The sequence below is a fragment of the Amycolatopsis sp. NPDC039088 genome (assembly GCF_055598845.1).
This window is the reverse complement of the sequence record NZ_JBVKAE010000009.1, coordinates 104,886-279,507: the sequence shown is the minus strand read 5'-3', so window position 1 is coordinate 279,507 and position 174,622 is coordinate 104,886. Positions and strand designations below refer to the sequence as shown.

Sequence of the window (174,622 nt, the reverse complement as noted above, 5' to 3'; positions counted from 1 at the left end):
TCAACGTCCCAATTCCTTCATAGACGTCGGCCTGCGCCATGACCAAGAGGTCACCGACCTGCACGATCCCGACTTTGCCGGGACCCTGACCTTGAAAGTAGGGAAGGAGGCCTTCACGGACACGCCCACAGTTGGCTTACCCCTCCACTTTCAGGACCACCGTGTCGTCCGGGCCGACGACGCGTCCGTCCGCGGCGTGGACCTCGAGCGCCCGCAGCGGACGTCGGCCATCGCGGTCCACCAGCTCCGACCGCGGTTCGCCCTCGGCGAAGAAATGCGCCTCGCCCCACTGTCGCAACGCGACGATCACCGGGAACAGGTCACGCCCCTTCGCCGTCAGGACGTATTCGCTGTAGGTGCTCCCGTCCGAAGCCGGGACCACGTCGAGCACGCCGTGCGCGACGAGTGCGCGAAGCCTGGCGGACAGGATGTTCTTCGCGACGCCCAAGCTGCGCTGGAACTCACCGAAGCGGCGGACGCCGTCGAAGGCGTCGCGCACGATCAGAAGTGACCACCAGTCGCCGATCGTGTCGACCGAACGCGCCACCGGGCACGAAGCTTCGTCGAACGTCGTCCGCTTCACCATGGTTGCATCTTACAACCGGAATGCCGTACCGTCCGAGTGGTAGCAACTTGAAACCACTATGGGAGGGTCTGTGCGCCGCGGAGTCGTCCTGCTGTTCGCCGTGGCCGCCGGGACGTCCGTCGCCACGATCTACTTCGCCCAGCCACTGCTGGTCACCATGGGCGCCGACCTCGGTATCGCCGCGTCGACGGTGGGCACCATCGTCACGCTCACCCAGCTCGGCTACGGCCTCGGCCTGTTCCTCCTGGTCCCGCTCGGGGATCTGCTCGACCGCCGTCGGCTCGTCGTCGGGCAGCTGACGCTGCTGGCCGTCGCCGAACTGGTCGCCGCGAACGGCGCGGTGCTGTTCGCCGGAATGGCGGCGATCGGCGTCCTCGCGGTGGTCACGCAGATCCTCGTCGCGTTCGCCGCGTCGCTGGCCGCTCCCGCCGGACGCGGACGCGTGGTCGGGCTCGTGACGACCGGTGTCGTCCTCGGGATCCTGCTCGCGCGCACGGTGTCGGGTGCGCTGGCCGACGTCGCGGGCTGGCGCGCCGTGTACCTCTCCTCCGCCGGTGTGACAGTGCTGATCGCGATCGTGCTGTACCGCGTGCTGCCCGCCTCGGCCCCGGGAAAGACCATGGGCTACGGGCGGTTGCTGCGTTCCACGTTGTCGCTTTTCGCCGAAGAACCCGTCTTCCGGCTGCGCGGGACACTCACGCTCTTGATCTTCGCCGCGTTCGGCACCCTGTGGAGTTCCGTCGTCTTACCGCTCAGCGAAGACGGCTACTCGCACACCGTCATCGGCGCTTTCGGGCTGGCAGGCGCGGCCGGCGCGCTGGCAGCGGCACCGGCCGGACGGCTCGCGGACCGCGGCCGGGCGCGGTGGACGACCGGGATGGCGTTGGGCCTGCTCCTGGTGTCGTGGGTGCCACTGGGTTTCACGCGCGTATCGCTCTGGGCACTGGCGGCGGGCGCCATCCTGCTCGATTTCGCCGTCCAGGCCGTGCACGTCACGAGCCAGACGTTGATCTACCCGCTCCGGCCGGACGCCGGCAGCAGGCTGATCGGCGGCTACATGATCTTCTACTCCGTCGGCAGCGGCCTGGGCGCCATCGGCTCCACGACCGTCTACGCCTTCGCGGGCTGGACCGGCGTTTGCCTGCTGGGCGCGGGTTTCAGCGCGTTGGCACTCAGCGTGTGGAGCCTCAAAGCCGCTCGATGATCGTGACGTTCGCCGTTCCGCCGCCTTCGCACATCGTCTGCAGTCCGTATCTCCCGCCCCGCCGTTCGAGTTCGTGCAGCAGGGTCGCGAACAGTTTCGTCCCGGTCGCCCCGATGGGATGACCGAGCGCGATACCGCCGCCGTTGACGTTGACGCGTTCGGGATCGGCGCCCATCTCCTCGATCCACGCCAGTACGACGCTCGCGAACGCCTCGTTGACCTCGAACAGGTCGATGTCGTCGATGCTCAGCCCGGTTTTCCGCAGCGCGTGCGCGGTCGCCGGGATCGGCCCGGTCAGCATCCACACCGGATCGGCCGCCCGCACCGAAAGATGGTGGATCCGCGCGCGGGGCGTGAGGCCGTGCTCCTCGACGAACTTCTCCGACGCGATGAGGGTCGCGCTGGCGCCGTCCGAGATCTGGCTGGCCACGGCCGCCGTGATCCGCGAACCCTCGCTCAGCGGTTTCAGCCCGGCCATCCGTTCCAGACTGGTGTCGCGCCTGGGCCCCTCGTCCAGGCCGGCACCGGCGAACGGCGCGATCTCGGCGGCGAACCGGCCTTCGTCGATGGCCGCGATCGCCCGCTGATGACTCCGGAAGGCGTACTCCTCCATCACCTCGCGGGTCAGATCCCAGTGCTCGGCGATCATGTCGGCACTGCGGAACTGCGAGACCTCGACGCTGCCGTACCGCTCCTGCCAGCCCTTCGAACCGGAGAACGGATCGTCGAAGCCGTACTCCCGTCCCGCCAGCATCGCCGCGCTGATCGGGATCGCGCTCATGTTCTGCACGCCGCCCGCGAGGACGAGGTCCATCGTGCCGGACAGCACCGCCTGCGCGGCGAAGTGCACGGCCTGCTGGCTCGAACCGCATTGCCGGTCGATCGTCACGCCCGGCACGTGATGGCCGAAACCCGCCGCGAGCCACGCCGTCCGCGCGATGTTCCCCGATTGCGGCCCGAGCGTGTCACAGCAGCCGAGGATGACGTCGTCGACCAAGTCGGCCTCGACACCCGCTCGTTCGACGACGGCCTGGATGACGTGGGCGCCGAGATCGGCGGGATGGACTCCGCTGAGCGCTCCCCCGCGTTTCCCGACCGGTGTCCGGACCGCGTCCAGCACATATGCCTCAGCCACGGCGTCTCCTTGTCTTCGTCGCGATGCCGTCCAGCAGGATCCCGAGGTACTGCTGCGCGACGTCGTCCGCGCTCAGCGTGCCGCCGGGGTTGTACCAGCGCACCGCCACCCAGACGGTGTCGCGGATGAACCGGTAGGTGAGTTCGACGTCGAGCTCCTCGCGGAAGACGCCGGCCGCGATGCCGTCGGTGAGGATCCCGTTCCACAGCTTGCGGAATTCGGTGTTGCGATCGGCGAGGTAGCCGAATCGCGGCAACTGCATGAGGTGCTTCGCTTCGGCCTGGTAGATCGCCACCTCGGCGGGCCGCCGGTGAATGGATTCGAACGACGCCACGACAACGGCTTCGAGGGTTTCCCTCGGTCCTTTGCCTTCCGCGACGATCTCGGCGTAGGCGCCGAAGAGTTCGTCGAGGAAGCCGGTGAGGATCTCGTCGGCCATCGACTCCTTCGAGTCGAAATGGTGATAAAGGCTGCCCGAAAGGATTCCGGCCGCGTCCGCGATGTCCCGCACGGTGGTGGAGACATAGCCGCGCTCCGCGAACAGCTTCGCCGCGAGGGCGAGCAGTTCGGCGCGGCGGGACCCTGGACTGGACTTCATCGAAACCTCACGCATGCTGGGAACTCACGGACACGACCTCGCCGGTGAGGTATGACGAGTACTCACTGGCGAGGAACACCATCACATTCGCCACTTCCCAGGGTTCCGCCGCCCTCCCCGAGACCTCGCGCGCGGTGAGTTCGGTGAGCAGTTCCTCGCTGGTCACCTTGGCCAGGAACGGATGCATCGCCAGGCTCGGCGCGACGGCGTTGACCCGGATGCCGTGTCCGGCGACGTCGACGGCCGCGCACCGGGTGAGCGCCATGACACCCGCCTTCGCCGCCGCGTAATGCGCCTGCCCGGCCTGCGCGCGCCAGCCGATCACCGAAGCGTTGTTGACGATCACCCCGCCACCACCTTGGGCGATGAACCGCTTCACGGCGGCCCTCGTGGCACGGAACGTGCCGTTGAGAGTCACGTCGATGACCCGCGCCCACTCGTCGTCGGCCATGTCCACTATGGACTTGGCGCCGCCGAGGCCGGCGTTGTTGATCAGCACGTCGATCCGGCCGTAGCGCTCGGCGGCGCCGTCGACGAGCGCCTGGATCTGCTCTTCCCGCGTGACATCACAAGCGATCGCGTGGACGTCGCCGAGTTCGGCGGCCTTTTCCGCGAGCCGCCGTTCGTGCCAGTCGCTGATCACGACGCGGGCACCTTCCTCCAGCGCGCGTTTCGCCACCGCGGACCCGATCCCGGTCCCGGCCGCCGCCGTCACCACGACGACCTTGTCCCGCAGGAGATTCGCTCCTTCGGGGTACTTCGGAAGCGGAATCAAGGTCTTACCTCCCGGGGAAGCCCGAGCACGCGCTCGGCGATGACGTTGCGCTGGATTTCGTTGGAGCCGCCGTAGATGGTGTCGGCGCGGGTGAAGAGGAAGAGCCGCTGCCAGGCGTCGAGGCCGTCTTCGGCGAGCATTCCCCGCGCGCCGCGGACGAGCATCGCCAGTTCGCCGAGATCTCGATGCCAGTTCGCCCAGACCAGTTTGGACACTTCGGCCACTCCGGGCGACGAATCGCCGAGAGTGCGGATCGCGTGCGCCCGCATGACCTCCAGGCCGACCCAGGCGCGGTCGATCCGTTCGGCGATGACCGGGTCGTCCGGCGCGATCCTGGTGAGTTCTTCGAGCTCCCGGCGGAAGCCGACCTGCTGTCCGAGTGTCGCGACCCCGCGTTCGAAGGCGAGCGTGCCCATCGCCACCCGCCAGCCGTCGCCCGGTTCGCCGACGACGAGATCCTTGGCGACGCGGGCGCCGTCGAAGAAGACCTCGTTGAACTCCGATGTTCCGGTGAGCTGTTTGATCGGGCGCACCTCGACTCCGGGCTGCCGCATCGGAACGAGCAAATAGGACAGTCCTTTGTGGCGTTTCGAACCCGGTTCGGTGCGGGCGAGGACGAAACACCAGTCGGCCACCTGCGCGAGCGACGTCCACACCTTCTGGCCGCGCAGCACCCATTCGTCACCTTCGAGGGTCGCGGTGGTCGACACCGCGGCGAGGTCGGAACCGGCGCCGGGCTCGGAATAGCCCTGACACCACAGTTCCTCCACGGCCACGATCGGCGGCAGGAACCGGCTTCGCTGCTCCGGCGTGCCGAACGCGATCAGCGTGGGGCCCAGCAGTTCCTGCGCCAGATGACTGACCCGCGCCGGCGCACCCGCTCGCGCGTACTCCTCGTGGAAGACGACCTGTTGTTCGAGCGTCGCGCCTTGCCCGCCGTGCTCGACCGGCCAGCCGACGCAGGTCCAGCCCGCCGCAGCGAGCCGTCGCTCCCACTCCACGCGTTCGTCGAAGGCCTCGTGTTCCCGCCCAGGGCCGCCCAAGCCGCGCAATTCCGGCGGCAGGTTCTCCGCCAGCCAGGTGCGCACACGGTCGCGAAAGCCGTCCTGGGTCACGCACGCCTCCTCTAGCCAAACCAGAGCCTGCTGCGTAGGCTACCCTACCAAGCACTTGCTAGGGAGGCTCGATGTCCCCAGGGACCATCCCGGCGGCGCTCGACAGGGCCGCGGAGCGCTTCGCCGGACGGGAAGCCCTCGTCGACGGCGAAGTCCGGCTCACCTACGCCGAACTCGCGCGCCGGGTGCGGCAGGCCGCCCGGTTCTTCGAGGGCCACGAGCGGGTCGCGCTCTGCTCCCCCAACACCTGGCACTGGGTCGTCGCCGGGCTCGGCGCGCTGTACGCCGGCGCGACCCTCGTCCCGGTCAACACCCGGTTCACCGCGCGCGAGACGCTCGACATCCTCGGCCGCGCACGGGTTTCCGCGCTCGCGATCACCGGGACCTTCCTCGGCGCGGACAGACTGGCGGACCTCGGCACGGCTCGCCCCGAGACTGTGCTGCGCATTCCTGTCGAAGGCGTCGAAGATCCGGTCGACGGCGTCACGGAATGGGACGCGCTGGCCGACTTTGACAGCGAGTTCGTCAGTCCGGCGCGAGCAGGCGACGTCAGCGACATCCTGTTCACCTCGGGGACCACCGGCCGCAGCAAGGGCGCGATGAGCAGCCACCGGCAGGCGCTGAGCGTCGCCGAGGCCTGGGCCGACTGCGGTGGCCTGACCGAGAACGACCGCTATCTCGTGATCAACCCGTTCTTCCACAGCTTCGGGTACAAGGCGGGCATCCTGGCCGCGGCACTGCGCGGAGCGGCCATCCTGCCGCAGCGCACCTTCGACGTCCGGGAAACCCTGCGGCTCATCGAAACCGAGCGCGTCAGCGTCCTTCCCGGCGCGCCGACGATCTACCAGGTGCTGCTGGACGCGCCCGAACGCGCGGACCACGACCTCTCCAGCCTGCGGCTCGCTGTCACCGGCGCTGCCCCGGTGCCGGTCCCGCTCGTGGAGCGGATGCGGGCGGAGCTGGGGTTCGAAGCCGTGCTCACCGCCTATGGGCTGACGGAAGCCGTCGTCGCGACCATGTCCCGCCCCGAGGACGACGCGGAACTGGTGTCGAACTTCTCCGGCCGGGCGACGGCCGGCTTCGAGGTGGAACTCGGCGAGAACGACGAAGTCCTGCTGCGCGGGCCGAACGTGATGCTCGGCTATCTCGACGATCCCGAGGCCACCGCGAAAGCCGTCGACGCCGAAGGGTGGCTGCACACCGGCGATGTCGGGGTGCTGAACGAACGCGGCTACCTGAAAATCGTGGACCGGATCAAGGACATGTACGTCTGCGGCGGGTTCAACGTCTACCCGGCCGAGGTCGAGCAGGTGCTCAACCGGCTGGACGGGGTCGCGGAAGCGGCCGTCGTCGGGGTGCCCGACGAGCGGCTCGGCGAGGTCGGCAAGGCGTTCGTCCGCCTGCGGCCCGGCGCCGATCTGTCCACAGAGGACGTCCTGGCGTACTGCGAGCGTGAACTGGCCAACTACAAGCTTCCTCGCTTTGTCGACTTCGTGGCGGAGCTTCCGCGCAATCTGTCGGGGAAGGTACTGAAACGCGTGTTGCGGGAGGAGAACGGATGACCGTCGAGTACGAGCGGCGCGGGCCGGTGGCCGTCGTCACGATGAACCGGCCGGAGTACCGGAACGCGCAGAACTCGGCGATGACCTACGCGCTCGACGCGGCGTTCACCCGCGCCGTGGACGATCCCGAGGTCAAAGTCATCGTGCTGGCCGGGGCGGGTAAGCATTTCTCCGCCGGGCACGACATCGGGACCCCGGAACGCGACGTGGACGTCTCCTTCGAGCGCAAGGCGGTACTGTGGTGGGACCACGTGGGTGCCGAGGGTGGCGATCAGCGGTTCGCCCGCGAGTCGGAGGTCTACCTCGGCATGTGCCGCCGGTGGCGCGAGATCCCGAAACCGACCATCGCGAGTGTGCAGGGCGCGTGCATCGCGGGCGCGCTCATGCTGGCGTGGGTGTGCGACATGATCGTCGCCTCCGACGATGCCTTCTTCGCCGATCCCGTGGTGCGCATGGGAATTCCCGGTGTGGAGTACTTCGCGCATCCCTGGGTCCTCGGTCCGCGTGCGGCCAAGGAGGTGTTGTTCACCGGGGAACGCTTCACGGCACAGCAGGCCAAGGAATGGGGCATGCTGAACCGTGTCGTCCCGCGGGCCGACCTCGAAACCGAGACGATGGCGCTGGCGGAGAAGATCGCCGTGATGCCGAGGATGGGCCTCGCTCTCGCCAAGAAGGCCGTCAACCAGGCCGAGGACCTGATGGGCCTCCGGTCCGGAATGGACTCCGTGTTCGGTCTGCATCACTTCGCGCACGCGCACAACGCCGAAGTGTCCGGCGGTGACTCCTTGGGCGGGCAGGACGCACGCTCGATGCGGGATGCGAACAGGACCTCGTGATGGACCTCGATCTCGATGAACACACACTCGCCTTCCGGGACGAAACCCGCGCCTGGCTCGCCTCGAACATTCCCGCCGAACCACTGAAGTCGTTCGACACCGCCGAAGGTTTCGCGCAGCACCGGGACTGGGAGGCGAAACTGGCCGACGCCCGGTGGTCGGTCGTCTCGTGGCCGCGCGAATTCGGCGGGCGGGACGCGAGCCTCCTTGAGTGGGTGCTGTTCGAAGAGGAGTACTACGCGGCCGGCGCGCCGTTGCGGGTCAACCAGAACGGCGTCTTCATGCTCGCTCCCACGCTGTTCTCCCATGGCACGGAAGAGCAGCAGCGCCGCATCCTGCCGAAAATGGCTCGCTCGGAACAGGTCTGGGCACAGGCCTGGTCGGAGCCCGAAGCGGGCAGCGACATCGCCGCCCTGCGGAGCACCGCGACCCGGTGCGACGGCGGCTGGCGGGTCAGCGGGCAGAAGACCTGGAGTTCACGGGCGACGTTCGCCGACCGGGCGTTCGGCCTCTTCCGCAGTGATCCGGATTCGGTGCGGCACAAGGGCCTCACCTACTTGATGGTGGATCTGCGAGCCGACGGGGTCACCGTCCGGCCGATCCCCCAGCTGGACGGTGAACCGGGGTTCGCTGAGATCTTCTTCGACGACGTCTTCGTCGCCGACGAGGACGTGATCGGCGCGCCGGGTGAGGGCTGGCGGGTCGCGATGACAACGGCGAACAACGAACGCGGCCTGTCCCTGCGCAGCCCCGGCCGGTTCCTCGCCGCGGCCGACCGTCTGGTCTCGCGGTGGCGCGACGCCGGGCGTCCCGCGCACACCGCCGACCGGGTCGCCGACGCGTGGATCGGCGCGCGGGCCTACCAGCTGTACACCCTCGGCACGGTCACCCGGCTTTCGGAAGGCGCCGAACTCGGTCCGGAATCGAGTGTCAACAAGCTGTTCTGGTCGCATCTCGACGTCGCCCTGCACGAAACCGCGCTCGACATCCTGGGCCCGGAAGCCGAACTCCGCGGCCGGTGGAGCGATGGATGGCTGTTCTCCCTGGCGGGCCCGATCTACGGCGGGACCGACCAGATCCAGCGATCCATCGTCGCCGAACGGCTGCTCGGCCTGCCGAAGGGGGCTCGATGAGGTTCACTCTCTCCGGAGAGCAAGAGCAGTTCTCCCACAGTCTGCACGATCTTCTGTCCGGTTTGGACACCGACACGGCCAACCGGTCGTGGGCGACGGGCGATCCGGGGCCGGGACTCAAGATCTGGCGACGGCTGGCGGAACTCGGCGTGACCGCACTGGCGGTCCCCGAAAAATACGACGGGCTCGGCGCCACCCCGGTCGATCTGGCGGTCGCCTTCGAACGGCTGGGCTACCACTGCGTTCCCGGCCCGTGGACCGACACCGTGGCCGTGCTGCCGTCCTTGTTGGACGACGAGCTGCTGACCTCGGTCGCGTCCGGCGAGACGCTGGCATCGGTGGCGTTCGCACCGCATGTTCCGTACGCCTTGGATTCCGACGTCGCCGACGCACGTCTCGCGGTCGAGAACGGCAGGCTGCGCACGTTCACTCCCGGCGACCTTCTGTCCTCTGTAGACGGTTCACGGCGGCTGTTCGCGCCGACGGCCGGTGACGACCTCGGCACGGCACTCGACGCGGACCGCGCGTTCGCCTTAGGCTGCCTTGCCACGGCCGCGCACCTCCTCGGCGCGGGGCGGTGGCTGCTCGACACGTCCGTGGCGTATGCCGCGCAACGCAAACAGTACGGACGGGAGATCGGCGGATACCAGGCGATCAAACATTTGCTCGCGGACGTCGCGACCGCGCTCACGCTGGCCGAACCGCTGCTGTTCGGCGCCGCCGTCACCCTGGACCCACGCGACGTCTCCGCCGCCAAGGTGGCCTGCGGCGACGCGGCGCACCTCGCCGCCCGGACCGGTCTGCAGGTGCACGGTGCGATCGGCTACACCGCCGAACACGCGCTCGGCCTGCGGCTGACCAGGGTCCGCGCGCTGGTCGGCGCCTGGGGCACGCCGCGGTTCCACCGGGAGCGGGTGCTGTCATGACGTTCACCGCCGAACAGGAGGCGCTGCGGGACAGCGTCCGGAAACTGCTGGACCGGGAAGCGGACCCCTGGCCGGACCTGTGCGAACAGATCGGCGTGGCGGCGCTGGCCGTTCCCGAACGGTTCGGTGGCCTCGGCGCCGGGACGGCGGAACTGCAAGTGGTCGCCGAAGAACTGGGCCGCGTTCTCTCCGACGTCCCGTTCCTCGGCTCGGCCGTCCTCGCCGTGCACGCGGTCCTGGCCACCGGCAACGCCGAGGCTTGTGAACGGCTGCTCCCCCGGCTCGCCGAAGGTGTCGTCGGCGCGGTGGCCTGGACCGACGCCGAGGGCCGGTGGTCGGTACCGGCCTGCCGCGTCACCGAGTCCACAGTGGATGGTGAGGCGCACTACGTTCTCCACGGCGACGAGGCCGAGATCCTGCTGGTCGTGGCCGACGGTTCGCTGTACGAGGTCTCGGATTTCCGCGCCGTGCGAACCCCGGCGATGGACGAGACCCGGCGGCTGGCTCGCGTGACCTTCGACCACTCCCCCGCCCGGCTGATCGGCCCGGTCGATCTCACCGCATTGCGAGATGTCGCGTGCGCGGTGCTCGCCGCCGAGCAAGCGGGGGCTGCGGCGCGGGCGTTCGAGCTGACGGTGGAGTACAGCAAGCAGCGGCACCAGTTCGGCAGGCCGATCGGCGGCTTCCAGGCGCTGAAACATCGGATGGCGGACCTGCACGTCTTGGTGGAGACGGCACGCTCGGCCGCCTACGCGGCTCCGGAGTCGAGCAGGCTGGCCGCGGTGGCGAAGGTCCACTGCTCGGAAGCGCTGGCGACCGTGGCGGGCGAGATGATCCAGCTGCACGGCGGGATCGCGATCACCTGGGAGCATCCGGCGCACCGCTATTTCAAGCGGGCGCACGGGGCGGCGCGGCTTTTCGGTTCGGCCGGTGAGCACCTCGGGCGGGTGCGGCCAAAGATGTCGTGAGTGATTTAGGTCGTTCTAAAGACCCAAATCACTAACGACACCTTGCTCCAAAAACCGGGTAATGCCCCGAATCCGTTCCCCGTCCAGAGTCAGAACCATCAGCCCCGCCTGCGCCTCGCCATGATGGCACTGGAACGCGGGCTGGTTGTTCGCGCGCGTCGGCGTCATGGTGAATCCCTCCACGGGAATAGCCATGGTCTCGCGCAGGAATCCGGCGATCGCGCCGCGGCCGTGGTACTCGTGCGGCGCCGGCGGCATGGCGAGCCACGCGTCGTCGGTGAGCAGGCTGAGGACACCGTCGAGGTCTCCCTCGGTGAAGGCGTCGGCGAACCGCCTGGTCAACGCGCGCTCCTGCGCCGACGGACGGTGCGCCGCGCGGGCACGGTGCTTGTCGAGTGAGGCGCGGGCGCGTTGGAGCATGCCCTTGATCGCGGTCTCGGTGGTGCCGAGCATGCTCGCGACCTCGCCGGCCGGGAAGCAGAGGACGTCCCGCAGCACGAGCGTGGCGGCCTGCCTCGGTGGGAGGAGCTGGAGGCCGGTGATGAAGGCGAGTTCGACCGCCTCCCGGGTGCTGTAGCGCGCTTCGGGGCCGGGCTCGCTGTCCTCGAGGAGCTCGTCCGGGTACGCCTGCAGCCAGGTCACCTCACCGCGGCGGCTCGGCTCCGGCGGGTCGAACGGCGGCACCGGCTCGGGCGGGCGACGGCGGCCCGCGTCGCGCAGGACGTTCAAGCAGCGGTTGGTGGCGATTCGGTAGAGCCAGGTACGGAGCGAGGATCGCCCTTCGAAGGTGTCGAGGCCGCGCCACGCGGCGAGCAGCGTCTCCTGGACGGCGTCCTCGGCGTCGGTGAGCGAACCGAGGATGCGGTAACAGTGCAGGTGCAGCTCGTGACGATAGGTGCTGGTGAGCTCGCGAAACGCGTGCTCGTCCGTTGCCGTGGTGCCCACGGGCCGATCTTGTCACGACCTTTTTCGCGGCGCACCGTTCCGTTTCGAGCGACAGTGGTGTCCAACCTGGTGAAAGTCGACGAAAGGAACCGTCATGACCAGCCCAGCTTTGGACGTCGCGCTCGCCTACCACCAGGCGTGGACCGGCAAGGACTTCGAGAAGGCGATGACCTACGTCGCCGACGACATCGTCTGCCACGCCCCGGCCGGACGCCTTGAAGGCGCGGAGGCGTTTCGCGGGTTCATGGGGCCGTTCACCCAGATTTTGACCGGATCGAACCTGCTCGCGGCGTTCGGGGACGAGACGACCGCGTTGCTGATGTACGACACGGCGACCATCCCGGTGGCCAGCGCGCCGGGGGCCGAGATGCTGACTGTGCGGGAGGGGAAGATCGTGGAGATGCGGATCATTTTCGATCGGGCTCCGTTCGATGCGGCTCGGGCGGCCGCTGCGCAGGCGTAGCGGCCCCGTGGGGCACGTGAAGGACTCCTTCCTCGGCTCGGCGACGGGAAGGGGACTTTTACGCGCTTAGGGTGTGTCCTGGGGATCTTCATCGGAGGTGGAGGATGATTTCGGAGCGGTGATAGTCGGCTCGTTTGGCGAAAGGTGTTGCCAGGCCTCGGAATTGCTTGAGGCGGTTGAAGTACCGCTCGACCACGTTGCAGAGCTTGTAAAGGTCGGGGGCGAAGGTCGCCTGTCGGGTGATCCACTTCCGCAACCGCTCATGCGCGGTCTTCCACGGCCCGAACCGCGTTGATCACCTGCCGGTGACTACGCCACCGACCACCCCGCCACCGCGGGCAGCGACGGCGCGATCACCGCCACGCCTTGTCCGTCAGCTCACCACGTCCCACCACACACCATCATCTGCACACGATCATGAGAAAGATCCGCGGGCCACGCCCTAGTTGTAGACCGGACGTGTCCGTGGGCGCGTCGGTACCACCGCCCGGGCCCCGCATCCGGGTGGCTTTGGGTACGTCAAGCCGGTCAGAAGGGCGGGGTGTCGTTCTCCTCTGGTGTGGGGCGTGGGTCGTGGAGTGGTTCGGGTGTCGTGGTGTAGGAGCGGCCGGTGGGGGTGGTGATGGTCATGCCGCCGTTGCCGGTGGGGGTGGCGGACCAGCCGGGTTCTTCTTTGAGCAGGTTGTGGACTTTGCAGGCGGCGTGGCAGTTGTGGTGGTCGGTGCCGCCGTCGCGGGCCCAGGTGGTGATGTGGTCGATTTCGGAGAATTCGGCGGGGCGGTGGCAGCCGGAGTGGGTGCATTCGCGGTCGCGGGCTTTGATCAGGCGTGCGAGTGAGGCCGGGGATCGGTAGGTACCGGGGCCGGCTTCCAGAATCTGGCCGGTCGCGGGATCGGTGATCAGCCGCGACCAGGTCGAGTTCGGGTCGGCGGCGATCTCCCTGGCCAGCCAGCCGGGGACAGGGCCGTAGCCGGCCAGGGTCGCGGGATCCTCACGCGCGCCGATGAGGGTCTGCAAGTCGACATAGACGTGTATGTGCGCGCGTGGTTTGCCGTGGCCGTCTTCGGCGAGGAGCCGTTCGGCGAAGAGGTCGGCACGGTGCTGATCCAGCGTCCGGGACTTGTCGGTCATGCGGCGGGCCTTGGCAGCGTGGCTCAGCGACACGTAGATCGAACTGGCCACCTCGGCAGGGAGCCAGCCCGACAGCTTCGACATCGTCTCGTCCTCGTGTTCCAGCGAGACATGGCGTAACGCGCGTTTCGCCGCGGCGCGTTCCCGGTAGCCGTCGGGATCGAACTTCTGCACGGCGTGATCCACCGATTTCCGGATCGCCGTCGGATCTCGCTCGGCGAGGCGCTTGGCCATCCAGGCGTCCACCCGGGCGGCGATCTCGTCGGAGACCTCGCGGGTCAGCTGGCTGACCTTCGAGGCCTTGTAGAGATCGATGTCGCCTTTTTCCAGCGCTGCCAGCGTGTTCGGCAACCGGGTCACCAGCGCACACGAGGTTTCGACCAGCAGGAACGCCTGGTTACGGGTGACCGAGAAGGCCAACGCGACCTCCTCGGTCACCGATCTTCGCGAACCACCCACCGCGGCGAAACCCGCTATCGAACGTACCTGCCGTCCCTGCGCCCGACGAAGCAAGACCTCCTCTTCATAGGCGGTATCCAGAAAACGAGCGGCCTTCGGATTAAAAGCAAGAGATGTGGTCATACCTTTGATCATACTCGAACATGTGTTCTATAACAATGAGATATGCGGGGTGGTTTCAACTAGTGAGTGCACCACCTCTAGTCTAGCAACACTTTACTGAACGCTTCGATCGGTTTAAGTCATCCCAGTGTTTGCCGCGGCCGGTCGTTGAGCTCGTCTGCGATGGCATCGAGTTCGTCCTGTGAATACCCGGACAAGTCGGTTCCTTTGGGGAGGTATTGGCGCAGCAATCCATTGGTATTCTCATTGCTGCCTCGTTGCCAGGGTGAATGAGGATCGCAAAAATACACCGGCATGCCCGTGGCCATGGTGAACTGCTTATGGCCGCCCATCTCGCCACCCTGATCCCAGGTGACACTGTTTTGAAAACGTCAGGCAAGGTATTCATCTTGGCGGCCAGCCGTGGGGCCACGTTCTCGGCCGTGCGATCGTGAGGGATGCGCACCAGCATGACAAATCGGGTGCTCCGCTCGACCAACGTAGCGATCTGTGACTGATTGTTCGCGCCGACAATCAGATCGCCTTCCCAGAAGCCCGGCACGGCGCGATCCTCAGCCTCGGCCGGCCGCTCGCTGATCAGGACCATGTCCTTGATCCTGCCCCGCAGCTCCTCCCCTCGCGACCGAGCCCGTCGCTTGATCCTGCCCTGCCGTAAGCTCTCGGCCACCTCCGCCCGCAGCGTCCCCTTCGCCTGCACGAACAACGCCTGGTAAATCGCTTCATGTGACACCCAGCGAGAATGATCCATCGGATGCTCAAGCCGCAACCTGCACGTGATCTGCATCGGCGACCACTTCTTCCGCAACCCCGCGTTCACCACGCGAGTCAGAAACGGTGACTTCAGCACCTTGCGTTCCTTCGGACGCTTCCGCATCCGATCCGCCCGGCGCTGCGCGACCAACGGCGAATAATTCTCCCTCCCGCCGTTCCGATCGACCTCGCGCGACACCACCGAATGATCCCGCCCAATCCAGGCCCCAACCTCCCGAAACGACTCCCCCTGCCTCAACCCGAACGCGATCAACTCACGCTCCACCGACCCCAACGGAACACCACGCGACACGAAACACCCCTTCGCTACCCAGAACGGTCATTATCCCAGCCGGTGCACTGACCATTTGAGCCCAAGGTGATCGGGTTTACGCGGAGAGTGAACGCAAGGGTTCAGCTGAAACAGGCCGCACAGAAAAGCCCGAAGTGACCAACGGGAAGACACCAAGGCCGTCGGCCGCGGCAGAACCCAGATGTCAGGCGGGTTGTGATCCCAGCAACCTGCCCCGGATGGCTTCAAGATCGTCCCTGCCGACACCGGCGGAAAGGAGATACTGCTCGACGTCAAGTCCGTCGAGGGTGTCCAAAAGGGCCGCCCGGGTCGTGGTGCCGCGCTCCGCGAGCACGGACTGAATGAACGGACTTTGGTCTTCCACGCCCATGGCGGCGAAAAGAGACTTCACCGCCTCGATGGACATGTCGTAGTCCGCCGCGATCGCTTCGGGTTCGACGTCGGCCAGTGCCAGCAGGAGGAGTGTGACGAGACCGGTCCGGTCTCGGCCGGCCCCGCAGTGAAACAGGACACCACCGGGGCCGGACCGGGCCAGCGCCGTGATGGCCGCGGCACAGCGATCAGGCTTCCGTTCGAGGAAGACGCGGTAGTAGAGAGGGCTGCCATTGAGCCGCTCACTGTTGATGTACCGCCAGAGGTCCACATCTCGGACGTCGTCGAGGGGCAGCTCGACTCGCTCGATGCCGGGCGGAGTGACCGCACCCGTGGCAGTGGGCGAGAATTGGGCTGAGCCGCCCAGAGCCGTCAGGGACTCCTCCTCCGCTCCGGGCTGTATCTCGTCCGAGTTCCGCAGGTCGACGACGGTTCGAACACCGGATCTCCGTGCTTGGGCCCAGCCCGCGGTAGTGACGAACCGAAGGTCCGCCGCCCGGAAGAACGCGCCATGACAGGTCTTGAGTCCCGACCTGGTCGGTAACCCACCGAGGTCTCTGCAGTTGTGGAAGCCTTCCCAGGTCACGACTCTGCTCGTCTTCATGAAGTGACCACCGTCCCATCCCTGCGTCTCCCTGCCCGTTCCCTCCGAGCGACCCCAGGGTAGGGCCAACCCCCGCCCCCGCCCACCTGCTCACCGCATTCACCCCACGCCCGATCCGAACCAGACTCACCAGGGTGACCGCAAACCTCCGCACGGGCAGCGACTTCGCCCGCCTCTCCCGTCGTATCAGCGCGGCGGGCCTTCTCGACCGACGGCCTGGCTACTACGTCTTCCGCATGAGCCTGGTCGCCACTCTCTTCGTCTCCGGCTGGGTCGCGTTCTTCGCGATCGGCGATTCCTGGTGGCAGCTGGCGATCGCCGTGTTCCTGGCGGTGATGTTCGGCCAGATCGCCTTGCTGTCGCACGATCTCGCGCATCGCCAGGTGTTCCGGACCCGCCGCCCGAGTGAGATCGCCGGCCGGATCGCGGGCAACCTCGGGATCGGCATGAGTTACGGCTGGTGGATGGACAAGCACACCCGTCACCACGCCAACCCGAACCATGAGGATCTCGATCCCGACGTCGATCCGGACATTCTCGTGTGGTCGAAGGATCAAGCGAGGGCCAGCAAGGGTATCCCACGGTTCATCGGACGCTATCAGGCGTTCCTGTTCTTCCCGCTGCTCACGCTCGAAGGTCTCAACCTGCACTTCTCGGGTCTGCGCGCGGTCGCGAAGCCGGGCCTTCGGGCACGCTGGCTCGAAGCGTCGTTGCTGCTGGCGCATTTCACGCTCTACTTCAGCGCGCTGCTCGTCGTGCTCTCGCCGGGCAAGGCACTGGCCTTCTTCATCGTCCACAAAGCACTGTGGGGTGTCTACATGGGATCTATTTTCGCGCCGAACCACAAGGGGATGCCGATCCTGTCCGGTGACACCGAACTCGACTTCCTCCGCAAGCAGGTCCTCACGTCACGCAACGTGTGCGGTGGCCGGGTCGTCGACGTCGCGCTCGGCGGGCTCAACTACCAGATCGAGCACCATCTTTTCCCGAGTATGCCGTCACCGGCGCTGCGCCGCGCCCGGCCCATCGTCCAGCGGTACTGCGAGGAGATCGGGGTTCCGTACCACGAGACCGGGCTCGCCGAGTCCTACAAACTCGCGTTGCGCAGCCTGCACGAAGCGGGCGAGCCGATCAGAGCCAATCGTCAGGACGCGGCCAGGGCATGAGCGCCGCGAGGTCGTCGGTCACCGGCTCGGTCACCGTGTACCGGCCGCGATGGAACAGCAGCGGCCGGGCATCGGAGGGTTCTCCGAGCGCGGTGACCCGGCCGACGACGACGTAGTGGTCGCCCGCCTCGTGCACGGCTTCGAGCGCGCAGTCGATCCAGGTCAGCGCCCCGGTCAGCAGCGGGGAGCCGGACGGGGCGGGGGTCCAGTCGATCGAGGCAAACTTGTCCGCGCCCCGCGCGCCGAACACCGCGCTGACGTCCTGCTGGTCCTCGGAAAGCACGTTGACCGCGAACCGGCCGGACTCGGCGAGCACCGCCCAGGTCCGGGAAGTCTTGGCGGGGCAGAACAGTACCAGCGGCGGATCGAGCGACAACGCCGCGAACGACTGGCACGCGAACCCCACCGGCGCCTTGCCGTCGTGTCCGGTCACCACGGCGACGCCGGTGCAGAAATGCCCCAGCACCATCCGGAACCGCGCGGCATCGATCTCCGCCTCGACGTCCGTCACCGGGGTCACGACTGCCCTGGCGGCCGGGCGCCGACTGAAAAGTCGTGTCCCCACAGGGAAACCGCCGTACTCTCTCGGGCGATCCAGCTCTCGTCGTCCACTTGCCTTCCCTCGCAGCCGTATTCGATGTCGAATCCGCCGGGGGTCTTCATGTAGAACGAGAGCATCAGATCGTTGACGTGCCGGCCGAGGGTGGCCGACATCGGCACCTTCCGCCGGATGGCCCGGTCGAGGCAGAGTCCGACGTCGTCGGTGTTCTCCACTTCGACCATCAGGTGCACGATACCGCTCGGGGTCGGCATCGGGAGGAACGCGAGACTGTGGTGGCGCGGGTTGCAGCCGAAGAACCGCAGCCACGCGGGCGCGCCGTCGGCGGGCCTGCCGACCATCTGCGGCGGCAGCTTCATCGAGTCCCGCAGGCGGAAGCCGAGGACATCACGATAGAAGCGCAAAGACGCCTCATCGTCGTTTGTGGACAGTACGACGTGCCCGAGCCCTTGCTCACCGGTCACGAATCTGTGCCCATAGGGGCTCACCACGCGCCGATGCTGAAGCGCGACACCGTGGAAGACTTCGAGCGTGTTGCCCGAGGGATCCTCAAAGGACACCAGACCGTCGACCCGCCGATCGGCCAGCTGATCCGGCGTCCCTTCCTTGTACGGCAACGAGTGCGCGTCGAGTGACGCGCGGATCTCGTCGAGTTCGCCGGCGTTGGCGACCTCCCAGCCCGCCTGCGCGAGCCTGTCGCGTTCGCCGGGGAAGATCACCAGCCGTGCCGGGAAATCGTCCATGCGCAGGTAGAGCGCGTCGGGATTCGTGCCGGAGCCCTCCACCATGCCGAGGACCTTCAGCCCGTATTCGCGCCACGCGGCCATGTCGGTGGCTTCGATGCGAAGGTAGGCGAGCGAACGGATACCCATCAGGAGGCTCCCAGGAAGTCGAGTGCCAGCCGGTTGAATTCTTCGAACTTCTCCAGCTGCGCCCAGTGCCCGCAGCCGCCGAACACGTGCAGCTGGGCGCGCGGGATCGTCTTCAGCGCGAGCAGGGCGCCGTCGAGCGGGTTGACCCGGTCCTCCCGGCCCCAGATGAGCAGCACGCGCTGACGGAGGCGATGCGCCTCACGCCACAGCATGCCCTCCTCGTAGGTGTCGGGCTGGGCGAACGACTTCCCCATCGCCTTCATCGCGGCCAGCGACTCGGGCGCGCTCGCGGCGGCGAACCGCTCGTCGATCAGTTCGTCGGTGATCAAGGACTGGTCGTGCACCATGATCCGCAGGAAGGCTTCGAGCTTCTCGCGGCTCGGGCCCGGCGGGGCGCTGAACCGGCCGAGGTTCTTGATGCCTTCGGTGGGATCGGGGGCGAACAGGTTCACACTCAGCCCGCCAGGGCCCATCAAGACGAGACGCCCGGCGCGTTTCGGGTGGTTGAGTGCGAGCCGTACGGAGGCCCCGCCACCGAGCGAGTTGCCGACGAAATGCGCGCGCTCGATGCCGAGTTCGTCCATGAGCCCGACGACGGCGTCCGCGCTGTGGCGAAAGTACTGCGGATGCTCGGTCGGCTTGCCCGACCGGCCGAACCCCGGCTGGTCGATGGCCAAGGTGCGGTAGTTCTTGGCGAACACCGGCAGGTTCCGCCCGAAGTTGCTCCACGCCGACGCGCCGGGGCCGCCACCGTGCAGGAGGATCACCGTCTCCGGATGTTCCCCGCCCGCCTCGTGGTAGTGCAGCTTCAGTCCACCTTGGACGGTGACGTACTTTCCTTCGGTCATCAGACCATCGCATTCTCGACGGGCAGCCCGAAGGCGCCGGTTCCGAACATGACGTAGGCGCGCTCGGCGTCGTTCGCCGCGTGCACGCGGCCGGCGTGGGCGTCGCGCCAGAACCGCTGGATCGGGGTCCCGGCCTGCAAGGCACGGCCGCCGGAGTTCTCGAAGAGCCGGTCGATCGCGAAGATCGCGCGCTCCGTACCGCGGACCTGGTCACGACGGACCCGTAGCCGCGTGGAGAACGGAAGCTTCTCCCCCTTGCACGCCAACTGGTACAGCTCGTCGATGTTGTGCGTCAGCTGAAGCCAGGCCGCGTCGATCTCGCTCGCCGCCTCGGCGATGCGCACCTTCGCGAACGGGTCCTCTTTGGACTGTTCACCCGCGTACGCCGCGCGGACCCGCTTGCCCTGGTACTCGACGTGAGCGTCGTAGGCGCCCTGCGCCATGCCGATGATCGGCGCGGTGATCGTGCTCGGATGCACCGAACCGTAGGGAAGTTTGTACAGCGGACCGGGGTTGACCTCCTGGCCCGGCGTCTTGCACTTCGACGTCGCGATGAAGCTGAGCGCGCGGTGTTTCGGGACGAAGACGTCGTTCACGATGATGTCGTTGGACCCGGTGCCGCGCAGACCCACGGTGTCCCAGACGTCCTCGATCGTGTAGTCGGAGATCGGCACCAGGTAGGTACAGAAGTCGACCGGCTTCCCGTCCTTGAACACCGGCCCGCCGAGCAGTACCCAGGTCGCGTGGTCGCAGCCGGAGGAGAAACTCCAGCGCCCGCTGAGCCGGTAGCCGCCGTCGACGACGTCCGCCTTGCCCATCGGCGCGTACGACGAGGAGATCCGGACATCCGGGTCGTCGCCCCAGACGTCCTGCTGCGCCTGCGCCTCGAACAGGCCGAGGTGCCACGGGTGGACGCCGAGGATGGAGGCGACCCAGCCGGTGGACCCGCACGCGCTCGCGACGAGTTTGACGGCGGTGTAGAAGCTCACCGGGTCGGCTTCGAGGCCACCGAACGTCTTCGGCTGCAAGAGTTTGAAGAACCCGGTCTCCTGCAGGGATTTGACGGACTCCTCGGGAATGCGCCGGGCGTCCTCCGCCTCCTGCGCCCGCTCCCGCAGGACCGGCAGGAGCTCCCGGATCCCCGCGATCACGTCCTGCGCGGCGTGCTCGCTCATATGCGTTCCCTCTCTCGCCATCGACCGTGAACCGGGTCCAAGACTAGAACACGTTCTCGTTTTTGTCGACTGATCCCCGGTCGAGCGCACTGTGCGCTCCGGCACGGCGGCCGGAAAACACGCAATCGGCCAGCGACAGACCACTCACATAGGACCTAGAACAGATTCCCACCGCGGTCCGCCCCGCCGCGTACAGCCCGCGAATGGGGACGCCGGAGGCCGCCCGGACGGCGCCGGTCTCCTCGTCGACGACCAGGCCGCCCAGCGTCAGCATCGGACACGGATAACCGATATTGGGCCGGATCGAGACGTCGATCAGCGAGTACGGCGGCCGGTCCAGCGGCCGCGCGAACTCCGCGGGTTTGCCCGTCGGATCGTCGCCGGACCGGGCGGCCTCGACACTGGCGGCGAGTCCACCCGGATCGATACCGGCCTTGCGCGCGACGCCTTCGAGCGAATCGGCGACCACGCGTTGCCGCAGCAGATAGCGCACCTGAAGCCCTTGGAACCACTGGCTTTGCCCGCGAGCGTCGCGCCGGACCTCCCGCACGATGGCGTCGTCGACCAGCAGCCAGCCGCGTCCCTCGTGCTCGGTGATCATGCGTTCCCCGACGGCCGCGCCGTACCGCGATTCGTCGATGATCCGGCCGCCGGTCTTGTCGACGAGCAGACCGCCGAGGAACGCCGACGGCGGGGTGATGAACCGCCAGGCGGAGATCCGCCCGAGTTCCGCGGTGGCCCCGCCCGCCTCGACCCCGAGCCGGATGCCGGATCCGTCGTCGGCCGACGTCCCGAGCGCCAGCCCGCCGCGATACGCGGGCGCGTGCTCCCGCACCATCTCGCGGTTCGCGATGAACCCGCCCGCCGCGAGCACCACCCCGCGTGCGGCCGAAATCCGCAGCTCACGGCCATACTGTCGTTCGATCCGTTCCACCCGCCGATGCAACGACTTCCGCATCGAGGGCACGTAGATCCCCGGTTTCGCGGCAAACGCGGCCAGTCGCCGGTGCGCGGCCCGCACCCGGGCGGGCGCGTCCCGCAGGGTGGACACCACGACACCCGTCACGGTCCCGTTCTCGTCGATGATCAGATTCCGGGCGGCGGTCTGTGGCAGTACCTCGATCCCGCGACTCCGGACGGCCTCCATGAGCCGTTTCATCAGCAGTTTTCCCGAAGTACCGGGACCTTTGACGCGATGTCCGCGCGGCGCCGGCTTGGCCGCGTCGCGGAAGCCGCCCGCCGCCTCACTGCCCGAGTAGTACAGATAGTGCGCGTCGCTCGGATACGACGTCTTGTACGGGCACAGGCTGCCTTCGAAGGGGACGCCGTTGCCCTCCAGCCACGTGATCATTTCCGTACTGCCCGCGCAGAACCGCCGCAGAGTCTCCTCGGAGACGACGTCGCCGACCTCGAGCCGCAGGTAGTCGTACATCGCGTCGACCGAATCGTCGACACCCGCGTCCCGCTGCTGAGCCGTCCCGCCGCCGGCGTAGACGACCCCGCCGCTCACCGCACTCGCGCCACCGCCGGAAAACCGGTCCAGGACGAGCACCCTGGCCCCGGCGTCGGCGGCTTCGATCGCCGCACAGGCGCCCGCCGCGCCGAACCCTACGATCACCACGTCCGCCACGAGGGAGTCCATGACCTCACCCTAGAACTAGAACACGTTCTCGTCTATGGTGACTGGAGCAGCGCGGATGCTGCCACATGCTTCCTACAACGTGTTTCAAGTGAGGGGCGTATGGACTACGACGTGATCGTGGCGGGCAGTGGTGCCGCCGGGATGACCGCCGCACTGTCCGCAGCCCACCGGGGACTCAAGGTCCTGGTCGTGGAGAAGGCCGCTCACTTCGGCGGCTCGACGGCACGCTCCGGTGGCGGCGTCTGGATCCCCGGCAACCACGCCCTGCGCGCGGCCGGGATCGACGAACCCCCGGAGCGGGCGCACGAGTACCTCCAGTCGATCGTCGGTGACGTCGTCCCGGCCGAACTGCGGTCGGCGTTCCTCGACCGCGGTCCCGAAGTCCTCTCGTTCGTCTGCGCCGAGACGCCGTTGCGCTTCCGCTGGGTCCGCGGCTACTCCGACTACCACCCGGAGGCCCCCGGCGGCCGCGCCGGTGGGCGCTCGGTCGAACCGGCCGCCCTCGACGGCAACCTGCTCGGCCCGGAGCTGGCGAATCTGGAGCCGCCGTACAGCGCTCCCCCACTGGGCGTCCCGATCACCCAGGCGGACTACCGGTGGCTGAGCCTGCTCGCCCGGCATCCGCGCGGGATCGTCCGCGTCCTCGGTCTCGGTGGCCGCTGGCTGGTCGGCCGGATCCGCCGTCAGCGGCTGCTTTCCATGGGGCAAGCGCTTGCGGCGGGGTTGCGAGAGGGACTGCGGCGGGCGGATGTCCCCGTCTGGCTGAACACACCGCTGGTGGACCTCAAGGTCGAAGGCGATCGCGTGATCGGCGTCGTGGTCCGCCGGCAGGGTGAAGAGACCCTGATCCGCTCCCGGCTCGGCGTCGTCCTCGGGGCGGGCGGATTCGAGCGCAACGAGGAGATGCGGGTCAAGTACCAGCGCGCGCCCATCGGCACCGAGTGGACCGTCGGCGCCGAAGCCAACACCGGCGACGCCATCGGCGCCGGGCTCAAACTCGGCGCGGCCACCGATCTGATGGACGACGCCTGGTGGGGTCCGTCCATCCCGCTGACCGGCGGCCCGTGGTTCGCGCTCGCCGAGCGGTCGCGGCCGGGCTGTCTGATGGTCAACGCGCGGGGCGAGCGGTTCGTCAACGAATCGGCGCCGTACGTCGAGGCCGTGCACGCGATGTACGGCGAAGGCGACGGACCCGGCGAGAACATCCCGACCTGGCTGGTGTTCGACCAGCGCAACCGCAACCGGTACATGTTCACCGGCCTCGGCCCGCGCCAGCCGCTGCCCGGCCGCTGGTTCAAAGCGGGCATCGCGGTCAAAGCGAGCACGATCGCCAAACTCGCCGAACGGATGGATGTCCCGGCCGACGCGCTGGAAAACACCATCCAGCGGTTCAACGGTTTCGCCCGCCAAGGCGAGGACGAGGACTTCCACCGCGGGCGGAGCGCGTACGACCACTACTACGGCGACCCGCGGAACAAACCCAACCCGAGCCTCGGCCCGTTGGACGTCGCGCCGTACTACGCGGTGAAGATCGTGCCCGGTGACCTGGGCACCAAGGGCGGCTTGAGGATCGACCGGCACGCGCGTGTCCTGCGCGAAGACGGCTCGGTGATCGACGGACTTTACGCGGCGGGCAACACGAGCGCGGCGGTGATGGGCCGCACCTACGCCGGCCCTGGCGCGACGATCGGCCCGGCGATGGTGTTCGGCTACCTTGCGGCCGAGCATCTCGCGCTGCAAGATCAGACCAACTCGGGAGGCAGCCGATGACGACGGAATCCGTACGGCAGATCGACGCGGGCGCGCCCCCTTCGCGGTTCGCGCGTGGCTGGCACTGTCTCGGGCTGGCCGAACCGTTCCGGGACGGGAAACCGCACGCCATCACGGCTTTCGGGACGAAACTGGTGGTCTTCGCCGATTCGTCCGGCAAGCTGAACGTGCTCGACGGGTACTGCCGCCACATGGGCGGTGACCTCACCCAGGGCGAGGTCAAAGGCGACGAGATCGCCTGCCCGTTCCACGACTGGCGCTGGAGCGGCAACGGCAAATGCGCCTCGATCCCCTACGCCAAAAGGGTTCCGCTGCGGGCGCGCACGAAGTCGTGGCTGGTGCTGGAGGAGAACAAGCAGCTGTTCGTCTGGAACGACCCGGAGGGCAACCCGCCGCCGGAGGACGTCGTCATCCCGCGAATCGAGGGCGTGTTCAACGGCGAGTGGAGCAACTGGACCTGGGACTCGGTCCTGATCGAGGGCTCCAACTGCCGCGAGATCATCGACAACATGGTCGACATGGCGCATTTCTTCTACATCCACTACGCCTTCCCGACCTACTTCAAGAACGTGTTCGAGGGGCATGTCGCCACGCAGTACCTCAACACGAAAGGACGTCCGGACAAGGGAATGGCGTCGAACTACGGCGGCGAGGAGAACCTGCTGCGGTCGGAGGCGTCGTATTTCGGACCGTCCTACATGATCAACACCCTGCTCAACACCTACCAGGGCTTCGAGATCGAGAACGTGCTGATCAACTGCCACTACCCGGTCACGGAGAACTCGTTCGTGCTGCAGTGGGGCGTGATAGTGAAGAAGCTGCCCGGTATCTCGGACGAGCACGCGGACAAGATCGCCGGGAAGTTCGCCAAGGGCATCGGCGTCGGCTTCCTGCAGGACGTGGAGATCTGGCGCAACAAGACGCGGATCGACAACCCGTTGCTGTGCGAGGAGGACGGGCCGGTGTACCAGCTGCGCCGCTGGTACGACCAGTTCTATGTGGACGCCGCCGACGTCACCGAGGACATGACGCGCCGGTTCGAGTTCGAAGTGGACACCAGCCGCGCCAACGAGGTCTGGGCGGCGGAGGTGGCCGAGAACCTGGCGCGGCAGCAGGCGGAAGAGGCCGGGGTGTGAAGCCCGAGACCGTCGAGTTCCTCACCGCCGGCCTGCGCCCGCTGGCCTGCCGGACGTGCGGGACCACCGTGCTGGTCAAGAAGAACAGTGTGCAGCACACCAGCATCCAGTGGACGACCGACGCGGCCAAGAGCTGTCCGGTGTTCGCCGAACAGGCGGCCTCCGGGGCGCGGACGGCCTTGCTCGACACCTGCGCCAACCTCAGTGACAGCATCGACGCCGCGGTGAAGGACGGCCTGCTGGAGGTGCCGGAATGAGCGGCCCCGTGACGGTGACCGTGGCCGAAGTCATCACCGAGACGGCCGACGCGCGCTCGATCGTCTTCGACATCCCGGCCGAGCACGCCCCGGCTTTCGCCTACACGCCAGGACAGTTCCTCACTGTACGCGTCCCGAGTGAACAGACCGGGTCGGTGGCCCGCTGCTACTCGCTCTCCAGCGCGCCGCACGAGAACCGCGTCCAGGTCACCGTGAAACGCACCGCCGACGGCTACGGGTCGAATTGGCTCTGCGACAACCTTCGCGCGGGCCAGGAGGTCCAGGTCCTGCCGCCCGCCGGGGTGTTCAGTCCCGCGTCACTCGACGAGGACTTCCTGTTGCTCGCGGGCGGCAGCGGGATCACGCCGGTGATGTCGATCCTGAAGTCGGCGCTGGCGCACGGGACCGGCAAGGTGGTGCTGCTCTACGCGAACCGCGACGAGCGATCGGTGATCTTCGCACGGGAACTGGCCGGCCTCGCGGCCAAGCACGAAGACCGGCTGATCGTGCTGCACTGGCTGGAAAGCCTGCAGGGCCTACCGGCCGAGGCCCACCTGCGCGCCTTGGTGAGGCCGTACACCGCGCACGAGGCGTTCCTCTGCGGTCCGGCCCCGTTCATGGACGCCGCGCGCACGGTACTCAAGGAACTCGGTGTGCCGCGCACACGTGTCCACCTGGAACGGTTCCTTTCCCTCGGCGGAAATCCGTTCGAGGTGACCGAACCCGCCGCCGTCGAGGAGACCGAGACCCCGGCGGGCCTCGAAGTATCGTTGGACGGCGAGACCAGGAAGCTGGCGTGGCCACGCCGGACGAAACTGCTGGATCTGCTGCTGGAGAAGGGTTTCGACGCGCCTTACTCCTGCCGCGAAGGCCAGTGCAGCGCCTGCGCTTGCCGGATCACTTCCGGTGAGGTGAAGATGCTGAACAACGAGGTCCTCGACGGCGACGACATCGCCGAGGGAATCGTGCTGGCCTGCCAGTCCCTGCCGCTGACCGACGAGGTCACCGTCACCTACGAGTAGGAGTCTCTGTGCCCATCGATCCTTCGGTCGCGATCGGTGCCGACCTCGGCGAGGTGGGTTTCACCTGGACCGCGTCGGACGTGCAGCTCTACCACCTGGCGCTGGGCGCGGGCTCGGATCCGCTGAGCCCGCGGGAACTGCGCTACACCTACGAGGACGGCCTTCAGGTCCTGCCGACGTTCGCCACCGTGGCGGCGAACCTGCGCGTGTTCGAACCGCCGGCGGTCTCGTTCCCCGGCGTCGAGGTCGACCTCGGGAAAGTACTGCACGGCAAGCAGGAAGTGCTCGCGCACCGGCCGATCCCCGCCTCGGGCAAGGCCGTGGCCCGGACAAGGATCGTCGACGTCTTCGACAAGGGCAAGGCGGCGGTGATCGTGAACGAGACGGTCGCCACCGATTCCGATGGGACTCCACTGTGGACACTGCGGTCGAGCATCTTCGCCCGTGGCGAAGGGGGTTTCGGCGGTGAACGCGGACCGTCCGATCGCGTCGAACTCCCCTCGCGCGAGCCGGACGCGGTGATCGACACCCCGACGTTGCCGCAGCAGGCCTTGCTCTACCGCCTCTGCGGGGACCGCAACCCCCTGCACGCCGATCCCGCGTTCGCCGCGGCGGCCGGATTCGACAAGCCGATCCTGCACGGCCTGTGCACCTACGGCGTCATCGCGAAGGCGGTCACCGACGAATTCCTCGACGGCGACGCCTCCCGCGTCGCGTCGTTCTCGGCCAAGTTCGCCGGCGTCGTCTTCCCCGGCGAACCGCTGCGGACCCGCGTCTGGCGCGAGCCCGCCGGGCTGATGATCATGACCACGGCCGCCGATCGGGACGACGCGCCCGTTCTTTCGGACACTTTGTTGACCACGACAGACTGAATCCTTGTCCCCGCTGGTCAGAACTCTGGCTAAACTCGGCCGGGTGCGCCCCTTGATCTCGGACCCGTATGCCGAACTCGGCCGGGACTACGCGCGATCGAGACGTCCTGATCCCCGGATCGCGGCGGCCGTGACCGCCGCTCTCGGCGACGCGCGCTCGGTGGTCAACGTCGGCGCCGGAGCCGGTTCCTACGAACCGGAAGACCGCGACGTGCTCGCCGTCGAGCCGTCGCGGCGGATGATCGAACAGCGTCCGGCCACCGCGGCGCCCGCCGTCCAGGCGTGCGCGGAGAACCTGCCCTTCCCGGACGACGCCTTCGACGCCGCTCTCGCGGTACTCACCGTGCACCACTGGACGGACGTGACCGCCGGGCTCGCCGAGCTGCGGCGCGTGTCCCGTCGCCAGGTGATCCTGACCTGGGACCAGGCGGTGTTCGCGCGCTTCTGGCTGGTGCGTGACTATCTGCCGGAGATCGCCGAGCACGAGAGCCGGCTGGCCTGCCTCGACCGGATCGCCGAGGAGCTGACGGCGGCGGGCGGGACCCCGTCGGTGACCCCGCTGCCGGTGCCCTCGGACTGCGTCGACGGCTTCCTCGGCGCGTATTGGCGCAGGCCGGAGGCCTACCTGTCGGAGCGCGTGCGCGCGGGGATGTCCGGCGTCGCGCTGCTGGACCAGAACGTCGTCGCCGAAGCGGTCGGCCGGTTGCGCGCCGACCTCGCGGACGGGCATTGGCACCGGCATCACGTCGGCCTGCTGGGGCGGACCGAGCTGGACCTCGGGTACCGGCTCGTCACCACGTGATCTTCAGTACACAGTGGACACCTCTCGCCGCGTGGACGGCGGTCGACCTCCGGTTCGGCACGTGGTATTCATGGCTTTCGTGACGGCGGGGACGGGAGCGGCATGACGGCGGAATACTTCGTGGTCCGTGGCCAGGTGGAGAAGGGCGACCAGCGGGGGCGGGAACTGGGTTTCCCCACCGCCAACATCGCGCTGCGCGACCAGGACGGCCAGGTCGGCGACGGGGTGTGGGCGGGCTGGGCCGAACGCGCCGACGGCACCCGGATCGCGGCCGCGGTCTCGGTCGGCAGGCGGCCGACGTACTACGGCGCCGACGGCTACCGGCTCGTCGAGGCGCACCTGCTGGACTTCACCGGGGATCTCTACGGCGAGGTACTGACCGTCTGGCTGGGGAGCCACCTGCGGGCGCAGGAGGCGTACCCGTCGTCGGAAGCACTGATCGTCGCGCTCGAGAAGGACATCGCGAACACCGCCGGATGGGCCGCGGGCAACCCTGCCGACGGCCTGCCGGACCCGGGCGACGCCGGGGACGGGGTCGTGCGCCGCGTCGGCACCTGAACGCAATTAGTCCTCTAAACGCGAACTAGAGGACCAAGCTGCAGCGTCCGCAAAGAACGAGTCAGGACGCCGACATGTCCGGTCTATCTCTATACGCTGTTCCACACACCGGTCACGTTCGGCAGCCTCTCGGCGGTGATCTGACCCCAGCGGTCCTGGACTGTGTGGATATTGCTTCATCTAACGCAACAAAACCAACACGGTCACGGATCGCCACGCTCCGACGACCCGCCCCCTGCCCGACACGCATTGCCACCTGAACGCAGTTAGTCCTCTAAACGCGGGTCAGACGGCGGCGCCGAGGAGCATGTAGCCCATCCCCAGCCCCATGATCACCCGGCACACCCACCGCGACACCTGCCCGGAATCCCCGCCCGAGCCCCGCGCCGCCAGCATCCCGGCCCGCACCGCGTCCACCGCGAAATACGCCGCCACGCCGCCGAAAACCAGGGACAACCAGAGCGCCGGCGTGGCGTCGGGGCCGGACATCAGCAGCCACGGGCCGTGGGAGACCTCGCTGTGGGGCATGAACGTCACCATGATCAGCATGGCCGCGGCGGAGACGGCGTGGTGCCCGCAGGTGACGTGCCCCGACCGCCGCCCCTTCCACCACGAGACCGTGAACCATCCGGCGGTCAGCGCCAGCACCGCCTGCCAGCCGGCCGCCGGGATCGGGCCGCCCACCGGGGACAGCATCGCGACCATGGCGACGACGAGCAGCAGTTCGGCCAGATCCCCGTTGCGGACCGCCGCGCCCAGCCGACCGTAGTCCAATCGGACGAGTCTCAGCACGCACGGCAGCACCAGCGCGGCGAACACCGCGGTCAGGGTCCAAGCGACGATTCCGGACATGGCACCTCCCGGCCGGTGTTCCCTTCACCGTGGCAGGTGCTGCTCTAGTACACCATCGGGCAATGAGGTGATCTCACCCCGCGATCAGCACCAGTCCGCTCGTCGGTACGCCGGTTCCGGCGGTCACGAGGACGCGCTCGGCGCCCTCGACCTGATTGACGGCACTGCCCCGCAGCTGCCGGACCCCTTCGGCGATCCCGTTCATCCCGTGGATGTAGGCCTCCCCGAGTTGCCCGCCATGCGGGTTGAGCGGCAGCTTCCCGTCGAGTTCCAGGGTGCCGCCGCCGATGAAGTCCTTGGCCTCCCCCTTGCCGCAGAAGCCGAGTTCCTCCAGCTGCATCAGGACATAAGGGGTGAAGTGGTCGTACAGCACGGCGAGATCCATGTCGCCGGGCCCCAGCCCGGACTGTGCCCACAGCTGCCGCCCGACGACCCCCATCTCGGGCAGCGCCGGCAGGTCGTCGCGGTAGTAGCTGGTCATCACGTACTGGTCCGGACCACTCCCCTGCGCGGCCGCCGCGATCACGGCGGGCCGGTGCGGCAGGTCGCGCGCCCGCTCGGTGCTGGTGACCACCAGGGCGACGCCGCCGTCGCTCTCCTGACAGCAGTCGAGCAGATGCAGCGGCTCCGCGACCCAGCGGGACGCCTGATGGTCTTCGAGGGTGATCGGTTTGCCGTAGAACCAGGCTTTCGGGTTCGTCGCGGCGCGGGCACGGTCGACGACGGCCACCCGGCCGAAATCCTCGCTGGTCGCGCCGTACTCGTGCATGTAGCGCCGGGCGAGCATGGCGACCGTCGCGGCGGGTGTCGCGATCCCCATCGGGTAGTGGAACGCGTTGTCGACGCCGGAGGAGTTCACCTGCCCCGCCGCGGCCGACGACACTTGACCGAACCGCATCCCGGACCGTTCGTTGAAGGCCCGGTACGCCACGACGACGTCCGCGACGCCGGTGGCCACGGCCATCGCGGCCTGTTGCACGGTCGCGGCCGCCGCTCCGCCGCCGTAATGGATCCGGCTGAAGAATTTCAGTCCGGGGATGCCGAGTTCCCGTGCCACGGCGATCTCGCTGTTGCCGTCCATGGTGAACGAGACCAGGCCGTCCACTTCGGACGGTGCGAGGCCGGCGTCGTCGAGCGCGGCCGAAACCGCTTCGGCCGCCAGGCGCAGTTCGCTGCGTCCGGATTCCTTGGAGAACTCCGTCGCACCGATGCCGGTGATCGCGGCCCGTCCGGACAGGGTCATCACTCGCCTCCCAGCGTGAGTTCCACGGTCCCGGCCACGTGCTCACCGAGACTGTCCACACCGGACACGGAGATCACCACGTCGTCGCCGTCCCGGTCGGTCACCCGGCCGGTGAAGGTCAAGGTGTCGTAGGCGTAGCAAGGCACGCCGAGCCGGATCTTGATCGACCGCACGAACGCCTCCGGCCCCGCCCAGTCGGTCACGAACCGCTGTACCAGACCGGTGTCGGTGAGGATGTTGAGGAAGATGTCCTTCGAACCGCGCTGGACGGCGGCGTCCCGGTCGTGGTGGACGTCCTGGAAATCCCGGGTCGCGAGCGCGGTGCTCACCACGAAGGTCGGGGTGGCCTCGATCGTCAGTGGCGGCAGCTCGGTGCCGACCGGACAGTCCTTCATCGCGCGACCCTCCAAGCGGGCAAGGTCAGTTCCTCGTCGACCTTGACGAAGGCCGATTCCACCGGCAGTCCGATGTGGACGGTTTCGGGGTCGGCGTCGAGCAGTTCACCCATCACCCGGACCCCCTCCTCGAGTTCGACGAGCGCGACCACGAACGGCAGATCCTTGCCGGGCACCGGCGGATGGTGGTGCACGACGTAGCTGTACACGGTCCCCCGGCCGCGCGCGACGACGTAGTCCGGTTTGGCGTCGAGGTCGCCGTCCGGCGGCATCGGGCCGGGTGGATGCCGCAGGGTCTCACCCCACCGCTGGATCCGCAGTTCCCCTTCACGCAGCCCTGCCCAGAAGAATTCGGTGTCCTTGCTGATCACCGGCCGCAGCACCGGCGCGGCCGCCTTGGGGGGCTCGGCGCCCGGCGGGCGGAACTTCAGTACCCGGAACATCATGTCCGCGACGGCCTCGTCGCCGACGTACCAGGTGGTCTTCGTCGTCACGAACCAGCCTTCGCCCAGGGCGGTGCGTTTCGGCCCGACGACGCTTTCCAGCTTCGAGGTCGCCGAAACGAGTTCGCCGTGCCGCAGGTAGCGGTGGTAAGTCTGCTCGGAGTTGGTAGCGACGACCGAGGTGAACCCGGCTTCGTCGAGCACCTCCATCATCGCGCCGAGCGGATCGTCCGACGCCCTCGCGCCGTGGAGCCCACCCATCGTCCACACCTGCGCCATCGCGGGCGGTGCGACCAGTCCCTTGTGGACACTCGTGGCCGCGAACTCCTCGTCGGTGTAGACGGGATTGCGGTCGCCGATGGCCTCGACCCAGTTGTTCACCATCGCCTGGTTGACCGCGTCGCGGGCGGCCCTCGGCGCGGATTCCCCTTGCGCGGCGATCCGTTCGGCCGCTTCCTGGACGCTCATCGCGGCACCCTCGGCAGTCCGAGCCCGGCGGTGGCGATCAGCTCGCGCTGGATCTCGTTGACCCCGCCGCCGAAGGTCAGCACCAGATTGCGTTTGGCCACCACGTCCAGCCACAGCGCCAGTTCCGCGGTTTCGGCGTCGGCCTGATCGCCGTGTCGGGCCACGATCTCCTCCAGTCTCCTCGCCAGCCGCTGGATGCGTTCGGAACCGACGATCTTGGTGGCCGAAGCGTCGGCGACCGCCACCGGTCCGCTCGCCGACGACGCCGCGACCTGCCAGTTCAGCAGCTCGTTGACCCGCGCGGTCGCCAGGGTTTCCGCGAGCACGCGGCGGACGTCGGGCAACCGCAGCAACGGCGTGCCGTCCGGCGCCTTCCTGGACGCCGCCCAGTCGCGGACTCGGTCATGCAGGCCGCCGATGCGCCCGGCCGGGCCGAGCATGACGCGTTCGTGGTTCAGCTGGGTGGTGATCAGCCGCCAGCCCCCGTTCTCCTTGCCCACCAGCATGTTCGCGGGCACCCGGACGTCCGAGTAGTAGGTGGCGTTCACGTGGTGCGCGCCGTCACAGGTGATGATCGGCGTCCACGAATACCCGGGATCGCGAGTGCTCGCGATGAGGATCGAGATTCCCTTGTGCTTCGGCGCGTCCGGCGCCGTCCGCACGGCGAGCCAGATGTAGTCGGCGTCGTGCCCGCCGGTGGTGAAGATCTTCTGGCCGTTCACGACGTACTCGTCGCCCTCTCGCACGGCCGTCGTCCTCAGTGACGCGAGGTCCGTTCCCGCGTCCGGTTCGGTGTACCCGATCGCGAAATGCACCTCGCCTGCCAGGATCTTGGGCAGGAACAAGGACTTCTGCTCCTCGGTGCCGAACGCCTGCAGCGTGGGGCCGACGGTCTGCAACGTCACCGACGGCAGCTGGACGTCGGCGCGCGCGGCCTCGTCGACGAAGATGTGCTGCTCGATCTCGCCGAAACCCCGGCCACCGTACTGTTCCGGCCAGCCGACGCCGAGCCGGCCGTCGCGTCCCATCCGCCGCACGATCTCGCGGTACACCGGGCCGTGCCGCTCGCGCAGCATCGCACGCCGTTCGTCGGCACTCACCAGACCGGCGAAGTACTTCCGCAGCTCGGCGCGCAACTGCTGTTGCGTCGTGGTCAATTCGATCAGCATCGTGTCACCCCGCCACCAGTTCGCCCAGCTCGGCCAGCCGATGCGAGGCGCCGCCGAGTGTCCGTCCGAGATCCTTGACCGCCGACGAGAACCGGTGCAGCGGATAGGTTTCGTCCACGCCGATCCCGCCGTGCAGGTGGTGGCAGGCGGCCAGCGCCTCGGGCGCCTCCTCCGCCAGCCAGTACGCCGCGATGTCGAGTTCCGCTTCGGCGTCGAGTCCCGCCGCGAGCCGCCAGACCGCCGATCGCGCGGCGAGCTGAACGGTTCTCGAAGCCACGTAGACGTCCGCGATCTGCTGCGCCACCGCCTGGAACGCCGCCAGCGGGCGGCCGAACTGCTCGCGTTCGCCGACGTGCTTGGTGGTCAGCGCGAGCGCCCCGGCGAGCAGCCCGTCGCCGAAGGCCACCGTGCCCGCGAGGGCGAAGCGGTGCAGCGTCGCGATCGACTCGCCGGGGCCGTGCCCGTTGAGGAGATCGGCGTCCGTGACGGTCACGGAATCCAGCCTCATCGTGTAATCCGGGGTGCCCGAAGAAGTTCTGGTCGGCGTCAGCGTCACGCCGTCCGCGTGCGGGTCGACCAGGAAGACGCCGGTGCCGCCGGGCAGCGAGGCGGGCGTCAGGATCCGGGTGGCCTCCGCCGCGAACGGCACGCCGACCTTGATCCCGCTCAGCCGCCAGTCCCCGGCCGACTCCGCCACGGTCGCCGGCCGGGTGGTGAACGGCGTGGAAGGTTCGTGCAGCGCGGCCGTGAGCACGGAATCGCCGGCGGCGACCGGCGGCAGCAGGGCCGCGCGCTGATCCGAGCCGCCCAGCGCCCCGACCGGCAGGACACCGAAAGCCAGCGACGCCAGCGCGGGCACCGTGGAGGCGACGCGGCCGAGTTCGGTCAGCACCAAGGCGACTTCGGCGACGCCGAGGCCGTCACCGCCGAGTTCGGGGGGCAGCGCCAGTGCGAGCAGACCGGCGTCGGCGAGCGCGCGCCAGGTCTCGGCGGGTGCGCGGTCCTTGCCGAGCACGCGCGCGGTCAGCGCGGTGACCTCGGTCTGCGTCTCGTCGAACTGGAAGTCCACACTGGCTCCTCACCGGGCCGAACGGGCACAATACTGAAACCTGTTCTAGTCTTATCCGGAAGGCGGCCGGACGGCAACCCCCTCGAGAAAGGGCGGCAGCGGATGGCCAAGACCCGGCTGAGCGGTGCGGGCTGGCACGCCACCCGCAGGCTGGTCACCGTGCCCCGGACCGCGGACGTGCCGCGGCCGGAACCGGTGTCGCTGCCCGACCGGGGGCAGACCGTGGTGGTCGACGCCGGGCCACGCGACGCGCCCGCGCTGATCCTGCTGCATTCGGTGGCCTGCACGGGTTTGCTGACCTGGTATCCGGTGCTCGCCCGGCTCGCCGAGCGCTATCGCGTCGTGGTGTTCGACCAGCGCTGGCACGGACAGGGCATCCGATCGCAGGAGTTCACTCTCGAAGACTGCCGAGACGACGTGATCGCCGTGGCCGACGCGCTCGGCGTCGCGCGGTTCACCCTCGCCGGGTATTCGATGGGCGGCATGGTCGCGCAGCTCGTGGCGCACAGCTATCCCGAGCGGGTCGCCGCACTGGTGCTCTGTTCGACGGCGAGCAACTTCCGGCGCGGGCTTCGTCAGCGGGTCGCGCTCGACGTGTTCGGGCACACGATGCGGCGATTACGCGAGGAAGCACGATTCGCGGACCGGCCGGCGAAGGCTTCCGGGCGGCGGCTCCGGGACCACCAGTGGGCGTTGGCCGAGTTCCGCGCGACCAGCCCGTGGGCGATCGCGGTCGCCGTGGACGCCATCGGGCGGTTCGATTCGACGGCCTGGCTGCACCGGCTCCGGCTGCCGGTTTCGGTGGTGGTGACCGCGCGGGACCGGTTCATCGCGCCGTCACACCAGCGGTCACTGGCCGCCCGGATCCCCGGTGCGGCGACCTACGAGATCCTGGCCGGGCACGCGGCCTGCGTCCTGCGGGCGGGCGAGTTCGTTCCCGCGCTGCTGGCGGCGGTCACGTCTGCGCACGCGCGGCTTTGACCAGTTCCCCGAGCGCGTCGTGGAAATGGCCGGCGAGCGGCCACAGGTCGCCGGTGAGCTCACGGGCGCCGAGCAGGCCGACGTCGACCCGGCCCGCGTTGGACAGCACGGTCACGTTGAGCCCGGCGCCGTGGAACACCGGACCGAGCGGGTAGAGCCCGGTGATCCGGCAACCCAGCAGGTACAGCGGCATCGGCGGACCGGGCACATTGGACACCACCAGGTTGTGCACCACCGGATGCCGTTCGGCGAGGCGCAGCGCCGAATACGCACGCACCGCGAGCCCGAACATGGACGCCGCCGAGAACTGCGCCCAGTCTCCGAGCATGTCGGCGTCGATGTCGTAGTGGTGATCCTTCGACAGCCGGTTCGATTCCGCGAGCATGAACACCCGCGCGGCGGGATCCTCCAGATGGGTGGGCAGCGACGCGAAGAACGCCGACACCTTGTTGCTGCCGTGGTCGCGTTCGGTCCGTCCGTGCACCGACACCGGCACGGTCGCCACCAGCGGGTCTTCCGGCAGTTCACCCCGTTCCCGCAGGAACTGCCGCAGGGCACCGGAAACGACGGCGAGGGCGACGTCGTTCACGGTCACCCCGAAGGCGTTCTTCACCTGCTTGACCTCGTCGAGGTCGAGTGAGGCGTAGGCGACGCTGCGGTGGGCGGTGATCGTCCCGTTCAGCGAGGTGCGCGGCGCCGTGAACGGCACCGGCATTCCCTTGCCCTGCAACGCCTTCCCGATCCACTTCGGCGCGAGCCCGAGCAGGTCCGGCAGCAGTTTCGCCAGCTCCACGGGCCCCTTCACGAACGACGTCAGCCCCGCGCCGAGCAACGCCCGCCTGCCCGGTACGCCCGCGTTGCGGCGTTCGTCCCGCGCGACCTCCGGCGGCGGGGCGTCCGGTTCGAGACCGGCCAGAGCGGTGATCAGGCTCGCGCCACCGACGCCGTCCACACTGGCGTGATGCATCTTGAGCAGGACGGCGATCTCGCCGCCTGCCAGGCCTTCGATGACGTGCAACTGCCACAGCGGCTGTGCGCGATCCAGCCGTTGTCCCGCGATGTGGGCGCAGAGTTCCGCCAGTTCCCGCCGGTCCCCCGGCGCGGGTACGCCGATCCGGTGAACGTGGGCTTCGAGATCGAAATCCTCGTCCTCCACCCAGACGGGATGGGTCAGGTTCCAGAGTGGATTGTGCAGCTTGCGCCGGAATGCCGGGATCAGCGCCACCCGTTCGGCCAGTTTCTCCTTGAAGCGCTCGAAATCGTAGCCGCCGGGCATGGTCGAACCGTCCAGGACGAGCAGTCCGCAGACATGCAGGAGCTGGGTCGGTGTCTCCAGGTAGAGGAAACTCGCGTCCAGACCACTCAATCTCTGCATAAGAATCACCCTAGGCGAACTCTGCAACCGGTTCTACCGCGTCACCCGGCGGTAGCATCGGTGCTCATGCAGTCGAGTTTCGTCCTCCGCCAGGCACTCCAGCTCGCGCTCACCGCGAACGCGCTCAAGCCGCCACGCGCCGCCAGGACAGCGGTCCCGGCGTTCTTCGCGGGCTGGCTCACCGGGGAGCTCGCCCCGCATCTGCTCGCGCTCACCGCGGCCGACGCGGCGGCCCACGTCGCCCGCCACCGGAGCGGCTCCAGCAAGACGGGCCTCGCGCTCGCGGCGGCGTCGGCGGCCGGGCTCGGCGCGCTGATCGCCCAGTCCCAGCGGGCCCGCGACGAGATCGAGACCGCGCTCACCGAAGGCATCGGCACGGCGTATCTCGACGAGCTGGAGCACCCGCCGGATCCGAAGGACCTCGCGACGCCATGGGGTCAGTTGGCCATGCCGTTCCGCATGCGCGACCCGCAGGTGCGCCGTCAACGGAACATCGCCTACGCCCCGGGCGGGAAACGGTTCCTGCTCGACGTCTACGCCCCGCGCGAACCGGTCACCGGCGCGCCGATCCTGCTGCAGGTCCACGGCGGCGCGTGGGTGATCGGCAACAAGGACCAGCAAGGCCTGCCGCTGATGCTGCACATGGCCAAACGCGGCTGGATCTGCGTCGCGATCAACTACCCGCTGTCGCCGGCCGCCCGCTGGCCCGCGCATATCGTCGCGGCCAAACGGGCGCTGGCCTGGATCCGGGACAACGCCGAGTCCTACGGCGGCGACCCGTCGTTCGTCGCCGTGACCGGGGGCTCGGCCGGCGGGCATCTCGCGGCGCTGATGGCGCTGACCGCGAACGACCCGGTACTGCAGCCCGGTTTCACCGAGGCCGACACGAGCATCCAAGCGTGCGCCCCGCACTACGGCGTGTACGACTTCGCCGCGACCAGCGGTCGGCGTTCCAGCCAGACGCGGTTGAAGACGCTGATCGCGCGGCACGTCTTCGAGGCGGACAGGGATCCGGTGAACTTCCTCGACGACTACATCGCGGCCTCGCCGCTGGACCGGATCACCGAAGACGCACCGCCGTTCTTCGTCATCCACGGCGTCCACGACTCACTCGTGCCGGTGGGCGAGGCCCGCGAATTCGTGCGGCGGCTACGCGAGAAGTCCCACCGCGAAGTCGCCTACGCGGAGATCTCCGGGGCACAGCACGCCTTCGACGTCTTCCCCTCGATCCGCAGCGCGCACGTGGTCCGCGGGGTGGAGCGGTTCCTGGAATGGAGTTACCGCACCTGGCGACGCCGGTCCAGCGCCTCGTGAGTGGTCAGGGCGGGTATTTGAAGGGTAAGGCAAACGTGTCGTGTTTCGGGCGAGACGGCAGGCTGGGTGCCGCGACACCGCACTCGCGTGCTCAGATTCCGCACCACCGGGTGCGGCGGCCAGGCACGCGAGTCACGCCTTACCGAATTACATGAAGGTCCCCTTCCTTGCGCCTAGCGCCAGGGTCCCGGCATAGTCGAGGTAGAGCTTGATCGAGCCGAGGTAGGGCGGGCCTGATTCTGGACGCCGCGGGGCTGCGGGTGCGGTTTCGGAGGAATGGCGTGAGTGGCGGTTCGGGTGAGGGCCACTGGTGTCTTAGGTGCCTGCCATCGGGCGACACGCGTGATCCGACGGAGGGCACGCGTGAGTGAACGGAGAACACCCGACGAAACCTGCCGCTTCCGCGTGTCATCCATCCAGTCACACGTGTCCTCCGTCTGATCACACGCGCCATCCATCCAGCCACGCGAAACCGTGCAAGATGCCCAAATCGGGAATTTCTGTCTCGAAAAATGTCCCTTATGGACAATCCGGACCCGGGTGAGGCCCCTTGCGTGGGCCCGCTACCGCCGTGTCCACCACGACACGTTCGCCCTGTTCCGCTCTAGCGGCGGAGCCGACCAGCAGTTATGCGACTTTGCCGGGACCCTGGCGCTAGGCGCAAGGAAGGGGACCTTCATGTACTTCACGACCGGCCGCACGCCACGACACGTTTGACTTACCCCTCAAATAGAACCGTCATTACCACTCACGAGGCGCGACGTCAGGGCGGGTAGATGAGGTCCATCGGCCGGGTGGACGACGGGCCGTCGACCCGCCAGCCCTCGCCGTCGCGGACGAAGCGGTACCAACGCTCGTCGCGGCCGTAGCGCAGTTGCAGGTCGCCTTGGGTGATCCGGTTCCGCCAGGTCTTCGGCTCCCCCGGCAGCCCCGATTCGGCGAGATCCGCCCTCGCCTGGGAGAGCGGCGCCTGCCCCGGCCGCCAGACCTCCCGGACCACCGCAATCCCGCCCCGGCCCGCCTCACGCCAGGCCTGTGTCCAGGCGGCCAGATCCCGCACCGGGACCCGCGCGGCCTCGGCGAGTTCGGCGATCACGTCCGGGCTCCTGGCTGCCCGGCGGGCCAAGTCCTCCTCGAACGACAGCTCCGCTCCGCTTTCGGGCCCCATGACCAGCAGTTCCCAGGCCCTCGCGGCGGCGTCGGCCGCGAGTTCCGCGAACGTGTCGCTGCTCCAGCCCGTGCGATGCGGCGGGTCGACGTCGAGGACCGCGGGCGGCCCGACCGTGCCGGGGACGGCCAGCCGCGGCGGTAGTGCGGCGATCCGCCGGGTGTAGGCGCGTTTCGGGTCGACACCGGGTGCGGCGGCGGCGCGCACCCGCTTGCCCGGCGCGCTCGCGGGCGCCCGGCGGGCACGCAGTTCCGCGAGCACGGCCTCACGCGGACGGCCGCGCAGCAGGAACAGCACGAACGGATCGGCGTCGACCTCGTCCGCGACCAGGTAGTACACCGCCGCGACGTGCTTGCACGGGTTCGCGCTGTCGGGACAGGAACACTTCGGACGCAGATCGCCCGGCCCCGGCAGGAGGTCCGCGCCGGTGGCCCGCGCGTCTTCGGCCAGCTCGCCGGGCAATTCGCCGTCGAGGAGGGCGGCGACGTGCCCGAGCCGGGCACCGACCATGCCGAGCAGGTTCTCCCACTGTTCCTCGGTGAACGCCCGCATGTGGATGGTCACCCGGTACGGCGAGGCGCGGCTGCCCTGTACCGACGCCGTCACCTCACCCGTGCCGACGACCAGTTTGCTGACCGTCCCTTTGCGCGCGTACGTGCGTCCGCGCGGCAGCCGGTTCGGGTCGAGTTTGGCGCGCTCCTCCAACGCCTCGACCCAGGCCTCGCCCCACCATGTGTTGCCGAAGGTGCGCCGCTTCCGGCCGGTCGTGCTGGGCATCAGGTCTCCCCGAGCCGGACGAGGTCGGCGAGTTCGTCGTCGGACAGTTCGGTGATCCAGTTCTCGCCCGCGCCGATGACCGCGTCGGCCAGCCCGCGTTTGGTCTCCAGGACCGTGGCGATGCGCTCTTCGAGGGTGCCTTCGGCGATCAGCCGGTGCACCTGGACCGGCCTGTCCTGCCCGATCCGGTACGCGCGGTCGGTCGCCTGGTCCTCGACCGCCGGGTTCCACCAGCGGTCGTAGTGGATCACGTGCGTGGCCTTGGTCAGGTTGAGCCCGACACCGCCCGCCTTGAGCGACAACAGGAACACCGGCACCTCACCCGCCTGGAACCGGGCGACCATCTCTTCGCGGACCTTGGGCGTGCTCGACCCGGACAGCAGCATCGTCGGTAGCCCGCGTTCGGCGAGACGTTTTTCCAGCAGGCGGCACAGCTGGACGTACTGGCTGAACACGAGCACGCTGTCGCCCTCGTCGAGGATGACGTCGAGCAGCTCCTCGAAGGCGGCGAGCTTCCCGGAGCGGCCGTGCAGCACCCCGGGTTCCTTGAGGTACTGCGCCGGATGGTTGCAGATCTGCTTGAGCTCGGTGAGCAGTTTGAGCACCTGACCGCGCCGGGCCACCCCGTCCAGCTCGCGGATCATCGCGAGGTTCTCCCGTACCACCGCCTCGTACAGCGTCGTCTGCTCGGCGGTGAGCGGGACGAACCGGTCGGTCTCGGTCTTGCGGGGCAGTTCGGGGGCGATGTCCGGGTCGGTCTTCTTGCGGCGCAACAGGAACGGCCGCACGGTCGCGGCGAGCCGTTCGGTCGCCGCGGTGTCGCGGTCACGTTCGATCGGCCGGGCCACCTTGCGGCGGAACCCGTCGAGCGAGCCGAGCAGACCAGGCGTCGTCCAGTCCACAATGGACCAGAGTTCGGTCAGCCGGTTCTCCATCGGTGTCCCGGTCAGCGCGACCTTCGCCGCGGCCGGGATCTTCCGGAGTTCCTTGGCCGTGACCGAAAGCGGGTTCTTGACGTGCTGCGCCTCGTCAGCGGCGATCATTCCCCAGTCCACTTCGGACAGTGTCTCGCGATCCCGGCGGAGGACGCCGTACGTGGCGAGCACGACCTCGTCCGGCGCGACCTCGTCAAGATGCCGTCCACCGCCGTGGAACCGGCGTACCGGGATGTCCGGGGCGAACCGGGCGAATTCGCGTTCCCAGTTGCCCAGCAGCGACGTCGGGCACAGGACGAGGGTGGGGCCCTCCCCGAGCGGGCGGCGATGCAGATGCAGGGAGATGAGCTGGATCGTCTTGCCCAGCCCCATGTCGTCGGCGAGACAGGCGCCCAGGCCGAGCCCGGTCATCGTCGCCAGCCACGACAGGCCTGCCTTCTGGTACGGCCGCAGGGTGGCCCGCAGTTCCGCGGGCTGCTCGATCGGTTCCGCGGCCGAGTCACGGATCCGCTGGAGCAGTCCCGTCAGCGCCGATGGCGCGGTGAACTCGACCTTCTCGCCGTCCAGTTCCAGTTCGCCGGTGAGCGCCGCGGCCAGCGCCTCGGCTCCGGACAGCTTCTTCGCGCGATGCGCCCGCACCTTCGCGAGCAAGCGCGCGTCGACCTTGACCCACTTGCCCCGCAACCGCACCAGCGGCCGTTTCGCCTCGGCGAGCGCGGTGACCTCGGCGTCGGTGAGTTCCTCGTCCCCCAGGCTCAGGCGCCAGCGGAACTGCAACAAGCTCTTGAGCGTGAACTCGGGCCCGGTGACACTGCCGGGCGCCTGCGTCGCACTGGCCTTGGCCTTGAGCTCGCCCGCGAACAGATCCTTCGGCCACTGCACCTCGATGCCGGCGCCGCCCAGCGCCACATCACCGTGGGTCAGCAGGTCGACGACCTCGTCGTATTCGAGCGCCAGTTCGGTCGGCGCGGCCGACCGCAGCATGCGGCCCAGCGGCGCCCACGCCCTGGCGCCGCGACGCAGTCCGAGCAGCAACTGCGTCTCGACCTGCTCGCCCATCCGCTCCAGTACCGCCTCGGGCGCGTCCCACAGCGTCGCCGCCTCGACGATCAGGCTCGGATCGGCGGCGCTCCGTACGGCGAGGACGGCGGCGAACGTGGGTTCCTCTTCGGGGCTCTCGGCTTCCTGCACCTCCATGCGCAGGACGAGATGCGCGCCCTGCGCCTGCCGGGCGCTCAGTTCCGCGAGCCAGGCGGCACCGTCCGGCCCCACCAGCGTCGGCTCGGGCGCCGCGAACGCCGGGCCGCCCGCCGCGACACTCGCCGCCGGCGTACGCACCAGCACGTCCGCCGTCGCGTCCCAGAACGCGCGGATCAACGACTCGGGCGAGTGCAGCCGGATCCGTTTCAGCCCGGACAACGGCAACGCGTGCGCCTCGGGCGGCAGCGCGGCGGCGAGCCCGCGCAGCATCTCCTCGTCGGCGACGTCGAGCGGGCCGACCCGCCACGAATCCACCCCGCCGGGCGAGGCCGCGGGCAGCAGCCTTCCCCGGGCGATGAGGTTCACCCCGGCTTCGGCGACGGCCGCCCACGCGGCGATGGCCGGGCTCAGTTCGCCGTCCGCGGTCAGCAGCCGGGGAATCGCCCGCGACAACGGGACGAGTGCCGCGTCGACCTTCGTGCGCCGGAACACCTTCCCCACCGGCAGCACGAGTTCGATCGCGGTGTCACCCGCTACGCCGTCTCCCCAGAGCGCCAGCACGCCGTCCCGCGGGGCATCCGAGGGGACGAAGGTGGCCTGGGTTCCTGTGCCGAACTCCACGACCCGCACGTTAGAGCACGGGACCGACAGGCGGCGGGCGGAGGTGTTATGAAAGGTCCTTTCCTGGCAAATTTTGCGAGGAAAGGACCTTTCATGGCAGGCCGCGGGGCTGTGACCGGGACTTTCAGGACCGCGGAAGCCCCAGCAGCCGCTCGGCCGTCAGCGACAGCAGCACCTGCGTAGTGCCGCCCGCGATGCTGAGGCACCGGGCCAGCAGGAATTCGTGCTGGGCGGGGTCCCCGGCGACGAGTGCGTCCTCGCCCAGGTTCTCCAGTGCGAAGTCCGCCACCGCCTGCCGATGCCGGACGCCCAGCAGTTTTCGCACACTCGACTCGGCACCCGGGTCCTGGCCGTCGAGCCGCCGTAGCGTTGCCCGGAGGTCGAGGACCGAACACGCGCTGCCTTCGGCGATCAGGCCGCCGAGCCGGTCGAGATCGGCGTCGCCGTCGAGGGTGGCGAGCAGGTTCTCGACCCCCTCCCCCACCGCGGATCCGCTCCCGAGGGCGACCCGTTCGTTCGCCAGCGTCGTCCGCGCGAGCCGCCAGCCACCGTCGACCTCGCCGACCACCTGGTCGTCCGGGACGAACACGTCTTCGAGGAACACCTCGTTGAAGACGGCGTCGCCGGTGATCTCGCGCAGCGGACGGGTAGCGATGCCGTCGGCGGTCATGTCGACGAGGAAGTACGTGATCCCCCGGTGTTTCGGCGCTTCCGGGTCGGTACGCGCCAGGCAGATCGCCCAATCGGCCTCGTGTGCGAGCGATGTCCACACCTTCTGGCCGTTCAGCCGCCAGCCGCCGTCGACGCGCCTGGCCGTCGTGCGGAGCGACGCGAGGTCGGAGCCTGCCTCGGGCTCGCTGAACAACTGGCACCAGGTGATCTCGCCACGCAAGGTGGGTGCCGCGAAGCGTTCCCGTTGTTCCGGCGAACCGTGTTCCAGCAACGTCGGCACGGCCCAGGCGCCGATGACCAGATCCGGACGGCGGACGCCCGCGTCGGCGAGGGCGGCGTCGATCCGCAGCTGCTCGGCGGCCGTGGCGCCCCGTCCGTAGGGCGATGGCCAATGCGGGGCCAAGAGTCCACTGTCGGCCAGCGCGACGCGGCGGCCGGGTTCCGGCAAGGCGGCGATTTCGCCGACCAGGTCACGGAGTGCGGCGTCTTCCCCGACGTCCACGCCCAGCGTCCGGCGGTCGCCGCCCAGCGCGAGTTCGGCGGCGCGGCGGCGCCAGCGAGCGGATCCGCCGAGCCACTGACGCAGGGCCACGGCGCGACGCAGGTAAAAGTGCGCGTCATGCTCCCAGGTGAATCCGATGCCGCCGAGGACCTGGATGCAGTCCTTCGCGTTGGCCACGGCAGCGTCGAGGGCGTAAGCCGCCGCCGTCGCGGCCGCGAGAGGATGCTGCGCCGGGTCTTCGACCGCGCTCGCCGCGTCCCACGCGAGCGCGTCGGCGGCTTCGGCGCGGCAGAGCATTTCCGCGCAAAGATGCTTGATCGCCTGGAACGACCCGATGGGACGGCCGAACTGTTCTCGCACCTTCGCGTACTCGACGGCGGTCCGGAGACACCATCGGGCGATCCCGGCGGCTTCGGCGGCGCCGAGGGTGGCGGCGTAGTCGTCCACGGGCAGCGATTCGAAAATCGCTTCGGGACGCACCCCCGCGCACCGGACACGGCCGGCCGGACGGGACAGGTCGAAAGGTTCGCACTGCTCGATGTCCACACCGGACGTCCCAGGTGGAATGAGCACGGAGAGGTCACCGGCGAGAACCAAGAGCCACGCCGACGGGTGAACGTCGAGCGCCGGTCCCGACTCACCGTCGACGACCGAGTCGGATACGAGAAAACCCGGACCGAGCACCACCGCCAGCTGTTCGGTGCCGTCCGCGAGTCCGGGCAGGATCTCCTTGGCGGCCTCGGGAACCGTCGCGAGCACCGCGCCGCCCAACGCCGTTCCGAGCACCGGACCGGGCACGAGCGCTTCGGCCGCTTCGGCGAGCCCGGCGGCCAGATCGGCGAGCGTGCCGCCCGCTCCGCCGACGTCTTCGGGGATCGCGACGCCGAAGAGGCCGAGTTCCGCCAGTCCCGGCGGCGGCTCGGCGATCCGTCCGCTTCGGACGGCGTCGACCGGCCGGGCGGAGGCCGCCCACGCCCTGATCGACGCGGCCAGCGCCGCCTGTTCCTCGGTGAGCGCGATCGACACGGGTGGGACCTCCTCGCGGTGACCTACCCGCGAGTGTAGAACGTGTTACAGTTTCTTGCCCAGTGGGTCGCGACTTGAACCGTTCGTCCGCTTAGGTACGCTACGCGGGGAAAGTGGAACAAGTTCCGTTCGATGAAGGGGGACGTGGCGATGCCAGGGAAGGCCAAGGCACCCACGAGCGCGAAGGCGCGAAGCGGCAACGGTCTCTCCGCGCTGGGTGGCGAAGAGCTCGGCTCCGCGGCACAACGCGACCGGCGTCGCCGCATCATCGACGCGACCCTGACCCTCGCCGCGAAAGGCGGGTACGACGCGGTCCAGATGCGGGCGGTCGCCGAGAAGGCGGACGTCGCGCTCGGCACGCTGTACCGCTACTTCCCCTCGAAGATCCACCTGCTCGTCTCCGGGCTGGCCCGGGAATTCGAACGCGCGCAGGAAAAACTCGAACGCGCCGCCATCCCCGGTGACACCCCGAGCGAGCGGCTGATGTTCGTCCTCGGCCGCAACACCCGGCTGATGCAGCGCGACCCGCACCTGACCGAGGCCATGGTCCGCGCGTTCATGTTCGCCGACACCACCGCGGCCGCCGAGGTCGAGCAGGTCGGGCGGCTGATGGAGAACATGTTCGCCAAGGCCATGGGCATCGAGGAGCCGACCGAGGCCGATCGCGACATCTTCCACGTCATCGCCGACGTCTGGATGGCGAACCTGGTCGCCTGGGTGACGCGGCGCGCTTCGGCGGCGGACGTGGCGAACCGGCTGGAACTTTCGGTGCACCTGCTGCTGGACAAGAACGACTGACGGACCTCGCTCTCGTGCCATGAAAGGTCCTTTCCTTGCGAAATTTGCAAGGAAAGGACCTTTCATGGCGCGTGTGAAGCGGATCAGGCGGTCAGCTTCGGAAGCACGTCCCGCCCGAACGTCTCGATGAACTCGTCCTGGTTCCGGCCCACGTTGTGGATGTAGATCCGGTTGAACCCGGCGTCGACGTACTTCTGCAGCGCCGCGCGGTGCACGTCCGGATCGGACGAGACGACCATGCGGCCCTCGAAGTCCTCGCGCCGCACCAGTTTCGCCATCTGCGCGAAGTCGAACGGCGAGCGGATGTCGGCCTTCGGGAACTTCATGCCGCCGTTGGGCCACTGGTCCATCGCGTTGGCCCAGGCCGTTTCGTCGTCCTCGGCCCACGACAGGTGCACCTGCAGCAGTTTCGGCATCGAATCCGGGTCCTTGCCCGCCTTGCGCGCGCCGGTGCCGAAGTTGTCGAGGATCCCGGCGAGCTTCTCGATCGACGCGCCCGGCGTGATCAATCCGTCGGCGAGTTCACCGGTTTTGCGCGAGGTATACGGGCCCGCCGACGCGATGTAGATCGGCGGCGGCTCGTCCGGCAGGGTCCACAACCGGGTGGTGTGGAGCTTGAAGAACTCGCCACTGTGCTTGACGTCCTTGCCGGTGAACAGCTTCCGGATGACCTCGAGCGCCTCGAACATCCGTCGTACCCGCTCGGGCGCCTCCGGCCAGTAGCCGCCGATGATGTGCTCGTTGAGCGCTTCACCGGAGCCGATGCCGAGCCAGGTCCGGCCGGGGTAGGTGGCCTCCAGCGTCGCCGCGGCCTGGGCGACCATCGACGGGTGCAGCCGGAACGACGGGCAGGTCACGCCGGGGCCGAGGTCGCCGGTGGTGTTCTCCGCCAGCGAGGCGAGCACACTCCACACGAACGAGGCCTCACCCTGCTGCGGGACCCAGGGCTGGAAGTGGTCGGCGGCCATCTGGCCGGAGAATCCGTGCTGTTCGGCCAGCGCCGCCAGCCGGATCGACTCGCGCGGGGAGAACTGCTCGAGTGCCGCGGCCAAGCCGATTTGAACCTCAGTCACGCCTGCTGCCCCTTTCGAAAGCTCTCGGCGACCTTCGCGTACTGGTCGAGTCGTTCCAGTGTCTCCGCTTCGGGCTCGGTCGGCAGGAAGAGCGTCGCCTCGTCGACGCCTCCGCTCGCCAGCGCGCGCAACGCGTCCTCCTCCGGCGAAGCACCGAAAGCGGAGAACTTGACGTCGCTCCGGCCCTGGTCGGCCAGCCACTGACGGGCCTTGCGAAGCTCCTCCGGCGGCGTGTGGGCGTGCGGCAGCCAGCCGTCACCGAATTTCGCGATCCGCTGCATCGCCTTCTCCCCCGCGCCACCGATGTAGATCGGCGGATGCGGCTTCTGCACCGGCTTGGGCCACGCGAAGATGGGGTCGAAGTCGACGAGCTTGCCGTGGAACTCGGCCTCGTCCTTGGTCCAGATCTCCTTCAGCGCGGCCAGCTGCTCGTCGACGAGCGCGCCGCGCGTCTTCGGATCCGTGCCGTGATTGCGCATTTCCTCCCGGTTCCACCCGACGCCGACGCCGAACAGGAACCGGCCGCGCGAAACCAGGTCCAGCGAAGCGACCTCTTTCGCGGTGTGGATGACGTCGCGCTGCTGCAGCAGCGCGACGCCCGTGCCCAGTTTCAGGTCCGACGTGGCCCCGGCCGCCGCCGTCAGCGCGACGAACGGGTCCAAGGTCCGGTAGTAGACCCTCGGCAGCTCGCCGCCACCCGGGTACGGCGTTTCCCGGCTCACCGGGATGTGCGAATGCTCCGCGATCTGCAGCGAGCTGAACCCGCGCTCCTCCGCCGCGGCGGCGAGGACGTCCGGCCTGATGCCTTCATCGGTGATGAAGGTGGCGATTCCGATCTCCATGTCCAGCAACTACCCGGACACGCGCCGCGATATTCCCGGGGCCCTAGACGTTGCGGCGGTACTGTCCGCCCACCTCGAAGAACGCCTCGGTGATCTGGCCGAGCGAGCAGACCCGTGCCGCGTCCATCAGCACACCGAACAGGTTTCCGCCCCGGGTCGCCGCCTCGCGCAGGGTCTTGAGCGCGACCTGCGCCTCGTCGTGGTGGCGTCGCTGGAAGTCCTCGAGCCGCTCCAGCTGCGACCGCTTCTCGTCCTCGGTCGCCCGCGCGAGTTCGACCTCGACGTCGTCCTCACCGGCGTTCGGGTTGCGGAAGGTGTTGACGCCGATGATCGGCAGCGTGCCGTCGTGCTTCTGGCGCTCGTAGAGGATCGACTCGTCCTGGATCTTGCCGCGCTGGTAGCCGGTCTCCATCGCGCCGAGCACGCCGCCGCGTTCGGAGATCCGGTCGAACTCCAGCAGGACGGCCTCTTCGACCAGATCGGTCAGCTCGTCGATGATGAACGAGCCCTGCAACGGGTTCTCGTTCTTCGACAGGCCCCATTCCTTGTTGATGATCATCTGGATGGCCATCGCGCGGCGGACCGAGCTCTCCGACGGCGTGGTGATCGCCTCGTCGAAGGCGTTGGTGTGCAAGGAGTTCGCGTTGTCGTACAGCGCGCACAGCGCCTGCAGCGTGGTGCGGATGTCGTTGAAGCTCATCTCCTGCGCGTGCAGCGACCGGCCGGAGGTCTGCACGTGGTACTTGAGCTTCTGCGAACGCTCGTTGGCGCCGTAGCGCTCGCGCATCGCGACCGCCCAGATCCGCCGCGCGACGCGGCCCAGCACCGAGTACTCGGCGTCCATGCCGTTGGAGAAGAAGAACGACAGGTTCGGCGCGAAGTCGTCGATGTCCATCCCGCGCGCGAGGTAGCTTTCGACGTAGGTGAAACCGTTCGACAGGGTGAACGCCAGCTGCGAGATCGGGTTCGCCCCGGCCTCGGCGATGTGATAGCCGGAGATCGACACCGAGTAGAAGTTGCGGACGCCGTGCTCGATGAACCATTCCTGGATGTCGGCCATCATGCGCAGGCTGAACTCGGTGGAGAAGATGCAGGTGTTCTGCCCCTGGTCCTCCTTGAGGATGTCCGCCTGCACGGTGCCGCGGACGTTGCGCAGCGCCCATTCACCCAGTTCGGCGATCTCGGCTTCGGACGGCGCGCGGCCGTGTTCAGCCTTGAACGCCTCGACGCGCTGGTCGATCGCGGTGTTGAGGAAGAAGGCGAGGATCGTCGGCGCCGGGCCGTTGATGGTCATCGACACCGAGGTGCTCGGCGAGGTCAGGTCGAAGCCGTCGTAGAGCACCTTCATGTCTTCGAGCGTCGCGATGGACACGCCGGAGGTGCCGACCTTGCCGTAGATGTCGGGACGGGTGTGCGGGTCGTGCCCGTACAGCGTCACCGAGTCGAACGCGGTCGAAAGGCGCTTCGCCTCGGAATCGGCCGACAGCAGCTTGAACCGTTTGTTGGTACGGAAGGGATCGCCCTCGCCGGCGAACATCCGCGCCGGGTCCTCGCCCTCGCGTTTGAACGGGAAGACGCCCGCGGTGTAGGGGAAGTATCCGGGCAGGTGTTCGCGGCGCAGGAACGACAGCAGCTCACCGGATTCGGTGTAGCGCGGGAGTGCCACGCGCGGGATCCGGTTGCCGGACAGCGTGTCGCGCCAGAGCTGGGTGTGCAGTTCCTTGTCGCGGATCTTCACGACCAGCTCGTCGGCGCGGTAGGACTCGGCGAGTTCACGGAAGCGCGACAGCAGATTCGTCGACTCGCCGTCCACATCGGACCCGGCCGCGGCGAGCAGCCCGTCGAGCGCGTCGGTGCCCGCGTCGACAGCGGCCAGCGCCTCCTTGGCGGCGGCGAGGTGCTCGTACTGGCGCAGCGCGGCGACCTGCTGCTCGGTCTTGGCGTGGTAACCGCGGAGCGTTTCGGCGATCTCCGCGAGATAGCGCGACCGGTTGGGCGGGATGATCGTGCTGGCGTCGGTGGAGACCTTGCCCTCGACCTTCGGCAGCACGCCGGGCGAGACGGTCAGGCCGCGTTCGGCGAGCGTGTCGCGCAAGTGCTGGTAGAGCGCGGTGACACCGTCGTCGTTGAACTTCGCGGCACTGGTGCCGTAGACCGGCATGTCCTCGGGCGAGGAGCTGAACGCCTCACGGTTGCGGACGAGCTGACGCGCGACGTCACGGCGGGCGTCCTCGGCGCCGCGGCGCTCGAACTTGTTGATCGCCACCGCGTCGGCGAAGTCGAGCATGTCGATCTTCTCCAGCTGCGAGGCCGCGCCGAACTCCGGCGTCATGACGTACAGCGACTGATCCACGTAGTCGACGATGCCGGCGTCACCCTGGCCGATACCCGGTGTCTCGACGATCACCAGGTCGAAGCCCGCGGCCTTGCAGGCGAGGATCGACTCCGAAAGCCCGGTCGGGATCTCACCGCTGGTGGTCCGGGTGGCCAGCGAGCGGAAGTAGACGGGGCTGCCGTCGAGGCAGTTCATCCGGATCCGGTCGCCGAGCAGCGCTCCCCCGCCCTTGCGGCGCGACGGGTCGACGGCCAGCACGGCGATGCGGAGCTTGTCCTCCTGATCCAGCCGGAACCGGCGGATCAGCTCGTCGGTGAGCGACGACTTGCCGGAACCACCCGTACCGGTGATACCCAGGACCGGCACCTGCCGTGCCTTGGCGGCTTCGGTGATCTTGCCGAGCCACTCCGGCGACAGTGACTCGCGCTGAAGCTGGGTGATGACCCGGGACAACGCCGGGATGTCACCCGAAAGCAGTTTGTCCAGCGAGCCCGGCGACTGCGCGGAGAGATCCGTGTCGCAGGCCTTGATCATCAGGTTGATCATGCCCGGGAGGCCCATCTCGTAGCCGTCCTCCGGCGAGAAGATCCGCGCGACGCCGCGCGAGTGCAGCAGGTCGATCTCCTCACGGACGATGACGCCACCCCCGCCACCGAACACCTTGATATGCCCGGCGCCGCGTTCGTTCAGCAGCTCGACCAGGTAACTGAAGTATTCGACGTGCCCGCCCTGATAGGCGCTGATGGCCACGCCCTGGACGTCCTCGGCGATGGCCGCGGTGGCGACCTCGTCGACCGACCGGTTGTGCCCGAGGTGAACGACCTCCGCGCCCTGCGACTGCAAGATGCGCCGCATGATGTTGATGGACGCGTCGTGCCCATCGAAGAGGCTCGACGCCGTCACGAAGCGAACGGGATTCACGGGCCGGTGCAGGTCGCTGGTCATAGCTCCAAAATACTTGGACTTCCTACTGTTTTAAACCCATCCACTCGCGTGATGGCGCTCTCACTCGCCCTTGACAGATCGACACGCACCAGTATATTCAACCAAAGGGTTAAACAACCGATTGATTGAGCAGCGATGACCACTGATCAGCTCAGCGCCACGTTCGCCGCACTGGCGGACCCCACGCGGCGCGCCATCCTCGCCCGGCTCGCCACCGGCGAGGCCAGCGTCAACGAGCTGGCCGAGCCCTTTCCGGTCAGCCTCCAGGCCGTTTCCAAGCACCTCAAGGTCCTCGAACGCGCGGGCTTGATCAGCCGGACCAAGACGGCGCAGTGGCGGCCCTGCCGGCTGGAGGCCGCCCCGCTCGGCGACGTCGCCGACTGGGTCGAGCGGTACCGGCGCTTCTGGGACGGAAGTTTCGACCGGATGGAAGAACATCTCGCGGAGCTACAGAAAGGCGAACGAAATGACTGAGACCGTCACACTGCCGGAGGTCGTCTCGGCCGACGAATGGCAGGTCGCGCGAGACGCGTTGCTGGCCAAGGAGAAAGAACTCAGCCGCGCCGCGGACGCGATCGCCGCCGAACGGCGAAGGCTGCCGATGGTCCGCTTCGACAGCAAGTACGAGTTCGACGGGCCGCAGGGCCGGGTCACCCTCCTGGACCTGTTCGAGGGACGACGCCAGCTGATCGTCTACCACTTCATGCTCAACCCAGGCCAGAAGGCGGGCTGCCCCGGTTGCTCGATGGTCCTGGACAACATCGGCCACCTCGCGCACCTGCACGCCCGCGACACCACCCTGTACGTGGTCGCGCCGGCGACGCTGCCCGAAATCGAGCGGTACAAGGAGCGGATGGGCTGGACCGTCCCGTGGGTCTCGACCTCCGGCGACTTCAACCCGGACTGCGGCATCGACGGCGGATTCGGCGTCAGCGTCTTCCTTCGCGAGGGCGACGAGGTGTTCCGGACGTACTTCACCTCCGGCCGCGGCGCCGACCAGCTGGTGGGGACGCTGCGCTACCTGGACCTGACGCCGTTCGGGCGGCAAGAGGCCTGGGAGGAGTCCGGCCGCGGGACCGACGGCCCCGGGCACTGGTGGAAACGGCACGACGAGTACTGAGCCTCTTCGCGTTTAGTCCTCTAAATGCGGCGCTGCCCTGTGAAGGGCTTCCTTGCTGACTTCAAAACAGGCGGGAGCCTTCACGGCCTGGCTCCGGCCGGGCTGGCGAATGTCGGCCGGGGGGGGGGGGGGGGGGGGGGGGGGGGGGGGGGGGGGGGGGGGGGGAAAAACCCAACCCCCCCCCCACGACCAACCCAGCCCACCCCTCACCCGCAGCCTCAAGCCAGGAAAGTCCGTCTTTGGCTTACCTCTCCCTAGGACCCGCCTGTCTCCGCATTTAGTCCTCTAAATGCGGAGAGGCCATGTCGAGAACCTCGCGCCCGCTCCGACCCCTTGGTGTCCGGCGCCCGAAAGGCGGGCGCCACACCGAAGGGATCAAGCCATGCGCAAGCTCGTCTACGCCGTCCACACCTCGCTCGACGGCCGCGTCGAAGGCCCGAACGGCGAGTTCGACTGGGCCGAGATGGGCCCGGAGCTGTCCGCCCACTCCCAGGAACTCAACGACCGCGCCGACACCCTCCTCTACGGACGGCGGGTCTGGGACATGATGTCGTCGTACTGGCCGCGGGCGGAGGAGATCTCGGATCACCCGCACGACCTCGCGTACGCACCGATCTGGCGGGAGACGCCCAAGATCGTCTTTTCGCGGACGCTCGAAACCGCGGACTGGGGCACCGAGGTCATCGGTGGCGACCTCGCCGGAAACGTCACCGAACTCAAAGGCAAACCCGGCAAGGATCTGCTGCTGATGGGCGGGGCCGAACTGGCCACGGCGCTCGCCGACCTCGGCCTGATCGACGAGTTCCACGTCATCGTGCACCCGGTGGTGCTCGGCGGCGGCAAGCAGGTGTTCGGCGGCGGCGTCCGGACGGACCTGCGGTTGACCGGCACCCGGACGATGGACGGGCGCGCGGTACTGCTGACCTACGAAACGCGGTGAACCCTCCGGCGGCAGCCCCTACGCTGCCGCCGTCAGGTTCACCTCGCGTTGCTCGCCCGCAAGGCGATCCACTGCCGCATGGCGTATTCGACCAGCGTGATCAACGTCTGCTTCGTCGACTCCCGTTCCCGGGCGTCACAGCGGACGATCGGGATGTTGGGGTCGATCGACAGCGCTTCACGCACGTCGTTGATGTCGTGTTCGAGGATGCCGTCGAAGGTGTTGACCCCGACGATGTAGGGCAGGCCCCGGTCTTCGAAGAAGTCGATCGGGGCGAACGAGTCGGCCAGCCGTCGCGTGTCGGCCAGCACCACGGCGCCGATCGCGCCGCGGACGAGGTCGTCCCACATGAACCAGAACCGCTGCTGCCCGGGGGTGCCGAACAGGTAGAGGATCAGGTCCGCGTCCAGCGACACCCGGCCGAAGTCCATCGCGACCGTGGTGGTCGACTTGTTGGGCGTCTGGTCGAGGTTGTCGATCCCCCGACTGGCGTCCGTCATCATCGCCTCGGTGGTGAGCGGGACGATCTCCGACACCGAACCGACGAAGGTCGTCTTACCCGCACCGAAGCCACCCGCCACGACGATCTTCGCGGATGTCATGGTCGGGGGCGCGGTTTCCCGCGGTGCCTTAAAGCCGACGGAGTCCACTCAAAACCCTTTCCATCAACACCAGATGTGCCTCGGCGCCGTCATTGCCCGAAATCGTCTTGTGCACGCTGACCAGTCCCGCGTCCGCCGCGTCGCTGATCAGCACGCGTGCCACACCCAGCGGTACGCGCAGGGTCGCCGCGATCTCGGCGACCGAACGCGGGGTCCGGCACTCCTCGATGATCGAAATACACTCGATCTGCTCCGTGGCCCCCGCGGGGAGGCTACCCGCGGCGACGTGGTCCTTGGTGGAGATGAGCGTCTCCAGCTCAAGAGCGTAGTTCGCCTTGGTCCGGCCGCCGGTGAGGGCATAGGGACGGACGATCGCCGTCTCTTCGAGCGGCGACGGCCCCTGCTCGAAGACGGCGGGCATGATGAACTCGCCACTGGGCGGGCCCGGGTCGAAAAGACCACCTGGTCTCGGCCCGACGGCGCCTGCGCCGCTGTCGGGTGGAGAAGCAAGTGAGGTCACGCGGTCTCCTTGATCGGTCGGCTGCGGGACTGCCGATTCCCCGGCGGCGTGTGCCCCGCCCACCGGGAAATCCTCGGATTGCTTGCTCTTCTTGCGCTTCCGACGACCACGGCCCGAATCCAGGGTGAAACCGTTCAGGACGTCGGCGAACGTGCCGTCGTCCGGTGAACCGGCAGCATTGGCAGCCCCCGCGCGCGGAGGCTGTTGTTCACCCGTCCCCGGCTGTTCACCGAAGGATCCGGACCCGGTGCTCATCGAGACATCATCCCACCGGTTCGCCGATCAGCGACCCACCGGCGCCCTGCAATTGCGCGCGGAGTTCCGGAGTGAGGATCTGGCCGACCCGGTCGACGAGCATCGTCATCTCGTAGGCGACCTGTCCGATGTCGCAGTTCGGGGCGGCGAGGATGGCCAGACAGGAGCCGTCGCTGATGGACATCAGCACCATGATGCCGAGTTCCATCTCGACGACGGTCTCGTTGACCGCGCCGGCCTCGAAACACCGTGCGGCGCCCTGGGTCAGGCTCACCAGCCCGGACGCCACCGCGGCCAGCTGGTCCGCCCGGTCGAGCGGGAGCCTGCTGGAGGCGGTGAGCAGGAGGCCGTCCGCCGACACGACCACGGCGTGCGCCACTCCGGGCACCCGCTCGGCGAAGTCATTCACCAGCCACCCGAACTGGTTCTGCTGGGGCTGGGCCGGGTTCGGCGAGGTCATTCACCCTCCAGGGTTTCGTGGTTGGCTTCGGTCGCCTGGGCCGTGCGGTGCCGTCCGCGCTGGATGCCCTGCTGGAAACTGCTCAGGCGACCGCGCACGTCGTGCGCGTCTCGCTGTGGTCGGGGGGTGACCGCCCCGGCGGGGGGTCCCGCGCTGCCCGGGAGCAGTTGCTCCCCGCGACGGCGCCTGGGTAATCCTGCCGAAGTCGTCTTCGAGGGCACTGACTGGGACACCGCTTGGGCGGCTTTCCAGCCCTCGTCGGAGCCGAAGTTCCACGCGTCGGTCCGTTCGACGGCGGTGGCGGGCTCCGCTTCCGGCGGCGCTGCCTGCGCGTTCTTCTCCGGACGCCGGGTGGGCAGCGTGGCGGGCGGCGTGGCCGGCCGAGCGGCCGTCTCCGGCGCCTTGGCGGTCTCGGGTGCCTCGGGAGCCTTGGCGGGTTCCGGGGTCGCGGCCGTCTCGGGGGCGGGAAGCCGCGTGGTGGCGGGCGCGGTCTTGCCCGCGGTCTCCTTGCGGCCTCGTTTGACGCCCTGCTGGAAGCTGCTCAGCCTGCCGCGCACGTTCGCGGGGTCGCGGACCGGCAGCTCCGACTTGGCGGTGGGTTCGGCGGCCGGGATCGACGACAGCGCGCTGCCCGGCAGCAGCTGCTCGCCCTTGCGGCGTCGCGGCAACCCGGCCTGGGTGAACGTCGACGGGGCGGTCTGGGAGACCTCCTGGACCGTGCGGAACGCCTTGTCGCTGGCGAAGTCCCAATTGCGGGTTTCCTGCTCGTCGGCGGAACCGGCTTCGGTGGCCTTCTTCTCGGCGGGCTCCTTCTGCCCCTGCTTCTCCTTCTTGTCCGCAGGTTTGGCCGCGGGCTTCTCCGGCGCGGGGGCGGGCGAACGGAACCACGCCGAGAGCATCTCGTCGAAGATCGGCGTCGTCTCCGAGGCGGTGGGCGGCGGGACCACCGGAGCGGCGGGCGGGGCCGCCTGGCTCCACCACTCGCTCAGCGTGGTGTTGTTCTTGGCCTCGAACAGTTCCTTGCCGCTGGGCAGTTCGCCTTCCGACGCGGCGGGCGCGGCCTTCTTCGGCTCGGCGGGCTTTTCCGCTTCCTTCGCGACCGGCTCGGGTTCGGCGGCGGGCTCGGGCTCCGGCAGGCGGGGCTGCGGCGCCGACGGCGGTTGAGCGGGCGGAGGTGTCGTCTGGTCCTTGGGGATCGGGCTGAACAACGCCGTTCCCGAGATCTCCACGTCCGACGGCGGCCGCGGTTCCTGGGTGTGGGTGTGCCCGTTCAGCCCGGATTTGGTGTGCCCGGCCAGATCGTGCGCCGACGGCCACCGGTCGCCACCCTGCGACGGCACGTTCGGCGTGCCCGGCCGCGAGCCGTTGGCGGGACGCTGGCGGCGGGGCAGGCCGCCCGGCTGCTGCGGCGGCAACGGCGCGAGGCGCTGGGTGATCGGGCCGGTGGCGGGACCGGGATCCCCCGCCGGGACCATCACCAGATCCGCCGGGACCGAGACGGTGGCGCGCACGCCGACGATGTCCTTGCCGCCGTGCAGCGAGACACCGATGCGGTGCCTGCTGGCCAGCCGTCCCACCACGAACAGGCCCATCCGGCGCGAAGTGGTGAGGTCGACGTTGGGGGCTTCGGTGAGCCGGGCGTTGGCCTCGGCGACCTCGGCCTCGTTCATCCCGATGCCCTTGTCGAGGATGTCGATGCCGAACGAGCCGTCTTCGAGGAGCCGGGTCGCGACGGTCACCTGGGTCTCCGGGGCGGAGAAGGCGGTGGCGTTGTCCAGCAGTTCGGCGATCAGGCGCATCAGATCGTTGGCCGCGTACCCGACCAGCCGGACCGGCGGCGGGTTCTGCACGGTGACCCGTTGGTACTGCTCGATCTCGGACACCGCCGCCCGCACCACGTCGCTGGCGGAAACCGGCTGACCGGACCGCCTGCCCGGCTCGGCGCCGGAGAGGACCATCAGGTTCTCGTTGTTGCGGCGCATCCGGGTGGCGAGGTGGTCCAGCTGGAACAGCGTGGCGAGCTGGTCGGCGTCCTCCTCGTCGCGCTCCAGGCGTTCGATCAGCTGCAGCTGCCGCTGCACGAGGCTCTGGCTGCGGCGGGAGAGGTTGACGAACACGTTGCTGTAGCCGGTCCGCATCGAGGCCTGCTCGGTGGCCAGGCGCAGCGCCTGGTGGTGCACCTTGTCGAAGGCCCTGGCGACCTCGCCGATCTCGTCGTCGCTGCCGACGGGGACGGGCTGGACGTCGGTGCCCTGCGAGCGGCCCTCCTGGATGTTGCGGACCGCGTCGGGCAGCTGTTTCTCGGCGACGTCGAGCGCGCTGGCGCGCAGCACCTTCAGCGAGCGCAGCAGCTGGCGGGTGATGAGGAAGACGACGGCGACGGCGAGCACCATCGCGCCGAACAGCAGGACCGCGAGCAGGCCCGCGCCGCTGCTGGCGTCGTCGACCAGTTCGGCCGACACCGAACTCGCCTGCGCGCCGAACTTGTTCGCGACCTCGCCGACCTTGGTGATCATCGTGGTCGAGGCGTCGGTCCAGCCCTGCGCGGACAGCGTGCGGAACGCTTGGTCGCTGGGGGTGCCCTGGTCACCGAGGGCGGTCTTCGCGAGCCTGTCGCGCGTCTCCATCGCGTCGTCGCTGACGGCGGCGGCGAACTCCTGGCGCTGCTGTTCCGAAGCGGCGGCGCGGAAGTCGGTGAACCGGTCGGCCAGCCGGAGTTCGGCGGTGCGTACCTGGTTGAGCTCGCTCGGCGCGAGGCCGGAGCGGGCGATGCCGAAGGAGACCAGCGCCTGGCTCAGCGACAGCTGTTCCTTCATCACGGCGAGGTCGTGCAACGCGGCGGGGGTGCCGCCGAGGGCGTCTTCACTGGCGCCCGCGGCCAGCGCGGTGTCGACGGCGAGCAGCGCGGTGGTGACGTCGGTGTACTCGCCGATGGCCTGGACCGGGTCGAGCTGTCCGGCGGAGGCCCGCTGCCGGATGTCGGCCAGCTTGTCCAGCTGGGCGGTCGCGGCGTCCTTCGCCTGTGCGAGCGACGGCTCGGCCTCCACGGCCCTGACCGCGGCGGCGCGATACAACGGAATGGCCGTGTCGACGTCGCCGCGGGCGGAGGCGAGTTCGAGGGTGCCGCCGACGGTGCCGGCGGTCAGTCCGGCGGCGGACTGGGTGCGTTCGCGCCCGAGCCCGTCGGCGAGCGTGCGGATCTGCCCGCTCAGCGCGACGAGGCGGTCGAGCCGCTGATAGCCGTCGGAACGGCCGACCTGGCTCGCGATGGTGGCGATGCCCAGCGCGAGTGCGATGAGGATCGGCACCAGTGTCACGGCCGACAGCTTCACCGGCAGGCTCCAGTCCCGCCAGCGCACGAGCGCGCGCCAGCCGGTGGCCCACCGCGATGGCCGGGGAGTGCGTCCCAGCAGCTCCCCGACAGGCACTTGGCCTTCTCCTGCAACGGTCACGTAGGTGACTCCCTGTCCGGCGTCCTGGCACGGTCTGAGGCGTCCGTTCCCGCGAGGAACCTACCTGCGGAGAACTCGGCCCCGGCCTGACCACGTGATCGACCGCGACACGAGAGACCCGGTCCGGCGATCCGGGTGCCCCCAGGGCCACCGGTCCGCTCCGGAAGGTCTTGCACCTGCACGTGCAGGTCGCAACCTGCGAAGTGCATGGTCGTCGAGATCAACTTTTCTTTGCCAATCGATCACTGCGGGTCAGCCGGGCCAAAGAATCGTACACCAATCCGGGTACCGTCAATTCCGTTCAGCACACGGGCGCTGACCTGCGAAAAGTGTATTCCCGAACGATGTACAAGGCCCGAAAACCGCCTCCGCGTCACAAACGAGGGAATTCCGGTTACAGCTTGCACCGACGCACGGTGTGCCGGGGTCACCCGAACAGCCTACGCTCGGTAGCCGTGTCGCCCGGTCGAACTACTTTCCGTGCCCCCAATGGGTGGGTCAAGCCCAAATCTGTGCCCGATGTTGTGGCCTTGCCGTTCCGGTCGGCTCGGTATCCCCGACGCAGGTGATTTCTTTCGGGATACCGGGTGAGCCAGGGGATCTTCCCCGTCTCGCGCTGGCGGGCAGAGTATCGAAGCCGGGCGCGACCAGGAAGCAAAACTACGATCTGTCACCAAAACGGGGGACGCAGCGTGGTCACCCTCAACCATTTGCCGCAGTGCTCCGTTCGGGCGACGACCGCGCGTGACAAACTTGCTCACTATTACGAGTGATAAAGCCCTGTCATTCCGGCCGAAACGAATTCCCGGAACCTAATTGCGACCGGAAAACGAATACCCGCACGTGCGTTCACGCAAGCGGGGTCGCCTTTTCAGAGCACTCGAAGGCGTAGTTAGTATGTGCGCTCCGTACCGCGCCCGGATGCCAGCAAGCCCCGGAGGAACCCATGACCGACGTCGCGCGTCCCTTCGCGGCGAGCAACGCCCTCGAGGACACCGGGCAGATGCCCGCGCTGTTCGTCCGCAGCCGAACGCCCGTGCCCCCGCCGCCCCGCGACACCGGTCCGGACTTCGACCGGATCCAGCACGGCAAGGAGTTCGTCGCGCTGCGCAAGTCCTTCCGGCGGTTCGTGTTCCCGATGAGCCTGCTGTTCTTCACGTGGTACATGACGTACGTGCTGCTGGCCGCCTACGCGCACGAGTTCATGAGCCGGAAGGTGTTCGGCGAGGTCAACGTCGGTATCCTGCTCGGGCTCGGCCAGTTCGCCAGCACGGTGCTGATCACGATCGCCTACCTGCGGTTCGCCAACAAGCGGCTCGACCCCAAGGTCGAGCGGCTGCGGGCCTCGGTCGAGGCGGGTGAGCGATGAGCATCCCCGACAACGACCCGATCCTGAACGTCGTGGTCTTCGCACTGTTCGTCGCGATCACCCTGTTCGTGGTGTACCGCGCCAGCACGCGCAACTCCTCCACTTCGGACTACTACGCGGCGGGCAGCGCCTTCACCGGGCGGCAGAACGGCATCGCGCTTTCGGGCGACTTCCTCTCGGCGGCGTCGTTCCTCGGCATCGCCGGGGCGATCGCGATCCACGGCTACGACGGCTTCCTGTACTCGATCGGGTTCCTCGTCGCCTGGCTGGTCGATCTCCTCCTGATCGCGGAACTGCTCCGCAACACCGGCCGCTTCACCATGGGCGACGTGCTGAGCTTCCGGATGAAGCAGCGCCCGGTCCGCGCCGCGGCCGCGACGTCGACACTGGTGATCTCCTTCTTCTACATGCTCGCGCAGATGGCGGGGGCCGGCGGGCTGGTGGCGCTGCTGCTCGACATCCACGGCGGCATCGGACAGGCGCTGGTGATCGCCGTCGTCGGCATCATCATGGTGCTGTACGTGCTGGTCGGCGGGATGAAGGGCACCACGTGGGTGCAGATCATCAAGGCGACCATCCTGTTGCTGACCGGCGCGCTGATCACCGTGTTCCTGTTCGGCAAGTTCGGCTTCAGCTTCTCGAACCTGCTGTCGGCCGCCGCCGACCGGAGCCCGCTCGGTGACGAGCTGCTGCAACCAGGCGGCTCCTACGGCAAGAGCGAGATCACGAAACTCGACTTCGTCTCGCTGGCACTGGCGCTGGTCCTCGGCGCCGCCGCGCTACCGCACGTGCTGATGCGCTTCTACACGGTGCCGAATTCGCGCGAGGCTCGGCGCTCGGTGGTGTGGGCGACCGCGTGCATGACGATCTTCTATCTCTGCACACTGGTCATCGGTTTCGGCGCGGCCGCGCTGGTCGGCCCGGAGGCGATCAAGAACGCGCCGGGCGGGGAGAACTCGGCGGCGCCGCTGCTGGCGCTGAACATCGGCGGCACCGTATTGCTCGGCGTCGTCTCGGCGGTGGCCTTCGCGACCATCCTCGCCGTCGTCGCCGGGCTGACGATCACCGCGTCGGCCTCCTTCGCCCACGACGTCTACGCCAACATCTTCAAACGCGGCAAGGCGGAACCGGTCGCGGAGGTCCGGGTCGCCCGGCTGACCGCGGTCGCCGTCGGGGCGTTCGCGATCGTGGGCGGCATCCTGGCGAACGGGCAGAACATCGCGTTCCTGGTGGCGCTGGCGTTCGCGGTCGCGGCGTCGGCGAACCTCTCGACGCTGCTGTACTCGCTGTTCTGGAAGCGGTTCAACACCACCGGCACCCTGTGGGGCATCTATGGCGGGTTGATCGCGAGCCTGGTGCTCGTGTTCTTCTCGCCGGTGGTGTCCGGAGCCGCGGACTCGATCATCAAGGGGATCGACTTCCACTGGTTCCCGCTGAAGAACCCGGGCCTGGTGTCGATCCCGTTCTCGTTCCTGTGCGGCTTCGTCGGCACCTTCGTCGGGCGCTCGAAGGCCGATCCGGTCAAGCACGCCGAGATGGAGGTGCGGTCCCTCACCGGGATCGGCTCCTGACCCGGCGTCGCGCGCGCCATGAAAGGTCCTTTCCTTGCAAATTTTGCAAGGAAAGGACCTTTCATGGCGTCCGGAGGCCGTCCAGCACGATCACGAGCAGCCGTTTCGCGTCCTCCGGCGACGCCTTGCTCGCGGCCGAACCCACCCCGTGGCCCAGCCGCAGGATGTCGACCCCGGTGACGTCCTCCCGGAGGACACCCTCGTCCTGAGCCGCCTTCACGATCGCGTCGGACGCCGACCGCAGCCGCGACTGGCACCAGGCGAAGACCTCGGACCCGGCATCGACGGACGCCTTCAAAGTCATCGCGAGACCGTGCTTCTCGACCACGTAGGCGACGTGCGTGGCCAGCCACTCCTCGAGCGCTTCGCCGGGCGGTAGCCGGTCGAGCAGGTCGAACGCCTGCTGGGCCATCCCGTCGATCTCGTCGCGGTAGACCGCCTCGATCAGTTTGTCGCGGGTCGGGAAGTGCCGGTACAACGTGCCCGCGCCGACCCCGGCGCGTTTGGCGATGTCGTCGGCGGGCACGTCCACGCCGTCGTCGGTGAACGCCTTCTTCGCCACGGCCACGATGCGCTCGTAGTTGCGCCGCGCGTCCGCGCGCATGGGCCGGGCCGGATCGGCCGTGACCATCTGCACCTCCTCGGGCGACAAAAACGGAGACATTCTCCGAATCCACTTGCGTAAGCGGAGACAGTCTCCATATCATCGCTCACGACCTCAAGTGGAGAGTCTCTCCGCTTCATCTCGTTACGTCTTTGGAGTATTCCTTGACCGAGCGAACCCTGCGTACCGAGCCTAGGCCGGAGACGGCACAGGCCCCACCGCCTCCGCACCGGCTGGTCCTCCCGATCGTGCTGACCTGCCAGCTCATGCTCATCCTCGACGCGACGGTGATGAACGTCGCGCTCCCCCGCATCCAGTCCGACCTCGGCTTCACCGACACCGGCCTGTCCTGGGTGATGACCGCGTACAGCCTCGTCTTCGGCGGCTTGCTGCTGCTCGGCGGCCGGGCGGGCGATCTGTTCGGCCGCCGGCGGATGTTCGTCGTCGGCGCGGGCGTCTTCACCGCCGCCTCCCTGCTCGGCGGCCTCGCCGGCTCGGCGGAAATGCTGATCGCCGCCCGGATCGCACAGGGTGTCGGCGCGGCACTCGCCGGTCCGAGCACACTGGCGCTGATCACCAGCACGTTCACCGAAGCCAAGGCACGGGTGCGCGCGCTGGCGTTGTTCTCGGCGATGTCCAGCAGCGGTTTTGCGATCGGCCTGCTGCTCGGCGGGCTGTTGACCGAGTGGATCTCGTGGCGCGCGGCGCTGTACATCAACGTCCCGTTCGGGCTCGCGATCGTCCTGCTCACCTCGCGGTATGTCGCCGATCCTCCGCGACGACGCGCCCGGCTGGACCTGCCCGGCGCGCTCACCGGCACCCTCGGTGTCGGCTCGCTCGTGTTCGCCTTCACCCACGCCGCGTCACACGGGTGGGGCGACACGATCACCCTCGGCGCGCTCGCCGCCGGGCTGGGTCTGCTGGCCGCGTTCGTCACCATCGAGACCAGGGTGGGAGAACCGCTGATCCCGTTGCGCCTGTTCGCCGAACGCGACCGCGCCGCGGCCTACGTCAACTTCTTCCTCGGGCCGATGGCGATGATGTCGATGTTCTTCTTCCTGACCCAGTTCCTGCAGGACATCGCGGGCTTCGCCGCACTGGAGACGGGCTTCGCGTTCCTGCCGATGGCGGTCTGCATGTTCCTGCTCAGCAGGCTGATCCCGAGGCTGCTCCCCCGGTTCGGGCCGAAACCGCTCGCGCTGACCGGGACCGCGTTGATGACCTCCGGGGTCGTCTGGCTGACCACGCTCACCACGGACAGCGGCTACTTCTCGCATCTGTTCGGGCCGATGCTGCTGATGGGCGTCGGCGCGGGACTGGCGTTCTCCCCGCTCAGCGTGATCATCATGGCGACGGTGCCGACCGAGGACGCGGGTGCCGCCGGTGGCGCTTTGCAGACGTTGCAGCAGGTCGGGGCCACGCTGGGGCTCGCGATCCTGATCACCGTGTTCGGCGCGGTGACACGGACGCCGTCCGGTAGCCCGGCGGAGACCACGGTCGGCGGGATGACCGCCGCTTTCACCGCCGCGGCCGTGGTGACGGCGGTGTCGTTCCTGGTGGCGCTGACCTTCCGGCGCCGGGCTTAGAGCTTCTGACCCGCGTCGACCTTGTGCGTGACCTTGCGCTCCATCACGAACGAGAAGAACGGGATGCAGCCGGCGATCAGCACGAGAAGGGTGCCCTTCATCGACCAGCGGGCCTTGATCGCGAGGTCGACCGCGAGCAGCAGGTAGATCAGGTAGAGCCCGCCGTGGACCATGGGGATCATCTTGACGAACTGGGGAAGTTCCACGCGGAAGACGTACTGCAGCAGCATCTCGACGACCAGCCCGAGCAGGGCGACACCGGTGGCGTACGCGGCGACGCGGAATCGGATCAGCGGCCCGCCCAGCGAGACCGAGCGGGCCGGGGCGGCGTCGTCAGTTCGGGTGGTCATAGGGTCTCGAACCTCTCTGGGGAACTACTCGTCGCGGGCATTGAGTTCGCGCAAGTACCGGTTGTAAGCGGCGAGCTCGTCATCTTCGGGAGCGGCCGGGCGGGGCGCCGGGGCGCGCCTCTGCCGGGGAGCTGGCACTTCGGGGACGGCGGTCTCGGCCGTCCGCTCCGGGGTGTCGGCCTCCGCGGCCTGGCGGCGGAGCTTACGGATCCGCCAGAACATGAAGGCGGGGAACAGCCCGAACAGCGGCCACTGCAGGACGTAGCCCAGGTTCTGGAAGGTCCCGCTCGCCGAGGAGAACCGCTCCCACTGCCACCAGGCGAGCCCGCAGCACAGCGCCAGGCTCACCAGGCAGACGCCGGCGATGCCGAGACGGCGCAGGGTGACAGACGGTGCGGGCACGCATCGACGCTAGCACTGGCGGTGGTCCGAAACTTCGCCGACCGGGGCACTCGGGACCTTGGTCCCGGCTCCAGCTCTCTCGCCGCTGGGAGTCCGTGAAGGCCTCCTTCCCTACGCTCAAAGTCAGGGTCCCGGCAGAGTCACAGAGCTGCTCGTCAGTGCCGCTCTTGGTAGTCCGGATGTGACATCGCTGGCGCTTGCGGGGTTCGAGTGTGGAGGATTTGGGACGGTGAACGTCCCAAACCCTCCACACTCGGGGTGCGCCGGGTTCCTGGCAGGTCCCTGCTCCTCTGTTGATCAAACTTCGCAACCGGCGTGACGTCGGCCTGCGCCCCGACGTAGAGGTGCCCGACCTGCAAATGCCGACTTTGCCGCGACCCTGACTCTCAAAGTAGCGAAGGAGGCCTTCCCGGACTGGGAAGATGTGAATGTCGAGTTCCCTCGGCTGAGCCGAGGGAAGGGGTCCTTCACGCGCGGCCGGTGTGACTGGTGATGCCACTGAGACTCATGGTGGCGTGTCCAGGCTGTGAAGGCCTCCTTGAGGGACTCTGAGTCCCTCAAGGAGGCCTTCACGGACTTACTTCTGACCTGCACGAGGGTGGTGGTCGTCGCCCCGGTCTCACACCTTGATCAACGGAAGATCCGAGACACTCAACGTCCCCGATCTTCCGTTGATCAAGCTTGCGTCCATCACGATCTGCGGACCGGCGACCGTCCTCCAAGGAGGCCTTCACGGCCCGACCGCTGACGCTCACGAGCGGGACTGCACGGCCTTCGCGTAGTCGTCCGCCAGCCCGAAGACCTTCTGCGCGTACTCCGTCGAGTTGTTGTAGGACAGGATGCCCTGCCACCACCCCGAAGCGGCCGACATGTCGCGGTTGTTCACGCACAGATAGCGCGCCGCCGCCAGCGACGCGTCGTCGATCTGCTGCGGGTCGCCGACGCCGTCGCGATTGCCGTCGGCGGCGTAGCGGCGCCAGGTGCTGGGGATGAACTGCATCGGGCCGACGGCGCGGTCGACGGCCGCGTCGCCGTCGAACTGACCGCCGTCGGTGTCCCCGATCGCCTTGACGCCGGGTGAGCCGTCGAGCGGGACGCCGATGATCGGTTTCGACGGGCGGCCGTCCTGGCCGAGGACTGCCCCGCCGTACTGACCGTGGTTCGACTCGATCCGGCCGATGCCGGCGAGGGTGGCCCACGAGATCTTGCAGTTCGGTTGCAGCTGGCGCATCGCCAGCTCGGCCGTGCCGTAGGCGAGCAGTGCCCTGGCCGGGATGCCGGTGGCCTGCGACGCCCGTTCGGTCCAGGCGGCCAGCGGGTCCTTGCCCGGTTTCGGCTGCGCCTGCTGCGGCGAGGTCTGCTGGGCCGCGCCACCGGCGGGGGTGGCGTTGACCGGGACGACCGTTCCCGGTTTCACGTCCGCCGCCTTGACCTGCAAGGCGGGGATCTCCATCGTCGTCGGGCTCGCGACCGGGGCGGACGCCTTGGTCACCAGCCAGATCCCGCCCCCGGCGAGACCGAGGACGGCCAGCACGACCACCAGCCTGACGAGAACGGCGCCGCCCGCCCCGCGACGTGGCGGAACGGGCTTGGCCGGGTCGGCGACGAACTCGTCGTTTTCCGGGGTGGTGCGCACGAAGCGGGTCCTCCAGCGTGGGCGGCGATCACGACCGATGCTCGAACAACGAGCCCGCGCAGGTTAGCGTTACGCGGTCGCCGGGATCGCCTCTGCCACGCCGGTTCACCCGCGTGTGCGAGAAGTTCTCATCAGGCGGACTTCTGCTGCCTCGCCAGCCGTGCCACACACCAGGCCGGGGCGCTGCCGCGGCGAAGATGCTGCAAAACGGTCATCGGACCGAGACGACGGCTCAGGTCGGACGGGGCGAGCCCGGCCGCGCGGTAGTCGAGCGCGCGCTGGTCGAGCGGGCTGATGCCGGCGTCCCACCAGGCCTCGGCCTCGGCGACGCCGCCGACCATCTGCCACCATCCCGCGGCGGCGACGAGCAGCTCCTGCGGGACATCGGGAAGACGGCTGCGCATGGCGTCGAGGTAGCCGGGGTCGGCGGCCTCGACCGGCGCCCAGCGTGCCTGACCGGACTGCTGACGCTGGCCGGGGATCCCGGGCGCCTGACGGGGCGCGTCGGCGAGCCACGCGGACGCGATGCGGTCGACCTCCTGCTCCTCGGGGGTCTGCTCGCGCTCGGCGGCCCACTGCCGGATCAACGCGTCGACTCCGGGATCTCCGGTCATCCCTGCCTCCTCATGATTCCCCGACTGACAAGTCCTGACTTACTTGCCCGGCTGAATGTCCGCTTTCGCCCTGGGGCTTGCACCTGCGGAAACCCTCGCCCAGGAGGCCGGCTCCGGCGCCTGGAAGACCCAACCGATCACGCAATGTGAGCACCGTAGGGGCGCGGAGGTCTCTTCCGCCAGAGCTTCCCGGGCACGAATTCGTCGACCTGCGGGTTTTCGGGGCCAATCCACCCGGATGGTCGAGTCGCCCGACCGAAATCCGAGGTCGGTGACAGGGAGTGATATCCGCAGGTGGCTGCGCACGGTGATCACCGGCGTCACCAGGGACACCGGTGATCGGCGCGACGGGTCAGGAGAAGAGGCTCCGCACGAACGTCACGATGGCTTCGGCACCGGACCGGAGCCAGCCGAGCGCGGTGTGGACGGCGTCGGCGGATTGGGTCGGCCTGCTGATCAGAAAGAAGAGCACGAGCGCGACGACAGCGATCACAACGAATTTCTTCAAGCCGGGCGACATGGCTCCATCCCATCACACCGTAGTGTCCAGACGATGACTCCGCGCGCACTGCGGACTTTGTCACCACTTTAAGGAGATCCGGGCCTCCATGCCCACCCGAACCGCCCGAGGGAGCGATCCATGAGCGAAAACGTTCTCGTCCACCGGGAGGGGCCGGTGACGACGATCACCCTGAACCGGCCCGAGGCCCGCAACGCGGTGGACGGCCCGACCGCCGCCGCGCTGGCGGACGCGTTCCGCGCCTTCGACGGCGACGAGGAGGCCGCGGTCGCCGTCCTCACCGGTTCGGGTGACGCCTTCTGCGCCGGAGCCGATCTGAAGGCCGTCGGCACCGACCGCACCAACTCGCTCAGCCCGTCGGGTGACGGGCCGATGGGGCCGACGCGGCTGGCCCTGTCGAAGCCGGTGATCGCCGCGGTCCGCGGGCACGCCGTCGCGGGCGGCCTCGAACTGGCGCTGTGGTGCGATCTGCGGGTCGCGGACAGCACTGCCGTCTTCGGGGTGTTCTGCCGCCGCTGGGGAGTGCCGCTGATCGACGGCGGCACGGTGCGCCTCCCCCGGCTGATCGGGCACTCGCGGGCGATGGACCTGATCCTCACCGGCCGCCCTGTCGACGCCGACGAGGCACTCGCGATCGGGCTGGCGAACCGCGTCGTACCCGACGGCGAGGCGGTGAGCGCCGCGCAGGCCCTCGCCCGCGAACTGGCGGCGTTCCCGCAGGCGTGCCTGCGCGCGGACCGCAAGTCCGCGTACGGCCAGTACGGGCTCACCGAAGAAGAGGCGCTGCGAGCCGAATTCTCGAACGCGCTGATCAGCGGCGAGCTCGCCGAAGAAGCCGTCGAGGGCGCGAACCGATTCAGCGGGGGCGCGGGGCGTCACGGCAGCTTCGACGGCCCGAGGTCCTAGTGTCTGTCAGATGACAGAAACCGGAGTCGCGCTCAGACCGGTGTCCGAAGAAGACCTGCCGATGCTCGAAGCGCTCACGAACGATCCACGGGCCGCGGGCGAGTTCGAATGGCACGGCTGGCACGACCCGCATTTCCTGCGTCGCCGCTGGAACGAGACCGGCATGCTCGCCGCGGACAACGGCATGCTGATGATCGACCTCGACGGCCAGCGGCTCGGTTTCGTCTCTTGGCACAAGACCAGGTCCGGCTCGACGTCGTACTGCTGGAACGCCGGTCTCGTGCTGATCCCCGAAGCACGCGGCCACGGCTACGGGACCGAGGCGCAGCGGTCGCTGGTCCGCTACCTCTTCGCGCATACGCAGATGAACCGCGTCGAGGCGTCGACGGAAGCGGGCAACGTCGCCGAGCAGCGCTCCCTGACGAAGGCGGGCTTCACCCGCGAAGGTGTGCTGCGCGGCTACGCGTTCCGGGACGGGGCCTGGCGCGACCACGTCCTCTATTCGATGCTGCGGTCCGACCTGGACCCCGGCCCGGAACGGCGCTAGACGATCGTGCCCGCGGCCTTGAGCCGCTCGACACCCTCGGCGTCCACCCCGAGTTCGGCGAGGACGTCGGCGGTGTCCGCGCCCTTGGGCCGCGGCGCTTCCGGTGTCTCCGCGGGAGTGCGGTCGAACCTCGGCGCGGGCGCGGGCTGCACCACTCCGCCGATGTCGACGAACGTCCCGCGCGCGACGTTGTGCGGATGCGACGGCGCCTCCCCCGGCGCGAGCACCGGTGTCAGGCACGCGTCGGTGCCCTCGGCCTTCGCGACCAGTTCGTCGCGGGTGTGCTTCGCGACGGCTTCGGCGACGATCTTGCGCAGCTTCGGCCACTCGTTCTTGTCGACGTGGACCGGGGTCTCCTCGGGATCGAGCCCGAGGACCTTCACCAGGTCGCCCCAGAACCGCATCTCGATCGCGCCGATGGCGACGTACTTGCCGTCGGCGGTCTCGTAGGTGTCATAGAACGGCGCGCCGCCGTCGAGCATGTTCTCGCCGCGTCCGCCCGGCCAGAGCCCGGAGTTCAGCAGTCCGTGCAGGCTGGTGGTCAGCAGGGCGGCGCCGTCCACCATGGACGCGTCGACCACCTGTCCCTTGCCGGACGACTGGCGTTCGAACAGCGCCGCCAGCACGCCCATCGCCAGCAGGAGGCCACCGCCGCCGAAGTCGCCGATGAGGTTGAGCGGCACCACCGGTCGCTGTCCCGCGTGCCCGATCGGTTCGAGCGCGCCCGCGATGCCGATGTAGTTGATGTCGTGCCCGGCCACGGTGGCCAGCGGGCCGTCCTGGCCCCAGCCGGTCATCCGCCCGTAGACCAGCCGCGGGTTGCGGGCGTGGACCTGCGCCGGCCCGATGCCCATCCGCTCGGCCACCCCGGGGCGGAAACCCTCGATGAGCACGTCGGCCTCGTCGGCGAGTTTCAGCACCAGCTCGACCCCCTCGGGGGTCTTGGTGTTGATCCCGACCGACCGCCTGCCCCTGGCGAGCGGATCGTTCGGGAAGCTGATCACGTCGTTGCCCGGGGTCGCCCGGTCGACCCGGATGACGTCCGCGCCGAGATCGGCGAGGATCGTGCAGGCGAACGGAGCCGGGGCGAGCCCGGCCAATTCGACGACCTTGAGCCCGCTCAGCGGGCCGGCCTTCTTCGCCACGTCTTTCCTTTCTACGCCAGCGGATTGCTCAGAGAGTGCGGGAGATGATTTCCTTCATGATCTCGCTGGTGCCGCCGAAGATCCGGGAGATCCGGATGTCGGCCCAGGCACGCGCGATCGGGTACTCGGTCATGTAGCCGTAGCCGCCGAAGAGCTGCAGGCAGTCGTCGACGACCTTGTTGACCCGCTCGGTGGTCCACAGCTTCGCCATCGCCGCGCCCTGCACGTCGAGTTCCTTGCGCAGATGCCGTTCGATGCACTGGTCGAGGAACGCGCGGGACACCGCGGCCTCGGTCGCGGCCTCGGCGAGTTTGAACTTGGTGTTCTGGAAGTTGTAGATCGGACGGCCGAAGGCCTGCCGGTCCTTGGTGTAGGCGATGGTCTGGTCGATCGCGGCCTCCATCCCGGCGACCGCGGTGACGGCGATGATCAGCCGTTCCTGCGGAAGCTGCTGCATCAGCTGGATGAAGCCGAGGCCTTCCTTCTCACCGAGGAGGTTGGCGGCGGGAACGCGGACGTCGTCGAAGTTCAGCTCCGCGGTGTCCTGGCCCTTGAGGCCGATCTTGTCGAGGACGCGGCCGCGGCTGAAGCCCGGGGTGTCGGTCTCGACGGCGATCAGCGAGACACCCTGCGCGCCCGCGTCCGGATCGGTCTTCACCGCGACGACGACGAGGTCGGCGTGGAAACCGTTGGTGATGAACGTCTTCGCGCCGTTGATCACGTAGTGGTCGCCGTGGCGCACCGCGCGGGTCTTGATGCTCTGCAGATCCGATCCCGTGCCGGGTTCGGTCATCGCGACCGCGCCGACCATCTCACCGGAGGCGAACTTCGGCAGCCACGCCTTCTTCTGCTCTTCGCCCGCGTACTCGAGGATGTAGTGCGCGACGATTCCATTGTGGACTGTGACACCCCAGGCGCTGTCGCCGGAGCGGGCCTGCTCTTCGTAGAGCACGGCTTCGTGGGCGAACGTGCCGCCACCACCGCCGTACTCCTCCGGGATGGACAGTGCCAGCAGGCCGACTTCGCCCGCCTTGGTCCAGAGCTCTCGATCGACCTTCTTCTCGGCCGCCCAGCGCTCCTGGTTCGGCACGAGTTCCTTCTGGCAGAAGGTCCGGGCGAGGTCCCGGAGGTCTTCGAGCTCCGTCGTGCTCCACGAACTCTTCTGGATCTGCAAGGGCACGGCCAACGCCTCCTGATCAGGACCTGGAAAACATGACGCTTAGGATGTAAGTTCCAAGCGGAATGTACATCCGTACCGAGCTGCACGTAAAGAGGGGGCGGAGTCCGATGGCCGTACTGGGCAGAACCCACCGGACGCAGGCCGAGCGGCGCGAGCAGACCCGGACCGCCCTGCTCGACGCGACCATCGACTGCCTGGTCGACCTCGGGTACGCGCGCACCTCGGTCCAGGAGATCTGTGCCCGCGCCGGCGTTTCGAAAGGCGCCGTGCAGCACCACTTCGCCGCGAAGGCCGAGCTGATGGCGGCCGCCGTCGAGCATCTGACCGGGAAGCTGCGCGGACGCCTCGCCGAGTCGATCTCCGCGCTTCCCGGCGGCGCTTCAGGCGTGGCGGCGGCGATCGACCTGCTGTGGGAGGGCTACTCGGGCACGCTGTCCACGGCCGCCACCGAACTGTGGGTCGCGGCGCGGACCGATCCCGAACTCCGCGAGGCGATCCGTCCGGTCGACCGGGCGCTGGGCCGCTCGACACTGGAGCACGTCACCTCGATCGCCGGGGAGCTGCCGAAGGAACGCGCGGAGATCCTGTTCTGGCTGACCGTGAACCTCACCCGGGGGCTGGCGCTGGACGCCGAACTCGGCGGTGACCCGAAACGGCGCCGGCAATTGCTCGACGAATGGAAGCGCGTCGCGGTGATGTTGTACGAGGACGCGTCCCCGTAGGCTGCCGCCATGGGGAGATCGACGGCGTTCGCCGCACTGACCGCGGCCGTTCTCATGGTCACCGGCTGCGCGAGCGCCACTCCACCCGCGCCGGCGACTCCACCGCCCACCGGACCTTTGACGCTGCGGGAAGCGCTGGGCGACCCGACGACCGTGGACTTCTGTGGCCTGCTGGACCTCTCCGAGATCGAGAAGGCGGCTCCGACGCTCAGCATGGGCGCGTGCTCGTTCCGGACCACGATCGCGGGATCCGAGGCCCTGATCAGCTTCGGCTTCCCGGAAGACCGGGCGAAGGAACGCCTCGCGGCCGCCACGCCGGTCACCGAGCCGTCACTGCCTCGCGGCCTGCGCATGGTCCGCACGGACCTTCAAGGCCAGCCTCTTCTCCATCTGATCTTCACCGACGACTCCTCCCTGCGTATCGGCACGTTCTTCCAAAGCTGCGAAGCCGGACCGAAACTGCTCGCCATGGCGACGAAGACCATGGAAGGTGTCGCCATTTCACTGGCGGCGGGCAAGCAGGCGACGCATCTCGAATACCGCGACCGCTCCTTGGCGCGGCTGGACGCCTGCTCCGCCCTGGTGTCCGACGACGAGGTCTCCGCACGCCTGGGCGTCAGGCTCGCGGGGCGGGGCGATCTCTCCCGGCACCAATGCCTTTGGGGTGAACAAGGAGCGGAGCGGATCGTCCGCCTCGAATTCGGCCTCGGCCCGCATCCGAAAACCACGGCGGCGGTCACCGAGGAGATGGTGGGCGGGCGTGGTTCCTTCGTGCAGGAGGTGTCCGGCGGCTGCACCGTGCTCACGAGCCACATCGGCGGACCCGACCCGGAGCGGGACCAGGTCGAGCACGCCATCCTCGCCGTGCAGGCGCCGGACGCGTGCGGCGTCGCCAGGGAGCTGGCGGCCATCGCCTGGCCGAAACTCCCGGCCAGGGCCTAGCACCTGCGGATGCTCTTGACCAGAGCACAGGTGACACTTATCTCGTCGGCCGATTCGTGGTGGAATTCCTTGCTGGACAACAGAACCGGCGGAGGAGCCACCATGAGCGCGCCGCAGCAGCAGCCGTACCAACCGACTGGTCCGTTCGGTGCAATGCAGCCCGTCCAAACTCCCGTGGCCGCACCGCGTCCGCCGTCCGACGCGCGGCTCCCGCGGTTGTTCGCCGCGATGATGGGCGTCTTCGCCGGGCTGCTGGTCCTGGTCGCCACCTTTCTTCCGCAGTCGACCTATGAGCAGATCTCCGAAGGCAAGACGGTGTCGAAATTCGCCGAGACCGGGTGGGCGCGGTCCTTCGACATCGAACCCTCGGCGGAGGAGAAGGAGTTCTACGACAAGACCCATGTCGCCCGGTACGGCATCCCGCTGTCCGCCGCGGCGCTGACGCTGTTCGCCGGGGCCGCGGTGGGCTTCGCCTCGTACCGGCGGAGTTCGGGTTCGCCCGCGGCGACGACGTCGAGGACACTGCTGATCGCCGGCGGGGCGGGGACCGCGATCGGCGTCTGGATGCTCGGCATGGACATCTCGGCGAGCCTGAGCTTCGGACAGGACACCGGCCGGTTCGTCTCGCGCTACGGCACCGGGGGCGGATTCTGGATCCTGCTCGCGGGCGGACTCGTGGCGTTGCTCACCATCGTCCTGGCGATCGTGGCCAATCGCCGGGAGCCGGCGCCGCCCTCTCAGGCCCCTTACCCGGCCGCTTATGCCCCCTACCCGCCCAGCGTCCCTCAGCAGCAGTATCCGCAGCAACCGCCGCCTCAGGCCTATGAACCGCCGTCGCCCCCGACACCACCCGCGGGGTCGGCGTTGCAGCAGCAGGACATCCTGCGCCCGTCCCCCGACAATCCGCCTCAATCCGGCAATATGTGAAACTTATTCATATCAGCGCTGGACAGTCTCCATACCGGCAGTATGCTGTACTCGTCGGTAACACCTGGGCTCTGCGTGGCGCCTCCCGGCTCCACGCCGCATGGAACGGAGACGGCATGACGAGCACGACACCGGCGAGCGCGAGCCACCACACCGAAGGCCCGGCGACCATCGGAGGCGTCCACGGCGCCCCGGCCGCGGCGAGGGCGGAACGGCTCGTGCGGCGGGTCGTGGGCGGTAAGGACTCCGCGCCGGTTCAGATGCGCGCCCCGTTCACCAGACAACCGATCGCGACGCTCCCCCAGGCCACCGACGCCGACGTCCGCGCCGTCTTCGACCAGGCGCGCGAGGCGCAGCGCTCGTGGGCCGAGCGCTCGGTCGAGGACCGTCAGCGCATCCTGATCCGCCTGCACGACCTCGTTTTGAAGCGTCAGGAAGAGGCGCTCGACCTCGTGCAGATCGAGGCGGGCAAAGCGCGGATGGACGCCTTCGACGAAGTCAGCGCCACCGCGCTCGTGGCCGCCTACTACGGCAAGCACAGCGCGAAGATCCTTTCGCCGCGTCGCGCCGCCGGGCTGATCCCGGTGCTGACGAAGGTCGGCGAGCTCCGGCACCCGAAGGGCGTCGTGGGGATCATCTCGCCATGGAACTACCCGCTCGCGCTCACCGCGATGGACGTCCTGCCCGCGCTCGCGGCGGGCAACGCCGTCGTGCAGAAGCCGGACAACCAGACCGCGCTGTCGGCACTGTGGCTGCAGGAGATCGCCGAGGAGGCGGGGCTGCCCACCGGTGTCTGGCAGATCGTGCTGGGCCGCGGTTCGCGGATCGGTGACGCGCTGGTCGAGGAATCGGACTATCTGTGCTTCACCGGATCCACGCCGACGGGTAAGGGTCTCGCCGCGAAGGTGGCGGAGCGGCTGACGAGCTACTCGCTGGAGCTCGGCGGCAAGAACCCGATGATCGTGCTGCCCGACGCGGACATCACCAAGACCGCCGCGGGCGCGGTGACCGCGTGCTTCTCTTCCGCGGGCCAGCTGTGCGTTTCCGTCGAACGGATCTACGTCCACGAGTCCATCCGCGAGGAGTTCACGCGCGCCTTCGTCGCCAAGACCGCCGCGCTGCGGCTCGGCGGCGCCCTCGACTACCAGGCTCAGATGGGTTCGCTGACCTCGGAGGACCAGCTGGCGACCGTGTCGGCGCACGTCGAAGACGCCCGGACCAAGGGCGCGAAGGTGCTCACCGGCGGTAAGGCCAGGCCCGATCTCGGCCCGCTGTTCTACGAGCCGACCGTGCTCACCGACGTCACCGAGGACGTCAAGCTGTTCGCCGAGGAGACCTTCGGGCCGGTCGTGTCGATCTACGGCTACACCGACGTCACCGAAGCGATCGAGCGCGCCAACGACACGCAGTTCGGGCTGAACGCGAGCGTGTGGTCGCGCAACGGCCGCGCGGGCTGGGAGGTCGCGGCGCGGCTGAAGGCCGGGACCGTCAACGTCAACGAGGGCTTCGCGGCGACCTTCGGGACCGTGGGGCTGCCGATGGGCGGGATGAAGGAATCCGGCGTCGGACGGCGTAACGGTGCCGAAGGGCTGCTGAAGTACACCGAGGCCCAGGCGATCGCGCTGCAGCGTGGGATGCCGCTGCGCCCCGGTCGCGGCATTCCGCCGAAGCTGTGGGCGCGAGCCCTGAGCGCGAGCCTGAAGGTCCTCCGCCGCCTTCCGCGTCGCTGACCCTTCCCCTCCCTTATGCGTTTAGTCCTCTGAATGCGGTAGTTGCGCCACGCAAAGACCGCATTCAGAGGACTAAACGCGTTCAGGAAGAAGTCGGCGCGGCCAGCAGCCCCCGGTCGTACGCGATCGCGACGGCCTCCGCCCGGCGGCTCGCGCCGAGCTTCGCCATCACGCGGGAAAGGTGGACGCTCACCGTCTTCTCGCTGATGTACAGCTCCTCGCCGACCTGCCGGTTGGTCCGGCCGAGCGCGACGCGCTCCAGCACGTCCCGTTCGCGGTCGGTGAGCGGGTCGACGACGTCGCGGCGCGGAGCCGCGGGCTCCCCGGGCAGCTCGACGCGCGCCCGGTGGCTCAGCTCCCGGACCGCTTCACGCAGCGGGCAGGCATTCAGCTTGTCGGCCACCGCATACACGGCCAACAGCTCCGACGCGGCCAACGAGGTGTCGCCGTCGGAAGCCAGCAGCGCCTTCGCGTGCTGAAGGCGGCACATGGCCTGCTCGTACACCGCGCCGTACCCGTACGCGTCGACCGCCTTCGCCCACAACGCCGGATCACCGGCGCCGTGCAGACAGCTGCCGAGCGCTTCCAGCCGGGCGAGCCATGCCAGCGCCTCCGGGCCGAGCGACACCGAACGCGGGACGCCGTGTTCGGCGCAGTGGCGGCCGTGGGCGAGCATCTCCTCGCCCGATTTCACGGCGGTTTCGACCATCACCAGATCCCCGCGGACCCGGGCCTCGGCGGCTTGCGCGACGGCGGCCGCGAGGCCGTGCACGCTGATCCGGATCCCGCCGAGCAACGCGGGCTCTATCCCTTCGATCCAGTCGATCAACTCGTGCGCCTGCCGCACCGCGCCCTCGTTGTCCCTTCGCCACGTCGCGAGCTGGATGCCCGCGTCGCCCGCGGCCAGCGCGATCGAGACGTCCGTGCTCCAGTGCTGCCGCAACCCGGCGAGGATCTTGTCCGCGTCTTCGAACCGGCCCCTGGCGACGACGAACTGCGCCCAGATGCTCAGGAACCGCGCCGCGACCGCGCTCGAAACCCCGCGGCCCGCCCGGCCGGCGTCGTCGTCATTCGGCCAGTCCCCGCTGACGTACCGCAGCGTGAGGTGTTTGGTCCGCAGCTCGATCCCGAACGAGCTCCAGGTCAGCCCGGTCTCCTCGGCCCGTTTGATCCCCTTGGCGTAGTACTTCAGCGCGGGCTGGATCTCGGCCCGGTCGTCGTAGCTCAGCCCGATGAAGTGGAGTGCCCGGAGTTCACCGTTGAGCGCGCCCGAATCCCTGGCCTTCCGCTCGGCCTGGCGCAGCCGCTCCCGCGCCTCCTCGACGTCGCCCGCGGAGTCGGCCAGCGTGCCGAGCGAGACCAGCGCGGCCGCCTCCGCCCCGTCCGCGCCGACGGCCCTCGCGTCGGCGACCGCGGCCAACGCGCACTTCAGCGCCTCTTCGTGCCTGTCCATCAGGCGCAGGATGCCCGCCCTGGTGGCGAGCACCCACGCCCGCGCGGAACTCGCCTCGGTGTGTTCGACCAGCTCCCAGGCCTTGTCGATCGCCTCCACGACCTCGTCCAGCGTGCCGTCGACCGAAAGCAGTGCCTCCGCGTGCCGTCGCCAGACCTTGGCGGACCGCTCGTTGCCGGTGTCCGGGCCGAGGGCCTCGGTCGCGGACCGCGAATAGGCGACCGCGCGCTCCGGCTCCCCCGACGTGCTCGCGAAATACGAGGCCTCGTGCAGGAGGCGGAGTTCGTCGACGTCCGACGGCCGGTCCACCGCGGGTACGGCGTCCCAAATGGACAACGCCTGCTCGACGTGCCGCAGCGCGGAGCCGGGCGCGCCCAGCTTCTCCGCCTCGTCCATCGCGCGCAGCAACGCGGCCAGCGCGGTGACGAAATCCTTGCTCTCCAGGCTGTGGTGCGCGAGCCGGGCGTCCTGGCCCCGGCCCTGTGTCCGGCTGCGGATACGCGACGCGTAGGCCGCGTGCATGCGCACCCGCTCCCCCGGCAGCAGGTCGCCGTAGACCGCTTCCTGCAGCAGCGCGTGACGGAAGGTGTAAAAGCCGTTCTCGATCACCAGTACGTGGTGCTGCACCGCCTCGCGCAATGCCTCGTCGAGTTCGAGCTCGTCCAGGCCGGAGATCTCGGCGAGCGCCGCGTGCGCCACCGCGTCCTTGGCGACCGAGACCACCCGCAGCACCCGGCGCGTGACCGGGGAAAGCTGCTCCACCCTGGCGAGGAGCACCTCGGCCAGCCCGGCGGGCAGCTCACGGCAGTCCTTCGCGGATGCGAGCAGCTCCTCGACGAAGAAGGGATTGCCCTCGGACCGAGAGACGATGTCGGCGATCATGTCCTGGCCGATCGGCTCGTCGGCCAGCGCCTCGACGAAGGCGCGCGCGTCCTCGGCGCCGAACGGCTTGACCTCGACGCGTTCGACCGCGCCCAGCCGGACCACCTCGGACAGCACTGCCCGCAGCGGATGCCGCCGGTGGACGTCCTCCTCGCGATAGCTGGCCACCAGCAGCAACCGCTGGGTGCGCAGCCTCGTCAGCAGGAAGGACAGCAGGTTCCGGGTGGAGCCGTCGGCCCAGTGCAGGTCCTCCAGGAGGATCACCACGGGCCGGCGCTGAGCGATGACGGTCAGCACCCCCAGTACCGCGTCGAACAGCTGGAGCTGGCCAAGGTCCTGTTCGGGCCGGAGCCGTTGCGTCGACACCCGTTCGCTCGCGGTGAGCTGACCGTCTTCGATGGCGGGGTAGTCCTCCGCCTGCTGCATCTGCGGGAGCAGCCTGCCCAGCGCCGGCCGGGCCCTGACCGCGGCGGTGACCGCGGGATCGGAAGTCGTCGCCAACGGCGCCAGCGCCTCGGCGAACGGAAGATAAGGAAGACCGCCCTCATGGACGTCGATACAGCGCCCGGTGAGCACCAGGGCGCCCGCGCCCGCGGCGTACTCGCCGAGCGCGGTCAGCAGGCGGGTCTTGCCGACGCCGGCGTCACCGGAGAGCAGCACCGCGCCGGCCTCGGCCCGTTCTGCACGGGCGAAGGCGGCGCGGAGCTGCCGCATCTCCTGAGTGCGGGCGACGATCGGGATTCCGGAGCCAAGACGGGGCACGAGGTGCATTCTTGCCTACCGGACCGACAACTTCGCCTGGGTTTTCGCCGAGAGCTTCATCGCACTCGGCCTCTACCGGGTGATCTCACCGCTGCGAGCGGGCAGCTGCCCGGCTTCGCGGCGCTGCTGGGCGGGCACCCGGACTTCGGCGCGGTACGCCCGGACCCGCTTGGACGCCCGGCGAGCCCGGTCGACCCAGACACTGCGGCCCGCCTTCTGCAGCTCTTCCCGCCGGTAGGCCACCTCGGCCAGTACTCCGACGAGCATCGCGTCATTGCTGTGCATCACGTTTCCCCTTAGGAACTCACTACCTGGTTTGGTAGTGACCAGATTCGTCCTGAGGGGTGCCTCGCGGCATCGGGTGATCACCTACACCCGAACGTGATTCGACCCCTTACTCCCGCCCATCCCCTGCTCGGGGGGCGTAAGGGGTCGAAGTTCAGCGTCTCTAGTCGTGAGCTGGGCCACTCTGGCGCACCGCGCCGAGCAGCCCACGCCAAGCGTGCGGCGACAGGCGGAAGGCACCTCCTGCGGGATCCTTCGAGTCCCTCAGCGCGGCACCGGAACCGGTGAAGGCGACCTCGACGCAGTCGTTGCCGCCACCGCTGTAGCTGCTCTTCCGCCAGTGGGCCTGGGAAAGATCATCGTTGGGCGTCATGCTCCCCGCTCCTTACTTGTTTCCAGGGACCTCGAGCACACCGAGGTCTCGATACTGCGCTGCATTCGGAAGGGCCGCCTGTTCGGCGAACCTTCCGGCGGCCTCGGCGATCACCTCGACCGAGTCGTCCGGTTTCAACGCGGCGGCACGGAGATGGTCGAACATCAACGCGTATCGCCGGACGTCCGGGGGTTCCTCCAGATAGAGCCCGCTGGAGGTGCTGTCGACGTAGACCACGTCGGTATCGGCCAGTTCGGGGAAGCCCATGATGAGGAACGGACCCTCCATCCCGGGATGGGCACCCGCGCCGAACGGCACGATCTGGATGGTCACGTTCGCCTTCCCCGCCATCGCGACCATCCGGTACAGCTGTTCCGCCATCACCTCGGCACCGTCGACCGTGCGATGCAGGACCGCTTCGTCCATCACGGCCCAGTACTCCGGCGGCGAAGGGTCTGTCAGCAGTTCCTGCCGCGCCATCCGCGCCGCCACCCTGCGCCTGACCTCGGCTTCCTCGGCGTCGGGCCGCATCGCCCTGATCACGGCCCTGGCGTAGCGCTCGGTCTGCAGCAGTCCCGGCACGAGCAGCGCCTGGAACGCGCGGAGGGAACTCGCGTCCGCCTCCAGGCCGACGAAAGTGCCGGTGAACACCTCGTTATACGCGTGCCACCAGCCGCGTTTGCGCGCTTCCCTGGCCAGCTGGACGAGCGCCTCCTGCTCGTCGCCGGCGATGCCGTACAGCTCGAGCATGTCGCGCGCGTCGCGCGGGGTGACACCGACGTGTCCCGTCTCGATGCGGCTGACCTTCGACGCCGAGCATTCGAGCTTCTCGCTCACCTCGTCGATGGTGAGGTCGGCCGCCTCGCGCAGCCGCCTGAGTTCGCTCGCCAGTCTCCGGCGGCGCACGGTGGGCCCTTGACCCCTCGTCATCACGGCACCTCCACAGGGCTGTCCGAGCTACATCGATCGCGACACGGCGAGTAGAACGGTGTTCGCCGAACCTCGCACGATGCACATCTAACCAGCCCGAGACACATTCGGTGAGATGGTCACAGTGGCATTTCCGCCACCTGAGGATTTTCATCCTGCAATTTGCAGATTGCCGTTGTAGGTTGAGCACCGTGCACCGCTCGCGGCACGGGCGCGGGGTCGCGAGCTGCACCGATAGGACTCCGAAAGGATACCTGTCGAAGCCGGATTCACCCCCGGTGCAGGGCCGGAGCCGTCCCCCGATCGGTTCCGGCCCTCCCTTTATGCCCGCGGCCCTTACTTAATGCTCTGGCTCCAGATGTTAATGCGATTCGCCATTCCCTCTAAAGGGTGGACGAAAACGCCCTCCGATGCGGAACGTCACCGTTCACACCACCCGGAGAAGACCCTCCTGCACCACGGTGGCGATATGTGTTCCGTCCGCGGCGAAGAACCGGCCCGTCGCCAGGCCACGGGCACCCGAAGCGGTCGGCGACGCCGAGTCGTAGAGGAACCACTCGTCGGCCCGGAACGGGCGGTGGAACCACAGCGCGTGGTCGAGGCTCGCGCCGATCACCTTGTCGAGGTCCCAGTAGACGCCGTGCCGCGCGAGGACCGAGTCCAGCAACGTCATGTCGGAGGCGTAAGTCAGGACGCAGACGTGCAGCAGCTGCTGGTCCGGGAGCTTGCCGTCGGCCCGCATCCAGACCTGGTTCCTGGCGGGGCGCTCACCGGACTTCCGGGTCACCCACGGCGGATCGTTGACGTAGCGCAGGTCGATCGGGCGCGGCCGGTCGAGGTGGCCCATGAGGTAGCCCTCGGCGCGCTCCTGCAGCGTCGGGAGCGTCTCGGGATCGGGCACGTCCGGCATGGTCTCGGAGTGCTCGATGCCGCCCTCGTCCTTCTGGAACGACGCCGACAGCGAGAAGATCGCCTTGCCGTGCTGGATGCCCACGACCCGGCGCGTGGTGAACGAACGGCCGTCACGGATGCGGTCGACCTCGTAGACGATCGGCACACTCGGGTCGCCGCCGCGGATGAAGTACGCGTGCAGCGAGTGGACCTTCCGCTCCTCGGGCACCGTCCGGCCGGCGGCGACCAGCGCCTGCCCCGCGACCTGCCCGCCGAACACGCGCACCGGCGAATGGGCCGGTGAGACGCCGCGGAAGATGTTCTCTTCGATCTTCTCCAAGTCCAGCAGCGCGACCAGCCGGTCGAGCACGGGCTGACCGCCCACTCCGCCGGTGGTGTCGAATCCGGCCGCGGCCTCCCTGGCCATCTCAGTCATATGCGGAACCCTATGTGGTCAAGCCGTCCAGGGCCTCCGCGAGGCGGGACGTTTGTCGCGAAGACCACCTTCGGGACGTCTCGGTCGCAAGCCTCTCCGCCGCCTACCACGGCACTGTGTTGCCAAGTCCGTGGAGATGTCCGACACGCCCCCCACCACCCCGAGCCATGACGTAGTGAAGGCCTCCTTCCCTACCGTCACGGTAGGGTCCCGGCAAAGTCGCATAAGTGCTGGTCGGCTGCATCGCTAGCGCGGGTCAAGACGAACGCGTCGTGGTGGACACGGCGGGAGCGGGCCCACGCAAGGGGCCTCCCCCGGGTCCGGACTGTCCATAAGGGCCACTTTTCGAGACAAAATGCCCGATTTGGGCATCTTGCACGGTTTCGCGAGGGGGTCGTGAGTGGGTGGTTTCGCGTGGCTGGATGGATGGCGCGTGTGATCAGACGGAGGACACGTGTGACTGGATGGATGACACGCGGGAGCGGCAGGTTTCGTCGCGGGTGTTCTCCGTTCACTCACGCGTACCCTCCGTCGGATCACGCGTGTCGCCCGATGGCAGGTACCTAAGACACCAGTGGCCCTCACCCCGAATCGCCACTCACGCCATTCCTCCGAAACCCCCACCTGTAGCCCCGCGGCATCCAGAATCAGGCCTGCCCTACCTCGGCTCGCCCTTGATCAACGGAAGATCAGGGACGTTGAGTGTCCCTGATCTGCCGTTGATCAAGCTCTACCTCGACTTTGCCGGGACCCTGACCGTCACGGTAGGGAAGGAGGCCTTCACGGCACAGCGACGCGGTCGCGCGAGGTGACCGACGTCAGGCGTGGTCGTCCTCGCCGAGCCGGTGCACCCGGATGAGGTTGGTCGAGCCGACCGTTCCCGGCGGGGAGCCGGCGACGATGACCACGAGGTCACCCTTGGCGTACTTGCCCATTTCGAGCATCGCGTGGTCGACCTGCTGGATCATCTGGTCGGTGGAGTCGACCTTCGGCACGATCCGGGTGGTGGTGCCCCAGGTCATCGCGAGCTGGCTGCGGACGCTCTCCTCCGGCGTGAACGCCAGCAGCGGCAGCCGCGTGTGCAGCCGCGCCAGCCGCCGGACCGTGTCACCGGATTGGGTGAAGGCGACCAGCGCCTTGGCGTTCAGCCGCTCGCCGATGTCGCGGGCGGCGTAGGAGATGACGCCGCGCTTGGTGCGCGGGACGTGCGACAGCGGCGGCACGACCGGGGAGTCGGTCTCGACGGCCTCGATGATCCGGCCCATGGTCTGGACGACCTCGATGGCGTAGCGGCCGACGCTGGTCTCGCCCGAGAGCATGAGGGCGTCCGCGCCGTCGAGCACCGCGTTGGCGACGTCCGAGGCCTCCGCGCGGGTCGGGCGGGAGCTGTTGATCATCGATTCGAGCATCTGCGTCGCGACGATGACCGGCTTCGCGTTCTCGCGGGCGATCTGGATGGTGCGCTTCTGCACCAGCGGGACCTGCTCCAGCGGGAGTTCGACACCGAGGTCGCCTCGGGCGATCATCACCGCGTCGAAAGCCAGCACAATGGCTTCGAGGTTGTAGACCGCTTCGGGCTTCTCGATCTTCGCGACCACGGGGAGACGGCCCTTGCCCACGCGGTCCATCACCTGGTGGACCAGGTCGATGTCGGCGGGCGAGCGGACGAACGACAGCGCGATGAAGTCCACGCCGAGTTCGAGCGCGAACTCGAGGTCTTCGATGTCCTTTTCGGACATCGCCGGCACGGAGACGTCCATACCGGGCAGGGAGACACCCTTGTTGTTGCTGACGGGGCCGCCTTCGGTGACCTCGCAGACGACGTCCGGGCCGTCGACCTCCTTGACCACGAGGCCGACCTTGCCGTCGTCCACCAGGAGACGGTCACCGGGCTTCGCGTCGTCGGCGAGTCCCTTGTAGGTGGTCGAGACGCGGTCGTGGGTGCCCGCGACGTCCTCGACGGTGATCCGCACGATGTCGCCGTTGTGCCACTCGACCGGGCCGCCGGCGAAGGTGCCGAGACGGATCTTCGGCCCCTGGAGGTCGGCGAGGATGCCCACCGCACGGCCGGATTCGGCGGCGGCGGACCGGATGAGGTCATAGACCTGCTTGTGGTCGCTGTGCGTCCCGTGGCTGAAGTTCATCCTCGCGACGTCCATCCCGGCGTCGACGAGTTGCCGCATCTTCTCCGGCGTAGCGGTCGCGGGGCCCAGGGTACAAACGATCTTCGCGCGTCGGCTCACGTTCGTACAGCGTAGTCCCTCATCGGTGATCCGTCTTTACCGATACCGAAAGTTCAAGAAAAGTGTCAGTTCACCTGGAGGATTGACAACCACCGAACAGGGTTCGCCAGTTATCGGCGCGGCTTCTCGCTCGGCCCGACCCGGTCCCGCGCCCACTCGTTGAACGCCCGCACCTGCCGCCACGCCTTCCGCACGCGGTCGAGCGCGCCCCGCTCGTGCAGGACGTCGTCCGGCTCCCAGACCCGGACGGCGTACACCGAGCGGTACTTCAGCAGGTCGATACGCGGGTGATCCTCGGCGAAGCCCCGCGGCTTGGACTTGAGGCGATCGCCCTTGATCTCCCAGCCCGCCTTCTCCAGCTTGGTGAGCAGCTTGGCCAGTTCGGTGCCGTGGACTTCGGTGTCGACGGCCCTGCGGAAGCGTGCGAGCTGATCGGACTCGAAGTGGAAGCAACCGCCGCCGACGCGCAGCCCGGCCGGGCCGACCTCGACGTAGTAGGCGCCACCGCCGCGTCCCTGCTCGATCACCGCGCCGCAGTGGGTCTTGTACGGCGTCTTGTCCTTGGCGAACCGGACGTCGCGGTACGGGCGGAAGACCTTCCCCTCGCCGAAACCGTCCCCGAACTCCGGGACCAGTTCCGCGAGCAGCGCCTCCATCGGCGCGCGGACGTCGGCCTTGTAGGTGGCCAGGTTCTCGTCCCAGTAGGACTTGGAGTTGTCGGCCTCGAGACCGTCGTAGAAGTCGATGGCGTACTCACCGAAACCCTCGAAACCCATGGGGTGACGGTAATCCCCGGCCCCGACAAGTACGTGAAGGCCCCCTTCACGTACCTAGACGCAGGGTCCCGGCAAAGTCGGGATCGTGCAGGTCGGGGGCCTCTTGGTCATGGCGCAGGCCGACGTCTATGAAGGAATTGGGACATTGAGCCAATTCCTTCATGGACACGGGGTCGCACCCGGTTGCGAAGCTTGATCAACAGAACTTCAGGGGCATGCCCCTGAACCCGGTGCACCTCGAGTGCCGACCAGCAACTCTGCGACTTTGCCGCGACCCTGTACCTAGACAGAAGGAAGGGACCTTCATGTACTTCGAGTTTTACTTGGCGAGAGCGGTGATCAGTTCGCCGTCTGCGGTGTCACCGGACAGCTCCCAGAAGAAGGCGCCGCCGAGACCCTGGTTCTTGGCGTAGGTGACCTTGCCGCCGATGGTCGCCGGGGTGTCGTAGCTCCACCAGTTGTTGCCGCACTTCGCGTACGCCGTGCCCGCGACGGTGCCGGTGGCCGGGCAAGTGCTCTTCAAGACCTTGTAGTCCTCGATGCCCGCTTCGTAGGTCCCCTGAGCCGCCCCGGTCGCGGTGCCGCCGGGCGCGTCCTGGGTGACGCCGGTCCAGCCGCGGCCGTAGAACCCGATGCCCAGCAGCAGCTTGTCCGCCGGGACGCCCTTGCTCTTCAGCTTCTGGATCGCGGCGTCGGAGTGGAAGCCGGCGGTCGGGATGCCCGCGTAGTCGTTCAGCGGCGAGTGCGGGGCGGTCGGCCCCTGCGCGGCCCAGGCGCCGAAGTAGTCGTAGGTCATGACGTTGTACCAGTCGAAGTACTGCGCCGCGCCGCCGTAGTCGGCGGCGTCGATCTTGCCGCCGGACGTGCCGTCCGCGGTGATCGCGGCGGTGACCAGCTTCGAGCCGAACTTCGCCCGCAGCGCCTGCGCGAGGTTCTTGATCGCGGCCGCGCCGCTGGTGTCGCACGAGAGACCGCAGGCGTTCGGGTACTCCCAGTCGATGTCGATGCCGTCGAAGACCCCGGCCCAGCGCGGGTCGTTGAGCAGGTTGTAGCAGGAGTCCGCGAACGCGGCGGGGTTCTTCGCGGCCTCGGCGAACCCGCCGGACCAGGTCCAGCCGCCGAAGGACCACAGCACCTTGAGGTTCGGGTACTTGGCTTTGAGCTTCTTCAGCTGGTTGAAGTTCCCGCGCAGGGCGCCCGTGTCCCAGGAGTCCGCGACACCGTCCACACTGGAGGCCGCGTCGTAGAACTTGCTCGTCGCCGCTTCGGCGTCACCGAGGGCGCAGCCGCCGTTGGTGACGTTGCCGAACGAGTAGTTGATATGGGTCAGCTTGCTCGCCGAACCCGACGTGTCGATGTTCTTCACATGGTAGTTGCGCTGGTAGACGCCCCATTCAGCGAAGTACCCGAGCACCTTGCCGACCGAAGCGTCCGAAGTGGCCGGTGCGGCGGCGGTGGCCTGCGGTGCCGGCGCGGCGACGGTCAGCGCGCCCAGCGCGACGGCCGCGGCGCCCATGATCGCGGTGAACCTGCTCAGACGGGACATGCGTTCTCCCTTCGAGATCACCGCGAGTGACGACAAGATCGCGGCGGGACACGCACAAGTTAAGTGGACTAGACCACTCCGTCAATGGTTCAGACCAAGACTTTCGGATGGACATTTTCGAACATTCCTTGACGGAAATATGCCACACAGGGCACATTTCCCGGATGATGCAGACCTTCGAGATCCTCGCCGAACCACGTCGGCGGACCATCCTCGACCTCCTGCGCGACGGCGAACGGTCGGTCAACGAGCTGGTCGAGGTCCTCGAACTGAGCCAACCGGCCGTATCGAAGCACCTGCGCGTCCTACGCGAGGCGGGTCTGGTCACCGTCCGCGTCGCCGCGCAGCGAAGGTGCTACCGGCTTCGCCCGGAGCCGCTCGCGGAGGTCGACGCCTGGCTCGCGCCGTACCGCCGCTTCTGGGAGGGCCGGATCGACGCGCTCGAGCGACACCTCGACGAAGACAGTCAGTGAATAGGTAACGGCTCGAGTTCGACCGCGCAGTGGTACCGCTTCATCGCCACTCCCGTTGGTACGCAGCGAAAAGTAAGCGGTTGTCCGGAGCGGCCTGCGATGGTTGCCTTGCCGGACCGGAAGATCACCGCTGGGAGGACAGTACGTGACCGAGACGCCGACGTTGTACGAATGGGCGGGCGGGCTGGACGCCCTGCGACGGCTGACCGCCGTCTTCTACGGCCACGTCCTCAAGGACCCGTTGCTGGAGCCGGTCTTCCGTGACATGGACCCCGGCCACCCCGAGCACGTCGCGGTCTGGCTCGCCGAGGTGTTCGGCGGGCCGGAGACCTACAGCCACGACCACGGCGGCCACCGGCACATGGTCGGGCGGCACCTCGGCAGGGCCATCACCGAAGAGCAGCGCCGCCGCTGGGTGAACCTGCTCTTCGACGCCGCCGACGAGGCCGGGCTCCCCGCCGACCCGGAGTTCCGCTCCGCGTTCGCCGCCTACGTCGAATGGGGCAGCAGGCTCGCGGTGATGTTCTCCCAGCCCGGCCGCGAGGTCACCGTTCCCGAGCCCATGCCGAAATGGGACTGGGGCAACCGCCCGCCGTGGCAGCCGCCGTCGGACTGAGGCGTCATAGTGGGGCGGTCGTGAAAGGAGGCCGCCGTGATCCGGGTGGACGGCCGGACCCTGCGCTGCGCGGACGTCGTGACCGCCGCGAACACCGAGGGACCGCTGGGCATTGACGTTTCGATCGCCGCGCTGCGCGGCGCCGAGAGCGCGTGGAAACTCGCCGAGGAACTGAGCACGCGCCGGATCGTCTACGGCCGCACCACCGGCGTCGGCGCCAACAAGGAGGACCCGGTCGGCGAGGGAGAGTCGCCGGATCACGGGCTGCGGCTGCTGCGCAGTCACGCCGGCGGCAGCGGCGACGTCATGTCCCCCGGCCAGACCAGGGCGATGATGCTGATCCGGCTCAACCAGCTCTTGGCCGGGCGTTCCGGGCTCAGCCCCGAGCTGATCGGGGCGCTGGCCACCGCGGTGCGGACCGGGGCGCTGCCGCTGGTGCACCGGCTCGGCGCGATCGGCACCGGCGACCTCGCGCCCCTCGCGGAGACCGCGCTCGCCCTCACCGGCGAACGGCCGTGGCTGGCCGGGCACGTGCCTCCCGTTCCGGCGCGGGCGGGCGACGCGCTGGCGTTCATGAGCAGCAACGCCGCGACGCTGGCCGAAGCCACCCTCGCGGCCATGCGGCTCGACACGCTGACCAGGGCAAGCCATACCGTCGCCGCGCTGACCTACATCGCGCTCGACGGCAACCCGGAGGCGTACGCGACCCCCGTGCACGAGGCCCGGCCGCACGCCGGGCAGGTCGCGTGCGCGGCGGAGATGCGGCGGCTGCTCGGGATGGAGGGCGCGCCCAAACCCGGCCGCCGGATCCAGGATCCGTTCGGGCTCCGAGCGTTCCCGCAGGTGCAGGGCCCCGCGCTGGACGCGATCCACTACCTGCGCGACGTGCTCGCGGTGGAGATCAACGCCAGCACCGAGAACCCGATGATCTCGACGGTGCACCAGGACGCCTATCACCACGCGCATTTCCACACCGCGTATGTCTCGACCGCGCTCGACCAGGTCCGCGCGACGATCCACCAGGTCGCCGAGCTGTCGGTGGCCCGGCTTGGTGACCTGGTGGAGCCGGAGTTCACCGGGCTGCGGCCGTTCCTGGCGGCCGGGCCGTCGGGCAGTTCGGGCGTGATGATCCTGGAGTACGTCGCGCACGACGCGCTCACCGAACTGCGGCAGGCCGCGCTCCCGGCGACGCTGGGCACCGCCGTCGTCTCCCGCGGGATCGAGGACCACGCGAGCTTCTCCACCCAGGCCGCGCGGGCGGCGACCGCGGCCGGGACGGCGTACCAGCAGGTGCTGGCGTGCGAACTGGTCGCGGCCGTCCGTGCGTTGCGGATGCGGAAGGCCGAGCTCGTCGCCCTGCCCGCGCGGGACGCCTACGAGACCGCCGCGGCCGTCCTCGACCCGAGTCTCGAAGACCGGCCGCTCACCGAGGACATCGCGCGGGCGGTGTCCCTTTTGGACACCCTCGCGCTCGTCTGACCCCCGCGTTTCGTCCTCTAAATGCGGTAGTTGCACACGCAAGGAGCGCATTTAGAGGACTAAACGCGGGGTCAGCAGCAGCAGCCCCGGCGGGCCAGTGACTGGATCCGCGCGCTCGCGGCGGTGGCGGGCGGCTGGTTCGCGGCGGTCTCGACGGCGTCGAGCATCCGCTCTCGCGTCGCCTTGTCGAGGACGCGGCCACGGGTGATCACCAGGTCGATCTTCGCGACGTTGCGGATGTCGGCGGCCGGATTCGCCTCCAGCAGCACGAGATCCGCCTCCTTCCCCGCCGTGACCGTGCCCGACGTCCGTTCCCTGCCGAGGAACTTCGCCGCGTCGCCGGTGACGGTCTTCAACGCCTGCACCGGCGAAAGCCCCGCCTCGACCAGGAAGGCGAGTTCCTCGTGCAGCCCGCTGCCGGGGAAGGTGTAGGGGTTGAGGCAGTCGGTGCCGCCGATGATCCCGGCACCGGCCTCATGCGCGACACCGACCAGCCGCAACGTCTCCTGGTAGTACCGCTCCTGCAGGGCGATCTCCGACGGCGTCTTCGGCGCGAACCGTTCGATGCCCATCGCCCAGCTCTCGCGGATGTCGGCGGGTACGTACTTCAGCCGCGGGTCCCGCTGATGGGTTTCGGCGGGCTGCGTGACGATCCGGTTGATCGTCAGCGTCGGCGAATGCCAGGTGCCGTTGCGCCGCAGCCTGCTGAAATAGGACCACGCCGCGTCGGGGCTGTACGTGGAGACCGACTCGAACTCCAGACGGCGCGCCAGATTGAAGAAATCGCGCGGCGCCGCCGGATCGAAGGGCGTCGCCTTCAACCTGGCGAGGATCTCGTCGCGCCGGGACGAGCAGTGGATGGACACCCCGAAGAAGTGCTCGAAACTGTGCTGGCCGAGATCGCTCGCGTCGAAGTGGGACACCTTGTACGGCCAGTGTCCCGAGAATCGCAGCCCCTGGTGGCGGACCTCGTCCGCGACCGCGCGCAGAGCGTCGGCACCGAGGTAGGAGTAGGTCTTGACGAACTCGGCGCCCGCCGCCTTCTCCGCGCGGACGGCCGCGCGCGCCTCCGCTTCGGTCGACACCTTGATCACCGGCGGGCCCAGTAGCGTGACCGGCCCGTCGACTATCCCGCTCCCGATCACGAGGCGCGGGCCGAGCAGCTCACCGCGTTCGATCCTGTCCCTGGTCGCCCGGTTCTCCGCGTATCCCCACATTTCGCGGCCACCGGTGACGCCGTGGACCAGGTGCAGCGGCGGGATGATCTCTTCGAGGTCCGCGCCGTGGGTGTGCATGTCCCACAGACCGGGGATGAGGTACTTGCCGCGGCCGTCGATCACCCGCGCGATACCGGTGTCCGGGACCTGGCCCGAGCTGCCGACCCACGCGATCCGGTCGCCGACGAGCACGACGGAGACATCGCGGCGCGGAGCCGAACCCGTGCCGTCGATCAGCGTGACCCGCGTGATGACGACGATCTCGTCCGTGCCCGAGCCGCTCGTGGCCGCCGTGGCCGTGCCGGGCAGCAGTCCGGCGAGCGCCGCCCCGGTCCCGCTCGCGGCCAGCCATCTCAGGAATTCCCGTCTGTTGGATCCCGCTCCGGCCATGAGAACCCGCCCTTCCACCCAGATACCCCAGCCGGCCGATTCAACTCGCCGCGAGGTCGAAGCCGCAAGGTCGACGAAGGCCCCTTACCCGAGCTCAGCACGGAGTAAGGGGCCTTCGCCAGAAATCCCGCTCAGCCGAAGAAGACTTCGGCCTCTTCGTACCGCTCGACCGGGACGGTCTTCAGCTCGGCGGTCGCCTCGGCGAGCTTGACGCGGACGATGTCCGTGCCACGCAACGCGACCATCACGCCGAAGTCGCCGTCGGCCACGGCGTCGACCGCGTTGAGCCCGAACCGGGTGGCGAGCACGCGGTCGTAGGCCGTCGGGGTGCCGCCGCGCTGGACGTGCCCGAGCACGACCGCCCGGGACTCCTTACCGGTGCGCGCGGCGATCTCGTCGGCGAGCCAAGTGCCGATGCCACCGAGCCGGACGTGCCCGAAGGCGTCCTTCTCCCCGGTCAGCAGCTTCTCCTCGCCGCCCTCGGGCAGCGCGCCCTCGGCGACGACGATGATCGGCGCGTACTCCTTCTCGAACCGGCGCTCGACCCACGAGACGACCTGGTCGACGTTGAAGTGCCGCTCCGGCACCAGGATCACGCTCGCGCCGCCGGCGAGGCCGGAGTGCAGCGCGATCCAGCCCGCGTGCCGCCCCATGACCTCGACGACCAGCGCGCGGTGGTGCGATTCGGCCGTGGTGTGCAGCCGGTCGATAGCCTCGGTGGCGATCGAGACGGCCGTGTCGAAGCCGAAGGTGTAGTCGGTGGCGCCGAGGTCGTTGTCGATCGTCTTGGGCACCCCGACGACGCCGATGCCGTCGTCCGTGAGCCGCTTCGCGACACCGAGGGTGTCCTCGCCGCCGATCGCGATCAGCGCGTCGACCTGCTGCTCGGCGAGCACGGCCTTGATCTTGTCGACGCCGCCGTCGACCTTGTACGGGTTGGTCCGCGAGGAGCGCAGGATCGTGCCGCCGCGGGTGAGGATGTCTTCGACGTCGTTCAGGCCGAGCGGACGGCTGTCCCCGGTGAGGGGACCGTTCCAGCCGTTCCGGAACCCGACGATGTCCCAGCCGTGCACCTCGATGCCCTTGCGCACCACAGCGCGGATCACCGCGTTGAGCCCCGGGCAGTCGCCACCGCCGGTCAGCACACCGACACGCATCAGAAGCCTCCGTCTTGTGTTCCGTAGAGATGACAGTCACATGTCCCGACGCCAGCGTAGCGGCAGTTCTCTGGATCGGTGCAGGGCGGACCACCTCGGGAATCGGTCCGCGGGCGACGATGTGCTAGCTTGGCGTCGTGCAGCGCTATTTCTGGTTTACGAAGCCGGCCCCGGGTGGGCACGGCGGCGTGAACCTGCGCTGACGAACCACCCCGAGCCGGAATCACACCGGCTCGGCGAGTTCCCGCGGGTCGGTATCCCTTTCGAAAGGAACCAGACCCGCGATGTCTCCCTCCGCCGACACCCTCATCGCCCTCGACGGCCACCGCACGGCGGCCATCAATCCGCTGCTGTCCCCCGCGATGCTGCGGCACGAGCATCCGATGACGGAAGAAATCGCCGAGACCGTCCTGGCCGGGCGGGCCTCGGCCGTCGACATCCTCGACGGCCGGGACGACCGGCTCCTCGTCGTCGTCGGGCCCTGCTCGGTGCACGACGCGGACGCCGCGCTCGACTACGCCCGCCGCCTGGCCGCGAAGGCCGAAGAACACCGTCGTGACCTGCACATCGTCATGCGCGTCTACTTCGAAAAGCCACGGACGACCCTTGGCTGGAAGGGGCTGATCAACGACCCCGGCCTCGACGGCACCTACGAGGTCAACCACGGCCTGCGGATGGCGCGCAAACTGCTGCTCGACGTCTCCGCGCTCGGCCTGCCGGTCGGCTGCGAATTCCTCGACCCGATCACCCCGCAGTTCATCGCCGACACCGTGACCTGGGGTTCGATCGGCGCGCGGACCGCCGCGAGCCAGGTGCACCGGCAGCTGTGCAGCGCGCTGTCGATGCCGGTGGGGATCAAGAACTCCACCGAGGGCGACGTCCAGGTCGCCGTCGACGCCACCCGCGCCGCGGGCGCGAGCCACGTGTTCGCCGGCATCAACCCCGACGGGCTCGCCGCGCTGATCACCACCGCCGGGAACGAGGACTGCCACGTGATCCTGCGTGGCAGCGCCGCCGGGCCGAACTACGACCCCGAGACGGTGGCCGACACCCTGGCCCGGCTGGCGAAGTCGGGGCTGCCGGAACGCGTGATCATCGACGCGAGCCACGGCAACAGCGCGAAGGACCACGTGCGGCAGGCTTCGGTCGTCCGCGAACTCGCCGAGCGGATCGGTGCCGGTGAGCGGGGTATCGCGGGGCTGATGCTGGAAAGCTTCCTGGTGGAAGGTCGCCAGGACCTGACGCTGGGCGAGGCCGCTTCGCTGACCTACGGGCAGTCGATCACCGACGCGTGCCTCGGGTGGGAGACGACGGCCGCGCTGCTGGACACGCTGGCGGAGGCTGTCGACTCGCGCCGCTGAGCGTTGGGGGCGGCAGGTTCGCGCGTGGCCTGCGGCGTTGCTCGCGTGAAGTACATGGTGGCCCCCTTCCTTGCGCCTAGCGCAGTGAGCCTTTTCCATCCTGAGGTTCAGAGGGTGTGGGGGCGGGCGAGGACCTTGGCCCGGTCGCATCGTCGCGAGGCGCCCCGGTCCCGGACGTTGATCAACGGAGGATCAGGGACGTTGAGTGTCCCCGATCCTCCGTTGATCAACGTCGCGCCACCCGGGTCCTGCGGCTGACACAGCCGAGCAAGTACCGGTCCGCTCGAACCGTCACCACCACTCACGACCCTCACACCCTCGCAACCTCAGGATGGAAAAGGCTCAGTGAAGAGGGCCTTCACGCGCCACCGTTGTGACTGGTGGTGCTGCTGAGGCTTGTGATGGCGTTCTCACGTCCGTGAAGGACTCCTTGAGGGACTCTGGGTCCCTCAAGGAGTCCTTCACGGACCAGGCTCCAACCCTGCCCGCGTTCAGAGGACTAAACGCGGTGGTTGTACCTAAAACATCCTTGGCTGGAACCGTCATCACCACTCACGAGCGGCGACCGGCTACCGGTGCCAGTAGGACTCGATGATCTGCCACCGCTGGTAGTTGTGGCGCGCGTCCGCGAGCGCGTCGTGCTGGTCGTCCGGGGCCGCCGGGAGCTTCGGCTTGCCCGCGTCCTCCCAGCGTTGCCGCAGGTCACGGGTGAAGCGCGGGAGCTGACGCGGCAGGGCGGGCATCGGACCCCACAGCTGTGCCAGCGCGACGTGGTCGTAGGCGGCGAACCAGGCCCACAGTTCGATGCCGCCGGGTGGCTTGCCGAAGAACTCGAGCAGATCCGTGCGGATCTTCTCGCGGCTGCGCCACGCCGGGTCGGCGGGGGACGGGAGTTTCGGGAGCACGTTGTCGCGGACCCAGGGGCCTGCCTTGCCGGGGTCGAAATCGGTCGAGACCGCGTAGAACTCGCGGCCTCTTTCGTCCACGACACCGATCGACACCAGATCGATGGTCACGCCGTCCTCAATGAATTCGGTGTCGTAGAAAAAGCGCACCGGAGAACCCTAGTGGGCTCTCAGCCGACCTTGGTGTCCGGGATACGGGCGACGTCGTGGGCGGACGGCTGCGAGGGCACCTTCGGGCGGATCCCGGCCTCTTCGGCGGCGAGCAGTTCCTTCGCCTTGGCGGCGTAGATGTCGACGTACTCCTGGCCGGAGAGCTCCATGAGCGCGTACATGATCTCGTCGGTGATGGACCGCTCGATGAAGCGGTCACCGGCGAGGCCCTCGTAGCGGGAGAAGTCGAGCGGCTTGCCGAAGCGGATCTCGAGGCGGCGCGGCCACCACATCTTCGAGCCGATCGGATTGACCTTGTCGGTGCCGATCATGACCACCGGGACGACGACGCCGCCGGAGTCGAGCGCGATCCGCGCGACACCGGTCTTGCCCTTGTACAGGCGGCCGTCCGGGGAGCGGGTGCCTTCGGGGTAGATGCCGAGGAGGTGGCCTTCGCGGACCAGCCGGGTCGCCGTGTCGAGCGCGGCCTGTGCGGCGTTGCCGCCGGAGCGGTCGATCGGGAACTGGCCGACGCCGGTGAAGAACCACTTCTTCAGCAGGCCCTTGAAGCCCTTCTCGGTGAAATATTCCGATTTGGCCGGGAAGGTCACCTTGCGCTTGACGCGCAGGGGCATGAAGAAGGAGTCGGCCACCGCGAGATGGTTGCCCGCGAGGATCGCGCCACCGTGCTCGGGGATGTTCTCCGCACCGACCACCTTGGTGGGCCACAGCGCCTTCAGCAGTGGCCCGATAAACACGTGTTTCATGAGCCAGTACAGCACTGCGAAAACTCCTCCTAGCAGCTCAACCCCCGCGCCCGATGGTCAAGACTACGAATCGCGCACCCCAGGCACAACGAAGTCCACCCGGTTACCCGTACCCAGCGACGGATCTCACACCCGGTCCGGCGCGATTCCGGCAGCGGCCGGGGGCCCACAAGCCGGTCCGCTCGTGCGAACATAGGAGACCTACCCAGCTCTCACGGAAGGCGATCGCATGGCCGTCCTCGCCGGCGCGGAACCGTTCGCTCACACCGGTTCGACCGAAGCAGGGTTCCTGCTGTGCCACGGCTTCACCGGCACTCCCGCGAGTATGCGGCCTTGGGGCGATCATCTGGCGGAGGCCGGTTACACCGTGCGCTGCCCGCTCCTTCCCGGGCACGGGACCCGGTGGCAGGACATGAACCGGACAGGCTGGCAGGACTGGTACGGCACGGTCCGTGAAGAACTTCTGGCTCTCTTCGCGACCTGCGACTCGGTGTTCGTCGCCGGGTTGTCGATGGGTGGGACGCTGACCCTGCGGCTGGCCGAGGAGTTCGGCGACCGGATCGCCGGGATCGTGCTCGTGAACCCCTCGATCATGACGCTGCGGTGGGACGCCAAACTGCTGCCCGTGCTGTCGAAGGTGCTGCCCTCGGTGCCCGGCGTGGCCAACGACATCGCGAAGCCGGGCGAAACCGAACTCGCCTACTCCCGGACGCCCGTGCGCGCCGCGGCGAGCCTCGCCCAGTTGTGGCGGGTGACGCGGGCGGACCTCGCCAAGATCACCCAGCCCGTGCTCCTGCTCCGCTCGGCCGTCGATCACATCGTGGAGCCGGTCAACTCCCAGGTGATCCTCGACGGGATCCGCAGTGAGGACGTCACCGAGGTGGTGTTGGAGAACAGCTTCCACGTCGCCACCCAAGACCACGACGCGGGCCTGATCTTCACGCGTACGGTGGACTTCGCCCGGTCCGTGCGCCGGGCGGGACAGGTGGACGCCGGATGAGCAGAGGCAAGGACGGGCCGGAGGACGTCGACGCGACGTTCGCCGAGATCGTGGCCGACCTCCGTGCGGAGGGCGTCGGCCTCTTCCCCGAAGACGACCTGGAGAAACCCGCCGGGAAGACAGCGGAGAAGCCGGCGGAGAAGACACCGCGGCCCGAGTCCTCGGAGGCCGAGCCCGATCCGGGCTGGCGAGGTGGCGGCACCAGCTGGGAAAAGACCCTCTTCGAGGACGATCCGGCCGGATCGAGCGACGACGAGGGCCATTTCGTGCCGCCCGAGCCGCCTCCCCTGCCGCGTCCGCGCAAGGGCGCGTTCATCGTCCTGCTGTTCTTCGTGCTCGGCCTGCTGCTCCTGATCGCGCCCACCCTGATCGGCATGGGCACGCGGCTCGGCACCCCGCTCGGCATCCTCGCCCTCGCGACCGCGATCGCGCTGCTCCTGCTGCGGGTTCGCCAGGGGCCGCCGCCCGGCGCCGATCCGCACAACGGCGCGCAGGTCTGAGCTGTCGGACAATTCCGATCATGAAGATCGACTTCAGTCCCTCGCGCCGGTCGACGGTCGGCGCGGAATGGGAACTCGCCCTCGTCGACCGGCGGACCGGTGAGCTCTCGTCGGTCGCGGAACAGGTGCTCGACGCCGTCCGTCCCGACGGCGCGGAAGAGCATCCCAAGATCAAGCAGGAACTGCTGCTCAACACCATCGAGGTGATCAGCGGGATCTGCGACACGATCGCCGAGGTCAAGGCCGATCTGAACGCCTCGCTCGACGTCGTGCATTCGGTGCTCGACCCGCTGGGCGTGGAGCTGTTCTCGGCCGGGTCGCATCCGTTCTCGACGTGGTACCGGCAGAAGGTCACCGACAAGGAGCGGTACGCCAAGCTCATCGACCGGACCCAGTGGTGGGGACGGCAGATGCTGATCTACGGCGTCCACGTGCACGTCGGCGTCGAGCACCGCGACAAGGTCCTGCCGATCCTGGACGCGCTGCTCAACTACGCGCCGCACCTGCAAGCGCTGTCGGCCTCGTCGCCGTACTGGGGCGCGGAGGACACCGGGTACGCGTCGAACCGCGCGCTGATGTTCCAGCAGCTGCCGACGGCCGGGCTGCCGTTCCAGTTCCGGAAGTGGACCGAGCTGGAGAGCTACGTCGACGACATGTTCACCACGGGCGTGATCGACCACTTCTCCGAGATCCGCTGGGACATCCGGCCCGCCCCGCATTTCGGCACGATCGAGATGCGCGTGTGCGACGGGCTCCCGACGCTGGAGGAGGTCGGCGCGATCGCGGCGCTCACGCAGTGTCTCGTGGAGGATTTCAACACCCGCCTCGACGACGGCGAGATCCTGCCGACGCTGCCGCCGTGGCACGTCCAGGAGAACAAGTGGCGCGCGGCGCGCTACGGCGTCGACGCGATCGTCATCCTCGATGCCGCGGGTAACGAGCGGCTCGTCACCGACGACACCCTCGACCTGCTGGACCGGCTCGAACCGGTGGCCCGGCGCCTGGACTGCGTCGACGAACTCCGATCGGTCGAGACGATCTTGCGTTATGGGCCCAGCTACGTGCGCCAGCGCGCGGTGGCGAAGCGGTCCAACGGCAGTCTTCGCGCCGTCGTGGCGTCGCTCATCGCCGAAATGCGGGACGGCAAGATCCCGCGCCCCTGACACTCGCGTTTAGTCCTCTGAATGCGGTAGTTGCACGCGCAAGGACCGCATTTAGAGGACTAAACGCGGTCGAGATGGGCCAGGAGGGCGCCGGGGCCGAGGGTGGAAGCGCCCAGGGCCTCGACGCGGGAGCGGAGTTCGCGATCGGCGGTCACGACGACCACGTGGTCGCCGGGGTGGTCGGCGCGGGCCGAGCGGGTGACCGCCACGATCCGGGCGTCACCGTCCGCCTCGGCGTCGACGACCTCGACGCCGGGCGTCGCCGCGACTCCGCGGGCCTTGCCCTCGACGACCAGGACGACCTTCGGCCACCACGACCACTCCCTGCCGCCAGGCAGCGCCGCATCGGTGAAACCGGTCTCGGCCAGCGTCGCGAGCTTGTCCCGCAACCGTTCCGCCGCGCCGCGCCGGTCGCGCCACCAGCCGTCCGGCCGTGACCCGACGACGTTCGCGCCGTCGACCACCAGTATCAGCCTGCGATCCAAGTGCTCCCTCAATCCCGGCCAGGCCACCGCGAAGTCGCGATGCAGACGGAAATCCGCGACCTCCGCCGGGCGGACCCAGCGCAGTTCCGCGCTCTCCGCGTTCTTCACCCTGGCCGAGAGCCTGCCGATCGGCGCGGCCAGGATCGTGGTGTAGCGCCAGTTCCCGTGGTCGACATGCGACGCCGCCAGCGGGCGGACCCTCGCGGGCGGGATGTCGGCCTCTTCGTGCGCCTCACGGGTGGCGGCTTCGCGCGCGCTCTCCCCCGCCTCGACGGCGCCCCCTGGCAACGCCCACGTGCGACCGTGATGCACCCACCAGGCCCGCCGTTGCAGAAGGACACCGCGCTCGGGATCGGACAACAGCAACCCGGCGGCACCGTTCAGCCCCCAGTGAAGGTGCCCGAAATCGCACTTCACGAAGCCGTTGCCATCGTGGCGGGTCACGGTTTCAGCCTGTCACACCGACCCCGGCGCCGACCGCCTTCGCCGCGTCGACGGCCAGTGCCGCCGCACCGACGATGGCGGTGTCGTCCCCGTGGTGCGCGGTACGGATGCGGGCCAGCGGCCGGTGCCCGGCGCCGGTGATCTTGCCCGCGTAATGTTCCCGCGCCTCGTCGAGGAACAACGGGGCCGATTCGGACACCCCACCGCCGATCACGATGATTTCGGGATCGAAGACGTCGGCGACCAGCGCCAGCCCCTCGGCCAGCCACTTCGCCAGCTCGGTCATCGCGCGCTGGGCGATCGGGTCGCCGTCGCGGGCGGCTCCGGCGACCCGGCGCCCGGTCACCGAGCCGGGGTCTCCCCTGGTCTCGCGTGCCAGCACGGTCGAGCGGCCGGGATGCCGCGCGAGCAGTTCCACCGCCGTCGCGGCCAGCGCCGTCCCGCTGCAGTACCGCTCCCAGCAGCCGTACTTCCCGCACGGGCAGGCCCGCCCGCCGGGGACGACCGTCAGATGCCCGAGTTCCGGGGCGACGCCGTGCGCGCCCCGGTAGATCTTGCCGTCGAGCAGCAGGCCCGCGCCGATCCCGGTGCCGAGCGCGACCAGCGCGGCCACGTGGGCACCGCGAGCGGCGCCGAAGCGGTACTCACCGATCGCGGCGGCGTTCGCGTCATGCTCCAGGGTGACCGGGAGGCCGACCCGCTTCTCGATCCGCTCGGCGACCGGCGCGGCACGCCACGACAGATGCGGCGCGAACATCACCGTCCGCCTGTCCTTGGCGACGAATCCGGCGACCGCGAGCCCGACGCCGGAGACGTCGTGCCGGTTGCGGAGGTCTTCCACGACCCCCGCGATCGCGTCTTCGAGCGCGTTCTCCTCGCCGGGCGTGCCGACCCTGGCGGTGTCCATCAGCGAGCCGTGCTCGTCCACCACGCCGGCGCGCACACTCGTGCCCCCGACGTCCACCCCTACCGTCAGCACTCAGTTCTCCTGGTCCGGCTGCCAAGCCTCGCGCCTGGTCACGGCGATGTGCTGGACCCGCGAAGCTCCCACCGGCACATCTTCGGCCGCTGGCTCCTTCCGCGCAGGCTGGAATCCCGGCATGTGCACCCCGCCCTCGGGCTCCCAGCGGTCGGCGAGCACCGCTCGCAGCAACGCGACGAGCTGTGCGGCCTGCTCCATCAACCTCGCCACGAACTCGGGCCGTCCGCCGCGGAAGACCTCGACGACCGCGCAGAGCGGGCACCAGTCGCCCTCGGAATCGTGATCGGCACAACCGTGCCCGGCGGAGATGACGTCCTCCAGCCACGGCGCCGCGTGCTCGACGACCAGTTCGACCAGCAGCCGGATCTCCTCGATCAGGCTCAGCTGCGCCGTTCCGGTGTTCTCGCTGTTCTCGCTCACCCGGGTCCCCGGTTCCCGGCCAGGCTCACGACCAGGCCGTGCGCGTCGGATTCCGCACCGGTGATCCGGCACGGGCGCAACATCTCCGGCAGCGCGATCAGCCGCCGGAAACCGTCCACGGTGACGGCGAGATCATCGTCCACTCTGGCCAGGTCCACTTCGGAATCCCGGTGCAACGGCACCGCGATCCGCAGCTGGTATCCACTGTCCGATTCGGACACCTGCAGCAACGGGGTGACACCCTTTCCGTTTCCTGACAACGGATCAAGGCCTTGGTAGAGCTCGTACGCGATTTCCTGCAACGCCGCAAGCCCGACCGGTTCGACAGCGCGATGCTCGACCGGCTTCACCTCGTCCGGCCCGAATCCGGCGTCGGCGAGTTCGGCGAGGACGGTGTTCTGCTGCGTGCGGCGGGTCCGCATCCACGAGGCCGCGGCGCCGCGCCAGAAACCGGGGGCGGGCATCAGCCGGTTGACGATCAGGCCGTCGACCAGAATCCCGCGCAGGGCCAGGGAACTGAGCGTGCGGCGCGCTTCGGCGACGACCACTCGTTCGGGGGTAAGCACCAGCCGGACGGTGGTGGTGGCCGGATCGGTGAGCAGGGTCCGCAGCGATTCCAGATGCGCGCCGAGCCGTCGCACCGCGGCCGCCGTCCGCCGGGCGCCAGGTTTGAACACCCTCGTCAGATACCCGGAAACCGCTTCCGGCAAAGCCAGCAACCGCAAGGTTTCCGCGGTCGGGCCGCAGTCGACCACGACGGTCTCCCATGGACCGTGCTCGGCGAGGCGCTGGACCTCGGTGAGGGCGAGGAGTTCGTCGACGCCGGGCACCACGGTCAGCTCTTCGGCGTCGAGGGAATCGAGCCCGGCACCCGCGAGCGCGATCTGCAGTTCCTGCCTGAGTTCGCGCCAGGTGCTGTCGACCAGGCCACGGGAATCGATCTGGGCGGCGTGCAGGAGGTCGTCCACTTCGGACGGTTCGGCGCCGAGCGGGCGGCCGAAGGCGTCGCCGAGGGAATGCGCGGGATCGGTCGAGACCACGAGCGTCTTCCTACCCCGCCCGGCCAGCGCGGCGGCCGTCACCGCGGCCAGCGTGGTCTTGCCGACACCCCCCTTGCCGGTGAACAGGAGGATCCGCATGCCTACCCTTCGACTCAGGATGCTTCAGCGCGCTTCTTGAGCTCCTTGAGCGCGGTGTCCATGACCATCTTCTCGGCCTTGCGGCGCAGCAGCCCGATCATCGGCAGCGCCAGCTCGACGGACAGCGTATACGTCACCTTGGTGCGGCCGGCGCCCAGCGCTTCGAGGGCGTAGCGGCCGTTCTGGGCCTTCTGCATCTGGCCCTTGACCAGGTGCCAGCTGACCCCGTTGCCGTCGACGTCCCAGTCGTACTCGAGGGTGTAGACGTCCTTGATCGGCCCGGCGTCGAGGGTGAGTTTCACCTGTTTGGCGCGGCCCTCGCCGTCCTCGCCGAGCACCTCGGTCTCCCGGACGGCCTTGGCCCATTCCGGGTACGCGGGAAAGTCGGCGATGACGGCCATGACCCGCTCGGGCTCGGCGTCGACCTCGATGGATTGCGTGGACTGCTCGGCCATGTCACAAACTCTAGCCGGGACCGCCGGTCACCAGCGCAGCACGTACGGCTGTGCCGTCTCTTTGAAGTGACCGACGTTACGGCATTCGGTCCTGCCGAGCCTCGTCCGCGCCGTCAGCGGCTGGTGGACGTGCCCGAACAACGACCACCGCGGCCGCTGGTCGCGGATGAGGTCCACCAGCGCCGCCGACCCGATCTCGGGCCGCCGCGCGATCACGTCGTAGGTCAGTTCCGGAACGGCGGGCGGGATGTGCGTGCACAGGACGTCGACGTCCTCCAGCGCGCCGACCGCGACGTCGTACTCCTCACGCGTGCGCAGGTACGGCCGCCAGAAGCCGTTGCGGCGCGGGACCACGTTCGGCGGGAGCAGCGCGCCACCGACGAACCCGAAGCGCAGGCCGCCGACCTCGGCGACCTCGCCGTCGAGCACCTGGATGCCGTCCCCGGCGAACTCGGGCCACAGCGACGGGTCGTCGACGTTGCCGGGAGTGGCGTAGGTCGGCGCGGTGAGGGCGCCGAACAGGACGGCGTACTGGTCGACGATGGCCTCGCCGACGGCGGCGGCGGGATCGGCCAATGTGGCCCACAACGATCGCGAAAAGGCAACGGTCTCGTCACGGGTGCCCTCGCGCCGCAGCCGCGCGAACTCGCCGACCTTCTCGGCGCCGAACAGCGCGCCCATGATGCCCTTGTCGTGCTCGCGATAGTCGACGAAGTCCAGCAGGTCACCCAGCACGATCAGCGCGTCGGCGCCGTCGCCGGCGCGTTTGAGCGCGTCGGCGTTGCCGTGCACGTCCGACACCACGTGAACCCGCATGCTCTCCCCTGTGCTGCTGCTCAGTCGGCCCGGGGACCGACCCCGGGTTCGCGCCCGTCTTCCAGGACCTCCTTGAGCCCGAGCGCGATCGCCTTGGCGGCACGGGCCCGGCGATCGAACTCCCGCCGCAGGTCCAGGGGTTCCAGCGTGGCCGGCTCGCCGTTCGGACCGGCGGGGGTGGCGCGCAGGAAGTAGTGCAGCAAGGTGCCGTCGAGCACCGGCTCGAGCCACACCTCCATCGTACCGATCAAGGCACCGCGCACGGTCCAGCGCAGTCCCTCGTCGCCGCGGTCGGTGTAGACCTCGAGAACGAGGTCCGGCCAATAACGTGACCAAGATCGCGGATCGGCGAAGGCGGCGGCCACGGTGGAGGGCGGGACCACGAGGAAAGTCTCGTCGACGATGTCGAGAGCTGGCGGCGCCTGGTTCACGAAGGGCAGAATGTCATGCCCTCGGTATGGCCGATTCGTCAGCATGGTCTTAAGGTGCACGGCACGCTAAGTTGACTGGCGGGTAACACCGGTCACACCACTTGCACGCGAACACGGAGGTTCCTCGTGCGCGAATACAGCGCCCCCGCCGCCCATCCGGTGACCGACGACGAGAACCTCGCGGACGTCGTCTGGGCGAACGCCGAGAGGTTCTCCGATGTCGTGAGTTTCCGCCGCCAGGTCGACGGTACCTGGCTGGACATCACCGCGAAGGACTTCGCCGCCCAGGTTCTCGCCGTGGCCAAGGGAATGGCACAGGCAGGCATCGCGCCGGGCGACCGGGTCGGGCTCATGTCCAAGACCCGGTACGAATGGACGCTGATCGACTTCGCGATCTGGGCCGCCGGCGCGGTCACCGTCCCGATCTACGACACCTCCTCGGCCGAGCAGGTCCACTGGATCCTTTCGGACTCGCAGGCGAAGGGCGTGTTCGTCGAGACCGACGAGCACCTCGCGACGCTGGAGTCGGTCAAGGGCCGCCTCGACTCGCTCGAACACACCTGGCAGATCGAGTCCGCCGACGCGCCCGCCGTCGACCACCTCACCGCGCAGGGCGCCGAGCTGAGCGACGACGACCTGCACGAGCGCCGCCGTTCGGTGAAGGCGGGCGACCTCGCCACAATCGTGTACACGTCGGGTACGACCGGCCGTCCCAAGGGCGTCGAGCTGACCCACCGGAACCTGCTGGCCGAGATCCGCGCCGACATCGCCGCGTTCCCGCAGCTGATGGAGCAGGGCAACTCGCTGCTGGTGTTCCTGCCGCTGGCGCACGTCCTCGCCCGCGCCATCGCGGTGACCGCGCTCAGCGCGCGGGTGACCCTCGGGCACACCTCGGACGTCAAGAACCTCGTCGCCGACCTCGGCACCTTCCGGCCGACGTTCGTCGTCGCCGTGCCGCGCGTGTTCGAGAAGGTCTACAACAGCGCGAAGCAGAAGGCGCACGGCGACGGCAAGGGCAAGATCTTCGACGCCGCCGAAGCCACCGCCGTCGCCTACAGCCAGGCACAGGACACCGGCGGGGCAGGGCTGGGTCTGAAGGTCAAGCACGCGCTGTTCGACAAGCTCGTCTTCAGCAAGCTGCGCGCGGCCCTCGGCGGCCGGTGCGTCGCGGCGGTGTCCGGCGGTGCCCCGCTCGGCGTGCGGCTGGCGCATTTCTTCCGCGGCATCGGCGTCCCGGTGTTCGAGGGCTACGGCCTGACCGAGACCTCCGCGGCGGCCTGCGTCGGCACCCAGACCGGCTTCCGGGTCGGCACCGTGGGACGGCCGGTCGCCGGCACCTCGGTGCGGATCGCCGACGACGGCGAGATCCTGCTGAAGGGCGACGTCGTGTTCGGCGGCTACTTCAACAACCCCGAGGCGACCGCCGAAGCGCTGGAGGACGGCTGGTTCCACACCGGCGACCTCGGCGAGCTCGACCGCGACGGGTTCTTGAAGATCACCGGGCGCAAGAAGGAGATCATCGTGACCGCGGGCGGCAAGAACGTCGCCCCGTCCGGACTCGAGGACACCATCAAGGCCAGCCCGCTGGTCAGCCAGGCGATGGTGGTCGGCGACCAGCGGCCGTTCATCGGCGCGCTGATCACCATCGACGAGGAGTACTTCCCGTCGTGGAAATCGCAGCACGGCAAGCCTTCCGACGCCTCCGTGTCCGATCTGGCCGATGACGCCGAACTGCGCGCCGAGATCCAGCAGGCCGTCGATCAGGCCAACAGCGCGGTGTCGCAGGCCGAGGCGATCAAGAAGTTCACGATCCTGTCGAAGGACTTCACCGAGGCCGGCGGCGAGATCACGCCGAGCCTGAAGCTGAAGCGCAACATCGTGAACAAGAACTACGCGAACGACATCGAAGCCCTCTACAAGAAGTAGCTTGTCGCGCGTGAAGGCCCCCTTTCCTCGGCTGAGGTTTTGAGTGATCAGCCGAGGAAAGGGGGCCTTCACGCGCTAGGGATCCGGTCGTGCGGGGCGGTGGGAGTGGGTGGTCGGTACAGGGGGTCGTGAGTGGCGGTTCGGGTTAGTCCTTGTGGCCCCTCCGGTGACGTCTTGCAGACGTGAAAAGGGCGCGCTCATCCTGCCCCTTCTGCGTCTGGTACATGATCATCGAGAGGGGCTCGATCATGGGACGCGGGTCAGTACCTGCGATTTTACGTCGCACAGGCCACATAGCGCAGGTAGCTGTCCGGGTATTTTCCGGTCAGAGCGAACCCTCTCCTAGGTACCTACGCGTGGCCTGCGGCGTTGCTCGGGTGAAGTACATGATGGCCCCCTTCCTTGCGCCTAGCGCAAGGAAGGGGGCCATCATGTACTGGGGAAGGTGTGAAGGTCGAGTTTCTTCGGTTGAGCCGAGGGAAGGGGTCCTTCACGCGTCGCCGTTGTGACTGGTGGTGCGCCTGGGGCGACCGTGGCGTTTACCGAGTCCGTGAAGGACTCCTTGAGGGACTCTGGGTCCCTCAAGGAGTCCTTCACGGACCGCTGCTACCCGGTTTACCCGCCGTAGGTACCTAAAACACCCTTGGCCAGAACCGAAATCGCCACTCACGACCACCCCGACCCACGCCTCACCCGCCACCTTTGCCTGTCGCTCACGACCGGATCGTCTCGTTCCACTCGATGTGGTGCTGGTACAGCCAATTCCGTCCCTCGTCGGAATTCGTCCCCGACGACAGCGCGGCGCTGCTCGCCACCAGCTTCTCCACCCGCGCCCGCCGCAGTCGCTCGTAAGCCGCGAAAGCCGTTGGCGCGTCGGGAAGATCCCGCAGGCACTGCGCCAGCACGACACTGTCCTCCAGTGCCATCGACGCGCCCTGCCCCGCGGCCGGTGAAGCCGCGTGCGCCGCGTCGCCGACGAGCACCATCGACGCGGTGGACCACACCGGTGTCGACGGGACGTCGTAGGAGTGGCCACCGAACACGTCGTCCCCCGTCGACCGGATGATTTCCGCGGCAGGCAACGGTTCCCCGTCGAAGGCCGCGAAAGCCGTCGAGCGCCATTCGGCCGCCGACAGTCCGGTTCGGACTCCTTCGGCCGCGGGAAGCCGCGCGAACCAGTACGTCGAGCCGTCGGGAGCGCTGGTGTAGCCGAAGAAGGCGTGCAGGCTCTGGATCATCCGATAGACGGACGGCGCCTGGGGGACGCTCGTGTCCGTCGTGTAGCCGTAGACGACGTCCAGCCCGGTCGAACGCGGCGGCGGGCACGCCGGGTCGATGACGTTCCGGACCACCGACCGCAGGCCGTCGGCGCCGATCAGGATGTCGCCCTCGGCCACGCTCCCGTCCTCGAAGCGCGCGGTCACCCCCGGTGAGGCGGAAACCAGCCGTTTGCCCGGCACGAAGGCGATCCCGCGTGAGATCGCCTCCTCCTGCAACGCCCGGTACAGCGCCGCGCGGGTCAGGGTCCGCGGCCCGGCGAGGCCGTCGACGTCGAACGACCGGCGATCGACGGTGCGCCCGTCCGGCGTGACCAGTTCCAGCCCGACGGCGGCGAAGGAGTTCTCGATCACCGGCCCCTCGGCGCCGATCGCGCGCAAGGCGTCCATGCCGTTGTGCATGATCGTCAGGAACGCGCCCGCGTCCTCACCGCCGGACGGGTACGCCTCGTGCACGCTCGCGTCGATTCCGGCCCGCTGCAACGCCATCGCGGTCACTGTGCCCGAGACACCGCCGCCGATGATCACAGCCTTCACCGCGAAACCCCCTCATCGTGTCGCCGTCACCCGACGGTACCGGGAAACGGCGACACGACAACGGGATCACGCGCCGCCGCTGGCGACGATGTCGCCGTTGACCCCCTTGGGGAAGAAGCCGCCCTCTTTCACCGGTCCCGGGTTCAGGTACACGACGTTCAGCACCCGGTCGGCACTGCGCCCGAAGCAGATGCCGTTGTTGTCGGTCGGCACCATGTTGGCCTGGTTGCCGAGCACGATGCCCTGGTCGGCGTCACCGGGGCCGTCGAGGGCGTCACGCGCGTTGGAGATCTTGGCCGCCGCGTCACCGAGGTCCCGGTCGAACAGCGACGTCCTGATGGTGGCGGCGTGGTAGGCCTCGGCGGCGAGGATCCCGGCGGCCGCGTCCAGGAAGGTCTTGTTGGTGATGAGCGGCGCGGCGCCCTTGTAGGCCGTCACGCCGACGTCCTCGAACAGGAACGCCGCGAGCAGGAAGTTCTTCTCGCCGGCGAACGGGTCGAACTGCTGGTATTCGCTGATCAGCCCGGCCGCCCGCGCCGCGGCGGTGAAACTGTCCTTGAGGTCGATCTCCGGCCGGGAGACCGCGGCCTCGCCCAGCGCGCCGCGCAGGAACTTGACGTGGGCGATCTCGTCGCCCGCGATCTCCTTCGCGAACTGGTGCAGGGCCTTGTCGTGGAACATCACCTTCTTGCCGCCGACCACGCCACCTTGGGTGCCGACGCCGCCGGTGATGTCGTCCGGCAGCCCGTGCCCGTAGACGGCGAAGGAGTAGAACTCGGCTTCGAGGTACTCCAGGTTGAGCGCGAAGTTGAGCACGGCCGCGTCACTGGGCGCACCCTCCGCGGCGGCCTCGGCGGCCGCTTCACCCGTCGCCGAAGCGGTCGAGGTGGCCTGTACGCCGAGGTAGGTCGCGCCGACGACACCGAGCCCCGCCGCGCCGGCGGCCTTCAAGAACCGGCGTCGATCCGTGCGGTTCTCGGCACTGCGCGAAATCAGGGTACGAACGAACGGCTTTCCGAACACGAGTGGTTCCTCTCGTCTTTGCGGTGCACACCCACCCACTCGGACGTTCGGAACCACCCGTGACCCGGATTGGAAAAGATCTCGAATTTATTTCTTCGTCGCCGCGGCAAGGCGAACGCAGACGGCGAGGCCGCGGATCGCCTCTTCGACTTCGGCCAGCTCAGGGTACGTCGGCGCGATGCGGATGACGGCGTCCTCGGGGTCGTCGCCGTACGGGTGCGTCGCACCGGCCGGGGTCAGCGCGATACCCGCCTCCTTGGCCAGCCGCACGACCTCCTTGGCGGTCCCGGCGGGCACGGTCAGCGAGATGAAGTACCCGCCGGTCGGCTTCGTCCAGGACGCGAGGCCGCTCTCGCCCAGCTCCTTGGTGAGGATCTCGTCGACGGCCGCGAACTTCGGCCCGATCAGCTCGGCGTGCTTGCGCATGTGCTCGCGGACGCCGTCCTCGTCACGCAGGAACAGCGCGTGCCGGAGCTGGTTGACCTTGTCGGGGCCGATGGTCCGCTTGCCGATGAGGGCGATCCACCAGGCGAGGTTGGCCTCGGAAGCACCGAGGAAGCCGACGCCGCCACCGGCGTAGGTCACCTTCGAGGTGGAACCGAAGACGAACGCGCGGTCGGCGTTGCCCGCCTCGGCGCACAGCGCGAACAGGTCGGCCAGCGGCGCCTCGACCTCGGTGAGGTGGTGCACGGCGTAGGCGTTGTCCCAGAAGATCCGGAAGTCCGGCGCGGCCGTGGTCATCGTGGCCAGCCGGCGCACAGTGTCGTCACTGTAAGTGACACCGGTCGGGTTGCTGTACTTCGGCACGCACCAGATGCCCTTGACTGCGGCGTCCTCGGCGACGAGCCGCTCGACGGCGTCCATGTCCGGGCCGGTCTCGGTGAGCGGCACCTGGATCAGCTCGATGCCGAAGCGCTCGGCCAGCGCGAAGTGGCGGTCGTAACCGGGGACCGGGCACAGGAACTTGACGCTCGCCTCGTCGGCCCAGCGGCGCTCGGCGCCCGGGAGCTTGCTCAGGAAGGCCTGCACGATGACGTCGTGCATGAGCTCCAGGCTGGAGTTGCCCGCGGCCAGCAGCTGCTCGGCCGGGACCTGCAGCGGCCCGGCGAAGATGCGGCGGAGCTCGGGCAGGCCCTTCAGGCCACCGTAGTTGCGGACGTCCGTGCCGTCCTCGGCCTTGCGCACGTCGCCGGGCAGCGCGAGCAGCCCGTCGGCGAGGTCCAGCTGGCGGGGGGACGGCTTGCCGCGGGTGATGTCCAGGGAGAGGCCACGGTCGACGAGGGCCGCGTAGTCGCGGCGGGCGCTCTCGACATCGACAGGTGCAGTGGTCATGCCTAACGCTAAACCCGGCGGGGATCCGGCGTGAGACGAGGGTGGCCTACGCCTTCCGCGCACAAGATCCCATAACGGTTCCGGTGCGTTTCCCGGTATTCGTAACGAGGCCTAATCCTCTAGTGGCCCGGGCGCTTTTCTCGCATTCTCGGTAATACGAACGAAAAGGCGAGAAACGAGGGGTATGACGATGAGAGCGAAGAACTGGGCGACGACGCTGATGGCGGCGGGCGCGTTGTCCGCTTGCGCGGTCCCGAATCAGGGTACGGCGACGCCGGTCGTCGCGGTGGGTGCTCCCCCGAACACGATCGTGTTGCAGGCGCCGGTGGTCGCGGCCCCGCCGCAAACGGTTTACGCCGCACCTCCGACCACGCAGACGATCTATCCCGCACCCGCACCCGCACCCGCGCCGGTGCCCTCGGTTTCGGCGGCGCAGACGGTGATCGCCTACTACGAGGCGATCAACCGGGGTGATTTCTCCACCGCGTGGAACCTCGGTGGACAAAGGCTGGCCAAAGGCGGCACTCTCGCCTCCTACGCCAAGGGATACGCGACGACTTCCTGGGTCGCTCTCACCGTGACGAGCGTGCGGGGGAACACGGTGTACGTCGATCTTTCGGCCCGGCAGACCGATGGCTCGCTGCGTACTTTCTCCGGTTCCTACACCGTTTCCGGCGGTGCCATCAGCTCGGCGAACATGAAACGGATCTCGTGATCACAAGGCGGTGAGTTGCGAGATCTTCCAGCGGCCGTCGATTCGCCGAGCGGTGACCGAAAGCTGCGATACCGACGACTGCGGGGCGCCACCACCCGCGATGAGCGTCTGCTGGTCGAGGAACAACAGCACTTCCGCGCGGTCGCCGTGCAACGACCGGACACCGAGCGAACGGACCGTCGTCGTGCGCACCAGCTTCTGCTCCTCGGCCCGTTTGCGCGCCGACGCGAACTGGTCTCGGTACTGGCCGGTCGCCTCGCCGGTCAGCACGTCGGCCGCGGCCCGTTCGGTCCGTGCGAGATTGCTGTAGTCGTAGGAGAACACGGCCTTCACACCGGCACCGACCTGATCGGCGACCTCGGCGGTGGCGGCCTGGTCCACGAGCGCCGCGTTGCCGTCCGAGCCCAGCGACGACGCCTGGAGCCCGAACCACACCGCGCAGCCGGTGGCCAGCACGATGAGCGCGATCAGGAGCCGGGGTGTCCGCCCGGTCACGAGCCCGCCGCCTGCACCGCGCCGACCTTCCAGCCGTCCTCGACCCGCTGGTAGTCCACGGTCAGCCTGCTCACCTTCGGTACGGCGGAGCCACCGCCGATGCTGACCTTCACGTCCAGCACGGCCATCAGCCGCGCCGTCCCGGCGGCGGCGTCGAGTTCGGTCACCGCGGCCTGTTTCAGCTTGGCCGTCGCCACCGTCTTGCCGGTGTTCGCCCGGTCGATCTGGAGCTGCCGGTCGCCGGCGAGGTCCTTGCCGAGCCGTCCGGTGGTGACACCGAGCCAGCGGTCGACGTCCTGGGCGCCGGTGCGGTAGTCGATCGTGTTGAGGACCTCGAGCTGGCCGGAGGCGGCGGTGAGGACGGCCTCGCGCTCCCTGCCGCGCGCGAGACCGTCGTCCCGCGCGGCGCTCCACCACGACCAGCCGAACCACGCGGCCGCGAGGACCGCCAGCGCGGCGATGACGGTGAGGGCGCGGGTGAGCACTACTTACCGCCCAGCAACGCGCCCAGCCCGCCGGGCCCGGAGCCGGTGAGCAGGCTCAGCACCCCGGGCAGCTGCGCGGATTCCGCCGCCTGCGGGGTCTGCTTCGGGCGTTCGGGTACCGCGGGCGGTTTCCCGGCGTACGGGGCGTTCTGCGAGCCTCGGACGCCCGTGGGACTTCCCGGCGGCTCCGCGCAGTAGGCCTGGGTGTTCACCGGCGCCTCGGTGAGATCGTTGGCGGGACGCTGTTTCGTGCCCTCGTAGCCCTTGGTGCACGAGACCGGGTCGAAGAAGTTGAACACCACCCCGAGATGACCGGTACCGTCCGGCGACGTCGAACGCGAGAAGGCCGAAATGATCGGGTACGCCACGAGGAGTTCCTCGATCGCGTCTGTCCGGGCGGAGGTGATCTGGGCGGTGGTGAGCGTGTTCGCGAACAGCACCCCGAGGTCGGTCCCCGACACCGCGAGCACATCGCTGATCTGACGGCTCAGCTTCGGCGCTTCGTCGATCACCCGCCGCAGATCGGGGTCGGACGTCTTCAGCTGCGCGGCGATCGTCTTGAGCCCGCTGGAGAACTTGGTGATGTTGTCCGCCTGCCGCTGCTGGGTGTCCAGCACCGTCCGCGAACTGGCGAGCAGGCCCTGGGTGTCGGGCAGGTACTGCGCCGCCGTCGCGGTGAGCGAACCGGTGCTGTCGAGCAGTTGCCGCAGATCCGGTCCGGCGTCGGCGAACGCCTCGTAGGTCTCGTCGACGACGGTCTTCAGTGATTCCGGCTTCACACTCGACACCAGTTTGTCCAGATTGGACAGTACGGTGTCCGGGGCGAGCGGGATCGAGGTCTTGTCCCGCTTGATGACCGAACCCTCGGCGAGATACGGCCCGTTTTCGTGCATGGGCAGCAGATCGACGTACTGCTCCCCCACCGCCGACCGGTTCGCGACCGCGGCCTTCGTGTCCGCCGGGATCTTCGGCGCGCCCGAATCGATGTCGAGACCGAGGTCGATGCCGTGCTCGGTGAGCGTCATCGACGCGACCTTGCCGACCGCGACACCACGATAGGAGACCTCGGCGTTGACGAAGATCCCGCCGGAGTCCACGAGTTGCGCGGTGACGAGGTACCCGCGAGTGCCGAAGAGCCTGTCCAGCCCGGCGTACTTGCCGCCCGCGTAGACGACCGAAACCACCGCGATGACGAAGAACGCCGCCAGCTGGATCTTGGTCTTGCGCAGAATCACCGCCCACCTCCCAACAGCGGCCCGAGTAGCCCGCCGAGCACGCCACCCAAGACATCCCCTTGAGGCATCTGGGGCGCCTGCGGGAGATCGCCGGCGGGCAACGGCAGCACCGGTGGCGCGGTGCCGTTGTTGAACGGGATCGCGCCGGGTGCGCCGGTGCCCTTGTTCCCCGGCAGCTGGATGATCGGCTGCGACGAGTTGTTCATGTTCTCCAGGAAGGTGTCCAGGTTCAGGTCGATCTTCGCGTCCACGTTGGCGTAGTCGCCCTTGATCACGTTGCCCGCGTAGTCGGGGAACGGGTAGGTGAGCAGGATCCGCAGCGCGGTCGGCAGGTCCTGGCCCGCCTCGGTCAGCTTGTGGAGCGTCGGCCGCAGCGCGCGGAGGTTCGCCACCAGCTGGTCACGGCTGGCCTTGATCGTGTCGGTCGCGACCCCGGACAGCGTGTTCAGCGACTGCAGCATGCCGACGAGCTGATCCCGTTGCTCGGTCACGATCTTGAGCCCCGGCGAGAGGTTGTCGAGCGCGTTGGTCAGGTTCTGTGTCTGCCCGACCAGGGTTTTGGACAGTTTGTCGAGGCCGTCGATGGCCCGCAGGATCTCGCCCTTGTGCCCGTCGAGTTCGGTGGCCAGTTTGTCCACTTGGGACAGCAGCGAGCGGACCTCGGCTTCGTTGCCGGTGAGGGCGTCGTTGAGTTCGTGGCTGATCTTCTGGATCTGCTCGACGCCACCGCCGTTGAGCAGCAGGGAAAGCGCGCCGAGGACCTCCTCGACCTCGGGGTTGCGGTTGGTGCGGTCCAGCGGGATCTTCGCGCCCTCGGCGAGGGATCCTTCGGGTTTCTCGGGGGCGTGCAGGTCGACGAACTTCTCCCCCAGCAGGCTCGACTGGCGCAGTTCGGCGCGCGCGTTCGCGGGCAGCGCGATGTCGCCGTTGACGACCATGTTCACCCACGCCGACCGCGTATCCGGGGCGAGCTCGATGTTCTCGACCCGGCCGACCGGGACGTCGTTGACCTTCACACTCGCCTGGGGAACGAGGTCGAGGACGTCGGAGAACTGCGCGGACAGCCGGTACGGGTGATCGCCGAGATCCGCGCCTCCCGGCAGCGGGGTGTTGTACAGCCCCGAAAAGCCGCCGTCACTGCAGCCGGCCAGCACCAGGACACCCGCCATCACCCCCGCGATCTTCTGCCGTTGGCGCCTCATTTCGGGACCCCCTTGGTGAGAACGTCGACCAGCGGCAGCGGCAGCGGCGGCAGTTCGCCGCTCTGCAGCGACGCCAGCACCTGCGGGACCGACGGGAGCTTCAACGTGCCGTCGAGGACCGGCGCGAGCTGCTTGCAGATGTTCCCCAGCGTGTCCGGGATCGGTTTGGGCGTACCCGCGCTGATCAGGCGGCAGACGGTGAGGATCGGCGGATGCGTCAGCTCGTTCAGGTTGTCCCGCACGGCGATCGTGCCGGACGCCGCGTCGTAGGAGTTGATGAAGTTGGTCGCCCCGGTCGGCGCGATGTCGATCACCTCGGCGAGGGAGGCCCGCTGGTCCACGAGCACCTTGGTCAGCCCGGCCAGTTTGTCCACATTGGACGAGAGGAGGTCCTTGTTCTCCGCGACGAACTTCTCGACGTCGCCCATCGCCGTCGCCAGTGAGTTCAGCGCGGCACCCACGTCTGCGGAATCCGCGGCCAGGAAACCGCTGACGTCGGCGGCGCGGCGGTAGAACTCGTTGAGCTGCTGGTCGCTTTCGGCCAGCGCGCTGGTGAACGAGTTCAGGTTCTGCACCGTGCCGAACAGGTCGCCCTTGGCACCGTCGAGGGTCTTGGCCAGTTCGGACAGCCGGGTCACCGTGGTGTTGAGGTTCTTCCCGTTGCCGCCGAGGTTCGCCGCGGCGGTGTCGAGCACCTCGGACAGCGCGCCGTTCTTGTTGGCGCCGTTGGGTCCCAGGCTCGTCGAGAGTTTGTCGAGACTCGTGTAGAGGTCGTCGAGTTCGGCCGGGGTCGCCGTCTTCTCCTTGGTGATCACCGTGCCCGCGGCCATTTCGGGGCCGCTCTCGTACGCCGGGGTCAGCTGGACGTACCGGTCGCTCACCAGGCTCGGCGCGACGACGACAGCACCCGCGTCCGCCGGGATCGGGGTGCCGCCGTCGATCCGCATGTCGACCCGGACCGCCTCGCCCTGCGGCGTGACCCCGGTGATCTCGCCGACCTTCACCCCGAGGACCCGTACCGAAGAGCCCGCGTAAAGCCCCACGGTCTTCCCGAAGTACGCGCTGATCTTCGTCCCGCCCGTGTCCCTGAACACCAGCCAGAGGCCGGCGGTCAGGATCAGCACGAGGACGCAGGCGAAGGCGACCCACGTGTACAGCGTGCGCCCGGTGCGCGTGTGGATGGTCATCGGCCACCCACCCCCTGGTTCGGTGCCGCGATCGGCGGGGTGCAGCCCTCCGGATTGACCTGGAACGCGCCCGCGATGATCGTCGGCGGCAGCAGCCCGCACAGGTAGCCCTCGAACCAGCGCCCGTTGCCGGTCGCGTTGGCGCCGACACGGGCGAACGGGGCCATCAGCGCGAGACTGCGGCTGAGATTGTCCTGGTTGCGTTGCAGGATGTCGGTGACCTTGCCGAGTTTCTCCAACGTCGGCTTCAGCTGCTGCCGGTTGTCGGCGACGAGCCCGGACAGCTGCGCCGAAACCTGTTGCGTGCCCTTGAGCAACGTGCTGATCGCGTCCTTCCGGTTCTGCAGTTCGGCGAGCAGGAGATTGCCGTCGTCGAGGATCCGCTTCAGCTGCGCGTTGCGGTCGGACAGCGTCTTGGACACCTTGCTCGTATTGGCCAGCAACGTCTTCAAGTCACCATCGCGCGAGGAAACCGTCTTGGACAACGAAGACAGGCCGCCCAGCGCGTCCTTGAGGTACTGCGGGCTGTCCTTGAGCGCGTCGGAGAGCACGGTGAAACTGGTCGCCAGCTGCGCGGTGTCGATCTCGCCGACCGTGCCGGACAGCTGCTGGAACGCGTCCTGCAGTTCGAACGGTGTCCGCGTGCGATCGAGCCCGATGGTCGCGTTCGGATCCTGGTCGCCGGCGCCTTTCGGCGTCAGCGCCAGGAACTTCTCCCCCAGCAGCGTCTTGATCTCGATCGACGCGGCGGTGGCGTCGCCGACGCGGACGTCCTTCACCCGGAACTTCACCAGCACCTTCTTGCCGGCCAGCTCGACCGAGGTGACCTGGCCGACCTTGACCCCGGCGACCTGGACCTCGTTGTCCGGCGCCAATCCGGCCGATTCGCCGAAGTACGCCGAGTACGTCGTCCCGCTGCCGAACAACGGGATCCGGTCGGAGAAGTACGTCGTCATCGTGATCAAGACGATCAGGACCAAGGCGGCTCCGCCGACCATGGCCTGGTTGCGTTCCTTGAGCGGCTTCACGGCCCGCACCTCTCCGGTCGCTGCGTGCCGGGCAGCGGCGTGATCGGCAGTTCGATGTTGAGCGATTTGATGCCGATGCTGCCGGAGATCCCGCACAGGTAGTAGTTGAACCAGCTGCCGTAGCTCAGCGTCCTGGTGAACTTCTGCAGGTTGCCCGGCAGCACCTGCAGGAGATGATCGATCAGCTGTTCCGAATCGCCGAGGTTCTGCGACAGCGCGCCGAGCTGCGCGACGTCGTCCTTGAGCGCGGGCCGCGCGTCGGCGAGCAGACCAGTGGTGGCGACGGTGAGATCGCCCAGCGCCTTGACCGCCTCCCCGATCGGCTGCCGCTGCTCGGCGAGCCCGGTGACCAGCCGCTGGGTCTGGTCGATCAGTTCGGCCAGTTGCGGCGAGCGCCTTTCGACCGTGCCGAGCACGGTGTTGAGGTTCGCGATGACGTCACCGATGACCTTGTCCTTGCCCGCGATCGCCGACGTGACCGACGCGGTGTGCGCGAGCAGGCTGGTGATCGTGCCGCCCTCGCCCTGGAACACCTGGATGATCTCGTAGGAGAGCTTGTTGACGTCCTCGGGGTTCAACGCGCGGAAGAGCGGTTTGAACCCGTTGAAGAGCACGGTCAGGTTCAGCGCCGGTTTGGTGCGCTCGGGCGGGATGATCCCGCCGCGCGGCAACGACTCCTTGCCCCCGATGTCCGTGCCGAGCGAGAGATACCGCTGTCCGACCAGGTTGCGGTACTTGATGGTCGCGGTCACCGACGACGGCAGCCGGTGCGCGGCCTGGACGTCGAAGTGGACCTGGGCGAGATTCCGTTCACCCGCTTCGATTTCGATCCTGCCGACCTGCCCGACCTTCACGCCGACGATGCGGACGTCGTCGCCTTCCTTGAGCCCGGAGGCGTCGGTGAACTTGGCGACGTAGCCTGATGTCTCGCCGAAGTTGGTGTTCGCGATGGTGGCGCCGAGGATCGCGGTGAGCAGCACGGTCACCACCGCGAAGATCAGGATCTTGACCAGATCCGGGACGAAGGACCTCATCGCAGCTCCACCTCCGCGCCCCGGTACAGCGGCCCGACCAGCAGGCTGCCCCAGTTCGGCACCTGGTCCGGCGTCGTGCCCATCGCCGGTGACACGAGCAGGTCGATCAGCCGTTGCTCGTCCGGCGTGTTCACCACCGAACCACCCGCGCTCCCGCCTGAGGGCAGCCTGCCGTCCGGGTCGCGCGGTGGCGCCGGTTTGGACGAACCGTCGTCGATCGCGCCGTCCGGTGGGTACTGCGGCCAGCGTCCTGGCGGCGGCACCTGCGGATAGCACCGCGGGCCGCGTTTGTCGTCGTACTTCGGTTCGTCGACCCCGGGCAGGTACTTGCCGCGGCTCGGCGTGAACTCGATGGTCACCCGGCTGACCTCGGGATGCGCGGTGCCCTTGCCGAACGCGAGTTCCGCGCGCGGTACCGATTCGGCCAGTTGCTTGAGCAGGCAGGGGTACTCCGGCGCGTACTTCGCGAGGACGTCCAGCGTGGGCTGCAGGTTGGTGGTGAGGCGGATCAGGTTGTCCTGATTGACCTTCAGGAAGCTCGTCAGGTCGAGCGAAGCCGCGGTCACCGTCGAATAGACGTCGGCGAGCGCGCGCTGGCTCTCGACCAGGGTCTTGCTGGTGGTGGTCAGATCCGACAGCGCGGCCAGCAGATCCGGCGCGGCCCTGTCGTAGATCGCGGCGGCGTTGGCCAGTCCGCTGATGTCGGCCTTGAGGTCGGGCAGCGACGGGTTCACTTTCCCGAGATAGTCCGAAAGTCCCGCCAGTGTCGTGCCGAGCTGTTTGCCCTGACCGTCCAAAGCGGACGCGACGGCGTTGAGCGTGCTCGCCATCTTCTCCGGCTGAACGGCCTGCAGCAGCGGCATCACGTCGCCGAGCACGGTCTCCAGCTCGATCGCGCTGCTGCTGCGGTCCTGCGGGATGACGTCGCCCTCAGCGATGTGCCGGTCCGGCCTCTCGGGGATCTGCAGGGCGACATACCGTTCACCGAACAGCGTCTTCGGCAGCAGCCTCGCGGACACGTTGGCCGGGATGACCGACGTCTTGTCCGGTTGCAGCGCCAGTTCCATCGTGGCGCGATCGCCGTGTGCCTGGATCGTGCGGACCTCGCCGACGACCATCCCGCGCACCTTGACGTCCGCGCCTTCGCGCATCTGGTTGCCGATGCGGTCGGTCTCCAGTTTCACCAGGGTCACCGTGGTGAAGGCCTTCTGGTAGAAGGCGATGGTCGTGACGAAGAACAGCACGACCACCACGAGGAAGATCAGGCCCAGCACCTGGTGCCGGAGCCGTCGCAGCAGTATCCCCCTGTTCACCCGGAAATCCTCACCGTCGTCGTGGCGCCCCAGATCGCGAGGCTCAGGAAGAAGTCGAGCACCGAGATCAGCACGATCGACGTCCGCACCGCGCGGCCGACCGCGATACCGACCCCGGCGGGCCCACCACTGGCGGTATAGCCGTAGTAGCAATGGGAAAGGATGATGAGCACGCTGAAGACGATCACCTTGAGGAACGACCACAGCACGTCTTCGGGCGGCAGGAACAGTGTGAAGTAGTGGTCGTAGGTGCCCGCGGACTGGCCGTAGAGCCAGATGGTGATCTGCCGCGAGGCCAGATAGGACGAGAGCAGGCCGACGGCGTAGAGCGGGATGACCGCGGTGACTCCGGCGATCACCCGCGTCGTCACCAGGTACGGCAGGCTCGGTACGCCCATCACTTCGAGCGCGTCGATCTCCTCGGAGATCTTCATCGCGCCCAACTGCGCGGTGAACCCGCAGCCGACGGTGGCGGAGAGTGCGAGCCCCGCGGAAAGCGGCGCGACCTCGCGGGTGTTGAAGTAGGCCGAGATGAACCCGGTCAGCGCGGCGGTCCCGAGCTGGTTCAGCGCCGAGTAACCTTGCATGCCGACGATGAGACCGGTGAACAGCGTCATCCCGATCATCACGCCGAGCGTCCCGCCGATCACCGCGAGCGCGCCGGTACCGAAGCTGACTTCGGTCAGCAGGCGGAAGACCTCACGGCGGTAGCGCCGGAGCGTGCGCGGGGTCCAGGCCAGCGCACGGAAGTAGAACGACAGCTGGCCGCCGAAGCCTTCCAGCATCGCACCCGGGCGCGCGATGATCTCGAGCGTCCGGTCCGAGACAGCGGGTTCGCCTGCCATGTCACATCGCCTTCGGCGGCACGATCCGCAGGTAGATCGCCGTCAGCACGACGTTGATGAGGAACAGCAGCAGGAAGGTGATCACCACGGCCTGGTTCACCGCGTCGCCGACGCCCTTCGGCCCGCCCGCCGGGTTCAGCCCGCGGAAGGCCGCGACCACACCGGCGACGAAACCGTAGAGCAGGGCCTTGATCTCGCTGACCCACAGATCCGGCACCTGGGCCAGCGCGTTGAAGCTGGCGAGATACGCGCCGGGGGTCCCGCCCTGCATGACGACGTTGAAGAAGTAGCCGCCGAGTACGCCGACGACACTGACCAAACCGTTCAGCAGCACCGAAACCACGATCGCGGCGAGGACACGGGGCACGATCAGGCGCTGGATCGGGTTGACCCCGAGGACCTCCATCGCGTCGATCTCTTCGCGGATCTTGCGGGCGCCGATGTCGGCGCAGACCGCGCTCCCGCCGGCACCCGCCACCAGCAGCGCGGTGATCAGCGGGCTCGCCTGCTGGACGATGGCGAGCGCGCTGGCGGCGCCGGTGAACGACTGCGCGCCGATCTGCTGGGTCAGCGAGCCCAGTTGCAGCGCGATGACCGCGCCGAACGGGATCGCCACCAGCGCCGTCGGCAGGATGGTGACACTGGCGAAGAACCAGCACTGCTGGATCCACTCGCGGAACTGGAACGGGCGCTTGAAGATCGCGCGGAAGACCTCCCACGACAGGGTCGCGAGCCTGCCGACCTGTGTGAGCGCACCCGTACCCGGGACGGACACCGACGCGTTCACAGAACCTCCCAGTAGCCTGCCCCGAGTCTTACTCCACCTGTCAACGCCCCAGTGCGTTAGCGGTGTTCACTTTGCTCTCGGCACCTCCGCGTCAGAACTTGAGAGCATGCGTGGCCGTCGCGCCGCCATCGGCGACGAACTCGGCGCCCGTGCTGTACGAACTTTCGTCGCTGGCCAGGAACAACACCAGTTTCGCGATGTCCTCCGGCTGCCCGACCCGGCCCAAAGCGACCTTCTTGCCCACCCACGACATGTCGACTTTCTGCCCGCCCGCCGCCGCGGCGACCATCGGCGTGTCGATCGCGCCGGGGTGCACGGAGTTGACGCGGATGTTCTTCGCGCCGAGTTCGAGCGCCGCGACCTTGGTCATCCCGCGGATCGCGAACTTGCTGGCGGTGTAGGCGACAAGGAACGGCATCCCGGCGAGGCCTTCCACGGAGGACACGTTGACGATGGAGCCGCCACCGGCCCCGGTCATCGGTTCAACGACCGAACGCATCCCGAGAAACGCCCCGATCTGATTGACCCGGATGACGCGTTCGTAATCGGCGAGCGTGGTCTTGCCCAGTTCCGAGAAGTGCAGGATGCCCGCGTTGTTGACCAGCACGGTCGGCGGCCCGAACTCCGAGACGGTGCGCTCGATCGCGGCATCCCATTCGGCCTCGTCACCGACGTCGAGATGCTGGTAGACGGCGGATTCACCGAGATCCGCGGCGAGTTTCTTGCCGTCGAGGTCGTTGATGTCGGCGATCACCACTCGCGCGCCCTCGGCGACGAACAGCCGCGCGGCCGCTTCGCCCTGTCCCCTTGCCCCGCCGGTGATCAGCGCTACCTTGCCATCGAGCCTGCCCACTACATCATCTCCTACGGTCTACGGCAGCGACATGATCTCGGAAGCGGCGAACATGCGTTCCGGGTCGCGGTCGGCGAAGTAGCCGCCCACGGTGGTCACGAGTTCTTCAGTGGTCCAGGTGCCGTTGGCGGTGTCGAACCGCTGTTCCACCGACGGCGGCCGCATCAGCGCGACCATCCCGCCGTAGACGAGGAACACCTGACCGTTGACACGGTCGGATTCGGGCGAGCCGAGGAACGTCACGAACGGCGCGACGTGGTCGACCGAGAGCGGGTCGACGCCTTCGGGTGCTTCGGCCCCGAAGACGGCTTCGGTCATCGCGGTGCGGGCTCGCGGGCAGATCGCGTTGGCGCGGACGCCGTAGCGGGAGAGGCCGCGCGCGGTGGAGACGGTGAGCGCGGCGATCCCCGCCTTGGCCGCGCCGTAGTTCGGCTGGCCGGGGGCACCGAGCAGGAACGATTCCGACGCGGTGTTGACCACCCGGCCGTACACCGGCGCGCCGTCCACTTTGGACTTGTCGCGCCAGTACGCCCCGGCGTTGCGGGAAAGCAGGAAATGCCCGCGCAGATGGACGCCGAGCACGGTGTCCCAATCGTCGTCGGACATCGAGAACAGCATCCGGTCACGCAGCACGCCGGCGTTGTTGACCAGGAGGTGGAGGCCGCCGAAGTGGTCGACGGCGGCGGTGAGCAGCGCGTCGGCCGTCGAGGACTCCGACACGTCACCGGTGACCGCGATCGCCTTGCCGCCCTCGGCCTCGATCTCGTCGGCCACCTCCCGCGCCGCGGCCGACACGTCGTTGACCACCACCGACGCTCCCGCCGCGGCCAGCGCCAGCGCCTCGGCCCGGCCGAGTCCCGCGCCCGCCCCGGTGACGATGGCCGTCTTGCCGTCCAAGCTCACTCCAGGCCTCCTGCCTTTCCACACCCAGCCTCACCGCACACAGTAGAATCTGTTCTCGCCGCATGCAAGGTCTAAATAAACGCCGCTAACCACGGATGAGCAGCGCGTTTTTCGGACAGCCCGCGACAGCTTGAGTAACACGTTCTACCTGGTTTTGTGGAACTTGCGCCGACGAGAGGACGAGCTCCTCGTCGTCGTCGAGATCGAAGACCTCGGGTGCGAAGCCGACACAGATCGCGTTCGCCTCGCAGAGCGTGCGATCGACCTCGATCTCCATATTCCCTCCTCGCCGCCATACCTGGTACAACTAGAACAGGTTCTACCTTAGCGCCGTGAGCGGCCATGGCACCAGTAACGAGCACCGACGGCAGAGGTGACGGATGCGGATCGACTACACGCCGGAGCAGCGCGCACTGGCCGGGGAACTCCGGGAGTACTTCGCCGGGCTGATGACCCCCGAGCGCCGCGAAGCGCTGGCCGGAGACGGCGGCGAGTACGGCGACGGCCTGGTGTACAAGGAAATCGTGCGCGACCTCGGCCGATCGGGCTGGCTCGCGATCGGCTGGCCGCGCGAATACGGCGGACAGGAACGCCCGATGCTCGACCAGCTCGTCTTCACCGACGAGGCGGCCGCGGCCGGGGTACCCGTCCCCTTCCTCACGGTGAACACCGTCGGGCCGACCATCATGCGCTACGGCACCGAAGAACAGAAGGCGTTCTACCTGCCGAAGATCGCCGCCGGCGAGCTGCACTTCGCGATCGGCTACTCCGAACCGGGCGCGGGCACCGATCTGGCGTCGCTGCGCACCCGCGCGGTCCGCGACGGCGACGACTACGTGATCAACGGCCAGAAGATGTGGACGAGCCTGATCGAGTACGCCGACTACGTCTGGCTGGCCGCCCGCACCGACCCCGAAGCCCGCAAGCACAAGGGCCTCAGCATGCTGATCGTGCCGACGTCGGCACCGGGGTTCTCCTGGACGAAGGTACGCACGGTCGCCGGGCCCGGCACCAGCGCCACCTACTACGACGACGTCCGCGTACCCGTGACCTCCCGGGTCGCCGGGGAGAACGAGGGCTGGCCGCTCATCACGAACCAGCTCAACCACGAACGCGTCGCGCTGACCTCGGCCGCGCCGATCCAGACGTCGGTGCGCGACGTGCGGACCTGGGCGCAGACGACCAAACTGCCCGACGGCTCCCGCGTCATCGACGCGCCCTGGGTACGGCTGCATCTGGCGCGGATCCACGCGCACGCGGAGTACCTGAAACTGCGGAACTGGCGCATCGCCTGGGCGGCGGCGAGCAGCGAACTGGGTCCCGCGGAGGCGTCGGCGACCAAGGTGTTCGGCACGGAGTTCGCGACCGAGGCCTACCGGCTGATGATGGAGATCCTCGGCGCGGGCGCCGTGGTCCGCGAGGGCTCCCCCGGTGCGCTGCTGCGCGGCCGGATCGAACGGCTGCACCGCTCGTCGCTGATCCTCACCTTCGGCGGCGGCACCAACGAGATCCAGCGGGACATGATCGCCGCGACCGCGCTCGGCCTGCCCGTCACGCGCTAGGAGGCATTGATGGACTTCACGCTCACCGAAGCGCAGCAGGACCTCGCGTCCCTCACGCGCCGGATCCTGACGGACAAGGTGACCCCGGACATGCTGGGAGAACACGGTTCCGGCGGGTTCTCCGCTCCACTGTGGACAGCCCTGGCGCAGGCGGGGGTGGTCGACGCCGCGCTGCCGCAGTCGGTCGGCGGTGGCGGGTTCGGGCTGCTGGAGCAGTGTTCCGTCCTCGCCGAGATCGGACGCGCGGTCGCGCCGGTCCCCTACTTGACGTCGGTCGTGCTGGCCGCGGCCGCGGTAGCCGAGTTCGGGGACGGGCGACCGGCCGAACGCTGGGTCGTCCCGGTGCTGCGTGGCGACCACGTCCTCGCCGTCGCGCTGCCGGACTACGGTGTGCCGTGCGGCTTCACCGCCGAGGCCGACGGCGACGGCTGGCGGCTGACCGGCGCGCAGACCGCGGTCCCGTTCGGCGCGTTCGCGCACGGCTTTCTCGTCGAGGCGGCCGTCGACGGCGGGCATCAGGTATTCCTGCTCGACGGGGACTCGGTGACCGTGTCACCCCAACGGACCGTCGACCACGCCGACGCGGCGCTCGTCGAGCTGTCCCGCGCGAAGGCCACGGCCTCACTGGGCGACATCGGCGAATGGCTGCGGCTGCGCGCCACGATCGGCGTCTGCGCGCAGCAGCTCGGCGTCGTCGAACGGGCGCTGGAACTGACCGCGGCGTACGCGCGGGAACGGCAGCAGTTCGACCACCCCATCGGCAGTTTCCAGGCGGTGCGGCAGCGGCTCGCCGACGCCTACGTCGATGTCGAAGCCGTCCGGCTGACGCTGTGGCAGGCGGCCTGGCGGCTGAGCGAAGGCCTTCCGGCGGCCGAGGAGGTCGCGACGGCGAAGTTCTGGGCGGCCGAGGCCGGGCACCGCGTCGCGCACACCGCCGTGCACGTCCACGGCGGGGTCGGCATCGACGTCGACCACACCCTGCACCGCTACTTCGTCGCGGCGAAGCGGCTCGAGTTCACGCTGGGCGGGGCGACCGCGCAACTGCGAGGGCTCGGCGATCTCCTGGCCGCGGACCCGGCATGACCCCCACGGTCACGGAACTCCTGCTCGCGCGGGCGGAGGACCGCTCGGCCGGGCTGCTGTTCGAGGACCGGCGCTGGTCCTGGGCCGAGCACGTCCAAGCCTGCGCCGGGCACGCCGCCGCGCTCACCCGGATCCTGCGGCCGGGCGGGCATTTCGGGTTGCTGGCCGACAACGTCCCCGAGTTCTCGTTCCTGCTCGGCGGGGCCGCGCTCTCGGGGCACGTCCTGGTCGGCCTGAACCCGACGCGCCGGGGCGCGGCGCTGGCGCGCGACGTCGCGCTGGCCGACTGCGAGCTGGTGTTCGCCGAGGAGAAGTACCTTCCGCTCCTGTCCGAGACCGATGTCCCGGTGCTGCCGCTGAGCGCTCTCGAGCCCGTACGGGAGGCCGTCGTCCCCGTGGCCGCGAAACCCGAAGACCTCCTCATGCTGATCTTCACCTCCGGCACCAGCGGCGATCCGAAGGCCGTCCGGTGCACGCACGGCAAGATCGCCTATCCCGGTGAGATGCTGGCCTCCCGCTTCGGTTTGTCCACACAGGACACCGTGTACGTGTCGATGCCGATGTTCCACTCCAACGCCATCATGGCAGGCTGGTCGGTCGGGCTCGCCGCGGGCGCGGGGATCGCGCTGCGGCGGCGGTTCTCCGCCTCCGGTTTCCTCCCGGACGTCCGGAAGTTCGGCGCGACGTACGCCAACTACGTCGGCAAGCCGCTCTCCTATGTGCTCACCACTCCCGAGCGGGACGACGACGCCGAAAACCCACTGAAACTGGTCTACGGCAACGAAGGCGCGGAGACCGATCTCGCCGCGTTCGGCTCACGCTTCGGCTGCCACGTGATCGACGCGTTCGGTTCGACCGAGGGCGGGGTCAACTTCGGCCGGGACGCCACCACGCCGCCGGGTTCGCTCGGGCGGCTGCTCGATGGTGTCGCGGTCCTCGATCCGGAGACCGGAAAGCCTTGTCCCCCGGCGGAATTCGACGTGAACGGGAAGCTGCTCAACGCCGCCGAGGCCGTCGGCGAGCTGGTCAACACCGGCGGAGCGGGCTTCTTCGCCGGGTACTACGGCGATCCGGCCGCCGAGGCCGAGCGGATGCGCGACGGGATGTACCACACCGGCGACCTGGCCTACCTCGACGCGGACGGCTACTGCTATTTCGCCGGGCGGCTCGGTGACTGGCTCCGCGTCGACGGCGAGAACCTCGGCACCGCCCCGATCGAACGCGCGCTCGTCCGGCATCCCGCCGTCCGCGAGGCCGCGGTGTACGGGGTGCCGGACCCGCGGGTTGGCGACCAGGTGATGGCCGCACTGGTCTGCCAGGCGCCGATCGACGCGGACGAGTTCGCCGCTTTCGTGGCGGCGCAAGGTGATCTCGGCCCGAAGCAGCGGCCCCGGTTCGTGCGGGTGGTCGGCGAACTGCCGCGGACGGCGACGCACAAGGTGCTCAAGCGGGAATTGGCGGCCGACGGGACCTCGGGAGTCTGGGAGGTGCCGTACCGGGACTAGACGCGCTTGGTCAGACGGCCGAGCCGGAAACCCAAGGCCATCCGCGAAGTGGTGCCGAACCGGCCGTGCAGCTCGGACACGATCGTGCGCACGGTCCTGCTGCTCATGCCCAAGCGGTTCGCGACCTGATGGTCCGTGGCTCCTTCCACCAGCAGGTCCGCGACCCGCAGCTGCCGTCCCTGGAGGCAGGCGCGCTGTCCGAGCCCGCCGCCGAGCGGTCGCGACTCCGACCAGAGGACCTCGAAGAACTGGCCACAGGGACCGACGAGCGGTGGACGCAGTACCAGCGCGCCCGCGTGCAGGCTCGCCTCGTCGAGCGGCACGACCGCGTACCGGGCGTCGAAGACCAGCATGTGCCGCAGGGCTCCGCCGTACACCTTGATTTCGGTCTGCCTGTCCTTTTCGTGGTGCCGCACCAGCTCACCGCCCGCCAGCCGCGAGTCGACCACCAGCCGCCTGCGTCCCGGTCCGAAGAGCATCGACTCCAGCAGCGCCGGGTCGCAGGCGTCCACCCGGCCGCCGCCGGAAAGAATTCCGGACACGAGTTTGGTGGTTTCACAAAACCGGTCGATACGCCTGAGCGTATCGCACCGTCCCGACAGCACCTCCACGAATTCCTTTTGCCGAGTCAATTGGCCGACGGCCAGTCGGTTGTAGATCATCTGAGCATCATCACCGGCCCATCCGAATAACCTATCCGACATCCCAGCGACCCATTCTCAAGAGCACTCGGTTGTCGCGACAGGGCCATCCGGGGGGATGAGCTGACCACAATCGGGGGATTATCCGGTGGACGCCGCTTCGGCAGGTACGCTTCCGGCAGACCCGTCATCGGACAACTGATTCTCGACGAGCCGCCGGTACAACGGACAGGACGCGGTGAGCTCGCCGTGTGTGCCGTCACCGGCGACCCTGCCCCCGTCGAGCACCAGTATCCGGTCGGCCCGGCGGACGGTGGCCAGCCGGTGCGCGATGATCAGCAGCGCGCATTCACGTCCGGCCCGCTCCAGCGCCATGGTCAGCGCTGATTCGTTGATCTGGTCGAGGTGCGCGCTCGGCTCGTCGAGAAGCAGCAGGTCAGGCCGGGTGAGCAGGGCACGGGCGATCGCGACCCGCTGCCGCTCGCCGCCGGAGAGCATGTTCCCGCGTTCACCTACCTGGGTGTCGAGCCCGTCGGGCAGACCGGCGACGAGCTCGGCCAGGTTGACCTTTTCCACCACCCGCGTGACTTCCTCCGCGCCGGCGTCCGGTGCCGCGTACACGAGATTTTCCCGCAGCGTGCCGTGCAGGATGGGCACGTTCTGGTCGACCAGCGCCAACCGGGAACGGCAGTCGGAAAGTGACATCCCGGTCAGGTCGACACCATTCAGCAGCACCGCACCGGAAAAGGGCTGATAAAAATTCTCGGCCAGTGAGAAAACTGTCGACTTTCCCGCCCCGGACTTTCCGACCATCGCCACGATCGTACGCGGTTCGACCCGGAACGAAACGCCGTCCAGCACCGTCCTTTTCCCGTAGGAGAATCGGACATCGCGGAATTCCAGCACCGGCGCGGACCGCGCGGGAAGCATCGGCGAGGGGGTCACCGTATCGTTTTCGACGGGCAGGAGAGAGGCCTCGTGCACCCGCTGCAGCGCGCCCATGCCGCGCTGGACGAGGCCGATTCCCTGGAGCAGGGAGATGAGCGGCACCACCAGATAGGTCGCGTACAACAGGAACGCCACCAGCGCGCCCAGCGAGGTCGCGTTCGCCGCCACCCGTGCCCCGCCGACGAGCAGCACCAGCAGCAGTGAGCCGCGAATGGCCAGCTCGACGGCCGGGGTCATCACCGAGGTCAGCTTGGCCGCCTCCACCCCCGCGGCGAAGGCCGACTCCGCCCGCTCACCGATCCGCCGCTCCTCTCGCGGCTCCGCCCGGTTGGCGCGCACCATCCGGATCGCACCCAGCGCGCGTTCGAGGTCCGCGCTCATCTCACCGACGCCGCGTTGCGTCCGCTCGCCCGCCGCGCGGAGCCTGCCGAGCAACGCGACCACCACGACGGCGGCGACCGACACGGTCGCCGCCACCAGGCCGAACAGCACCGGGTCGAGCAGCAGCATCAGCACCGCCGTGCCGAGTCCGGTCAACCCGCCCGCGACGAGCTGGACCGACGCGGTCGACACCACGTCGCGCAGCACGGTGGTGTCGACACTGAGCCGGGAGATCAGGTCGCCGAGCCGATGGTCCTCGTAGGCGGGCATCCGCAGCCGCAGCAGGCGCGCGATCAGCCGTCTGCGCACGCTGAGCACCACGCGTTCGCCCGACCGCTCCAACATGAACAAGCCGAGTCCGTCCACGGCGGCTTGGACGAGGAAAAGCCCGGCTATGCCCGCGATGAACCACCAGGAGAGCGGTCGCGTACCCACCGAGTCGATCCCGTGCCGGACCAGCAAGGGCTGGAGCATCCCCAGTCCGGACGCCGACACGGTGAGCACGATGGCCAGCGTCAGCACCCGGCGGTGGCCCGCGGTCAGCCGCAGCAGCTCCCGGAAGCCCGCCCGATCGCTCATCGGTCCTGATCCGGCGGCCCGACCGCGACGAGCCGCGCGAAATATTCGGCGGAGACCCCTTCCCCGACGGGCTGCCCGTCCACTTCGACCCAGGCGTGCGCACCGAACGGCGGCCGAACCCGGACGCCGGCGCACCACGTCGGCCAAGCACCGCGCAGCCTGCACAGCAGCGTGACCGCCAGCGACCTTGGCAGGCAGCCTTTCGGGCCGAGGCAGGCAAGACTGACCGCGAGCACCGCCTCCCTCGCGGCCTCCGCCTGCTCGTGGGTGGCGGGCCGGGCGCCGCGGCGGAGTACGCCGAAGACCGTCCGGATCCGGTGTGGCGGCAGCGTCGCGACCAACCTGGCCGCGGCGACCGCGAGCCGCGCGGCGAGCCGCCGCGCGAACGGCAGTGACCGCGGCCTGCTGAGCGCGCTCGGGGTGGTCACGGCGTCACCAGGCCCGCCGCGCGCAGCCCCTCCACCAGCGCGGTCACGTCCTGCTCGGCACGCTCACGCGAGACGTCGTACTCCTCGATGAGCGCGCCGGCCGCCTCTTCGCTGTCACCGCCTTCGAGCAGCGTCCGCACGACGATCCGGCCACTCGGGTTGAGCTGGAAATACCGGCCCTTGCGCTCGTCGAGCAACACGGACCCATAGTCCGTGTCCACAATGGACACGTTGGCGCGGAAGGCGAGACTCATTTCTCCTCCAGAGAGAGCAAGGGCTTCGAGAGCGTGCGCAGCCAGACCTCGCAGCCGATGGTCGGATACAGGATGCCGTCGCGAAGCTCCGGTGTTTCGGGCCGCGACGCCAAGGCGCTCAACCGATTCCGGTCGACGAGGCCGAGCTCGGCCAGCCGCGAGTCCGCCCACAGCTCGCGCAGGTCGCCCCGGCTGGCCCGCAGACCCGCCGCGGCGTCCATCGACGCCTGCGCCTTGCTGGTGCGGGCCAGGCATTCGCCGGGTACCACGCCGCGCATGGCTTCGGTGAGCACCGGTTTGTACGCCCACGGCGTCACGCGGTCGTCCGGCCTGATCGACAGACAGGCCTCGATCACCCGATCGTCGAGGAACGGCGACTGGATCGGCAGCCCGGCCCGCGCGCTCATCTGCTCCCACTGCCGGATGATCCGCGTGCAGGACAGGATCTGCTCCAGGTCCGCGTGCTCGCCCCTGGTCTCACCGAGCGGCTCCGCGGCGAGCGCCGCGTCGCGGATCGCCGCGCTCGCCAGCTCTTTCGCCTCCGGCGTCGCCCAATCGAACAACCGGGGCGGAACGCTCCAGCCCAGCGCGGCGGTCACCGGTGCGGTCTTCGCCGCGCGGACGTCGGCCGCGGCGTCCGAGAGCCACCGGCGGTACGAACGGGAATCGGCCAGCGCACGGACCATGCCACCGAGCGGCCAGGTGAACAACGCGCGGAACCCCCGGAGCGCGCCCAGTGCGAACAACGGGCGGCGCCGCAGAATCGAGTGATAGTGCGCTTCGGAGCACCAAGCGACGTGATCGCCGCCGATGCCGGTCAGCCGGACCCTGCTGCCCTTGGCCGCCAGCGGCGCCAGATCACTGAGCAGCCTCGCCCTGTCCATCATCCCGATGGTCGGTTCGTCCAGCGGATCGTCGATTTCGAGCAGGCCCGCGTAGACCAGCGGAGACGCGGCGACGTCCCACACCGCATGCTCGACCTCGGGCAGATGCGCCGCCGCGCGCGTCGCCCAGGCGAGGTCGTCGTCGGCCGGGTCGAGACCCGGCCAGGTGCTCGCCACGATCTTCGCGTCGCCACGGGCGGCGAGGAAGGTCACCGAGGTCGAATCCAGGCCACCGGAAAGGTCGCAGGCGACCACACCACCGGCGGCCGTGCGCGCGTCCACCGCGGCGGTGAGCGCTTCCCGCACCAGCGGCGCGCCTTCCGCGAGCGAGCGTTCCGGGCGCGGCGGATCCCACCACCGCACCGTGCGGGCGGCGAGGCCGTCCGGGGCGAGCACCAGCGCACTGCCCGGCTCCACGCCGTGCACCCCACGCCACATCGGCTTGTGCAGCAACGGATGCGGGACCGGGAACAGCAGCCGGACCGCGAGCATCCGCTCGTCGATGTCCGCCCCCGCCGCGTGGGCGAGGATGTCCGCGCGGTCGGCCGCGACCACCGCGCCACCGATCCTCGTGTGGTGGACCAGCCGCAGCCCGGACGCGGTGCCCTGCACCCGGCAGTGCCCGTCCACCGAGGCCACCAGGTGGAAGCTGCCCGGCAGTTTCGCCGCCAGCGCGTCGAGCCCGCCGGGATCGCGCAGCCGCGCGGCCGCGATGGTCAGCTCCTTCTCGGTGACCGGGCAGCAACCGATCACCGCCAGCCTGGTCCGCCCCGCCGTGGCCACGACGATCCCGTCGTCCGGCCACCGGCCGGTCAGCCACGGCCGCCCCGACGCGTGGGCGAGCGTCCGGGACCCAGGTGCGTGCAACCGCGGGGCCACGGCGAGGGCGGCTTCGTGGTCGGGAAAGACCGCGAAGTACTCCTCGCCGTGACCCAGCGTGTCAGCGATTCGACGCATCGACGCAGACGGTCAGCGCGTTCAGTTCTTGCTGAAGATCAGCCGGTCGTTGCCGTGCCTGGAGAGCAGGCCGGTGACCTCTTCGAACTCGCCGGCCTCGATCAGCATGGGGGTCTCGTATTCCTTCATGGCATTTACCTCTCGTCGGTTTACTTCGGTCTGGGCGTGCACGCGCCATCACCGAACGTAACAAGGGGTTCGCCGGTTCTACAGCGAACGAAGCTTCCGGAACAGGCAACTGCCACAAGCGGCATTCGAACTGCGAAGTCAATGGAGCAACGAGGTGACCCTGGCCTGCCGAGACCGATCCCAGGGGTGGGACCGGTGATCTTCCCGATGCCCCGGCACCGGCCCGCTCCCTACGTTCGGTGCCATGAACCGAACCACGCGCCGGATCGGCGTCCTGGCAACCACTCTCGCCCTGCCCGCCGTCCTCCTCGCGCCGCCCGCGTCAGCGGCGGCCGTCCGCTTGAGCCTGCCCGCGCCGACAGGTCCGTACGCCGTCGGCAGCACCGACCTCCATCTGATCGATCACTCACGCCAGGACCCATGGGTTCCCAGCCTCACGCGGGAATTGATGGTCACCGTGCGATACCCGGCACTGTCGAGCGGAAAGCCGAAAGCGCCGTACATGGCGCCGGGTGTCGCGAAGGTGGTGGCCGAGGGAGACGCCGTCAAACTGGGCATCGGCCCGGAGCAGCTCGACTACCACTTCCCCACCAACGCCCGGATCGGCGCGCCCGCGATCGGCGGCAAGCGACCTGTCGTGCTGTATTCACCCGGGGGCACCTTGTCGCGTTCGCACGGCACCACGCAGCTGGAACAGCTCGCGAGCGAGGGCTACGTCGTCGTGGCCATCGACCACACCCACGAGGCGGAAGCCGTCGAGTTCCCCGACGGGCGCGTCGCGAAGAAAGCCTTGCCGCCGTCGAGTATCGAGGTGTCGAAACGCGTGATCGAGACCCGCGTACAGGACACGCGCTTCGTCCTCGACTCGCTCGGCCTCGACCGCGTCGGCATGTTCGGTCACTCCGCCGGCGGGTTCACCGCGGGCGAAACGATGGTGACCGACCGGCGGATCGTCGCCGGGGCGAATCTGGACGGCAGCATGGCCCACTCGCAGTCACAGCGGATCTTCGGCCGCGTCGCCGACGAGGGCCTGGACCGTCCGTTCCTGCTGATGAGCGCGGGCGACCACAGTGCCGCGTCGGACGCGTCCTGGCAGGAGTTCCTCCGCAACCAGCGCGGTTGGACCCGCGAAGTGCGGCTGCCGGACGGTGAACACTTCAGCTTCACCGACTACCAGACGCTGTTGCCGCAGCTGGGCAACGCTCCGGCCGCGTTCGTCGGCACCATCGACCCGGTGCGGAGCGTCGCCACGCAGCGCGCTCAGCTCTCGGCTTTCTTCGGTAAGACGCTGCGTCATCGAAGCAGCGAAGCGACCAGCGTGTCCTTGAGCCAGGCTTCGTAGTCGTCGTGACTCCACCCGGCTTCGGTGACGAGGCTGGTGTGGACGTCGGCGCTCATCAGGGCGACGGCGATGTCCGCTGCCCTGGGCACCACGGCGCGACTGCCGTTCCGGACCCGTTCGATGACCATCTCGACACCGAGCCGGTTGCGCCGCGCGCCCTCGGCCTGGGTCGCGGCGATATCCGGGTCGACGGCGGCCCCCGAGCCCAGCATCGTGACGATGTCGCCGCAGCGTTCCCGGACCTGACGCGCGACCGTGGCCAGCAGGCCGAGCAACGCGACCGGATCCTCGGTCCGCTGCGCCTCGGCGACGAGGTCGGGAATCCCGGCCTCGTCATCGAGGAGGTCGACGAGCCCGCCGAGGACACCGGCCTTCGAGCCGAAGTGGGCGTAGATGGTCTGCGGGGAAACCCCCGCTTCCTGCGCGATGAGGCGGATCGGCGTCCGCGCGTACCCGCGATCGGCGAAGAGGCCGCGGGCCGCCGTCAGGATCGTGCGCAGCGTCAGCGCCTCGCGGCGGTCGCGCAACCGGACGATGCCGGGAAGATCCGCTGCCATGTATGCTCCTCGAAAGTTAGAACATTGTTCCAAGTACTGGACCGCCGTTACAGGAGAGGATAGCGATGACCACCGAGGAGATCATCACCGAGCTGGAACGCGCCTGGAACGCGGGCGACGGCACGGCGTGGGCCGCGTGCTTCGCCGAGGACGCGGACTTCGTCGACGTCGTCGGCCGGATCCAGCGCGGCCGCGCGACGATCGCGCGGGAAAGCCAGAACATCTTCGACACCATCTATCGGGGCAGCACGCTGGAGATCCGCCAGGTGTCGAGCCGTCCGCTCGGCGGCGGGATCGACCTCGTGCACACCGCGACCAGGCTGTCCATCCCCGCCGGTCCGCTGGCCGGGGAAGCACGGGCGGTGCAGACGAAGCTCGTCCGCGACGGCGAGATCGTCGCGTTCCACAACACGATCCGGGGCGATATCGCGACATTCACCGACCACGACGCGGAACTCGCCGCCCGGTCGCCCCAGGAGTGGGATTCCTGACCGGCGCCGTTCCGACCGGCGTGCTCCCGGGGTCAGGCAGGGGCGTTGATCGGCCGCAGCCGCCGCGGCCCGGTGTCGGGGCGGGTCGGCGGCGGACCGAGCACGATCCGGGCGTTGGCGACGAACGCACCCTCTGGGGAGGCCAGGATCGGGTCGAGGGTCATCGAACGAACCTCGGGGTTGTCCTCGGCGAGGGCGGCGACGCGCAGCACGATGTCCTGCAACGCGGCCAGATCCGCCGGTTCGTCACCGCGGTAGCCGGTGAGCAGCGGCGAGGTCCGCGGTTCGCGCAGCAGGGTGGCGGCGTCGACGTCGGTGAGCGGGACGGCGCGGTAGGCCCGGTCCCCCAGCAGCGTGCTGACCAGCCCGGAGAGACCGAACGACACGAGCGTGCCGAACGACGGGTCGTCCTGCAGGCCGATCACGCAGGACAGGCCCTTGGGCGCCATCCGCTGGACGTAGACGTCTTCGTCGCCGGAGGTCTCCCGCAGATCGAGGTACGCCCGGCGTACTCCGTCCACAGAGGACAGGTCGAGCCGCACCCCGGCGAGGTCGGGCCTGCCGCGGAACCGTTCGTCGACGGCCTTGAGGGTGACCGGGAAACCCAGCTCTTCGGCCGCTTTCACCGCTTCGTCCGCCGACGTCACGACACGGAAGGGGACGACGTCGATGCCGTAACAGCCCAGAAGCCGGACCACGTCTTCGTCGGAGAGCAGTGTCGTCTTGCCGTCCTCGCTCGTCAGCAGTTCGTTGACGATCACCTGCGCCTGCTCGGCGTGCAGCCCCGCCGGCCGCACCAGGTTGCCCTGCGGCCGCTGTCGCCAGGCGGCGTAGCGCACGACGCGAGCGAGCGCGTTCACCGCGCGTTCGGGGCTGGGATAGGACGGGACCGAACCCCGTGTCGGCACGCCGTCCTCGGACAACACGGCCAGTTCGTCCGGCACGCCCTCGACGGCGAGGAAGGTCGACACGATCGGCTTGTTCTCGTCCATCTCGACGACGACCTCCCGCAAGGCGCGGGCGTAGGCCGTGCCGGGGATGGCCAGAGGTGGCACGAAGACCACGACGAGCGCGTCGGTCTCCGGGGAGTTGAGTGCTTCGCGCACGGCAGAGGCGAACTCCTCCGGGCTCGCCTGCGGCCCGACGTCGACCGGATCCGAGGCCAGTCGCAGGCCCTGCGCCCGCGCGGTGTCGGCGGCCAGCAGCCCGATCGCGCTGGAATTGCCCACGATGCCGATCCGCGGCCCGGCCGGCAGCGGCTGGTGGGCGAAGACCAGCGCGGTGTCGAAGAGTTGCGCGAGGGTGTCGACACGGACGACGCCTGCCTGCTCGAACAGGGCCTGCACGCTGGACTCGTCGACCTCGGCCGAGGTCGCGGCGAGTTGCGGGCGGACCGCGTGCCTGCCGGATTTCACCGCCACCACCGGCTTCGTCCGCGCCAGGCGCCGCGCGAGACGCGCGAACTTGCGCGGATTGCCGAACGATTCCAGGTACAGCAGGACGAGGTCGGTCGCCGGATCGGTCTCCCAGTACTGCAGCAGGTCGTTGCCGGAGACGTCGGCCCGGTTGCCCGCCGAGACGAACGTCGAGAGGCCGAGCCCGCGTGCTTCGGCGTCGGCGAGGATCGCGGTGCCGAGCGCGCCGGACTGGCAGAAGAACCCGGTGCGGCCGCGGGCGGGCAGACGCGGCGCGAGGGTGGCGTTGAGCCGGACCGAGACGTCGGTGTTGAGCACACCCAGCGCGTTCGGGCCGACCACGCGCATGCCGTGCGCCCTGGCCTCCCCGACCAGCCGCAGTTCGGCGTGCAGCCCGTGCGGGCCCGCCTCGGCGAATCCGCCGGAGACGATCAGGAGGGTCTTGACCCCCTTGGCCAGCGCACCGTCCAAAACGGACTCGACGGCTTCGGCGGGCACGGCGACCAGCGCCAGGTCGACGTCCTCGGGAATGTCCACAACGGACGGATAGGCGCGCACGCCGCGGACGGACTTGTGTTCCGGATTGACCGGGTAGACGGTGCCGGCGAAGTCGGCGCTCAGCAGGTTGGTGAGGGCGACGTACCCGATCTTCGTCGGATCGGTGGACGCGCCGATCACCGCGACCGACTTCGGGTGCAGCAGGTTGTGCACGCTGCGCGCCTCGGCGGCCTGCTCCCTGGCGCGGGCCACCGCGAGCGACTCCTCGGTCGGGTCGATGTCGAACTCGAGGTGCAGTACGCCTTCCTCGATCTCGCGGCTGACCTGGTACCCGGCGTCGCGGAACACCCGGACCATCCCCGCGTTCTCGGCGAGCACTTCGGCGACGAAGCGGCGCAAACCGCATTCCGAAGCGGCGGCGGCCAGATGCTCCAGCAGGATCGACCCGAGGCCGCGGCCCTGGTGGGCGTCGTCGACGACGAACGCGACCTCGGCCGACGGCCCTCGGTCGAGCCGTTCGTAGCGGCCGACCGCCACGATGTCGTCGCCCAGCAACGCGACGAAGGCGACCCTGTCATGGTGGTCGACGACGGAGAACCGTTCGAGGTCCCGCTGCGGGATCCGCGGATAGGCGCCGAAGTACCGGAAGTAGCGGGTGCGTTCGGACAACCGGCCGTGGAAGGCGACGAGCCCGTCGGCGTCACTGGGGAGCACCGGTCGCAGATGGACCGTGCCCCCGTCGGAGAGCAGGACGTCGGCCTCCCACTCACGCGGGTAGTCGAAGGCGGCGAGCCTGGCGTCCTCAGTGGTCATGGTCAATCCCTCGGATCGTCCGGATCGAGGCCGTGCAGCGGGAAGATCGCGCGGCGGGTGTCACGGATGGCGATGTCGACCGGCTCGTCCGCCCCGTCTCCCCACGGGACGAACCCGGTTTCCCGGTCGTCGGACATCCGGGGCGGGATCTCGGCGTGCGGCGCCGCCCTCGAGATCGACGCGACCCAGTTCGGCGGCAACGCCGTCGCCGGGTCGACGTCGCGGTCGAGCACGGTGGCGAGCAGATGGGTCCAGGACCGCGGCACCACCCGGATCAATTGGTAGCCACCGCCGCCCACGGCGAGCCAGCGGCCACCGGCGTGCGCCTCGGACAGCTCGCGAAGCCGCCGGTAGATGGCGCGATGACCGTCCACCGAAAGCGAGAGATCCGCAAGCGGGTCTTCTTCGTGGGAATCGACGCCGCATTGGGTGACGAGGATCTGCGGGCGGAACTGCTCCAGCAGCGACGGCACCACCGCGTCGAACGCCCGCAGCCAGCCACCGTCGCGGGTACCGGGCGGCAGCGGCAGGTTGACCGCGGTGCCCTCGGCGCCGTCCTTGCCGGTCTCCGCCGAGTAACCCGTGCCCGGCCACAGCGTGAACGGGTGCTGGTGCAGGGAAACTGTCAGCACCCTGGGGTCGTCGTAGAACGCCGCCTGCACACCGTCGCCGTGGTGGACGTCGGTGTCGACGTAGGCGATGCGGTCGAACCCGTGGTCCAGCAGCCACGAGATGGCCACCGAACAGTCGTTGTAGACACAGAAGCCCGACGCCTTGTCCGGCATCGCGTGGTGCAGCCCGCCCGCGATGTTCACCGCCCGGGTCGCCTCGCCGTCGGCGATCTTGCGCGCGGCCAGCAGCGTCGAGCCGACGACCAGCGCCGACGCCTCGTGCATGCCGGTGAACACCGGGTTGTCCTCGGTGCCGAGCCCGTGCGCGAAATCCGCACCGGTCATCGGAGCCTGCCGGACCGCCTCGATGTACTCACCGACGTGGACGCGGCGGAGTTCGTCGTCGCCGGCGGGACCGGGGACGAGCAGTTCGACACCGTCGAGCACGCCGAGTTCGGTGGCGAGCCGGATGGTCAGCTCGAGCCGCACCGGATTGAACGGATGCTCGCCGCCGAGGTCGTAACCCAGCAGCGAGGAGTCCCATACGACGGCCGGTGCTCGCATGGTCCGAACTCTAGTGCCCGAAAGCGGCTCGTGCCCCGTGCCGGACCCGCCCGCGCGTCAGCCCGGCAGCTCTCCGGTGGCGACCGGCCGCTCCGGATCACGGGACCAGTGCGACCACGAACCCGCGTACAGCGCCGCGGGCTTCGGGTGGCCCGCGACCTCGAGCGCGAGGACGACGGACGAGGCGGTGACGCCCGATCCACAGTAGACACCGACCGGGGTCTCCGGCGTCACGCCGAATCCTTCGAACCGCTCGGCCAGTTCCGAGGCGTCGCGCCAGCGGCCGTCCTCCGCGACATGCCCGGAGAAGGGCGCGTTGACCGCGCCCGGGACGTGCCCGGCGCGCGGGTCGACCGGCTCGGTCTCCCCCGTGTACCTCTGCTTGGCCCTGGCGTCGAAGAGCAGCCCCTCCCTGGCGAGCGCGGCGGCCTCGGCGGCGTCCAGTACCGGCATGCCGCCCGGCTTCACGACGATGTCACCCTCCTCCGGCACCGGGACCTCGTCCGTGACCGGCCGTTCTTCCTCGGTCCAGGCGGCGAACCCGCCGTCGAGCACGGCGACCTCGGTGTGCCCGGCCCAGCGCAGCAGCCACCACGCCCGGGCGGCGACCGAACCGTCGGCGTCGTCGTAGACCACGACCGGGTGCCCGGCGCGGACCCCGGCCGCCCGCAGATGCCGCTGCAGGGTCTCCGGCTCCGGCAGCGGATGACGGCCGCCGTCACCCGGCTCTCCGGCGAGGGCGGTGTCGAGATCCATATACACCGCGCCCGGGAGATGTGCCTCACGGTAGGAATCGGCGCCGGGCGGGCCGGCGAGCCGCCAGCGGACGTCGAGGACTACGGAGCGTGCCGATTCCGGCCCGGAAAGCTGCGCGGCGAGTTCGACGGTGGTGATCATGGGGCGCATACGCCCATCTTCCCGCGTCTGCCGACGCCAAGACCAGCTTGGGGGACTTTTCCCGCCTCGGGGCTTGTTCTCCCCACGCCTGCGTCGCTGTCGGTGCCAGCGACTACGATGAGCAACGCGGACGAAGGGGACAGCGTGAACGATCTCATCGACACCACAGAGATGTACTTGCGTACGATCTACGAGCTCGAAGAAGAGGGTGTCGTCCCGCTGCGGGCCCGGATCGCGGAGCGGCTGCAGCAGAGCGGCCCCACCGTGAGCCAGACCGTCGCCAGGATGGAACGTGACGGGCTGGTCGTCGTCGCGGACGACAGGCATCTGCAGCTGACCGAACACGGTCGTGAGCTCGCCATCGCGGTCATGCGCAAGCACCGGCTGGCCGAGCGCCTCCTGGTCGATGTGATCGGCCTCGAGTGGGAGCACGTCCACAACGAGGCCTGCCGCTGGGAACACGTGATGAGCGAGGCCGTCGAGCGCAAGCTGGTCAAGCTGCTCGACCACCCCACCACGTCCCCCTACGGCAACCCGATCCCGGGACTGGACAAGCTCGGTGACGGCGATCCCGCCCCACCCGCCGAGGCGGATCTGGTGCGGCTCGACGAGTTCGCCCGCACGGGCGGCGGCGAGGTCGAGATCCGGCGCATCGCCGAACACGTGCAGCTCGACGAGCTGCTGATGACCGAGCTCAAATCGGTCGGCATCGTGCCCGGCGGCCGGGTCAAGGTCGGCAAGGCCGCGCCCGGCGGAACCATCGAGGTCACCGGCGGGGACAACACCGCCCAGGTACCCGTTTCGGCGTTGCACGCCGTGCTGGCGCAGGCAAGGTGAGCGCCGCGTCCGAGGCCGCGGCGACCTTCCGGACCCTCCACGACCGGGCTCCGGCCGGGGTCTGGTCCGCGCCCGGCCGGGTGAACCTGATCGGTGAGCACACCGATTACAACGACGGTTTCGTGCTGCCGTTCGCCCTCCCGCACCGGCTCGCCGCCGCGGCGAGCCCGCGCGAAGACGGCGTGCTGACCGTGGCGACCCTCGGTTCGGACGGCCGCGTCCAGGAATCAGGGCCGCTCACCATCGCCGATCTGCGGCCCGGCACGATCGAGGGGTGGGCCGCGTACCCGGCCGGAGTCACCTGGGTCCTGCGGGACCAGGGTCTCGGCAGTGGCGCGGACCTGGTGATCGCGGGGGACGTGCCCTCCGGCGCCGGTCTGTCCTCGTCCCACGCGCTCGAATGCGCCGTCGCGCTCGCCCTCCTCGGGCTGGCGGGCATCACTCCGGCCACCGGCGCCGGTTCGCCGACCCTGCACGAGGTGGCCCGCTGGGTGCAGCGTTCGGAGAACGACTTCGTCGGGGCGCCGACCGGTCTGCTCGACCAGACGGCTTCCTTGTGCTGCACGGAATCGAACGTGCTGTTCCTCGACGTGCGCTCCGGTGAGCTGGAGCAGGTGCCGTTCCCGCTGGAGGAATCCGGCGTCCGGATCCTGATCATGGACACCCGCACGAAGCACTCGCACGCCGAGGGCGGCTACGGCGAACGCCGCCGGGGCTGCGAGCGCGCGGCGGAACTGCTCGAGGTGAAGGCGCTGCGGGACATCGACGTCGATGGGCTGGACGCCGCGCTCGCCAAGCTGCCGGACGACCTGGTGCCACTGGTGCGGCACGTGGTGACCGAGAACCAGCGGGTCCTCGACACCGTGGACCTGCTGCGCGACGGCCGGATCGCCGAGATCGGCCCTCAGCTGGACGCCTCGCATGTCAGCATGCGCGACGACTACCGGATCTCCACCGACGAACTCGACCTCGCCGTCGCTTCGGCCCGTGAAGCCGGGGCTCTCGGCGCGCGGATGACCGGTGGCGGCTTCGGCGGTTCGGCGATCGCCTTGGTCCGGGAGTCCGATGTGGACACTGTGGGCCGAGCGGTGAAGGCCGCGTACGAGGCGGCGGATCTGCGCCACCCCAGGCTGTTCACCGCGGTGCCGTCGCGCGGTGCCGGTCGCGACGAGCTTTAGCCGCGACACCCCCGGGCGCGTGGGGTGCCCGGGGGCGAGGACACTGTGGAGCGACCGCATCCGCAGCAGAAAGGCGCGAACGTGACCGACGAACCGACCAAGACCCTGAAACTGATGGTGACGGGCGGAGCCGGTTATGTGGGCAGCGTCTGCGCGGCCCGCCTCATCGAGGCCGGGCACGACGTCACCGTGGTCGACGACCTCTCCACCGGGCACGCCGACGCGGTGCACCCGGACGCCACCTTCGTCGAGGGCGACGCCGCCGAGGTCGCGCGGCGCGTCCTCGGTGACGGCTTCGACGGTGTCCTCCATTTCGCCGCCAAGTCGCTGGTCGGCGAGTCGATGACGGATCCGGCGAAGTACTGGGAGGGCAACGTCCTGACCTCGCTTCGCCTGCTCGAGGCCATGCGTGACCACGGCACGAAGCGGCTGGTGTTCTCCTCGACCGCGGCCACCTACGGCGAGCCCGAGTCCTCCCCCATTCCCGAGTCGGCGCCGACCCAGCCGACGAACACCTACGGCGCGACGAAGCTGGCCATCGACCACGCGATCACGTCGTTCTCGCGCGCCCACGGCATCGCCGCGGCGAGTTTGCGCTACTTCAACGTCGCCGGCGCTTACGGCTCCTTCGGCGAACGGCACGCCACCGAGACTCATCTGATCCCCCTCGTTCTCCAGGTCGCCACCGGGGACCGCGAGCGGATCCAGATCTTCGGTGACGACTACCCCACCGCGGACGGCACCGCCATCCGCGACTACATCCACGTGGTCGACCTCGCCGACGCGCACCTGCTGGCCCTGCGTCACGTGGTCGAGGGCGAACACCGCATCTACAACCTCGGCAGCGGTACCGGTTTCTCCGTGCTCGAGGTGATCGAGGCGTGCCGCCGCGTCACCGGTCACGAGATCCCCGCCGCGGTCGCGCCGCGCCGGGCGGGCGATCCGTCGGTGCTGGTGGCCTCCAGCGCGCGGGCGGGCGACGAACTCGGCTGGAAGCCCGAGCGCACCGACCTCGACGGCATCGTGGCCGACGCTTGGGAGTTCACGCGGACCCGCCGGACGGCTCGAGGCTGAGCACGTACCGCGGCCCTTCCTCTCGCTGCCGCAGAACGATCCCGGCCACTTCGGACGGCGCCAGCATCGAGTCCAAAGCGACTGTCAGCAGCCTGGCCAGCCCGTGTTCCGGATCGACTGCGCAGGCCCTGGCCAGCGCCATCCCGGCGACGGTCAGGTCACCGCGGGCGTAGGCGGCGTGCGCCTTCAGGCACAGCGCCTCGGCGGATTCCGGTTCGGGTAACTCCTTGGCAAGGCGGAGCCAGAGATCTTCCGCGGCCCTCGCCAGCGGCGAATCCGCGGGGGCGGCGGTGAGCAGGCAGGCACTCCTGACCTCGACGAGGGAAAGCGCCCAAGCCAGCCGGACGGCCTGATCGTCGGTGATCGCCCCGTCGCCACGCGCGACGCGGGCGAGCGCGGCGTTCACTTCGGCGAGCCCCGCTTCGACGACGGGCTCGTCCGCCCAGGGCGGATCGGCCAGCCTGTTCAGGAGGTCGGCACGCCGGGCGAGTGTTTCCGGCGGTCCGGCGTCGAAAAGGTGCTCCAGCTCCTCCCTGCTCTCGCGGGTGATGTGGCCGTCGCTGGTGACGATCGCGGCGATCACCGACTCGCGAGGGTCGGGCAGGACGCCGCCGCAGGTCGTATCGCGGTAGCACCCCCATGGCACGCCCGCGGCGATCCGCGGCACCCACAGCGGGTGCAGCAAGGGGATGCCGAACTCGGCGAGCGAGGATTCCAGGCGCCGGACGAAGCGGCGGCGCGGTGGCCGCCCTGCCGGGTTCAGGGTGCCACCGCCGATGACGGCGACGGTGGCACCGGTATGCGCGGTCGCGGAGAGGCGGGCCGCGAGGTCGAACGCCTGGTCTTTCTCCAGGGCGGGCGGCGGGAGGTCCACGCGCAGGGTGAGGCCCTGCCGCTTGCGGTCCGGCCCTCGCTGCCCGAAGACGACGACGGAGTCCTCGGGATGGAATCCGAGGATGTACGGGATCGCGGCGAGCAGGTCCGCCGGATCCTTCAGATCGACCTTGGTCCTGCCGGTCGGGGTGGTTGTGGTCATGCCCCCACCCTGCGGCGGGAATGGGGCCGCCGGGTGGGGGCATGGCAGATCTGTGGACAACCGGGACCGTTGTGGACAACCGCCCCCGGGACCGGGCGCGGGAACGCCGATCCTGTCGGTGGGGTGGTCTACAGTGCCCGGCCCCGCGGGGTCAGCCGCAGTGCTCGAACGGGCTCTCGTAGGCGTTCGACCCGACCGAGCCACCCCACTTCACGCAGGTCGAGTCGGCCGTCTTCTTCACCGGTCCGGCGTAGTAGGTGAAGCTGCCGGAGTCGGTCACGCGAGCCGAACCCTGGACTTCGAGGAACGCCGACACCGGCGAAGCGGTGCCGAGCGAAACCGCCTTCAGCGTGGTCACGCAGTTGGCCTTGGTCGAGGCGTTGTAGAGCAGGTACGCCGTGCCCGAATTGTTCGCGAGCCCCTGCGAGTCGACCACCGAGAAACCGCTGCCGCACACCTCCGTGGCCTCGTACGGGTTGCCACCGCACGAGTTCTTGCTGGTGAAGTCGGTGTGGCCGTAGTACGGCACCGCGACGCCGTTCAGCGTCGCCCTCTGCGCCACACCGTTCAGCCGCTCTTCGAAGTGCAGGTGCGGACCGGTCACCCCACCGGTCGACCCCGCGGTACCGAGCTGCTTGCCGAGGCTGACGGCCTGCCCGACCGAGACCGACTGAGTCGACAGGTGGGCATAGCGGGTGGTCCAGCCACCACCGTGATCGACCTCGACCCAGCGCCCGTAGCTTGTGCTGCCTTCGTTGGCGACCCGGGAGACGGTGCCGCCCGCCGAGGCCAGCACCGGCATGCCGGTGATCCCCGACTTCTGGAAGTCGACCGAGTTCGCCGGGCTGTGCCCGCTGAACGTCGCGGCCGTGACCGTCACGCCGCATTTGAACGGGACCTGGAAGTTCGGGGCGGCCGACGCCTGCGACGTCCCGGCCAGGGTCAGGCCGAGGGCGGGAAGAACGGTGGCCGCGGCGAGCACTGCGAGGCGGCGCAACCTGGACATGGAGACCTCCATCAGCTGGGAAAGCCGGACACGTCGAAGCAAAGCCGCAGGAAATACATTTTCCATACAAGCCCGCTACCGGGTGGGTGTTTTCCGCCCTCTGCCCCGAAGGTGTGACTGGTGGTGCTGCTGAGGCTCGTGACGCTCGTCCGCGACGGGTGAGGGGAACTTTGAGGGACTCAGAGTCCCTCAAGGAGTCCTTCACGGCCAGGCCGCTACCTGGCACACCCGCCGCAGGCACCTGGCACACCCTTGGCCAGAACCCGAATCGCCGCGCCACTCTGTACGCGAGTCCGCGAAGGCCTCCTTCCCTACCTTGAAAGTCAGGGTCGCGGCAAAGTCGCAGAGTTGCTGGTCGGCACTGTTCTTGGTGGTCCGGATGTGGCATCGCTGATGCCCGCGGGGTCCGAGTGTGGAGGATTTGGGACGGTGAACGTCCCAAATCCTCCACACTCGAGGTACACCGGGTTCAGCCGAAGGCGGCGCGCAGCGCGGGCTTCCCGCCCGCCACCGGCAGCACCACGGTGGTCCGGTTCAGTTCGAGCGCGATCCCCGCCCCGGGCTTCGGCCGGAGCGTGTAGTCGTGGTCGCTGGAGGCCAGCAGGAACTCGATCTTGTGCCCGGCCGCGAGCAGATAGTCCTTCGCGACCAGTTCGACCTCGACGCGGTAGCTCTCGCCGGGGGTGATCGGATCGGTACGGGCGGGGTCGCGGCGGTTCTGCGGATCGGTCCAGCCGCGGCTGATCACCTTGGCCGTACCGTCCGGCGCACGGTCGACGAGCACCGCCGTCACGTTCGCGGCGGGCTTGTCGAAGGACACCGACAAACCGGCCTTCGCGGTACCGGCGAGGCGTACAGGCTGCTTCGCCGCGGAGGTCGAGTACAGCAGCCGGTTGCCCGACGACGTCGCGTCGGCGAGCTGTTCGATGGTCTTGCTCGCGTCGTCGGCCAGCTTTTCGACGGCGGGCTTGCCAGGAACGGGGTTACGCGTGTCGAGCGTGCCCTTCGAGGAACCACCGGGCCACGGGTAGAGCTTCACGTCCTGGGTGCCGGGCAGCGGCCACTCTGGCTCGTCCACCCACGACTTGTCCTCGCGCTGGATGGTGGCCTTCGGCTCGCGCTCGATGCCGTTGTCCACGTCGTAGAGGTAGTGCGACATCCACTTGTTCAGCGTGGTGAGCCAGACGTCGCGGCGGAGGCTGTACGGGTCGGCGTGCCCGGACTGGTGCAGCCAGATCTTGTGCTCGACGCCGCGCGCCTTGAGCATTTCGTACCACCGCGTGCCCTGGTCGGTCTTGACGTTCCAGTCGCCGAGGCCGTGCACCACGAGCACCGAAGCGCGCACCTTGTTCACGTCGTTGCGGTAGTTCCGCACGTCCCAGAAGCGGCTGTAGTCGCCGGTCACCCGGTCCTGGTCGACAGCGATGCTGTCGATCAGCGGACGGCAGACGGCGCGGTCCTGTCGCGTGTAGACGTAATCGGCGAGCACGTCCGCGTCCTCGCCCTGGAAACCGCCCGCCGCGACGACGGCGCCGTCGTTGCGGTAGTAGTCGTACCAGCTGGAGATCGCCGCGATCGGGACGATCGTCTCCAGCCCTTCGACGCCGGTGCTGGCCACGGCGTTGGGCAGCGTCCCGTTGTAGGAGACGCCCATCATGCCGGTCTTGCCGGTGCTCCAGTCCGCGACCGCGGCCTTGCCCGCCGCGTCCCGCGCCGTCGTGCGGCCATTCAGCCAGTCCACAATGGACTTCGCGCCGATGGTCTCGTTGACGTCGCCGGTGCTCGGGCAGCCGGTGGACTGGCCGCTGCCGAGCGATTCGCCGTACACCACCGCGAACCCACGGGCGGTGAAGTAGTCCTGGTAGCGCCAGCTGATCGGCACCGCGTTCGGGCCGACGGTCTTGGTCGCGATCCGCGGGCCCGCGGGGGCACGCTTGGCGCCGGGCACGTACAGCTCGACGTCGACGTTGTGGTTCGCGACGTCGTTGCCGCCCGCGTAGTACGGACTGGCCTGGTAGACGACCGGGACCTTCATCCCCTGCTGCGTCGCGCGGGGCCGCACCACCTCCGCGTGCACGAGGTCGTCCTCGCCGTCGCCGTCGCTGTCGACCGGCGCGGTGACCCAGACGTTCTCGCGGATGACGTCGGCCGGGTCGAACACCGGTTGCGCCTGACCATCCTTGAAGACCGGGGCCGGTGGCGTATCGGCCTGAGCCGGCAAGGCCGTCGCCGGCAGAACCAGGACGGCGGTGAACAAGGCGGCGAGCCGGGCGACTCTCACGTGACCCCCAAAAACGGGCATGGCGGGCAGGACTCCGCTGAGGTTTCCGGCCACCCGAACAGGTGTCAAGAGACTAACGTCGGGGGCATGCCGAGCACCGTGGAAGCCCCGATCGTCGCCGTCACCGTCTACCCGCACCACGCCCGGATCACGAGACGAGCGTCGGCACGCCTCGACGGGGAAACCCGTTTCGCGTTCGAGGGCCTGCCGTGGAACCTCGACGCCGATTCGGTCCGGGTCACCGGTGCCGGTCCGGCGGTCATCGCCGGGGTCGACGTCGCCGTCGAGCGTCATCCCGTTCCCGCGGACGCCGCGCTGCGGGCGCTGACCGAACGGCGGCGCGCCGATCAGGCCATGGTCGACGAGGTCGCGGACGCCGTCGCCGCGGAGACCGCGAAGGTCGATCTGCTGACCGGGGTGGCGGCACGGAGCGGCAAGAGTTTCGCGAAGGCGCTCGCGGCGGGCACGGCGGAACCGCCCCGGGTGGCCGAAGTCACCGACGCGCTCGGCATGCAACTGGCCGACGCGCTGGGAAAACGCCGCGAGCTCGGCGTCCGGCTCGCCCGGCTCCGCGACGATCTCGACGCGCTGGACCGGGAGATCCAGTCTAAGCAGGGCCTGTCCGAAGTGGACAGCGCGACGGTCACGGTCGAGCTGGAGAGCGGGGAGCACGGGGCGGAGATCGGGCTGGAACTGTCCTATGTGGTCGCGAACGCGAGCTGGGAACCGGGCTACGACGTCCGTGTCCGCGGGGAGGACGTCACGGTGACCTGGTACGGGCGGATCACCCAGCACACCGGTGAGGATTGGCCCGAATGCGAGCTGGCCCTTTCGACCGCGCGCCCGGCGAGCACGGTGGAGGTGCCGGAGCTCGAACCGTGGTTCCTCGATCGCGTGCGCCCGGTCCAGCCACCGATGGCGCGTGCCGCGTACGGCAGCGCGTCGCCCGCGGGCGGCGGGTTCCCGGAGTCGGTGGCCATGGCCGAGCCCGCCGGGCCTCCGATGGCGATGCGGACCGCCACCGCCGAAGAAGGCACCACCGCGGTCACGTACCGGCCAGGTCGCCCGGTGGCGGTGCCCTCGGGCGCGCAGGGCCATCGCACGACGCTGGCGCAGCTGGACCTGACCGCGAAACTGGGCTATGTCACCGCTCCGGCGCTGTCGTCGGAGGCCTACCTGCGGGCGACCGTGGTGAACACGTCACAGCACACACTCCGGCCGGGGAAGGCGTCGGTGTTCCACGAGACGGAGTTCGTCGGCACCACGCGGCTCGACGTCTGGGCACCGGGTGAAGAACTCGAACTCGCCCTCGGCGTGGACGACCGGATCCGGGTCGAACGCGAACTCGCCCATCGTTCGGCGAGCAAGGCGACGCTGTCCGGCGTGCGTAAGCGCGAGGCTTCCTACACCACGACGATCACCAACCACAGCCCTCGCGAAGCCGTCGTGACCGTGCTGGATCAGGCGCCGGTCTCCCGCGACGAGGCGATCACGGTCCGGGAAGTCCGCGCGGTGCCGGAGCCGGTGGAGCGGACCGAGCTGGGCGAGTTCACCTGGCGGCTGACGCTCGCCCCGGGCTCGAAGACGGTCGTGACGCTCGGGTACCGGGTGGACGTCGCGAAGGGGGTCGAGCTGTCGGGGTGGCGGGAGTAGGTCCCCGGAACACCATGAAGGGTCCTTTCCTTGCGAAATTTGCAAGGAAAGGACCCTTCATGGCACTCGTCGGAGCGGAATCAGCCCTGAGAGATGTAGGCCTCCAGCTGTTCCTGGCTCTTCTCCAGTTGTTCCATCCGCGTCTTCACGACGTCGCCGATGCTCACGATCCCCGCGAGCCTGCCGTCGACCAGGACCGGGACGTGCCGGATGCGGCGTTCGGTCATCAGCACCGACAGCTGGTCCACCGAGTCTTCGGGGGTGCAGCTGGCGACCATCTTGGTCATGATCGCGGCCACCGATCCGTCGAGCAGCTGGGGCCCGCGTTCGTTGAGCCGTCGCACCACGTCCCGTTCGGAGACGATCCCGACGATCCCGCCCTCGTCGTCGACGACCACCAGGGCCCCGACGTTGTGCTCCGCGAGTCTCTCGAGCAGTTCGGTGACGTTCGTCTCCGGCGAGACGGTCGCGACGGCCGCCCCCTTGTTCCGCAACAGATCGGAAATCCGCATACGCGCTCCTCCCGGCTGGGTGACCTGAGTCACTCCAGGTTATGGCCTGACCGCCATGGGCGAAAGTCCGGAGAGTCCGATTCGATACCCAGCCTGGTCGCGAGCGCGTCGTACGCCTGGATGATCCCGGTGCCGTAGGGGTCGTCGCCCAACGCGCCGAGGGTGCCCCGGCCCAGCTCCCACTGGGCCTTCGCGGCCTCGTGATCACCGAGTTTGCGGTAGTCCTCGGCGAGGTTCAGGTGCAGCGACGGATAGAACCCGCGTACAGCCAGCGTCGCGTGATACTCCTGTGCGCGTTCGTCGGTCAGCGAATCCGCGGCCGCGAGCGCGCGGAGATCCCAGGCGAGTTCGTCGGCCGGGTCGTCGCAGACGTCGGCCATGTAGTGCGCGAGCGCGCATCGGTGCAGCGGGTCGCCATCCTCGCCGATCCGCTCCCACAAGGCGGCGAACCTCTCACGCGCACCGGCCCGGTCCCCGGAGATGTGCAGCTGGAGGCCGGTGTGGATCTCGGCCATCACGTCATCGGTCATTTGACGTCGGCCGCCGGCGCCGCCCAGGTGTTGCACGCCGAGGTCGCCTTCGCGGAGAACCCGGCCTTCGCCCACTTCAGCTGATTGCGACGGCTGCCGTGGGTGTCGCTGTCGTCGGTGCGGCCGTAGTCGGCGAGCGCCGCGTTGGCCAGTGAGGTGCCGATCGACCCGCGCCCGGCGGCGGCCGCGAGGGCGAGCGCGCCGAAGCAGTTCGCCTGCAGCTCGATGCGGCGGACGAGTTCCTTGTCCGCCGGGGTGTCCTCGTCCGGGGAGGACATCTTCTCCGCGGCCGCCGTCAGGATCCCGCTGGACCGCTGGACGTGGTGCCCGTACTCGTGGGCCATCGTCGCGAGGTGACGCGACCGTTCGAGACCGGCGTCGCCGAGCATCCATTCGGTCGGCGCGTAGATCGTGGTGTCGCCGCCGCAGTAGTAGGCGACGGCCTCGGTCTCGCTCGGCGCCTTCCCGCAGGCGCTGGTTTCGGGCAGCGTCACCTGGACGGTCGCCGTCAGCGCCGGCTCGTTCGCCTGGTCCAAAGCCGGTTTCCAGGCTTCGGCGAGGCAGGAGGCGAAAGTCTTGTAGTACATCTCCAGCTTGGCGGGGTCACGACTGATCGCCGGGAGGCGGCAGGTGACCGCGCCGAGCGCGACGCCTTCGGCCAGCAGCGGGTTCGTCTCCAGTTCCCGCACCTCCTTGGGCGCGGGTTTCGCCTTCCCGGCGGGCGCCTTGGCCACTTCCGAGGTGAGCGCGTCGGCGGCCGGGAGGGCCTGGCCGTCGATCTTCCGCGGTCCGCTCGCCATCGCCATCCCTGCCGCGGTCAGGACGGCGACGATGAGCAGCCCGACCACGGCGGAACCCGTTTTGCGGGGGCTTTCGGGGCGAGGCGGGGACGGCGCGAACGGTCTGGGTACCTCGTCGGTGCCGGTCATGGTCTCCCCCAAGCGTGCGAGCCATCAGCATACGGAATGCCACACCTGGTGGCGCCGGAACGGAGAGCCCGGCGAGACTGTGGGCATGAGTGACGAGGACCCGTACCTGTGGCTGGAAGACGTGACCGGCGAAGAAGCGCTGGACTGGGTGCGAGCCCGCAACGCCGAAGCTCTGGCGGAACTGGCGGAACTGGCGGGCGGCGGGCGGTTCGCCGGGATCCGTGACGAGGTCCGCGAGGTCCTCGACGCCGACGACCGGATCCCGTACGTCCGGCGCCGCGGCGAGTATCTCTACAACTTCTGGCAGGACTCGGCCAATCCCCGCGGCCTGTGGCGCCGCACCACCCTCGAGCAGTACCGGCTCGACGCGCCGGAGTGGGAGCTCCTGCTCGACGTCGACGCGCTGGCCGAGGCCGACGGCGAGAACTGGGTGTGGCAGGGGGCGGCCGTCCTCCGGCCGGGTTATCAGCGCGCGCTGGTCGAACTGTCACGCGGCGGCGCCGACGCGACCGTGGTCCGCGAGTTCGACCTCGACGAACGCCGGTTCGTCGAAGACGGGTTCTTCGTGCCCGAAGCCAAGACCCGGATCGGCTGGATCGACCGCGACCGGGTCTACATCGGCACCGATTTCGGCGCGGGGACGCTGACCAGCTCGGGCTATCCCAGGCTGGCGAAGGAATGGCGGCGCGGCACCCCGCTCGAAGAGGCGACCGTGGTCTTCGAGGGCAAGCCGGACGACGTCTCGGTCTCCGCCCACCACGACCCGACCGAGGGGTACGAACGCGACTTCGTCTACCGGTCGATCGACTTCTACCGCACCGAACGGTATCTCCGGACGCCCGGCGGCCTCGAACGGATCGAGGTCCCCGAAGACGCTCAGACGTCCTCACACCGCGAATGGCTGCTGATCCGGCTTCGCTCGGACTGGACCGTCGACGGCACCACTTACCAGTCCGGAACCTTGCTCGCATCCGGCTTCGACGCCTTCATGGCGGGCGAGCGCGGCTTCACGACACTCTTCACGCCCGACGCGCACACGTCGCTGGAGTACTGGGTGTGGACACACAACCACCTGTTGCTCTCGACGCTGTCCGACGTCCGGACGGAGCTGCGCGTACTCACGCCCTCGGAGAACTGGAGCTCCCAGCCGCTCGCCGGCGCCCCGGAGCTGGGCACGGCCCAGATCATCGGCACCGACCCCGACGTCAGCGACGAGTACCTGCTCGACTCCAGCGGCTACACCCAGCCGTCGACACTGAGCTACGGGCACGTCGGTGGTGACGTCGAAGTCCTCAAACGCGCTCCCGCGTTCTTCGACAGCGAAGGCATGACGGTCTCGCAGTACTTCGCGACGTCGGAGGACGGCACGAAGATCCCGTACTTCGTCGTACGTCCCTCCGGTGCCGAAGGCGGGCCGACGTTGCTGACCGGCTACGGCGGCTTCGAGGTCTCACTGACCCCCGGCTACAGCGGCGTGATCGGCCGCGGCTGGCTCTCGCGCGGCGGGACCTACGTCGTCGCGAATATCCGCGGTGGCGGCGAATACGGGCCCACCTGGCACACCTCGGTCACCAAGGCCAAGCGCTACAAGGTCTACGAGGACTTCTCGGCCGTCGCCGCCGACCTCGTCGAGCGCGGCATCAGCGAACCGGGCCGCCTCGGCATCCAGGGCGGCAGCAACGGCGGGTTGCTGATGGGTGTCATGCTGACGCGGTACCCGCACCTGTTCGGCGCGATCGTGAGCCAGGTACCGCTGCTGGACATGAAGCGGTACCACAAGCTTCTCGCGGGCGCGTCCTGGATGGCCGAGTACGGCGACCCCGACGACCCCGACGAATGGGACTACATCGGGAAGTACTCGCCGTACCAGAACGTCCACAGTGGACGCGCGTACCCGCCGGTCCTGTTCGTCACCTCCACCAGGGACGACCGGGTGCATCCCGCGCACGCGCGCAAGATGGTCGCGCGAATGCTGGAGCAGGGGCACGACGTGCGCTACCACGAGAACATCGAAGGCGGGCACGGCGCGGCGGCCGACAACGAGCAGCTGGCGTTCAAATGGGCGCTGGTGCTCGAATTCCTGTGGGAGAAACTCGCCTCCTGATCCCTCGCCCCGGAGGTCATGAGGGGTCCCCATAGGACGAAAACTGTCCTACGGGGACCCCTCATGACAGGCCCGCGGTCAGGCGGTGACCCTCGCCAGCACGACCCCGCCCACGATCAGCCCCATCGCGGCGAACCGCCCGAAGCTGAGCGGGTCCTTGTGGACCACGACGCCGAACACGATCGCGCCCACCGCGCCGATCCCGGTGAACACGGCGTACGCGGTCCCCACCGGGACCGAATCCATCGCTTTCGACAGCAGGTAGACCGCGGCGACACCGAGCACGAAACACAGCACGGTCGGCCACAACCGGGTGAAGTTCTCCGTCGGCTTGATGCTCTGCGACCAGGCGACCTCGACGACTCCGGCCAGCAGCAGGATTCCCCAGCCCATCAGGCTTCCCTCCCGGCCGAGGCCAGCTTTTCGGCCGTCTGCAGCGCCAGGTCCCGCGACGCGCCCCTGTCGGGATCGCGCGGGCTCAGCCTCGGGTCGACGAGCGCGTTGGTGAGTTCGGCGTGCAGGAACGTCACGTCGTGGACGTCGTAATGTCCGGCGAAGAAGTCACGCAGATAACGCTCGTGATGGTCGACCGGCTCGCGCGGCGTGCCGGGCAGGTAGGTGCCGCCCCGTGCCCCGGCGACCACGAAAGCCTTGCCCGCCAAGGACATCTTCGGGAACGTGACCTGGTCGATCCACAGCTTGAGGGTCGCGGGGATCGAGAAGTTGTACATCGGCGCCCCGATCAGCACGACGTCGGCGGCGAGCAGTTCGGCCAGCAGCGGCTCGATGATCGCCCAGGCCTCACGCTGCCCGGCCGTCTTCACCACCGACGCGTAGCCGGCCGGATCGGTGATCTCGCCGGTGAGGAGGGCGTCGCAGATCTCGGTCCATGCCTGCCCGATCGGTGGCACCGGTTCGGCCGCCAGGTCGCGGTAGGTGTAGTCCGCGCCGGGGTGCGCGGCACGCCAGACGTCGGCGAAGCGAGCACTCAGCTCGCGGGAGAACGACGCGCGGCGGGCACTGGAGTCGAGGTGGAGAAGGTGGCTCATCGGGCCTCCCGGACCAGGAAGTGGACACGGCGTCCACTTGCTTCGCCGGGTACAAGTGGACGAGGCGTCCGGATATTCCCTAGGCTGCGGACATGCCGACAGAAGATCTGCTCGCGAACGGTCCGGGACGGGAACGAGCCGATGCCGCCCGCAACCGCGCGAAGATCCTGAAGGCCGCCGAGGAGCTCTTCGCCGCCCGTCCAGCCGCGGACGTCACCATGGAGGACATCGCCAAGGCGGCCGGTGTCGGCCGCGCCACGCTGTACCGCCGCTACCCCGATCGCTCGGCGATCGCCGTCGCCCTGCTGGACGAACACGAGCGGGAACTGCAGGAGCGACTGCTCACCGGCCCTCCCCCGCTGGGACCCGGCGCGCCACCCGCCGAACGGCTGGCCGCGTTCTACGCGGCGATGACCGGTTTGCTCGACCGGCACGCGCATCTCGTACTCGGCACCGAGGTCGGGCATTCGCGGTTCACCACCGGTCCGTACCGGCTGTGGCGCACCCACGTCCGCTTCCTCGCCGAGCAGGCGGGCGCGAAGGATCCGGACGCGCTCGCCGACATCCTGCTGGCGCCGCTCGCACCCGAGGTGTTCCTCCATCAGACCGGCGAACTCGGCCTGAGCCCCGAACGGATCACCGAGGCGCTGAAGGAGCAGGCGCGGCGGGCGTTGTCCTGATCGACCCGGCGCGGGCCGAAACCTCGTGATCGCTAGGATTTCCGACGATGCAGGGTGCGGCGAAGCTGGAACAGCGCGTCGTGGAGACGGCGGAGAAGCTGTTGTCCACGCGGAAATCGGTGACCGCGCTCGACGTCCTGGCCGGGATCGGCTGGCTGTCGGAAAACGTCATCAAGGCCTGGCAGCAGAGCAGGATCCCCGACCTCTCGACGTCGCTGCCGGTGAACACGGAAAAGCTGACCTTCGCCCTCGGAGCGCTTCAGCGTTGGGCCGAGGCGAACGGCCTCGAAGGCTCGGAGATCGAGCACGTCGCGGCGACGCGTGACCGGGCCGCGCTGACGGCGACTTCGGCCGACCACGCCGACCTCGAACCGCTGTTCCGGACGCACTGGATCATGCCGGGACTGTCCGACGCCAAACGTGCGCAAGTCGTGGCCCGGCAACAGAAAGCCCCCGATCTCTTCGTCTGGGTCGCGATCAAGGAGTGGACCTGTGCCGAATGCGGCGGCACCGGCGATCTGCTGTACCTGGAGAAAGAGGTGCCGCACTGCCTCGACTGCGCCGATTTCGGCCACCTCGTCTTCCTGCCTTCCGGTGACGCGACCCTGACCCGTCGGGCCAAGAAGGCGAGCCGCCTCTCCGCCGTGGTCACGCGCTTCAACCGGTCACGGAAACGCCAGGAGCGGCAAGGGATCCTGGTCGAGGAAGAAGCACTCCGCAGCGCCGAAGAGCAGTGTTTCGCCGACGAGGACGTCCGGGAACGCCGTCGCGTCCGCGACCGCGAGCGGCGCGCCCAGGAGGATGTCGAGTTCACCGCCCGGTTCTTCGCCGCGATCAGCGAGATGTTCCCCGGCTGCCCGCCGGAGCGGGCGCGCGCCATCGCCGAACACGCCGGTCAGCGCGGCAGTGGCCGGGTCGGCCGGTCCGCCGCTGGGCGGGAGCTGGCCGAGCGGGCGGTGTTCCTCGCCGTCGTCGCCTCGATCCGGCACCTGGACACCGACTACGACGACCTCCTCATGGCGGGTGTGGAGCGGCAGGCCGCCCGTGACCGCATCCGCACCACCATCGACACCGTGCTCGAGCGCTGGCGTGCCTGACCACTGTCACGATCCGGGCCCGAGCCTCGTCCGATGAGCATGTTCACCGCCTACCTCATCGTGGCCATCGTGACGATCGTGGTCAACGCCGGAATCGCCGCCGCCGACTTCGCGCGTGTCCCCTTCGTCCTCAAGAACTCCGCCGAGGTGAACGTCCCTCGATCCTGGATCCCGCCCCTGGCCTCACTGAAGGCGGCGGGAGCCGCGGGGCTGCTGCTGGGCCTCCTCGGCGTGCCCTTCGTCGGGACCGCCGCCGCGGCCGGGCTCGTGCTGTTCTACCTCGGCGCCGTCCTCACCCACGTGCGTGCCCGGGTGCTCTACAACATCGCCTTCCCCGCCGGTTTCCTCGCGCTGGCGGTGGCGACCTTCGTCCTCGATCTCGCTCAGACCAGGTAGGGACCGAAGTGGTCGGCGACGACGTCGGCGATCGCCTCGGCGTCCTTCGAGCCGTCGATCCAGAGCACCCGGATGCCGAGTCCCTGCGCGGTACAGACGGCGTCTTCGGCGACCAGACGGTCTCGCGCGATCCGGTTGCGTTGAGCGCGTTCGGGATCGCAGACCCCGCGTGTCACCGCGCCGGCCCTGGGCAGAACCCGAAGCTGATGCTCGCGGAAGTCGTCGGTGGGCACCATCACGATCATCCGCCGTGGTGAATCCAGCAGGGGCGCGACCAGTTCCGGGCGCAGCCCCCAGCCCTCGGCGAGGATCGGGCGCCCGGAGACGTGACGGGCGAACCGGTGCGGACGCGGTGGGCGATGCGGCGATCCTGGTGGGCGCGGGCATCGTGGAAGTCGTAGTGGTAGACGGTGATGCCGTGCCGGTGGGCGAGCAGCCGGGAGACGGTGGACTTTCCCGCCCACTGGCCGCCGCAGATCCACAGGGTTCGGCCGAGGGTGCCGAAGGGATCGACGATTCCCTTGTCAGTGGCCACCGGGCCTCCTGGCGTCGACAGCGAGCAAAGCCCCCTTCGCGAGCAGAAGGAACTTCGACGGCCCTTGCTCGCGAAGGGAGCGGATCCGCTGGGCTATCCGGACACGCTCGCTCACCAGTCCGGCCAAGTCGATCCGGAACAACGATCCGCCTTCGTCGGCGATCGCGAATTCTCCCTCCACGGACGCGACCGAGGCGACGAACCGCCGGTCGTGCTGGATCCTCCACCGTTCGGCGCCGTCCGACGGGTCGACCACCGTGTAGCCACCACGCCGCTCGGCCAACCAGAGCAAGCCATCGCACAGGTCCACCGCTCTGGGCGCGAGATCACGCTCGGCACGGCACACGGTCTCGGCTTTCGTCTCGGCCGGGACGAGGCGTACGACCAGCCGGTCGCCGCATCGCATGAGGAAGCCGCCGCCCTCCACGCGAAAGGCGGGACCGGTCTCGGGGCCGACCAGGGGCTCGGGCAAGGACCACGTGGCCAGCTCCCGGCCGTCACCTCGATCGATCAACGATACGGAGTCGCCGCCCGGCTCACCGAGCAGAAAACCGGCCTCGGTCGCGGCGGGCAAGACTGTGCTGCCGCGCCTTCCAGCACGCCAACGCGGCACACCGGTGCGGAGGTCCACTGCGGTCACTGGCGTATAGCCGCGCCAACCGCCTACCAGCACGAGTTCTTCGTCCACCACGACATGACCGGCGAACGAGCCTGGCTCCGCTTGCCAGACCTTTTCGCCGGTTTCGACGTCCAGGCAGAGCAGCCTGCTGGTGTTCTGCGGAATCACCAGACAATACGGTTCGGCGATCACGACCGCGCGCGGCCATGTCCCGACCGGAACATCCCAGAGCACCGAACCATCGGCAGGCCCCAGGCCGACCAACCGTGTGCTCCGCTCGTGCACGACCAGGTGCTGCCCGGTGACCGCCATCGCGGACGGCGAACCGGCTTGATGCAACGGCCGTTCCCAGCGGACATCGAACACGAGACCAGTTCAGCAGCGGAAGGGCTACCGCACAACCGAGTTCGCCGACGCCTGCTTCGGCGAACGACGTGGGTCGTCCGCTGAAGCAGGCATCAAGGTCAGCTGCAGCCGGAGGTCGCTCCGCAGCCTTCACAGGCGTAGCACGAGCCAGCGGGCCGCATCTTGGTGCCGCAGGTCATGCAGAGCGGCGCGTCGGAAGCGGTGCCGAGGTTCAGCTCCACCAGTTCCGCCGTCGAATGCGCCTCCTGTTTGGCGGAGGCCGCGGCGGACGAGTCCACAGTGGACCGAAGCGCGTCGATGTCGACGCTCTCCGGTTCCGCGGCGGGGGCCGAGCCGCCGCCGTAGTTCGCCTCGACCTGGGCCGAACGTTCGTCGGCGGTGAAGATGCCGAGCTGCGAACGCTTCTCGTACGGCAGGTAGTCCAGTGCCAGCCGTCGGAACAGGTAGTCCATGACGCTGGTGGCGATCCGGATATCCGGGTCGTCGGTCATGCCGGCGGGCTCGAAGCGCAGGTTGGAGAACTTCGAAACGTAGAACTCCAGCGGAATCCCGTGCTGCAGGCCGACCGAGATCGACATCGAGAACGCGTCCATCACACCCGAGAGGGTTGATCCCTGCTTGCCGAGTTTCACGAAGATCTCGCCGAGCCCGTCGTCCGGGTAGGAACCTGCGTGCAGGTAACCCTCGGCGCCGCCCACGGTGAACGACACCGTCTGGCTCGGGCGCTTCTTCGGCAGGCGCTTGCGGACCGGCCGGTACTCGACGACCTTTTCGGCCTCGGGTTCGGCCTTCTCCTTCTTGGCGGTGGACAGTGGTTGCCCGACCTTGCAGTTGTCGCGATAGATCGCGAGCGCCTTGAGGCCGTACTTCCAGCCCTGGAAGTAGATCTCCTCGACCTCTTCGACGGTCGCCGACTCCGGCATGTTGACCGTCTTGGAGATCGCGCCGGACAGGAACGGCTGCACCGCGGCCATCATCCGGACATGGCCCATCGGCGCGATGGACCGCTCCCCCACCGCGCAGTCGAACACCTCGTAGTGCTCGGGACGCAGTCCGGGGGCGTCGACGACGTGACCGTGCTGGGCGATGTACTCGACGATCGCTTCGACCTGTTCGCCCTGGTAGCCGAGTGCGGCCAGCGCGCGCGGTACGGTCTGGTTGACGATCTGCATCGAGCCGCCGCCGACCAGCTTCTTGAACTTGACCAGCGAGAAGTCCGGCTCGATGCCGGTCGTGTCGCAGTCCATCATGAAGCCGATGGTGTTGTGGCTGACGAAACCATTGGCGACGTAGGTGACGTTGTCCGGCACCGACAGGTCATAGGTGGGCTGAACGCCACCGTCCTCATTGGACTCAACGGGCTCGAAAAGGTACTTGAGCGCCCGGCCGAGCCGGGGATCGAGAGTTTCGGAATAGATCCGGCGGGCCAGCATCCGTGCCACTCCACCGGTCTTCCGCAGCGACTGGACGACCGCGTCACGGTACTCGTGTCCAAGAGGTACCAGTACGTCCCACACAGGTCGGGGAAGGTGCACTCGATCACCCCTGGCCGACCCGTCCGGTTCCAGGCACACCATCGACCGTGCCTTGCGCTCACCGATGAAACCGACGACCTCGTCGAAGATCATGGCGTGGTCGGCGTTCCGAAGCCGGATCTGCCGTACCGGCCCGCCGAATCCGCTGGTCGTCCGGCGGGTCGTGGTCGCCATGCCCAGGGTCAGCAGCAGGCTTCGAAGGTCTTCGGCGAAAAGCTCCGAGGAGGTGGAGACGCTCGGAACTCCTTCGAGCACGGTCCCGTCCGCCTCGAAGACTCCACGCAGGAACGCGGCGTAGACCTCGGGGTCGTTGGTCTCCCGGATACTTGCGGGGACCCGGGGAGTCCAGCCTTTTCCGGCATGGTCGAGACCGGGGAGGTCCTTCGCGAATCCGGCCGCCTGCCACCACCGAGCCAGCCGGACGGACTGGAGGGTCACCTCCTGGTAGCCCTGACACTGCCGGACCACGGGCTCGAGGTCGAAGAGGCCCTTGCTCAGGATGCGCAAGCGTTCGACGACATCGAGATCGGTGTCGGCCACACAGAGCCGAATGCCCTTGGCGTGCAGGCTGCCGTCGCCTTCGAAGTACCCCACCAGTTCCGCGAGATCAGCGGTGACCTCGTCCGGTACCCGGACATCGCGGTCGCCGGAGTAGTACGCCTGGTCGAGCACGGGCAGCGGCACCCGGCGAGGATCGCCGACCAGACCGCCCAGCTGCATGGGCACCAGGTCGCCGGGCCGGATGTCGGCGAGTCGTTTCCAAACCCACGCCCCGGTCTCCGGTTCCAGCACCTTGACCCGGTGGGCGAGAGTGCCCTGGATCCGGTATCCGCCCTTGGTCTCGATCCGGCGGGTGGGCTCCTCACCATTGACGAAGAACTTCGTGGCCTGACGCGGGCCTTCGTCGGTCGCGACCGTGAACTCGACATCCTGCCAGCGATCTCCGTACAGATCGCCGAGTTCGGAGAGCCGGGCCAGTCCACGGTCGGTGGTGACCAGGGTGTCCGCGGTCAGGCATCCGGTGGGCGCGAGAACCGAGGCCTGCGCGTTACGCCAGCCGCTGGTCTCGCCCAGTTCGATTCCGCGCTTCCACTCCTGGGTCGCGAGGGCGCGGACTGCGGCGTCTCCTGTGTGGTAGGTCCGCACCAGTTCGTTGGCCGCGGCGTGTTTGCGCATGACCCGCTGGTGCGCCTCGGCGTTGCGCGCGTAGCCCTCGTACGGACCGACGGCCGCGGCGAGTTCGGCCGAACGCCGGTACGAGACACCGGTCATCAGCGAAGTGATCGCGGCGGCGAGAGCGCGGCCGCCGTCGGAGTCGTAGGCGTGCCCTAGCGCCATCAACAGCGCGCCCAGGTTCGCGTATCCGATACCCAGCTGGCGGAACTTCCGTGTGGTCTCGCCGATCGCCTCGGTCGGGAAGTCGGCGAAGCAGATCGAGATGTCCATCGCGGTAATGACCAGCTCGACGGCCTTCGCGAACAACGGCGCGTCGAAGCCGCCATCGTCGGTGGCGAATTTGAGCAGGTTGAGCGAGGCGAGGTTGCAGCTGGAGTTGTCCAGGTGCATGTACTCCGAGCACGGGTTGGACGCGGTGATCCGGCCCGATTCGGGGCAGGTATGCCAGTCGTTGATCGTGTCGTCGTACTGCAGACCCGGATCCGCGCACTCCCAGGCGGCCTGGGCGATGGTGCGGAACAGCTTCTTGGCGTCGACCCGGTCGATGACCTCGCCGGTCATCCTGGCCCGCAGGCCGAACTCGCCCTGGGTCTCGACGGCCTGCATGAACTCGTCGGAGACGCGGACCGAGTTGTTCGCGTTCTGGTACTGGACGGAGGTGATGTCGGAGCCGGAGAGGTCCATGTCGAACCCGGCGTCGCGGAGGACCTTGATCTTTTCCTCTTCGCGGGCCTTGGTCTGGACGAACTCTTCGATGTCCGGGTGGTCGACGTCGAGCACGACCATCTTCGCCGCGCGCCGGGTGGCGCCGCCGGACTTGATGGTGCCCGCGGAGGCGTCGGCGCCGCGCATGAAAGAGACCGGGCCGGACGCGGTGCCGCCGGAGGACAGCAGCTCACGCGAGGAACGGATGCGGGAGAGGTTCAGGCCGGCACCGGAGCCGCCCTTGAAGATCAGGCCCTCCTCGCGGTACCAGTTGAGGATCGACTCCATGGTGTCGTCGACCGCGAGGATGAAGCAGTTGTGGACCCGGAGGTTGCCGGACAGGTACTCGCCGGACTCGGTCTGGATGTCGTAAACCGGCATCTCGCCACGGCTTTCGATGTCGGCGATCTGCAGCCGCTTGGTCTCCAGCGCGGGACGCCCGGGCTTCTCGAAGGATGCTTCGAGCTTGGCGGCCTTGACCGGGTCGAGGAAACCGATGGCGTCGGCGAAAAGCCGACGGTCACCCGCGTTCTGGATGCGGATCCCCCACAGGTCGTGACAGGCGTCCCGCTTCTCGGCCTTGCGTGCGACCCGGGCGAAGATGCCGAACCTCGAGAGAAGGTGCTGGATTCCGCGGATCAGTTCCTCACTGATCATGTCGAGCCCGACCAGCGTCGACCGCTCGCGTTCGGACACATAGCCCTCGGCTTGGAAGATGCTCCGGAGGTAAGCGGCGACCACGGGAAGCGGGGCGGTGTTCAGGTCTTCGGGGACCGTCATGGCACGGCCGCGGGCGCGCAGGCCCCAAGCGCTCACGAAGGATTCGAGCTTGGTCCCGTAAAGACGGGTGCGACGGCAGTCCAGCGACCGGTCCTGTGTCTCGACTTTCCGCTCATGACGGTGCACATCGGGAAAGACGCGATCGAGGGCGCGCTGAACCCAGGCGAGTTCGGCGTCGGTGACGGTCATCGCCTCGATCGTCAGGGAACGGTTGGTCCCTTCGCACTGGCCGACGAAGCCATCTGACTGCAACCAGCCGGCGAGTGCGGCCTCGGCCACGTCCAGCTCGTTGATCTCGGTCTCACCGAAGGCATCGCGCCGGTGCCATTCGAGAGTGTCTCCGGCACGGAGTTCCCCGGCGGGCACGAAGGCGCCACCGTTCCCGGTCGAGCGCCAGACAAGGTGATCGGCGGTCACATCGAGGCGGTGACCGGACGTCGTCGTGAGGCGCAGGACCTCTTTGATCCCGTTGGCCTTGGTGGCGACGACCTTGGTCAGGCCGTGCGCGTCGTAAACCTTGGCACCCACCGCGTCCAGCTCGACGATGCGCCCGATGGGAACCGCGCCACCGGGAGTGTTGACCAGCGCGTCGTAGGGCTGGCACGCGGAGACCTGCTGCTTCGAGGTGGTTCCGACGTTGAACCACACCGGCGAGTTGAAGCTGAACACCTGGTGCAGCAGCATCCACGTCAGCTCGTGTTCGAAGACCTCTGCGTCGGCGGGGCTCGCGAAGTAGCCGTGTTCGCGGCCCGCGTTGACGTAGGAGTGGACGACGCGGTCGATCAGCTGCTTGAGGCTCTGCTCGCGCTGGGCCGAGCCGACGGCGCCGCGGAAGTACTTGCTGGTGACGATGTTCGTCGCGTTGACCGACCAGAAGTCGGGGAACTCGACGCCGCGCTGCTCGAAGTTGACCGTACCGTCGCGCCAGTTCGTCATCACGACGTCCCGTTTCTCCCAGGTGACCTGGTCGTACGGGTGGACGCCCTCGGTGGTGAAGACACGCCGCACGGTGAGCCCGCCGGCCTGCTTTTTCTTCCCGCTGGTCCGCGCTGTGGCCGGGTTACCTGTTCCCACGGTCTCGGTCATGGGTCTTCCCTCACTCCCACGCGGGAGGCGGCATCAGCCGTCTTTCGCGTCTTGATCGCTCTCGTCCGGTGCGGCAGCCATGGCCTCGCGAAGGTCCGAGATCTCCTTTTCGAAGTCCTCGACCGAGGAAAAGGAGCGGTAGACGCTGGCGAACCGGAGATACGCGACGCCGTCGAGTTCACGCAGGGGACCCAGGATCGCCAGGCCGACCTCGTGACTCGGGATCTCCGCCAGCCCTGCCGACCGGATCGACTCCTCGACCCGCTGCGCGAGCTGCTGCAGCGCGTCGTCGTCGACCGGCCTGCCCTGGCAGGCGCGTCGCACCCCCCGGACCACCTTGTCCCGGCTGAACTGCTCGGTGACCCCGGACCGCTTGACGACGGCGAGCACCATCGTCTCCGAAGTGGTGAAGCGCCGGCCGCAAGCGGCGCACGAGCGCCTCCGCCGGATCGCTTGACCCTCATCCACCTCTCGGGAGTCGACGACCCGAGAGTCCGCATGCCGGCAGAACGGGCACCTCATCCGCCGATCACCTTCCCCTCCGCGCCGGCCGGTCCCCGAGTGGACGTCCGTCCCGTCGCCACGCAACGACGGAAAGATCGACATGTGGATCGATCTGTGGACATCCGGTGGGCGAACACCGGTCAGCTGTGGACAACTGGTACCGAGTCTACCCCAAGCTATGGACCAACTACAGCCATGTAACTACTACATATAGCGGTGGAGACTAGATCGCAGGTGGGACGCACGCAAGCGCAACCACAGGGCCGATCAGACACGAAAGGGGACATCACCCGCGGTGGGTGAGAACGGTCTTCAGGCTCACCTCCCACCCTCGGCGACCTCGGCCGCGACCGGGACGGTGAGCGGCAGTCCGGGGACCAGAACGGCGTCTTCCAGGGAGTTGAGCTCCTTGATCTTGGCGACGACCGCGCCGGGATCGCTCCCTGGCGCGAAGCGGGTGGCGAGATCCGACAGCGACTCCCCCGGCGAAACGGACACCGTGGTGGTCCGCTCGGGCACCGCGGCCCCGGGAACTCCGGCCAGGAACAGACCCAATCCGGTGACGACGCCGGCGACGAGCAAGGCCATCGTGACGAGCGAGGGCCAGCGGAGCGGGAGCCGCCGGGGCGCCGGGCAGCCCGGGGAGACGGTCGCGACGCCGGGGCGATGACCCGCCACGACCCGCGCCCGCGACGGGGGCCGCAGCGGCTCGGCGCGCCTGCCCCGAACCACCCGCACCGGCCGGGTCAGCCCTGCCGGAACGGGCCCGGGGGTGCTGGGTCGCACCAGTCCTCGATCGGCCAGAATCGACATCGGAACCTCCTCGCATCCTGCTTCACTCAGGTCCAGCGCCGGGCGGACCCGGCGATCAAGGTCGAACACGCGTTCTATCGAACGCCCGTGCGAATGTGTACCACCTCCCACCGACAAAAATCGAGCGACACGGCGTGTCCATCGAACAGATGTTTGAAATCGTCGTCCCGGCGGGCTAACGTCGTTGACCAGGGCGTCTGCTGTGCGGACGCCGCCGGTGCCGTGGGCGGGAAGATCGTCCGCCATCGGCGAAGACAGCGGAGGACACGCGAAGTCGGTCCGGGAGACCGGACGTACTGGGAGGCGACGCAGGAGATGAAGGAGCGAGACGGTGGCTAAGGAGAGCAAGGCAGGGAACGCGCCTAGGCGCTCGGGCAAGGTGCGCGCCTTGCCCGAGGTCTACGAGGTGGACGAGACCCTGACCGTGCGGCAGCAGCAGGTGCTCGACGTGATCAAGCTGTGGGTGAGCCGGTTCGGCTACCCGCCGAGCGTGCGGGAGATCGGCGAGGCGGTCGGGCTGACCTCCACCTCGTCGGTGTCGCACCAGTTGCAGGCCCTGCAGCGCAAGGGATATCTGCGACGCGACCCGAACCGCCCGCGTGCGGTGGGCGTCCTCGCCGTGACGGACGACAACCCGATGGGCATCGATGTCGAGCAGCCGCAGTCGGCCGCGAAGGCCGCGTACGTGCCGCTCGTCGGCCGGATCGCCGCCGGTGGGCCGGTTCTGGCCGAGCAGGCCATCGAAGATGTCTTCCCGCTGCCGAGGGAAATCGTCGGCGAGGGTGAGCTCTTCCTGCTCAGCGTCACCGGTGACTCGATGATCGACGCCGCCATCACCGACGGCGACTGGGTGGTCGTGCGCCAGCAGCCCACGGCCGATCCCGGCGAGATCGTGGCGGCGATGATCGACGGCGAGGCCACGGTCAAGACGTTCAAGCGCAAGGACGGCCACATCTGGCTGATGCCGCACAACGAGGCCTACGAGCCCATCCCGGGTGACGACGCCACGATCCTCGGCAAGGTCGTGGCCGTTCTCCGCAGGCTCTAGTCAGGATTCGGTCCGGAACCGGAGCGCGCCGGGATCCCAGGTCACGAGACCACGGGTCAGACCCGGCAAGCTTCGGTGGTCCCGGCCACCTCCTCCTCAAGCGCGCCGTTTGCGCAGCCTGCCGACCAGGAGGAGACCGCCGATCACGACGATCGCGGCGATGCCGACCTGCACGTACGGGAAGTCGGTTCCTTGGCCCTCGCCACCGGCCGCGGAAGTCCCGCCCGACGTGCTGCCCTCGGCCTTGGCCGCGGCGAGGGCGGCCGCGCCCTTCACCGCACGGATCTGCTCTCCGACGCCCTCCCCGCCGGACAGCAGCGTCCCGTCCGGATCGAAGGCGAGCGCCTCCCCCTGCTTTTCGTTCGGCAGGGGTACGCGTACGGGTTCGCGCCGCAGGGCGCCCGCCAGATCTCCGTCGGTGACGGCGTAGAGATAAGCGTCGGTGTAGGTGCGCAACGCGACCACCGAACCGTCGGCCATCGACGCCGCCCCGGTGACCGTCATCGAACCGATCGAGCCCCCCGGCCCGCCCGGGGTCGAGGTCTCCTTGATCCGCAGCGATCCCACGCTCTCCAGCGGGGTCGGGCCAGGGCTGGCGAGCGGCCCGGTGGGCCGGTACACCTTCGAGTCGCCGAAGAAGTCCTTGGTGATCAAGTACGGCGTACCCGAGCGGTCCATGATCAGCGCTTCGACGTCGTGCTGGCCGTCGGGGTAGGTGAGCCGGTGCAGTGTCGCCTTGCCCTGAGGGGTCAGCGAGATCAAGGCGACCGTGTCTCGCTTCTTGCGGTTGTCACCGGTGTCGGAAAGCCAGAAGGTGCCGTCCGGGGTGCGGGCGAGGTCTTCGGGGTCGTACGGATCCGTCGCGGCCGAGATGACCTTCTGGACTTTGCAGTCCCGGCCGAGCACGAAGACCTGCACCTTGGTGCCGCCGTCGTTGAGGGCGTACAGGTGCTCGCCGTCCGAAACCAGGCCCGATAGCTCGCTGAGCCGGGAGTCGCGGTTCGCGCACACCGGCTGTGGCGCCGGGACCTCCTGCGCCATGGCGGGAGTGGTCCCGCCGACGAACGTCCCCAGCACGACCGCCGCCGCGACAATCCCCCGCACATCCACCTCCGGATCGTGGCACCCCTGAAGCCCCACACTACGGAGACGTCCGGGACGGCGCGCAGTTCGGTGCGAGGGCCGAGACAGTCCGGAATGTCGCGAAGGCCACGTCGAGCCGATCATGCATTTATTGAGAGGTGACCCAAAGGTGGCGTGGTGGGTGGTAAGTCCGTGAAGGCCTCCTTGAGGGACTCTGGGTCCCTCAAGGAGGCCTTCACGGACTTCAAGACGGGACGTTGATGTCACAGCCGTCCCACTGTCACCAGGGATCACGCCTGACGGTAGTGAAGGGCTCCTTCACTAACCGTCAGCGTAGGCAAGGAAGCCTTCACCACCAGGGAAACGCGTAGGCAGCAGCGACCACAGCCCGCGACACGACACGTTTGACTTACCCCTCAATAGTCCTCTAAATGCGGGAGTCTCCGGGTACAACGAAGGCCCCCTTCCACGCGTGGAAGGGGGCCTTCGTGTACTTGTCTTACAAGGCCGAGCCGTTCGTCTGGAAGTCGCTCAGCGCCGCGGCCAGTTCAGGCCTGCCCCGGACGACCAGCCGTGTGCCGGTCTCGACGTGCTCCTCTTCCAGCACCTCGCCGTCGGCGTGGGCGCGGGAGACGAGTTCGCCCCGCGCATACGGGATCAGCACCTCGACCACGAGCTCCGGCCTCGGCAGCCGCTCCGCGATCGCCTCGGCCAGCTCCGTGATCCCGGTACCGGTCCGCGCCGACACCTGCACCGAACCGGCCATCTGGTGCCGCAACCGGGCCAGCGACACCTCGTCGGCGGCGTCGGCCTTGTTGATCACCAGCAGCTCCGGCGGGAGTGGCTCGGAACGGCGCTTCGTGATCTCGGTGAGCACTTCGCGCACCGCGTTGACCTGCTCTTCCGGCGTCGGGTCGGCACCGTCGACGACGTGCACGAGCAGGTCGGCGCTCGCCGCCTCCTCCAGCGTCGACCGGAACGCGTCCACCAGCTGGTGCGGCAGGTGCCGCACGAAACCGACGGTGTCGGTCAGCGTGTAGGTGCGGCCGTCGGGCGTCTGTGCCCGCCGGGTCGTCGGATCCAGCGTGGCGAACAGCGCGTCCTCGACCAGTACCCCGGCGCCGGTCAGCGCGTTGAGCAGGCTCGACTTGCCGGCGTTGGTGTAGCCGACGATCGCGACGCTCGGCACCTCGTTGGCCACCCGGCGACCGCGTTTGGTCTCGCGGATGGTGTCCATCGCGGCGATCTCCCGGCGCAGCTTCGACACGCGCTTGCTGATCCGCCGCCGGTCGGTTTCGAGCTTCGTCTCACCGGGGCCACGCAGACCCACACCACCGTTGGCGCCACCGGCGCGGCCACCGGCCTGCCGGGACAGCGCCGCACCCCACCCGCGAAGCCGCGGGATCAGGTACTGCAGCTGGGCCAGCTCGACCTGTGCCTTGCCCTCCTTGGAGCTGGCGTGCTGCGCGAAGATGTCGAGGATCAGGGCGGTGCGGTCGATGACCTTCACCTTGACCTTCTCCTCCAGCTGACGCAGCTGGCCCGGCGAGAGTTCACCGTCGCAGATCACCGTGTCGGCACCGGTGGCCGCCACGATTTCGCGCAGTTCCTTGACCTTGCCCGAGCCGATGTAGGTGGCGGGGTCCGGCCGGAGCCGGCGCTGCACCAGGCCTTCCAGCACCTCGGAGCCCGCCGTTTCGGCCAGCCGGGCGAGTTCGGCGAGCGAGGCCTCGGACTGGAGGGCGGTCCCCTCGGTCCACACCCCGACCAGAACGACGCGCTCCAGGCGCAGCTGCCGGTATTCGACCTCGGTGACATCCGCGAGTTCGGTGGACAGGCCCGCTACCCGGCGGAGCGAGGCGCGGTCCTCGAGCTCCAGTTCACCGGTCGATGGGTCCATGTCGTTCAGATCGTTGTGTGTCAGTTCCGTCATCGTGCCTCCATGGTCCCACGTTTCTGCGTCGGGACCGAATTCATTAGCCGCTGGGATACCTCGACAGGTATATCGCCGTTCGCTTCGCGTTCGTGTCCGTCGGCCGGGCGAGGAACTCGTCGAGCAGCTCGTTGATCCGGCCTTCGAGCTCGGCGATCTGCTCCTCCGGCAGCTGCAGGACCAGCCTCGTCTGGCGTAAGTCGTCGAACCCCGTCTCGGCGATCTCGGCCAGATACGCCTCGAAGATCGCCTGATCGATCCCCCTGTCGCTGGAATCAAGATGCCAGGACAACCCGGTCGAGCGATACGGAATTTCTTTCGCACCGCGGTTGCCGCGCCGTGCCGGGAGAGCTTCGAGGAAACCCGTGTCGACGAGTCTGCGCACGTGGTGCAGTGTCGTCGCCGGGTCGCGGCCGAGCCGCTCGGCGAGTTCCTTGTTGGTCAGCGCCTCCGAGTAGGTCAACCGGATGATGCGCAGCCTTATTCCGGAAGCCATGGCCGCCGCTTCGGCCTCGGTGGCGGCACGTCGTGAGGTAGGCACGGCGACAGCCTAGGACGAAAAGTGATTGACACTTTCCAATCACTCGCGCCAGGGTGGCCCGGTGCGCAGAGACTCCCTCTTCTTCCATGCCGACTTCCGGCGGCTGTGGGCGGGTGACACGGCCAGCCAGGTCGGCGCGTTCGCCGGGCATACCGTGATCCCGCTGCTGGCGGCCACGGTGCTGGCCGCGACGCCGTTCCAAATGGGGCTGCTCACCGCGGCGGAGACGGTGGCGTTCCTGATCATCGGCCTGCCCGCCGGGGTATGGGTGGACCGGATGCGGCGCCGCATCTTGATGCTGCGTGCCGACTTCGTCCGCGCCACGTTGCTGCTCAGCATCCCGGTCGCCTGGTGGGCCGGGATGCTCACGCTGACCCAGCTCATCGTGGTCGCCACGCTCGTCGGCACGGCGACGGTGTTCTTCGACATCGCTTACCAGTCGTATCTGCCGGCGCTGGTCGGCCGCGAACATCTCCTCGAGGGCAACGCGAAGCTCCAGGCCAGCCAATCCGTGGCGTTCCTGGCCGGTCCGGGTATCGGCGGCGGACTGGTGCAACTGGCCGGCGCGGCCAACGCCGTGCTCACGACCGGGCTCGGTTTCCTCACCTCGGCGCTGTGCCTGCTGCGGATCCGCACCGTCGAACCGGAGCCCGAGCGGCACGAAGACGCGAAGCTGCTCCCCCAGATCGTCGAGGGCCTGCGGTTCGTGTTCACCGACACCGCGCTGCGCTCGATCGTCGCCTGCACCGCGACGGCCAACCTGTTCAACGGCGTCTTCGTCGCGGTGGAGATCCTGTTCCTGAACCGTGATCTCGGCCTGTCCCCGGCGGCCGTCGGCCTCGTGCTCGCGACCGGCGGGGTCGGCGGGATCACGGGCGCGATCTTCGCCAACGCCATCACCCGGCGGATCGGCCAGGCCCGGTCGATCTGGCTCGTTCCGCTGCTGACCTGGCCGTTCTACCTGCTGCTACCGCTGGCCGCGCCGGGCTGGCGGATCAGCCTGTTCCCGGTGGCCACGATGATCGCCGGGTTCGGGATCATCGTCTACAACGTCGCGCAGGTCTCCTACCGGCAGGCCGTCTGCCCGGACCGGCTGCTCGGCCGGATGAACGCGAGCGTGCGGTTCGTGGTCTGGGGGATGCTGCCGCTGGGCGGGCTGCTCGGCGGTGTCCTCGGCGAGACGATCGGGATCAGGGGCGCACTGTGGGTCGCCGTGGGCGGCGAGACCGCGGCACTCCTGTGGGTGGTCTTCTCCCCGCTTCGGAAACTTCGCGACCTGCCGAGCGAACCGATCGCCCAGCCGGTGGGCTAACCGCCGAGACCGGCCCACCAGGCTTCGTCGAGTTCGCCGCGCGCGACGATCTCGGCGGGGCCGGTGAGGGTGGACGCGCCGCGGCGGACCTCGACCACCACCCGGCCACCGGGGATGTCGACGGTCGCTTCGCCGGTGTCGGTGCCCGCGAGGTGCAGAGCGGCCGCGACAGCGGCGACCGTGCCGGTACCGCAGGAGCGTGTCTCACCGACGCCGCGCTCGTGGACGCGCATCTTCAGCGCGTTGTCGCCCAGCAGGTTGATGAACTCGAGGTTCACCCCGTCCGGGAACACGTCGGAGTCGAAATCGGGCTGGTCACGCAGATCCAGCTCGTCGACGTCGTCCTCGACGACCGAAACCAGGTGCGGGTTGCCGACGTTGACCGCGACGCCGGAGAACGGCTTCCCGGCGACCACGGTGACCGAGGTGCCGGTGATCGTCGCCGGTCCCATCTCCACGGTGACCGAACCATCGGCGTGCATCCGCACCGGCCGGTCCCCGGCGCGGGTGCCGATGACGAAGTCGCGCTCGGCCACGAGCCCGGAATCGACCAGGTGGCGCACGAAGACCCGGACGCCGTTGCCGCACATCTCGGCGACGGAACCGTCGGCGTTGCGGTAGTCCATGAACCATTCGCCGCCGGACTCGATCCCCAGCGCGGACGACCGCACGATCCGCAGCACGCCGTCGGCGCCGAGACCACGCTGGCGGTCGCACAGTGCCGCCACCCGTGCCTCGGTCAGCTCAAGGCGGCCGTCGGGGTCGGGAAGCAGCACGAAATCGTTCTGTGTGCCGTGTCCCTTAAGGAATTCGATGCCGCCCATGATGTTCAGGCTACTGGGCCGTCGCCTCGAGGACGCGCTCGGCCAGCCGCTCCGAACCGCCGTCGAACCACTCGATGCGCTTGTCCCGCCGGAACCAGGAACGTTGCCTCCGCACGAACCTCCGGGTGGCCTGCGCGGTGGCCTCGGCGGCGGCCGCGAAGTCACCGTCACCGTCGAGTGCGGCGATCACCTGTTGGTAGCCCAGCGCCCTCGACGCGGTGAGCCCGTCACGAAGCCCTTGCCCCAGCAGAGTCCGGACTTCGTCGACGAGACCGGCTTCGAACATGATCTCCACCCGCCGGTCGACGCGGGCGTCGAGTTCGCCGGGTTCGCGATCCACGCCGATCATGACCGTGCCGTAGCGCGCGGGCCCCGGTTTCGGCAGATTCGCCGAGAACGGTTCCCCGGTGATCTCGATGACCTCCAGCGCGCGCACGATGCGGCGGGTGTTGGTCGGCAGGATCGCCGTGGCGGCGATCGGGTCCAGTCCGGTGAGCCGGGCGTGCATCGCGGCAGCGCCGATCTCGTCGGCCTCGGCGGTCAACCGCGCGCGTACGGCGGGATCGGTGCCCGGGAACTTGAGCTCGTCGAGCACGGCCTGGATGTAGAGCCCGGACCCGCCGGTGAGGATCGGCACGCGGCCCGCGTCGAGGAGTTCTTCGACGCACCGGCGCGCGTCGCGCTGGTACGCGGCCACGGAGGCCGTCTCGGTGACGTCGAGGACGTCCAGCAGGTGATGCGGCACGCCTCGCCGCTCTTCGGCGGTCGCCTTGGCCGTCCCGATGTCCATCCCGCGGTACAGCTGCAGCGCGTCGGCGTTGATCACCTCGCCGCCGAGCGTGAGCGCGAGTTCGACCGCCAGCGCGGTCTTCCCGGTCGCCGTGGGCCCGACGACCGCGACCGGCCGGATCACGCGTGCTCCCAGACGGCGACGTGGTAGCCGACGCCGAACGGCGCGGCCGAGTAGAGCACGTCGGCGGCCCAGTCTCCGTCGGCCGCCAGCCCGGCGAGGACCTGCCAGGGGGCGCGGCCGCCCGCTCCGAGTTCGGCGGCGAGGGCGGGGTCGAGCGCGGCGAGCGCGCCGGTGTCGGCTTTGGCCAGCGCGTCGCGGATCCCGGCGTCGAACCCCTCCGCGCGTTCGTCCTCACCGCCGGGGGAACGAGGGCCGTGCCTGCTCGAACCGTCGCCGAGGACGAGTACCGCGGCCGGCTCCCCCAGCTCACGGCCGACCAGCGCACAGTGCTCGGCCGGGGCGGCGGGATCGACGAGGTGGACGCGGACGGATGACGCGTTCGCCTGCTCACGCAGCCAGCCCGCCACGAGTGCGGGCAACGGCAGCTCGGTTTCCGCGGCTGTCACCCGGCTGAGTGAGACGCCGACGTCGACGCCGAAACCGCGGAAGGAGCCGCTCGCGTGTTCCGGCACTTCAGGTGCGCCCGCGGCCGCGCCGACGACGACCCAGTCCAGCGAAGCGCCAGCCAGGCGCTCCACGGCTTGAAGGCATGCTTCGCGCAGCTCGGCGCCCTCATCCGCCGCTCCGGCGGCTAGTTCGGGAATGAGAAGTGGGGGTTGCGGGAGCACGGCGACACGGCGGATCACGGCCGCCGACGTTACCTTCCCCGCCAGAAGCCGCCCGCAACCGACCGCCACGGAACGTCCTCCGGAAGTAGGATCACTGCCCTCTGGTGGTTCATCCGGTTCCACGGTGGACGCTGAGCTGCTTGAATGCCGCAAGGGGTTGATACCCCCGAAGCAAGACGGCAACGCATTACCCGGCCCCGCCGCTAGGCGGGGCGCCCGCGCCAGCGGGCGTACAGGCGATAAGGAGCCTGCGATGGCCCAGGAGAACACGTCCACCGGTACCCCGGCTCCGCACCCGGTACCGCACGCGCTCGGTGGCGGACACCCCGCACCCCCCGTGCCGCCGGCCGAGCCCACCCCGTCCGCTTGGGGCAGGGTCGACGACGAAGGCACGGTGTACGTCAACACGCCCGACGGCGAACGCGCGGTCGGGGTCTGGCAGGCCGGGAGCCCGGACGAGGGTCTGCTCCACTACGCGCGCCGGTTCGACGACCTGCGTACCGAGGTCGAGCTGCTGGAGACGCGGCTGGAATCCGGCGCGGGCGATCCGAAGCACGCGCTGTCGACCGCCACGCAGCTGCGCGACGGCCTCGCCGAAGCCGCCGTCGTCGGCGACATCGCCGCGCTGAGCAGCCGTATCGAGCAGGTCATCGCCCACGCCGAAAAGGCACTGGCCTCGGCCAAGCAGGAGCGTGAAGAGGCCCGCGCCGCCGCGGTCGTCCGCAAGCAGGCCCTCGCCGACGAAGCCGAGAAACTCGCCGCCGAGTCGACCCAGTGGAAGTCCGCCGGCGACCGGCTGCGCGCGATCCTGGACGAGTGGAAGACCGTCAAGGGCGTCGACCGCAAGACCGACGACGAGCTGTGGAAGCGGTTCTCCAAGGCGCGCGAGGCGTTCAACCGGCGCCGTGGGTCGCATTTCGCCGAACTGGACAAGCAGCGGGCCGGGGCCAAGCAGCGCAAGGAAGAGCTGATCGCCGAAGCCGAGACGCTGTCGGAATCGTCGGACTGGGGCGAGACCGCGGGCCGCTACAAGGATCTGATGACCGAGTGGAAGGCCGCCGGTCGCGCCCCCAAGGACAGCGACGAGGCGCTCTGGCAGCGTTTCCGCGCCGCGCAGGACAAGTTCTTCGCTCGGCGGTCCGCGGTGTTCTCCGAGCGCGACGCCGAGTTCGCGACCAACGCGCAGCAGAAGGAAGAGCTGCTCGTCGAGGCCGAGAAGATCGACCCCGCGGCGAACCTCGAAGCGGCGAAGCAGCACATGCGGCGCATCCAGGATCAGTGGGACGAGATCGGCAAGGTCCCGCGCGAGCGCATCCGCGAGCTCGACGGACGACTCAAGGCCGTGCAGGACGCGATCAAGTCGGCCGAGGACAGCAAGTGGCGGCGGACCGACCCGGAGGCGCAGGCCAGGGCGGCGCAGTTCCGCGAGCGGGTCGAGCAGTTCGAGTCGCAGGCGGCGAAGGCCCGTGCGGCGGGCGACGAGCGGCGCGCGAAGAAGGCCGACGAGCAGGCCGCGCAGTGGCGTGAGTGGCTCGAGGCGGCGGAAGCGGCCATCGCGGACCGCTGAGCGACCGAGGCTTCACTCAGCACCCGCCTTACGCGTGCAGGCCTGATTCTGGACGTCGGCGAAGCTGCAGTGTCCACAAGTGACACCATCGGGCGATCGAGTGTCCGATTGATGTCTTTATGCACATTTCTGCGCGGGGTCGTGAGTGGTAATGAGGGTTAGAACGACCCAAATCACTCACGACCCGCTCGCAAAACCGGGCAAGCCACCCAAACCGGGCACTTATTGAGGGGTAAGGCAAACATGGCGTGATCGCCTCGCTGACGTGAAGGTCCCCTTCCCTACCCTGAAGGTAGCGAAGGAGGCCTTCGCGGACTGGTCGCAATCAAGGACGCCCCACTGAGACAGTGGGGCGTCCTTGACTGTCCACAGGGGACACCACTGGACGACTTCATGTCCGATTGATGCCTATATTTACGGTTTCGAAGGGGGTCGTGAGTGCTAATTAGGGTTATTGAGGGGTAAGTCAAACGTGTCGTGTCGCGGGCTGTGGTCGCTGCTGCCTACGCGTTTCCCTGGTGGTGAAGGCTTCCTTGCCTACGCTGACAGTAGTGAAGGAGCCCTTCACTACCGTCAGGCGTGATCCCTGGTGACAGTGGGACGGCTGTGACATCAACGTCCCGTCTTGAAGTCCGTGAAAGCCCCCTTGAGGGACCCAGAGTCCCTCAAGGAGGCCTTCACGGACCTACCACCCACCACGCCACCTTTGCCTTACCCCTCAATAGAACCCTACTTCGCACTCACGACCCGCTCGCGAAACCACGCATACCGCCCAAGTTGGACACTTACCCTTGCAAATAGAGTCCTTTGTGGACAGACCAGTCGCCGTCCCCGCTCCCGTCGGCCGGTCCGGACCCACGCCGGGGCACGCCACGTTTGGGTTACCTCTCAATATGTCTCGAAAAGTGTCCCTTATGGACAATCAAGAGCCGGATGAGGCTGAGCCGAGGCAAGGAGGTATTCACGCGCCACCGTCGCGGCTCTGGACCCCGCGAGGTCTTTCACTGCCCGGCGGTAGCTCCACTGTGGAGGGACGTGTCGCTCATTAGTGCGTATTCGGGCGCTCTCCGCGCTCAACCGTGCTCAACTTCGATCATGAACCAGACACTGATTCCCCCAGTACGCCGGGCGCTCGCCGCCCTGGCGATCAGTTGTGCTCTGGTGGCCGGGCTCGCTCCGGCCGCATCCGCGATCGGTTCTCCGGCACCGGTCCCGGCCTCTCCCGAAAGCAGCAAGAAGAAGGTCAAACTCGACGCCTCGCTCAGCAAGAATCAGGCCAAGGTCAACGAAAAGGTCACCCTCAAGGGGAACCTGCAGGTCGACGGCGGAACCCGGTCCGACGGGACGGACAGCCTCGAGGCGATCATCGTGCAGCAGCTTCAGGGCAGTGTGTGGGTGAACATCGCCGACACCACCTGCCGGCCCAACTCGACGTTCTCCCTGAGGCTCAGCTTCTCCTTCAGCGCGGTGATCACGCTGCGGGCTTACCACCCCGAAACGTCGTTGTACGCGAGTGCCTACACGTCCAGCAACCTCACCTTGCGCGTCGGCTAGCTGCGCGAGAAAGCCGCCCGCATCCAGTAGACGGCCAGCGCGACGGTGGCGATCCAGGCGACGATCAGCCCGACGCCCGGACCGCCACCGGCCGCGCCGGTCGCGTATGAGGACTGTTGCGACCAGATCGCGAGCAGACCGTCGACCGAGGCGAACCAGCCGCCCGCGGCGCAGACCCAGGCCAGCCACCAGCGGCGCGTCACCAGCGCGACGGCGGAGGCGAACACCCCGATCCCGGTGGAGGTCGCGGCGAACAGCTGCGGGATCCCGCCGCCGCGGCCGAGCAGCACTTCCCAGCCGGCGTGGTCGCCGACCCAGGGCAGCAGCTGGGCCACCAGCAGCACGAACACCAGCACGGCGATGGAGAATCCGCGCCTGCCCAGCTCGATCGTCTTGGCCGCGCGTTCACCCACCTCGTCGATCTCGGCGGCGAGTTCGTCGATCTTCGGTTCGGTCACAGCGCACATCCGCTCACCGGTTCCGGCGCGACGGCCGGGGCGCCGAAGCCCGGCAGGCCCAGCGTCACGCCGTTGGTCTTCGGCCGGAGCCCGGCCTCGGAGTTGTCGCCCGCCTTCGTCCGGCGGTGCGACAGCAGATCGCCGTCCGCGACGAGGTGGTGCGGGGCGCCGTAGGTCACGACGGTCTCGACGACGTCGCCCGGTCGCACGGCGCGGTCCACCAGCGGGCCCGTCGGCGCGAAGTGGACGAGCCTGCCGTCACGGGCGCGGCCGCTCATCCGGTGCGTCTCGGTGTCCTTGCGGCCCTCGCCGGAGGCGACCAGCAGCTCGACGCGACGGCCGACGACCTTCTTGTTCTCTTCCCAGGAGATGTCGTTCTGCAGCTTCACGAGCCGTTCGTAGCGCTCCTGCACGACCTCCTTCGGCAGCTGCCCGTCCATCTCGGCGGCCGGCGTTCCGGGCCGGATCGAGTACTGGAAGGTGAACGCGCTGGAGAACCGGGCCTGCGCGACGACGTCGAGCGTGGCCTGGAAGTCTTCCTCGGTCTCGCCGGGGAAGCCGACGATGATGTCGGTGGTGATCGCGGCGTCGGGCATCGATTCGCGCACGCGGTCGAGGATCTTGAGGTAGCGCGCCGAGCGGTAGGACCGCTTCATCTCGCGCAGCACCCGGTCCGAGCCGGACTGCAGCGGCATGTGCAGCTGGTGGCATACGTTCGGTGTCTCGGCCATCGCGTCGATGACGTCCTCGGTGAACGCCGCCGGATGCGGTGAGGTGAACCGGACGCGCTCCAGGCCTTCCACCGAGCCGCAGGCGCGCAGCAGCTTCCCGAACGCGAGCCGGTCGCCGAATTCGACGCCGTAGGAGTTCACGTTCTGGCCGAGCAGGGTCACTTCGAGCACGCCTTCGGCGACGAGCGCCTCGACCTCGGCCAGGATCTCGCCGGGGCGGCGGTCTCGCTCCTTGCCACGCAACGCGGGCACGATGCAGAAGGTGCAGGTGTTGTTGCAGCCCACCGAAATCGACACCCAGCCCGCGTACGCGGACTCACGGCGGGCAGGCAGCGTCGAGGGGAAGGTTTCGAGTGCTTCGAGGATCTCGACCTCGGCCTCGGCGTTGTGCCGCGCGCGTTCCAGCAGCGTCGGCAGCGCGCCGATGTTGTGCGTGCCGAACACGACGTCGACCCAGGGCGCGCGTTTGACGATCTCGCCGCGGTCCTTCTGCGCGAGGCAGCCGCCGACGGCGATCTGCATGCCCGGCTTCGCGGTCTTCTGCGGCCGGATATGCCCCAGGGTGCCGTACAGCTTGTTGTCCGCGTTCTCCCGCACGGCGCAGGTGTTGAACACGATCAGGTCGGGTGTGGTCTCGCCGTCACCCGGTACGTAGCCGGCGTCCTCGAGCTGCCCGGCAAGACGTTCGGAGTCATGCACGTTCATCTGGCAGCCGAAGGTGCGGATCTGGTATGTGCGCGCGCTCATCTCGCCTTCGAGGGTACGCGGGCGGGGTTCCATGGCACGATCGACCCTCATGAGGAGACCAGGGGTGCTGGCGGTGGTGATCGCCGTGGCCTGCGCCCTGGTCGCCGGGTGCGGGCCGGATCTGTCCGGGACGCGGGTG

The 174,622-nt window shown here is 68.8% G+C and carries 163 protein-coding genes and 1 pseudogene (1 of these 164 running past the window's edge); 57 read left to right on the top strand and 107 right to left on the bottom strand.

Annotated features, from left to right (window positions below; all coding sequences use genetic code 11):
- Positions 1 to 136: 136 nt before the first annotated feature.
- Complete coding sequence (locus tag ACZ7KI_RS14815; protein ID WP_470273657.1) at positions 137 to 586, bottom strand: winged helix-turn-helix transcriptional regulator; 450 nt, start codon at positions 584 to 586, stop codon at positions 137 to 139.
- 70 nt (positions 587 to 656) lie between these two features.
- Between ACZ7KI_RS14815 and ACZ7KI_RS14810 the strand changes: the two genes are divergently transcribed.
- On the top strand, positions 657 to 1,790 hold the full coding sequence (locus ACZ7KI_RS14810) for an MFS transporter (RefSeq protein ID WP_470273656.1): 1,134 nt from the start codon (positions 657 to 659) through the stop codon (positions 1,788 to 1,790).
- Here the strand turns inward: ACZ7KI_RS14810 and ACZ7KI_RS14805 are convergent.
- The 4 genes from ACZ7KI_RS14805 to ACZ7KI_RS14790 are packed head-to-tail and all read right to left on the bottom strand — an operon-like array spanning position 1,774 to position 5,413.
- On the bottom strand, positions 1,774 to 2,925 hold the full coding sequence (locus tag ACZ7KI_RS14805) for an acetyl-CoA C-acetyltransferase (protein WP_470273655.1): 1,152 nt from the start codon (positions 2,923 to 2,925) through the stop codon (positions 1,774 to 1,776). The genes ACZ7KI_RS14810 and ACZ7KI_RS14805 overlap by 17 nt on opposite strands.
- Positions 2,918 to 3,523, bottom strand: coding sequence for a TetR/AcrR family transcriptional regulator (locus ACZ7KI_RS14800; RefSeq protein ID WP_470273672.1), 606 nt, complete (start codon positions 3,521 to 3,523; stop codon positions 2,918 to 2,920). The genes ACZ7KI_RS14805 and ACZ7KI_RS14800 overlap by 8 nt, the downstream gene beginning before the upstream one ends.
- Positions 3,524 to 3,530: 7 nt before the next feature.
- Positions 3,531 to 4,298, bottom strand: coding sequence for an SDR family oxidoreductase (locus ACZ7KI_RS14795; RefSeq protein WP_470273654.1), 768 nt, complete (start codon positions 4,296 to 4,298; stop codon positions 3,531 to 3,533).
- Positions 4,295 to 5,413 carry an acyl-CoA dehydrogenase family protein gene (locus tag ACZ7KI_RS14790; protein WP_470273653.1) on the bottom strand — a complete coding sequence of 373 codons (1,119 nt, stop codon included), beginning with the start codon at positions 5,411 to 5,413 and terminating at the stop codon, positions 4,295 to 4,297. The genes ACZ7KI_RS14795 and ACZ7KI_RS14790 overlap by 4 nt, the downstream gene beginning before the upstream one ends.
- Before the next feature lie 71 nt (positions 5,414 to 5,484).
- On the opposite strand from ACZ7KI_RS14790, the gene ACZ7KI_RS14785 reads away from it, so the two are divergent.
- Genes ACZ7KI_RS14785 through ACZ7KI_RS14765 form a run of 5 tightly spaced genes read left to right on the top strand, consistent with a single transcriptional unit; the run spans position 5,485 to position 10,838 of the window.
- Complete coding sequence (locus ACZ7KI_RS14785) at positions 5,485 to 6,975, top strand: FadD3 family acyl-CoA ligase (RefSeq protein WP_470273652.1); 1,491 nt, start codon at positions 5,485 to 5,487, stop codon at positions 6,973 to 6,975.
- The gene (locus tag ACZ7KI_RS14780) at positions 6,972 to 7,811 is read left to right on the top strand and encodes an enoyl-CoA hydratase (protein ID WP_470273651.1); all 840 of its coding nucleotides are present in this window, start codon (positions 6,972 to 6,974) and stop codon (positions 7,809 to 7,811) included. The genes ACZ7KI_RS14785 and ACZ7KI_RS14780 overlap by 4 nt, the downstream gene beginning before the upstream one ends.
- Positions 7,811 to 8,944 (top strand): acyl-CoA dehydrogenase family protein, encoded by a 1,134-nt coding sequence (locus ACZ7KI_RS14775; RefSeq protein WP_470273650.1) that lies wholly within the window; start codon positions 7,811 to 7,813, stop codon positions 8,942 to 8,944. Before ACZ7KI_RS14780 ends, ACZ7KI_RS14775 begins: the two co-directional genes overlap by 1 nt.
- Complete coding sequence (locus tag ACZ7KI_RS14770) at positions 8,941 to 9,870, top strand: acyl-CoA dehydrogenase family protein (RefSeq protein WP_470273649.1); 930 nt, start codon at positions 8,941 to 8,943, stop codon at positions 9,868 to 9,870. The genes ACZ7KI_RS14775 and ACZ7KI_RS14770 overlap by 4 nt, the downstream gene beginning before the upstream one ends.
- Entirely contained in the window at positions 9,867 to 10,838 is a 972-nt protein-coding gene (locus ACZ7KI_RS14765; RefSeq protein ID WP_470273648.1) for an acyl-CoA dehydrogenase family protein, read from the top strand. The genes ACZ7KI_RS14770 and ACZ7KI_RS14765 overlap by 4 nt, the downstream gene beginning before the upstream one ends.
- A gap of 15 nt (positions 10,839 to 10,853) precedes the next feature.
- On the opposite strand, the gene ACZ7KI_RS14760 is transcribed toward ACZ7KI_RS14765, so the two are convergent.
- Positions 10,854 to 11,783, bottom strand: a complete 930-nt coding sequence (locus ACZ7KI_RS14760; RefSeq protein WP_470273647.1) for an RNA polymerase subunit sigma-70 — start codon at positions 11,781 to 11,783, stop codon at positions 10,854 to 10,856.
- Positions 11,784 to 11,877: 94 nt separating this feature from the next.
- On the opposite strand from ACZ7KI_RS14760, the gene ACZ7KI_RS14755 reads away from it, so the two are divergent.
- Complete coding sequence (locus ACZ7KI_RS14755; RefSeq protein ID WP_470273646.1) at positions 11,878 to 12,246, top strand: nuclear transport factor 2 family protein; 369 nt, start codon at positions 11,878 to 11,880, stop codon at positions 12,244 to 12,246.
- 528 nt (positions 12,247 to 12,774) lie between these two features.
- Here ACZ7KI_RS14755 and ACZ7KI_RS14750 read toward each other — a convergent pair.
- The 4 genes and pseudogenes from ACZ7KI_RS14750 to ACZ7KI_RS14735 all read right to left on the bottom strand — a co-directional run bounded on the left by ACZ7KI_RS14750 (position 12,775) and on the right by ACZ7KI_RS14735 (position 15,998).
- Positions 12,775 to 13,959, bottom strand: coding sequence for an HNH endonuclease signature motif containing protein (locus ACZ7KI_RS14750; RefSeq protein WP_470273645.1), 1,185 nt, complete (start codon positions 13,957 to 13,959; stop codon positions 12,775 to 12,777).
- An 82-nt stretch (positions 13,960 to 14,041) separates the two neighbouring features.
- Positions 14,042 to 14,860, bottom strand: a complete 819-nt coding sequence (locus ACZ7KI_RS14745; protein ID WP_470273671.1) for an IS30 family transposase — start codon at positions 14,858 to 14,860, stop codon at positions 14,042 to 14,044.
- A 75-nt stretch (positions 14,861 to 14,935) separates the two neighbouring features.
- A pseudogene (locus ACZ7KI_RS14740) lies at positions 14,936 to 14,995 on the bottom strand (hypothetical protein); the annotation flags it as partial.
- Between the two features lie 211 nt (positions 14,996 to 15,206).
- The gene (locus ACZ7KI_RS14735) at positions 15,207 to 15,998 is read right to left on the bottom strand and encodes a tyrosine-protein phosphatase (RefSeq protein ID WP_470273644.1); all 792 of its coding nucleotides are present in this window, start codon (positions 15,996 to 15,998) and stop codon (positions 15,207 to 15,209) included.
- A gap of 134 nt (positions 15,999 to 16,132) precedes the next feature.
- Between ACZ7KI_RS14735 and ACZ7KI_RS14730 the strand changes: the two genes are divergently transcribed.
- Positions 16,133 to 17,164 (top strand): fatty acid desaturase family protein, encoded by a 1,032-nt coding sequence (locus ACZ7KI_RS14730; RefSeq protein WP_470273643.1) that lies wholly within the window; start codon positions 16,133 to 16,135, stop codon positions 17,162 to 17,164.
- On the opposite strand, the gene hsaB is transcribed toward ACZ7KI_RS14730, so the two are convergent.
- Genes hsaB through ACZ7KI_RS14705 form a run of 5 tightly spaced genes read right to left on the bottom strand, consistent with a single transcriptional unit; the run spans position 17,130 to position 22,260 of the window.
- Positions 17,130 to 17,684 (bottom strand): 3-hydroxy-9,10-secoandrosta-1,3,5(10)-triene-9,17-dione monooxygenase reductase subunit, encoded by a 555-nt coding sequence (gene hsaB / locus ACZ7KI_RS14725; protein ID WP_470273642.1) that lies wholly within the window; start codon positions 17,682 to 17,684, stop codon positions 17,130 to 17,132. The genes ACZ7KI_RS14730 and hsaB overlap by 35 nt on opposite strands.
- Positions 17,681 to 18,595: an iron-dependent extradiol dioxygenase HsaC gene (gene hsaC, locus ACZ7KI_RS14720; RefSeq protein WP_470273641.1), complete on the bottom strand. Its 915-nt coding sequence runs from the start codon at positions 18,593 to 18,595 to the stop codon at positions 17,681 to 17,683. Before hsaC ends, hsaB begins: the two co-directional genes overlap by 4 nt.
- Complete coding sequence (gene hsaD / locus ACZ7KI_RS14715; RefSeq protein ID WP_470273640.1) at positions 18,595 to 19,443, bottom strand: 4,5:9,10-diseco-3-hydroxy-5,9,17-trioxoandrosta-1(10),2-diene-4-oate hydrolase; 849 nt, start codon at positions 19,441 to 19,443, stop codon at positions 18,595 to 18,597. The genes hsaC and hsaD overlap by 1 nt, the downstream gene beginning before the upstream one ends.
- Positions 19,443 to 20,618 (bottom strand): 3-hydroxy-9,10-secoandrosta-1,3,5(10)-triene-9,17-dione monooxygenase oxygenase subunit, encoded by a 1,176-nt coding sequence (hsaA, locus tag ACZ7KI_RS14710; RefSeq protein WP_470273639.1) that lies wholly within the window; start codon positions 20,616 to 20,618, stop codon positions 19,443 to 19,445. The genes hsaD and hsaA overlap by 1 nt, the downstream gene beginning before the upstream one ends.
- Before the next feature lie 43 nt (positions 20,619 to 20,661).
- Positions 20,662 to 22,260 carry an FAD-binding protein gene (locus ACZ7KI_RS14705; RefSeq protein ID WP_470273638.1) on the bottom strand — a complete coding sequence of 533 codons (1,599 nt, stop codon included), beginning with the start codon at positions 22,258 to 22,260 and terminating at the stop codon, positions 20,662 to 20,664.
- Between the two features lie 99 nt (positions 22,261 to 22,359).
- Here ACZ7KI_RS14705 and kstD point away from each other — a divergent pair, with 99 nt between their 5' ends.
- The 7 genes from kstD (at position 22,360) to ACZ7KI_RS14670 (ending at position 28,677) form a co-directional block, all read left to right on the top strand.
- Entirely contained in the window at positions 22,360 to 24,030 is a 1,671-nt protein-coding gene (gene kstD, locus ACZ7KI_RS14700; RefSeq protein WP_470273637.1) for a 3-oxosteroid 1-dehydrogenase, read from the top strand.
- Positions 24,027 to 25,166, top strand: a complete 1,140-nt coding sequence (locus ACZ7KI_RS14695; protein WP_470273636.1) for a Rieske 2Fe-2S domain-containing protein — start codon at positions 24,027 to 24,029, stop codon at positions 25,164 to 25,166. Before kstD ends, ACZ7KI_RS14695 begins: the two co-directional genes overlap by 4 nt.
- Positions 25,163 to 25,423, top strand: a complete 261-nt coding sequence (locus ACZ7KI_RS14690; protein ID WP_470273635.1) for a hypothetical protein — start codon at positions 25,163 to 25,165, stop codon at positions 25,421 to 25,423. The genes ACZ7KI_RS14695 and ACZ7KI_RS14690 overlap by 4 nt, the downstream gene beginning before the upstream one ends.
- Positions 25,420 to 26,445 carry a 2Fe-2S iron-sulfur cluster-binding protein gene (locus ACZ7KI_RS14685; protein WP_470273634.1) on the top strand — a complete coding sequence of 342 codons (1,026 nt, stop codon included), beginning with the start codon at positions 25,420 to 25,422 and terminating at the stop codon, positions 26,443 to 26,445. Before ACZ7KI_RS14690 ends, ACZ7KI_RS14685 begins: the two co-directional genes overlap by 4 nt.
- 8 nt (positions 26,446 to 26,453) lie before the next feature.
- Complete coding sequence (locus ACZ7KI_RS14680) at positions 26,454 to 27,317, top strand: MaoC/PaaZ C-terminal domain-containing protein (protein ID WP_470273633.1); 864 nt, start codon at positions 26,454 to 26,456, stop codon at positions 27,315 to 27,317.
- Between the two features lie 52 nt (positions 27,318 to 27,369).
- Complete coding sequence (locus ACZ7KI_RS14675) at positions 27,370 to 28,119, top strand: class I SAM-dependent methyltransferase (protein ID WP_470273670.1); 750 nt, start codon at positions 27,370 to 27,372, stop codon at positions 28,117 to 28,119.
- Between the two features lie 102 nt (positions 28,120 to 28,221).
- Positions 28,222 to 28,677 carry a riboflavin kinase gene (locus tag ACZ7KI_RS14670; RefSeq protein ID WP_470273632.1) on the top strand — a complete coding sequence of 152 codons (456 nt, stop codon included), beginning with the start codon at positions 28,222 to 28,224 and terminating at the stop codon, positions 28,675 to 28,677.
- 285 nt (positions 28,678 to 28,962) lie between these two features.
- Here the strand turns inward: ACZ7KI_RS14670 and ACZ7KI_RS14665 are convergent, their stop codons facing one another.
- From ACZ7KI_RS14665 to ACZ7KI_RS14640, 6 genes are all read right to left on the bottom strand, one after another.
- Complete coding sequence (locus ACZ7KI_RS14665; RefSeq protein ID WP_470273631.1) at positions 28,963 to 29,529, bottom strand: DUF5134 domain-containing protein; 567 nt, start codon at positions 29,527 to 29,529, stop codon at positions 28,963 to 28,965.
- 73 nt (positions 29,530 to 29,602) lie between these two features.
- Positions 29,603 to 30,772, bottom strand: a complete 1,170-nt coding sequence (locus ACZ7KI_RS14660; RefSeq protein ID WP_470273630.1) for a lipid-transfer protein — start codon at positions 30,770 to 30,772, stop codon at positions 29,603 to 29,605.
- Complete coding sequence (locus ACZ7KI_RS14655; protein ID WP_470273629.1) at positions 30,772 to 31,167, bottom strand: MaoC family dehydratase; 396 nt, start codon at positions 31,165 to 31,167, stop codon at positions 30,772 to 30,774. Before ACZ7KI_RS14655 ends, ACZ7KI_RS14660 begins: the two co-directional genes overlap by 1 nt.
- Positions 31,164 to 32,078: a bifunctional MaoC family dehydratase N-terminal/OB-fold nucleic acid binding domain-containing protein gene (locus ACZ7KI_RS14650; protein WP_470273628.1), complete on the bottom strand. Its 915-nt coding sequence runs from the start codon at positions 32,076 to 32,078 to the stop codon at positions 31,164 to 31,166. The genes ACZ7KI_RS14655 and ACZ7KI_RS14650 overlap by 4 nt, the downstream gene beginning before the upstream one ends.
- Positions 32,075 to 33,247, bottom strand: a complete 1,173-nt coding sequence (locus ACZ7KI_RS14645; RefSeq protein ID WP_470273627.1) for an acyl-CoA dehydrogenase family protein — start codon at positions 33,245 to 33,247, stop codon at positions 32,075 to 32,077. The genes ACZ7KI_RS14650 and ACZ7KI_RS14645 overlap by 4 nt, the downstream gene beginning before the upstream one ends.
- Positions 33,248 to 33,251: 4 nt before the next feature.
- On the bottom strand, positions 33,252 to 34,316 hold the full coding sequence (locus ACZ7KI_RS14640; protein WP_470273626.1) for an acyl-CoA dehydrogenase family protein: 1,065 nt from the start codon (positions 34,314 to 34,316) through the stop codon (positions 33,252 to 33,254).
- 102 nt (positions 34,317 to 34,418) lie between these two features.
- Between ACZ7KI_RS14640 and ACZ7KI_RS14635 the strand changes: the two genes are divergently transcribed.
- A complete protein-coding gene (locus ACZ7KI_RS14635) occupies positions 34,419 to 35,297 on the top strand; it encodes an alpha/beta fold hydrolase (protein ID WP_470273625.1) in 879 nt (292 codons plus the stop codon).
- On the opposite strand, the gene ACZ7KI_RS14630 is transcribed toward ACZ7KI_RS14635, so the two are convergent.
- Positions 35,272 to 36,672, bottom strand: a complete 1,401-nt coding sequence (locus ACZ7KI_RS14630) for a WS/DGAT/MGAT family O-acyltransferase (protein WP_470273624.1) — start codon at positions 36,670 to 36,672, stop codon at positions 35,272 to 35,274. The genes ACZ7KI_RS14635 and ACZ7KI_RS14630 overlap by 26 nt on opposite strands.
- Before the next feature lie 66 nt (positions 36,673 to 36,738).
- On the opposite strand from ACZ7KI_RS14630, the gene ACZ7KI_RS14625 reads away from it, so the two are divergent.
- A complete protein-coding gene (locus ACZ7KI_RS14625) occupies positions 36,739 to 37,986 on the top strand; it encodes an alpha/beta hydrolase fold domain-containing protein (protein WP_470273623.1) in 1,248 nt (415 codons plus the stop codon).
- A 763-nt stretch (positions 37,987 to 38,749) separates the two neighbouring features.
- On the opposite strand, the gene ACZ7KI_RS14620 is transcribed toward ACZ7KI_RS14625, so the two are convergent.
- From ACZ7KI_RS14620 to ACZ7KI_RS14610, 3 genes are all read right to left on the bottom strand, one after another.
- Positions 38,750 to 39,931 (bottom strand): SWIM zinc finger family protein, encoded by a 1,182-nt coding sequence (locus tag ACZ7KI_RS14620; protein WP_470273622.1) that lies wholly within the window; start codon positions 39,929 to 39,931, stop codon positions 38,750 to 38,752.
- Complete coding sequence (locus ACZ7KI_RS14615; RefSeq protein ID WP_470273621.1) at positions 39,931 to 42,696, bottom strand: DEAD/DEAH box helicase; 2,766 nt, start codon at positions 42,694 to 42,696, stop codon at positions 39,931 to 39,933. Before ACZ7KI_RS14615 ends, ACZ7KI_RS14620 begins: the two co-directional genes overlap by 1 nt.
- A 115-nt stretch (positions 42,697 to 42,811) precedes the next feature.
- Positions 42,812 to 44,887, bottom strand: a complete 2,076-nt coding sequence (locus ACZ7KI_RS14610) for an acyl-CoA dehydrogenase family protein (RefSeq protein WP_470273620.1) — start codon at positions 44,885 to 44,887, stop codon at positions 42,812 to 42,814.
- Positions 44,888 to 45,037: 150 nt separating this feature from the next.
- Between ACZ7KI_RS14610 and kstR the strand changes: the two genes are divergently transcribed.
- Entirely contained in the window at positions 45,038 to 45,685 is a 648-nt protein-coding gene (gene kstR / locus ACZ7KI_RS14605) for a cholesterol catabolism transcriptional regulator KstR (protein ID WP_470273669.1), read from the top strand.
- Between the two features lie 83 nt (positions 45,686 to 45,768).
- Here kstR and ACZ7KI_RS14600 read toward each other — a convergent pair whose 3' ends face one another.
- From ACZ7KI_RS14600 to icmF, 3 genes are read right to left on the bottom strand one after another with little or no spacing between them, the layout of a single operon-like run.
- Positions 45,769 to 46,758: a TIGR03557 family F420-dependent LLM class oxidoreductase gene (locus ACZ7KI_RS14600; protein ID WP_191254397.1), complete on the bottom strand. Its 990-nt coding sequence runs from the start codon at positions 46,756 to 46,758 to the stop codon at positions 45,769 to 45,771.
- Positions 46,755 to 47,600 (bottom strand): LLM class F420-dependent oxidoreductase, encoded by an 846-nt coding sequence (locus ACZ7KI_RS14595; protein ID WP_470273619.1) that lies wholly within the window; start codon positions 47,598 to 47,600, stop codon positions 46,755 to 46,757. The genes ACZ7KI_RS14600 and ACZ7KI_RS14595 overlap by 4 nt, the downstream gene beginning before the upstream one ends.
- A 43-nt stretch (positions 47,601 to 47,643) precedes the next feature.
- Positions 47,644 to 50,880 (bottom strand): fused isobutyryl-CoA mutase/GTPase IcmF, encoded by a 3,237-nt coding sequence (icmF, locus tag ACZ7KI_RS14590; RefSeq protein ID WP_470273618.1) that lies wholly within the window; start codon positions 50,878 to 50,880, stop codon positions 47,644 to 47,646.
- A gap of 135 nt (positions 50,881 to 51,015) precedes the next feature.
- On the opposite strand from icmF, the gene ACZ7KI_RS14585 reads away from it, so the two are divergent.
- The 3 genes from ACZ7KI_RS14585 to ACZ7KI_RS14575 all read left to right on the top strand — a co-directional run bounded on the left by ACZ7KI_RS14585 (position 51,016) and on the right by ACZ7KI_RS14575 (position 52,940).
- Positions 51,016 to 51,354 carry an ArsR/SmtB family transcription factor gene (locus tag ACZ7KI_RS14585; RefSeq protein WP_470273617.1) on the top strand — a complete coding sequence of 113 codons (339 nt, stop codon included), beginning with the start codon at positions 51,016 to 51,018 and terminating at the stop codon, positions 51,352 to 51,354.
- Positions 51,347 to 52,000 carry a DUF899 domain-containing protein gene (locus tag ACZ7KI_RS14580; protein ID WP_470273616.1) on the top strand — a complete coding sequence of 218 codons (654 nt, stop codon included), beginning with the start codon at positions 51,347 to 51,349 and terminating at the stop codon, positions 51,998 to 52,000. Before ACZ7KI_RS14585 ends, ACZ7KI_RS14580 begins: the two co-directional genes overlap by 8 nt.
- A 382-nt stretch (positions 52,001 to 52,382) precedes the next feature.
- Positions 52,383 to 52,940: a dihydrofolate reductase family protein gene (locus ACZ7KI_RS14575; RefSeq protein WP_470273615.1), complete on the top strand. Its 558-nt coding sequence runs from the start codon at positions 52,383 to 52,385 to the stop codon at positions 52,938 to 52,940.
- Positions 52,941 to 52,978: 38 nt separating this feature from the next.
- On the opposite strand, the gene ACZ7KI_RS14570 is transcribed toward ACZ7KI_RS14575, so the two are convergent.
- From ACZ7KI_RS14570 to ACZ7KI_RS14555, 4 genes are read right to left on the bottom strand one after another with little or no spacing between them, the layout of a single operon-like run.
- Positions 52,979 to 53,542, bottom strand: coding sequence for a GTP-binding protein (locus ACZ7KI_RS14570; protein WP_007033694.1), 564 nt, complete (start codon positions 53,540 to 53,542; stop codon positions 52,979 to 52,981).
- A 28-nt stretch (positions 53,543 to 53,570) separates the two neighbouring features.
- Positions 53,571 to 54,317, bottom strand: a complete 747-nt coding sequence (locus ACZ7KI_RS14565; protein WP_470273614.1) for a DUF742 domain-containing protein — start codon at positions 54,315 to 54,317, stop codon at positions 53,571 to 53,573.
- Positions 54,318 to 54,324: 7 nt separating this feature from the next.
- Complete coding sequence (locus ACZ7KI_RS14560; RefSeq protein WP_005166055.1) at positions 54,325 to 54,777, bottom strand: roadblock/LC7 domain-containing protein; 453 nt, start codon at positions 54,775 to 54,777, stop codon at positions 54,325 to 54,327.
- Complete coding sequence (locus tag ACZ7KI_RS14555) at positions 54,774 to 58,205, bottom strand: nitrate- and nitrite sensing domain-containing protein (protein ID WP_470273613.1); 3,432 nt, start codon at positions 58,203 to 58,205, stop codon at positions 54,774 to 54,776. Before ACZ7KI_RS14555 ends, ACZ7KI_RS14560 begins: the two co-directional genes overlap by 4 nt.
- A gap of 970 nt (positions 58,206 to 59,175) precedes the next feature.
- On the opposite strand from ACZ7KI_RS14555, the gene ACZ7KI_RS14550 reads away from it, so the two are divergent.
- Positions 59,176 to 59,598: a DUF485 domain-containing protein gene (locus ACZ7KI_RS14550; protein ID WP_470273612.1), complete on the top strand. Its 423-nt coding sequence runs from the start codon at positions 59,176 to 59,178 to the stop codon at positions 59,596 to 59,598.
- Positions 59,595 to 61,169, top strand: coding sequence for a solute symporter family protein (locus tag ACZ7KI_RS14545; RefSeq protein ID WP_470273611.1), 1,575 nt, complete (start codon positions 59,595 to 59,597; stop codon positions 61,167 to 61,169). Before ACZ7KI_RS14550 ends, ACZ7KI_RS14545 begins: the two co-directional genes overlap by 4 nt.
- Positions 61,170 to 61,230: 61 nt before the next feature.
- Here the strand turns inward: ACZ7KI_RS14545 and ACZ7KI_RS14540 are convergent, their stop codons facing one another.
- A complete protein-coding gene (locus ACZ7KI_RS14540; protein ID WP_470273668.1) occupies positions 61,231 to 61,800 on the bottom strand; it encodes a TetR/AcrR family transcriptional regulator in 570 nt (189 codons plus the stop codon).
- Between the two features lie 137 nt (positions 61,801 to 61,937).
- On the opposite strand from ACZ7KI_RS14540, the gene ACZ7KI_RS14535 reads away from it, so the two are divergent.
- Positions 61,938 to 63,359 carry an MFS transporter gene (locus ACZ7KI_RS14535; protein ID WP_470273610.1) on the top strand — a complete coding sequence of 474 codons (1,422 nt, stop codon included), beginning with the start codon at positions 61,938 to 61,940 and terminating at the stop codon, positions 63,357 to 63,359.
- On the opposite strand, the gene ACZ7KI_RS14530 is transcribed toward ACZ7KI_RS14535, so the two are convergent.
- The 5 genes from ACZ7KI_RS14530 to ACZ7KI_RS14510 form a co-directional block, all read right to left on the bottom strand.
- Positions 63,356 to 63,709: a DUF3817 domain-containing protein gene (locus ACZ7KI_RS14530; RefSeq protein ID WP_465504414.1), complete on the bottom strand. Its 354-nt coding sequence runs from the start codon at positions 63,707 to 63,709 to the stop codon at positions 63,356 to 63,358. The two genes, ACZ7KI_RS14535 and ACZ7KI_RS14530, sit on opposite strands and share 4 nt — an antisense overlap.
- Before the next feature lie 24 nt (positions 63,710 to 63,733).
- Positions 63,734 to 64,111 carry a hypothetical protein gene (locus ACZ7KI_RS14525; protein WP_470273609.1) on the bottom strand — a complete coding sequence of 126 codons (378 nt, stop codon included), beginning with the start codon at positions 64,109 to 64,111 and terminating at the stop codon, positions 63,734 to 63,736.
- Positions 64,112 to 64,862: 751 nt separating this feature from the next.
- On the bottom strand, positions 64,863 to 65,747 hold the full coding sequence (locus tag ACZ7KI_RS14520) for a lytic transglycosylase domain-containing protein (RefSeq protein ID WP_470273608.1): 885 nt from the start codon (positions 65,745 to 65,747) through the stop codon (positions 64,863 to 64,865).
- A gap of 131 nt (positions 65,748 to 65,878) precedes the next feature.
- On the bottom strand, positions 65,879 to 66,361 hold the full coding sequence (locus ACZ7KI_RS14515; protein ID WP_470273607.1) for a helix-turn-helix transcriptional regulator: 483 nt from the start codon (positions 66,359 to 66,361) through the stop codon (positions 65,879 to 65,881).
- Between the two features lie 352 nt (positions 66,362 to 66,713).
- The gene (locus ACZ7KI_RS14510) at positions 66,714 to 66,869 is read right to left on the bottom strand and encodes a hypothetical protein (protein WP_162182762.1); all 156 of its coding nucleotides are present in this window, start codon (positions 66,867 to 66,869) and stop codon (positions 66,714 to 66,716) included.
- Between the two features lie 132 nt (positions 66,870 to 67,001).
- Between ACZ7KI_RS14510 and ACZ7KI_RS14505 the strand changes: the two genes are divergently transcribed.
- Together ACZ7KI_RS14505 and ACZ7KI_RS14500 are read left to right on the top strand one after the other, a co-directional pair.
- Positions 67,002 to 67,787: a crotonase/enoyl-CoA hydratase family protein gene (locus tag ACZ7KI_RS14505; protein WP_470273606.1), complete on the top strand. Its 786-nt coding sequence runs from the start codon at positions 67,002 to 67,004 to the stop codon at positions 67,785 to 67,787.
- 10 nt (positions 67,788 to 67,797) lie between these two features.
- Entirely contained in the window at positions 67,798 to 68,334 is a 537-nt protein-coding gene (locus ACZ7KI_RS14500) for a GNAT family N-acetyltransferase (RefSeq protein WP_470273605.1), read from the top strand.
- On the opposite strand, the gene ACZ7KI_RS14495 is transcribed toward ACZ7KI_RS14500, so the two are convergent.
- Together ACZ7KI_RS14495 and ACZ7KI_RS14490 are read right to left on the bottom strand one after the other, a co-directional pair.
- Complete coding sequence (locus ACZ7KI_RS14495; RefSeq protein ID WP_470273604.1) at positions 68,331 to 69,479, bottom strand: CaiB/BaiF CoA transferase family protein; 1,149 nt, start codon at positions 69,477 to 69,479, stop codon at positions 68,331 to 68,333. The two genes, ACZ7KI_RS14500 and ACZ7KI_RS14495, sit on opposite strands and share 4 nt — an antisense overlap.
- A gap of 28 nt (positions 69,480 to 69,507) precedes the next feature.
- On the bottom strand, positions 69,508 to 70,659 hold the full coding sequence (locus ACZ7KI_RS14490) for an acyl-CoA dehydrogenase family protein (protein WP_470273603.1): 1,152 nt from the start codon (positions 70,657 to 70,659) through the stop codon (positions 69,508 to 69,510).
- 107 nt (positions 70,660 to 70,766) lie between these two features.
- Here ACZ7KI_RS14490 and ACZ7KI_RS14485 point away from each other — a divergent pair, with 107 nt between their 5' ends.
- The 4 genes from ACZ7KI_RS14485 (at position 70,767) to ACZ7KI_RS14470 (ending at position 74,980) form a co-directional block, all read left to right on the top strand.
- The gene (locus ACZ7KI_RS14485) at positions 70,767 to 71,381 is read left to right on the top strand and encodes a TetR/AcrR family transcriptional regulator (RefSeq protein WP_470273602.1); all 615 of its coding nucleotides are present in this window, start codon (positions 70,767 to 70,769) and stop codon (positions 71,379 to 71,381) included.
- Positions 71,382 to 71,390: 9 nt separating this feature from the next.
- Positions 71,391 to 72,323: a hypothetical protein gene (locus tag ACZ7KI_RS14480; RefSeq protein WP_470273601.1), complete on the top strand. Its 933-nt coding sequence runs from the start codon at positions 71,391 to 71,393 to the stop codon at positions 72,321 to 72,323.
- Positions 72,324 to 72,425: 102 nt separating this feature from the next.
- Positions 72,426 to 73,250, top strand: a complete 825-nt coding sequence (locus ACZ7KI_RS14475) for a hypothetical protein (RefSeq protein ID WP_470273600.1) — start codon at positions 72,426 to 72,428, stop codon at positions 73,248 to 73,250.
- Positions 73,251 to 73,366: 116 nt separating this feature from the next.
- Positions 73,367 to 74,980: a succinic semialdehyde dehydrogenase gene (locus ACZ7KI_RS14470; protein WP_470273599.1), complete on the top strand. Its 1,614-nt coding sequence runs from the start codon at positions 73,367 to 73,369 to the stop codon at positions 74,978 to 74,980.
- A gap of 82 nt (positions 74,981 to 75,062) precedes the next feature.
- On the opposite strand, the gene ACZ7KI_RS14465 is transcribed toward ACZ7KI_RS14470, so the two are convergent.
- The 8 genes from ACZ7KI_RS14465 to ACZ7KI_RS14430 form a co-directional block, all read right to left on the bottom strand.
- Positions 75,063 to 78,086: a helix-turn-helix transcriptional regulator gene (locus ACZ7KI_RS14465; protein ID WP_470273598.1), complete on the bottom strand. Its 3,024-nt coding sequence runs from the start codon at positions 78,084 to 78,086 to the stop codon at positions 75,063 to 75,065.
- Between the two features lie 63 nt (positions 78,087 to 78,149).
- Positions 78,150 to 78,362, bottom strand: coding sequence for a hypothetical protein (locus ACZ7KI_RS14460; protein ID WP_470273597.1), 213 nt, complete (start codon positions 78,360 to 78,362; stop codon positions 78,150 to 78,152).
- Between the two features lie 163 nt (positions 78,363 to 78,525).
- Positions 78,526 to 78,735 (bottom strand): DUF397 domain-containing protein, encoded by a 210-nt coding sequence (locus tag ACZ7KI_RS14455; RefSeq protein ID WP_470273596.1) that lies wholly within the window; start codon positions 78,733 to 78,735, stop codon positions 78,526 to 78,528.
- 12 nt (positions 78,736 to 78,747) lie between these two features.
- A complete protein-coding gene (locus ACZ7KI_RS14450; protein ID WP_470273595.1) occupies positions 78,748 to 79,665 on the bottom strand; it encodes a helix-turn-helix domain-containing protein in 918 nt (305 codons plus the stop codon).
- 427 nt (positions 79,666 to 80,092) lie between these two features.
- A complete protein-coding gene (tesB, locus tag ACZ7KI_RS14445; RefSeq protein WP_470273594.1) occupies positions 80,093 to 80,992 on the bottom strand; it encodes an acyl-CoA thioesterase II in 900 nt (299 codons plus the stop codon).
- An 818-nt stretch (positions 80,993 to 81,810) separates the two neighbouring features.
- Positions 81,811 to 83,235: a pyruvate kinase gene (gene pyk, locus ACZ7KI_RS14440; RefSeq protein ID WP_470273593.1), complete on the bottom strand. Its 1,425-nt coding sequence runs from the start codon at positions 83,233 to 83,235 to the stop codon at positions 81,811 to 81,813.
- 110 nt (positions 83,236 to 83,345) lie between these two features.
- Complete coding sequence (locus ACZ7KI_RS14435) at positions 83,346 to 84,011, bottom strand: DUF2461 domain-containing protein (RefSeq protein WP_470273592.1); 666 nt, start codon at positions 84,009 to 84,011, stop codon at positions 83,346 to 83,348.
- A 319-nt stretch (positions 84,012 to 84,330) separates the two neighbouring features.
- The gene (locus ACZ7KI_RS14430; protein WP_470273591.1) at positions 84,331 to 85,557 is read right to left on the bottom strand and encodes a glycoside hydrolase family 18 protein; all 1,227 of its coding nucleotides are present in this window, start codon (positions 85,555 to 85,557) and stop codon (positions 84,331 to 84,333) included.
- Positions 85,558 to 85,721: 164 nt separating this feature from the next.
- Between ACZ7KI_RS14430 and ACZ7KI_RS14425 the strand changes: the two genes are divergently transcribed.
- From ACZ7KI_RS14425 to ACZ7KI_RS14415, 3 genes are all read left to right on the top strand, one after another.
- The gene (locus ACZ7KI_RS14425) at positions 85,722 to 86,030 is read left to right on the top strand and encodes an ArsR/SmtB family transcription factor (RefSeq protein WP_037304077.1); all 309 of its coding nucleotides are present in this window, start codon (positions 85,722 to 85,724) and stop codon (positions 86,028 to 86,030) included.
- Between the two features lie 145 nt (positions 86,031 to 86,175).
- Positions 86,176 to 86,646, top strand: a complete 471-nt coding sequence (locus ACZ7KI_RS14420; RefSeq protein ID WP_409491826.1) for a group II truncated hemoglobin — start codon at positions 86,176 to 86,178, stop codon at positions 86,644 to 86,646.
- 36 nt (positions 86,647 to 86,682) lie between these two features.
- Positions 86,683 to 88,125: an aromatic amino acid ammonia-lyase gene (locus ACZ7KI_RS14415; RefSeq protein WP_470273590.1), complete on the top strand. Its 1,443-nt coding sequence runs from the start codon at positions 86,683 to 86,685 to the stop codon at positions 88,123 to 88,125.
- 71 nt (positions 88,126 to 88,196) lie between these two features.
- On the opposite strand, the gene ACZ7KI_RS14410 is transcribed toward ACZ7KI_RS14415, so the two are convergent.
- Positions 88,197 to 89,732 (bottom strand): amidohydrolase family protein, encoded by a 1,536-nt coding sequence (locus tag ACZ7KI_RS14410; protein ID WP_470273589.1) that lies wholly within the window; start codon positions 89,730 to 89,732, stop codon positions 88,197 to 88,199.
- Positions 89,733 to 89,863: 131 nt separating this feature from the next.
- Positions 89,864 to 90,889, bottom strand: a complete 1,026-nt coding sequence (locus ACZ7KI_RS14405) for a 6-phosphofructokinase (protein WP_470273588.1) — start codon at positions 90,887 to 90,889, stop codon at positions 89,864 to 89,866.
- Positions 90,890 to 91,173: 284 nt separating this feature from the next.
- Here ACZ7KI_RS14405 and ACZ7KI_RS14400 point away from each other — a divergent pair, with 284 nt between their 5' ends.
- Positions 91,174 to 92,250, top strand: coding sequence for a 3-deoxy-7-phosphoheptulonate synthase (locus ACZ7KI_RS14400; RefSeq protein WP_470273587.1), 1,077 nt, complete (start codon positions 91,174 to 91,176; stop codon positions 92,248 to 92,250).
- 569 nt (positions 92,251 to 92,819) lie between these two features.
- Here ACZ7KI_RS14400 and ACZ7KI_RS14395 read toward each other — a convergent pair.
- Both ACZ7KI_RS14395 and ACZ7KI_RS14390 read right to left on the bottom strand, forming a co-directional pair.
- Entirely contained in the window at positions 92,820 to 93,305 is a 486-nt protein-coding gene (locus tag ACZ7KI_RS14395; RefSeq protein ID WP_061984256.1) for a polyadenylate-specific 3'-exoribonuclease AS, read from the bottom strand.
- A 20-nt stretch (positions 93,306 to 93,325) separates the two neighbouring features.
- On the bottom strand, positions 93,326 to 94,087 hold the full coding sequence (locus ACZ7KI_RS14390) for a lysophospholipid acyltransferase family protein (RefSeq protein ID WP_470273586.1): 762 nt from the start codon (positions 94,085 to 94,087) through the stop codon (positions 93,326 to 93,328).
- Between the two features lie 214 nt (positions 94,088 to 94,301).
- Here ACZ7KI_RS14390 and ACZ7KI_RS14385 point away from each other — a divergent pair, with 214 nt between their 5' ends.
- Genes ACZ7KI_RS14385 through ACZ7KI_RS14375 form a run of 3 tightly spaced genes read left to right on the top strand, consistent with a single transcriptional unit; the run spans position 94,302 to position 96,735 of the window.
- Positions 94,302 to 95,072, top strand: a complete 771-nt coding sequence (locus ACZ7KI_RS14385; protein WP_470273585.1) for an alpha/beta hydrolase — start codon at positions 94,302 to 94,304, stop codon at positions 95,070 to 95,072.
- Positions 95,069 to 95,572: a hypothetical protein gene (locus ACZ7KI_RS14380; RefSeq protein WP_470273584.1), complete on the top strand. Its 504-nt coding sequence runs from the start codon at positions 95,069 to 95,071 to the stop codon at positions 95,570 to 95,572. The genes ACZ7KI_RS14385 and ACZ7KI_RS14380 overlap by 4 nt, the downstream gene beginning before the upstream one ends.
- A 20-nt stretch (positions 95,573 to 95,592) precedes the next feature.
- Positions 95,593 to 96,735, top strand: coding sequence for a glutamate--cysteine ligase (locus tag ACZ7KI_RS14375; protein ID WP_470273583.1), 1,143 nt, complete (start codon positions 95,593 to 95,595; stop codon positions 96,733 to 96,735).
- 59 nt (positions 96,736 to 96,794) lie between these two features.
- Here ACZ7KI_RS14375 and ACZ7KI_RS14370 read toward each other — a convergent pair whose 3' ends face one another.
- Genes ACZ7KI_RS14370 through ACZ7KI_RS14340 form a run of 7 tightly spaced genes read right to left on the bottom strand, consistent with a single transcriptional unit; the run spans position 96,795 to position 101,907 of the window.
- On the bottom strand, positions 96,795 to 97,664 hold the full coding sequence (locus ACZ7KI_RS14370) for an NUDIX domain-containing protein (RefSeq protein ID WP_470273582.1): 870 nt from the start codon (positions 97,662 to 97,664) through the stop codon (positions 96,795 to 96,797).
- A gap of 4 nt (positions 97,665 to 97,668) precedes the next feature.
- Positions 97,669 to 98,628, bottom strand: a complete 960-nt coding sequence (locus ACZ7KI_RS14365; protein ID WP_470273667.1) for an ROK family protein — start codon at positions 98,626 to 98,628, stop codon at positions 97,669 to 97,671.
- 15 nt (positions 98,629 to 98,643) lie between these two features.
- Entirely contained in the window at positions 98,644 to 99,066 is a 423-nt protein-coding gene (locus ACZ7KI_RS14360; RefSeq protein ID WP_470273581.1) for a hypothetical protein, read from the bottom strand.
- Positions 99,063 to 100,205 (bottom strand): ArsA family ATPase, encoded by a 1,143-nt coding sequence (locus ACZ7KI_RS14355; protein ID WP_470273580.1) that lies wholly within the window; start codon positions 100,203 to 100,205, stop codon positions 99,063 to 99,065. Before ACZ7KI_RS14355 ends, ACZ7KI_RS14360 begins: the two co-directional genes overlap by 4 nt.
- A gap of 14 nt (positions 100,206 to 100,219) precedes the next feature.
- Positions 100,220 to 100,660: an SRPBCC family protein gene (locus ACZ7KI_RS14350; RefSeq protein ID WP_470273579.1), complete on the bottom strand. Its 441-nt coding sequence runs from the start codon at positions 100,658 to 100,660 to the stop codon at positions 100,220 to 100,222.
- Between the two features lie 27 nt (positions 100,661 to 100,687).
- Complete coding sequence (locus ACZ7KI_RS14345) at positions 100,688 to 101,476, bottom strand: metallophosphoesterase family protein (protein WP_470273578.1); 789 nt, start codon at positions 101,474 to 101,476, stop codon at positions 100,688 to 100,690.
- 20 nt (positions 101,477 to 101,496) lie between these two features.
- Positions 101,497 to 101,907, bottom strand: coding sequence for a polyketide cyclase / dehydrase and lipid transport (locus ACZ7KI_RS14340; protein WP_470273577.1), 411 nt, complete (start codon positions 101,905 to 101,907; stop codon positions 101,497 to 101,499).
- Between the two features lie 126 nt (positions 101,908 to 102,033).
- On the opposite strand from ACZ7KI_RS14340, the gene ACZ7KI_RS14335 reads away from it, so the two are divergent.
- Positions 102,034 to 103,833 carry an AMP-dependent synthetase/ligase gene (locus ACZ7KI_RS14335; RefSeq protein ID WP_470273576.1) on the top strand — a complete coding sequence of 600 codons (1,800 nt, stop codon included), beginning with the start codon at positions 102,034 to 102,036 and terminating at the stop codon, positions 103,831 to 103,833.
- 713 nt (positions 103,834 to 104,546) lie between these two features.
- Here the strand turns inward: ACZ7KI_RS14335 and ACZ7KI_RS14330 are convergent.
- The 3 genes from ACZ7KI_RS14330 to ACZ7KI_RS14320 all read right to left on the bottom strand — a co-directional run bounded on the left by ACZ7KI_RS14330 (position 104,547) and on the right by ACZ7KI_RS14320 (position 108,002).
- Positions 104,547 to 105,647 carry an FAD-dependent oxidoreductase gene (locus tag ACZ7KI_RS14330; protein ID WP_470273575.1) on the bottom strand — a complete coding sequence of 367 codons (1,101 nt, stop codon included), beginning with the start codon at positions 105,645 to 105,647 and terminating at the stop codon, positions 104,547 to 104,549.
- A 66-nt stretch (positions 105,648 to 105,713) separates the two neighbouring features.
- Entirely contained in the window at positions 105,714 to 106,670 is a 957-nt protein-coding gene (locus ACZ7KI_RS14325; RefSeq protein WP_470273574.1) for a ferritin-like domain-containing protein, read from the bottom strand.
- 87 nt (positions 106,671 to 106,757) lie between these two features.
- A complete protein-coding gene (locus ACZ7KI_RS14320) occupies positions 106,758 to 108,002 on the bottom strand; it encodes an aspartate aminotransferase type Ic (RefSeq protein ID WP_470273573.1) in 1,245 nt (414 codons plus the stop codon).
- A 184-nt stretch (positions 108,003 to 108,186) separates the two neighbouring features.
- Between ACZ7KI_RS14320 and ACZ7KI_RS14315 the strand changes: the two genes are divergently transcribed.
- The gene (locus tag ACZ7KI_RS14315; protein ID WP_470273572.1) at positions 108,187 to 108,717 is read left to right on the top strand and encodes a hypothetical protein; all 531 of its coding nucleotides are present in this window, start codon (positions 108,187 to 108,189) and stop codon (positions 108,715 to 108,717) included.
- On the opposite strand, the gene ACZ7KI_RS14310 is transcribed toward ACZ7KI_RS14315, so the two are convergent.
- The 13 genes from ACZ7KI_RS14310 to ACZ7KI_RS14250 all read right to left on the bottom strand — a co-directional run bounded on the left by ACZ7KI_RS14310 (position 108,718) and on the right by ACZ7KI_RS14250 (position 120,361).
- Positions 108,718 to 109,212, bottom strand: a complete 495-nt coding sequence (locus ACZ7KI_RS14310) for a hypothetical protein (protein ID WP_470273571.1) — start codon at positions 109,210 to 109,212, stop codon at positions 108,718 to 108,720. It abuts the gene before it with no gap.
- The gene (locus tag ACZ7KI_RS14305) at positions 109,209 to 109,697 is read right to left on the bottom strand and encodes a hypothetical protein (protein ID WP_470273570.1); all 489 of its coding nucleotides are present in this window, start codon (positions 109,695 to 109,697) and stop codon (positions 109,209 to 109,211) included. The genes ACZ7KI_RS14310 and ACZ7KI_RS14305 overlap by 4 nt, the downstream gene beginning before the upstream one ends.
- A complete protein-coding gene (locus tag ACZ7KI_RS14300) occupies positions 109,697 to 110,932 on the bottom strand; it encodes an MCE family protein (RefSeq protein WP_470273569.1) in 1,236 nt (411 codons plus the stop codon). Before ACZ7KI_RS14300 ends, ACZ7KI_RS14305 begins: the two co-directional genes overlap by 1 nt.
- The gene (locus ACZ7KI_RS14295; protein WP_470273568.1) at positions 110,929 to 112,134 is read right to left on the bottom strand and encodes an MCE family protein; all 1,206 of its coding nucleotides are present in this window, start codon (positions 112,132 to 112,134) and stop codon (positions 110,929 to 110,931) included. Before ACZ7KI_RS14295 ends, ACZ7KI_RS14300 begins: the two co-directional genes overlap by 4 nt.
- The gene (locus ACZ7KI_RS14290) at positions 112,131 to 113,321 is read right to left on the bottom strand and encodes an MCE family protein (RefSeq protein ID WP_470273567.1); all 1,191 of its coding nucleotides are present in this window, start codon (positions 113,319 to 113,321) and stop codon (positions 112,131 to 112,133) included. The genes ACZ7KI_RS14295 and ACZ7KI_RS14290 overlap by 4 nt, the downstream gene beginning before the upstream one ends.
- Positions 113,318 to 114,349, bottom strand: coding sequence for an MCE family protein (locus ACZ7KI_RS14285; protein WP_470273566.1), 1,032 nt, complete (start codon positions 114,347 to 114,349; stop codon positions 113,318 to 113,320). The genes ACZ7KI_RS14290 and ACZ7KI_RS14285 overlap by 4 nt, the downstream gene beginning before the upstream one ends.
- Positions 114,346 to 115,383 carry an MCE family protein gene (locus ACZ7KI_RS14280; protein WP_470273565.1) on the bottom strand — a complete coding sequence of 346 codons (1,038 nt, stop codon included), beginning with the start codon at positions 115,381 to 115,383 and terminating at the stop codon, positions 114,346 to 114,348. The genes ACZ7KI_RS14285 and ACZ7KI_RS14280 overlap by 4 nt, the downstream gene beginning before the upstream one ends.
- The gene (locus ACZ7KI_RS14275) at positions 115,380 to 116,696 is read right to left on the bottom strand and encodes an MCE family protein (RefSeq protein WP_470273564.1); all 1,317 of its coding nucleotides are present in this window, start codon (positions 116,694 to 116,696) and stop codon (positions 115,380 to 115,382) included. The genes ACZ7KI_RS14280 and ACZ7KI_RS14275 overlap by 4 nt, the downstream gene beginning before the upstream one ends.
- A complete protein-coding gene (locus tag ACZ7KI_RS14270) occupies positions 116,693 to 117,541 on the bottom strand; it encodes an MlaE family ABC transporter permease (protein WP_470273563.1) in 849 nt (282 codons plus the stop codon). Before ACZ7KI_RS14270 ends, ACZ7KI_RS14275 begins: the two co-directional genes overlap by 4 nt.
- Position 117,542: 1 nt before the next feature.
- The gene (locus tag ACZ7KI_RS14265; protein ID WP_465504368.1) at positions 117,543 to 118,328 is read right to left on the bottom strand and encodes an MlaE family ABC transporter permease; all 786 of its coding nucleotides are present in this window, start codon (positions 118,326 to 118,328) and stop codon (positions 117,543 to 117,545) included.
- A gap of 91 nt (positions 118,329 to 118,419) precedes the next feature.
- Entirely contained in the window at positions 118,420 to 119,181 is a 762-nt protein-coding gene (locus tag ACZ7KI_RS14260; protein WP_034322618.1) for a glucose 1-dehydrogenase, read from the bottom strand.
- Between the two features lie 18 nt (positions 119,182 to 119,199).
- Positions 119,200 to 120,084, bottom strand: coding sequence for a 3-oxoacyl-ACP reductase (locus ACZ7KI_RS14255; RefSeq protein ID WP_470273562.1), 885 nt, complete (start codon positions 120,082 to 120,084; stop codon positions 119,200 to 119,202).
- Between the two features lie 85 nt (positions 120,085 to 120,169).
- Entirely contained in the window at positions 120,170 to 120,361 is a 192-nt protein-coding gene (locus tag ACZ7KI_RS14250) for a ferredoxin (protein ID WP_470273561.1), read from the bottom strand.
- Positions 120,362 to 120,464: 103 nt separating this feature from the next.
- Between ACZ7KI_RS14250 and ACZ7KI_RS14245 the strand changes: the two genes are divergently transcribed.
- The 3 genes from ACZ7KI_RS14245 to ACZ7KI_RS14235 are packed head-to-tail and all read left to right on the top strand — an operon-like array spanning position 120,465 to position 124,234.
- Positions 120,465 to 121,646 carry an acyl-CoA dehydrogenase family protein gene (locus tag ACZ7KI_RS14245; protein ID WP_470273560.1) on the top strand — a complete coding sequence of 394 codons (1,182 nt, stop codon included), beginning with the start codon at positions 120,465 to 120,467 and terminating at the stop codon, positions 121,644 to 121,646.
- A gap of 9 nt (positions 121,647 to 121,655) precedes the next feature.
- Positions 121,656 to 122,729, top strand: a complete 1,074-nt coding sequence (locus ACZ7KI_RS14240; RefSeq protein WP_470273559.1) for an acyl-CoA dehydrogenase family protein — start codon at positions 121,656 to 121,658, stop codon at positions 122,727 to 122,729.
- Positions 122,726 to 124,234, top strand: a complete 1,509-nt coding sequence (locus ACZ7KI_RS14235; protein WP_470273558.1) for a long-chain-fatty-acid--CoA ligase — start codon at positions 122,726 to 122,728, stop codon at positions 124,232 to 124,234. The genes ACZ7KI_RS14240 and ACZ7KI_RS14235 overlap by 4 nt, the downstream gene beginning before the upstream one ends.
- Here the strand turns inward: ACZ7KI_RS14235 and ACZ7KI_RS14230 are convergent.
- From ACZ7KI_RS14230 to ACZ7KI_RS14205, 6 genes are all read right to left on the bottom strand, one after another.
- On the bottom strand, positions 124,231 to 124,776 hold the full coding sequence (locus tag ACZ7KI_RS14230; protein WP_470273557.1) for a helix-turn-helix transcriptional regulator: 546 nt from the start codon (positions 124,774 to 124,776) through the stop codon (positions 124,231 to 124,233). The two genes, ACZ7KI_RS14235 and ACZ7KI_RS14230, sit on opposite strands and share 4 nt — an antisense overlap.
- Positions 124,777 to 125,016: 240 nt before the next feature.
- Complete coding sequence (locus tag ACZ7KI_RS14225) at positions 125,017 to 126,783, bottom strand: ABC transporter ATP-binding protein (protein ID WP_470273556.1); 1,767 nt, start codon at positions 126,781 to 126,783, stop codon at positions 125,017 to 125,019.
- Positions 126,780 to 127,211 (bottom strand): lasso peptide biosynthesis B2 protein, encoded by a 432-nt coding sequence (locus tag ACZ7KI_RS14220; protein ID WP_470273555.1) that lies wholly within the window; start codon positions 127,209 to 127,211, stop codon positions 126,780 to 126,782. Before ACZ7KI_RS14220 ends, ACZ7KI_RS14225 begins: the two co-directional genes overlap by 4 nt.
- Positions 127,208 to 127,465: a lasso peptide biosynthesis PqqD family chaperone gene (locus tag ACZ7KI_RS14215; RefSeq protein ID WP_470273554.1), complete on the bottom strand. Its 258-nt coding sequence runs from the start codon at positions 127,463 to 127,465 to the stop codon at positions 127,208 to 127,210. The genes ACZ7KI_RS14220 and ACZ7KI_RS14215 overlap by 4 nt, the downstream gene beginning before the upstream one ends.
- Entirely contained in the window at positions 127,462 to 129,306 is a 1,845-nt protein-coding gene (locus ACZ7KI_RS14210; protein WP_470273553.1) for a lasso peptide isopeptide bond-forming cyclase, read from the bottom strand. The genes ACZ7KI_RS14215 and ACZ7KI_RS14210 overlap by 4 nt, the downstream gene beginning before the upstream one ends.
- A 21-nt stretch (positions 129,307 to 129,327) precedes the next feature.
- Positions 129,328 to 129,435: a keywimysin-related RiPP gene (locus ACZ7KI_RS14205; protein WP_470273552.1), complete on the bottom strand. Its 108-nt coding sequence runs from the start codon at positions 129,433 to 129,435 to the stop codon at positions 129,328 to 129,330.
- Positions 129,436 to 129,679: 244 nt separating this feature from the next.
- On the opposite strand from ACZ7KI_RS14205, the gene ACZ7KI_RS14200 reads away from it, so the two are divergent.
- Positions 129,680 to 130,777, top strand: a complete 1,098-nt coding sequence (locus ACZ7KI_RS14200) for an alpha/beta hydrolase family protein (protein ID WP_470273551.1) — start codon at positions 129,680 to 129,682, stop codon at positions 130,775 to 130,777.
- Here ACZ7KI_RS14200 and ACZ7KI_RS14195 read toward each other — a convergent pair.
- Positions 130,729 to 131,334: a TetR/AcrR family transcriptional regulator gene (locus ACZ7KI_RS14195; protein ID WP_470273550.1), complete on the bottom strand. Its 606-nt coding sequence runs from the start codon at positions 131,332 to 131,334 to the stop codon at positions 130,729 to 130,731. The genes ACZ7KI_RS14200 and ACZ7KI_RS14195 overlap by 49 nt on opposite strands.
- Positions 131,335 to 131,399: 65 nt before the next feature.
- Between ACZ7KI_RS14195 and ACZ7KI_RS14190 the strand changes: the two genes are divergently transcribed.
- Complete coding sequence (locus ACZ7KI_RS14190) at positions 131,400 to 131,825, top strand: SgcJ/EcaC family oxidoreductase (protein ID WP_470273549.1); 426 nt, start codon at positions 131,400 to 131,402, stop codon at positions 131,823 to 131,825.
- A gap of 32 nt (positions 131,826 to 131,857) precedes the next feature.
- Here ACZ7KI_RS14190 and ACZ7KI_RS14185 read toward each other — a convergent pair whose 3' ends face one another.
- From ACZ7KI_RS14185 to ACZ7KI_RS14175, 3 genes are read right to left on the bottom strand one after another with little or no spacing between them, the layout of a single operon-like run.
- A complete protein-coding gene (locus tag ACZ7KI_RS14185; RefSeq protein WP_470273548.1) occupies positions 131,858 to 134,551 on the bottom strand; it encodes a bifunctional acetate--CoA ligase family protein/GNAT family N-acetyltransferase in 2,694 nt (897 codons plus the stop codon).
- 2 nt (positions 134,552 to 134,553) lie between these two features.
- On the bottom strand, positions 134,554 to 135,726 hold the full coding sequence (locus ACZ7KI_RS14180; RefSeq protein ID WP_470273547.1) for an acetoin utilization protein AcuC: 1,173 nt from the start codon (positions 135,724 to 135,726) through the stop codon (positions 134,554 to 134,556).
- A gap of 57 nt (positions 135,727 to 135,783) precedes the next feature.
- A complete protein-coding gene (locus ACZ7KI_RS14175) occupies positions 135,784 to 136,632 on the bottom strand; it encodes a sulfurtransferase (RefSeq protein WP_470273546.1) in 849 nt (282 codons plus the stop codon).
- A gap of 108 nt (positions 136,633 to 136,740) precedes the next feature.
- On the opposite strand from ACZ7KI_RS14175, the gene ACZ7KI_RS14170 reads away from it, so the two are divergent.
- The 3 genes from ACZ7KI_RS14170 to galE all read left to right on the top strand — a co-directional run bounded on the left by ACZ7KI_RS14170 (position 136,741) and on the right by galE (position 139,712).
- Positions 136,741 to 137,460 carry an iron-dependent transcriptional repressor DtxR gene (locus tag ACZ7KI_RS14170; RefSeq protein WP_081736173.1) on the top strand — a complete coding sequence of 240 codons (720 nt, stop codon included), beginning with the start codon at positions 136,741 to 136,743 and terminating at the stop codon, positions 137,458 to 137,460.
- Entirely contained in the window at positions 137,457 to 138,638 is a 1,182-nt protein-coding gene (galK, locus tag ACZ7KI_RS14165) for a galactokinase (RefSeq protein WP_470273545.1), read from the top strand. Before ACZ7KI_RS14170 ends, galK begins: the two co-directional genes overlap by 4 nt.
- 114 nt (positions 138,639 to 138,752) lie before the next feature.
- Positions 138,753 to 139,712: a UDP-glucose 4-epimerase GalE gene (galE, locus tag ACZ7KI_RS14160; RefSeq protein WP_470273666.1), complete on the top strand. Its 960-nt coding sequence runs from the start codon at positions 138,753 to 138,755 to the stop codon at positions 139,710 to 139,712.
- Here the strand turns inward: galE and ACZ7KI_RS14155 are convergent.
- The 3 genes from ACZ7KI_RS14155 to ACZ7KI_RS14145 form a co-directional block, all read right to left on the bottom strand.
- Positions 139,681 to 140,748 (bottom strand): DUF4192 domain-containing protein, encoded by a 1,068-nt coding sequence (locus ACZ7KI_RS14155; RefSeq protein ID WP_470273544.1) that lies wholly within the window; start codon positions 140,746 to 140,748, stop codon positions 139,681 to 139,683. The two genes, galE and ACZ7KI_RS14155, sit on opposite strands and share 32 nt — an antisense overlap.
- 151 nt (positions 140,749 to 140,899) lie before the next feature.
- The gene (locus tag ACZ7KI_RS14150) at positions 140,900 to 141,754 is read right to left on the bottom strand and encodes a M23 family metallopeptidase (RefSeq protein ID WP_470273543.1); all 855 of its coding nucleotides are present in this window, start codon (positions 141,752 to 141,754) and stop codon (positions 140,900 to 140,902) included.
- Between the two features lie 469 nt (positions 141,755 to 142,223).
- Complete coding sequence (locus tag ACZ7KI_RS14145; RefSeq protein ID WP_470273542.1) at positions 142,224 to 144,035, bottom strand: Xaa-Pro dipeptidyl-peptidase; 1,812 nt, start codon at positions 144,033 to 144,035, stop codon at positions 142,224 to 142,226.
- A gap of 87 nt (positions 144,036 to 144,122) precedes the next feature.
- Between ACZ7KI_RS14145 and ACZ7KI_RS14140 the strand changes: the two genes are divergently transcribed.
- On the top strand, positions 144,123 to 145,688 hold the full coding sequence (locus ACZ7KI_RS14140; protein ID WP_470273541.1) for a DUF4139 domain-containing protein: 1,566 nt from the start codon (positions 144,123 to 144,125) through the stop codon (positions 145,686 to 145,688).
- Positions 145,689 to 145,768: 80 nt separating this feature from the next.
- Here the strand turns inward: ACZ7KI_RS14140 and ACZ7KI_RS14135 are convergent, their stop codons facing one another.
- The 3 genes from ACZ7KI_RS14135 to ACZ7KI_RS14125 are packed head-to-tail and all read right to left on the bottom strand — an operon-like array spanning position 145,769 to position 147,659.
- Positions 145,769 to 146,200 carry a CBS domain-containing protein gene (locus ACZ7KI_RS14135; RefSeq protein ID WP_061984114.1) on the bottom strand — a complete coding sequence of 144 codons (432 nt, stop codon included), beginning with the start codon at positions 146,198 to 146,200 and terminating at the stop codon, positions 145,769 to 145,771.
- Positions 146,201 to 146,229: 29 nt separating this feature from the next.
- A complete protein-coding gene (locus ACZ7KI_RS14130; protein WP_470273540.1) occupies positions 146,230 to 146,730 on the bottom strand; it encodes a hypothetical protein in 501 nt (166 codons plus the stop codon).
- Entirely contained in the window at positions 146,727 to 147,659 is a 933-nt protein-coding gene (locus ACZ7KI_RS14125; protein WP_470273539.1) for a neutral zinc metallopeptidase, read from the bottom strand. Before ACZ7KI_RS14125 ends, ACZ7KI_RS14130 begins: the two co-directional genes overlap by 4 nt.
- Before the next feature lie 85 nt (positions 147,660 to 147,744).
- Between ACZ7KI_RS14125 and ACZ7KI_RS14120 the strand changes: the two genes are divergently transcribed.
- A complete protein-coding gene (locus ACZ7KI_RS14120) occupies positions 147,745 to 149,763 on the top strand; it encodes a prolyl oligopeptidase family serine peptidase (RefSeq protein ID WP_470273538.1) in 2,019 nt (672 codons plus the stop codon).
- A 78-nt stretch (positions 149,764 to 149,841) separates the two neighbouring features.
- Here ACZ7KI_RS14120 and ACZ7KI_RS14115 read toward each other — a convergent pair whose 3' ends face one another.
- The gene (locus ACZ7KI_RS14115; RefSeq protein WP_465504342.1) at positions 149,842 to 150,156 is read right to left on the bottom strand and encodes a DMT family transporter; all 315 of its coding nucleotides are present in this window, start codon (positions 150,154 to 150,156) and stop codon (positions 149,842 to 149,844) included.
- Positions 150,156 to 150,812: an FMN-dependent NADH-azoreductase gene (locus ACZ7KI_RS14110; RefSeq protein WP_470273537.1), complete on the bottom strand. Its 657-nt coding sequence runs from the start codon at positions 150,810 to 150,812 to the stop codon at positions 150,156 to 150,158. Before ACZ7KI_RS14110 ends, ACZ7KI_RS14115 begins: the two co-directional genes overlap by 1 nt.
- A 92-nt stretch (positions 150,813 to 150,904) precedes the next feature.
- Between ACZ7KI_RS14110 and ACZ7KI_RS14105 the strand changes: the two genes are divergently transcribed.
- Genes ACZ7KI_RS14105 through ACZ7KI_RS14095 form a run of 3 tightly spaced genes read left to right on the top strand, consistent with a single transcriptional unit; the run spans position 150,905 to position 152,985 of the window.
- On the top strand, positions 150,905 to 151,492 hold the full coding sequence (locus tag ACZ7KI_RS14105; RefSeq protein WP_470273536.1) for a TetR/AcrR family transcriptional regulator: 588 nt from the start codon (positions 150,905 to 150,907) through the stop codon (positions 151,490 to 151,492).
- A 47-nt stretch (positions 151,493 to 151,539) separates the two neighbouring features.
- On the top strand, positions 151,540 to 152,589 hold the full coding sequence (locus ACZ7KI_RS14100; RefSeq protein WP_470273535.1) for a DUF2293 domain-containing protein: 1,050 nt from the start codon (positions 151,540 to 151,542) through the stop codon (positions 152,587 to 152,589).
- Between the two features lie 39 nt (positions 152,590 to 152,628).
- The gene (locus tag ACZ7KI_RS14095; protein ID WP_470273665.1) at positions 152,629 to 152,985 is read left to right on the top strand and encodes a DoxX family protein; all 357 of its coding nucleotides are present in this window, start codon (positions 152,629 to 152,631) and stop codon (positions 152,983 to 152,985) included.
- Here ACZ7KI_RS14095 and ACZ7KI_RS14090 read toward each other — a convergent pair.
- The 6 genes from ACZ7KI_RS14090 to ACZ7KI_RS14065 all read right to left on the bottom strand — a co-directional run bounded on the left by ACZ7KI_RS14090 (position 152,973) and on the right by ACZ7KI_RS14065 (position 161,104).
- The gene (locus ACZ7KI_RS14090) at positions 152,973 to 153,221 is read right to left on the bottom strand and encodes a hypothetical protein (protein WP_470273534.1); all 249 of its coding nucleotides are present in this window, start codon (positions 153,219 to 153,221) and stop codon (positions 152,973 to 152,975) included. The two genes, ACZ7KI_RS14095 and ACZ7KI_RS14090, sit on opposite strands and share 13 nt — an antisense overlap.
- Positions 153,222 to 153,226: 5 nt before the next feature.
- Positions 153,227 to 153,520, bottom strand: a complete 294-nt coding sequence (locus tag ACZ7KI_RS14085) for a hypothetical protein (protein WP_470273533.1) — start codon at positions 153,518 to 153,520, stop codon at positions 153,227 to 153,229.
- Positions 153,510 to 154,505 (bottom strand): outer membrane protein assembly factor BamB family protein, encoded by a 996-nt coding sequence (locus ACZ7KI_RS14080; RefSeq protein ID WP_470273532.1) that lies wholly within the window; start codon positions 154,503 to 154,505, stop codon positions 153,510 to 153,512. Before ACZ7KI_RS14080 ends, ACZ7KI_RS14085 begins: the two co-directional genes overlap by 11 nt.
- A 98-nt stretch (positions 154,506 to 154,603) precedes the next feature.
- Positions 154,604 to 159,787, bottom strand: coding sequence for an adenosylcobalamin-dependent ribonucleoside-diphosphate reductase (locus ACZ7KI_RS14075; RefSeq protein ID WP_470273531.1), 5,184 nt, complete (start codon positions 159,785 to 159,787; stop codon positions 154,604 to 154,606).
- Positions 159,788 to 159,820: 33 nt separating this feature from the next.
- The gene (gene nrdR / locus ACZ7KI_RS14070; RefSeq protein ID WP_037304189.1) at positions 159,821 to 160,309 is read right to left on the bottom strand and encodes a transcriptional regulator NrdR; all 489 of its coding nucleotides are present in this window, start codon (positions 160,307 to 160,309) and stop codon (positions 159,821 to 159,823) included.
- 300 nt (positions 160,310 to 160,609) lie between these two features.
- The gene (locus ACZ7KI_RS14065; protein WP_470273530.1) at positions 160,610 to 161,104 is read right to left on the bottom strand and encodes a LysM peptidoglycan-binding domain-containing protein; all 495 of its coding nucleotides are present in this window, start codon (positions 161,102 to 161,104) and stop codon (positions 160,610 to 160,612) included.
- Positions 161,105 to 161,435: 331 nt separating this feature from the next.
- On the opposite strand from ACZ7KI_RS14065, the gene lexA reads away from it, so the two are divergent.
- A complete protein-coding gene (gene lexA, locus ACZ7KI_RS14060; protein WP_465463495.1) occupies positions 161,436 to 162,152 on the top strand; it encodes a transcriptional repressor LexA in 717 nt (238 codons plus the stop codon).
- A gap of 96 nt (positions 162,153 to 162,248) precedes the next feature.
- On the opposite strand, the gene ACZ7KI_RS14055 is transcribed toward lexA, so the two are convergent.
- The 3 genes from ACZ7KI_RS14055 to ACZ7KI_RS14045 all read right to left on the bottom strand — a co-directional run bounded on the left by ACZ7KI_RS14055 (position 162,249) and on the right by ACZ7KI_RS14045 (position 165,709).
- The gene (locus tag ACZ7KI_RS14055) at positions 162,249 to 163,256 is read right to left on the bottom strand and encodes a hypothetical protein (RefSeq protein WP_470273664.1); all 1,008 of its coding nucleotides are present in this window, start codon (positions 163,254 to 163,256) and stop codon (positions 162,249 to 162,251) included.
- Between the two features lie 478 nt (positions 163,257 to 163,734).
- Positions 163,735 to 165,168 carry a GTPase HflX gene (gene hflX, locus ACZ7KI_RS14050; protein WP_470273529.1) on the bottom strand — a complete coding sequence of 478 codons (1,434 nt, stop codon included), beginning with the start codon at positions 165,166 to 165,168 and terminating at the stop codon, positions 163,735 to 163,737.
- Between the two features lie 43 nt (positions 165,169 to 165,211).
- Positions 165,212 to 165,709, bottom strand: coding sequence for a helix-turn-helix domain-containing protein (locus ACZ7KI_RS14045; RefSeq protein WP_470273528.1), 498 nt, complete (start codon positions 165,707 to 165,709; stop codon positions 165,212 to 165,214).
- Between the two features lie 61 nt (positions 165,710 to 165,770).
- On the opposite strand from ACZ7KI_RS14045, the gene ACZ7KI_RS14040 reads away from it, so the two are divergent.
- Positions 165,771 to 167,021 carry an MFS transporter gene (locus tag ACZ7KI_RS14040; RefSeq protein WP_470273527.1) on the top strand — a complete coding sequence of 417 codons (1,251 nt, stop codon included), beginning with the start codon at positions 165,771 to 165,773 and terminating at the stop codon, positions 167,019 to 167,021.
- Here ACZ7KI_RS14040 and dapF read toward each other — a convergent pair.
- The 3 genes from dapF to ACZ7KI_RS14025 are packed head-to-tail and all read right to left on the bottom strand — an operon-like array spanning position 167,018 to position 169,444.
- Positions 167,018 to 167,845, bottom strand: a complete 828-nt coding sequence (dapF, locus tag ACZ7KI_RS14035) for a diaminopimelate epimerase (RefSeq protein ID WP_470273526.1) — start codon at positions 167,843 to 167,845, stop codon at positions 167,018 to 167,020. The two genes, ACZ7KI_RS14040 and dapF, sit on opposite strands and share 4 nt — an antisense overlap.
- Before the next feature lie 10 nt (positions 167,846 to 167,855).
- Positions 167,856 to 168,758, bottom strand: coding sequence for a tRNA (adenosine(37)-N6)-dimethylallyltransferase MiaA (gene miaA, locus ACZ7KI_RS14030; protein ID WP_470273525.1), 903 nt, complete (start codon positions 168,756 to 168,758; stop codon positions 167,856 to 167,858).
- On the bottom strand, positions 168,755 to 169,444 hold the full coding sequence (locus tag ACZ7KI_RS14025) for a class III extradiol ring-cleavage dioxygenase family protein (protein WP_470273524.1): 690 nt from the start codon (positions 169,442 to 169,444) through the stop codon (positions 168,755 to 168,757). The genes miaA and ACZ7KI_RS14025 overlap by 4 nt, the downstream gene beginning before the upstream one ends.
- 235 nt (positions 169,445 to 169,679) lie before the next feature.
- Here ACZ7KI_RS14025 and ACZ7KI_RS14020 point away from each other — a divergent pair, with 235 nt between their 5' ends.
- Positions 169,680 to 170,993: a DUF349 domain-containing protein gene (locus ACZ7KI_RS14020; protein ID WP_470273523.1), complete on the top strand. Its 1,314-nt coding sequence runs from the start codon at positions 169,680 to 169,682 to the stop codon at positions 170,991 to 170,993.
- 1,095 nt (positions 170,994 to 172,088) lie between these two features.
- Positions 172,089 to 172,547 (top strand): hypothetical protein, encoded by a 459-nt coding sequence (locus tag ACZ7KI_RS14015; protein ID WP_470273522.1) that lies wholly within the window; start codon positions 172,089 to 172,091, stop codon positions 172,545 to 172,547.
- On the opposite strand, the gene ACZ7KI_RS14010 is transcribed toward ACZ7KI_RS14015, so the two are convergent.
- Positions 172,544 to 173,014, bottom strand: coding sequence for an Rv2732c family membrane protein (locus ACZ7KI_RS14010; protein ID WP_470273521.1), 471 nt, complete (start codon positions 173,012 to 173,014; stop codon positions 172,544 to 172,546). The genes ACZ7KI_RS14015 and ACZ7KI_RS14010 overlap by 4 nt on opposite strands.
- The gene (gene miaB / locus ACZ7KI_RS14005) at positions 173,002 to 174,516 is read right to left on the bottom strand and encodes a tRNA (N6-isopentenyl adenosine(37)-C2)-methylthiotransferase MiaB (RefSeq protein WP_470273663.1); all 1,515 of its coding nucleotides are present in this window, start codon (positions 174,514 to 174,516) and stop codon (positions 173,002 to 173,004) included. Before miaB ends, ACZ7KI_RS14010 begins: the two co-directional genes overlap by 13 nt.
- 16 nt (positions 174,517 to 174,532) lie before the next feature.
- On the opposite strand from miaB, the gene ACZ7KI_RS14000 reads away from it, so the two are divergent.
- On the top strand, positions 174,533 to 174,622 hold the 5' end (the start) of the coding sequence (locus ACZ7KI_RS14000) for a TAXI family TRAP transporter solute-binding subunit (protein ID WP_470273520.1). The gene runs 822 nt beyond the window's last position; the window shows 90 of its 912 coding nt (coding positions 1-90); the start codon lies at positions 174,533 to 174,535; its stop codon lies beyond the right edge, outside the window.

Bases quoted from the DNA above. Each gene is read 5' to 3' on its own strand.
- ACZ7KI_RS14355 (WP_470273580.1), bottom strand. From the start codon at position 100,205: ATGCGGATCCTCCTGTTCACCGGCAAGGGGGGTGTCGGCAAGACCACG.
- ACZ7KI_RS14115 (WP_465504342.1), bottom strand. From the start codon at position 150,156: ATGGGCTGGGGAATCCTGCTGCTGGCCGGAGTCGTCGAGGTCGCCTGG.
- ACZ7KI_RS14015 (WP_470273522.1), top strand. From the start codon at position 172,089: ATGAACCAGACACTGATTCCCCCAGTACGCCGGGCGCTCGCCGCCCTG.
- ACZ7KI_RS14135 (WP_061984114.1), bottom strand. From the start codon at position 146,200: ATGCGGATTTCCGATCTGTTGCGGAACAAGGGGGCGGCCGTCGCGACC.
- ACZ7KI_RS14250 (WP_470273561.1), bottom strand. From the start codon at position 120,361: ATGGAGATCGAGGTCGATCGCACGCTCTGCGAGGCGAACGCGATCTGT.
- ACZ7KI_RS14570 (WP_007033694.1), bottom strand. From the start codon at position 53,542: ATGACATCCGCGAAGATCGTCGTGGCGGGTGGCTTCGGTGCGGGTAAG.
- ACZ7KI_RS14750 (WP_470273645.1), bottom strand. From the start codon at position 13,959: ATGACCACATCTCTTGCTTTTAATCCGAAGGCCGCTCGTTTTCTGGAT.
- ACZ7KI_RS14435 (WP_470273592.1), bottom strand. From the start codon at position 84,011: ATGGGTTTCGAGGGTTTCGGTGAGTACGCCATCGACTTCTACGACGGT.
- ACZ7KI_RS14290 (WP_470273567.1), bottom strand. From the start codon at position 113,321: ATGACCATCCACACGCGCACCGGGCGCACGCTGTACACGTGGGTCGCC.
- ACZ7KI_RS14485 (WP_470273602.1), top strand. From the start codon at position 70,767: ATGGCCGTACTGGGCAGAACCCACCGGACGCAGGCCGAGCGGCGCGAG.
- hsaD (WP_470273640.1), bottom strand. From the start codon at position 19,443: ATGACCGAAGGAAAGTACGTCACCGTCCAAGGTGGACTGAAGCTGCAC.
- ACZ7KI_RS14195 (WP_470273550.1), bottom strand. From the start codon at position 131,334: ATGGCAGCGGATCTTCCCGGCATCGTCCGGTTGCGCGACCGCCGCGAG.
- ACZ7KI_RS14100 (WP_470273535.1), top strand. From the start codon at position 151,540: ATGCAGGGTGCGGCGAAGCTGGAACAGCGCGTCGTGGAGACGGCGGAG.
- ACZ7KI_RS14150 (WP_470273543.1), bottom strand. From the start codon at position 141,754: ATGTCCAGGTTGCGCCGCCTCGCAGTGCTCGCCGCGGCCACCGTTCTT.
- ACZ7KI_RS14620 (WP_470273622.1), bottom strand. From the start codon at position 39,931: ATGCCCAGCACGACCGGCCGGAAGCGGCGCACCTTCGGCAACACATGG.
- ACZ7KI_RS14450 (WP_470273595.1), bottom strand. From the start codon at position 79,665: ATGACGAGGGGTCAAGGGCCCACCGTGCGCCGCCGGAGACTGGCGAGC.
- dapF (WP_470273526.1), bottom strand. From the start codon at position 167,845: ATGGGCGGCATCGAATTCCTTAAGGGACACGGCACACAGAACGATTTC.
- ACZ7KI_RS14595 (WP_470273619.1), bottom strand. From the start codon at position 47,600: ATGGAGATCGGAATCGCCACCTTCATCACCGATGAAGGCATCAGGCCG.
- ACZ7KI_RS14625 (WP_470273623.1), top strand. From the start codon at position 36,739: ATGCAGTCGAGTTTCGTCCTCCGCCAGGCACTCCAGCTCGCGCTCACC.
- ACZ7KI_RS14775 (WP_470273650.1), top strand. From the start codon at position 7,811: ATGGACCTCGATCTCGATGAACACACACTCGCCTTCCGGGACGAAACC.
- ACZ7KI_RS14175 (WP_470273546.1), bottom strand. From the start codon at position 136,632: ATGCGCCCCATGATCACCACCGTCGAACTCGCCGCGCAGCTTTCCGGG.
- ACZ7KI_RS14170 (WP_081736173.1), top strand. From the start codon at position 136,741: ATGAGCAACGCGGACGAAGGGGACAGCGTGAACGATCTCATCGACACC.
- ACZ7KI_RS14245 (WP_470273560.1), top strand. From the start codon at position 120,465: ATGCGGATCGACTACACGCCGGAGCAGCGCGCACTGGCCGGGGAACTC.
- ACZ7KI_RS14235 (WP_470273558.1), top strand. From the start codon at position 122,726: ATGACCCCCACGGTCACGGAACTCCTGCTCGCGCGGGCGGAGGACCGC.
- ACZ7KI_RS14010 (WP_470273521.1), bottom strand. From the start codon at position 173,014: ATGTGCGCTGTGACCGAACCGAAGATCGACGAACTCGCCGCCGAGATC.
- ACZ7KI_RS14180 (WP_470273547.1), bottom strand. From the start codon at position 135,726: ATGCGAGCACCGGCCGTCGTATGGGACTCCTCGCTGCTGGGTTACGAC.
- ACZ7KI_RS14095 (WP_470273665.1), top strand. From the start codon at position 152,629: ATGTTCACCGCCTACCTCATCGTGGCCATCGTGACGATCGTGGTCAAC.
- ACZ7KI_RS14320 (WP_470273573.1), bottom strand. From the start codon at position 108,002: ATGACCACTGCACCTGTCGATGTCGAGAGCGCCCGCCGCGACTACGCG.
- ACZ7KI_RS14350 (WP_470273579.1), bottom strand. From the start codon at position 100,660: ATGGCCGAGCAGTCCACGCAATCCATCGAGGTCGACGCCGAGCCCGAG.
- ACZ7KI_RS14075 (WP_470273531.1), bottom strand. From the start codon at position 159,787: ATGACCGAGACCGTGGGAACAGGTAACCCGGCCACAGCGCGGACCAGC.
- ACZ7KI_RS14665 (WP_470273631.1), bottom strand. From the start codon at position 29,529: ATGTCCGGAATCGTCGCTTGGACCCTGACCGCGGTGTTCGCCGCGCTG.
- ACZ7KI_RS14425 (WP_037304077.1), top strand. From the start codon at position 85,722: ATGATGCAGACCTTCGAGATCCTCGCCGAACCACGTCGGCGGACCATC.
- ACZ7KI_RS14645 (WP_470273627.1), bottom strand. From the start codon at position 33,247: ATGCTGATCGAATTGACCACGACGCAACAGCAGTTGCGCGCCGAGCTG.
- ACZ7KI_RS14660 (WP_470273630.1), bottom strand. From the start codon at position 30,772: ATGACCCTGTCCGGACGGGCCGCGATCACCGGCATCGGTGCGACGGAG.
- icmF (WP_470273618.1), bottom strand. From the start codon at position 50,880: ATGACCAGCGACCTGCACCGGCCCGTGAATCCCGTTCGCTTCGTGACG.
- ACZ7KI_RS14550 (WP_470273612.1), top strand. From the start codon at position 59,176: ATGACCGACGTCGCGCGTCCCTTCGCGGCGAGCAACGCCCTCGAGGAC.
- ACZ7KI_RS14465 (WP_470273598.1), bottom strand. From the start codon at position 78,086: ATGCACCTCGTGCCCCGTCTTGGCTCCGGAATCCCGATCGTCGCCCGC.
- ACZ7KI_RS14110 (WP_470273537.1), bottom strand. From the start codon at position 150,812: ATGAGCCACCTTCTCCACCTCGACTCCAGTGCCCGCCGCGCGTCGTTC.
- nrdR (WP_037304189.1), bottom strand. From the start codon at position 160,309: ATGAGGTGCCCGTTCTGCCGGCATGCGGACTCTCGGGTCGTCGACTCC.
- hsaC (WP_470273641.1), bottom strand. From the start codon at position 18,595: ATGGGTATCCGTTCGCTCGCCTACCTTCGCATCGAAGCCACCGACATG.
- ACZ7KI_RS14635 (WP_470273625.1), top strand. From the start codon at position 34,419: ATGGCCAAGACCCGGCTGAGCGGTGCGGGCTGGCACGCCACCCGCAGG.
- kstD (WP_470273637.1), top strand. From the start codon at position 22,360: ATGGACTACGACGTGATCGTGGCGGGCAGTGGTGCCGCCGGGATGACC.
- ACZ7KI_RS14200 (WP_470273551.1), top strand. From the start codon at position 129,680: ATGAACCGAACCACGCGCCGGATCGGCGTCCTGGCAACCACTCTCGCC.
- ACZ7KI_RS14500 (WP_470273605.1), top strand. From the start codon at position 67,798: ATGACAGAAACCGGAGTCGCGCTCAGACCGGTGTCCGAAGAAGACCTG.
- ACZ7KI_RS14270 (WP_470273563.1), bottom strand. From the start codon at position 117,541: ATGGCAGGCGAACCCGCTGTCTCGGACCGGACGCTCGAGATCATCGCG.
- ACZ7KI_RS14315 (WP_470273572.1), top strand. From the start codon at position 108,187: ATGACGATGAGAGCGAAGAACTGGGCGACGACGCTGATGGCGGCGGGC.
- ACZ7KI_RS14205 (WP_470273552.1), bottom strand. From the start codon at position 129,435: ATGAAGGAATACGAGACCCCCATGCTGATCGAGGCCGGCGAGTTCGAA.
- ACZ7KI_RS14090 (WP_470273534.1), bottom strand. From the start codon at position 153,221: ATGGTGCCCACCGACGACTTCCGCGAGCATCAGCTTCGGGTTCTGCCC.
- ACZ7KI_RS14655 (WP_470273629.1), bottom strand. From the start codon at position 31,167: ATGAAGGACTGTCCGGTCGGCACCGAGCTGCCGCCACTGACGATCGAG.
- ACZ7KI_RS14650 (WP_470273628.1), bottom strand. From the start codon at position 32,078: ATGAGCGTCCAGGAAGCGGCCGAACGGATCGCCGCGCAAGGGGAATCC.
- ACZ7KI_RS14140 (WP_470273541.1), top strand. From the start codon at position 144,123: ATGCCGAGCACCGTGGAAGCCCCGATCGTCGCCGTCACCGTCTACCCG.
- hflX (WP_470273529.1), bottom strand. From the start codon at position 165,168: ATGACGGAACTGACACACAACGATCTGAACGACATGGACCCATCGACC.
- ACZ7KI_RS14560 (WP_005166055.1), bottom strand. From the start codon at position 54,777: ATGACCTCGCCGAACCCGGCCCAGCCCCAGCAGAACCAGTTCGGGTGG.
- ACZ7KI_RS14155 (WP_470273544.1), bottom strand. From the start codon at position 140,748: ATGACCACAACCACCCCGACCGGCAGGACCAAGGTCGATCTGAAGGAT.
- ACZ7KI_RS14385 (WP_470273585.1), top strand. From the start codon at position 94,302: ATGGCCGTCCTCGCCGGCGCGGAACCGTTCGCTCACACCGGTTCGACC.
- ACZ7KI_RS14375 (WP_470273583.1), top strand. From the start codon at position 95,593: ATGAAGATCGACTTCAGTCCCTCGCGCCGGTCGACGGTCGGCGCGGAA.
- ACZ7KI_RS14240 (WP_470273559.1), top strand. From the start codon at position 121,656: ATGGACTTCACGCTCACCGAAGCGCAGCAGGACCTCGCGTCCCTCACG.
- ACZ7KI_RS14185 (WP_470273548.1), bottom strand. From the start codon at position 134,551: ATGACCACTGAGGACGCCAGGCTCGCCGCCTTCGACTACCCGCGTGAG.
- tesB (WP_470273594.1), bottom strand. From the start codon at position 80,992: ATGACTGAGATGGCCAGGGAGGCCGCGGCCGGATTCGACACCACCGGC.
- ACZ7KI_RS14190 (WP_470273549.1), top strand. From the start codon at position 131,400: ATGACCACCGAGGAGATCATCACCGAGCTGGAACGCGCCTGGAACGCG.
- ACZ7KI_RS14405 (WP_470273588.1), bottom strand. From the start codon at position 90,889: ATGCGTGTCGGTGTGCTGACCGGCGGTGGCGACTGCCCGGGGCTCAAC.
- ACZ7KI_RS14515 (WP_470273607.1), bottom strand. From the start codon at position 66,361: ATGACCGGAGATCCCGGAGTCGACGCGTTGATCCGGCAGTGGGCCGCC.
- ACZ7KI_RS14765 (WP_470273648.1), top strand. From the start codon at position 9,867: ATGACGTTCACCGCCGAACAGGAGGCGCTGCGGGACAGCGTCCGGAAA.
- ACZ7KI_RS14575 (WP_470273615.1), top strand. From the start codon at position 52,383: ATGCGCAAGCTCGTCTACGCCGTCCACACCTCGCTCGACGGCCGCGTC.
- ACZ7KI_RS14410 (WP_470273589.1), bottom strand. From the start codon at position 89,732: ATGGCCGGAGCGGGATCCAACAGACGGGAATTCCTGAGATGGCTGGCC.
- ACZ7KI_RS14580 (WP_470273616.1), top strand. From the start codon at position 51,347: ATGACTGAGACCGTCACACTGCCGGAGGTCGTCTCGGCCGACGAATGG.
- ACZ7KI_RS14215 (WP_470273554.1), bottom strand. From the start codon at position 127,465: ATGAGTCTCGCCTTCCGCGCCAACGTGTCCATTGTGGACACGGACTAT.
- kstR (WP_470273669.1), top strand. From the start codon at position 45,038: ATGCCAGGGAAGGCCAAGGCACCCACGAGCGCGAAGGCGCGAAGCGGC.
- galE (WP_470273666.1), top strand. From the start codon at position 138,753: ATGGTGACGGGCGGAGCCGGTTATGTGGGCAGCGTCTGCGCGGCCCGC.
- ACZ7KI_RS14705 (WP_470273638.1), bottom strand. From the start codon at position 22,260: ATGGACTCCCTCGTGGCGGACGTGGTGATCGTAGGGTTCGGCGCGGCG.
- ACZ7KI_RS14695 (WP_470273636.1), top strand. From the start codon at position 24,027: ATGACGACGGAATCCGTACGGCAGATCGACGCGGGCGCGCCCCCTTCG.
- ACZ7KI_RS14020 (WP_470273523.1), top strand. From the start codon at position 169,680: ATGGCCCAGGAGAACACGTCCACCGGTACCCCGGCTCCGCACCCGGTA.
- ACZ7KI_RS14540 (WP_470273668.1), bottom strand. From the start codon at position 61,800: ATGGTCACGGCCGATCCGGCCCGGCCCATGCGCGCGGACGCGCGGCGC.
- ACZ7KI_RS14130 (WP_470273540.1), bottom strand. From the start codon at position 146,730: ATGACCGATGACGTGATGGCCGAGATCCACACCGGCCTCCAGCTGCAC.
- ACZ7KI_RS14670 (WP_470273632.1), top strand. From the start codon at position 28,222: ATGACGGCGGAATACTTCGTGGTCCGTGGCCAGGTGGAGAAGGGCGAC.
- ACZ7KI_RS14585 (WP_470273617.1), top strand. From the start codon at position 51,016: ATGACCACTGATCAGCTCAGCGCCACGTTCGCCGCACTGGCGGACCCC.
- ACZ7KI_RS14065 (WP_470273530.1), bottom strand. From the start codon at position 161,104: ATGTCGATTCTGGCCGATCGAGGACTGGTGCGACCCAGCACCCCCGGG.
- ACZ7KI_RS14630 (WP_470273624.1), bottom strand. From the start codon at position 36,672: ATGCAGAGATTGAGTGGTCTGGACGCGAGTTTCCTCTACCTGGAGACA.
- ACZ7KI_RS14770 (WP_470273649.1), top strand. From the start codon at position 8,941: ATGAGGTTCACTCTCTCCGGAGAGCAAGAGCAGTTCTCCCACAGTCTG.
- ACZ7KI_RS14735 (WP_470273644.1), bottom strand. From the start codon at position 15,998: ATGAAGACGAGCAGAGTCGTGACCTGGGAAGGCTTCCACAACTGCAGA.
- ACZ7KI_RS14400 (WP_470273587.1), top strand. From the start codon at position 91,174: ATGTCTCCCTCCGCCGACACCCTCATCGCCCTCGACGGCCACCGCACG.
- hsaA (WP_470273639.1), bottom strand. From the start codon at position 20,618: ATGAGCGAGCACGCCGCGCAGGACGTGATCGCGGGGATCCGGGAGCTC.
- ACZ7KI_RS14280 (WP_470273565.1), bottom strand. From the start codon at position 115,383: ATGAGGTCCTTCGTCCCGGATCTGGTCAAGATCCTGATCTTCGCGGTG.
- ACZ7KI_RS14470 (WP_470273599.1), top strand. From the start codon at position 73,367: ATGACGAGCACGACACCGGCGAGCGCGAGCCACCACACCGAAGGCCCG.
- ACZ7KI_RS14815 (WP_470273657.1), bottom strand. From the start codon at position 586: ATGGTGAAGCGGACGACGTTCGACGAAGCTTCGTGCCCGGTGGCGCGT.
- ACZ7KI_RS14475 (WP_470273600.1), top strand. From the start codon at position 72,426: ATGAGCGCGCCGCAGCAGCAGCCGTACCAACCGACTGGTCCGTTCGGT.
- ACZ7KI_RS14345 (WP_470273578.1), bottom strand. From the start codon at position 101,476: ATGCGGGTTCACGTGGTGTCGGACGTGCACGGCAACGCCGACGCGCTC.
- ACZ7KI_RS14755 (WP_470273646.1), top strand. From the start codon at position 11,878: ATGACCAGCCCAGCTTTGGACGTCGCGCTCGCCTACCACCAGGCGTGG.
- ACZ7KI_RS14210 (WP_470273553.1), bottom strand. From the start codon at position 129,306: ATGCGTCGAATCGCTGACACGCTGGGTCACGGCGAGGAGTACTTCGCG.
- miaB (WP_470273663.1), bottom strand. From the start codon at position 174,516: ATGGAACCCCGCCCGCGTACCCTCGAAGGCGAGATGAGCGCGCGCACA.
- ACZ7KI_RS14380 (WP_470273584.1), top strand. From the start codon at position 95,069: ATGAGCAGAGGCAAGGACGGGCCGGAGGACGTCGACGCGACGTTCGCC.
- ACZ7KI_RS14545 (WP_470273611.1), top strand. From the start codon at position 59,595: ATGAGCATCCCCGACAACGACCCGATCCTGAACGTCGTGGTCTTCGCA.
- ACZ7KI_RS14800 (WP_470273672.1), bottom strand. From the start codon at position 3,523: ATGAAGTCCAGTCCAGGGTCCCGCCGCGCCGAACTGCTCGCCCTCGCG.
- ACZ7KI_RS14295 (WP_470273568.1), bottom strand. From the start codon at position 112,134: ATGAGGCGCCAACGGCAGAAGATCGCGGGGGTGATGGCGGGTGTCCTG.
- ACZ7KI_RS14785 (WP_470273652.1), top strand. From the start codon at position 5,485: ATGTCCCCAGGGACCATCCCGGCGGCGCTCGACAGGGCCGCGGAGCGC.
- ACZ7KI_RS14685 (WP_470273634.1), top strand. From the start codon at position 25,420: ATGAGCGGCCCCGTGACGGTGACCGTGGCCGAAGTCATCACCGAGACG.
- ACZ7KI_RS14105 (WP_470273536.1), top strand. From the start codon at position 150,905: ATGCCGACAGAAGATCTGCTCGCGAACGGTCCGGGACGGGAACGAGCC.
- ACZ7KI_RS14125 (WP_470273539.1), bottom strand. From the start codon at position 147,659: ATGACCGGCACCGACGAGGTACCCAGACCGTTCGCGCCGTCCCCGCCT.
- ACZ7KI_RS14530 (WP_465504414.1), bottom strand. From the start codon at position 63,709: ATGACCACCCGAACTGACGACGCCGCCCCGGCCCGCTCGGTCTCGCTG.
- ACZ7KI_RS14455 (WP_470273596.1), bottom strand. From the start codon at position 78,735: ATGACGCCCAACGATGATCTTTCCCAGGCCCACTGGCGGAAGAGCAGC.
- ACZ7KI_RS14480 (WP_470273601.1), top strand. From the start codon at position 71,391: ATGGGGAGATCGACGGCGTTCGCCGCACTGACCGCGGCCGTTCTCATG.
- ACZ7KI_RS14460 (WP_470273597.1), bottom strand. From the start codon at position 78,362: ATGCACAGCAATGACGCGATGCTCGTCGGAGTACTGGCCGAGGTGGCC.
- ACZ7KI_RS14780 (WP_470273651.1), top strand. From the start codon at position 6,972: ATGACCGTCGAGTACGAGCGGCGCGGGCCGGTGGCCGTCGTCACGATG.
- ACZ7KI_RS14565 (WP_470273614.1), bottom strand. From the start codon at position 54,317: ATGAGCACCGGGTCCGGATCCTTCGGTGAACAGCCGGGGACGGGTGAA.
- ACZ7KI_RS14120 (WP_470273538.1), top strand. From the start codon at position 147,745: ATGAGTGACGAGGACCCGTACCTGTGGCTGGAAGACGTGACCGGCGAA.
- ACZ7KI_RS14430 (WP_470273591.1), bottom strand. From the start codon at position 85,557: ATGTCCCGTCTGAGCAGGTTCACCGCGATCATGGGCGCCGCGGCCGTC.
- ACZ7KI_RS14505 (WP_470273606.1), top strand. From the start codon at position 67,002: ATGAGCGAAAACGTTCTCGTCCACCGGGAGGGGCCGGTGACGACGATC.
- ACZ7KI_RS14225 (WP_470273556.1), bottom strand. From the start codon at position 126,783: ATGAGCGATCGGGCGGGCTTCCGGGAGCTGCTGCGGCTGACCGCGGGC.